Genomic DNA, 210,289 nt, shown 5'->3' with positions numbered 1-210,289 from the left:
ATAAACATACTCTCCAATAAATAAAAAAAAAGTCATACATTTTTAGTATAAAAACCGTTTAATATAACCTGAGTTTACGTGGTTATACTTAGACAAATTAGAACTAACATACTCAGACAAAATCCTATTGATATTTAAGTCAAAATCCAATGGTGTCATACGTTTGGGTCTAGTCACTCGATGAATGTATGAATTTAAAAAGTAAAATAAGTCGTGGACCGCTTGCTGGACCTGTTGTCACAGCGGCCGTTATCCTTCCGGAAGGTTTTTACTTACCTGGTATCGACGATTCAAAGAAATTGTCAGAGAAAAAAAGAGAATTATTTTATGAGGTCATTAAAAATGAGGCAATTTCGATAGGGGTGGGAGTAATCTCACCTACAGAAATAGATCGAATTAATATTTATCAAGCAACAAAAAAGGGAATGTTAGAAGCGATTAATGAGCTTTCCCAAACGCCAGATTACTTACTTATTGATGCAATGAAATTAACCACTCCATACCCTAGCCAGTCCCTTATTAAAGGGGATAGTAAAAGTGTTTCAATTGCTGCGGCAAGCATTATTGCAAAAGTAACGAGAGATCGCATGATGAAAGAGTTACATGAAGATTATCCAGATTATCATTTTGCAAGCAATATGGGCTATGGCACAAAAGAACATCTCGAAGCTCTTAATGAATGTGGTATTACGATTCACCATCGCAAGAGTTTTTCCCCTGTAAAAGAGATGGTGGAGAATATAAAATAGCTAATGGAATGGTTGTATTTCTGTGAAGGAAGAGAGGAGGAATAAGATGAATATTAACCATATTGTCCAAAATTTATTTCAAGAAAATCTTTTAAGTAGTAAAGCCCTCGAATTAAGAGATGGGCAACTAGTATATGGAAAATTGTCTAAATTATTTCCTCAACAAATGGCAGAGGTACAAATAGGATCGCAAAAAATGCTTGCCAACCTAACCATTCCATTGACGGTTGATCAAAGTTATTGGTTTCAAGTTTCCATAACGGATGATAAGCCAGTTTTAAAAGTATTAACCCAAGCAAATGAAGCACCAGCAGAAAAAGGAAATATGACTGGATTGCTTCATCAGCTAAATCTTCCTAATTCAAAGGAAAATCGAATGTTACTTCAGTATATACTTTCTAATAACCTACCAATTACGAAAGAAGCGATTGGAAACGTAAGAGAATGGCTACCGAGTTCTTTTGGAAAACAAGAGCTTTCGATTATTGGCCAAATGCTTGAAAGAGAGCTGCCTCTAACAAAAGAAGTATTTTCTAGTCTTTCATCCTTACAATCAGATAAAGGATTTAGTGTCATGATAGAGGAGTTGCAACACCAGCTTTCAGCACATAAAGTGAAGGAACCAATCTTAACCAATTTGCTTTCCAGTTTAACAGAGGGAGAAAATTTTTCCAAAGATAGTATGGTAGATACGATAAAAACTATCATTCATAAAATGGGCTATTCGTATGAAGCTGGATTATTAAAACGAACTCCGATGGGAGACGAACAAGCCTTTCATCAGGAAATGCTAAAGCCCATGCTACTAGAGTTAATGGGAAAAGACGTTCCAATCGCTGTGAAAGAGACAACAGGGCAATTGATTGATAAAGTGACAGGCTATCAGCTTATGAGTCAGCAAACTGGTCCTATTATGCAGCTAGTTACAGAAATTCCCCTTCGTTTTTTCAACAAGCAGGTGGATGTAACGATGCAGTATAATGGCAGAAAAACGGCAGATGGCAAAGTGGATAGCAATTATTGTCGCATCCTTTTTTACTTAGAGCTTGCCCATATGAAGGATACGGTTATTGATTTAAATATCCAAAACCGAATCATGAATATGAGTATCCTTAATGATCAAGCAACTGAAATAATGCCAATAATAAAACATACAGAAGAGTCTTTAAAAGAAAGGCTTAGGGAGCTTGATTATAAACTGATGACAGTTCATGTGCGACCTTTGACAAAAGAAGACAAGCCTATGTGGAGCCCTCAGCAAGCAATGCGACTAAATGGTTACAAAGGAGTGGATCTTAAAATATGAATAAGCCTAAGTCTTTAAAACGAAAAGAAGCGATAGCGTTAACCTATGAGCAGCATAAATATTCAGCACCTGCAGTTATTGCAAAAGGGAAAGGCTTAGTGGCTGAACAAATACTTGAACGGGCGAAAAAAGAGAATATCCCGATTCAGGAAGATGCTTCGCTTGTAGAACTTTTAAGTAAATTAAATATAAATGAACAAATTCCAGAAGATTTATATATGGCAGTTGCTGAAGTGTTTGCATATATTTATTCATTAGAGAAGGAAACGGCGAAAAAAGACGCTCCAAAAGGCAAAAAATGAAGAAAAAATATTTTTAAATGTAAAATATTTAAAGATAAAAGCCTTTTTTATAGACAAAGAAAGGTTTTTTCATTTAAAATGAAAGCGTGACCATATTTTTGTTTTTTCTAAATAGACAAATAAATCGTAAATCGCTTTAAGAAAAGCCTATTACTACAGTGAAAACGATTATTATGTCAAAAGGAGAAAACAAAAAAGAATGAAATAAATTTCATTCATTCGTTATAAGATGTATACATGCAGTTGTCTCCAATTTTACAAAAAAGGGAAATCAAAGGGGTGTGGAAGCTTGAATATTCATGAATATCAGGGGAAAGAGATTTTAGAATTAAACGGCGTCTCAGTACCAAAAGGAAAAGTAGCTTTTACAGTAGAAGAGGCAGTGCGAGCTGCAGAAACATTAAACAGTGATGTATGGGTAGTGAAAGCGCAAATCCATGCAGGTGGTCGAGGGAAAGCTGGTGGAGTAAAGGTAGCGAAAAGTTTGGAAGAAGTACAGACATATGCATCAGATATTTTGGGCAGCACATTAGTTACCCATCAAACAGGACCAGAAGGGAAATTAGTAAAACGATTATTAATTGAAGAAGGCTGCAGGATCAAGAAGGAATATTACATAGGATTTGTCGTGGACCGTGCGACATCTCGAATCGTATTAATGGCATCTGAAGAGGGTGGTACAGAAATTGAGGAAATCGCAGAGAAGTACCCAGAGAAAATTGTCAAAGAAGTTATTGATCCAGTAACTGGTCTTACTCCGTTTCAAGCGCGTCGGGTTGCATTTGCAATTAATATCCCAAGCAAGCAAGTAAATAAAGCAGTTGCATTTATGACTGGTTTATATAAAGTATTTGTAGACAAAGACTGCTCGATTGCAGAAATTAATCCACTTGTGCTTACAGAGGATGGAAATATTATGGCATTGGATGCAAAGTTAAATTTTGATTCAAATGCCCTTTATAGACATAAAGATATTGTAGCGTATAGAGATTTAGATGAAGAAAACGAGAAAGAATTAGAAGCGTCTAAATATGATCTAAGCTATATTGCCTTAAATGGAAATATTGGCTGTATGGTAAATGGTGCTGGACTTGCTATGGCAACGATGGATATTGTTAAGCATTATGGCGGAGAACCGGCAAACTTTTTAGATGTTGGGGGCGGAGCAACAGCAGAAAAAGTAACAGAAGCGTTTAAAATCATTTTGTCTGATTCAAAAGTAAAGGGAATTTTTGTTAATATTTTTGGTGGCATTATGAAATGTGATGTTATCGCAACAGGAATTGTGGAAGCTGCAAAGCAGGTCAGCCTTCATGTGCCGCTTGTTGTTCGCCTAGAAGGAACAAACGTAGACTTAGGCAAAAAGATTCTTCGGGAATCAGGTGTGGATATTGTAGCAGCAGAATCGATGGCTGATGGTGCTGAGAAAATTGTAACCTTAGTAGAACAAGGAGGGAATTAAGCATGAGTGTTTTTATTAATAAAGATACAAAGGTCCTTGTCCAAGGAATAACTGGTGCAACAGCACTTTTCCATACAACACAAATGATTGAATATGGTACAAAGATCGTTGGGGGCGTAACTCCAGGAAAAGGCGGTACAACGGTAGAAGGAGTACCTGTTTTTAATACCGTGAAAGATGCTGTAGAAGTTACGGAAGCAAATGCATCGGTTATTTATGTACCAGCTCCATTTGCGGCAGATGCGATATTAGAAGCGGTTGATGCAGAACTTGATTTAGTAATTTGTATTACAGAGCATATTCCTGTTCTTGATATGGTGAAAGTAAAACGCTATATGGAAGGGAAAAAGACTAGATTAATAGGTCCGAACTGTCCTGGGGTAATTACACCTGAAGAATGTAAGATTGGGATTATGCCAGGATATATCCATAAGAAGGGCCATGTAGGGGTTGTTTCTCGTTCAGGTACCTTAACATATGAAGCTGTTCATCAGCTTTCCCAGGCTGGTATTGGCCAATCTACTGCAGTAGGAATTGGCGGAGATCCAGTAAATGGAACAGATTTTATTGATACACTAAAGGCATTTAATGAAGATGAAGATACGTATGCAGTAATTATGATTGGAGAAATCGGTGGTACTGCAGAAGAAGAAGCGGCAAGATGGGTAAAAGCAAATATGACGAAGCCGGTAGTAGGATTCATCGGCGGGCGCACTGCACCACCAGGTAAGCGAATGGGGCATGCTGGTGCAATCATCTCAGGTGGAAAAGGAACGGCGGACGAAAAAATTAGCGTTCTATCAGAATGTGGCATAAAAGTAGCGCCAACTCCATCTGATATGGGAGCTACATTGATAGAGGTATTAAAAGAGCAGTCTTTATACGAAAAATGTAAAACACATGAAGTAGTTACAAAATAAAAAAGAAATCTAGTCTTATTTTGCAAATAAGGCTAGGTTTTTTCGTGATATTTTTTTAAGATTAGTTAGGAAGATATGTAATCTGCGGATTTACAAATGCAAACAGTGAAAATGAATACTAGGCATAATTCAAAAAACTATTTATAATGAAGGAAGATAATTCCTTATTTATGAAGTGTTTTTCGTCTTCCTTTTGTATGTTAGCTAATTTTTTGTGAAAAAGTAGACAAGTGAAAGGAAGAAAAGATGGAAATTGTAAACAAAACATTAATTAAGCTACATCACTGTCGAGGAATTAGTTGGAAAATAATAGGGAGTCTTCTGAAAGAAGATCCTACTCTTCAGTTGCATAAAATCCCTTCCTTTTTATCCTCGTTACCTCCTAATGTTGAAAAGGAAATAGTGGAAACAATCCATTCGAATTATGTGGAAGAGCTAATGAACCAGTATCGTTACAATCATATCCACACTATTCCTTTTTTTGATCCATTATATCCACCCCTTCTAAAAGAAATCTACCAGCCGCCTTGGGTTCTTTATGCAAAAGGAGATCTTTCCTTGCTTCAATCGAAAAAAAAGCTAGCGATTGTTGGTTCCCGTTTAGCTACTACCTACAGTACGAAAGTGATGCAACAGCTTCTAAAAGAACTAGTAGAGGAGAAAATCACCATAGTAAGTGGTCTAGCCCACGGGGTAGATTCTATAGCCCATAAGCTTACTATTGATCATGGGGGTAAAACAATTGGCGTTATTGCGGGAGGCCTTTTTCATATTTATCCAAAAGAAAACCGCGAGCTAGCCGGAGAAATGATGAAAGATCATCTCGTGCTATCTGAATATCCCCCATTAACAAAACCACTTAAATGGCAATTTCCAATGAGAAATCGCATTATTAGCGGCTTAAGTAACGGAACCCTCGTGGTAGAAGCGAAGCAGAAAAGTGGCTCCTTAATCACCGCTAATTTTGCCGTCAATGAAGGGCGAGACGTATTTGCTATACCAGGAAATATCTTTAGTCCCTATTCAGTTGGCCCGAATGAATTGATCCAACAAGGCGCAAAGCCCGTACTCGTAGCGAATGATATAATAGAAGAATGGAAGCATTTAGAATAAGTAAAAGCCTCTAATTTATTTATATAAAAATAGTTTTTAATCTCTATTTATCAATTGAAAAATAATCATTATCACAATAGGCAAATGAAAATAGTTTTCAATGCGAAAGGAAAGTGTTACGCTATAAACATAAAATTATTTAAGGAATTATCTTTTTTTATTTAAATTTTAATTGTTTTATCGGTTAATACTTGTACATTCGAGCAGACTGTGTGAAGTGGACACAAGCTGCGGAATTAGAAAGCAACCCTATTAGAAGCAGAAATAATCTTTCCATAAATTAGGAATTATTCATGAAACTTTAAAAAAAACTATTGCTATTTTTAGAAATTTGTTATACATTTTGCAACGTATAGATATTTAACCCGAAAAATTTACATAAATAAAGAGAGTGAAAACGTTTACTAGTTATCGGAATGTTTGACAAATCAAAACATAGTATACAATAATAGTGAATATTTAAATCCCTCTTAAGGAGGACAGTGGATGTCAGATTTTTTAGTAATCGTTGAGTCACCAGCAAAAGCAAAGACAATAGAACGATATTTAGGAAAAAAATTTAAAGTGAAAGCATCAATGGGACATATTAGAGATTTACCTAAAAGTCAAATGGGTGTTGATATAGAAAAACAATTTGAGCCAAAGTACATAACAATCCGCGGAAAAGGTCCTATTTTAAAGGATCTAAAAACAGCAGCAAAAAAAGCGAAGAAAATTTATTTAGCAGCTGACCCGGATCGCGAAGGGGAAGCAATTGCATGGCATTTAGCTAATAGCTTAAATGTGGACATTGAATCAGATTGTCGTGTTGTTTTCAATGAAATCACAAAAGACGCTATTAAAGAGTCATTTAAGCACCCAAGAGCGATTAATATGGACTTAGTGGATTCACAGCAGGCAAGAAGGGTTTTAGACAGATTAGTTGGATATAATATTAGTCCGCTATTATGGAAAAAAGTAAAAAAAGGACTGAGTGCAGGAAGAGTACAATCAGTTGCTGTACGTCTCATCATTGAAAGAGAGCGAGAAATCAAAGCATTTGTACCAGAAGAATACTGGTCTATTGAAGGTAGCTTTATTAAAGGGAAAAATAACTTTGAAGCATCCTTTTATGGAATAAATGGAGAGAAAATCGAACTTCATTCAGAAGAAGATGTTAAGAAAATAACTAGTCAACTAAAAGATAATAAATTTACAGTAGATAAAGTCAGTAAAAAAGAACGAAAGAGAAATCCCGCTGTTCCATTTACTACATCATCTCTCCAACAGGAAGCTGCCCGTAAATTAAATTTCCGTGCGAAGAAAACAATGATGTTAGCACAGCAATTATATGAAGGAATAGATCTTGGTAAAGAAGGAACAGTTGGTTTAATTACGTATATGAGAACCGACTCAACTAGAATTTCCGAGGTTGCCCAAGGAGAAGCATTTGAATTTATAAACAGTAATTATGGGAAAGAATATACAAGAGACGAGAAGAAAAAAGAGAAAAAGAATGCAAAGGTACAAGATGCCCATGAAGCAGTTCGTCCAACTAGCATTGGTCGAGAGCCAAATAAGGTAAAGGAATTTTTATCCCGAGATCAATTTCGGTTATATAAGTTGATTTGGGAAAGATTTATTGCTAGCCAAATGGCATCAGCTATAATGGATACAATGAGTGTCGATCTATCAAACGGCGACGTAAAATTCCGTGCAAACGGCTCAAAAATTAAGTTCCCTGGCTTTATGAAAGTTTATGTGGAAGGCACAGATGATAACGTTGATGAAAAAGACCGCCAGCTTCCTGATTTAAAGGAAGGGGACACGGTATTAAATAAAGATATTGAAACAAAGCAGCATTTCACCCAGCCACCTCCACGTTATACAGAAGCGAGACTAGTAAGAACGCTAGAAGAATTAGGTATAGGAAGACCATCAACATTTGCTCCAACCCTTGATACTATTCAAAAGCGGGGTTATGTAGCACTTGATAATAAACGATTTATTCCAACTGAATTAGGAGAAATCGTCTTAGAATTAATCTTGGAATTTTTCCCAGAAATATTAAACATTGAATTTACTGCCAATATGGAACAAGATTTAGATAATATTGAGGCAGGTAAAGTCGATTGGGTAAAAGTAATTGATGAATTCTATCAAACGTTTGAGAAAAGATTAGAAGTAGCTGAACAAGAAATGCAGACGATAGAAATAAAAGATGAACCAGCAGGAGAGGATTGCGAAGAATGCGGACATCCGATGGTTTATAAAATGGGCCGATATGGAAAGTTCATGGCTTGCAGCAATTTCCCGGATTGCAGAAATACGAAAGCGATCGTGAAGGATATTGGAGTAAAATGTCCGAAGTGCCATGAAGGGAATATAATTGAAAGAAAAAGTAAGAAGCGCAGAATCTTTTATGGTTGCGATCGTTTTCCGGAATGTGATTTTATTTCATGGGATAAGCCACTTCAAAGACCTTGTCCGAAATGCGAAAACATGTTAGTAGAGAAGAAGTTGAAAAAAGGGGTTCAAGTACAGTGCGTAAACTGTGATTATAAAGAAGAGCCACAAAGCTAACGAGGTTTCGTATAAAGATAATCGATCTACTTCGAAAATAACATTAAAGTAATGGTTCCGAGGGTGAGTGATGTGCTCACTCTCTTGTCAATTACTAACATATTATCTTTTGTGTATTTTCCTAAATATAATATATATGGAAGAAAAAGTAGTGGAAATTCGATTATATAAAAAAATATTTATTCTCTTGAAGTAGAAACTTTTCATTCTTTCATTCGTATAGTAAAATGCTATGAGTAATGACTTCATAAAAGTTGCGATTGTCTTTCGTGTTTTCCATGATTATTTAAATGTCTTGCTTTTAAATAGAAGGATGGTTCCTATATTTTAAGATTAGCTTTACAAATCGAAGGGAAAAGGAAGAAATAAACATGAAATGAAAGGATTGTCACAAACAATTCGGAACTTTGTGAAAAATGTGTAAATTTATTGCTTGTAGATAAAAAGTATGATAATATGATGAAGCCATTGTGAGGTGAGGGTATGAAACAGGAATTAAACAATCATGTTCAGGCATTTATTACCTATTTACAGATTGAAAAAAATTACTCACCATATACAATAGAATTTTATATGCAAGATATTGACCAATTTTTTCGCTTTATGAAGGATCAAGTAATAGACAAGTTAGATGACGTAAATCCTTCTGATGTAAGAATATACTTAACAGAGCTTTTTTCACAGCAATTAGCAAGAAAGACGATTGCGCGGAAAATATCTAGTTTGAGAAGTTTTTATCGATTTTTGCTAAGGGAGAAGGAAGTAGGCAATAATCCGTTTTCTGCCGTATCGATTCCTAAGCTGGAAAAGAGATTACCTGATTTTTTCTATGAGGAAGAATTGCAGCAACTCTTTTTATCATGTGATACAAACACACCCCTTGGGCTAAGAAATAAAGCATTGCTTGAATTATTGTATGCGACAGGCATTCGTGTTGGAGAATGTACAAAAATTCAATTAAGCGATATTGATTTTAGTGTTTCTACCGTATTGGTTAGGGGAAAAGGACAAAAGGAGCGCTATGTTCCATTTGGTAGCTTTGCTCATCAAGCTCTTGAAGCGTACATAAAAACTGGTAGGAATAAACTGATGAAAGATAATTCATCTCATTCTTATTTGTTTGTTAATTATCGCGGAGGAATTTTAACAGATAACGGAGTTCGTGATATCTTAAATAAAATGATGGATACTTCATCCTCACAGGGAAAAATTCATCCCCATAAATTGAGACATTCATTTGCAACTCATTTGTTGGCAAATGGTGCAGATATGAGAACGGTTCAAGAATTATTAGGTCATGCATTTTTAACATCAACTCAAATATATACTCATGTAACAAATGAGTATTTAAAAAAGACATATATGTCTTATCATCCTAGGGCATAGTCATTTGGATAAGGAGGAAGTAACATGTCTGAAATGCCACAATTTCATGCAACAACTATTTTTGCGGTAAAACATAAAGGGAAGTCAGCAATGTCCGGTGATGGTCAGGTTACACTAGGGAATGCTGTTGTGATGAAACACACTGCCCGGAAGGTAAGAAAGCTTTTTAACGGGAAAGTAATTGCAGGATTTGCGGGATCAGTTGCGGATGCCTTTACCCTTTTCGAACTATTTGAAGGGAAATTAGATGAGTTTAATGGGAACTTACAGCGTGCATCGGTGGAGCTTGCGAAGCTATGGCGCAGTGATAAAGTTCTTAGAAAACTGGAAGCGATGCTGATCGTTATGAATGAAACAGACCTATTATTAGTATCTGGAACAGGCGAAGTAATTGAACCAGATGATGGTATACTTGCAATTGGTTCTGGCGGAAACTATGCACTTGCTGCAGGTAGAGCGCTCAAAACTTATTCTGGAGATAATCTTTCTGCATACGACATTGCGAAGGCTGCTCTAAAGATTGCTGGTGAAATTTGTGTGTATACAAATAATAATATCATCGTGGAAGAATTATAGGGGAGGATTTTTAATATGCAAAAAAGTGCTAGTTTAACACCTCGTCAAATAGTAGAGCGCCTTGATCAATATATTGTTGGACAAAAGGATGCCAAAAAAGCAGTTGCTGTTGCTTTAAGAAACCGTTTTCGCAGAAGCTTGCTGGATGAAAAGCTTAGAGATGAAATCAATCCAAAAAATATTTTAATGATGGGGCCAACTGGTGTCGGCAAAACAGAAATAGCAAGAAGGATTGCTAAGATTGTTAACGCGCCATTTGTTAAAGTAGAAGCAACTAAGTTTACGGAAGTAGGTTATGTCGGACGTGATGTAGAATCAATGGTTCGTGATCTTGTTGAAACATCTGTACGCTTAGTGAAAGAAGAAAAGATGTTTCAAGTTAGAGAGAGAGCAGAAGTTGCTGCAAATAATCGACTTGTTGAATTATTGGTTCCTTCTGCTGCAAAGAAAACCTCGAACTACAAGAATCCTTTGGAAATGCTTTTTGGCGGTGGAGCTACAGATACAGACGAAGAAGAGTCAACTGTGGAAGAAACTAGTAAGTCAGAAAAAAGAAAGATAGTAAAAGAAAAGCTTGCCTTAGGCGAACTAGAAGACGAAGTAGTAACGGTAGAAGTAGAAGAACAACAGCCTTCTATGTTTGATATGCTTCAAGGTTCTGGCATAGAGCAAATGGGAATGAATATGCAGGATGCCTTAAGTAGTTTTATGCCGAAGAAAAAGAAAAAGCGCAAATTAACGGTTAGAGAAGCAAGAAGCGTTTTAACAAACGAAGAAGCGCAAAAACTAATCGATATGGACGAGGTTACACAGGATGCTCTCGTTCGTGCAGAACAAATGGGTATAATCTTTATCGATGAAATCGATAAGATTGCTAGCAAGTCAAATGGCAGTTCTTCAGCGGATGTTTCAAGAGAAGGTGTGCAGCGAGACATTTTACCTGTAGTGGAAGGATCGACAGTCGTAACAAAATACGGTTCGGTTAAAACGGATCATGTCTTATTTATTGCTGCAGGTGCTTTCCATATGTCTAAGCCATCTGATTTAATCCCAGAATTACAAGGAAGATTTCCGATTCGTGTTGAGCTTACGAAACTAACAGTAGATGATTTCTATCGTATACTTGTGGAGCCAGACAATGCATTGATTAAGCAATATCAAGCATTATTGCAAACAGAAGGTATAGAAATTGAATTTTCTGACGAAGCTATTCGTAAGATAGCTGAAGTAGCTTATGAAGTAAATCAAAATACAGATAATATCGGTGCGCGTAGACTTCATACAATTCTAGAAAAACTATTAGAAGACTTGTCTTTCGAAGCACCAGAAATAACAATGGAAAAAATAACGATTACTCCGAAGTATGTGGAGGAGAAGTTAGGAGCCATCTCAAGAAATAAAGATTTAAGTCAATTTATACTATAATTTTGTAGAACTAAAATATACTCCTGAAAAGGTAACGGTATAAGTAGACATAGATTATTTCAAGTGTTGGTTTGAGTTAACAGGAGGAATATGAAATGGATTTATTAACGAAAACAAGAAAAATAAACGCAATGCTGCAAAGAGCTGCAGGTAAGCCAGTAAACTTTAAGGAAATGTCTGAAACGTTAAGTGACGTTATCGAAGCAAATATTTTCGTTGTGAGCAGAAGAGGGAAATTACTAGGGTTTGCAGTTAATCAGCAAATTGAAAATGATCGCATGAAAAAGATGCTTGAAGATCGCCAATTCCCAGAGGAATATACAAATAGCTTGTTTAACATTCAAACAACTTCAAGTAATTTAGAAATCGAAAGTGAGTATACTGCTTTCCCAGTTGAGAATAAAGAATTATTTGCGAAAGGTCTTACTACCATTGTACCTATTATCGGTGGTGGCGAAAGACTTGGAACATTAATTCTTGCAAGATTACAAGAACAATTCCATGATGATGATTTAATTCTTGCAGAATATGGTGCTACAGTAGTTGGAATGGAAATTCTTCGTGAAAAAGCAGAAGAAATCGAAGAAGAAGCAAGAAGCAAAGCTGTTGTTCAAATGGCGATCAGCTCTTTATCTTATAGTGAATTAGAAGCAATCGAGCATATTTTTGAAGAGTTAAATGGTAACGAAGGTTTATTAGTAGCTTCTAAAATTGCAGACCGTGTTGGTATTACAAGATCTGTGATTGTAAATGCATTGCGTAAATTAGAAAGTGCTGGCGTTATTGAGTCGCGTTCTTTAGGAATGAAAGGTACTTATATTAAAGTGCTAAATGACAAGTTCTTATTAGAGCTTGAGAAATTAAAAACAAATAAATAAAAAGTATCTATTGAATATTCATTAATAAAACAGATGACGATAAAAAACCTTTTCAAATCATTGGAAAGGTTTTTTTGCGTTATATGAGCAGGAAGAAAGATTAACATGTTGGTTCGATTATACTATTAGCTATCGTTCGACAAAAACTGCGGATTTTCCAATTATTTTTCATTTACATTACAGAGTAGCAACATGTATATTTGTCTACGTAGCCAATTAATCATATCGATTAGTAACTAATAACCATGAAAATAGTAACGGTAAAGGTTCGAAAAACACCAACTCATACCCGTTTTTAGGAATAATTATGTCAATTATGAACTAAAATAGGTAAAAAGCATCATTAAAATTATCCTCTTTTCCATAGACATATTATTGCAAATTCATTAAAATTAAATCTATCATGTAAAAAAAACGTCACAAAAAAACAAAATTCAACAATTTTCTCAAAATTCGTTTCTCGAGGTGTAAAAAATTGAATCTTTTTTCTAATACAATAACAACCTTAGAAAATGCAATAAATTATTCTAATCAAAAACAAAAGGTTATAGCACAAAATATAGCAAATGTAGATACACCAAACTATAAAGCGAAGACAGTGACTTTTAAAGATTCGTTATCTAGTGCTATGAATGCAAATGTCACAAATAGTAAGCATATGTCTTTTTCCGCTAACAATGCTTCAACAACAGTCGTTTCCAAAAGTGGAGTTACTTATAATAACAGCGGTAATAGTGTAGATATGGATAAAGAAATGACAGACCTTGCGACAAACCAAATATATTACAATGCGTTAATTGATCGAATTAGTGGGAAATTTAGTTCGCTTGAAAATGTAATTAGAGGAGGGAAGTAAACATGACTATTTTTAATAGTATAAACACTACTGCCTCTGCTTTAACTGCTCAACGGTTAAGAATGGATGTTATATCTTCCAATATGGCAAATGTAGATACAACAAGAGGTAAATTAGTAGATGGAGAGTGGGAGCCATACAAACGAAAACAAGTTGTTTTTCAAGAGCAAGAAGGTTCGTTTGCTTCCCATTTGAATGCTGCAAGAGGAACAAGCTCAGATACAGGTTCAGGAGTTAAGGTATCTAAAATTGTAGAGGACGAAACACCATTTGAGATGGTTTATGATCCGGAAAATCCAGATGCAGATGAAAATGGGTATGTAAGTATGCCGAATGTAGATCCTTTGCGGGAAATGGTTGATTTAATGAGTGCCTCTAGGTCATATGAAGCCAATGTCACTGTTTTAAATGCTTCTAAGAGTATGTTAATGAAAACATTAGAAATTGGTAAATAAAAACGAATAGGAGTAATGAAATGGAACCTTTAAATTTTTCTGCAGTATCTTCTGCATTTCCATTAACAAATACAGCAACTACTAATAAAACATCTGTTGCAAATACACAAAAAAACTTTGCGTCCTTTTTAAAAGAATCCATTAACAGTGTGAACCAGGCACAAAATGAATCAGATGCGCTAACAAATAAGCTAGCAAGAGGAGAAAACGTCGATTTATCTCAAGTAATGATCGCATCTCAAAAGGCTAGCATCACGATGCAAGCTACAATGGAAATACGTAATAAAGCAGTAGAAGCTTATCAGGAAATAATGCGAATGTCAGTGTAATAGTAAGAATGTTTTCAATAAACGAAGTTGGAGGATAAGAGGTAACTCCCTTCCTCTCCGTAAAAAGCAAGTGTCCATGCGATTAATGGGCTTCGTTGAAAAAGAAACACTCATGAGAAAACTGATGACATAAAAAGATGGGCGGTTATTACCTAAACAAAATTACGGTAGCCGGGGGAAGAGAATGAAAGAGAATCTAAATAAAATATTTAATCCTTTAAAAGAGTATTGGCAAAGTCGTTCGAAAAAGCAAAAGACTGTGATAACAAGTAGTGGACTTTTGCTTCTTCTAGTTGTTATATTTTCAGTTTATTTTTTTACGAGAGTAACACTAGTGCCACTTTACAGTAATTTAACACCTTCAGAAACAGGAGCAATCAAAGAGAGTCTTGATAGTAGAGGTATAACTTCTGAAATTTCTAATGGGGGTACGGTTATTAGTGTTCCAGAAGAAGTAGTAGATACATTGAAAGTTGAACTTGCAGCAGAAGGAATACCGCAGTCAGGTAGCATAGACTACTCCTTTTTTAGCGAAAACGCAAGCTTTGGAATGACAGATAATGAATTTAATGTATTAAAATTAGATGCCCTCCAGACAGAAATCGCAAACCTAATAAAAGGTGTGGATGGGATTAATGACGCGAATGTTGTTATCACTTTACCAGAAGAAAGTGTATTCGTTTCTGATCAAGGAGGAGAAGCTACAGCCTCTATCGTGTTAAATACAAAACCAGGCTATAACTTCTCAGAAAATCAAATAAAAGGGTTATATACACTCGTGTCCAAAAGTGTACCAAACCTTCCTACAGATAATATCGTCATTACTAACCAAACCTTTGAGTATTTTGACTTAAATTCTTCGAATAATTCTGCCACAGATACTTTTACCGCGCAAAATAATGTGAAAAAACAAATTGAACGTGATATTCAAAGACAAGTACAAACCATGCTAGGGACGTTAATGGGGCAAGATAAGGTCGTTGTATCTGTTACTGCTGATATTGACTTTACCCAAGAAAACAGAGAAGAAAACCTAGTAACGCCTGTTGATGAAGAAAATATGGCAGGGATTGAAATAAGCGCTCAAAATATTACGGAAACATATACAGGTGAAAATGCTGCTAATGGCGGAGTTGTCCAGGCAGAAGACGAGACAGATACAACAACTTATAATTCAGAAACAGGATCCGGTAATGGGGACTATGAAAAAGTTGAACAAACCGTAAATAGTGAAGTAAATCGTATAAAAAAACAAATTGTTGAAAGTCCATATAAAATTCGTGATTTAGGTATACAAGTCATGGTAGAACCACCTGATGCTAATGATACTACTTCCTTACCACAGGAAAGCATTGATGATATTTCCAATATTTTAGGGACGATTGTTCGTACATCTATTGATAAAACGTCAACTGGTGGAGAACTTACAGATGAAGATATCCAAAGCAAGATTGCTGTGTCCGTTCAGCCGTTCAATGGAAAAATACAAGCAACAGAAGTAGTACAAACATCGATTCCTTGGTGGATTTATGCTGTTGGAGGAGCATTGCTTGCGATTATTATTCTATTAATCTTCTTATTTATGAATGCAAGAAAGAAAAAGAAACAAGAAGATGTGGAAGAAATTATTCAACCAGTTACTCCTGTTAAGGATATCAATGAAGAACAAGAAAATGAGGGGTCAATCAGAAGAAAGCAGCTTGAAAAAATGGCAAAAGAAAAACCAGAGGAATTTGCAAAATTACTACGTACATGGATAACAGAAGATTAAGGAGTGTTGTTAAATGGCAAGAAAAGAATCAAATGAATTATCCGGCAAGCAAAAGGCAGCCATTCTCCTTATATCATTAGGTCCTGATGTTGCAGCTTCGGTTTATAAACATTTAAGTGAGGATGAAATTGAACGATTATCACTTGAGATATCAGGAGTTAGAAAAGTGGAGAATACTTCTAAAGAAACGGTGTTAGAAGAATTTCATAATATTGCACTTGCTCAAGATTATATTTCTCAAGGCGGTATTGGATATGCAAAAACGGTGTTGGAGAAGGCTCTTGGAGAAGAACAAGCGTCTATCATCTTAAACAGATTAACTTCTTCTCTCCAAGTAAGACCTTTTGATTTTGCGAGAAAAGCCGATCCGAGCCAAATATTAAATTTTATTCAAAATGAACATCCACAGACAATTGCTCTTATCTTATCGTATTTGGATCCAACGCAAGCAGGGCAAATTCTATCTGAACTGCCACAGGAAGTACAAGCAGATATTGCCAGAAGAATTGCGGTAATGGATAGTACTTCACCAGAAATAATTAATGAAGTGGAACAAGTTTTAGAAAGAAAGCTATCTAGCACTGTTACACAAGACTATACACAAACGGGTGGCATTGAAGCTGTCGTTGAAGTGCTAAATGGAGTAGACAGAGCAACAGAACGGACGATTTTAGACGCGCTTGAAATTCAAGATCCAGAATTAGCAGAAGAAATTAAGAAGAGAATGTTTGTCTTTGAGGATATTGTTACATTGGATAACAGAGCAATCCAAAGAATTATTCGTGATTGTGAAAATGAAGATCTTATGCTTGCTCTTAAAGTTTCTGGAGATGAAGTGAAAGAGATTGTCTATAGCAATATGTCGACAAGAATGGCTGAATCCTTTAAAGAAGAAATGGAATTTATGGGGCCAGTTCGCTTAAAGGATGTAGAAGAAGCACAATCAAGAATTGTTGCAGTTATTAGACGACTTGAGGATGCTGGAGAAATTGTAGTTGCCCGCGGCGGAGGAGATGATATCATTGTCTAGGTTAATTAAGTCAAGATATTCCAATCCTGATGCTAAGAAAGAGAAACTAATTTCAATTAAGTATATAGATACCTTCGATTCTGACTTTGAACAATCAAGGGAAGTAACACAAACGGAATATAACAACATAATAGCTACTGCACAGAAAGAAGCAGAAGAAATAAAGAGACTCGCCTTAGCTGAAGCTGAACAAATAAGTCTTCAGCTTTCAGAAGAAAGGCAAAATTGGGAATTAGAAAAAGCACAATTAATAGAAAACGCGAAGCAAGACGGCTATCAGGCAGGATTTGAGACAGGTAAAAACGCTGGATACAAGGAAGCATATAGTTATATCCAACAAGCGAAGGATACTGTAATAGCATCCAAGACAGATTATGAAAAGTATCTACAATCTGCTGAAAGCACTATTTTAGAGCTAGCTATTGAAGTGGCAGGGAAAATAATGAACAACAAGATAAAGGAAGACGAGCAACATTTCATTCCTCTTGTCCAGCATGCCTTAAAAGAAGTAAGAAAACAAAGAGAAATACAATTACATGTTAACCCTATCCATTACGAAATGGTAGTAGCAGAAAAAGAGGAGCTGCTCCAATTATTTCCGATAAAGCCTAGTCTATTTATTTTTCCGGATGAATCAATGGAGGAAAATGGCTGTATCATTGAAACAGCAACTGGTCGTTTGGATGCTAGTGTAGATACACAATTACTCATGATTAAAGAAACACTACTTGAAATATTGGAGAGTGAGGAAGGATGAAAGCACAGGCTTTATTAAGCACCATTTCGTCCATTGACTCTTATAAGCAATATGGTCGTGTGAAAAAAGTAGTCGGATTAATGATAGAGTCACAAGGTCCAGAAAGCTCGATTGGGGATGTTTGCAATATTCATATTGGCACAAAGCATAAACGGATCATTAAAGCAGAAGTGGTCGGATTTAATGATGAAAATATTATTTTGATGCCATACACAACAGTTAATGATATTTCACCAGGGTGCCTAGTTGAAGCTTCTTCTGAGCCATTAGAAATAAAGGTTGGACCAGGATTAATCGGAATGGCTGTTGATGCATTAGGAGTGCCTTTAGATGGTTCGTTGCTGCCAAAAGGGTTAAAGTCTGTTCCAATTGATCAGGAGCCCCCTAACCCAATGACAAGACCACCTATATCTCAATCGATGGAAGTGGGTGTTCGATTAATTGATGGGCTACTAACGGTCGGAACTGGCCAAAGACTTGGGATTTTTGCAGGTAGTGGTGTCGGAAAAAGTACGTTATTGGGAATGATTGCACGAAATACAAAAGCAGATTTGAATGTTATTGCTTTAATTGGAGAACGTGGAAGAGAAGTACGTGAATTTATTGAACGTGATTTAGGACCAGAAGGTTTAAAAAGGTCGATTGTTGTCGTTGCGACATCTGATCAGCCAGCACTAATGAGAATAAAGGGTGCTTATACAGCTACAGCCATTGCAGAGTATTTTCGAGATAAGGGGTTAAACGTCATGCTGATGATGGATTCTGTTACACGGGTAGCAATGGCACAACGGGAAGTCGGTCTAGCTATTGGAGAACCACCAACTACGAAAGGGTATACCCCTTCTGTATTTGCGATACTGCCTAAGCTTTTAGAACGAACAGGGACAAATGAATATGGTAGTATAACAGCCTTTTATACCGTATTAGTTGATGGGGATGATATGAATGAACCAATCGCAGATACGGTGCGTGGAATCTTGGATGGGCATTATGTCTTAGATCGGGCGCTTGCGAATAAAGGACAATATCCAGCCGTCAATGTCCTGAAGAGTGTTAGTCGGGTAATGAATCATATAGTGCCCAAAGAACATGTGAAAGCTGCAGAGCGATTGCGGGAGCTTCTTAGTACCTATATGAATTCCGAAGATTTAATCAATATAGGTGCTTATAAGAAAGGTTCTTCTAAAGAAATCGATACGGCAATTCGATTGTATCCAAGTATTCTATCTTATATAAAGCAGGCTACAGATGAGAAGGTTTCAATTGAGGAAAGCCTCCATTCCTTATTAACTTTAATTGGAACTGAGGGATAAAAGATGAGTTATCAATTTAAATTTGAAAAAATCTTAACTATTCGAGAAAGAGAAAAAGAAGAAGCTAGCTCGGCTTATAATCAATCAGTAACTAGATTTGAAGAGGCTGCTGAAAAACTGTATGAGCTATTAAAAAGAAAAGAAGAGCTAGAAGCATATCAAGCTGACAAAATGGCGACAGGTTTATCTGTTCAAGAAATTAGACATCACCAGCAATTTGTGGGCAATTTAACAAAAACTATCGAACATGCACAAAAAATGGTGCAAAATGCACGAAATTCGATGGTTTATTTTCAAGAAAAAATGCTAGAAAAAAATATCGAAGTCAAAAAATTTGTGAAGATAAAAGAAAAAGATCATTCCAATTATTTAGCGTTAGAAAAAGCAGAAGAGGCAAAACAAATGGACGATATTTCGCTTCAACAATATATGCAACATGAAAAGGTGGGTGGTTAAATGGAAAACTCATGGGAAGAAAAAAAGAAGCCATTTAATTTTTTCCAGCGTTTTCTTATGGTTGCTATCATTCCAAGCCTGTTTGCAGTCATTGTCCTTGTGTTATTGCTCATGTATTCGGGAGCAGATATTGCAGAAAAGGGAAAAGAGTTACTAAATACGATTCCTTTTCTAAATGAAGAAAAAAAGTCGACGGATAAATTGCTAGAAAATAATAAAAATACGATTGTCTCCTTACAAACAAAGCTGGAAGAACGGGAAGAGCAAATAAAATCGTTAGAGTCCCAGTTAGAAAACAGTGAAAATAGAATTCAATCTGTCAATTCGGAAAAAGAAAAATTACAGAGTGAGCTAACTTCTCTTCAGTCTGCTCAAGAAGAAACAAAAAAGGCAGTTGCTGAAATTGTGAAGACATATGATACAATGTCGCCTAAAAATGCTGCGGCCATCTTGTCAGAAATGAGTGAAAGCGAAGCATTGAAAATTTTGGCAGAGCTTAAACCAGCAAAACTTGCGTCGATATTAGAGAAAATGGAACCATCCATTGCTTCAAAATATACGGAGCTTTTAGCCGCTAATACAACGGTAAATCCTTAAGTAAAAGGTTTTCGACTTGAAAGGGGGTGAAAAATTGCAGCTAGGAATGATTAATTCATTGAGAAAAATGGAATTAGCAAGTGGTAGTCAAGGAATACCAAGCGAAAAAATAGATGGACAGTTTATGTTAATGTTAAATGCCCTAAAAACAAGACCTCCACAAAATGAGTCCAGTCAAAAGGACGGACAAGCAAAAGAGGGCATAAATCAGCTATTAGACATACTATCTAGTTCAGCGGATGTAAGCCTTATGTCAAATAGGGAAGATAAATTGGAGGCAGAAGCAGTAAGCTTTTCGACAGAAGATGATCAGCTTTCATTAAATCTGAAACATTTAGTTACCACTTATCATTCTTTTTCGGATAGGGAAGAAACGCTTGATTTAGATGTATCGAATCTGGATTCCATTTTAACAAATACATTTGCTAATCTAGAAAGCAAAATCACTCAGGTTTTAAAGAACGAAACGAATACGAAGATTGCCCCAGATATGTTTAATCAAACAGAATTACCGGTTTTACTTTCGGATTTAAAACAGCTTGAGCATACAGCGAATAATCTGCCTGATATTTCGGTTAATGAAAAAATTTCGGAAACGGTACAAGATTTACAGGGGTTAATCGTTTCTATAACCAAATTCATCGAATCAAATGAATCAACGAAAAAAAATGTGGAAAAGGATACTAATCTTAAAGCAGGATATTCATTTACCAATGAAAATAATTTTATCGTTGGATATAATAAGCTGTCTTCCACAAAAATCACCGTGCAAAAAGCAGATAAAGAGCAAGCAATAGAAGTGAAACAAGAAGATACGGATGCTATTTTGAGTGAAGCTGATCCAAGTAGTTTTATGTTTTCAAATCCTGAGAAGCTTGAAGTGGAGATAGAAGCTCCAACATCAGAAATATTACAATCATCTGTGAAGAAACTTGAACATAAGTCTGAGACAAATGTTTCTGAGAATTCAATTGGGAAAAATGAAGATATTAGGAATTTTAGCCCTACTGAACAGCCAAGTGGTCGTATGAATAAACAAATGGTTGATCAAGCGAATATTAACCCTCGAGTGAAGAATACAGATACAAATCATGCGCATGAAGGAAATCATCTAGTTCAAATGAATGGAAAACAAGATTATGCAGAAGGATATCAAGAGGGATTAATCCTACCAACTGATCAAAATAATCAAAATAGCGTATCCAAAGTAAATAATGCAGTAGAATCTCTAGTTAAGGAAACAACGATAGCAGCTGAGAGCACTGGTGAAATGATTTCGAAAGCTCCAACTCCTAATACAGTGATAGATAGGACGAAAGATAATCCTTTGTGGATCGCAATTAATCCAAATAATGGATTAGAAAATCAAAAAGAAAACAGCCAATCTATAAAAAATAGTTTGCTTGATTCCAATTCAGAAGAAACAGCAACATCCTTTAACGAAGCAGAATTAATGGCTAGTAAGGAAAATGGGGAAAACGTAAAAAGATTTTCGACTATGGATTCAAAGCTGTTAGCAATACAAAATCGTGTATTGTTAGAAACTAGAAATGCGGTTGGAAAAGAAGCAAATACAACGAAGCAAAAGATCGATACTTTGCAATCAACCCAATCGAATCTTTTTCAAGGAGATAATCGCCTTACAGAAGCAACAACGGAGCTTAAATCGATTATTTCTTCTATTCTATCCAAGCTAGATAAACAACCAGAAGGAAAGAGTGCAACAGTTGTTCAAAAAGTCATGAATCCGATAATGGTAAGCTCCTTACGAAAAACAGGAGACATAATCTTACCATATGTAGGAATGAAGGAAGCAGTTGAAGTAAGTCAGGAAGATGCAAACACGAATGTGCTTCCATCTATGCAAAATTCCTATATAAAACAACATCCGTTTGTATTGTTAACAGACACAGGGAAAATGGCACAGCCAAAAGATGTCGAGGAACAGTTTACTAAACTATTAGCAAATAGTACGTTTACAAAAGTCGGCGATATGCAAAAGCTCTCCATTCGTCTTGCGCCAGATCATTTAGGATCAATTCGAATCGAAATTACGCAAAATGAGGGCAATATGATAGCTAGAATTATTACCACAAATGCTGAGGCAAAAGAAGCTTTAGATAAACAGCTTACTAGCTTAAAGCATGGATTTACTGCACAAAATTTGCAAGTGGATAAACTGGACATCGTTGTCTCTACTCCACCACAGGAGAAACTGCAAAAAGAGCAACAGCAGCAACAAGAACAGCAACAATCTCAATCACAAAGAGAGAAGAAAGATGCTGATGAAGAGGAGAAAAATCGAAAATCTTCTTTTTTTGATGAACTATTAAATATGGAAATATAGAGGAGCAAGTAAAAGATGGCAAATACAATTAATGATTCTTCTCTTTATTTATCAGACTATCAGAAATCAAATAATTCTACTGGCAGTTCGTCTTTAGGAAAAGATGATTTCTTGAAAATTTTGATTACTCAATTGCAAAACCAAGACCCAACTAGTCCGATGGATGATAAAGAGTTTATCGCACAGATGGCTCAATTCTCAAGCTTAGAACAAATGCAAAATTTGAATACATCTATGACAAACTTAATTTCCCTGCAAACACAGTCCAATTTAATTTCTTATGGACAATTTATGGGGCAAGATGTGAATTGGAGCAAGGTAGAAACCGATGACGAAGGGAACAGTACGACAACTTCTGGAGTAGGAAAAGTAAGCTCCATTGCTTATACAGAAGATAGCGTCGTATTTACACTAGAAGATGGAACACAAGTTACTCCAGCAAATATATCGAGCATGAGTTCAAGCTCTTCAGAAAACAATCTAGTACTAGCAAGCCAGTTAATTGGAAAAACGGTTTCTTATTCCAATGAAAATAAGGAAGAAGTGAGTAGCAAAGTTCAGTCTGTATCTTTAAAAAATGGACAAATACTACTAACATTAGATGATGAGGCGGGGAGCCAAATTACCTCAGGACAAATTACAAAAATTGAATAGGAAGTGATTAGATGGATAAGCCTATTTATCCCTCCATAAAATCACAAGCTGCTATTAAAAATGGTATTGAGGCGATTAAATCCAAGTCAACTGTGCATAAAGCACAAAATCTCACATCGTTTTCGACTCATTTCCATCAGTCCATTTCATCCTTAAATACGCTGAATATTAGTAAACATGCAAACGAGAGACTTCAGCAACGGGGGATTGAAATAGATGATGCCAAATGGAAGGCGATAGAAGAAAAAGTTACCCAAGCAAAGAAAATGGGAATAAAAGAATCACTCGTACTTTTAAATAATGCCGCATTAATCGTAAGCGCAAAAAACAATACGGTAATTACAGCAATGGATCGTGACGAAGCGACAGATCAAATTTTCACTAATATAAATGGAACAATCATTATGAATTAAAAAAAGGCTGGACCAAAAATGGAGGCCAAAAGCTGCTGAGTGATAGAGGCAGTTCATTCGAAGGGAGATAATTATACATGTTACGTTCATTATATTCAGGAATCAGTGGAATGAAAAACTTTCAAACAAAATTAGATGTTACTGGTAATAATATCGCAAACGTAAATACGTATGGATTTAAAAAAGGTCGTGTGACGTTTAGTGATTTAATAAGTCAAACAACAGCATCTGCAACTGCACCGTCAGCAACAACAGGGGGGATTAATGCAAAACAGGTTGGGCTAGGTGCACAAATTGCTTCTGTCGATACATTGCATACTCAAGGTAGCATGCAGACAACGGGTAGAATATTAGACTTAGCTATTTCAGGAGATGGTTATTTTGTATTAAGATCACCAGGCTCTACTACAGATTACTATACAAGAGCTGGTAATTTCTACTTGGATGGAGATCGTAATATTGTGGCGACAAATGGTATGGTGTTACAAGTAGAAAATGGAATTACCGATGTTACAGTTACTACAGATGAAGATGGTAATACAGATACAACAGTAGAGAGAGCTGGGGAAAATACTACATCGGGAACAAAAATTCCTGAAACTGCACAAAGTTATAGTATATCTGCAGATGGAAAAATCAGTTATGTTGATGAAAATGGTGAGACTCAAGAAGCTGGACAAATTGTCATGGCGAAAGTAGCAAACCCAGAAGGTTTAACGAAATCTGGAGCAAATTTATATCAAGCTTCTAATAACTCAGGTGATTTAGCTACTGGTGGACTTGTAACATCTGGTGTTGCTGGAACAGGTTCCATTAACAGTGGATTCCTTGAAATGTCGAACGTTGACCTATCAGAAGAATTCACAGATATGATTGTTTCTCAAAGAGGATTTCAAGCAAACACTAAAATTATTACAACTTCTGATGAAATTCTTCAAGAACTAGTTAACTTAAAACGATAATTTTAATTGGAGGGGAAGAGGCTTTCCGTTAGGTTAGCCTCGCATATAAAAAATGATACATTTAACTCGACTAAACGGGAAAAAGTTTTTATTAAATGCTTTATTTATTGAAACAGTCGAATCCTTTCCTGATACAACTATTACTTTAACAAATGGAAATAAATTTGTTGTTAAAGAAAGGGAAGAGGAAGTTTTAGAGAAAATGAATCATTTTTTTCAAAAGGTGAACCTCTTCGGATTACCACATGTGGGAGAGAAGGACGATGAAGAATAATAAAGTTATTATTACAATGCTTGTTTTATTACTAGTCATAACACTAGCCGGAGCTGGAGCATTCATTTATATTTGGAAATTCACTGGCGATGAGAAGGACAAAGAACCTTCGATTGAAGAAATCTTGGAATCCTCTGTTGAAATGGAAGAAATTACGACGAACTTAGCATCCGATAATTTCATTAGAATATCCTTTACGATTCAGACAGATAGTAAGAAGGCGAAGGAAGAACTAGAAAAACGGGACTTCCAAGTGAAAAATATTATTATTCAAGAGCTATCTGAGAAAACTACAGAAGACTTAAAAGGAAAAAAAGGACAAATTCAATTAGAGAACGATCTCAAGGATAAGATTAACGAACTGATGCAAGAAGGCAAGGTAGTCCAAGTTTATATTGTAAACTCTCTACTCCAATAAAATAAAAGAGAAAAAGATGGAGGTGAGTAATTTTGTCAGCTGATATTTTATCCCAAAATGAAATAGATGCCCTTCTTTCTGCACTATCCTCTGGTGAGATGGATGCAGATGAATTGAAGAAAGAGCAGCAGGAAAAAAAGGTTAAGGTCTATGATTTTAAAAGAGCATTAAGATTCTCGAAGGATCAGATTCGAAGTTTAACAAGGATCCATGAAAATTATGCTAGATTATTAACTACCTTTTTCTCTGCACAATTAAGAACATATGTGCAAATTACAGTTACATCAGCAGATCAAATTCCATATGAAGAGTTCATTCGCTCGATTCCTAAAATGACCATTTTAAATGTGTTCGATGTTCCACCACTAGAGGGAAGAATCCTGATGGAAGTGAATCCTAATATAGCCTATGCTATGATGGATCGAATGATGGGTGGGAGAGGCAGCAGTATCAATAAAGTCGAAAATTTGACAGAAATTGAAACAAAAATAATGTCAAATACTTTTGAAAGTGCCTTTGATCACTTTAGGGAGGCAATGGAAGATCTTATAGAAATTGAACCTAGCCTTGCAGAGTTTGAAGTAAATCCACAGTTTTTACAAATGGTTTCTCCAAATGAAACAGTAGTAGTTATTTCGTTAAGTACTACGATTGGTGAAACGAGTGGAATGATTAATATATGTATTCCCCATGTGGTGCTTGAGCCTATCATGCCAAAGCTATCCGGACATTATTGGATGCAGGCAGAGAAAAAGGAAAGATTGCCTGAATTTACATCTCGTCTTGAAGAGAATATTCAGCAGTCGATTGTGCCATTAGTAGCTGAATTAGGTACATCTGATATTTCTATCCAAGATTTTTTAATGTTGGATATTGGTGATGTAATTGAAATGAATCAAACGATACAACAACCCTTAATTATTAAAGTTGGAGATATCCCTAAATTTATTGGACAACCAGGAAAAGTAAATAAAAAAATGGCCGTTCAGATTTTAGGAACTTTAGAGGAGGGGAAGGAAGATGGTGAGTAAGGATATGCTATCACAAGATGAAATTGATGCTCTCTTAAGGGGAGATACTGTAACAAACGAAAGTTCAGAGATGGATGTAGAAAAGTACTTATCTGATATAGAAAAAGATACGTTGGGGGAAATTGGAAATATATCCTTCGGTAGCTCGGCAACAGCTTTATCTACATTATTAAACCAAAAAGTCGATATTACAACACCAAGTGTTAGTGTAATCTCAAAAAATATGTTATCAGACGAATTTCCGCAGCCCTATGTGGGGATTAGAGTCAATTATACAGAAGGATTTACTGGTATGAATTTACTTGTTATTGAACAAGCGGATGCTGCTGTTATTGCTGACTTAATGCTTGGTGGAGATGGGCTTAATGCTAGTAAGGATATGTTAGATGAAATCCAGTTAAGTGCTGTTCAAGAAGCAATGAACCAAATGATGGGTTCTGCAGCTACATCCATGTCCACCATTTTTAGCAAAAAAGTCGATATATCGCCTCCTAGTATTGATATTTTAGATATAAATCATGGAGAAGGAACGGATACGATTCCGGATGAAGATATTTTTGCGAAAATTTCCTTCCGCATCAGGATAGGAAATTTAATAGATTCTAAAATCATGCAATTATTACAGCTTTCTTTTGCGAAAGATTTAGTAGAAGGATTATTAAATCCAGATATTAAAGAAGAAGGCGTTTCAAATATTCCCAAAGTCGATTATAATTCAGTATATGAGCCAAAAGAACCGATGCAAGAGTCACGTGTACAAAGTAATAATCAGCAAGTATCTAACGAAATGCCTAATAATAATAATCAGGTCAATTATGCCAATACAAATGCTAATCAGAACAACGTGAATCATCAGCAACAATATTTTGGCTCAGGTTCTAATACACAAGGTCCGCCACCCAATGTGCAGCCTGCAGGGTTTTCTAGCTTTGAAATGCAACCACAAATGACGACAGAAACAAAAAATCTAGATATGTTGTTAGATATACCTTTACAAGTAACGGTTGAGCTTGGAAGAACAAAAAGATCCGTTAGAGAAATATTAGAGCTGTCCTCAGGTTCCATTATTGAGTTAGACAAGTTAGCCGGAGAACCAGTGGATATTCTTGTAAATAATCGTTTGGTAGCACAAGGGGAAGTAGTGGTAATTGATGAGAATTTCGGTGTTCGTGTAACCGATATTGTTAGTCAAAAGGATCGATTAAAGAATTTAAAATAATTTTGGGGGTATTGAGGAAAATGGCACAAAAAATACTAATTGTTGATGACGCAGCATTTATGCGAATGATGATCAAGGATATTCTATCAAAGAATGGATATGAAATTGTTGGAGAAGCTGCAGATGGTATGCAAGCAATTGAAAAATTTAAGGAAACACAACCAGATTTAGTAACAATGGACATTACCATGCCAGAAATGGATGGGATTACAGCTTTAAAAGAAATTAAAAAGCTAAACCCAAATGCGAAAGTTATTATGTGTTCAGCAATGGGACAACAAGCGATGGTTATTGATGCAATACAGGCGGGTGCGAAGGATTTTATTGTTAAGCCATTTCAAGCAGATCGTGTATTAGAAGCAATCAGTAAAACATTAGGCTAAAAATGAAAATAGAGGGTGCCGAATGTGAATAAAGTATATTTATTAATTCGTTGTTCACTACTCATCATTGTTCTGCTAGGCTTTGGAACGAAAGCCTATGCAGAACAAATTGATAAAAGTGTATATGATATTTTACATAATGAAAAATCAGAAGAGAACAAAAAGCAAGAAGATGCAAATAAAGATACAACAGAAGAAAGTACGAATGCTGAAGATCAAACATCGGATCAGTCTGAATTACTGCTAGATGAATCAGATAGAGAGGAATCAGGTTCCATTGGTGTTACCATTTGGGATTTTATTAAGATGATCTTTGCAACCATATTTGTCATTTTTTTAATGTATTTTATTCTGCGATTTATCAATAAAAGAAATCATGGTTATAAGAACGCGCAAATTATTGAAAATATTGGTGGTACTGGCTTAGGTTCCAATCGATCCATTCAATTAATAAAAGTAGGGAATCGATTACTAATAGTAGGTGTTGGAGATAGTATTCAATTAATTAAAGAGATTGATGATGAACAAGAGTATAAAGAAATTTTAGAAGAATATAATCGGAAATTAGATCAGCTAGTACAACCAAGCGATATTGTGACAAAGGTGAAGAAGATAGTAGCTTCCGGTCATTCTACATCGAAGCCAAAAGAGTCTTTTACTATGCGTTTGTCAAAAGAACTAGAGCGAATATCGAGAGAACGTAAGGAAAAGATGGATGTACTGGAGAAGAAAAAGAAAGGAACGTCTGAAAAAAATGAATGAGTTTATGCAGTTGTTTAGTAACAATGATCCAGGAAATGTTTCAACTTCTGTTCAATTGTTATTATTATTAACCGTCCTTTCTTTAGCACCTAGTATCATCATTTTACTAACTAGTTTTACGAGAATAGTGATTGTTCTTTCCTTTGTCAGAACGGCGCTTGCAACACAGCAAATGCCTCCTAATCAAGTAATTGTTGGGTTAGCTTTGTTTTTAACATTTTTTATTATGGCTCCAACTTTTCAGGAAGTAAACGATAAAGCACTGACCCCTTTATTTAATGAAGAAATTACATTAGAGGAAGCATATGATAACGCAGCATTACCCTTTAAAGAATTTATGAGTAAGCACACGCGTCAGAAAGACTTAGCGCTGTTTTTAAACTATTCGAATGCAGAAGCTCCTGAATCAATTGAAGATATTCCTTTAACTACAATGGTTCCTGCTTTTGCAATTAGTGAATTAAAAACAGCCTTTCAAATAGGATTTATGATTTTTATCCCATTTTTAGTCATTGATATGGTTGTTGCAAGTATTCTGATGTCTATGGGGATGATGATGTTACCACCTGTTATGATTTCCTTGCCGTTTAAAATTCTACTTTTCATTATGGTAGATGGTTGGTATCTAGTTGTAAAATCACTGTTAGAAAGTTTTTAAGAAGGTGAAAAAATGTCACAGGAAATGGTTATTTCCATTGCTGAGAAAGGTATACTTACCGTTTTAATTGTCAGTGGTCCATTGTTAATTATTGCTTTAGCAGTTGGACTAATAATCAGTATTTTTCAAGCTACAACACAAATTCAAGAACAGACTTTGGCCTTTGTACCAAAAATCGTAGCTGTTCTTGTTGGGCTTGTTTTCTTTGGATCATGGATGTTAAGTCACATGCTTTCCTATACGAAAGATATATTTTCGAATCTAACAAGGTTTATTGGTTAGAAAGATGATGGATGAACTTTTATCAAATTTTCCAGCATTTTTACTTATCGTCGTTCGGGTTACTTCGTTCTTTTTAATGTTGCCTATATTTTCTTATCGGACGATTCCTACATCTTTTAAAGTAGGTTTAGGCTTTTTTTTATCTTTAATTATGTTTTGGGGAATGGATGTGCCAACACTAGCAATTGATTCAACCTACTACTTTCTTATTATGAAAGAAGCCATGGTAGGGATACTAATTGGATTTGTTGCCTATATGTTGTTTGCTGCCATTCAAATCGCAGGTGGTTTTATAGATTTTCAAATGGGATTTGCTATTGCAAATGTCATAGATCCCCAAACAGGTACGCAAAGTCCACTTACTGGTCAATATTTAACCATTATTGCTATGTTCTTTTTGTTAGCATCTAATGGTCACCATTTGTTATTAGATGGAATTTTTTATAGCTATCAATATATACCGCTAGACCAGGCTTGGATTCATTTTGGTGATGGGAATTTGGCAGAATTTCTCCTTAAAACATTCAGTTTAATGTTTGTAATTGCCTTTCAAATGTCCATTCCTATTGTCGGGAGCATCTTTCTTGTTGATGTGGGATTAGGAATTGTCGCAAGAACCGTTCCACAATTAAATATCTTTGTTGTTGGGGTTCCCATTAAACTAATTGCAGGCTTAGTCATTCTCTTTATTGTTATAGGGGTACTCATGTCTTCCGTCTCTCATTTATTCTCGTCCATTTTAACAACAATGAGGGGAATAATGAACATATTAGGAGGTGGTGGATAAATGAAACTCCTACGAGTGAATCTACAGTACTTTGCAGGAGAAAAAACAGAAAAAGCTACTCCTAAGAAAAGACAAGATACTAGAAAAAAAGGACAAGTTGCAAAAAGTCAGGACGTTAATACAGCACTTGTTCTTTTAGTTGTATTTGGTGTATTAAGCTTCACAGGTGGATATCTTTTAGATGGATTAATGTCCATTCTCACTTTTACTTTTAGTGATTTTACGAACATTAACACTTCTGTAAATTCTATGCAGGCCTTGTTTTTAGATATTGTGAAGGAAGCTGCACTTCTATTAAGCCCTATTTTAATTGCAGCCCTTGTTGGGGGCATCGTAGCTAATTATATGCAAGTTGGTGTTTTGTTCTCGCCCGAAGCAATTAAATTGAAATTAGAAAAAATAAATCCTCTGTCAGGATTTAAGAGAATGTTTTCCCTTCGCTCTATTGTTGAGCTCTTAAAGTCTTTGCTTAAAATTACGGTAATCGGCATCGTTGTTTTTTCTGTTCTATGGGGAAAAATGGATGAAATCCTTATTCTTTCCCATAAATCAATCGGTTCTATTGCAGTGACAATTGCTAAATTGACCGTGCAAATGGGACTTTATGCGTCCGTTGCACTGTTAGTCATATCGCTAATGGACTATATGTATCAACGATATGACTATGAAAAAAATATTCGGATGTCAAAGCAAGACATTAAAGATGAATATAAAAACATGGAGGGGGACCCATTATTAAAGTCAAAAATAAAACAAAAGCAAAGAGAAATGGCGATGCACCGAATGATGCAGGATGTGCCTTCTGCAGATGTAGTCATTACTAATCCCACTCATTATGCAATTTGTTTAAAATATGATGAGGAAAAGTATGATGCACCCTATGTTGTTGCCAAGGGAGTAGATTTTATTGCACAAAAAATAAAGCTAGTGGCAAAAGAAAATAATGTTGTGATGGTAGAAAATCGTCCATTAGCACGAGCTATGTATAATCAAGTAGAGATAGGAGATTTAGTGCCTGAAGAATTTTATAAAGCAGTTGCGGAAATTCTTGCTATTGTCTACCAGACGAGAGATAAATAATGCGAGAATTATTAGTAAATGAATTATTGTAAATAATAAGGAATCAAATGTGCGTTTTTAAGGAGCGGAAGAAATGGCAAGGAAAGACTTAATCGTAGTGATAGGAGTAATTCTCATTATTGCAATGTTAATTATTCCATTTCCAACGTGGTTATTAAGTGTTCTTATCTTACTTAATATTACATTGGCGCTACTCATCCTATTATTAACTATGAATATGAGTGAAGCTCTCGAATTCTCTATTTTCCCTTCGCTTTTGCTATTAACAACCCTTTTTCGACTAGGGCTTAATGTATCCACTACTAGATCCATTTTATCTACAGGGGATGCAGGTGGGGTAGTACATACCTTTGGAACCTTTGTTATTGGCGGAAATATTGTTGTTGGGTTAGTGGTCTTTTTAATTCTGGTTATCATTCAATTTGTAGTTATTACGAAAGGTTCAGAGCGTGTATCAGAAGTCGCAGCTCGTTTTACATTAGATGCTATGCCAGGGAAGCAAATGAGTATTGATGCTGATTTAAATGCTGGAATTATTTCCGAGCAAGAAGCAAGACAGCGTCGAGAAAAAGTAAGTAGAGAAGCAGATTTTTACGGTTCTATGGATGGTGCCAGTAAATTCGTTAAAGGGGATGCCATTGCTGGTATTATTATTGTTTTTATCAACCTGATTTTTGGAATTGTAATTGGAATGACCCAGCTTGGAATGGCAACCGCAGATGCTGCCCAGCACTTTTCTTTACTTTCAGTAGGGGACGGAATTGTCAGCCAAATACCTGCATTATTAATTTCTACTGCAACAGGTATTGTGGTAACAAGAGCTGCTTCTGAAGGTAACCTAGGTTCTGATATTACATCACAGCTAATGGCTTATCCGAAAATGCTGTATGTTGCTGGCGGAACCATTTTTCTCTTAGGATTATTTACACCGATAGATGACTTTTTAACCATTCCTATTGCAGGACTTCTTATCTTTGGTGCCTATTACTTGTCGATAAAGCCAAAGCCTGATTTGGAGCAGATGCAAGAGATGGAGGAAGAAATACAGACAGATGAGTTGAAGAGTCCAGAAAGTGTCGTTAGTTTATTAAATGTGGATCCAATTGAATTTGAGTTTGGATATGGACTGATTCCGCTTGCAGATGCTAATCAAGGTGGAGACCTGTTAGATCGAGTTGTTATGATTAGGAGACAACTAGCAATAGAATTAGGACTGGTAATACCTGTTGTCCGTATAAGAGATAATATTCAATTACAGCCAAATGAATATCGGTTAAAAATAAAAGGGAATGAGAGAGCGCGCGGAGAGCTATTGTTGGATCATTATTTAGCAATGAGTCCAGGGATGGATGATGATGCTATAGAAGGTATTGATACTATTGAGCCATCCTTTGGGCTACCAGCTAAATGGATTACAGAAAGCACAAAGGAACAAGCAGAAATATTTGGATATACAGTAGTAGATCCGCCATCTGTCGTATCGACCCATATTACGGAGGTTATTAAGGCAAATGCTTATGAATTATTAGGCAGACAAGAGACAAAACAATTAGTGGATCATGTGAAGGAAAGCTACCCAATCTTAATTGAAGAAGTGACACCTAGTCCGTTATCTATAGGAGAAATCCAAAAGGTTCTCGCAAAATTGTTAAAAGAAAATGTTTCTATCCGCAATTTGCCAGTGATTTTTGAAACATTAGCAGACTTTGGGAAGATGACATCTGATACAGATTTACTTGTTGAGTATGTAAGACAATCATTAGCTCGTCAAATAACCAATCAATATTCAAATCAAAATGATTCCCTAAAAGTTGTAACTTTATCAGGAAAAGTGGAAAAACTAATAGTGGATAATATACAACAAACAGAACATGGAAACTTTTTGGCACTTGATCCAAGTGTTTCTCAGTCCATTTTAGAAAGCATCGCAGGACAAATTGAGCAACTGTCTGTCATGGAACAGCTACCGATTCTTTTATGCTCACCAGCTGTTCGTATGTATGTAAGACAATTGACAGAACGCTATTTTCCACAAGTTCCAGTATTATCGTACAATGAATTAGAAGCAAATGTGGAAGTTCAAAGTGTGGGAGTTGTGAATATCGAATGAAAATACAAAAATATATAGCACGTGATATGCCGGAAGCTATGAAAAGAATTCGAGCTGAATTAGGAAATGATGCCGTTATTCTTCATTCTAAAGTGATTTATACAGGAGGCTTCTTAGGCCTTTTTAAAAAAAGAAACATAGAAGTCCTTGCAGCAATTGATCCAAGTGTTTCGGATGTGCCCGTTCCTCAATATAAACAAATGAAGAAGAACGAGGTGCGGCATCCAATATTAATAAAAGAACAACCACCTAACACAAAATCTTTTGATCAACCTAGTATAGATCAGTCAGTGAATGGGAAAGGGAGTGCTGATTATCCGGATATCGTAAAGCAACTTGATGAAATTAATCAACATGTACAAGCATTTGGAGACTTAAGTAGCAATGTCTCCTTCTCCATCCCTACTCCTATAAAAAAAGTAGTGCACCAATTAGCAAAACATGAAATAGAAAAATCCATTAAAGACAGATTGGTTAAAGAACTTGTGGCTAAATGGTATGCAGCAGGGGAAAATGTACAAGAACCTGATGTTTTTAAATGGGCACAACAGCTTCTATTAACGGAAATTTCCTCCTATTCCTTTGGAGAAATCTCTTTATCCAAAAAATATATTAATGTAATTGGTCCTACCGGTGTAGGAAAGACAACAACTTTAGCAAAAATAGCAGCAAATATAATTTTAAAGCAACAAAAAACGGTAGGCTTTATTACGACAGATACATACAGGATTGGAGCGATTGAACAGCTTAAAACATATGCAACTATTTTGGATGTTCCCCTTGAGGTTTGCTATTCGATGGAAGATTTTGAAAACGCAACAAGGAAATTAGAAAATTGCGATATTATTTTAATTGATACAGCAGGAAGAAATTTTCGAAATAAAAAATATGTTGAAGATTTGATGCAAGTTGTCGATTATAAAAGAGAAATGGAAACATTGCTTGTTCTATCGTTGACGGCAAAGCAGAAAGACTTAGAAGAGATATATCAACAATTTTCAGCAATTGAAATCGACTCATTTATTTTTACAAAATTAGACGAAACGTCTTCTTATGGAGCAATGATCAATTTAATCGTTTCATGCAAAAAGGGTGTTGCCTATATTACGACAGGGCAGAATGTTCCTGACGATATTATCCAAGCAACGCCAATAGAGCTGGTAAATAAAATAATTGAGGTAGATTAAGGATGACAGATCAGGCTTCAATCTTAAGAAAAAAAATCGAGCAATTGAATACAAATCGTAAAAATCAGTCCAATCACAAAACATTAGCCATTATAAGTGGAAAAGGTGGGGTTGGGAAATCAAATTTTTCTCTTAATTTTGCCCTCACGTTACAAAAACGGGGCTACCGTACATTGTTAATTGACATGGATATAGGAATGGGCAATATTGATATTTTAATGGGAACCCAATCTCGTTTTACAATCGTTGATTTTTTTAGAAATAATATCGGCTTTGAGAATATTATTACAAAGGGGTTCGAGGGACTAGATTATATTGCAGGTGGTTCTGGACTTAGTGATTTTGTTAATATCGAGGAGGAGAAGCTTGAAAGTTTCTTTCAGCATTTTCATATGTTGTTAAGCCAATATGATTATATCCTCCTTGATATGGGAGCAGGAATCAGTACGGATTCCTTAAAATTCATATTATCTGTTGATGATTGTATTGTCATCACTACGCCGGAACCGACATCGATAACAGATGCTTATGCAGCGATGAAATTCATTCATACGAGGAACAATACACTTCCATTGTATCTTGTCGTTAATCGTACGATAACGAAAAAAGATGGAGTGGAGACACTCCAAAAGCTTCGTCAAGTAGTGAAACAATTTTTACATCGAGATCTTATTAACCTAGGCTATATTCCAGATGATACAAATGTTGCACAGGCTGTCAGAAAACAAATTCCTTTCGTCTTTTTTAATGAAAAATCAGAAGCATCTAAAGCTTTGCGTGAAATTGCCGATAGATATGGTAAACAACAGTTTACAGAATCTCATCTAGTTAATAGACACTCTTTTGTGTCAAAATTAAAAAGGTTTTTGTTTGAAAGGTAGTTGGGGATTAAAGTGGAGAAAATAAAGGTTCTCGTTATTGACGATTCTGCATTTATGCGGAAGCTAATTACTGATTTTCTTTCTGAAGACACGAGAATAACCGTTATTGGCACCGCTAGAAATGGCGAGGATGGCATTAAAAAAGTCAAGGAATTAGCTCCTGATGTGGTAACTCTTGATGTTGAGATGCCAGTATTAGATGGACTAAGTGCTTTAAAGAGAATGATGGCAGAGCATCCTGTACCAGTTCTAATGCTTTCAAGTATAACGAAGGCGGGAGCGGAAAGTACCATTCAGGCAATGCAGGCAGGTGCAATTGATTTTATTACAAAGCCATCTGGTTCTATTTCTCTAGATTTATATAAAGTAAAGCAGGAATTAATAGAAAAAATAATTTTGGCAAGCAATGTAAAGCGAAAAACATTAATAAATCTCTCTAATGAAGGAAAAAAGACTATTCCTTCACAATCTTCTTATAGTAAAATGGAACCAAGCGAAGAAAAAGAGAAAGTAGTACAAAAGATAGGTTTTTCAGATAAATGGATGAAACCTATGAAAAAAGTAGTGGTTATTGGAACATCGACAGGTGGTCCAAGAGCGTTGCAAAAAGTTTTAACTAGTTTACCAAGTGATATAGAAGCACCGATTTTAGTCGTTCAGCATATGCCAGCAGGATTTACCCGTTCGCTTGCAAATCGCCTTAATACGTTATCGGCGATTACAGTAAAGGAGGCCGAACATGGCGAAATTATCCGTAATGGTGTTGCCTATATCGCGCCAGGTGGTTTGCATTTAAAGGTAAAGACAGCTGGAGGTCATACAGCCATTGTGTTGGACGAAGCAGCACCTCTAAACGGTCATCGGCCATCAGTAGATGTAATGTTTGAGTCTGTTAGCGAATTGAAAGCCTATGCAAAAATTGCAGTTATTATGACTGGTATGGGTTCTGATGGTACAGAGGGTTTAAAGAAATTAGCAAGACAAGGCTATCTAAAGGCTATCGCTGAGTCGCAAGAAACATGTATAGTTTTTGGAATGCCTAAAACAGCTATTGCCACGAATTATATAGATGATATTCAAAAGGTAGATCAAATTGCGGAAACTATTATGAAATATGTATAACGTCAAGGGATGTGAAGCAAGGTGGAAATGAGTCAGTATTTAGAAGTTTTTATTGAAGAGAGTAAAGAACATTTACAAGCATGTAATGAACATCTATTAGAATTGGAAAAGGATCCTGAGAATTTACAAATAGTAAATGAGATTTTCCGTGCAGCCCATACTTTAAAAGGGATGTCGGCGACAATGGGGTATGAGGACTTAGCAAGCTTAACCCATCAAATGGAAAATGTGCTTGATGCAATCAGAAATAAGAAGATTGTTTTTTCTCCAGAAATATTGGATGTCATTTTCTTAGCTGTCGATGATCTTGATGCGATGGTAGAATCAATTGCTAGTGGTGGAGACGGAAAGAGAAATGTAGAGGAAGTTGTTGAAAAGCTTGTTCAAATCGAAAAAGGTGAACCGATAAATCAACTTAAGAAAGCGGAGGTTGAGGTTGCCGCTACTACTATAGAAAAAGCTCCAGCAAGAGAAAATCATTATGATCAATTTGAAACGACCGTATTACAACAATCAGCAGATCAAGGTTTTTTTACTTATGAAATTAATATTACATTGAAAAGCGACTGTTTATTAAAAGCTGCAAGAGTATATATGATTTTTGAAGCTTTAGAATCATTAGGAGAAGTTGTTAAATCGGTGCCAGCTGTAGATGAGCTAGAGGAAGAAAAGTTTGATTATGACTTTATGGTAACTCTTATATCAAAAGAAGCAGCTAATAAAATAGAAACATCTATCATGAAAGTTTCAGAAGTAGAAAAGGTAGAAGTAAGAGAGTTTTTTGCAACTAGTATATCAGGTAAGCAAGCAGACCAATCTACAACTGAAATGAATGTGGTGGAGGAAGGGCAGGAAGAAAAGAAAAATACTCCTGTTGCAGAAAATGATGCTCCTGCAGAAAATAAGCAGCCAGAGAAACAAACGGCGACTAAAATTTCGAATAAGACCATTCGTGTTAATATTGAGCGTTTAGATATTTTGATGAATCTTTTTGAGGAGCTTGTTATAGACAGAGGAAGATTAGAGCAAATATCTTCTAATCTCAAAGATCAAGAGCTGCATGAAACCGTGGAGAGAATGTCAAGAGTAACAGGAGACCTGCAAAATATTATTTTGAATATGCGAATGGTTCCTGTTGAAACCGTGTTTAATCGTTTTCCAAGAATGGTAAGACAGCTTGCTCGTGATTTAAATAAGAAAATTGACTTGCAAATCATTGGTGCTGAAACAGAACTCGATCGTACGGTTATTGACGAAATTGGCGATCCGTTAGTTCATTTAATCCGCAATGCGCTTGATCATGGAGTGGAAACACCAGAGGTTAGAAGAGCAAATAATAAACATGAAGAAGGGACAGTCGTTCTTCGTGCATATCATAGCGGGAACCATGTTTTTATTGAGCTCGAAGATGATGGAGCAGGGATAAATAAAGAGAAAGTTCTTTCTAAAGCTATTAATAAAGGCATTGTTTCAAAAGAAATAGCTAAGACATTAACGGATTCGCAAATTGCTGAACTTATTTTTGCATCTGGGTTTTCTACCGCAGACCAAATCTCAGATATTTCGGGACGTGGCGTAGGACTTGATGTTGTAAAAAATACAATAGAATCTTTAGGTGGTTCCATCACAATCGAATCAGAAGAAGGAAAAGGATCGCTATTCTCTATTCAATTACCATTAACCCTATCGATTATTTCTGTAATGCTAGTAGAAATTCAAGCTGAAAAGTATGCCATTCCATTGTCATCGATTATTGAGACAGCCATTGTTTATAAAAAGGATGTAATGCATGCCCATAATCAGACAGTCATTGATTTCCGAGGTAAAGTGGTTCCATTATTATTCTTAAAAGATATTTTTGATGTTCCATCAACAAAAGCGGAAAGTGAATATTATTCAGTTGTTATCGTAAGAAAAGGAGAAAAACTCGCAGGTCTTGTTGTGGATGGATTTATCGGACAGCAAGAAGTTGTATTAAAGTCATTAGGTGCTTACCTTTCAAGTGCATATGCAATATCTGGGGCAACCATTTTGGGTGATGGACAAGTAGCACTAATAATGGATTGTAATGCATTAATTAAATAATTCTCTTATAAAAGATGTATGTCTATGTAGCAAACATAATACCCATTAATATGGCAAACACATCAAATGGTGGAAATGTTAATGCATGCTATAAAATGACATAAAGCATCACTTAGGTGATGATAAAGACTCTTTGGCTTTAGTATGTAGATAAGGTTAATTGGAGAGGGATGAAAAAGATGAGTGATGCAGTTTCAACAGACGAAAAATTAATAATATTTGAATTGAAAGGAAAGGAATATGCTATTTCTGTCAATGAAGTCATGTCCATTGAAAAGAATATGCATATTACTAGAATTCCAAATATCGCTCCTTTTGTTAAAGGTGTGATTAATTTAAGAGGAGTAGTAACGCCGATTATTGATTTACGGCTTCGGTTTAATTTGGAAGAAATTCCTTACACAGAAAGTACAAGAATCATCATTATTATGTTAGAAGATATGGAAGTAGGCATTATTGTTGATTCAGCCAATGATGTTGTAGATGTAGATACTGCTTTATATGAGCCAGCTCCAGAAACCATTAATGGGGATGAGGTTGATTATATTAAAGGGGTAGTCAAGCTTGATAAACGTTTACTAATTCTTGTAGATTTAGAAAAAGTGTTTGACCGCACTATTTTAAGAAATTATTCTACTACTAAAAGTGATGAATAAGCATGGGTTATATAAATGATATTGATTCAATGAAGCTTGATGTATTAAGAGAAATTGGTAATATTGGGGCAGGACACGCTGCAACCTCTTTGTCAAAGCTCCTTAATAAAAAGATTGATATGAAGGTGCCTGATGTTCAAATTGTAACATTTGATGAAATGATGGAAATGGCTGGAGGGGCAGATAATATTGTTGCAGGAGTTTTCTTAAGAATAGAGGGCGATGTTCCTGGAAGTATGTTCTTTATTCTTCCTATCGAGCAGGCAACTAAATTTGTCCAGGATATGATTGGAGATACTTCTGTTAACTTTGCACTGCCATATGATGAGTTATCTATTTCAGCATTACAGGAATTGGGAAATATTTTATCTGGTTCCTATTTATCTTCCTTATCCGATTTCACGCAGCTATCCTTATATCCATCTGTTCCAGCGCTTGCCATTGACATGGTTGGCGCGATTGTTACATATGGATTAGTCGAACATTCACAAGTAAGCGATTATGCAATTGTCATCAATACAGAATTGAATGGAGAAGATATTAAGCTTTCTGATACTGTAAATGGACATTTCTTTTTATTGCCTGATCCAGACTCTTTTAGCACATTATTTCAGTCATTAGGAGTGAAAGATGGTGACTGAACAGACTACAGTGATAAAAGTTGGAATTGCTGATATGAATGTGGTACATCCTCCTAACACGATTCGAACCTCAGGACTCGGATCCTGTGTAGGAATTGTATTATATAGTCCAATGAAATCTATTGCTGGATTAGCACATATCATGCTGCCAGAAGCGTCTATTTCAAAATCTGGAACTATAAATAAGGCTAAATTTGCAGATACAGCGATTATTGAATTAGTGGAACGTTTAGAAGGGTTAGGGGTAAAAAGACATTCCTTATTAGCCAAAATTGCTGGCGGAGCGCAAATGTTTCAGTTTAATGGAACAAGCGATGTTATGAGAATAGGTCCTAGAAATGTAGAAGCAGTGAAAAATACATTGGAAGCATTAAGGATTAAAATAGTTAGTGAAGATGTAGGGGGGAATAGCGGAAGAACAATTGAATTTTCCCCAGCTACCCATCAATTAACGATTCGTACGGTGAACAAAGGAATACATATTATCTAAGTTGGACGAAAGTAGTTTGTTTAATGAACCGAATAGGAGTGAAGAATAAGACTGTCTCTCGTTAAAAAGAATTCCTATTCTATAGGTTATTCTTTGTTAAGAGCTAGTCTTTTTTTGCTGCTTTTTTATTGAATAAATACTATAGCAGTTTAACTGGAATGCTCCCATCGAGATTCTGTGAACATATTGTGGCCGAAAAGAAAACTTCTTATTTTTGAAGCAAATTTATAATAAGTCTTTATACCTATTTTTTGTAGCGGTATTAGAAAGGATAGATAAAAAATCATGTCTTCTGCTAAAATCAATAGTGAAATATATACATAAAAAGGGACGAAGTATCTTAATTATAATTCTTATTTTTTTGCTGAATGGATAGGAATGTAAAGGATAAAAATAAAAAGCACGAAAATGAAAAAATGGGACGACCTATTCTCTGTTCCTACTCCTAAACATAAGTAAGACTCTCACTTCTTGCTTTTTATAATTCAAAAGATAACAGGGAGACGAACCGTCCTTACATGTCCGAGGATTCAGCTGACCATTAGTGGGAGAAGGGGAAAGCCTGCTGATGAGTGTTCATTTTAGTGAATGGCTTTATAAATGTAGTTTTCTTGTAGAAAAAGGAAAGGAAAGAATGAAAGTCTCTTTCTCCTTTACGATTATAGACAGAAAAGATTTAGTGCGAATGTTAATGTTCACTGTTTTTTAGAGGAGGGTATTTAATGGCCAATGAGTCAACAACAGAAGAAAAGCAAGCATGGGAATTGTGGATTAGTTCGAGAGATCAAGAAGCAGGCAACCAGTTAATAAAGAAGTATATGCCTTTAGTTAGTTTTCATGTGCAAAGAATATCCATAGGATTACCGAAAAGTGTGTCGCGAGACGAATTAACGAGCCTCGGGATGATGGGTTTATATGATGCTTTACAACGATTTGATCCAAATAGAGACTTAAAGTTTGATACATATGCATCTTTTCGGATTAGAGGAAGTATTATTGATGGCCTTCGGAAGGAAGACTGGTTATCAAGGGGGACAAGGGAAAAGTCAAAGAAGATTGAAGCCGCAATTGAAAAACTGGAACAAAAATTAATGAGAAATATCACTGCACAGGAAGTTGCTGATGAATTAGGCACAAGTGTTGAAGAAGTGTATAGTACGATGAATGAACACTTTTTTGCCAACGTGCTATCTATTGATGAGCAGCTAAATGAGGGGGAGGAGAAAGAGGCACAAAGTTTTTCAATCCGAGATGATAAAACCATTATTCCAGAAGAAAAAGTTATCAAGGATGAATTAGTGCAAGAAATGGCAGAAAAAATTCAGGAGCTAAATGAGAAAGAACAGCTTGTTATTAGTTTGTTTTATAAAGAGGAATTAACGTTAACGGAAATTGGACAAGTAATGAATTTATCCACTTCAAGAATATCGCAGATACATTCAAAAGCTATCTTTAAATTAAGGCATTCTTTAGAAAAAGTAATCTAATGAAATGGGTGAAGGCATATGAGTTTGAAGGCAATAGAAATGCAAGTTGCTCTACCAAGAACTTATGATGCAGGAAAGCTTCAAGAACAACAAGATCAGAAACATCAGCAAATGTATTCTTTCGCTGCCAAAGAAGCTGGAAAAGAAGAGGAAAGAAAAAGAATAACGGTCATAAAGGGAGAAGGAAAGGGAAAAGTCAATTCTAATAAAAAGGGAGATAAACACCTTCACGAACAAACAAGGAGTGAAGAAAAGAAGGAGTTTAACGAAATAGAGAATACCACGATACACCCATATAAGGGACAAAGTATCGACTTTAGTGGATAGAGGGATAAAATGGTTAACTTTTTACTTTTTTTAAGCATTACATTAAATTTAATCGCTATACTTAGTATTGTCATTTTATATCTTAGACAAAATCGGTTTGTCGACATAGAAAAAGAACAGAAAAAGAATATAGAGGAAATGGAAGAAATAATTTCTACCTTTATATCGGAAATTAAAGAGGATAATGAACAGTTTATCGAAAAGCTTTATTCATTCCAACCTAAAGTAATACAACAGGAGAAGCGAGAGGAAAAAGAGATGGATGATGCGACAAACGTTGACTTTAAGCCGAAAGAGTTGAAAGGGAATAAAGCCATGTTAAATGTATATAAAAATACCTCTCCTTCTCCGTCTGAACGAGAAAATAATAAAGAAGATAGACTAGAGAAGGAAGATATGGAAGAGCTGTTGAACTTAATCCTTCCGCCAGAGAAAGAAAAGAAGGAAAAGTCTATTGCTGAATTAGCCTCTGAGATGCAAGCAGAAGGAAAAAGCATTGAGGAAATAGCGAAAACATTAAATAAAGGGAAGACAGAAATGGAGCTACTCCTTAAATTTAGACAAAATTCGTAAATATACTTGATTGTATGTAGTACATATGCTATATTAACAAATGGTGTTAATACACACGCTTTTGGATTTAATCATTGGTGCTGTATTATTTACAGTTTTGATTAAAAATGAAAAAAGCGGAGGAAATCAAAACCATTAGGAGGAAAAAACATGTCAGTTATTTCAATGAAACAATTACTTGAAGCTGGTGTACATTTCGGTCACCAAACTCGCCGTTGGAACCCAAAAATGAAAAAATATATTTTCACAGAGCGTAACGGCATTTACATCATCGACCTTCAAAAAACAGTTAAAAAGGTTGAAGAAGCTTATAACTATGTGAAAGAATTAGCTGGAAACGGCGGTACAGTTCTTTTCGTTGGTACGAAAAAGCAAGCACAAGATTCAGTTAAAGAGGAAGCTATCCGTTCTGGTCAATACTATGTAAACCAACGCTGGTTAGGTGGAACTTTAACTAACTTTGAAACGATTCAAAAGCGTATTGCTCGTCTTAAAGATATCGAAAGAATGTCTGAAGATGGCACTTTTGAAGTACTTCCTAAAAAAGAAGTAGTTCAATTAAACAAAGAGCTTGAGCGTTTAGAAAAATTCCTAGGCGGAATTAAAGATATGAAGAAGATTCCTGACTGCTTATTCATCGTAGATCCACGTAAAGAACGTATTGCAGTTGCAGAAGCTCATAAATTAAATATTCCAATCGTTGGTATTGTTGATACTAACTGTGATCCAGACGAAATTGATGTTGTTATTCCTGCGAATGATGATGCAATCCGTGCTGTTAAATTATTAACTGCAAAAATGGCAGATGCAATTCTTGAAGCTAAACAAGGCGAAGAAGTAACTTCTGCTTAATAGAACCGCATGACTTGTTACGAATGAGTTTAGGATCAATTTGATTGAACTTAATGGATAATAAGTATTTGTTTAGGGACTTGTGGAAAAGGTGATAAAGAGCATCCCTCTTATCACCTTTTTTTCAAGCATCCTGCTTAAAAGTGAAATAAAATGGTAAAAAAAATAATACATAAACCTTAAGGAGGCAAATTACTATGGCTGTTACAGCTCAAATGGTAAAAGAACTACGTGAAAAAACTGGTGCTGGAATGATGGATTGTAAAAAAGCACTTACTGAAACGAATGGAGATTTAGATAAAGCGATTGACTTCTTACGTGAAAAAGGTATTGCAAGTGCTGCTAAGAAAGCAGACCGTGTAGCTGCTGAAGGTTCAACTTATATCGCTGTAGAAGGTAATGAAGCAGTTATTCTTGAAGTAAACTCTGAAACTGATTTCGTTGCGAAAAACGAAGGTTTTCAAAACTTAGTAAACGAACTTGCTACACATTTATTAGCAACTAAACCTGCAACTGTAGAAGAAGCACATGCTTCAAACATTACGGAAGGTACAACAGTTGAATCACATATCAATGCAGCAATCGCTAAAATCGGTGAAAAATTATCTCTACGTCGTTTTGAAATCAAAACAAAAACAGATAATGATTCATTTGGTGCTTATCTTCACATGGGCGGACGCATTGGTGTTCTAACTGTATTAGAAGGAACTACTGATGATTCTGCTGCTAAAGATGTTGCGATGCACATTGCTGCATTAAATCCTAAATATGTATCTCGTGACCAAGTTTCTCAAGAAGAAGTGGCACATGAGAAAGAAGTATTAACACAACAAGCGCTTAACGAAGGAAAACCAGCTAAAATCGTTGAGAAAATGGTTGAAGGCCGCTTAAGCAAATATTTTGAAGATGTATGTGCACTTGATCAAACATTTGTTAAAAACCCTGACCAAAAGGTTCGTCAATTTGTAGAATCTAAAGGTGCTACTTTACGTGAATTCGTTCGTTACGAAGTGGGAGAAGGAATCGAAAAACGTGAAGATAACTTCGCTGAAGAAGTTATGAACCAAGTAAATAAGAAATAATAATAAATAAATGATTGATTAATTCATGTTATCATAGGGGGCACCACGGTGTTCCCTATTTTTCAAGATATTTCAAATATAGCGGAGGTTTCCATGAGTAGTAATCCAAAATATAAACGTGTTGTTCTGAAATTAAGTGGTGAAGCATTAGCTGGTGAAGCTGGATTTGGTATCAATCCAAGTGTAATCAAAAACGTAGCACAGCAAGTGAAGGAAGTTGCAGATCTTGGTGTAGAAGCGGCTGTAGTTGTTGGCGGTGGAAATATTTGGCGCGGTAAAATCGGGGAAGAAATGGGAATGGACCGAGCGAACGCTGATTATATGGGAATGCTTGCTACTGTTATGAATTCATTGGCACTTCAAGATAGTTTAGAGCAAATGGGCATTGAAACACGTGTACAATCTTCAATTGAAATGAGACAGGTAGCGGAGCCTTATATTAGAAGACGTGCCATTCGACATCTTGAGAAGAAACGTGTTGTGATTTTTGCTGCAGGAACTGGAAACCCTTATTTCTCAACAGATACAACAGCTGCCCTAAGAGCTGCTGAAATAGAGGCAGACGTTATTTTAATGGCAAAAAATAATGTGGACGGTGTATATTCAGCAGATCCGAAAGTAGATAAAACTGCAACGAAATTTGAAGAACTTACTTATTTTGATGTGATTAAAGACGGTCTTGCAGTAATGGATTCAACTGCTTCATCATTATGTATGGATAATGACATTCCGTTAATCGTGTTCTCTATCATGGAAGACGGCAATATTAAGAGAGCGGTAATGGGTGAGACAATTGGAACAATCGTGAGGGGGAAAAATAATGCCTAAACAAGTTATTGCAAATACAAAGGAAAAAATGAATAAAGCGATTCAAAGCTATTCACGTGAGCTTGCAAGTATTCGTGCAGGTAGAGCTAATGCTTCCTTATTAGATCGAATTACAGTAGATTATTATGGTGCACCAACACCAATCAATCAAATTGCTGGTATTAGTGTTCCAGAAGCTAGGTTGCTTGTAATTCAACCGTATGATAAAACGATTCTTGGAGATATTGAAAAAGCAATTCTTAAATCTGATATTGGATTAAATCCTTCAAACGATGGAAGTGTTATCCGTCTTTCTATTCCAATGCTTACAGAAGAGCGTCGTAAGGAATTAGTAAAGAACGTGAAAAAAGAGTCCGAAGAAGCGAAAATTGCTATTCGTAATATCCGCCGAGACGGTAATGATGATCTAAAGAAATTAGAAAAAAACGGCGAAATCACAGAAGATGCACTACGCGGCTTTAATGAAGATATCCAAAAATTAACGGATGAATTCATTAGTAAAGTTGATGCGTTAACAAAAGAAAAAGAAAAAGAAATTTTAGAAGTATAACACTGCAAGGTACTAAGGTGTATTCTAATGAGAATTCTTTAGTTGATTCTTACAGCAATGGACACTAAACTTCTGCGGGAAGAGAGGGAAGTGGAAAAATCCCTGCAAGCTATAAGCCAAGGAGGCGCTCCTCCCATTTCTCTCCAAAAAAGCAAGTGTGTCTGGAGCGGAAATCAACGAGATTTGTTTATATGTTGATGAAACCCTCTACTATATAGGGGGTTTTTTTCTTCATCAAATTCATGTCTTTCTTTTCTAAAATTACTTTTTGTCTATTTAAGAGTAAGTTGTTTAAAGCAGATAAGAGAGGGAATAACTTCCTCCAGCTAGCAAGAATAGTGTTAAGTGATTACGTATAAATAAATCAATTTGAAAAGGATCAAAATTGTCCAAAATATTAATTTTTGTCCAAAAATAGCCAAAACTAGCTAGTTTTTTAATTCTTAGTTGCTTAAGCTGACTATTTTCCTATAATATAGAAAGGGAACTTATTGTGTTATCTTACTAGGGGATATGATAGGTTTATGGACACGAAGAATTTAATAGAAAAGTCGATCCTTGTATTATGCAATATCGTTATTATGATGATTATCTTAAAGCTAGTTGTTTAGTAGAGAATATAAACAGATACAGTTTAAATCATATACTGTATACATATAATCACTGTTAATAGTAAGATACGAAAGGGATCTATTTTGGAGGAGCTATTTTATGTTTAACAAAATAAGGTTATGGAAAAAGAAACCAATTTCTTCTAATTTCCAAGACCGCATATCTGCATTAAAAATGCGAAATATTCCAGAGCATGTTGCGATTATCATGGATGGTAATGGGCGATGGGCGAAAAAAAGAAAATTGCCGAGAATTGCTGGACATCATGAAGGAATGAAATGCGTTAAGCGGATTACAACCATCGCAAATGATCTTGGAATTAAAGTGTTAACTCTATATGCCTTTTCTACAGAAAATTGGAAAAGGCCAAAATCGGAAGTGGATTATATACTGTCCCTTCCAGAACAATTTCTTGGTACATTTTTGCCGGAATTAATAGAGAAAAATGTTCGTGTAACAGCGATTGGCTATACAGAGGGATTGCCTGAGTCTACACTTAATGCCTTAAATCGTGCTGTGGAACAAACAAAGCATAATACTGGTCTTCAATTAAACTTTGCCTTGAATTATGGTTCTCGAGCCGAAATCATAGACGCTGTTAAAGGTGTTGTAAAAGATAGTCAATCGGGGAAAATAGAGATAGACAACTTATCAGAAGAAATGTTTGCCTCTTATTTAATGACAGAAGAGATAATAGAGCCTGATTTATTAATTCGTACAAGTGGGGAAATAAGAATAAGTAATTTTATGCTATGGCAAATAGCTTATTCGGAACTTTATTTTACAGAAGTCTTATGGCCAGATTTTAGTGGCCAACATTTAATAGAAGCAATCGAAGAATTTCAAAACAGACAACGCCGTTTTGGCGGTGTCTGAAGAGAGTTGGTTTAGAGATGAAGCAAAGAATAATTACAGCAATTATTGCAATAGCCGTATTTTTGCCGTTCGTTTTAATCGGAAAGCTACCACTGGTACTTTTCACTTTTCTACTAGTCGGAATCGGCATATTTGAAATGTTTCGGATGAGAAAAATACCGTTTCTTTCTATTCCGGGAATTATTTCTTTAGTTACTGTATGGTTGATGGTACTACCTAACCATTATTTAAATATCACAAAAGTTGAAATAGGATTAATCGCTGTTTTATTGTATTTAACGTATATGGTTTTTTCTAAAAATAAATTTACATTTGATGATGTCGCATTTTCGATATTGGCTGTTATTTACATAGGAACTGGATTTCATTTCTTTATTGAAATTAGAGAAACACAATTAGCGTATCTTATTTATTCGTTATTTATTATTTGGGCAACAGACTCTGGGGCTTACTTTATAGGCAGAGCTATTGGAAAGCGAAAATTATGGCCAGAAATCAGTCCAAATAAAACAGTCGAAGGATTTGTTGGAGGGATTATCAGTGCTTTAGTGGTAGGGGTTCTATTTAGTGTGTTTGGCTACATAGAATGGTCTATAGGCTTTGCTTTTACTACCATTATCTTATCCATTTTTGGACAAATTGGGGATTTAACAGAATCAGCTTTAAAGCGCCATTATGATGTGAAGGATTCTGGTAGATTATTACCAGGACACGGTGGGATTCTGGATAGGTTTGATAGCCTTATCTTTGTCTGGCCACTGCTTTATTTTATCTTTGAACGATTTCTTGATTTAATTTAAAATAAAAGGTAGGAAATAATGGGTGTAGGAGTGAGGTAGTGAAGTATATTAGTTTGCTTGGGGCGACTGGATCGATTGGAACACAAACGTTGGATGTTATTAAAAATCATCCTGATATGTTTCAATTAGTTGCCTTTTCATCAGGAAGAAATTTAGAACTTACAAAAAAGATTATCGAAGAATTCAGACCATCACTTGTTTCCGTTTCAGAAAAAAGCGATTATGAGCAATTAAAACAAATTTTTCCGACCATTCATTTAAGCTATGGAATGGAAGGTCTAACGGAAGTAGCTGTCTTTGATAAAGCAGATATACTAGTTAATGCAGTAATTGGTAGTGTTGGGCTACATCCAACCTTACAAGCAATCGAAGCAAAAAAGGTTATAGCGATCGCAAATAAGGAGACATTAGTAACAGCAGGGCATATTGTGATGGAAGCTGCTGCAAAATATAATGTACCTATTTTACCAGTTGATAGTGAGCATTCGGCTATTTTTCAATGTTTACAAGGGGAAAATCAAAAGAATATTGAGCGCCTAATCATTACAGCCTCGGGTGGGAGCTTCCGAGATTTAAGCAGAACAGATTTAGAACAAGTGACAGTAGAAGATGCTTTGAATCATCCGAACTGGTCAATGGGTGCAAAAATTACGATAGATTCTGCAACAATGATGAATAAAGGATTGGAAGTAATTGAAGCACACTGGTTATTTGGGCTTCCGTATGAGAAAATAGATGTATTATTACATAAAGAAAGTATCATCCATTCGATGGTAGAATTTCATGATAGTAGTGTGATTGCTCAATTAGGGACACCAGATATGCGAATACCAATCCAATACGCCCTTTCCTATCCAGAGCGCCTTTCTGTTGCGAATGGGAAACGATTAGATTTGGCTACAATAGGAAAATTGCATTTTCAAGAAATGGATATGGAGAGATTTAAATGTCTTCATTTTGCTTATGAGGCAGGAAAAGCAGGCGGCACATTGCCAACCGTTTTAAATGCAGCAAATGAAGTGGCGGTTCAAAAGTTCTTAAATAACGAAATTAGCTTTCTGCAAATTGAAGACTTAATCGAAAAAGCACTAAATAGTCATCAGAATATACTAAACCCTAGTCTTGAAGTGATCCAAGAGGTTGACTTAGAAACAAGAAAAAGAGTAAGCACACTTCTATAAAAAGGTGGTTAAATTTTGTATACAGTTATAGCTTTTATCATCATTTTTGGTGCGTTAGTATTTTTTCACGAATTAGGGCATTTCGTTTTAGCTAAGCGTGCAGGTATTTTATGCCGTGAATTTGCAATTGGAATGGGACCTAAAGTTCTTTCCTTAAAAAAAGGAGAAACCGTATATACGATTCGTCTTCTACCAATTGGTGGCTATGTCCGTATGGCAGGGGAAGATCCAGAAATGGTCGATATTAAACCTGGCCATCGAATCGGTTTAATCCTAAATGAAAAGGAAGAAGTAACCAAAATCATTATTAATAATAAAGAGAAGTATCCAAATGCACGTGTTATTAATGTTGAGGATGCTGATTTAGAACATAAGCTCTTCATTAAAGGCTATGTTGAGGATGACTTGGAGGAAAAACTGCTTGTTTTTCCTATTAAAAAAGACGCGGTCTTCGTTGAGAATGGTGTTGAAACACAGATTGCGCCATATGACCGTCAGTTTGCAAGTAAGTCATTAGGACAACGAACGCTTGCTATTTTTGCAGGTCCTGCCATGAACTTTGTACTAGCTTTCCTTATTTTTATCGTTATCGCTCTATTACAAGGGATTCCTTCGAATGAAGCTAAGCTTGGTAAGCTAACAGATGATGGGGTAGCAATTAGTGCTGGGTTACACGAAGGTGATAATGTAATAAGTATTGATGGCCAGTCGGTTGGATCATGGAAAGAAGTTGTTTCTATCATTCAAAAGAGTCCAGGGGAAAATTTAGAATTTCTTATTGATCGTAATGGACAAGAAATGACGATTGATGTTACACCGAAGGAAACAGAAGTAGATGGGAAAACAATTGGGCTTGTTGGTGTATACAGCCCAATGGAAAAATCCCCATTAAAATCTATTCAATATGGAGCAACACAAACCTATACATGGACGAAAGATATTATTGGAGCAGTTGGAAAACTAGTAACAGGCCAATTTTCGATTGATGCATTAGGTGGTCCTGTAGCTATTTATCAATCAACAGATACTGTTGCTCAATCAGGCGTCTATTCCTTAATGAATTGGGCGGCTGTCTTAAGCATTAACTTAGGAATTATGAATCTACTTCCATTACCTGCATTGGATGGTGGACGCCTATTATTCTTTGCAATCGAAGCAGTTCGCGGTAAACCAATTGACCGACAAAAAGAAGGGTTGGTCCATTTTATTGGATTTGCTTTACTCATGCTGTTGATGATCGTTGTCACTTGGAATGATATCCAACGATTTTTTATACAGTAGGATACTTTTCATTCCCCTTTTATAAGGGGAATGTTGTTTTGTGGAGAAAAAATCAATCTAATCTATAGCTTTCTTCACAATAATAACAAACACATAAAAATATTAGAGGTGCAAACATAGATGAAGCAAAGTAAAATGTTAATACCAACATTAAGAGAAGTACCAGCAGATGCTGATATTAAAAGCCATCAGTTATTATTAAGAGCAGGATATATTAGACAAAATGCAAGTGGTATCTATTCCTATTTGCCACTAGCAAATAAAGTAATAAAGAAAATTGAACAAATTATTCGCGAAGAAATGGATGCTGCAGGAGGAGTAGAACTTTTGATGCCTGCCTTGCAACAAGCCGAATTATGGCAGGAATCAGGCAGATGGTTTACTTATGGACCAGAATTGATGCGTCTTAAAGACCGCAATAGTCGTGAATTTGCATTAGGTGCAACCCATGAAGAAGTCATCACAAGCTTAGTTCGTGACGAAGTAAAATCGTATAAACGTCTGCCGCTTACCCTTTATCAAATCCAAACGAAATTCAGAGATGAGAAAAGACCACGTTTTGGAATCTTGCGCGGCAGAGAGTTTATTATGAAGGATGCATACAGCTTCCATTCTTCCCATGAAAGCTTAGGGGAAGTTTATGATGCGATTTTCAAAGCATATTGCAATATTTTCGAGCGTTGCGGCTTAAATTATCGTGCAGTTATCGCAGACAGTGGTGCAATGGGCGGGAAGGATACCCATGAATTCATGGTATTATCTGATGTAGGAGAAGATACTATTGCGTATTCTACGGAATCTAATTATGCTGCAAATATTGAAATGGCTCCTGTTATTAATTCCTACGAAAAAATGAACGAGCCTGCAAAAGAACTAGAAAAAGTAGAAACGAAAGAGCAGAAATCAATTGAAGAAGTTTCTTCTTTCTTAAATGTAGCAGCAGAAAAATGCATTAAATCTCTTTTATTTAAAGTAGATGAAAAGTTTGTTCTAGTATTAGTTCGTGGAGACCATGAAGTAAATGATATAAAAGTGAAAAACTTATTAGAAGCAAATAGTGTAGAATTAGCAGATCATGCAGATACGGAAGCTGTTTTAGGAAGCAAGATTGGTTCATTAGGTCCAATTAATGTAAAAGATGTAGAAGTAATTGCCGATCATGCTGTGAAAGCAATTGTTAATGGTGTTTGTGGGGCAAATGAAGAGCATTTCCACTATGTGAATGTGAATCCTGAACGTGATTTTGCGGTTGATCAATATGCAGACATCCGTTTCATTCAAGAAGGGGACCTTTCACCAGACGGAAAAGGCACAATTACTTTTGCAAAAGGGATTGAAGTAGGACATGTCTTTAAGCTTGGTACTCGATATAGCGAAGCAATGGGTGCAACATATTTAGATGAAAATGGCAGAAGCCAGGCGCTTATTATGGGCTGCTATGGAATTGGTGTATCTAGAACGATGGCAGCAATTGTAGAGCAATTTAATGATGACAGAGGAATTGTATGGCCAAATACTATAGCTCCATTCGATGTTCATTTAATCACTGTCAATACAAAAGACGAAGCACAAAATGAATTAACAGATAAATTATATGCATCATTAAAAGCAAATCGTTTTGATGTATTAGTCGATGACCGCGCTGAGCGTGCTGGTGTGAAATTTGCTGACTCTGATTTAATTGGTTTACCAATTCGAATAACAGTTGGGAAAAAAGCATCTGAAGGAATCGTAGAAGTGAAAGTGAGAAGTACAGGAGAAATGCTAGAAGTTCATGAAAGCGAGCTTGCAGCTACCATTCTTCGCTTAACACAAGTAGAAGGATAATTGAAAAAAGATAAAAAGAAAAAGATTTAGCCAATTGCTAAATCTTTTTCTTTTTGTGTATTCGATTGTATGCTAAACTGCATTAAGTAAAAGAACAGATTTTCTGTGCTATAATTATTTTTATAGAATTTAGTAAGATTGGAAGGAGCGACATAAATGAGTGATATACAGGGGAAAGTAGATCGTTTCCAGATTTTGTTGCAGCAATTGCAATTCACAGACGATCAATATATTTCCCATTTTCGCAACGCCAGCATTGAAAAAATTGTTGTCGAAAAGCGATCCAAGAAATGGCATTTTCATTTTTTGTTTGACGATATCATTCCATTTCAAGTCTATCAATTATTTACTGCAAAGTTAAGAAGTAGCTTTTCTCATATTGCTACTATTACGTATGATATTCGAGTAAGAAATGGAATCGTCACAGATGTATTAATTCGTGACTATTGGTCTGCATGTATAGAGGAAATGCAAGGAATCTCTCCACCGCTTTTAAAATTATTAAATGAGCAAGTGCCTCAATTTAATGGAAATAAGCTAACCATTCAAGTGAGAAATGAAATGGAAGGTTTAGCGATTAAACGAAAATATGCTAACTTGATTACCGATGCCTATCAATATTTTGGTTTTCCTGCAATGAGTTTAGATACAGAAATTGTACAGGAAAAATCGAATTCAGAGTATGAACAATTTTTACTAGCGAAGCAAAAAGAGGACGAGGAAAGAGGAAAGCAAGCATTATTAGACATTCAGAAGATGGAAGCTGAAAAAGAAGCCGGCGATTCTCCAATACCTAGTGGTCCATTAACAATTGGATTAACGATTAAGGATGATAGTGACTATCGCCGTATGGAAGAGATAGTGGATGAAGAAAGACGTGTGACGGTCCAAGGCTATGTCTTTTTTGCTGAAACAAAAGAGCTTCGTAGTGGACGGACACTTCTAACCTTTAAAATTACAGATTACACAAGTTCTATTCTCGTAAAAATGTTCTCTCGTGATAAAGAAGATGCAGCACTTTTCCAATTAGTCAAAAAGGGTATGTGGCTCAGAGCACGTGGAAGTATTCAAAATGATACCTTCGTTCGTGATTTAGTGATGATTGGAAATGATTTAAATGAAATAAAGGCTGTTGAACGGAAAGATACAGCAAAAGAGGATGAAAAGAGAGTAGAATTGCATCTTCATACTCCAATGAGTCAAATGGATGCAGTTTCATCTGTTGCTACACTTGTTGGGCAAGCGAAAAAATGGGGGCACAAAGCGATAGCTATCACAGACCACGCTGTTGCGCAATCATTCCCAGAAGCGTTTGGAGCTGGAAAGAAAAACGATGTCAAAATTCTTTACGGAGTAGAGATGAATCTAGTGGACGATGGTGTACCGATTGCCTATAATCCAAAGGATATCGTGCTAGATGATGCCACGTATGTGGTATTTGACGTTGAGACAACAGGACTTTCAGCCGTATATAACACGATTATTGAGCTTGCAGCAGTGAAGATTCATAATGGGGAAATCATTGATCGATTTGAGTCATTTGCAAATCCGCATCATCGCCTTTCTGCGACAACGATAAATTTAACCGGTATTACTGATGATATGGTAGAAAGTGCACCTGAAATTGATATTGTCTTACGTAAGTTTGCAGAGTGGACAGGCGATAGTATTTTGGTTGCCCATAATGCTTCGTTTGACGTTGGGTTTTTAAATGTCGGTTACCAGAAAGCGGGATTGCCAAAATCGACAAATGCGGTCATTGATACATTGGAATTAGGTAGATTCTTATATCCGGAAATGAAAAATCACCGGTTGAATACATTAGCGAAGAAATTTGATATTGAATTAACCCAGCATCACCGCGCGATATATGATGCAGAGGCGACGGGGTATCTTGCGTTGAAAATGCTGAAGGATGCTTCTGAAAAGGGAATTCTTAATCATAATCAATTAAATGATAATATGGGGCAGGGAAATGCATACCAAAGAGCTCGTCCTTATCACTGTACCGTCCTTGCACAAACCGAGGTTGGCTTAAAAAATCTATTTAAGCTCGTATCAATTGCCCATATTAATTACTTCTATCGTGTTCCCCGTATTCCGAGATCTGTGTTGGAAAAATATAGAGAAGGTTTGCTAGTAGGCTCAGCCTGCGATAAAGGGGAAGTCTTTGAAGCGATGATGCAAAAGGCTCCTGAAGAAGTAGAAGATATTGCCCCATTTTATGATTATTTAGAGGTAATGCCAAAAGAGGTTTATGCTCATTTAATCGAAATGGAGCTAGTGCAAGATGAAAAAGCATTAGAAGAAATAATCGGTAATATCGTAAAGCTAGGCGATAAATTAGACATACCTGTTGTCGCAACGGGAAATGTTCATTATCAAAATCCAAATGATAAGATTTATCGAGAAATTTTGGTTGGATCACAAGGTGGAGCGAATCCACTGAATCGCCATAAGCTTCCAGATGTACATTTTAGAACAACGAATGAAATGTTAGACTGTTTCACCTTCCTCGGCAAAGAAAAGGCAAAGGAAATAGTCGTCACAAATACAAATAAAATCGCTGATATGATTGATGTCATTAAACCAATCAAGGATGATCTTTATACACCAAAAATTGAAGGCTCTGAAGAAGAAATGCGGGAAATGAGCTATGGAATGGCAAGACGGATTTATGGGGATGAACTTCCTGAAATCGTAGAAGCCCGTTTGGAAAAAGAACTGAAGAGTATTATTGGTCATGGATTTGCCGTTATTTATTTGATTTCTCATAAACTCGTGAAAAAATCATTAGATGATGGATATTTAGTAGGTTCCCGTGGATCTGTTGGTTCTTCTTTTGTCGCCACGATGACAGAAATAACCGAGGTAAACCCACTTCCTCCTCATTATATTTGCGCAGAATGTAAATATTCGGAGTTCTTTAATGATGGTTCTGTTGGTTCTGGATTTGACTTGCCGGATAAAAATTGTCCTAACTGTGGGGCGCGGTTGAAGAAAGATGGTCATGATATTCCGTTTGAAACGTTCCTTGGATTTAAAGGGGATAAGGTACCTGATATTGATTTGAGTGCGCCACGTTATCAATTGAAAAGATTGGTCACTAGCTTTTGCTAGGAGAACTGTTAACTCAAAGTGTGGAATGATAGGGTAACGCCTTGAAACACACTCACTGAATCTGCGGCAAGCGAAGGAAATAATGTAAATAGTTAAACTCGTTTGAAGCCCGCTAAAGTCGGCTGAAGTTTACCCTAACACATAATGGTGAGGCAAGACCCTAATAGAGTTGTAAACGATAGGCCGGGTGTCTACAAAACTTCTATGGTTAGTATGGATAGAGTTATCTGGACGAATCCTCGACTGACTCTTCGTGAATGTCACTAAGTAGAAATGCTTAGGGGTCCTAATAGGACTTTCTAGTGTGGATGAGTAAACGTTAGGTTATGAAAATCCATATAGCTTTATAGGAGCTATCAAGCTAGACGGAGTTTAGAGGAAACCTACGGAAGTATGTATAGATAGAGTTAACGGAACGTGGGAAGCTTCGGAGACTTGAGGTGATTACACACCGATTGAAAGTCGTTCTTCAAAAAGCTCAGCTTGAGTATAATGAAGATTTGTCGAAGTGGCAGTAAAGCCGTAGTACCGATTGTAGGAACTGCTGATGACGACCAAATATACTGAATAGGTCCGAGGGAAAAACAGTTCTGAGGGAAGGGCTTGAGTAGTCTTTTACGATACAAATCCTACACAAGTCAGTATTCTTGTATGACTAAATAGAAACGAAAGCCTTTCTTGGAGGTGATTAGTTGGCTGACTTAATGGTTCAAAAGCTAAGAAATAACGAATATTTCAATGTTCAAGACACATTTGACCATTTGTATGCTGAAAGTAAAAATGGAAGGTATTTTAATAAGCTGTACGATTTAATCATCTCAGAAGAAAATATTCTTCTCGCTTTCCAAAACTTGAAAAGGAACACTGGAAACAGAACAACTGGTCAAACTATTATCATGTCAATACACTAGACGCCAAAGCATTAAAGAAACTCAATGCACTACGCAAGGTAGTAGGATTCCGAGCGGTAGTGATCTAATTATCGTAAATATAAAGACGATAGAGCGCCGTATGACACCGAAAGGGTCACGTACGGTGTGGGGCAGGGGAAAAGCTAGAGATGACATCAAAGGCTTACCTATTGCCATATTTTTCCGGTGAATATCAGCCAATCGCCCATAACTATACAAAAGTACTGTTTGGTGATGAGTATGTATACCGTGCAGGAACAATAGGTACTGTAGCTGATAAAACAGCATATGGTTATGTTAAGGCATATCAAAACGATAATAATTTGCAAATTCGCGGTGCGGAAATTGACCGATTAGCATCTGGCTGTACGGGTGTTAAGCGAACAACTGGACAGCATCCAGGGGGAATCATTGTTATTCCGGATTATATGGATGTTTATGACTTTACGCCGATTCAATTTCCAGCAGATGATCGAAATTCCGAATGGAAAACAACCCATTTTGATTTCCATTCTATCCATGATAATGTACTGAAGCTTGATATTCTAGGACATGATGATCCGACTGTTATCAGAATGCTTCAAGATTTAAGTGGGATTGACCCTAAGACAATTCCGACAGATGATCCAGAAGTAATGAAAATATTCAGTGGTACGGAGTCACTTGGGGTAACCCCAGAACAAATTTATTGTAAAACAGGTACATTTGGTATCCCTGAGTTTGGAACAAAATTTGTTCGACAAATGCTAGAAGATACAAAGCCGACAACGTTTTCTGAGTTAGTACAGATATCTGGTCTATCTCACGGTACAGATGTTTGGCTAGGCAATGCCCAAGAACTTATTCATAATAATATTTGTAACTTAAGTGAAGTAATAGGATGTCGTGATGACATTATGGTTTATCTAATCTATCAAGGACTGGATCCAAGTTTCGCTTTCAAAATCATGGAAAGTGTGCGTAAAGGGAAAGGTCTATCAGATGAGATGGAAGAAGAAATGAGAAAGAACGAAGTACCAGAATGGTATATTGATTCTTGCAAAAAGATAAAATATATGTTCCCGAAGGCGCATGCCGCTGCTTACGTATTAATGGCAGTAAGGATTGCTTATTTCAAAGTGCATCATGCATTGCTTTATTACGCTGCATATTTCACTGTTCGTGCCGATGATTTTGATGTTGATGCAATGGTGAAAGGCTCCCATAGTATTAAAGCAGTAATAGATGATATAAGTGCAAAAGGGTTAGACGCATCAACGAAAGAGAAGAACTTATTAACTGTAATGGAGCTAGCCTTTGAAATGGTAGAAAGGGGCTATTCCTTTAAAAAGGTTGATTTATATAAATCTAGTGCTACTGAATTTATTATTGAAGGTAATTCTCTTATTCCACCATTCAATAGTATCCCAGGATTGGGAACAAATGCTGCAATAAATATTGTGGAAGCTAGAAAAAATGGGGAGTTTTTATCAAAAGAGGATTTACAGCAACGGGGAAAAGTTTCTAAAACCATTATGCAATATCTTGACAATCACGGTTGCTTGGCAGATATGCCAGACCAAAATCAGCTTTCCTTATTCTAATAGATTTTTTAGAAGTCGGAAGAAACGTTGTAATAACGGACTTTCATTTGCATAAATGAAGCGGTTATGGTATAGTTTAATTGGAAATACTAAGGATAACTTTCGCGAATGGAGAGTGGGGCAACCCACTCTTTCCTGTTTGTATTAGGGTTTTTTCCTAAAATCAGAAGTGAATGGTATCACACTAATTTGAGAATTGAGCAACAAGTGTACATATTTTAGTTTACTAAGTTGACTCTAAAAACATAATAAGGTTCCTTGCTTAAGGAGGGAAAAATTTTGAGCAAAGTAACACAAATAGTGGAAGAAATGGCACATCCCATTTTAGATGAACTACATTTAGAATTAGTAGATGTTGAATATGTAAAAGAGGGACCAAACTGGTTTTTACGTGTTTACATTGACAAAGAAACTGGCGTGGATATTGATGAATGTGCAGTTGTTAGTGAAAAACTAAGTGAAAAGCTAGATGAAGTCGATCCGATTTCAGAGAACTACTTTTTAGAGGTTTCTTCACCTGGAGCAGAACGACCATTAAAAAAAGACAAAGATTTCGAAAAGGCAATCGGGAAAAATGTTTATATTAAAACATATGAACCAATTGAAAACGAAAAAACCTTTGAAGGAATCTTAACAGCTTTTGATGGAAAAATGGTGACAGTCGAAGTCAAAATAAAGACAAGAAAGAAAACGATTGAGATCCCATACGAAAAAGTTGCTAAAGCAAGGCTTGCAGTTACTTTTTCATAATTTATAAAGGACCTTAATTAAGAAGCTTTAAGAAAAAGCTTCGCTAACTTACGGTCATTTCATTATTGATAATAGAGAATAAAGGGGGATACACGCTCATGAGCAGTGAATTAGTTGATGCTCTAGTGTTACTTGAAAAAGAAAAAGGAATATCACGAGAAGTGATCATGGATGCAATGGAAGCGGCATTGATCTCTGCTTATCGCCGCAATTTTAACCAGGCACAAAATGTGCGAATTGATTTGAATTTAGGTGCCGGTTCTATGCGTGTATTTGCTAGAAAAGAAGTAGTAGATGAGGTATTTGATCCACGTCTGGAAATTTCTTTGGAAGATGCACAAAAAATTAATCCGAACTATGAAGTAGAAGATATTGTGGAATTAGAAGTTACACCAAAAGATTTTGGTCGTATTGCAGCGCAAACTGCAAAACAAGTAGTTACACAAAGAGTTCGTGAGGCAGAAAGAGGAATTATCTATTCCGAATTTATCGATCGCGAAGAAGACATCATGACAGGGATTGTTCAACGTCAAGATAGCAAATTTATTTATGTAAGCTTAGGAAAAATTGAAGCAATCTTGCCTACAAATGAACAAATGCCAAATGAGCATTATAAACCACATGATAGAATCAAAGTGTTCTTAACAAAAGTGGAAAAGACAACAAAAGGTCCACAAATCTTTGTTTCTAGAACACATCCAGGTTTACTAAAAAGATTATTTGAGATGGAAGTGCCAGAAATTTATGATGGCACAGTAGAAATCAAATCGGTTGCTCGTGAAGCTGGAGATCGTTCCAAAATTTCCGTTCATTCAGAAAATGAAGAAGTAGATCCAGTAGGTTCATGTGTAGGTCCTAAAGGAACTCGTGTGCAGACGATTGTAAATGAGTTAAAAGGGGAAAAGATTGATATTGTTAAGTGGTCTAGTGACCCAACAGTATTTGTCGCAAATGCATTAAGCCCTTCAAAAGTATTAGAAGTAATTGTGAATGAAGAAGACAAAGCAACTACTGTGATTGTTCCAGATTATCAATTGTCATTGGCAATTGGTAAGAGAGGCCAAAATGCACGCTTAGCAGCGAAGCTTACTGGCTGGAAAATTGATATCAAATCTGAATCGGAAGCAAGAGAAGTTGGAATTTATCCAACAGAAAATTCATTAATTAAATTTGATGATGAAGTAGAAGAAGAGGATGATTTTCGTTTAAGCACGGAAGATTTCGAGTGATAGAGGTGAATGTGTGTGAACAAACCAAGAAAAGTACCAATGCGTAAATGTGTTGCTACCGGTGAAATGAGGCCGAAAAAAGAATTAGTTCGCATCGTTCGTTCCAAAGAAGGGGATGTATCCGTCGATTTAACAGGGAAAAAATCCGGTCGTGGAGCATATCTTTCATTGGATAGAGAAGCAGTACTATTAGCCAAGAAGAAGAATATTCTTTCTAATCAGCTAGAAGTTACAGTAGATGATTCTGTCTATGAGGAGCTGTTAGAACTAATAGATAAGGAGCAAAGACAATCCAAATGAACGATAACAAGTGGATGTCATTACTTGGCTTAGCAAATCGAGCACGGAAAATAACCTCAGGTGAGGAATTGACCGTAAAAGAAATTAGAAGCGGTAATGCAAAGCTAATATTATTGTCGGAAGATGCGTCACAAAACACGACAAAGAAAATCACGGATAAGTGCCGTTCCTATAAAGTACCAGTGAAGCTTGTTTCAAATAGGGAAATCCTCGGGAAAGCAATAGGGAAAGAGCAAAGAGTGGTTGTCGCTGTTTTGGATAATGGATTTGCAAAAAAACTTTTAACGCTGCTCGATTAATTCTAGCGGGGGTGAAATGATGAGTAAAGTGCGAGTATACGAATACGCAAAACAATATAACATTTCAAGCAAGGATGTTATTGCTAAATTAAAAGAGATGAACGTAGAAGTCTCAAACCATATGACAACATTGGAAGAGGAAGCAATAAAAAAACTAGATCGTGTATATAATAAAAAGAACGAAGAAAATAAGCCAAAAACACCGGCTCAAAAAGCGGTTGCTAAAAATATCGCAGACGAGTATGAAAAAGAAAGCGATGAAATGGCTGAAAAGGGGAAAGTAAATCAATCTGTGAAAAATACTAAAGATAATAAACCAGGGTTTAATAAACCAAAAAACAATAACAACAATAATAACAAAAATAGAAATAACAATCGCAAAGGGAAGCAAAATGCTGCTCCAGTTGCTCCACCTGCTCCGAAAAAAGAAAAAGAATTACCAGAGAAAATTACATTCAGTGAGTCTTTAACTGTTGCTGAATTAGCAAAAAAATTACATCGTGAACCATCTGAAATCATCAAAAAATTATTCCTACTTGGTGTAATGGCAACGATCAACCAAGAATTAGATAAAGATGCGATCGAGTTAATCTGTACAGATTACGGGGTAGAAGTTGAAGAAGAAATTAAAATAGATACAACGGACCTAGAAGTATACTTTGCAGATGATGAAAATGCAGAATTAATAGAGCGCCCATCTGTTGTTACAATCATGGGACACGTTGACCACGGGAAAACAACATTACTTGACAGTATCCGTAATACAAAGGTAACAGCAGGAGAAGCTGGTGGTATTACCCAGCATATCGGTGCATACCAAATTGAGGAAAATGGCAAGAAAATTACGTTTCTTGATACACCAGGACACGCAGCCTTTACTACAATGCGTGCACGTGGTGCGAAAATTACAGATATCACCATTCTTGTTGTAGCTGCTGACGATGGTGTTATGCCACAGACAATCGAAGCAATCAACCATGCGAAGGCTGCTGAGGTTCCTATTATTGTGGCAGTCAATAAAATGGATAAACCAACTGCAAATCCTGATCGAGTAATGCAGGAATTAACAGAACATGGATTAGTACCAGAAGCTTGGGGTGGGGAAACTATCTTTGTTCCACTTTCCGCATTAACTGGTGAAGGTATTGATTCTTTACTGGAAATGATTTTATTAGTAAGTGAAGTAGAAGAATATAAAGCTAATCCAAATCGTAATGCAGTTGGAACTGTTATTGAAGCAGAGCTAGATAAAGGGAAAGGTTCTGTCGCAACTTTACTAGTTCAAAATGGTACATTGCGCGTAGGAGATCCAATTGTAGTTGGAAATACATTTGGTCGCGTTCGTGCAATGGTTAACGATTTAGGTAGACGTGTGAAATCAGCAGGACCATCAACACCTGTTGAAATTACTGGTTTAAACGAGGTTCCACAAGCTGGTGATCGATTTGTTGTCTTCAATGATGAGAAAACAGCAAGACAAGTCGGAGAAGCTCGTTCTACACAAGCAATTCAAGCTCAAAGATCAGAAAAAACAAGAATCAGTCTTGATAATCTGTTTGAACATATGAAACAAGGGGAAATGAAAGATATTAATATCGTTCTTAAAGCCGATGTTCAAGGTTCAGCAGAAGCATTAGCTGCCGCTCTTTATAAAATTGAAGTAGAAGGCGTAAATGTTAAAATTATTCATACTGGTGTAGGTGCCATTAATGAATCAGATATTACACTTGCAGCTGCATCTAATGCAATTGTTATCGGATTTAACGTTCGACCTGATGTTAATGCGAAAAGAGCTGCAGATGCTGAAGAAGTAGATGTACGTTTACACCGTATTATCTATAAAGTAATTGAAGAAATCGAAGCGGCAATGAAAGGGATGCTTGACCCTGAATTCCAAGAAAAAATTATTGGTCAGGCTGAAATTCGTCAAACTTTCAAGGTTTCTAAAATCGGTACGATTGCAGGTTCCTATGTAACAGACGGAAAAATTACAAGAGATAGCGGCATTCGCTTAATCCGTGACGGTGTTGTAATTTTTGAAGGCGAAATCGATGCATTAAAACGTTTTAAGGACGATGCAAAAGAAGTAGCTCAGGGTTACGAGTGTGGGATTACAATCAAAAACTTTAACGATGTTAAAGAAGGCGATATTATCGAAGCATATGTTATGGAAGAAATTGAGCGTAAATGATAATTGGTTTAATGACAGTGGAATGCATTATTTATGATGCCCACTCATTAAAAGAAAAGCGGGCGGTCCTACAAAGGATTATGACCCGCTTAAAGCAAAAATACAATATCTCTATTTCAGAGGTAGACTTTCAAGATACTTGGCAAAGAACAAAGATTGCTATCGTTACAGTTGCTTCTGCACGTGTCTCCGTTGAAGGTGTGTTGCAGCAAGCACAGCAGTTTATCGATTCTTTCCCAGAAATAGAGAGAACGGTAACAGATATAGAATGGCTTTAATAAAATGAGGTGAATTGCGCGATGAGTCTAAGACCAAATCGTGTTGGTGAACAAATGAAGAAGGAATTGGGCGAGATTATTACTCGTAAGATAAAAGATCCTCGCATCGGCTTTGTAACCGTTACAGATGTTAACGTTACAGGTGACCTTCAACAAGCAACTGTGTATATTTCCGTACTTGGCGATGAGGAACAACGTGAAAATACACTAAAAGGATTAGCAAAAGCGAAAGGTTTTATCCGTTCAGAGATTGGACAACGCATTCGTTTACGCAAAACTCCTGAGATTACTTTTGAATTTGATGAGTCGATAGATTACGGAAATAGAATTGATACATTATTGCATCAAATCGCAAAAGAAAATCCGTCTAGCAACGACGAAAGATAAGATGTAAAAATAAGTATGCTCCTATCGGACTTTTTCCATGATGGTTATGGATATGGACGATAGGAGTTTTTTTATAGAGGCTTAAATAAAGTTAACTTTCGAACAAAGCGCGTTGATTTCCGTTACAGGAACTTGCTTTCCGCGGGGAGGGATGAGAGCCTCCTCGGCTTTGCCTGCGGGTCTCTTATTTCCCTCATCTCCCGCAGGAGTCAAGTTCCCTCAATCAACTCAGAATTTTAAATGACATTACAAGTAAAGAGCAAGATCTATTTTCGCATTAATTATTTAAATTTATAAATGAATAAAGGATGAGGTATATGGAAGGGATTTTACCGTTATGGAAGCCGAAGGGGCTTACTTCGCATGATTGTGTTTTTCGTTTGCGAAAGATATTACATATGAAGAGGATTGGTCATACTGGCACACTCGATCCAGATGTAACAGGGGTATTGCCGATTTGTTTAGGAAGAGCGACGAAAGTAGCGGAATATATAACAGATGCTGGCAAAGAATACGTAGGAGAAGTAACGATAGGCTACTCTACTACTACAGAAGACCGTTCTGGAGAAAAGGTAGAGGAAAAGGAAGTAACAGAAACGATTACGAGAGAAAGAATCGAGGCAATATTACAAGAATTAACAGGGACAATTACGCAAACACCGCCAATGTATTCTGCCGTAAAAGTAAATGGAAAAAGGCTTTATGAATATGCAAGACAAGGATTAGTGATTGAACGACCTTCAAGACAAGTGACTATTTATTCTTTAGAATTAATAGAAGAATGGAAAGAATTAAAGGGTGATATCGTATCCTTTCGATTTAAAGTAAGCTGCAGTAAAGGAACATATATCAGAACGCTCGCTGTGATGATTGGAGAAAAATTAGGGTATCCTGCCCATATGTCAGACTTAAGTCGAACACGTTCTGCAACATTTACGGAAAAAGAATGTGTGACCTTTGAAGAGCTTGAAGAATATGTAGAAAAAGGGATTGTTGATAAGCTTATTTATCCGATTGAAGACGCGCTTTTACATTTGCCGAAATATGAAATAAATGATACATTAGCAATGAAGGTACGAAACGGAACGGTATTAGAAACTCCTGCTCATTTAGTAGAAGAACAGGAGCCAATTGTCATTCAAACAACAACAGGTGAAGCGTTAGCTATCTATGTTCAGCATCCAACAAAAAATGGTTTAATAAAACCGTCAAAAATATTGAAAATTTTGGAATAGTGAATAATGCGTCGTACACCTTGAAACAGTGTGACAAAAGGGATAAAGAAATTAGAGCTAGAAAAGGTGAGTAGCGTAGTGAAAATAGTTAGAATTAATCATTCAGAACGAAATAAAGAGCAAGATTATCCGCCAATTTCCATTGCGTTAGGTTCTTTTGATGGTGTACATCTTGGTCACCAAAAAGTAATCGGAGAAGCAAAAAATATAGCAGATCAAAATGGATGGAGCAGTGCTGTTATGACGTTCGATCCCCATCCTTCTATCGTGCTAGGTGGAAAAACGAAAAAAGTAGAGTATTTAACCTCTTTTGAATCCAAAGTGGAAGAATTAGCAAAATTAGGAATTGATTATTTATTCATTGTTGATTTCACTATTGAATTTGCTAGTTTGCCACCGCAAGAATTCGTAGATACGTATTTAATTGACTTAAATGTGAAGCATGTTGTAGCAGGTTTTGATTATACTTATGGCAAGAAAGCTCAAGGAACGGCTGGAACACTTTCGGAACATTCACGAGGTAAATATGAAACAACCATTATTGGAAAAGAAACCATTGGGGGAGAGAAAGTAAGTTCCACATTGATTCGTTCCCTTATTAATAATGGAGATATGGAAAAAGTTCCTTCCCTATTAGGCAGATATTATACGATAAAAGGCACTGTCATTCATGGCGATAAGCGGGGAAGAACAATCGGTTTTCCTACAGCAAACGTAAAGCAAGCAAGTGATGTTATTTTGCCACCACTTGGTGTATATGCGGTCCGATTATTAGTAAATGGAAAGTGGTATGAAGGGGTATGTAATTTAGGCACAAAACCAACCTTCACTCCAGAAGAGAAAACAGCCAGCATTGAAGTCCATATTTTCGATTTCCATCAAGACATCTATGGACATTCCGTAACAGTAGAATGGCATAAACGAATCAGAAGTGAACAAAAATTCAATGGAATCGATGAACTAGTAGCCCAAATAGAAAAAGACAAGCAAACGGCATTACAATATTTTTATGATAACGCACAATAAGAAAAAAATGAAAGTAATACGGAATATTCTAAATAGATTTGGAAATACTGGTTAAATATATTCCAACAGGTAAATAGAAAGAAACAAGTAATAGTAAGGAAACTTTTATTTGTTTCTATTAGAATCGATGTTTGGCCAGACTCTCTTTTGTGTTCTTTGCTTATTTTAAAAAATAAAAGGTTATGTCTTGATTTTTCACAAGAAAACAGGTATTCTTAAATACGTACTAAAAACAACCTTTGCTTGGCAAATCGAATCACCAACGTTTTGCTCGGTAAATGGGGATTAGTGTAATAGAAATAGGAGGTGAAACAGGATGGCAATCACTCAAGAACGTAAAAACGAACTTATCAATGAGTACAAAACGCATGAGAACGATACTGGATCTCCAGAAGTTCAAATCGCTGTCCTTACTGAGTCAATCAATAACTTAAATGAACATTTACGTACACATAAAAAGGATCATCACTCACGTCGTGGTCTTTTGAAAATGGTAGGTAGACGTCGTAATCTTTTAACTTACCTACGTAATAAAGACGTTCAACGTTACCGTGTTTTAATTAACAAACTTGGTCTACGTAGATAGTTAAAAAAGCGGGATATTTTTCCCGCTTTTTTATTGTAAATAAATGCGAATCTAACATATGGTTTCTATAGATTACATAAATTAATTTCGTTTTTTAGTTACATAAAATGTGTATACTAGTAGAAGAGAAAATTTAAAGGTAGTATTCTTTATTTTATAAAATAGTAGGTTTTAGGTAGTATTTAACCGGAAACCTCCATGAAGTGAATGAGTAGAGAGGGGTTTATGAATGGGACAAGATAAGCATGTCTATTCCATTGACTGGGCTGGAAGAAAGCTTACAGTCGAAATTGGACAATTAGCAAAACAAGCAAATGGCGCAGTACTTGTACGATATGGTGATACTGCTGTATTAAGCACAGCGACTGCTTCAAAAGAACCGAAAAACTTAGACTTCTTTCCATTAACAGTAAACTATGAAGAACGCCTATATGCAGTTGGTAAAATCCCAGGTGGCTTTATAAAAAGAGAAGGACGTCCAAGCGAAAGAGCGATTCTTGCAAGCCGTTTAATCGACAGACCGATTCGACCATTATTTGCTGATGGCTTCCGTAATGAAGTGCAAGTAGTCAGCATGGTTATGAGTGTGGATCAAGATTGTACATCTGAAATGGCAGCAATGTTTGGGTCATCACTCGCATTATCTGTTTCTGACATACCATTTGGCGGTCCAATCGCTGGTGTATATGTTGGAAGAATCGATGGCGAATTTGTAATCAATCCTACAGTAGAACAAGCAGAGAAAAGTGATATTAATCTTGCTGTTGCAGGTACAAAGGATGCAATCAACATGGTTGAGGCTGGTGCAGATGAAGTGCCAGAAGAAGTAATGCTTGAAGCAATTATGTTTGGTCATGATGAAATTAAACGTCTAATTGCTTTCCAAGAAAAAATTGCTGAAGAGATTGGCAAAGAGAAAACGGAAGTTGTTCTATACGAATTGGATAAAGACATCGAAGCAGATGTGCGCGCATTATGTGAAAACGAAATGCTAGAAGCCATTCGAGTACAAGAAAAGCATGCTCGTGAAGCAGCTATTAAAGTGGTAAAAGATTCTGTTATTGCAAAGTATGAAGCAGAAGAAACAGAAGAAGAAGAATTAAAGCAAGTGAAAGCAATTTTAGATAAATTAGTGAAAAATGAAGTTCGCCGTTTAATTACGGAAGATAAAGTTCGCCCAGACGGACGTGGATTAGAAGAAATCCGCCCACTATCTTCAGAAGTTCATTTATTACCAAGAACACATGGTTCTGGTCTGTTCACTCGTGGACAAACGCAAGCATTAAGCATTTGTACATTAGGTGCTCTAGGAGACGTACAAATCTTGGACGGTCTTGGAGTAGAAGAAGAAAAACGGTTTATGCATCACTATAATTTCCCTAACTTCAGTGTTGGTGAAACAGGACCAATGCGTGGACCTGGACGAAGAGAAATCGGCCATGGCGCACTAGGGGAAAGAGCCTTAGAACCGATCATTCCTTCTGAAAAAGACTTCCCATATACTATTCGACTTGTATCAGAAGTATTAGAATCCAATGGTTCTACTTCACAAGCTAGTATTTGTGCAAGTACGCTTGCTATGATGGATGCTGGGGTGCCAATTAAAGCACCAGTTGCAGGTATTGCAATGGGTCTGATTAAATCTAGTGAACACTACAGTATTTTAACAGACATACAAGGAATGGAAGATCATTTAGGAGATATGGACTTTAAAGTTGCTGGTACTTCTAAAGGGGTTACAGCACTTCAAATGGATATTAAAATTGATGGACTATCTCGTGAAATTTTAGAAGAGGCATTACAGCAAGCAAAAATTGGTCGTATGCAAATTTTAGAATCCATGATGGCAACAATCAATACTCCTAGAGAATCTTTATCTTCTTATGCGCCAAAAATCTTAATGATGTCTATTAACCCAGACAAAATTCGCGATGTAATTGGACCAAGTGGTAAACAAATCAATAAAATCATTGAAGAAACTGGAGTTAAAATTGATATCGAGCAAGATGGTACAGTATTCATTTCTTCTATTGATGATGAAATGAATAACAAAGCAAAACAAATTATTGAAGATATTGTTCGTGAAGTAGTTGTCGGACAAATGTATCTTGGCAAAGTAAAACGAATCGAGAAATTCGGTGCATTCGTTGAAATCTTTAACGGAAAAGACGGCCTTGTTCATATTTCTGAGCTTGCTGAAGAAAGAATTGGCAAAGTAGAAGACGTCGTAGCAATTGGTGATGAAATCCTTGTGAAAGTAACAGAAATTGATAAACAAGGAAGAGTTAACTTATCACGCAAAGCGGTTTTAAAAGAACAAAAAGAACAAGCTGAGAATGCTAAAAACTAACTAAATAACAAAAAGAAAAAGATGACTTTGATAAAAGCTGTTAATGGTTTAACAGATATTTTATCAAGTCATCTTTTTTGTGGAATGAAATGATTCATCTTGAACCAAAATAAAAAATAAGGATAAGCAATGTCCATATTTCTGCGTTCTACCTTGTCCTTGATTATCATATTGTAATAACTAGGGGGGGAAGGTGATGAAGAAAATAGTTTCACTAGTAGGGATTGTTGTTGTCTCTTGGTTTTTAGTTAATAATCCTTTAGCAGATACATATGTTAGCACCTTGCAAGAAAAATCAGTAACCGTAACAGCAAATGGTTCCTTATACACAACTATTAGTGAAAAAGCAAAAGAGTTTGAAAAAGCACCAATAGATGCAAAGTTAGATCCAGTATGGAAAGCAATTCCTGGATTAAACGGGCTAAAGGTCGATATAGATGCATCATATAAAAATATGAAAAAAGAGAAGAAATTCAATGAACAAAAATTAGTTTTCCAACAAGTGAAACCAGAAATTACTTTAGCTGATTTGCCGCCTGCTCCTATTTATAAAGGAAATCCAGACAAAGAGACAGTTAGTTTTATTATAAATGTAGCATGGGGCAATGAATTTTTGCCTGATATTCTAGCTACCTTGAAAAAACATCATGTGAAGGCTAGTTTTTTCTTAGAGGGTAGATGGGTTCAAAAAAACCCAGATCTTGCAAAAATGATTGCAGAAGCTGGGCATGAAATCGGAAATCATTCCTATACACATCCTGATATGAGTAAAATTAGTAGCAGCAAAATTCATGAGGAAATAGTTAAAACAAATGATGTGATAGAAGCAACAACAGGAGAGCAAGTCACGTTGTTAGCACCACCAAGCGGATATTTTAATAATGAAGTAGTAAAGATTGCAGATCAGCAGAAGTTGAAAACAGTAATATGGTCTGTAGATACAATCGATTGGCAAAAACCAAGCCCAGATACATTGCTTAATCGAGTTCTTGCAAAAATCCATAATGGGGCACTTATCCTCATGCACCCTACAGAAGTAACGACAAATAGTCTCGAGCGATTAATTATTGAAATTGAGAATAAAGGGTATAAAATTGATACGGTTAGTGACATGCTTAGTGAGGAGCGGGAAAGCTATAATACAAAAAAATAGTAGTTCCATCCATCTTATAGTATTCTATAAGATGAAATGTATTTTAAATGCTGTTGCTTTATTTTTATGAAGGCTTGAATTAATGGATGTGTAAGGAATAGTTTCTTCGGGAATGAAGGAAATGGGAGCGGCGCCAGTAAAGCGGAAATCAACAGGGAGCATACGAAAAGTAAAAATAACATACTTATCTTCTCTTCATACGGGAATGAAACGTTATTCATCTTTTAAACCTTCCTATGTTATGATTATAATCAAACAATGTTTTGGAAAAAATAAGAGGAATAAGATATACTAGCAGTCGCAGCTATATTTAACAACTTGGTAGAAGAACAGGAGGAACATAATTGATCAAAAGATATACTTGCCAAAATGGAGTAAGAATAGTATTGGAAAACATTCCAACCGTTCGCTCTGTAGCTATTGGCGTATGGATAGGAACAGGATCACGGAAAGAGGATGAAAAAAATAATGGTGTATCCCATTTTTTAGAGCATATGTTTTTTAAAGGAACAAAAACACGTAGTGCAAGAGAAATAGCAGAATCATTTGACAGTATTGGTGGTCAAGTAAATGCTTTTACTTCAAAGGAATATACTTGCTATTATGCAAAGGTGTTGGATACACATGCTGATATGGCATTAGAAGTGTTAGCAGACATGTATTTTAACTCAACTTTTGATGAAGAAGAGTTAAAGAAAGAGAAAAATGTTGTATATGAAGAGATTAAGATGTATGATGATACACCAGATGATATTGTCCATGATTTATTAAGTCAGGCAATCTATGATAAACATCCATTAGGCTATCCAATTTTAGGTACAGAAGAGACGCTTGCTACCTTTAATGGAGATACGTTAAGAGAATATATGTTTAATCATTATACACCAGATAATACAGTTATTTCGATTGCTGGAAATATTACAGATACATTTATTTCCCAGGTAGAGAAGTATTTTGGAACATATGAAGCGGGTAAATCAGAAATAGAAATTGTGAAACCTTCTTTCCATGCCAATAATTTTTCTCGAAAAAAGGAAACAGAGCAAGCCCATCTATGCCTAGGCTTTAATGGATTACAAGTGGGCGATGAGAAAATGTATACACTTGTTTCCTTAAACAATATTCTCGGTGGTAGTATGAGCAGTAGACTGTTCCAAGATGTTCGTGAGCAAAAAGGCTTAGCTTACTCGGTTTTCTCTTATCATTCTGCATACCAAGATAGCGGGATTGTAACAATATATGGCGGTACAGGAGCAAAACAGCTAGATGAACTATTTGATACGATTCAAAGTACGCTTGCTACCTTGAAAAAAGAAGGAATTACTGAAAAGGAGCTTCTAAATAGTAAGGAGCAATTGAAAGGTAGCTTAATGCTAAGTTTAGAGAGTACAAATAGCCGAATGAGCAGAAATGGCAAAAACGAATTATTATTAGGTAAACATCGTTCCTTGGATGATATTATTGCTGATATAGACCGAGTTACGAAAGCGGATGTCGATCAAATGGCAAAAGATATTTTCACTGACACATTCTCTGTGTCTTTAATCAGCCCAGACGGACAACTGCCAAAACCACTTCAATAAATGGCACTACATATATAAAATAAAAACTAGGAAACAGAATTTATTTCTGTATTCCTAGTTTTTTTGTGCCCCTACCTTTGAACTAGTAGATTGCTTTCTACAACGAAATGATGGCATTGTTTCGTTTTGTCCTCCATTCTATCCGCTTTTACAACTTCCCGTGGGTAACTTATTTTATGAAGGTAATGAAGAACAGAAAGATAAAGGGATGCATAAATCGAATTAGATGAGAAATTTTGAAGTAAAAAAGGCTTTTAAGTAGCGGACGCTCGAGCTAGTTCGATTAGAAACTAGGACAGGAAGGTTACGAAGCTTTCCCTTCTTAGTTAGTTGTTCTAAATAAAGAAGAAATCCTTCTTATTGAGGAATTCCTCGAAACTACTCACCTAATAATATGTAATCACATAAGATGTTGAAGTAGCGAGCTATGAAAATAGGATCTTTAAAAAAAAGAAGGTGAAATATTCATGCTGAAAGGGATGAAAATCGCGGTTATCGGCGGTGATGCAAGGCAGCTAGAAATTGTTCGCAAGTTAACCGAACAAGAGGCAATCCTTTCATTAATTGGGTTCGAGCAGTTAGACCATGCATTCACCGGAGCTACAAAAGAAAAAATCGATAACGTAGATTTTTCGAAAATAGATGCTATTATCTTACCCGTTAAAGGTACCGATTTAAATGGGCAAGTTGATACAATCTTTTCGAACGAAAAGGTTTTTTTAACAAAAGAAATACTAGAAAAAACCCCAGAGCATTGCACCGTATATTCAGGAATAACGAATGAATATTTAAATTTGCTAATTAAAGAAACAAACCGAAAACTCGTTCAATTATTTGATCGAGATGATGTAGCAATATTAAATTCCATTCCAACAGTAGAAGGTACGATTATGATGGCAATCCAACATACAGATACAACGATTCATGGTTCTAAAGTAATCGTGCTAGGGCTAGGACGTGTAGGAATGAGTGTTGCTCGAACTTTCCACGCATTAGGTGCGAAAGTAAAGGTTGCAGCTAATCAAAGTGAACATATTGCACGCATTATAGAAATGGGATTAAGCCCTGTACATTTAGATGATTTACAAATCGCGGTGGAAGAGATCGATATATGTATCAATACGATTCCCCATCTTGTCGTAACTTCTGATGTCATTGAAAAAATGCCTCTACACACTTTGGTGCTCGATTTGGCATCTAAACCAGGTGGAACGGATTTTCAATATGCAGAAAAAAGAGGGGTTAAGGCATTACTTGCACCAAGTTTACCAGGAATTGTAGCCCCGAAAACAGCAGGGAATATACTCGCAGATGTCTTAGCTCAATTACTTGCTGATCAACCGCAACAAGGAAAGGAGAAATAAGCATGAGTAGTTTACAAGGAAAAAGAATAGGATTTGGAATTTCAGGATCCCACTGCACATATGCAGAAGTAGTACCACAGGTAGAAAAATTAGTATCACTTGGCGCAGAAGTAGTACCAGTTGTCACAGGAAATGTTAAAAATACAGATACTCGTTTCGGCAAGGGGAAGGATTGGGTTAGCAAAGTAGAAGAAATAACTGGGCAGCCAATAATCGATAGCATCGTAGCAGCAGAGCCTCTTGGACCGAAAGCACCACTCGATTGTATGGTAATCGCTCCATTAACAGGAAATAGCATGAGCAAATTTGCTAATGCTATGACAGACAATGCAGTACTAATGGCAGCTAAAGCTACATTAAGAAATCAAAAACCAGTTGTGTTAGGAATATCAACAAATGATGCATTAGGATTAAACGGCATGAATCTTATGCGCTTGATGGCAACAAAGAATATTTTCTTTATCCCATTTGGTCAGGATGATCCAGAAAAAAAACCAAATTCCATGGTAGCAAGAATGTCTATGCTTGCAGAAACAATTGAAGCAGCATTAGAATATAAACAGATTCAGCCAGTAATTGTAGAGAAATATTTAGATTAACGAGTGTTTTTTTATAATCACCGATAAAACAAGGCGCTTTTTGTAATCCAATTGGAGCTCTTTAGCGCCAATCGGTGTTTTTTGAAAGAATCTGATAAAAGTTTCTTTTATTGCTGCTTGAATATGTTAAAATAGATAATATTATTTAAGGCGGTGCATGACGCTAGCCTATGATTATTAGAGAAAGCCTTTGGAAGGAGAACCATTAATGGATCAATTAAAAGGATATAACGTAGCAGTAGTTGGAGCAACAGGGGCTGTTGGTCAGCAAATGATCAAAACATTAGAAAGCAGAGATTTTCCTATTTCAACATTAACACTTTTGTCTTCAAAACGTTCAGCAGGGACAAAAGTTCTTTATAAAGATAAGGAAATAGTTGTACAAGAAGCAACTCCAGAAAGCTTTAAAGGAATCGATATTGCGCTATTCAGTGCAGGTGGCGGGGTTTCAAAGGAGCTAGCACCACATGCGGTAAGACATGGAGCAATTGTTGTTGATAATACAAGTGCATTCCGTATGGACAAAGATGTACCATTGGTAGTACCAGAAGTAAATGAAGAAGATCTTCGCAACCATAACGGAATTATTGCAAATCCGAACTGTTCTACTATTCAAATGGTCGTAGCTCTACAACCATTGAAAGAAAAATATGGATTATCTAAAGTATTAGTGTCGACATATCAAGCTGTGTCTGGATCAGGAGCAGCAGCAGTAGAGGAATTAAATAGCCAAACGCAAGCGATTCTTAACAACGAAGCATTTGAGCCAAAAATTCTTCCAGTTAAAAGTGATAAGAAACATTATCAAATTGCTTTTAATGCGGTTCCGCAAATTGATGTGTTCACTGAAAATGGATTTACTTATGAAGAAATGAAAATGATTAACGAAACAAAGAAAATCATGCATGCAGAGGACTTAAAAGTTGCGGCAACATGTGTACGTATACCAGTTGCAACAGGTCATTCTGAATCTATTTATTTTGAATTAGACAATGACCAAGTAACAGCTTCAGAAATAAAAGAGTTATTACAAGTTTCTCCTGGCATTGTGCTACAGGATGATCCGAATAATCAAATCTATCCAATGCCTGCAGATTGTGTAGGGAGCAATGATGTTTTTGTCGGACGTATTCGTCAAGATTTAGACGTGAAGAACGGATTTCATATGTGGGTAGTATCAGATAACTTATTAAAGGGTGCCGCATGGAACTCTGTTCAAATCGCGGAAAGCCTAATTAAATTAGGACTTGTATAAGTAAATTAAGAAAGGCAAGACTTAAAAAGGATTAGAATGCAGGAAAATGCCTGTAAGTAGAGTTCTAATTTTTCTACATACAGGAAGTACAAGTTTGGACACAGCAATATACGCATCGTTTCCAAAATCTTGTCTTTCTTAACAAATGAGTATTTTTAGAAGAAAGAGATCCTTTTTTTAACGAATACTACAATTAAATGGCTCAAAGCTTAACTAGAGTCAAACAACAAGGGATCCTCCTAGTAATATGATGTCTGAGGTGAATCTAATCTATAGAGTTAAGGATTTTGAGAATCCTCCAATTGTTCTAGAAAAAGGCACCCTTATATTTACACTCATTTAGAAAGTGTTCAGAGGTGTTTACTGTGAAAATAATGGTTCAAAAATTTGGTGGAACATCCGTAAGAGATGAAAAAAGCCGAATTCAAGCAAAAGATCATATTAAAGATGCATTAAGTGAAGGGTATAAAGTGGTTGTAGTTGTTTCAGCAATGGGCCGTAAAGGAGAACCATATGCAACGGACACACTATTATCATTAGTTGGCGGAGCAGAAACAAGTATCAGCAGAAGAGAAAATGATTTGCTAATGTCATGCGGCGAAATTATTTCAAGTGTTGTGTTCACACAGCTATTGCTAGAAAATCAGATTTCAGCTACAGCTTTGACAGGTGCTCAAGCTGGATTTAAAACGAATAATGATTTTACGAATGCAAGAATAATGGAAATGGACTGCAGCCGTATTCTACAAGAATTGGAAAACCATGATGTAGTCGTGGTAGCTGGCTTTCAAGGAGCAGCACTAAATGGAGATACGACAACATTAGGAAGAGGCGGAAGTGATACTTCAGCAGCCGCTTTAGGATCTGCCCTAAACGCAGAATATATTGATATATTCACAGACGTAGAAGGAATTATGACAGCTGATCCAAGAATTGCTGAAAATGCTCGACCATTATCAGTGGTCACGTATTCAGAGGTATGTAATATGGCATACCAAGGGGCAAAAGTAATACATCCGCGAGCAGTGGAAATTGCGATGCAGGCAAAGGTGCCAATTCGAATTCGTTCTACGTATTCAAAAGGTACTGGTACCCTCGTTACATCTAGTAATGCAGAGAACAGAGGTAGCGACATTAAAGAAAGACCTGTTACTGGTATTGCGCATGTAGCGAATGTAACACAGATTAAAGTATTTGCAAAAAAAGATCAGTATGATTTGCAGGCACAAGTATTTAAAGCAATGGCAAATGAAGAAATAAGTGTCGACTTTATCAACATATCACCAAACAGTGTTGTCTATACCGTAACAAATGAAATGACCAATAAAGCAATAGCTGTTCTTGAAAATATGGGCTACGAACCTGTTATGGAAAGAGAGTGTGCGAAAGTTTCAGTAGTTGGTGCTGGAATGGCCGGTGTACCAGGTGTTACATTTAAAATTGTGACGGCACTATCAAATAAAGGAATTCGAATCCTACAATCAGCTGATAGCCATGCAACGATATGGGTCCTTGTGAAGCAGGATGATTTAGTAAACGCGGTGAATGTACTACATGATGCGTTTGAGCTAGAAAAAGAATAGAATAGATATAGATACGACAAGATCGAGATGAGAATAGGAGTGGAACGATGGGTTTATTTGGTAGGGTGTCAACGGCCATGATTACACCATTTGATGCCAAGGGACATATAGATTTTCCAAAAACAACACAGTTGATTAATCATTTAATTGAAAACGGAACGGATTCTTTAGTAGTAGCTGGTACAACTGGAGAATCACCCACATTATCCAAACAAGAGAAGATTGCGTTATTTAAACATGTGGTAAAGGTAGTGGAAAAGAGAGTTCCAATTGTTGCAGGAACAGGTAGTTATAACACATATGAGTCCATCGAATTGACGAAACAAGCTGAACTTGCAGGTGTGGACGCTGTTATGGTAGTTGGACCATACTATAACAAGCCAAACCAAGAGGGATTGTTTCAGCATATTAAAGCAGTTGCAGAATCTACAAAACTACCCGTTATGATATATAATATTCCAGGTCGTTCTGTTGTTAATATTGAACCAGATACTATTATTCGATTGTCTGAAATTGAAAATATAGTAGCAGTAAAAGAAGCTAGCGGAAATTTAAATAACATCACGAAAATTATTGCGTCAACCCCAGATGATTTTTACGTTTACAGTGGCGATGACGGTTTAACATTACCGTTATTATCTGTAGGGGGAACAGGAATAATCTCTGTTGCGTCCCATATTATCGGCAAAGAAATGAAAGAAATGGTGAATTCTTTCTTAGCTGGGAATATAGAGGAAGCTTCAAAAATGCATCAGAAATTACTTCCGCTTATGTTAGCCTTATTTAAAGCACCTAACCCTGTGCCTGTAAAAACGGCGCTTCAATTAAAAGGATTTGATGTTGGTTCTGTTCGATTACCATTAGTTCCTTTAACAGAGGAAGAACGCAAAGAACTAGCAGAGTTTTTATAAGGTGTTAGTCTTTATCCGCAATTAGGATTAACATGATAAAACAGCTTGTTTTGCAAGGTTAAAAGAATGTTACTAGTCAGAAGAGTTCAGCTATCTCTTATTACTAAGAATGTACCAATGCTAAAATTGGTTCGTTCCACCGTGAGATAACTAGCTCTTCTGACTTTTTTGTTTGATTCCATAATAAGAAGAACTTGTTTCTAATTCAGTAATTGATTATGATTGGATACATAGTAAATGTTCGATTTATGGAAAAATCTTAATTGCAAGTAAATGGAAGAAGTACGGAGGAGAAAGTATGACGAATAATAAGTTACAGAAAAATTTATTGCCAAGACATATCAGTTTAATGGCAATGGGAGGAGCTATTGGTACTGGAATATTTAAAGGAAGCGGCGAAACCGTATCGATTGCTGGCCCAGGCGTTATCTTTACATACATATTTGCAGGGCTATTATTACTCGTAGTAATGGGAAGCATTGCGGAAATGGCGATTATTTATCCAAATACAAATATGAAAGGCTTTATCGGAAAAGCTTTTGGCGATCGAATGGCATTCATCATTGGCTGGATGTATTGCATTTTATGGCTTGCTGTATGCGTGATTGAGGTTGTTGTAGCCGGAAGCTTTTTACAATTTTGGTTACCAGACGTACCACTTTGGATATTAAGCATTATTTGTTCCATTATTTTAATCGCTGTAAATACAATGAATGTGAAAAATTATGGTGAATTTGAGTTTTGGTTTGCAGGAATTAAAATTGGGATGATTATTCTCTTTATTATTCTAGGAGCAGCTGTTTTATTCGGTATTATTCCATCTGGCGAAACCAATTATTTGCAAAATTACACAGAAAACGGTGGGTTTTTCCCAAATGGCTGGATGCCTGTCTTTTCAGCATTATTAATTGTTATGTTTTCCTATGGTGGCTCTGAACTTATTGGGGTTACCGTAACAGAAGCAAAAGATGCAGAGAAAATACTACCGAAAGTAATTAAAAGCTTTATCTTACGAATCATATTATTTTACACACTACCAATATTAATTATTTGTGGTCTTATTCCTTGGAATAAGCTAAATGATGCTTCTAGTCCATTTGTACAAGTGCTGACTATTTCAGGATTATCTGGCGCAGCTCATATTATGAACTTTGTCTTGATTATTGCGGTGTTATCTGCGGCAAATTCGGGTATATATGGTTGTACAAGAATGATGTATTCTCTTGCGTTAGAAGGACAAGGACCAAAGGCGTTCAGCAAGGTAAATAAAAATGGAGTTCCTTTATATAGTTTAATGCTTACAGCTATTATTTTAATTGCTGGCTCCATGATTGCGTTAGTAAAGCAAGAGGAAGTATTCGCTTTGCTTATGGCATTCCCAGGTTTTGTCGTTTCGATTGTTTGGATTACTATTTGTTTAGCCCAAGTAAAGCTTCGAAAATCTTATCCTTTTGAACCAAGCTTTAAAATTTGGGGATATCCGTACATACCTATAATTACGGTTATTTGTTTAGCTATTATTAGTATCAGTTTCTTGTTTGATGAAGCAAATCGAATTAGCATCATGGCATGTTTAGCCTGTTTCTTTGTTGTAATCGTTATTTCTATTTTTAAATTTAAGTCAAATAAGCGTTAAAAAATGATTATTACTATGGAAAAGCCGATAAAATAAGGAAAAATCCAATAATGGAAATGCTTTATTTTCTGAAAAAAACATTTTTAAAAAAGAAGATTTCATAAAATTGGTTGTAAACATTTTTAAACATCAAGTATAATAAGCATAACTGATCAATGGTCGGCTTAACTCAACATAGGAGGAAACAAAAATTTATGAAGAATGAAAAAATAAAGCTCGTTGCACTCGGTGGAGTGGGCGAGAACGGAAAAAATATGTTTGTAGTCGAAGTAGATGAAGACATATTTGTAATTGATGCTGGATTAATGTATCCACAAAATGAAATGCTGGGGATTGATATCGTTATTCCGGATATATCGTATTTAAAGCAAAACAAAGACAGAGTAAAAGGGATTTTCTTAACCCATGCACATGAAGACCATATAGGAGGTTTATCTTATATATTAAGAGATTTGGACGTGCCCGTTTTTACGACGTTTTTAACAGCTGAACTAACAAAGGAAAAGATGAAAGAGCAGGATTTCAAAGGACAAGCACAATTTGAAATTATTACCTCTAAATCAGTTCTTACGTTTGCTTCATCAAAAGTGTCCTTCTTTAAGACGAATCATAGTATCCCAGATAGTATTGGTATCGTTATTCATACATCAGAAGGTGCAATCGTACATACAGGAGATTTCAAATTTGACCAGACAGCAAGTGATTTATATAAGCCCGAGTATGGTGAGATGGCAAAAATTGGAGAAGAAGGCGTTTTAGCATTATTATCTGATAGTACAAATGCAGATAAACCAGGCTATTCAACTACAGACTTTGTCGTAACGCAAAGCTTAATTGACGCCTTTTTACAAACTAACGGCCGAGTCATTGCAGCGTGTTTTGCAACAGACTTAAATCGAATTCAGCATATCATTGACGCTGCAGAGAAAACGAATCGCAAAGTTGCCATTATCGGAAAAAATTTACAAAGAGTATTGCAGATTGCGATAAAGAACCAGTATTTAGTAGTAGATGAGGAAACAATCGTTACCTATAATGAGCTTCAAGCGTATGCACAGGATCAAATGGTCATTATCACAACTGGAACAAAAGGGGAGCCAATTGAAGCCCTACAAAAAATGGTGAGAAAAAATCATAAGCAAGTGAGCATTATGCAAGGGGATACCGTGTTATTTGCAGCATCTTCTTTCTTAGGCAGTGAAGTGTTTGTCGGAAAAACAATTGATAAACTATATAGAGCTGGTGCAACACTTCTTGCAGGCTATAAAACATTTAATAGCTCCAATCATGGCAGCCAAGAAGAATTAAAATTCATGATTAATATGATGAAGCCGAAATTTTTCTTGCCAATTCATGGTGAATATCGTTTATTAAAAGCCCATGAAAAAATTGCGGTCGAATGTGGGGTTGCTCCTCAAAATATTTATCTTCCTGAACAAGGAGAGGTTCTTGAATACAAAGAAGATACACTTCGAGTGGGTGGAAAGATTTCAGCAGGCAATGTATTAATTGATGGCAGTGGTGTTGGCGATGTCGGCAATATTGTCCTAAGAGATCGTAAGCTATTGTCGCAGGATGGTATCTTAACAGTTGTCGTAACCTTAAATAAGATAGAGAGAAAGATTTCTGCTGGTCCAGAAATTATTACAAGAGGATTTGTATATGTTCGCGAATCAGAGAAATTACTTGAAGAAGCGTCTGACCGAGTAAGAGATATTGTAGAAAAAAGCATCAGCAAGGACAGTTTTGACTGGACTGGTATAAAGCAAGATATAAGAGATACATTAAACCAATTCCTATATGAAAAAACAAGACGCAGACCAATGATTCTGCCGATTATAATGGAAGTAAAACCAGTTAGAAAATAAAAGTTACAGCCTCCTTTGGTTAGGGGGCTGTTTTTTTGTAATGGAGGAATGGCTTAGTAAACAGAGGAAGAGTTGAACACTTTAATGTGGAGAGAGGAAAGAAAAAGAGGTGTTCAAAAGGCGATGAAAACCATTATGTGGTGAGAGGTGAGATAAAATGGTGTTCATCAAGAAAATCTAACCACATAATATCGAGACATCCAGAAAAAGGCAGTGCTCATAATAGCTAAAACCCCTCCACTATTCCAAGCCCTCCCTAATAAAAATACATCCATAGCAATGCTCCCCGTCTATTGATTCAAATAACCCCTTTTATAATGCTGTTCCTTCCATCATTACTATAAACCCGATTTGTCTTTTGATTTCAACCGCATGAAATAGTGTCTCTCGCTTCATACTAATATTATTATGGTTTTAGGAAGGGAGAACATCATGGTTTCAGTAAATAATAATCAGCCTGAAGAACAGCCGAAAGAGGATAAACCAACAGGTGGTTTAATGGAAAAAATCCAACAGTTGGGTCAAACCAATGTCCCACAGCTTTCTCAGGATTCCAAAATACATTGTTTAACGATTGTTGGTCAAATTGAAGGACACTTACAATTACCACCTCAAAATAAAACGACGAAATATGAGCATTTAATTCCGCAAATTGTTGCAATTGAACAGAACCCGAAAATCGAAGGGGTACTGGTTATTTTAAATACAGTTGGAGGAGATGTAGAAGCTGGGTTAGCTATTTCCGAAATGCTTGCATCTCTTTCTAAACCAACTGTTTCTCTTGTCTTAGGTGGAGGACATTCTATCGGTGTACCAATCGCTGTATCCTGTGATTATTCTTATATTGCAGAAACTGCAACGATGACCATACATCCAATACGATTAACAGGGCTCGTTATTGGAGTGCCTCAAACATTTGAGTACTTAGATAAAATGCAAGAAAGAGTCGTTAATTTTGTTACAAAACATTCCAAAATAACCGAAGAAGATTTCAAAGATCTTATGTTTGCAAAAGGTAATTTAACAAGAGATATTGGAACAAATGTAATTGGGATAGATGCTGTTACTTCGGGGCTTATAGATGATGTTGGTGGGGTAGGAAATGCAATGAAAAAGCTCAATGAGTTAATTGATGCAAATAAAGAACAGACAGAAGGGATTATTCAATGATTATGTATACAATGATGCCAGAAGAATTGATTTTTCCAATGAGTCAAGACATATATGAAAAGCAACAAGTTATAAATTATAATGGAATACCTATATTAGTAGCAAAAAATGAAGCAAATGAATTAGAAGTGGTGAGAGTGCTTAGCACTGACCCTAGTCATTTTCTCCATATAGGCATGCAGCCCGGAACAAAAATTCCAAACATATAATCTGTTTTTTCTAAACTATGGTATAATATAGTAATCAATAAAGAAGCAGCCTAAAGGCTGCTTCTTTATTACAAATGATTATATTAGGTGATATAAAATGGCGAAAAGGAAGAGAAGAAAAAAAAGACAAAAACAAGCGCTAAAATTAACAATACAATATGAACTTGCAGCACTTGTCATTATGGCGTTGAGTTTTATCTCCATTCTACAGCTTGGTGCAGTTGGTGCAACAATGGTATCCTTTTTCCGTTTCTTCTTCGGAGAGTGGTATATGCTTTGTCTGATTGGACTAATCGTATACGGTGGTTATTTAATGTGGAAACGAGAAAAACCATATATGTTTCATACTAAATTGAATGGCATCTATTTAATTGTTGCAGCTATTTTGTTATTAAGCCATGTGACATTATTTAAACTGTTGGCCAGTCAAGGAGCTTTTACGAATCCAAGTGTAATTTATAACACATGGGAATTATTTTGGATGGAAGTAGATAAACAAGCTACGAATATTGATCTTGGTGGTGGAATGATAGGAGCCGTTTTATTTGCCCTATTCCATTATTTATTTGATACAGTAGGTACACAAATCATCAGCTTTATTGTGATTGTGATTGGCTTTATCTTATTGACAGGCAAAACTTTAAGTGGTGCCTTTAAAAAGGTATTATCAGGTATTTGGAATTTTATTCAGGATCAATGGTCGGCGTTTGTGCAGGATTTGAAAGATTGGAAAGAATCCATGCAAAAAAATAAGGAAAAACGCCAAGCGGATAAACAAGCAAAGAAAGAAAGCAATCAGCAGGAGGAAAATACGAGTCCGCAGATTATCGTGAATACTCCGCAAGAAGAAGAGCCCTACATACAAGAGCCAATTATCAACACATTTGCAGAGAGAGCATATCAAGATGAAATCATTCAGGAAGAGCCTGTTTCAAAGACGGAAGAACCGCTGGATGAAGAGGATGTTGTTGTTCCAATAACATTTACAGAACTAGAAAATAAAGATTATAAGCTTCCTCCATTAAAACTATTGAAGCTACCAAGAAAGGCAGATCAGAGTGGGGAATATGAACAAATCCATGCAAATGCTGCTAAACTAGAAAGAACCTTTCATAGTTTTGGTGTAAAAGCAAGAGTGACAGAGGTTCATTTAGGTCCCGCTGTAACAAAGTATGAAGTTCATCCAAGTGAAGGGGTAAAAGTAAGTAAAATTGTCAATTTAAGTGATGATTTAGCATTAGCATTAGCAGCAAAGGATATTCGGATTGAAGCGCCGATTCCTGGGAAATCAGCAATCGGGATAGAAGTGCCAAATTCAGAAGTTGCTGTCGTTTCCCTTAGAGAAGTGTTGGAATCTAGTAAAAATGATAAGCCAGATTCCAAGCTGTTGATTGCATTTGGACGGGATATAACAGGTGAAGCAGTATGTGCAGAATTAAATAAGATGCCTCATTTACTTGTTGCCGGAGCAACGGGAAGCGGAAAATCAGTCTGCATTAATGGAATCATTACAAGCATTTTAATGAGAGCAAAGCCTCATGAAGTAAAATTGATGATGATTGACCCAAAAATGGTGGAATTGAATGTGTATAATGGGGTGCCTCATTTGCTTGCACCTGTTGTGACAAATCCGAAAAAAGCATCGCAAGCATTGATGAAGGTAGTAAGTGAGATGGAAAGAAGATATGATTTATTCTCCCATACGGGCACAAGAAATATTGAAGGCTATAATGAATATATAAAACGCATTAATGCAGAAGAACAGGAAAAGCAGCCACTTCTTCCATTTATTGTTGTGATTGTGGACGAGCTTGCTGACTTAATGATGGTAGCATCGTCTGATGTAGAAGATGCCATTACGAGACTTGCTCAGATGGCTCGTGCAGCGGGTATCCATCTTATTATTGCAACACAACGTCCTTCTGTTGATGTCATCACAGGTGTTATCAAAGCGAATATACCATCTCGAATTGCGTTCGCCGTATCCTCTCAAACAGACTCACGCACGATTTTAGATATGGGTGGAGCAGAAAAGCTATTAGGAAGGGGAGATATGTTATTTTTCCCTTATGGGGCTAGTAAACCGGTTAGGGTGCAAGGTGCTTTCCTATCAGATGAGGAAGTAGAGGAAGTAGTTGACTTTGTAATTGGACAGCAGAAAGCACAATATCAAGAAGAAATGATTCCTGATGAAATTGTCGAAGTTACAGGGGCAGTTGAAGATGAATTGTATAATGATGCGGTGGAATTAATCGTTGAAATGCAAACAGCTTCTGTCAGTATGCTACAAAGAAGATTCCGTATCGGCTATACAAGAGCGGCAAGATTAATTGATGAGATGGAAGCTCGCGGAGTAGTAGGACCATATGAAGGTAGTAAACCGAGAAACGTCCTTATCCCAAAGGGGTCGGAAGAAATGAACATCCAGTAAAGAACAAGCTAAATTAGTATGGATTAAATAAAATCCTAGCAGTTTTAGTATGAAAATTTTTGTTTAAATTAGATAGAAAATAATCATATTTAAGAAGAGAACCTGAAATAGTATAGCCTATTTCAGGTTCTCTTTTTATCGTATATTCGGAACAATCCTTCGAGTGGCGGAAGAAAAAGAGGAGAAATGCCTGGAATTTTTACAGGAATATACAAATGAAACCGATTGATTTCCGAACAATCCCTCATTTCTGTTTTTTTTCGACGAAATTCTTAAAAGTCTATTTATTTATTAGTCAAAAAGTGTTATAGTATTTTCGATTAGTAGGAATGATTGAACATCAGAGGTCTGATGTCTTAGAAATGTTTGGAGGAACATCATATGCTAATTAAATCGGATACGAGACATTTATATTTGCAAGTGGTTGATCGTCTAAAGAAAGATATTCAGAAGGGAATATTCAAAGAAAAAGAAAAATTCCCCTCAGAATTCGAGCTTGCAAAGACTCTAGGTGTAAGTCGTGCCACTTTAAGAGAGGCATTACGTACATTAGAAGAAGAAAATGTGATTGTCAGAAGACATGGCGTTGGCACTTTTGTTAACAGTAAACCATTGTTTAATTCTGGCATCGAACAATTGAATAGTGTCACGAATATGATTAAGCAGGCAGGAATGAATCCAGGCACCATATTTCTAAGTTCAAACACGATGTTTGCCACTGAAGAAGATACGACACGCTTCTCTACTGTGCAAGAGGAAGAACTACTCGTTATTGAAAGAGTTCGAACAGCTAATGGCGAACCGGTTGTTTATTGTATTGATAAATTGCCACAGAAAATCTTACCTGAACGTTTTTCATACGATCAAGAATCGATCTTTCAATTCTTGGAATCGGATAGTCAAAGACATATTACATACGCTGTTGCACAAATCGAACCAATTGGATATCACGAGAAAATATCTCCCATTCTGCAATGTGAGCCCGAAACTGCTCTGCTTGTTCTAAAGCAGATGCACTATGATGAGAAGGATGAACCGATTCTTTATTCAGTAAATTACTTTCGATCAGATAAGTTTAGCTTTCAAGTATTAAGAAAACGAATTTATTCGTAAAGGCTGGACAAACTAATCACAAACGTTCTTTAAATTACAAAAAATCTAGGGGGTACAAGCTTTGAAGAAGCGTAAATTTGGCTTAGCACTATCTTTAGTATTAGCTGCTGGTACTGTATTAAGTGCTTGTGGAAGTAATGACAAAGGTAACGACAATGCAGCAGAGGATGATAAAGAGAAAGACTCATTTCAAGTTGCAATGGTAACAGATGTCGGTGGAGTTGATGATAAATCATTCAACCAATCTGCTTGGGAAGGTTTACAAGCGTTTGGTGAAGACAATGGTCTTTCAAAAGGTAATGGTATTGATTACCTACAATCACAGTCAGATGCAGATTATGCTACTAATTTAAATAGCTTAACTCGCCAAGGTAATGATTTAGTATTTGGTATTGGATTTATGATGGAAGGTGCAATTTCAGAAATTGCTCAACAACAAACAGATGCTCATTTTGCAATCGTTGACGCTGTAGTAGATCAACCAAATGTAGCAAGTATTACATTTAAAGAGCAAGAAGCTGCTTTCTTAGCTGGTGTAGCAGCTGCCCATGCAACAGAGTCGAAGAAAATCGGTTTTATCGGTGGGGTTGAAGGAGAAGTTATCGGTCGCTTCGAAGCTGGATTTGTTGATGGAGTTAAAGCAGTAGACCCTGATATTGAAGTAGATGTACAATATGCTGGTGCTTTTGATAAACCTGAAATTGGTAAAACAATTGCAAGTAAAATGTACTCTTCTGGTGCAGATGTAGTATTCCATGCTTCAGGTGGTACTGGTGCTGGATTATTCTCTGAAGCACGTGATTTAAAAGAAAAAGATCCTGAAAAATACATCTGGGCAATCGGAGTTGACTCTGATCAATCAGCTGAAGGTGCTGTTGGGGATCATAACATTGTGTTAACTTCAGCATTAAAAGGTGTTTCAACTGCAGTACAAGATATCTCTACAAAAGCAAAAGAAGGTAATTTCCCTGGTGGCGAAACTACTGTTTACGGCTTAAAAGAAGATGGTGTTGGACTTGCAGCAATCAATGAAGAAGTAGAAAACAAAGCAGAAATCGATGCAGCTGTTGAAGAATGGACTGCAAAAATTAAAAACGGTGAGTACACTGTTCCTGATACTGTTGAGTAAATAGCATATGCTAATTTTCCAGGAATAAGTGGTTTGCATTGCAAACACTTATTCCTTTTTTACGACAAAAAATAGAATTTTAACTAAAGAGTAGAAGTATTATTCTAGTCTTTATTAAAAATTTTATAGGATGAAATTATCGTGGTATAAAATTACATAATTTCTTTGTGGATGGTTTTAGAACATTATTTCTTTGACATCATACGTATTTTTTAGCTTTATAATTTGTAAGGCAAGTAAGAAGGAGTGGATTAGATGGAATATGTAATCGAGATGTTAAATATTCGAAAAGAATTCCCTGGTATTGTTGCAAACAACAATATCACCCTTCAAGTTAAAAAAGGTGAGATTCACGCGCTTTTAGGGGAAAATGGTGCAGGAAAATCTACGCTTATGAACGTACTTTTTGGGTTATATCAACCAGAAAAAGGCGAAATTCGTGCGCGTGGGAAAGTCGTTAATATTTCAAATCCGAATATTGCTAATGATTTAGGAATTGGAATGGTCCATCAGCATTTTATGTTGATTGATACCTTTACAGTAACGGAAAACATTATTTTAGGAAAAGAAACAGTTAGCAAAGGAAAAATCGATCTAAAAAAAGCAGAAAAAGAAGTGCAGGAAATCTCTGAGCGATATGGCCTAGCGGTAGATCCGAAAGCAAAAGTTGCCAATATTTCTGTAGGGATGCAACAAAGAGTAGAGATTTTAAAAACTTTATATCGCGGTGCAGAAATTTTAATTTTTGATGAACCGACAGCTGTTTTAACACCACAGGAAATTACAGAATTAATTGGCATTTTCCGCAAGTTAATTGAAGAAGGAAAGTCCATTATCTTAATTACTCATAAATTAAAAGAAATTATGGAAGTTTGTGACCGAGTGACCGTTATCAGAAAAGGGGAAGGTATCGGCACATATAATGTTAAAGATACAAACCCAAATGAGCTTGCAAATTTAATGGTTGGTCGTGAAGTTTCCTTTAAAACAGAAAAGAAAGCCCCAAATCCGAAAGATACGGTATTAAAAATTTCTGATTTAACGGTGAAAGACAATCGTGGTGTTCATGTAGTGAATTCTCTCAACCTAGATGTAAAAGCAGGGGAGATTGTCGGAATTGCTGGAGTAGACGGAAATGGTCAGTCTGAATTGATTGAGGCAATTACTGGTTTAATGAAAAAAAATAATGGCAGCATCACCCTTAACGGTAAGGATATTAGTGTCCTAACACCACGTAAAATAACGGAAAGTGGCATTGGCCATATCCCGCAAGATAGACATAAACATGGTTTAGTACTTGATTTTTCGATTGGCCAAAATATGGCATTGCAAACGTATTATAAAAGACCATTTTCTAATTATGGCTTCTTGAATCAAACAGAAATGGAGAAAAAAGCAAGTGAATTAATTGAAGAATTTGATGTGAGAACACCAAGTATTCACACACCTGCAAGAGCTCTTTCTGGCGGAAATCAGCAAAAAGCGATAATTGGTAGAGAAGTAGATCGTGATCCTGATTTGCTTATAGCAGCTCAGCCAACGAGAGGACTGGATGTTGGTGCGATTGAATTTATCCATAAACGTTTAATTGAACAACGAGATAAAGGAAAGGCAGTCTTGTTAATTTCTTTCGAATTAGATGAAATTTTAAATGTGAGTGATCGAATCGCAGTTATTTTCGACGGGGAAATCATTGCAACTGTGGATCCAAAAACAACAACAGAACAAGAATTAGGGCTATTAATGGCAGGATCGAAAGCTAAAAAAGTGGGTGTGGAGAAATAATGTCTAATACAATAAAGAAAATTAGCATTCCAATTATTTCCGTATTATTAGGGGTTATTGTTGGTACAATTATAATGCTTGCAACAGGATACAATCCTGTTGAAGCATATACTGCGCTATGGAATGGTGCATTTGGCGAAATCTATTTCACTGGAGAAGTTGTTCGTCAAATTACACCATTGATTCTTGCAGGTCTTGCAGTTGCCTTCGCTTTTCGTACCGGACTATTTAATATTGGGGTAGAAGGACAATTAATCGTTGGCTGGCTTGCTGCAGTTTGGGTAGGTATTGCTTTTGATTTACCAAAAATCATTCACTTGCCACTTGCTGTATTAGCGGCTGCTGTTGCTGGAGCGCTTTGGGCATTTGTGCCAGGCTTCTTAAAGGCAAGATTTAGAGTTCATGAAGTTATCGTAAGTATTATGATGAACTATGTTGCGTTACATGTATCCAATTATTTAATTCGAAATGTCCTAACAGATAAGGCAGACCGTACAGAAACGATTCCACCATCTGCTAGCTTGCGCTCTGATTTTTTAGCTAGCATTACGGACTATTCTCGCCTTCACTGGGGAATTTTAATCGCCATCGGCTGTGTGATTCTAATGTGGGTTATTTTAGAAAAGACGGTAAAAGGATATGAGTTAAAATCGGTTGGTTTTAACCAAAATGCATCTCAGTATGCTGGAATGAACGTAAATCGCAACATTATTCTATCCATGGTTATCTCTGGTGCTTTTGCAGGTCTTGCAGGAGCGATGGAAGGTTTAGGAACCTTTGAATATGTAAGTAATAAAGGTGGATTTACAGGTGTAGGATTTGATGGAATTGCCGTTGCCTTGCTTGGAGCAAATGGCCCTGTGGGAATCTTGCTAGCTGCTTGCTTATTCGGTTTCTTAAAAGTAGGAGCATTAAATATGCCACTTGAAGCGGGTGTTCCAAATGAGATGGTGGATATCATCATTGCTTTAATTGTATTCTTTGTTGCTTCAAACTACATGATTCGCTTATTCCTGGACAGATTAAGTAAAAATAAAAGTAAAAAGGGGGAGAAGTAAATGGGATTAATGGATGTTTTATTAATTGTCATACCCTCTTCGCTATTGTTTGCTGCTCCACTAATATTTACTGCACTCGGCGGTAACTTTTCCGAACGAGCTGGAGTTGTAAATATTGGATTAGAAGGTTTAATGGTTATGGGGGCTTTCTCTTCCATTGTGTTTAACTTAACTTTTGCAGATAGTCTTGGTGATTGGACACCTTGGATTTCATTGCTTGTTGCAATGGTTGTTGGTGCGATTTTCTCTGTGCTACATGCCGTGGCAAGTATCACATTCCGTGCCGATCAAACCGTTTCTGGTGTAGCGATTAACTTGCTTGCTGCTGGACTTGCAATGTTTTTAGTGAAATTAATTTATGATGGAAAAGGACAAACAGGTACCATTCGTTATAGCTTTAAAAAAATTGATATTCCGATATTAAAGGATATCCCTGTGATAGGTGATTTATTTTTCTCTAACACGTATTGGACTTCTTACTTAGCAATTATAGTTGCAATTATTGCATGGTATGTGATGTATAAAACGCCGTTTGGTTTGCGTTTACGTTCTGTTGGGGAACATCCTATGGCAGCAGATACGATGGGAATTAACGTAATAAAAATGCGCTATATCGCAGTTATTCTGTCAGGTGCTTTTGGCGGAGTTGGCGGTGGGGTATTTGCCCAGTCTATTACGAATGATTTTACACACGCTACAATTAGTGGACAAGGGTTCATGGCACTTGCTGCCCTTATTTTCGGAAAATGGAATCCACTGGGTGCAATGGGTGCAGCGATTTTCTTTGGCTTTGCTCAGAGCTTAAGTATTGTTGGAAGCAGCTTACCATTCTTAGAAAGCATTCCAAGTGTATATCTATTAATTGCACCATACGTATTAACGATTATTGCGTTAACTGGCTTTATTGGTCGCGCAGATGCACCGAAAGCTTCTGGTGTACCTTATATTAAAGGTAGTAGATAATATGAATTTTTAGAAAATGAGAAGAGGCTGGGACATAGGTACTCCAGCCCAAGTTATAGCCAAACAATTACACGAAACTTTCGTATAATTGTTTGGCTTTTTTTGAAAATAATGTTCCATAAAGTTTGTTGCTATTACGCGCAGCTAAAATACACTATTTCTGATATGACCGCTCGCTTTGCATGGGGAGAGCGCCGAGTCTCTTCACAGTTCACTGAGCGAATGAAAACTACTTTTGATAATTATTCGCTCTTACAGACCTTCTATTTAGTTATTTTCCATCCTAGTTCCTATTCTCGGAAAAAATCCTTCCTAACCGATGATTTCTTATTCCTCATGTGTATTAATCGCTTTCGTCTTTATTTCTTTATCCAATAATTCACTTGGAATATGTTTTGGAATGACATTCGCTGGAACTTCCCCGTTCATATCTAAATAATAATGACGAATAGGTTTAAGGGTGCTATCATTTAGTTCATAAACCAATGGAATGCTTGTTGGGATGTTCAAAGAGGCTATTCCATCTGATGAAACATTGTCTAAATACTGAATAATAGCCCGAATAGTATTGCCATGTGCAGCGATGATAACTTTTTTGTTTCTCTTTAACATTGAGGCGATTTCTTGATCCCAATAGGTTAAAACTCGTTTTTCCGTATCGGCAAGATTTTCTGTTAACGGAAATTCTCCTTCTTTTAGCTGCCCATAGCGAGGATCATTGATTGTGTATCGAGGATCTTCTTTACTGAGAGCAGGTGGCCGAACATCCATGGACCTTCTCCACTGCTGCACTTGCTCTTCCCCAAATTTCTCCGCTGTCTCTGCTTTATTAAGCCCTTGTAAAGCGCCATAATGGCGTTCATTTAACTTCCATGTTTTATGGACGGGAATCCACATACTGTCCATTTCATCAAGGATAATCCAGAGGGTGCGGATAGCCCTTTTTAAATAGGAAGTAAAGGCAGTATCAAAGTAAAAGCCATTCCTTTTTAAAATCATCCCCGCTTCTCTTGCTTCTGTTAATCCCGTTTCAGATAGCTCGACATCAGTCCAGCCGGTAAAACGGTTTTCTACATTCCAAACACTTTCCCCGTGGCGAATCAAAACTAATTTTGGCATCACATTTATCTCCTTTTCATCTTTTTCGCTTCCTTTATTTTTTTCCTATTTTTGAATAAATAATCTTTTGAACTTTTTCATTGAATAAATCAAATGGGTGTATTTTTATTTTTGGTTGAAATAGATGTAATTCTAATGATATGTTGAAAATACAAATTGCATAAACATTATTAGCAAGGAAAACAAATAAAATGGTTGGTTTTACCAATGGAGAAGGATAGGGCATTATTATTAGGTTTGAAAAAGATTCTAGAGGGAATGATACGTACCTTGGTATGAACTATGAAAGTGCTGCGAGCTCTGTAAGCATAATCTAAACAGCTTTTAGTAGATGAGCAGAACACCACTTTTTTATTTTTATCCGACTAAAAAAAATCAGGTCGTTTAGGTCATTTTTTGTTGGAGTCGTTTCATGCGTCTTTTTGGTGTCAGAAGAGAAAGTATTTTTATGTGGAGTTTAAACTATACGACAAAGGAGGAAATGAAATAAGAGAAATAGAATCATAAGTGGAAGGAAAATTAACGAATCCTTCCTTTATAAGAATAACCTTATAAATAGAGTAAATACTAGTAAGTAGTGTATGATTAGTGCAAGTATACGTAGGAGGTATGTTATGAGTGTAGCATCGGAAAAAATAACGAAGTATGGTGGCTTTCAATTACATACAGTAAAGACAGAAAAATTTAAAACAAACAATATTGTGGTGAAATGGCGAACCCCCATAACAAAAGAAAATGTAACACACCGGGCACTTCTTCCATATGTGATGCAAAATAGCACCGAGAAATATCCCACAACAGCAAAGCTTCGTTCCTATATAGAAGAGTTATATGGAGCGACCTTTTTTATCGATCTTGCTAAAAAAGGCGAATATCACATTGTTTCGTTTTCATTAGAAATTGTGAATGAAAAATTTTTATCAGATCCGACTCCTTTATTAAAAAAAGGATTGGAATTTTTAGCGGAGGTTATTTTTCATCCGAATGTCACAGACAATGGTTTTGATCAAAATGTTATAGAAAATGAGAAGCGTGCTTTAAAGCAAAGAATTCAATCAATCTATGATGATAAAATGCGTTATTCCAATCAACGTGTGATTGATGTAATGTGTGAAAACGAACCGTATGCACAAAGCGTATATGGAGAAAAAGAAGAGGTGGATAGCATCACACCACAATCCCTTTATTCCTATTATCAAAAGGCACTCGCAGAGGATCAAATAGATCTGTATATGGTGGGGGATCTAAATGAAGAAGAGGTTGCTTCCTATATAGAAGAGTTATTTCCGTTTAAGGAAAGAACCGCAAAGTCCATTGACCGCAGAACCCCTCATGAAACAAGAGAAGTGAAGGAGGTACGCGAGGTTCAGGATATTAAACAAGGGAAATTAAATATGGGATTCCGTACTCAGATTGTCTATGGGGACCCTGAATATTTTGCGCTGCAAGTACTAAATGGCATATATGGCGGCTTCTCTCATTCAAAATTGTTTATTAATGTCAGGGAAAAAGAAAGCCTCGCTTATTATGCAGCAAGTCGCCTCGAAAGCCATAAAGGTCTATTGCTAGTTATGTCAGGGATTGATAATCAAAACTACGAGAAAGCAGTGAAAATTATTAAAGAACAAATGGATCTCATGAAAAAAGGAGAGTTTTCTGATCAGGAAATCATGCAGACAAAAGCAGTGATTCATAATCAAATGCTGGAAACATTAGATACCTCCCGTGGGATGATTGAGTTGTTCTATCACAATAGTGTAAGTGACAAATATATCGAAATGGGCGAATGGCTGCAGCAGATGAGTAAAGTTTCTAAAGAAGAGATTATCGAAGCTGCCAAGAAAATCGAATTGGATACTGTTTATTTCTTAACCGGATCGGAGGGGAATGCATAATGGAAAAAATAGAATTTGCTCAATTGCAAGAAGAGTTATATTATGAAAAATTAGCGAATGGTCTAAAAGTGTATATTTTACCAAAAAAAGGCTTTAATAAAACATTTTGTACGTTTACAACAAACTATGGTTCGGTAGATAATACCTTTGTTCCCCTTGATGGTTCTGATTTCACACAAGTCCCTGATGGAATTGCTCATTTCTTGGAGCATAAGCTTTTTGAAAAAGAAGATGGAGATGTTTTTCAAGATTTCAGCAAGCAGGGAGCAAGTGCGAATGCATTTACTTCTTTTACAAGAACGGCCTATTTATTCTCAAGCACATCCAATGTTGCCAATAATTTAGAAACATTGATAAACTTTGTGCAAGAGCCTTATTTTACGGAAAAAACAGTGGAAAAGGAAAAAGGAATAATCGGTCAGGAAATAACCATGTATGATGATAATCCAGATTGGCGCCTATATTTTGGTTTAATTGAAAATATGTATGTCAATCATCCAGTGAAAATTGATATTGCCGGAACAATTGAATCGATTTCTCATATTACAAAAGACATGCTTTATGAGTGCTACCATACATTCTATCACCCAAGCAATATGTTGCTTTTCATTGTGGGGCCAGTTGATCCAGAAGAATATATGACGCAAATAAAAGAAAATCAAGGGAAAAAAGAATATACGAATCATAGCGAAATCCAACGTAAATTTGAAGAAGAACCGAAGCATGTAAATAAGGAAAAACAAGTATTAAAAATGAACGTTCATACATCTAAATGTCTTGTTGGAATTAAAGGGATTGACGTGGAGCAGTCAGGTAAAGAAATGATGAAACAAGAGTGGAGCATCAATTTATTACTTGATTTCCTATTCAGCGAAAGCTCAGAGAACTATCAAAATCTTTTCCAAGAAGGTTTAATTGATGATACTTTCTCCTATGATTATACACAGGAACATGGCTTTGGATTTGCGATGATTGGTGGAGATACAAGTGATCCTGATCGTTTAGAGGCTGCAATCAAAGAAATCCTTATGAAGGCGAAAACAGGTGATTTTGCAAGCGAGACATTAGAAAGAACAAAGAAAAAGAAAATTGGTGCATTCTTGCGTGCAATTAATTCACCAGAATATATTGCGAACCAATTTACCCGCTATGCATTTAATGAGATGAATTTATTTGACGTAGTGCCTACTGTGGAGGAAATCACAGTAGAAGATATTAAAAACGCGGCGACTAAATTATTGGAGGAAGACAGAATCACGACATGCCAAGTAGTGCCGAAATAATAGGAATGCAGACACAAAGGATGGCTTACTTTGTGTCTGTTGCTGTTTAGATAAATAAGGATGTATATGGAGTGGAAAAAAGAATGGGGAAATGGATTTTAGTTACGGGCGCATCTGGTGGAATAGGACAAGCAATAGCGAAACAGTTGGCTGAAGAAGGGTATTCCCTTTATTTACATTTTCATCAAAATAAACCTGCAATGGATAAGTTACTTGCAGCGTTATCAGGATATGGGGGAGAATATGTTCCCATTCAAGCAGATTTAAAACAACCAGACGCTTATAAGAAAATGGTCGGAAATATTTTTACAATCGATGGCATTGTTCATGCGAGCGGCATTAGTACATACGGGTTATTTACAGATTTACAGGATAAAGAAATGATGGATTTATGGAGTGTCCACGTTCATTCGATGATGTGTATAACAAGAGAGCTATTACCGAAAATGCTTTCAAAGCAAAGTGGAAATATTATCGTAATAACAAGTATATGGGGGCAGGTAGGGGCTGCAATGGAAGTGGCTTATTCCGCTGTAAAAGGAGCACAAATAAGCTTTGTGAAGGCGTTAAGCAAGGAGCTTGCCTACAATGGTATTCGGGTAAATGCAGTTGCGCCTGGCGCCATTGAAACAAATATGCTTCAGTCATTTTCGTCAGAGGAAATGCAAATAATCGAAGAAGAAATCCCAATGGGAAGAGTAGGAAGGCCGAAAGAGGTGGCAGAAAGCATATCATTCTTATTATCAGAGAAATCCTCCTATATGACAGGACAAGTTCTTTCCCTAAATGGAGGATGGCATATGTAATACTTTTTCCAATTGCTTTTCATGCATATTATTTCAGGAACTATCCAAAATAATGATGTAATGCACACTTAAGCAATGAAAGGAGTATTTCATATGTCCATCTTAGAAAATTGGGATCAATGGAAAGACTTTTTAGCAGATCGTCTTCATCATGCTGAAAATGAAGGAATGAACCAAGCAGTAATAGGAGATCTTGCTTTTCAAATAGGAGATTACCTATCCAATCAAGTTCAACCCAAAAACGAACAAGAAAAAATTCTATCTGATCTATGGTCAGTTGCAGATGAACAAGAACAACATGCAATCGCTAATATGATGGTAAAACTAGTTCATAATAACGGAACAAAATAATGTTTGTAAAAGCTCGATAAATAGAGGAATATTTATCGAGCTTTTTCTGTTGGGGATAGGAGGTAGATGGTGTTTGCTGAATTAGTGACCGTCTCTGAAGCCCGAGAGCAAGGAAAGTAGGGTGGAAGGTAACAGAGAGAGCGTCTCTAAGCCTGAAAGCAAGAAAAAGTAGCACACAAGGCAACAGAGAAATCCAGTCTAAACCACCAATAAAAATACAACCATTCCCCAAAGCAAAAGCACCTATAAAGGGCAACCATCATCACAACCGTGCAAGAAGAAAGTATCGCCACTAAACCTCAAATAAAGCACCATTTTTCTAGAAAACAGCTTTTCTGCAAAAAGTCTATCTTTTTTTCTATTTTTATCCCTTTTTTCTTGATTATTTATACTATTCCTATATGATAGAAATTAAAAGACTAGAAATTTTCACTTGATATTTGTAGGAGGATTTTTTTGGAACAGAAGGAATGGTATTTAGAATACGAAATTCAAAAAAACCGACCTGGTCTATTAGGGGATATCTCCTCTTTACTAGGGATGCTTTCTATCAATATTATTACGATTAATGGGGTAGACGATGGACGACGCGGCTTATTAATGTTAGCGAAAAATAAGGAACAAATAAAAAGGTTAGAATCTATTCTCTATACTATGGACACAATAAAAGTAATCAAGCTTAGAGAACCTTCTTTAAGAGATAAACTTGCGGTGAGACATGGTCGGTATATTCAAAGAGATGCGGATGATAAAAAGACATTTCGATTTGTTCGCTATGAGCTTGGATTGTTAGTAGATTTTATGGCTGAATTATTTAAAACAGAAGGTCATAAACTAATCGGCATTAGAGGAATGCCACGTGTAGGCAAAACCGAATCTATTGTTGCGGCCAGCGTTTGTGCAAATAAAAGATGGCTTTTAGTAAGCTCCACCTTGTTAAAGCAGACAATCCGCCATTCCTTAATGCAAGGAGAATATAATGAAAACAATTTATTTATCATTGATGGAATTGTATCTTCTAAGCAAATCAATGAGCGACATTGGGCCGTAATTCGAGAAGTGATGCGCCTGCCCTGTATCAAAGTGGTAGAACATCCCGATGCCTTTGTACATAATACAGAATACACTTTAGACGATTTTGATTATATTATTGAACTAAGACATGAGCAGGGTGAGGAGATTCTTTATGACGTTCATAAAAAGAATGCTCTTGCCATAGAAAGTGAATTCGAGGGTTTTGATTTTTAGTAAGTTGGAAGGTGTTATCTTGAGTGAATTAGGAAATCGATTAAAGGAAGCTAGAGAAGCAAAAGGACTAACATTAGAGCAATTACAGGAGATTACAAAAATCCAAGTCCGTTATTTAGTTGGCATTGAAGAAGGTAATTATAGTATGATGCCAGGTAAATTTTATACACGGGCATTTATCAAACAATACGCTGAAGCGGTCGATTTGGTGCCAGAAGAATTATTTGAAGAATATAAAGAGGAAGTACCGACAACGGCAAATGATGAGTTACCGCAAAATTTATCGAGAGTGAACTCAAGGAGATCGTTAGACGGAGCAAGTTCCAAGGTACTTGATATCCTGCCAACTATACTTATAGCTATATTGGTTTTAGCTGTCGCCTTTTTGTTCTGGTATTTTGTGTATGCAAAAGATTCCGATCCAGAAAAACAGTCTAGTAATGATACGGAACAAAATTCTGTTTATATGAAATCAGATGCATTAAATGAAAAAGAACAAGAAAAAGCAACAGAAGAGAATGCAAATAAAGATGAAGAGAAAGTAGTAGAGGAAGAAGAGAAAAAGGTAGAAGAGGAAGAAAAACCAAAACAAGAGATTACTAAAAAAGAAACAGAGGGAAGAACCACTACTTATGAGGTAGAAAATGCGGAAAAGTTTGTTGTGAAGCTTGTTTCCACTGGAAAAGTTTGGGTCGATATCCAAAATGGGAAGAACTATTCGTTTTTCCAAGGTATTCTTGAAAAAGATGGATCTGATACCAAAGAAGTAGATCTATCAAAAGAGACTGAAGCTAATATCATTATCGGAAATAGTCAGGTAGATGTTTTTGTCAATGATGAGAAATTAGAGTTAGGTGATTCTTCCTCTAGACAAGATCTTGTCATTAAATACGTAAAAGAAGAATAGTCATCCATTCGATGACTATTTTTTCGCTATTCTAACGTATTTAGGTTATAATACTAATGGTTTTAATTTATTTTTATGGAAGTGGCGATGATCGTCATGGTAATGGAGGATGTAAGATGAATTTACCAAATAAGATTACGGTAGCAAGAATTTTATTAATCCCTGTCTTTCTAGTAATTATGCTAGTAGATTTTTCTTGGGGAGAGCTAACACTTTTAGGAGTTACCTTACCGAGGACACATTTTATCGGTGCCTTGATTTTTATTATTGCATCCACAACGGATTGGATTGATGGACACTTTGCAAGAAAATATAATCTAGTAACTGACTTAGGGAAGTTCCTAGATCCTTTAGCAGATAAATTATTAGTTTCTTCTGCACTAATTGTTTTAGTAGGGTTAGATATGGCGCCTGCGTGGATTACTATTGTTATCATCAGTAGAGAATTTGCGGTAACTGGCTTGCGATTAGTACTTGCTGGTGGCGGCGAAGTTGTCGCAGCAAATATGCTAGGAAAAATTAAAACATGGGCGCAAATTGTTGCGATATCAGCACTTTTACTACATAACATGATTTTCGAGCTTGTTTCACTGCCATTTGATATCCTTGCACTATGGGTTGCCTTGATTTTTACAATCTGGTCTGGCTGGGATTATTTTGCAAAAAACAAACAAGCTTTTGTTTCATCCAAATAAAATAGAGGAATAAAAATGAGGACATCGATTTTACAAGCGAATATTGCTTTATTAATGATGTCCTTTCTTTATGAGCGACAAAAAGGGGGAGCACAAGAGATGAATGCAGAAATTATCGCGGTTGGCTCAGAATTATTGCTTGGACAAATTGCCAATACAAATGCCCAATTTATTTCCAAGCATTTAGCCGACTTAGGAGTAAATGTTTATTATCATACCGTTGTGGGAGATAATGCTGCTCGTTTAAAGGAGGCGATTAAAATTGCAGAAAGTAGAGCGCAATTGCTTATTTTTTCAGGAGGACTTGGGCCGACAAAGGACGACTTGACAAAAGAAACGATTGCAAATCATCTAGGAAAAGAGCTAGTCTTTGATAAAGCTGCACTTCAATCAATTGAAGACTATTTTATAAAGACAAAACGGACAATGACCGAAAATAATAAAAAACAAGCGTTAGTTCTAGATGGATGTGAGGTTCTTCCAAATGACCATGGAATGGCTCCTGGTATGTTTCTGAAAAAAGACAATCATTTTTATATGCTATTACCTGGACCACCAAAAGAAATCCAGCCAATGTTTGTAAAATATGGATTTCCAGCGGTACAAGAGCAAATGACAAGTAAAGATGTCATCATTTCGCGTGTGCTTCGCTTTTTTGGTATTGGGGAGTCTTTATTAGAAACAAAAATTGAAGATTTAATTGATGCACAGACAAACCCGACGATTGCACCACTTGCAGGCGATGGGGAAGTGACATTGCGTATTACATGTAAGCATGATTCAGTGGAAGAAGCAGATAAATTAATTGCAAAGACAGAAGAGGAAATATTCTCTCGAGTAGGCGAATTCTTCTATGGGTATGATGACACAACGTTAATGAACGAACTCGCACACGTATTATTGAAGAAAAACTTGACTCTTGCTGCTGCAGAAAGCTTAACTGGTGGCTTATTTCAACAAGAGGTTACGAGCATTCCTGGTGCCGGAAACATTTTCCAAGGAGGAGTTGTCTGTTATACAAATGAGGTGAAGAATCAAATCCTTCATGTAAAAGAGGCAACCATACAAGAACATGGCGTTGTTAGTGAACAATGTGCAAAAGAGCTAGCGGAAAATGTTGCAAGCTTATTAAATGCTGATATTGGCATAAGCTTTACAGGTGTTGCTGGTCCAGATGAACTCGAGGGAAATCCAGTTGGTACCGTTTTTATCGGGATAGCCAAAAAAGGGGAGCCGACAAAAGTGGAAGCTCTAGTGCTAAGTGGTACTAGAGCTGGTAACCGAATTAGAAGTGTAAAATATGGTCAATATTTTTTATTGAAAATGTTGCAGCAATAGACTAAATAGACGGAAGTAAGGGTTTCTTGCTTGCGTCTTACTAGAATAGTGCTTCTCCCACTAGAAATAAAAAAACGAATGAATGTTCGATTTTTTGCTGTACAAATGAAAAGAAAAAAGGTATATTAAGTATATAATCTTTTAAACAACGAATGAATCATGTTAGTTAGATTCATTTTTTATATAAGGAGGAGAACGTATTTGAGTGATCGTCAAGCTGCATTAGAAATGGCGTTAAAACAAATAGAGAAACAATTCGGTAAAGGTAGTATTATGAAGCTGGGAGAACAAGCTGATAGAGTCATTTCTACTAGTCCAAGTGGATCATTAGCTTTAGATGCAGCCCTAGGTGTTGGTGGATATCCAAGAGGTCGTATTGTTGAGATATATGGTCCTGAAAGTTCAGGTAAAACAACAGTAGCGCTACATGCTATTGCTGAGGTTCAGGCAAATGGCGGACAAGCAGCATTTATTGATGCAGAGCATGCATTAGATCCAGTATATGCACAAAAGCTTGGCGTTAATATCGATGAATTATTACTTTCTCAACCAGATACTGGGGAGCAAGCGCTAGAAATTGCAGAGGCTTTAGTTCGAAGTGGTGCAGTTGATATATTAGTAATTGACTCTGTAGCTGCACTTGTACCAAAAGCAGAGATTGAAGGAGAAATGGGAGATTCACATGTTGGACTTCAAGCACGCTTAATGTCACAAGCCCTTCGTAAATTATCTGGAGCAATTAATAAGTCAAAAACAATTGCTATTTTTATCAACCAAATTCGTGAAAAAGTCGGAGTTATGTTCGGAAACCCTGAAACAACTCCTGGCGGACGTGCTTTGAAATTCTATTCATCTGTTCGTCTAGAAGTTCGTCGTGCTGAAACGTTAAAACAAGGGACAGACATGGTAGGAAACAAAACAAAAATCAAAGTGGTTAAAAATAAAGTAGCACCACCTTTCAAAGTGGCAGAAGTAGATATCATGTATGGAGAAGGTATCTCTAAAGAAGGCGAGATTATTGATCTTGGATCAGATCTTGATATTGTTCAAAAGAGTGGCGCTTGGTATTCCTATAATGATGAAAGATTAGGACAAGGCCGTGAAAATGCAAAACAATTCTTGAAAGAAAACAAAGAAATGCGTCTAGAAATTCAAAAGAAAATACGTGATCATTACGGGCTAGATAAAGAATTAACACTAAAACCTGAAAATGACGACCAAGAACAATTTGAATTAATCGATTAATTGTTTACCAAAAGATGGTATAGTGGCATATCCACTTTACCATCTTTTTTTGATTGATTATGAATAAAGTGACGATTAGACTAGCTAATAGAATCTATCGTTTATTCGATGATATTTTATTATAGTTTCAGGCTGCGGGCGATAGCAACAAACTTTACGAAAACAGCCTAATTTTAATGAGATTTCTAGAGAAAAACATACAGAATAAAAGACTCAATTAGGTTTAACAACCCTATTTTCTGACCATAATACGGATGATAGGTTAGAATATGATAATCTATTATGTTTAATAGGGAGAAATTTCATACATATATAGGAATAATAGAGCAATTGTTAGAGAAAAAGGCTAACAAGATAGCCAATGAGAAATAGGTTAATCCTACTAGTTCAAAGTCTTGACAATAAATTGGTACAACTATACAATTGAATTGTATATTTTACATTTTTATAAGTATGAAAACCTAGAAAACGATAAAATGACTAGGGAAAATTTCGATTGAAAAAAGGAACATTAAGCCAATACTTTTAAAATCGTAACAAACACAATTTGATAGCAAGAGGAGGTGAAAATGATGGATCCACTATTAAAGATCATCTCCATTTTGCTTATTCTAATCGTTATTGCCGTTGTTGGCTTTGTTGTATATTTTATTCGAAAGTCCAATGCTAATGCAAAAATTAGCAATGCAACAATGACTGCTGAACAAATTATTGAAAATGCAAAGCGTGAAGCAGACGCATTGAAAAAAGAAGCTTTGTTAGAAGCAAAGGATGAGATTCACAAGCTTCGTAGTGAAGCAGAACTAGAAGTTCGTGATCGAAGAAATGAACTACAAAAACAAGAAAATCGTTTATTGCAAAAAGAGGAAAATCTTGATCGCAAGGGAGAAGCGTTAGACAAACGTGAATCAGTTTTAGAAAAGAGGGACGATTCTCTTAATAAAAGACAACAGCATATGGAAGAGATGGAAAGCAAAGTGGACGAGATGGTTCGCAAGCAGCAAACAGAACTAGAGCGCATTTCTGGCTTGACTCGAGAAGAGGCAAAGTCCATCATTTTAGACCGTACAGAGCAAGAAGTTGCTCATGATATTGCGGTAATGATCAAAGAAAGTGATACTAGAGCAAAAGAAGAAGCAGATAAAAAGGCTAAAGAAATTCTGTCACTTGCAATCCAACGTTGTGCGGCCGATCATGTTGCAGAGACTACAGTTTCCGTTGTAAACCTTCCAAATGATGAAATGAAAGGGCGAATTATCGGTCGTGAAGGTCGAAATATTCGAACACTTGAAACATTAACAGGAATTGATTTAATTATTGATGATACACCAGAAGCAGTTATTCTCTCTGGTTTTGATCCAATAAGACGTGAAACTGCAAGACTTGCGTTAGATAAGCTCGTTCAGGATGGGCGTATCCATCCAGCTCGTATTGAAGAAATGGTTGATAAAGCGCGCCGGGAAGTGGATGAACATATACGTGAAATCGGGGAACAAACTACGTTTGAAGTCGGAGTTCATGGATTACATCCAGATTTAATTAAGATTCTTGGACGTTTAAAATTCCGTACAAGCTATGGACAAAATGTCTTAAAGCATAGTATGGAAGTGGCTCAATTATCAGGAATTTTAGCTGCTGAACTTGGGGAAGATCAAACCCTTGCCCGCAGAGCTGGACTACTACATGACATTGGGAAAGCTATTGACCATGAAGTAGAAGGAAGCCATGTGGAAATTGGTGTCGAGCTTGCTACCAAGTATAAAGAGCATCCTGTTGTAATCAATAGTATCGCATCCCATCATGGTGATACAGAACCAACTTCAATTATCGCTGTACTAGTAGCAGCAGCTGACGCACTTTCAGCTGCAAGGCCAGGAGCACGAAGAGAAACATTAGAAAATTATATTCGCCGACTTGAGAAATTAGAAGAGATTTCTGAATCTTATGATGGAGTAGAGAAATCATTCGCAATCCAAGCAGGACGTGAGATTCGAATCATGGTGAAACCAGATCTTGTGGATGATTTAGAGTCACATCGATTAGCTCGCGATATTCGTAAGAAAATCGAGGAGGAATTAGATTATCCAGGTCATATAAAAGTAACGGTCATTCGTGAAACAAGAGCGGTTGAATATGCAAAATAAGAAACGGTGCTATTGCACCGTTTTTTTTATCTCCAAAAATGAAGGGCATACTAAAACGTTCCTTAAGGAAAATGGCGTTAGGAGCGAAAGGAATTATATGATACACTGTTACATAGTGAAAAGTAGAAAGTAGGAAATAAAAATATGCATATTTTATTTATTGGGGATGTTGTCGGTTCAATGGGCCGAGACATGATTAAAGAGTACGTACCAAAGCTAAAGGATAAATACAGACCACAGTTAACGATTATCAATGGAGAGAATGCTGCTGGCGGAAAAGGTATTACAGAGAAAATTTATCGTAGCTTTCTGGAAATCGGTGCTCAAGCGATAACAATGGGGAACCATACATGGGATAATCGCGAGATATTTGAGTTTATTGATAAGGCGAAATATTTAGTGCGTCCCGCTAACTTTCCAGAAAATAACCCTGGTAAAGGGATGGTTTTTGTTAAAATTAATGATATGGAAGTAGCTGTTATTAATTTACAAGGTCGTACCTTCATGAATCCAAGTGATGATCCATTTATCGTAATTGATAGCTTAGTGAAGGAAGCGAAAAAGCGTACAAATATAATTTTTGTTGATTTTCACGGAGAAGCAACAAGTGAAAAGCAAGCAATGGGTTGGTATTTAGATGGAAAGGTTACAGCGGTGGTTGGAACACATACACATGTGCAAACAGCTGATAATCGCATTCTTCCAAATGGGACTGCATTTATGGCAGATGTGGGCATGACAGGTCCTTATGATGCTATTCTTGGTATGCAAAAAGAATTGGTGCTAAATCGCTTTTTAACGAATTTGCCAACACGCTTTGAGCCGCCAAAAAGTGGGAGAGCTCAGCTGAGCGGATGTCTGATTGAAGTAGATAAGAAGACAGGTAAAGCAAAGAAAATTGAGCGCATTTTAATTAATGAGGACCACCCCTTTTATTCCTAACAGAATGTAGCTCTTCCTTTTTCCCTGAAAATCAAATATTTTCTAAGTTTTTATGTCCAAGCTGGAATATGTGTATTAAACTTGGAATATAGTAACATTGGAATGATATATATCCTGATATGTTCATTAATCTTAATGAAACATGCGGGGGGGTTAAACAAGGAGGAGCTAGAAATGGAGATATTAAAGGTTTCAGCAAAGTCTAGTCCCAATTCTGTAGCTGGTGCGCTTGCAGGTGTTCTACGAGAAAGAGGTGGAGCGGAAATCCAGGCAATTGGTGCAGGTGCATTAAATCAAGCGGTTAAAGCAGTTGCTATCGCAAGAGGGTTTGTAGCACCTAGCGGAGTGGATTTAATCTGTATCCCTGCCTTCACTGATATTGTAATTGACGGTGAGGAAAGAACGGCCATCAAGCTTATTGTGGAGCCTAGATAAAGAGAAAATAAGATTATAGGAAAAAAAGAAAGGAAAGCGTGATGCTCATGCTTTCCCCGATTTATCCCTTCTTATGGTTGGTGAATTTGCTCGAGCAGCTTGAATCCTTTTAGGGAGATTTTAATTTAGAATGAAATAGAGCAAACCTTCAAAAAGAAGGGGGGTGTCTTATCGATTAGGTTTCGTTCCACAGCAGCAAGAGTTAAGTTAGAGAATAGACATTCTTTTTAACGAATCTCTTAAAAGCTGTGCTTTTTGTAACCGAATGAATGAGACATCCTTTCTTTTTTATTATGGCTGTGATTCATCAGGTTTGCCTCTTTAACCATTCAAAACAACTTTTTTTAAAATTGAAAATTCAGGTTTAAATAGTTTGAGATTAATGATATCTTGGTGGAAGGCCAATTAAGATTTACATAGAAGAAAATAAAGAGCATAATCGTATAGGAGTGAATTTTTTGAATTACTTTGATGGGCATTGCGATGTATTATTAAAAATGTTTAAGGATAAAATGATTAATTTTCAGAATAGTAAAAAACTTCATATAACGAAAGAAGGACTCCAAAAGGGTGGAGCAAAGATCCAATGCTTTGCCATCTATATTCCAGAATCCATTCATCCAGATATGAAGTTTGAAGCTGCATTATCCATGGCAACTATTTTTAATGAAAAAATCCTACAGCCCAACCCAGATCTCAAATTTATCCGTAATAAAATGGATATCGAGCAATTGAAAGATGGAGAAATTGGCGCGATCCTAACACTTGAGGGCTGTGATGCAATCGCTGGCGATTTATTGAAATTAAAGACATTGCTTCAATTAGGCGTATCAGCAGTCGGACTAACCTGGAACTACGCCAATGCTGTTGCAGATGGTGCGTTAGAGCCAAGAGGGGCTGGTTTATCTTTATTTGGAAGAGAAACAGTAAAACTACTAAATCAACAAGATATATTAGTAGATGTTTCCCACTTGTCAGAAAACTCCTTCTGGGATGTCATGGAACTTGCCGATCATCCGTATGCATCCCACTCAAATACATATAATCTTTGTCCACATCCTCGTAATCTACGAGATGACCAAATAAAGGCTTTGATTGAAGCAGACAGCGTAATCGGGATTACTTTTGTGCCGCAATTTTTAAGTGGCACAAATGCTGCAACCATTACAGATGTATTACGGCATTTAGATTATATCTGTTCCCTAGGAGGAGAGGATCATGTCGGCTTTGGTTCTGATTTTGATGGAATCTCTCAAACCGTTAAAGGGTTATCTTCTACTGCCGATTACCCGAATCTAATTAACGAACTTATGAAATATTATACTAGTAGCCAAGTAGAGAAGTTTTTATTTTCGAATATGGTAAAAAGATTTCCGAAATAAAGGGTAATTTTAAAAAGCATCCGGGCAGTTGCGTTCTCTCCTTTTGAGGTAGGAAAACGCAACTGCCCGTTGCTGTAAGATTCCTATATATAGATAAAGAAAATAGTAGAAATTCTTCTTTCTAACCTAGCTATTGTTTTCAAAAGGTCAAAGGCTTATACTAGAATAATGAAAATATGTCTATAAAGAATAGTACATATGAAGAAAAGATTGTTGTTTATATTGCGACAGTACCGAACTTCTGCGGGGAGCAAGTGGTTAACCTGGCTAAATCAGTGGAAACCATGTTATAAAGAAAACAATCTATAAGAACTAACCTAAACCATGTATATTAACAAACTTATGGATGAAACAAGTTCATCGATAAGAGAGGAGTAGTTGAAATGAACGAAAAACAACGTTTAGAAGGACAAAAAATTGAAAGCAATAATTCTTCGGACAAAAAATCCGAAAAGGATTACAGCAAATATTTCGAAACAGTGTATAAAGCACCATCTTTAAAAGATGCCAAAAGACGTGGAAAAGAAGAAGTTCGTTATGAAAAAGATTTCTCTATTTCCGAACAATTCCGTGGAATGGGAGAAGGACGCAAATTCTACATTCGCACATACGGTTGTCAAATGAATGAGCATGATACAGAGGTAATGGCAGGAATTTTCTTAGCATTAGGCTATGAAGCTACAGATACTGTAGATGATGCCAATGTTATTCTTCTTAATACATGCGCGATTCGTGAAAATGCAGAAAATAAAGTATTTGGTGAATTAGGACATTTAAAGCATTTAAAAACAGAAAAACCAGATCTTTTAATCGGGGTTTGTGGCTGTATGTCCCAAGAAGAATCCGTAGTAAATAAGATTTTAAAAACATACACACAAGTAGATATGATCTTTGGAACACATAATATTCACCGTTTACCAAATATTCTTCAAGAAGCATATATGTCTAAAGAAATGGTTGTGGAAGTTTGGTCTAAAGAAGGGGACGTTATCGAGAACCTTCCGAAAGTACGTAACGGAAAAATAAAAGCATGGGTTAATATCATGTATGGCTGTGATAAATTCTGTACCTATTGTATCGTTCCATATACTCGAGGAAAAGAACGTAGCCGCCGTCCAGAGGATATTATTCAAGAAGTACGTCAATTGGCTGCACAAGGTTATAAAGAAATCACCTTGCTTGGTCAAAATGTAAACGCCTATGGAAAAGATTTCACGGACATTGATTTCCGCTTCGGTGATTTAATGGAAGAAATGCGCAAAATTGATATCCCACGTGTTCGTTTTACTACAAGTCATCCACGTGATTTTGATGATCATTTAATCGAAGTGCTTTCTAAAGGCGGTAACTTAGTAGAACATATCCATTTACCAGTTCAGTCTGGTTCATCAGATGTGTTAAAAATTATGGCACGTAAATATACGAGAGAAAAATACTTAGAATTAGTTCGCAAAATGAAGGCAGCTATTCCTAATTTAACACTAACAACAGATATTATTGTTGGGTACCCAAATGAAACAGATGAGCAATTCGAAGAAACATTGTCTCTTTACAAAGAGGTTGGCTTTGAAGCGGCTTATACATTCATTTATTCACCGCGTGAAGGTACGCCAGCTGCGAAAATGAAAGATAATGTTCCAATGGAAGTGAAAAAGGAACGTTTACAGCGCCTAAATGCTTTAGTTAATGAGTATTCTGCTAATTCCATGAAGGGCTACCAAGATCAAATTGTGGAAGTCCTTGTGGAAGGGGAAAGTAAGAATAATCCAGATGTACTTGCTGGATATACACGCAAAAACAAGCTAGTAAACTTTGTTGGACCAAAATCAGCTATCGGTAAACTTGTATCTGTTAAAATTACGGATGCGAAAACATGGTCATTAAACGGGGAAATGATTGAGGTATTAGAAGCGGAAGCTGTTGAGGCAAACTAATGGCTAAGTATACAAAAGAAGAAATCATCGAGCGAACAGAACAACTTGCCAAGATGATTCGTGATACAGAAGAAGTCGAATTTTATCAGCGGGCAGAACAGCAAATCAATCAAAACAAAAAAGTGAATGATCGAATTGCTCAAATCAAAAAATTGCAAAAACAAGCAGTTAACCTTCAGCACTATGGGAAAATTGCGGCTTTAAAAGAAACAGAAGCAAAAATTGATGCCTTGCAAAAAGAAATCGATGAGCTTCCAATCGTCAGCGAATTTAAAGAATCACAGGAAATCGTTAACGATATGCTTCAAATGATAACAAAAACAATCGCAAACACAGTTGAAACCGAAATTCTTTCCGTTGATAAGAAGAAAGAAGAGTAAAAAGGGTTTTTGTTAGATTAGAATGTTCATTGAGTTAAATAACGTTTAACATTCTTCCGTTGATTGGAGCTGAAAGCAATAGGCTTCATTTATTTGCGAATACAATTAAAATGCCCAAAAGTAGAAAAACCAAGCATATTCTCGCTTGGTTTTTTACTTATTTTGATTATTTAAAATGTTAATTGCTCGTAAGAAAGCTTTCCGATATTCCTGTTGTTCCTTCATAGCTGTTTGCAAGGTAGAAAGCAGTGCTTTATTCAGCTGTTTCGTTTCTTTATCTTTCGCATTTCCATTATTAATCGTTTGTTGAAGAAATGTATAGACTAGAAATAGAACAGAATAGTTATCTACATAAGTTAGACTGACAGCACTTCCGCCATTTCCTCCTTCTGCATGTGTATTAACAGAAGGTCCTCCCGTTTCCAATATTTTATCAATAAGTTCCTCTGGTACGCCAAGCTCCTTCAATTTCTCAGCAGTTAAGCCAATATTTTTCTCTTGCGCCATTCTTTTCCCTCCTCCTGTTAGATATGTAAAAGAAAAGGGCAACCATCAATATGATGTTGCCCTTTATTATATGCTTCTCTCTTATAGGAGTGATTATCTTTAAAGGTGATTAACCTTCGTTCACCATTTCAGGGCTGTTTTCGTTGTAAGATACAGCAGTAGCAGCACCAGCAACGTTAGCATTAACTAAAATACCACCAACAAAGAAGTTTAATAAGTTAACACCTACAGCAGCACCACCAGCAGCACCAGAAGCAGTAAATTGGTTAGCAAGGTTACCATTTCCTTGAGTAGCGTTAGTGAATCCGCGAAGTTCTGCCCCTTTATTTCCAATGCCTTTACCTTTAGCAGTAACATCAGTACCAGCAACGCCAGAACCGTTACCTTTGTGACAATCAGATGTGTAGTTAGACAACATATGATTTCACCTCCTTTCAAAAGTAAGATAAATTCATTATTTTTTGATAAAATCTGATAAATCTAGTGAAAAAATAGGCTTGCCATTCACGTTTAATTGGAGATTCCCATCATCATTTGAAGCATCAATAACAGGTAATTTCTCCTGTATCTTACTTAATGTTTCTTGATTTATTAAACTCTTTAGCGTTTCTGGATTAAGATTCGGCATTACTTTATCTTTAAGCGAATCTAAATCGATATTAGCCACTTTTTCTTTAATAGAATCTAAGTCAACATTCGATGCAACCTTTTCTTTCACTGCCTCCATGGTTCTTTCAGATACATTGCTTTTTAAACCTTCTGTTAATTTTTGAACCAATCCACCCATTTCAGTAGATAACTTACCGACTAATTCTTGTGCGTATTTAGCTCCTTCTTCACCAGAAACCTCTTTGCCATTTACATTGAATTTAAAATCAAACTGATCGTTGTTATTAAATAACCCTGCCAACTTCCTCACCCCCTTACCGTATACTACAGTATATAAAGATTTGACCAAGCTGTATCCGCGAATGTATTAATACAAACGCATATTTTTTTATGAGTTAAAAATTTTATCGAAGGAATGCTGAGTTTTACCCATAAATAGAATGGAAGTAGATCCATTCAAAGGCATGGAGTGGAGCTTTGCAAAAGCAAGGATATCCGTCTAGAAAAATGGCTAATATCGGCACACTTACCCAAGTTTTACATACAATGAAGTAGATTTAAGCATTACTTACAGTCTTTAAAATTTGTCGCACACTAGACTCCTATCCCGCATAGGATGAAATGAAAATGAATGAGGAGGTTTCGCTCGAACATGGGAGAATATAGAGAGATTATTACAAAGGCAGTCGTAGCGAAAGGACGCAAATTCACAAAATCCAATCATACGATCTGTCCAGACAACAGCCCTTCAAGCATCTTGGGCTGCTGGATTATCAACCATACGTATGAGGCAGAAAAGGTTGGTAAAACAGTAGAAATTTGCGGATACTATGACATTAACGTTTGGTATTCCTATAATGACAACACACAAACAGAAGTCGTTACAGAGCGTGTAAAATATACAGATGTCATTAAACTAAAATATCGTGATCCTGACTGCCTAGAAGACCACGATGTGATTGCAACAGTATTACAGCAACCAAACTGTATCGAAGCAGTAATTTCTCCAAATGGCAATAAAATTATTGTTCATGTAGAAAGAGAATTTATTGTAGAAGTTATTGGAGAAACAAAAATTTGTGTAGAAGTATGCACAGATGAATGTGGTAAAGATGACGACACATGGTTTGAAGATGACGTAGAAGACGAAGAATTTGAAGAATTAAATCCAGACTTTTTAGTAGGCGGAGAAGAAGAGTAAAGGCTAGGAGCTTCCTAGTCTTTTTTTCTTGAACCTTTTTAATACGCTGTTTACATAAAGTTTGTTGCTAGAACCTCACAGCCTGAGGAGGCGCATCTTTTTCCCCGGCTAATCTTATGTCTCGAGCGAAATGGAACGAACAAGTTATCAAATCTAACTTTACTTAAAGAATAAAAGTTTTATATGTTTACAATAGCTGTTTTTTCCCAAAACCCCCCACTCAAATATTCTATTTCTTTATGGTATAATGAGAAAATAATAGATTTGGACTTGGATTTTGGAGGAAGTTATGACAACATATACGCCAATGATACAACAATACTTACAGGTAAAGGCAGATTATCAGGATGCCTTTTTATTTTTTCGTTTAGGAGATTTTTACGAAATGTTCTTTGATGATGCGATCAAAGCATCACAAGAGCTTGAAATTACGTTAACGAGCAGAGAAGGGGGCGGAGCAGAGCGAATTCCAATGTGTGGAGTTCCTCACCATTCTGCGCCAAACTATATTGAACATCTTGTTGAGCGTGGCTACAAAGTGGCAATTTGTGAACAAACAGAAGACCCGAAGCAAGCAAAGGGTGTCGTAAAAAGAGAAGTGGTTCAGCTAATCACACCTGGTACGATGATGGAAGGGAAAAATTTATCAGATAAAGAAAACAATTATATTGCAACCATATCAACACTGACGGACGAAAAATTTGGCTTTGCATACAGCGATTTATCGACAGGGGAAAGCAAGGCAACCATATTAACTGGAATCGATTCATTATTGAATGAATTATCGTTATCAGGAGCGAAAGAAGTGGTTGTTGCAGACGATTTTTCAAAAGAGTATTTGAAAAGATTACAGGAGCGGGGAACGATAACCCTTTCGATTGAAAATGATATTGTTGAAAAAGACATGCATGTTTCTTTATTACAAGGAATAGAAGAACAATCACTGAAAAACACCGTTGCTCGTTTGTTCAATTACTTATATCGTACACAAAAACGAAGCCTTGATCACTTACAGCCAGTTTCAATTTATGTAATCGATCAATTTATGAAAATTGATTATTATTCAAAGCGAAATTTAGAGTTAACAGAAACGATTCGTTCAAAAGGGAAAAAAGGTTCACTGCTATGGCTTTTGGATGAAACGAAAACTGCGATGGGTGGCAGATTGCTAAAACAATGGATCGATCGTCCATTATTAAATAAGGACGAGATTGAAAATCGCCAAAACTTAGTAGAAACAATGATTAGTCATTATTTTGAGCGTCAAGATTTGCGAGAAAAATTAAAGGAAGTATACGATTTAGAACGCTTAGCAGGTCGCGTTGCTTTCGGTAATGTCAATGCAAGAGATCTTGTACAGTTAAAAAAGTCGTTGCAACAGGTGCCAATTATTCAGCAAATCGTTGCATCTTTCGGGTCAAAAGAAGCAAGCATCCTTGCAGATAAACTAGACCCATGTGAAGACATTACCGATTTATTAGAACGTGCGATTGTGGAAAATCCACCACTTTCGATTAAAGAAGGAAATATCATTTTAGACGGCTATCATTCCGAATTAGATAGTTACCGCGATGCAAGCCGAAACGGTAAGACCTGGATTGCCCAGCTGGAAAGAGAAGAGCGGGAAAAAACAGGCATTAAATCACTGAAAATCGGCTATAACCGTGTATTTGGCTACTATATTGAAGTAACACGTGCCAATGTTCATCTTTTACAGGAAGGACAATATGAGCGCAAACAGACACTTGCCAATGCAGAACGTTATATTACGCCTGCATTAAAGGAAAAAGAGAGCCTAATCTTACAAGCGGAAGAAAAAATGGTCGAGCTGGAATATGAAATTTTTACGACAATCCGCGAAACGATTAAAGAATATATTCCCCGCTTACAGAAGCTAGCCAAAACAGTAAGTGCACTAGATGTATTGCAGTGTTTTGCAACTGTCAGTGAGGATCGTCGCTATGTGAAGCCGCAATTTTCTGCGGACCGAACACTTTCTATTAAAAATGGCCGTCACCCTGTAGTAGAAAAGGTGATGAACGCACAGAGCTATGTAGCAAATGATTGCACCATGCATAAAGACCGAGAATTACTGTTAATTACAGGACCGAATATGTCTGGTAAAAGTACGTATATGCGCCAGATTGCTTTAACCAGTATTTTAGCGCAAATTGGTTGTTACGTCCCAGCAGACGAAGCAGTTCTTCCGCTATTTGACCAAGTATTTACAAGAATTGGTGCCGCAGATGATCTTATTTCTGGACAGAGTACGTTTATGGTTGAGATGCTAGAAGCGAGAAATGCCCTGTTGCATGCCACCAATAATAGTTTAATCTTATTCGATGAAATTGGCCGAGGCACAAGTACCTATGATGGAATGGCGCTTGCACAAGCCATTATTGAATATATCCACCATGAAGTCGGGGCAAAGACATTATTCTCGACTCACTATCATGAGCTAACCGTACTTGCAGATGAGCTTCCGTCCTTAAGCAATGTTCATGTAAGTGCGATGGAGCAAAATGGAAAAGTTGTCTTCCTTCACAAAATAAAAGAAGGAGCAGCAGATAAAAGCTATGGTATTCACGTCGCCCAGCTTGCAGAATTACCAGAGGCACTTATTGAACGAGCACAAGAGCTATTAACAAGCCTAGAGCAAAAAGATCAATTCGCTGAAGAAGCAGCAGTGGCGGAAGTCGAGCAACCTACCGTAAAAGCAGAAAAGATCGAAGAAGAGGCACAATTATCCTTCTTTGGTACAGAAGAAGAGAAAAAGCCGCACAAAGTGCTTTCTACTAAGGAAAAGCAAATTGTAGCGAAGCTTAAAGAGATAGATATTCTAGAAATGACGCCAATGCAGGCATTAAATACATTATATGAGCTTCATAAGAAAGTACGAAATGATGGATGAAGTGGTTTCATGAGTTGGATGAACGCCGGAAATAGCAGTACTGTTAGGAAAAGTGGTTTTCATAAGCGGGATGAACGCCAGAAACCAGAGGAACTTCGGCAAAAGTGGTTTTCATAAGTAAGATGATAGCTGAAATGAAAACCGCAGTTCAATCTAACACATAAACTGCCCACTTAATCTGAATAAAAGTAAGAAAGAAAAGAGGAGAAGCAATGGCAAAGATTATTCAACTGGATGATGCACTTTCGAATAAAATTGCTGCAGGTGAAGTTGTTGAGCGGCCAGCCTCTGTTGTAAAAGAGTTAGTAGAAAATAGTATTGACGCAAAAAGTACTTCGATTGAAATTTTTATCGAAGAGGCTGGTTTAGAGAGCATCCGCATTCTTGATAATGGACTAGGAATTGACGAAGAGGATGTCTTAACTGCTTTTTCCAGACATGCGACAAGTAAAATTAAAGACGAAAATGACTTATTCCGGATTCGTACCCTTGGCTTCAGAGGAGAGGCACTACCAAGTATTGCCTCTGTCTCACAAGTTACCTTAACAACTTCCACTGGGGAAAAGGGTACAACGATCGAACTCAAAGGCGGTCATTTAGTGAAACAGGAAGGCGCACCTGGAAGAAGAGGTACAGAGATTATCGTCAGCGATTTGTTCTTTAATACGCCAGCAAGATTAAAATATATGAAATCGATTCATACTGAGCTTGGCAATATTACTGATATCGTCAATCGACTTGCCCTTGCGCATCCTGATATTAGCTTTCGCCTAGTCCATAATGACCGAAAGCTCCTTCATACGAATGGCAATGGGGATGTAAGACAAGTTCTTGCGAGCATTTATGGCTTAACTATTGCAAAAAAAATGATTCCAATTTCAGCAAGCACCCTTGACTTTAAATTAAGTGGCTATATGGCGCTGCCAGAAATTACACGAGCGTCACGTAACTATATTTCCACGATGATTAATGGACGCTTTATTAAAAACTATTCTCTCGTACGTAGCATTCAGGAAGGCTATCATACGTTGCTGCCGATTGGAAGATATCCAATTGTTCTCTTAAATGTGGAAATGGATCCGATTCTAGTTGATGTCAATGTCCATCCATCGAAAATGGAAGTGCGCTTTAGTAAAGAACAAGAGCTGTATGAACTTGTAAGTACTACCATTAAAGCAGCTTTCAAGAAAAAAGAGCTTATTCCAGCTGGACTAATCCGCGAGAAAAAGACTGCACCAAAAGAAGAGCAAGCAGCGTTTAGCTTTGACACGGTGCGTGAGCCAGCAATGCCAATATCTGCTCCAAAATCAGAACCAACTGTTTCGATTTCAACAGAAGAGCAAGAGGAAAAGCCAACTTGGAACGAGCCAATAGAAGAACCACCAAGTAGTTGGCAAGCTGGAGAAGCTAGAGAAGAAACAACAATAACAGATACCACAGCCTTTTTCTTTGAACAGAAAGGAAGCAATTTCATTCCAACTGCACCAGTAGAAGAGATAGAGGAAACGTGGGGTGAGGAAGAAATAGCCGACGTCGTGGAAGGTCCCAGAGTTCCGCCCCTTTATCCAATTGGGCAAATGCACGGAACTTACATCTTTGCGCAAAACGAAAGAGGACTATACATCATCGACCAGCACGCAGCCCAAGAACGAATCAAATACGAATTTTTCCGGGAAAAAGTTGGAGAAGTGCATAATGAATTACAGGAAATGCTCATCCCATTAACATTAGATTATTCTCTAGATGAATGGATGAAAATAGAAGAAAATAAAGCTGAATTAGAAAAAGTAGGCGTATTTCTCGAACCATTTGGCCAGCAAAGCTACCTAGTTCGCTCCCATCCACAATGGTTCCCAAAAGGAGAAGAAAAAGAAACAATCGAAGAAATGATCGAACAAGTTCTCTCCATGAGAAAAGTAGACATCAAGCTTTTACGAGAAGAAGCAGCCATTATGATGAGCTGCAAAGGCTCTATTAAAGCAAACCGCCATTTGCGAAATGATGAGATTCAAAGTTTATTAGACGAACTTCGGACTACATCCGATCCATTTACCTGTCCGCATGGTAGACCGATTATTGTGCATTATTCGACTTATGAGATGGAGAAGATGTTCAAGAGAGTTATGTAAATAATAAAGTGAGCCCCTATAATATTCCTTATTGAACTAGAAAAATACACTAATTGAATGGGAAGGCTTAGAATTTAATCATCTTGTGTAATATAAAGGTCTGCCCCGAAAATCAGCATCCACTGATTTTTGGGGTAGACCTTTTTTTCATTCACAAAGTGAAACTTTTTCACTATTCAAACGTATTTCCTAAGAGAGGGGTGAGTAAAATAAATAAATTTGTAAGAAAATTTATGTCCATTTTATTCATTGTATTGTTGCCAATGGTAGTTGGGTGTTCGGCTCAAAATGCCTCAGAGGAAAAAAACAGTAAAACACTTGAAACGGTATTGAACGAAACGTTTACCGTACCTAATAAGGAGCTTCGTGATATTTTAGAAGATCCAAATAATTACACGATAATAGCTGCGAAAGAAAAAATTAATTCAACTAATAACTTGGATGCTTATTTAGTGAAGAAGTATAAGGCATATTTTACTTCCTATAAAAAATTCGAGCTTAATCTAAATAAAGCGTTAAAAGAATTGGAAAATCATGAAATAATAGATGTGAAGTTTGCGGTGAACAATGAACCTTTTACGGAGCAAGAAATCTACGCAGCAGTCATTTTATATAAAGCATAAGGTTTCAATAAATTCTTTTCCAATTCTAATCCGTAAACAAAAATGTCAGGAGCTGTTTAATTATGAAAAAATTACTTGCTTCCTTTCTTATTTTATTCACTTTGCTTGGTTGTTCTAATAAAGGGAAAGAGTCTGACGTAAAATCAAGTGATACTGATTCACTCGAAGAACAAATTTCGAGTGTAATAGCAGAACATCAATTAAAGAATAAAGAAATTATTGATTACGATCTAAAAGATGATTTCATTTATGTTATTTTTAAAAACAAGCATGAAAGCGGCAATACGCATAATCCTGATTTAGTTATTTTAGAGAATAAGGAAGGAAAGGTAAATTGGGTAGCGGGTCCAGAGGATCGTACAGGGTCTGTTGATACGTCTATGATATTTGCAAGAGAAGATGGTCCTACTGTTACTATTACGATGCCAACGGGAAATACAGCTGTCAAAGAGGTAAAAGTGCTTGGAGAATCTGCAAAAGCAGTAACCTATTTAGAGCATTTTACAGATGATTTTTCAAGAGCATATACCTATTGGATTTCTTATACAAAGGAAGAACCTACGTATGAGGATATTGAAGTGATTACGGAGTAGGGAAAGATAATCAATTTTTTTGTATAAGAGGAGATTTATATGGAAATAATCACATTCGGCAAAAAAGAAGAAGGGAAAGAATACATCATAAGACCTGCAGCGTATTGTGTGATCTTTAATAAGCAGAAAGATAAAATTGCCATCATTCAAACTAGTGATGGCAACTACTTTCTTCCGGGTGGAGGAATAGAAAAGAATGAGACCCATAAAGAATGCTTAGTAAGAGAAGCTTTGGAAGAAATGGGAATGGACATTGAAATAAATTCCTTTATTGGGAGTGCGCGCAGATATTTTTACTCAACAAATGAATATAAGTATTATCTGAGTGAAGGGTATTTCTATATATGCAAGATCGTTAAACAAATAGGGGAACCAACAGAGGAAGGTCATTTTCTAAAATGGCTAGAACCAATTCAAGCAATAGAAGGTTTATTTCATGAACATCAAAGCTGGGCAATTCAGGAAGCATTACGAAAAGGATAACAATTTTCACTTATCTGAGCTTGGAGGCGTAATAAATGGAATACTATAAATATTTAAGGCAGCATGTAGGGCATAAGCCACTTATTCTACCTGGTTCTGTTGTCATCATGCTAAATGAACAAGAGGAAGTGTTATTGCAAAAAAGGCTTGATGGATATTGGGGATTGCCAGGTGGGTTAATGGATTTAGGGGAGAGCTTTGAAGAAGTAGCAAGAAGAGAGGTCTTTGAAGAAACAGGATTAAAAGTTGAAAATCTTACATTACTAAATGTATTTTCTGGTTCTGATTATTATTTTAAAATCCCCAATGGCGATGAAGTATATGCAGTAACAGCAGTGTATTTTACGAAAGATATAAGTGGAGAAATGAACATTGATTATAATGAGTCAGAAAAAATGCAGTATTTTCCTTTAAATAAATTGCCTAGTGAATTATCGGATGAATATAGAGGATATCTGGAGAAATATATAGAATGGGAAAATAATGTGTTGTGATAGCGGAAGCATTTAATTATAAGAGGTGTAGGAATGGAAAATCTAGAACAGCTCAGAATAAAATTAAAGACCATTGAAAAATGGGAGAAAAACCAAAAAGGGTTGTTCTTCTGGGAAAAAATCGGGCGGCTTCCATTTGTGCTGTTAGACAAATGGACACCGAAATACATACAAGACAAAATACATATCCTATTAGATGAAATTGCAGTATATATTGACAATGGTGGAAAATATTTAGTGAATAAGGAAAAAACAGTACATAAAGTAAAAAAAGAATTATCCTTACAGAAGGATATAAAACTTGATGATATAAAATACTTTTCTATTGATTCCATGGAAAAGACAGCAGAAGCCTTTATAAAAAGTCATGCTAAGAATGCGCAAATTCAGGGGGCTACAACTGGATTTGGGGGGATTTTTACTCTCGCTGTAGATATTCCCCTTATTTTTGGGATTACCTTAAAGACTATACAAGAAGTGGCGGTTGCATATGGATATGACCCATCCAATAAGGAAGAACGAATATTCATGATCAAATGTATGCAATTTACGTCATCTGATATAGTTGGAAAAAAAGCAATCTTAAATGAATTGACAAATGCACAAGAGGAGGAAGGCTTTGCGCAGCTACAAGGCTGGAGAGAGGTATTCGCCTCTTATCGAGATAATTTTGGTTGGAAAAAGCTGTTTCAAATGATTCCCGTCGCTGGAATGATTTTTGGTGCGTATATGAATAAATCAGCCATAAAAGATGTGGGAGAAGTTGCGAATAAGCTCTATCAAAAGCGTAGGGTATTGGAGAGAATAGAGCAATACACAGGTAAGGTGGAGTAGTCCTTCTTTTTTTGATTACAAGGAAGATTGAATCGGCTACAATCTTCATATAAGACAAGTAAGTATAAAATATGCGCTTGTTTTTATGTAAGTTCCCCCTAATCGAATAGGGAGGGCACTGAAAAAGTCTAGTTCTCCAAATAAAATGAGGTTTTATTTATTTGAAAGCGAATAATAAGTTGGTTTGGAGAGGTGTCCGCTTGACTCCTATGGGAGCAGCGAGAAAGTCCGAGACCCTGCAGGAGCGTGAGCTGTGAAGCGGCTCGGCGCTCGCCCCAATGAGTCATGTGGTCACCTCGGAAAACAATTTACACATCTAAGTTTAAAAGGCGGTTACAATCAATCATCAATAGCTATCAGTTTTTCAGTGCCCTCCGAATAGGGGTCAGGGGTTGGAGCTATTTTCTTTTTGGCTCCTGGATCGATACATGCTTTGGACGTTTTGGATACGATGCTTTGCCTGCATCTGGTCCAGTAAGATCATTTCGCTGGTCTAGAACTTTCCCAGTATATTCAATCGGATTTTGCTTGTTCATCTTTACCACCTCCAATAATAGGATGGGTAAAAATAAAAATCCAATGACAGGTAATTTTTCCATGGAGGAGTAAACCTTTTTTCATCGATAGGGGAAAAAAGGTTACAAGGATAAAAATTGGAAATGATATCTACTTAAAAGAGTCTGATTCAAATGAAAAATTCCATTCCGATTAGCTTCGTTTTGTTTTGTTCGATTTGTACTATTGAGAAAGTGTCCGCTCTTTACTTCTTGGTTATTTGATCCAAAAATAGCTCATATTAAGTTATACACACTTAAAAAAGGAGTTATAGATAATTGAATCAAATAAAGATATTCTCGCTTATACCTATATTTTTACAAATACTGTTAAATGCTTCCCTGTTTCTTATAGGATTGATTTTAAGTTTTCTGCTTATAAAGGAAACATGGTATATTTTTACATATGTAGCCTTTGTACGGAGAATGAACAAGATTATTATTTATTCACAGAGGAGCTGCTTACTTACTTTTTATACTTTGAATTTATCGCTTAAATTATAAAGTATTTTGGATCTCAGTTTCACTTTCCGTTACGCTATCTTATTTACATTGCTATTACAGCAATTGTAAGACTAATTATTATTGAGCATGATGATCCAATTAATGCTTTCTGGTGGGCATTGGCTATTCTCATTTTAATTATTTCCTTATTATTAACAAACTTAAAACTTCTAAAAAAGGATTATTAATCCATTATGTTTCCTTATTGAATAAAAGGATTAGATGGGGGGGATGTAGAAACAAATATGGGGGTTGATAAAGGAAGGAGGACCAGTATGGGGAAATTCAGTTTGTTTGGAAAATTTACTGTTCAAGAGGGCGAACGTGAAACAATGGTTTCTATTTTGTTGGAAGCAGCAGAATCAATGAAGAATCTGGATGAATGTGAAGTGTATCTTGTTAATATTTCTGAAAGTGATCCAAATTCTGTTTATATTTATGAAGTTTGGAGTAATGAAAATGCCCATCAAGCCTCTCTGACTCTTGAAGTCACACAAACATTAATAAGGCGCGCCAAACCACTCCTTACTGGAATGGAAAGAATCAATACTCTTCAAACAATAGGTGGAAAAGGAGTACGATCAAAGTCTTACTAGTTTCAATAGCCTCAAAGTTCAGATGTTACATACTATGTAAAAATTAAGCGTCTATCCCTTTTTTTCATAAAGGTAGACGTTTTTTCTTATTTAATAAGAAATAGAAGGCTAAATAATAGCTTTAGAGAAAAACTAGACTACAAAAAGAAGGAACATTAAGGTAAAATAGACTTTTATATAGCTAATGGACCATTTTTTTCGAGTAATTTAGAAAGATACAATAGTATTGTGAGGATTTTTTAAATGATAGACAATGAATTTTTACCTAGTATAAAGCTTTATCGTATGATTATTGGCATTTTTATTGTATTAATGAGTGCAGGGTTAGTTTTAATATACATAGAAGATGATCGAATCATTTCTTTATCTTTCCTTTTGCAATTTATATTCGTTATAAGCATTTCTGTGCTATTAATCATCTTTCCAAAAAGGGATTCCGTAAATTATAGAGCTGCGATTATTATTTGCATGTCAGCATACTTTTTCTTTATGTATTTACGGTTTCCCGAGAGATTTGCTTTGCTATTACTTATTAGTTTTATCCCAGTTATTCCAGTGTTATTTTTGCATATCCGATTATTCTATATCACATTGATTGGTAACATTACAATTACTATTAGCATTATTATCTACATGATGATGGTTGATACACCTAGTATACATATTTATAATTATTTGGACTTCTTTGGAGTTGCGATTAATTTCTTGGCGACACAGCTTTTGCTACTTTTTCTTTTTCTTCTCTTCCAAAAAAGGATGAAGAATCAAGAATTATATTACGATCAAGTGAAGCAAGCTGAAAAACTTAGGACAACTGGACAGCTTGCGGCAGCTGTTGCACATGAAATTCGCAATCCTATAACGGTGGTAAAAGGATTTATTCAACTACATGAAAATGATAAGGCATTGCCAGAACATATCAAAAAGCATTACAAACTAATGTTGGATGAGCTACTAGTTGCCGAAACGGTTATTTCTGATTTTTTATCACTGGCAAAACCGGCGGAAACCAAGATGGAGATTGTATCGGTCAATACTGCACTTCATACTGTGATGGACTTACTAAACACCTATGCTATGAATGATACGATTCATATTGAATTAGAAATGGCAAGAGATTATGAAATTAAATGTAATATAATGGAGTTTAAGCAATTATTTATAAATTTATTAAAAAATGCGATTGAAGCTTCTCATCATGGAGATACAATTCGAGTAAAAGTGACCGGTGAACAGGATAATGTGAAAATAATGATAATCGATAGCGGTTCTGGAATGAGCCGAGAACAACAGGAGCAGATAGGAACCCCTTTCTATTCCTTAAAAGCCAAAGGTACAGGACTCGGCTTAATGATCTGTTATAGCATTATCCAAAAGTATGATGGAATGATTAACATTTGGAGCGAGGAAGGAAAGGGGACAGAGGTGACAGTCACCTTTCCTATTGTTAAAATCGATTCTTTGTAAAATTTTGTGTGAAACGTCTGACTCCTTGCTACATAAGGATTTAGACGTTTTTTTTATTAGGTGGAGGATTCGTTGAAAAAACTTTTTAAAAGGTTATCTGCCTATTATTTCATTTATAGAATAATAATTTATTTTTTAGGTAATCGGACAGGGATTTCATTGAATAAAACTATAAAAAAGAATGCTTTTCATTTTTTTTAGGGCAAACGAAGTATTCTTATTTTCTTAATAAAAATTTTGTTAATGAATCTTTTTTTTATACTATATTTTAGGGGTGACAAAAATGCCAAGAGTTAGCTACAAAAGTTCAGACGTTGACCTAATGTCAAGGATGATGAGGGCGGAAGCAGAAGGGGAAGGCCCACAAGGAATGCTGTATGTTGGAAATGTAATTGTTAATCGTCTTAAAGCAGATTGTACAGATTTTAAAGGTTTAAGAACCATTTCACAGGTTATTTTTCAAGTACAAGGAGGAAATTATTCTTTTGAAGCTGTTCAAAAAGGGAATGTATTTTATCAAAGAGCAAGAGCAGCTGAAAAAAAATTAGCAAAACAAAATTTAGATTACTGGCGAGAACATCCAGGAAAATATGCCCTTTGGTATTTCAATCCATATGCTCCATGTCCTCCAACGTGGTATGGTCAACCGTTTGCAGGTCAATATAAAGATCATTGTTTTTACGAGCCAAAACCTGGAACCTGTGAAACTGTTTATACAGGAGGATAAGCCTATTTTAATCTGTACAGTAGATGATGGAGTAGGGTTGCAATAGGTTCATTTGGTAATAAAAAATAAGAGCTCTAAAATCCAATATAAATACAGAATTTAGCCCAAGTATCGGAATTAAGTTCAAAGAATTTAAAATATTTATTAGGAGTCTGTAACCTGGTATGCTAATTTCAATGGTTACAGACTCCTTTTTAGAATGAGAATATGAAGTATTTGGAACAGTGTAAATTGTATTTCAATTAGAGTCCAGAATTATCTGAATTTAATCAACACTTAATTGATAATCAAGTTAAGGTAGAGGAGATAAAAGAAGATAATGGTCATACTTTTTTCCACTTTTATGACCCAAATGGTAATAAACTTTAAGTACCTGGTAAGATTATTATCAATAAATTACCTTATTACATTACCGTGTGCTTTAGCCGAGCAAGAAAAGAAATTTATGTAGATTGTTCAAATAATAACAGAAAATTTTGTATAATTCATATTAATGCTACAATAATTTCTAATGATATACGTCTAAAACCTCGATACATAAGGGATTAGACGTTTCTTTATTATATCATAAGTAAGGCTAAGAAGAATTATCACTCAAAATAAGAGTTAACGCTTATTTTATTAGATTAAAAATTGTACAACCTTTTTTTATGCAGTCTTGAGATTACTATTTCTGTAATCTGATGGATTTATAGGACTACATTGTGGAAATTATACTTAAACTACCCTGAGTATTGACTCGAGTAAGATTAATGCTCTTTCTTGTATAAGACCATTAGGCACAGTCTTAAATAAATTTTATAAAAAAACTAGGTTGGTACCTAGAATTAAAAACTTATTTCAAGAAATATAAGAACCAAACTGCATGATTTTGTTCATCATGTGCTGCTCTTTGAAACTCTTCTTTAATTTTTGGATTATCTGTTTTAGATACAATTTCTAAATAAAAATCGACTGTTTCTTGTTCATCTTTAAACGCAAAATCTAATCCTTGTTTATATTTCTTTGGGCATTCTTCACTAATTTTTGGTTTATATTTTTCACCTGTTAATTGTGTATATAAATTTGAAAAGCTATTAAAATGTCTTATTTCATCTTTTCTGATTTCGTTGATTTTATCTTTTATATATTGAGTAGAAGCTAAATTAATTAAATGCTGATAACATGAAATGGCTGAATATTCACCATCTATTGCCTTTTCTATTAAAGTCACAATATTTTCCCTAGAATGAGCATGAAAAGCTGTTGTAAGGCCGGTAACATTTGGAACAAGTGGTCCTAGATAATGATAGTATGCATGTGGATCAGATGGAAGTTGTTTAATGTGATATGTTCCATGCCCATAGTGAACGTGACATGAATTCCCAGGGCAATGTAAAAGCTGATTCCAAGGTCCATGTTTAATAAAGGGATAACCTTTATACATTACACCATCAAGACCGGTGATTATTTCTGGTTGCATGATTTACCTCCTATAATTTGTTTGTATCATATTATGACATCGCTCTTCTATAGATGTTTGTCTCTAAGAGAATTGGGTGTTCAACTCAATTTTATCTGTGGATTGTTTTTTTCACTTTTATTTAATAAAAGTCTGGGTATTGATAATAAGGGTATATTTTCTTTTCTGCCTTTAGTAATTTTAAAAAATATCCTGATATATATTTCACCACCATTATAAATACTAAAAGTTAAGGAGTGTGACAAATGTTTGATTATACTGTAGAAACCAGTAAAAATATTAGTGAGGCAATCTATAGCTTGGAAGAAAATTTAAAAGAAGAAAAGTTTGGTGTATTATGGATGTTTGATATAAAAGATAAACTTCAAGAGAAAGGACTAGAGTTTGAATCTGACTATAAAGTTTTAGAGGTTTGTAACCCACATGAAGCACAAAGAGTGTTAAAGGAGAATTTGTTAGTTGGTTATTTCTTGCCATGTAAAATGATTGTTTATACCGACCAGGGAAAAACTAAAATTGGCATGCCGAGACCAACAGCTTTAATTAACTTAGCAAATAATGAAGAAATCAAAAAACTTGCACAAGATATTGAGGTCCGTTTAATTAGCTGTATTAATAAAAGTATATAAAGTTGAAGAGTTGAGTTAATAAGTTTCTTTAATCCTTGAAAAACTATATGATTCAAGACCTGTTTCCATGTAATTAGATCAGGTCTAATGTTATTCCGCACATTGAATTTAAACTTTTTTAATAGGCTTTTTTCGTAAAGTTTGTTGCTATCGCCCTCAGCCGGAATACTTCGCTTTTCCGTGGGGCAGATAAATATCCCTTTCGCATATGGGGATATATGGATGTAATACTCAAAAAACTAGAAAAGAGATTTACCGATGATTTTTAGGATTAATCATCGGTTTTTCAGTTGTCTCACTCAAGCTCCTGCAGAGTCTCAGACTGTCCTTGCTAATCCCACAGTAGGGAGTCTACGTGTATTCGGCTGCTCTATTTTCCAACTAATTCTTTTTTTCTATTGAAAAAACAGTCTTTTAGAAGAAATGCGCTTAAAAAAATGATTGGATGGAATATTTTTACAATATTATAAGTATTTAATTGTGAAGATATTGTGAAATAAACTCAAATAACCTTCACAAAATTAATTTATATTTTATAATACCCATACAGGTATAAACCTATCGGGGTATATTCAAGGGTATTGATTGGAATTAAATTAAAAATAGTTGGAGGGAATAACATGTCACAGAAACTCATTATAGTAGGTGGAGTTGCAGGTGGAGCAACAGCTGCAGCAAGGTTAAGAAGAATAAGTGAAGATGTAGAAATTGTTCTTATAGAAAGGGGAGAATATATTTCATTTGCTAATTGCGGACTGCCTTATTACATTGGAGAAACAATCAAAGACAGAAGCAAATTATTAGTCCAGACCGTTAAAGGAATGTCGAATCGATTTAATCTGGACATTCGGAATTTTAGTGAAGTATTAAGCATTAATCCCAAAAATAAAAAAGTCACAATTAAGAATTTACAATCAGGGAAAGAGTATGAGGAATCCTATGACAAGTTATTATTGTCACCAGGGGCTAAACCAATCGTCCCACCAATTCCAGGATTAAGTGAAAATGAGGTATTATTTACATTAAGAAATATTCCAGATACAGATAAAATAAAAAAATATGTTGATACCAATCAACCTAAAAAGGCGATAGTAATTGGCGGAGGATTTATTGGAATTGAAATGGCTGAAAACTTGTTGGAAAGAGGAATAGAAGTAACGATTATTGAAATGGCGAAGCAAATTATGGCTCCAATTGATTTTGAAATGGCTAGTATTTTACACGGAAATATAAAAGAAAAAGGTGTGAATCTAATATTAGAAAACGGGGTCCAAGCATTTGCTAATAAGGGAAAAAAAGTTATTCTCTCTGATGGAACAGAAATAGAAACCGATATGACCATTCTTTCTATAGGTGTTAAACCGGAAAATGAATTAGCTAAGGTAGCAGGACTTGAACTAGGAGAGCGTGGAGGAATTGTTGTAAATGAATACCTTCAGACTTCTAATGAGGATATTTATGCTGTCGGGGATGCAGTTGAGGTGGTGGATTATATTAGCGGGAAAAAAGCTATGATTCCACTTGCAGGACCGGCTAACCGACAAGGCAGAATTGCGGCAAATAACATGATGGGGAAAAAGGAGAAGTATCATGGCACATTGGGAACTTCCATTGTTAAAGTATTTGATTTAACAGTTGCGACTACTGGCAATAATGAAAAGACGCTAAAAAGCTTAGGAGTTTCATATGAAGTTGTTCATATTCATCCAAGTTCTCATGCAGGGTATTACCCAGGAGCAGCACCAATTGCTTTAAAATTAATCTTTGATAAAGAAACAGGAAAAATATTTGGTGCACAAGCTATAGGAGCAGATGGTGTTGATAAACGGATTGACGTAATTGCAACAGCAATAAAAGGTGGATTAAAGGTGAATGATTTGACTAATTTAGAATTATCTTATGCTCCCCCATATTCTTCAGCAAAAGACCCTGTTAATATGGCTGGCTATGTAGCTTCTAACATAATGGAAGGTGAATTAGAAATGGTTCAGTGGCATGAAATCGATGAGATTGTTAAAGATGGAGGGTTATTGATTGACGTTCGCGAGCCAATGGAACGGGAATTTGGATATATTAAAGGTTCCTTGAATATTCCGTTAGATGAATTAAGGAACCGATTAGATAGTCTTCCAAAAGAACAAACGATATATGTCAGTTGTCAAGTTGGATTAAGGGGATATCTGGCAAGCAGGATATTAAAAAATAGTGGATATACTGTTAAAAATGTTGATGGAGGTTTTAAAACGTATTCCTCTGTATTTAAAAGCGTTATAAACAAAACGATTGAAACGAAAACAAATCAACTTGAGGAATCAGAAGATATTGATGAAATACCGGTGAATGCTGTTGTTGATGTTACTGGTTTATCTTGCCCAATGCCGATTGTAAAACTAAAAAAAGCGATTGAGCAGTTGGATAGCGGTCAAATATTAGAAATCCATGTGACAGATAAAGGTGCATTAAATGATCTGCCTGCATGGTCAAAAAATGCCGGACATATTCTTTTAAAAACAAAACAAGAGGAAAAAGTGATTAAATTTTGGATTAAAAAAAATGAAGAAAAATTAAAGGGAAGCATTTAACTTCTATTTAATCAAAAATACTTTTAAAAGCATGCCTCCTATTTTTGGAGTCATGCTTTTTATCTTTCGCAAAATCATCTGTCAAAGTTAACAGTAAGGTATTGGGGAATATAATTAATAGCTAATGTTTTTTTATACTCATTCTTTGTTGGAGGATATAGTCTTAGTTCCCATAAAATTTATGATTCCTGCCATTTTAATATTTTTTAAGAAACATGATTGCTTTCAACATACGTTTCAAGAGCTGGATGATATTCTTTTTGATAATGATTATCAGGACAAGACTTTTTTACTATTGAATTCATAAAAGCTGTTTTATCCGTTACTAAAGTTTTCTGACATTCAGGGCACTTTTCGCTAAATAAAGTTTTAAATAAACGCATAATGGCACCTCCACAATAACCTTAAAATCATATTGTAATACTTGGTATTATAAATGAGTAGTTAAAAAAACTCAATGGATTGAAATCCAAAAGTTAAAATAATAGGAGGTAGTAACAGCAATTATACTTATTTGATATTATCAAGGTTTGCAAATGCTTGTGCTCTTGAGTAAGAAGATGTCCGGTGATTGAGTAATAAAAAACAAAAAGGAGTGTTGACAAAATACCTATTGGGGTATAATATAGATTTTGTCAGTTATTCCTGCCTCTTTCATTTAGGAGGAAAGATTCATATGACTATTGTTATTTTAAGTTTTATCATTATTGGTTACTTTATCTTTAGAAGGAATATCCCAATAATTGGGGTTCCACAAATAAATAAAAAAGATATTGAATTAAGTATGTTGAATGTTGTAGATATAAGAGATTATAATGTTTCTTATAAAAGCCCTATACAAGGTGCGATTAACATTCCAGTTTCTTATATAAATAGGCATTACACAGATATATCAAAAAGCGATCTGATTGTAGTAGCTTCGAATCGCTTGGAAAAGAATGTAGGAGTTCGTTTATTACGCCAAAAAGGTTTCAAGATAGTCGGATACATCCTTTTCGATGAGTATGAAATGGGAGAACATAGGTAACTATAGGAGACAAGTTAAAAAGTAATTATTTGTTAAGGAGGGTAATCACATGGAGTACAATGAGCAAATGAAAAATAGAGTAAAACGTATAGAAGGCCAACTTAGAGGAATTTTAAGGATGATGGAAGAAAACAAAGACTGTAAGGATGTTATAACTCAGCTATCTGCAACACGTGCTGCTATTGATCGGACAATTGGTGTTGTGGTTAGTTCTAATTTAGTAGAGTGTGTGCGCAATGCAGAAGAAAATGGAGAAAAAAACACAGAAGATTTAGTAAAAGAAGCTGTAAATCTGCTTGTGAAAAGTAGATAAAAATAAAAGGGTTGACACCCACTTTTATTTTTATTACTATTATACCCATAGGGGTAAAGGTAAATGATGAAAGGAGAGTTAAAAGAATGAATATAGATAAATTGTTAGATGCAAAAGGATTGGCATGTCCAATGCCAATTGTAAAAACAAAGAAGGCAATAAATGAATTAACTGCTGGTCAAGTATTAGAAATCCATACTACTGATAAAGGTGCAAAGAACGATCTCACTGCTTGGGCAAAATCGGGTGGACATGAGCTACTAAAATATGAAGAAGCGAATGATGTATTAAAGTTTTGGATTAAAAAAGGTTAAATTTTTTTGTTTATAAATATACCCATACAGGTAAGGGTGACTGATACATGAGGAGGAACTACAATGACAGAAAAGAAAAAAACAACGATTGTATTATTTAGTGGCGATTATGATAAAGCGATGGCAGCTTATATCATTGCGAACGGGGCAGCAGCGTATGATCATGAAGTAACCATTTTTCACACGTTTTGGGGACTAAATGCCTTGCGAAAAGATGCAGATATTCAAGTGAAAAAAGGCTTCATGGAAAAAATGTTTGGCAGAATGATGCCAAAAGGTGCAGATAAAATGGGGCTGTCAAAAATGAACTTTGCTGGTTTTGGTCCTAAAATGATTAAAAATGTGATTAAAAAACACAATGCAATGCCACTTCCAGATTTAATCGAAATGGCAAGAGAACAAGATATAAAGCTTGTTGCCTGTACGATGACAATGGATTTATTAGGACTTCAAAAAGAAGAACTGTTGGATAATATTGAATATGCAGGTGTTGCTGCTTATTTGGGTGATGCAGAAGATGGAAATGTAAACCTATTTATCTAAATCAGTAGGGGATTCTTCCCTACATAAAAGGGAGAGATAATCTTGGAATATCTAAATTATATAATAATTGGGCTACTGTTAATTTTTATCATCAGACGATTCATTCCTACAAAAGGTGTAAGACAGATTACAGTATTAGAGCTACGGGATGAGTTAAAGGATAAAAATAAACAATTTATTGATGTCCGTACTCCTGGGGAATATAGAGTAAACAATATTAAAGGATTTAAAAATCTTCCACTTCAACAAATTATGCAAAAAGCGGAGAAAGAACTCTCAAAAAATAAAGAAGTAATTGTTATTTGCCAAAGTGGAATGAGAAGTCAAAACGCAATTAAAATGTTAAAAAAATTAGGATATACTAAAGTGACCAATGTAAAAGGCGGAATGAGCGCCTGGAGATCATAAGGAGGCAAAAGTATGAAACAATTAACTGCAAAAGAAGTAGAGAAACTTTTAAGAGAAGGTAAAGCGTTAAATATTATTGATGTTCGAGAAGTTGATGAAGTTGCAACTGGTAAGATCCCAGGAGCCATTCATATCCCACTAGGGTTAGTAGAATTCCGTATGCATGAATTAGATAAATCTAAAGAATATATCATGGTTTGCCGTTCTGGTGGAAGAAGTGGTCAAGCAAGTCAATTTCTAGAAGATCATGGATTTAAAGTAATAAATATGACTGGTGGAATGCTTGCATGGGAAGGCGAGACGAAGTAAATATTTTCGGTTAATAAAATACCCAACGGGGTAAAATAGGAGGTTTTAATAAGATGGAATCATTAAAAACAGATTTTTTATTAGATGCAAAAGGGTTAGCTTGCCCCATGCCAATCGTAAGAACAAAAAAAGCAATGAATGATTTACAAGCTGGTCAGGTCTTAGAAGTTCAAGCAACAGATAAGGGCTCAAAAGCTGATATTCAAGCATGGGCTAATAGTGCGGGTCATCATTATCTTGGCACCATTGAAGAAGACAATGTATTAAAACATTATTTAAGAAAATCATCTAATGATGATTCAATTGAAAGAAAACATCTCAATGTAACTAGCAATGAAGCACTTGAAAAGAAGCTAGATACGAATGAAAATATCGTGGTTCTTGATGTAAGGGAAGAAGCTGAATATGCATTTAATCATATACCTAATGCGGTTTCGATTCCGTTAGGAGAATTAGAATTGCGTTTAAACGAATTAAAAGCAGATGATGAAATCTATGTGGTATGTCGCACAGGTAACCGTAGTGATCTTGCTGCTCAAAAATTAGCTGAAAAGGGTTTTGATAATGTGATAAATGTGGTTCCAGGCATGAGTGCTTGGACAGGAAAATTGGATTCTTTAATCAAATAGAGAGATTAATATGGACGAAGTAACATTAGATACTACTTCACGTTGTCCATAGTGTGTTCTGCAGAAAAAACTTTTTGGCAGAACACACTGTTCCTTTCCTAGAGGTGAAAGTTGAAACAACAAACAGCAGCAACAATGAATACAAACAATTACCAATGCTTCAAGGTAAAGAACATTTCGCGCAAGGGTTTGCTAATGCAAATGTACCAGCTATTCCCGAATGAGTTGCAATGGCCCAAGAAATGGGTGTTACATTCATTGGTTGCCAAATGACAATGGATGTTATGGGATTAGAAAAAGATGCTTTTGTTGATGGAATTGAAGTAGGTGGAGCAGTAACCTTTTTAGAATTTGCTAAAGATGCAGACGTAACACTAACTTTTAAGAGGGTTTATTATTTTTTTAACTAAAAATATACCGCAGGGGGTAAATGATATGACTGTTAAAGTTATGCATTCAAAAGAAGTAACTAAAAAAGTATTTAACAAAGAAGAATTATTTATTCTAGATGTACGTAACGAAAGTGATTTTAAGGATTGGAAAATTGAAGGGGAAAACTTTGATTATTTAAATATCCCGTATTTTGAATTACTTGATGGAGTGGAAGAAATTTTAGAAAAACTGCCTGCTACAAAAGAAATATTAGTTGTTTGTGCTAAAGAGGGTTCTTCTGTAATGGTGGCAGAGATGCTTTCAGAACAAGGTTTAACTGTTTCTTATTTGCAAGGTGGTATGAAGGCGTGGAGTGAACATTTAGAGCCTGTAAAGATTGGGAATTTAACGGAAGGTGGAGAATTACACCAATTTGTTCGCATCGGAAAAGGTTGTCTATCCTATATGGTGATTTCTAACGGAGAAGCTGCAATTATAGACGCCACTCGTATGACAGATATTTTTCTAGACTTTGCAAATGAAATGGGAGTAAAAATTACACATGTTTTTGATACTCATCTTCATGCAGATCATATTTCAGGAGGAAGAGTCATCGCTGAAAAAACAGGTGCAACATACTGGTTACCTCCAAAAGATGCGACTGAGGTAACTTTTGAATACAACGCTCTAGAAGGCGGCGAAGTAGTGACAATCGGAAAAACAGAAATTGATATTCATGCGCTGTACTCTCCAGGTCACACAATCGGTTCTACATCATTTGTTGTGGATGGGAAATTCCTTCTGTCAGGTGACATCTTATTTATTGATTCAATTGGAAGACCCGATTTAGCGGGAATGGCAGAAGACTGGGTAGCAGATTTACGTGAAAGCCTGTACTCTCGTTACAGAGAACTTTCAGAAGAACTAATTGTACTTCCAGCTCACTTTATGATTATTGATGAACTGAATGAAGACGGTAGTGTATCAGAAAGATTAGGTACATTGTTTGAGAAAAATCATGGTTTAAATATGGAAGACGAAAATGAGTTTAGAAGACTTGTAACAGAGAATCTACCACCACAACCAAACGCTTATCAAGAAATTCGTGAAACAAATATGGGGAAAATTAGTCCAGACTTAGATAAACAACGTGAGATGGAAATAGGACCAAACCGTTGTGCAGTCCGATAATTTATAAATAGGAGGAAAATATGATAATGGAATCAACTAAAGTATTAGATGCAAAAGGGTTAGCTTGCCCAATGCCGATTGTAAAGACAAAAAAACAATGGGAGAGATGGAATCAGGTCAGGTATTAGAAGTTCATACAACTGATAAAGGGGCTAAAAAGGATTTAACTGCTTGGGCTAAATCAGGAGGGCATGAATTATTACAACACGAAGATGAAAACGGAGTGTTGAAATTTTGGATTAAAAAAGGTTGAACTATAAGGGGACCAATTAAGGTTCCTTTTTTTTCTAAAGAGGGGGGATCTATATGGATATTAATTTCATCATCACTATTTTCACAATTGGCTTTATCGGTTCCTTTCTTTCTGGAATGTTAGGGATAGGAGGAGCCATTATAAATTATCCAATGTTATTATATATTCCAGTAATTTTAGGGGTGGGTCATTTTACATCACATGAAGTTTCAGTAATTACAGCCATCCAAGTGTTCTTTGCGACACTTGGTGGTGTTTGGGCTTATCGTAGTGGCGGATATTTAAATAAAACATTAATTGTTAATATGGGAATTAGCGTTTTAATCGGGAGTTTTATTGGGGGCATGAGTTCCACTCACATGTCGGATAGTGGAATTAATATCGTATATGGCATTTTAGCTATTATTGCTGTTATTTTAATGTTTGTACCTAAAAAAGAGATCGATGCTAACCGTTTAGAACAAGTCAAGTTTAATAAATGGCTAGCTGCTTCATTTGCCTTTATCGTAGGTGTGGGGTCAGGTATTGTAGGTGCGGGAGGAGCATTCTTATTAGTTCCTATCATGCTTGTCCTATTAAAAATACCAACAAGAATGACCATTGCATCATCCTTAGCCATTACACTTATTTCATCAATAGGAACTGTCTCAGGAAAAATCTCAACAGGCCATGTACCGATATTGCCTTCTCTTATTTTGGTTGTTGCCAGTCTGATTGCTTCACCTATAGGAGCTAACGTTGGAAAAAAGGTGAATACAAGGGTCTTACAAGGAATAATGGGAATTTTAATTTTAGCAACAGCAGTGAAGACTTGGATGGAAATATTATAAGTATTTATTGATTAGCTAAAAGAAGTAGTTGACTAAACTATTATTGTTCTAATATCGTCAACATTAAGTTGAACAAATGGAAAAAAGTGGTGTTATCAAAGTGTTATGTTTATATAAAATTCCAATGAGGTAATAAAAGTGATTTTAACTGAAAATAGTTTTTGATTTAATCAATAGAGGCTAGATAGGTACCTATTTCTATCTACCTTGTCCATACATAAGTTTTAAATAATGTGGGTATTCTAAAAGGGAATCTTTAGTAAAATGAGGATAGATTTATAAAAGTACAGCAATCCTATATCGATATAATATGGCATAATTATGCTCAATAATTCACTAATTTAAAATGAATAGGAGAGAAAATATGGATTTTGATACGGTCACGATTAGTAGATTGATTACAGCAATGACCCTGCTTTTTCATATAATCTTTGCGACACTTGGGGTAGGAGTACCATTGTTTATTTCAATAGCTGAATTAGTCGGTATTAGAAAACAAGACAAGCATTATGAATTGCTAGCGAAAAGATGGTCAAGAGGCTTTGTAATAACTGTTGCAATTGGAGTAGTGACTGGAACAGCCATTGCTCTACAGTTATCTTTAGTCTGGCCAAACTTTATGCAGCTTGCAGGGAATGTAATTGCATTGCCGTTATTTATGGAAGTTTTTGCGTTTTTCTTTGAAGCTATTTTCTTGGGGATTTATTTATATACTTGGGATCGGTTTAAAGGGAAGTATACACATTGGCTATTAACGCTACCGGTCGTTATCGGTGCGGGGATGTCTGCGGTCTTTATAACGACAGTAAATTCGTTTATGAACTCGCCTAATGGATTTACGATGGTGGATGGGGAATTTGTTGCTGTTAATCCATTAAAAGCAATGTTGAATCCATCATCTCCAACTAGAATTTTTCACGTATTGGGAGGTTCCTATTTAACTGTAGCCGCTATTTTAGCAACTATTGCCGCAATTGCGTTAATAAGGAATAAAGGTGCTCATGAATATCATAAAAAAGCATTAAAAATGACGGTTATTGCTATGTTTACATTTTCGGTAATTACTGCATTAGCCGGTGATGTGTCAGCAAAATATTTAGCAAAACATCAGACTGAGAAACTAGCTGCCGCAGAATGGCTTTTTGAGTCAGAGGAGAATGCTGATCTTCTCCTTTTTGGATGGTTGAATAAGGATAATGAAATCGTTGGAGCGATTCGCGTACCAGGATTTCTAAGCTTTTTAGCACATGGTGACTTTATGAGCGAGGTAACTGGATTGGAAGAAACACCAGAACAGGAAAGACCCCCATTAATCATACACTATCTATTTGATTCAATGGTATCTATTGGTTTCTTCTTATTAGGAATTTCCTTTTTATATATTGTTTTAAGGAGGCTTAAGCGCTGGAATGTGCACAGTAAATTAATGCTTTGGCTACTTGCGATAAGTGGACCACTTGCAATGTTAGCTGTAGAACTTGGATGGCTTTTTGCAGAGCTAGGAAGACAGCCTTGGATAGTAAGAGGATATATGACGGTTGATGAGGCAGCAACTTCTTCTCCTTATATCCTGCATATGTTTTTTCTATTTCTAGCATTGTATATAGTGCTCGGTACATTATTTACGATAACCTTGCGAAAATTATTTAAAGACAATCCAGCTGAAGTGGAGTTAGAGAAGCATTACCCTGAATGGAAAGAGGGGATTGAAAAATGAGCTATGAAGTAATTGGGATTACGGTTTTGTGGCTGTTTTTATACGGTTATCTCATTGTAGCATCGATTGATTTTGGAGCAGGTTTTTTTGCATATTATGCAAAGATTACGAAGCAAGATCATATCATTAATCAAATAATTTCGCGCTATTTATCGCCTGTTTGGGAAGTTACGAATGTGTTTTTAGTTTTCTTTTTTGTAGGAATCGTCGGTTTTTTCCCATCTACGGCATATTATTATGGATCCGCTTTACTTGTGCCTGCAAGTTTTGGGATTATTTTGCTAGCAATTCGAGGTTCCTTTTATGCTTTTGAAAATTATGGTTCAAAACAAAGTAATGTTTATATGTTTCTATATGGAGCTACAGGGCTATTCATCCCGGCATCGTTATCGGTCGCCTTAACGATTTCAGAAGGAGGATATATTTCTGAACAAAACGGTCAAGTTTCGTTAAAGTATTTAGAATTATTTACCAGTCCATTAGCATGGAGTATTGTTGCGTTAGCTATTGTTTCTGTTTTATTTATTAGTGCAAGCTTTATCACCTATTATGCATCAAGAGCAAAAGATATAGCAGCACTACTGTTAGTACGTAAATGGGCATTATTTTGGGCAACACCAACCATTATTATGGCGTTGACAACGATGATTGCTTTAAGTCAGAGAAACCAGGTCAACTATGAAAATATGTTGGATTTATGGTGGATATTTGGCTTATCGATGGGCTTTTTCATCATTGGGATTAGCCTATTATATATTGGCAGAAATTATGGCATTGCATTTATTGCTATTATGCTGCAGTTTCTCTTTGCCTTTTTCGGATACGGAATGGCTAAGTATCCCTATTTACTCTATCCATACATCAATATTGAAGATAGTGTTACAAATTCATCTATGGCAATGGCGCTTATAATTGCCTTTATTGGGGGACTTTTATTATTAATTCCTTCTCTAATCTTATTGATGCGCCTCTTTTTATTTGATGCAGATTATGCCAAAGGAAAAAAATGAAGAATACGCTAAATTATAGATTAGAGGGCTGAATTGTTCATGGGAAATTTAAAGAAAACGGTTTGGATTCATAAGAAGAAGGTTTATTTTTTAATGGGTCTCACATTGATCCTTGGACTCGCAATAGTTGCACAGGCTTACGTGATGACAAGTATTGTCGATGGTGTTTTTCTAAAAAAACAAACATTTTCAGCAGTTATACCGTGGTTGATAGCGTTACTCCTCATTCTATTTGTAAGGTCTAGTATGGATTATATAAGTAAACGGATTGGTGTTTTGATTGCAAGCGATGTCAAGGGAGATACGCGTAAGAAGTTATTAAAGAAGTATGTTTCTAATTCTGTCCAACTAGCTGAAAAAGGTCAGACTGGGGAAAAAGTAAGTATGCTACTTGATGGTGTGGATGAGATGGATAGTTTTTATAGTCAGTTTATCCCTCAGGTTATGCAAAGTATATTTGTGCCGATTCTAATGCTTATTGTTATTTCCACACAGCATATGAATTCAGGCATTATTTTAATGGTCTGTGCCCCATTTATTCCTATTTATATGATAGTAATTGGTATCAAAACACAAAAAAAAGCAGAAGAGAAGTTGGAGAAATTAGCTTCTTTTTCTGCTAAATTTTTAGAAACTTTACAAGGGTTAGTAACTATAAAGCTATTTGCACAAACAATTCGACAAAAAGAAGAATTAGAAAAAAGTAGTGTAAGCTTTCGCGATACTACACTAGAAATATTGAAGATTGCATTTACACAATCTTTTGCCATTGAACTTATATCGATGTTGAGTATTGGGATAGTAGCACTAGAACTTGCTATTCAAATAATTATATATGAAAGTCTCTCCTTTTTTACTGCATTTTTGATTTTAATATTGGTTCCGGAATTTTATAGTTCATTAAAAGAACTTGGAGTAACGTTTCATAACGGTAGAAGCAGCATGGGAGCAGCTAAAAAAGTATTAGAAGTATTTGACGAAGAAGATGAACCTACTATATGGGGGGTACAAATTTTTCCAGAGTGGGAAGTGCCACCAACCATTCAACTCAATCAAGTGAATTTCACTTACGCAAATACTAACTTTCAATTAGAATCTGTGACAGCTTCTTTTTTTCCTAAGCAAAAAATTGCCATTGTTGGCGCTAGTGGAGCAGGAAAGACAACCTTACTTCATTTAATAGCAGGTATGATTACTCCTGAGAAGGGAGCGATTTACATTAATCAAGAAGAGCTCACAAAGTATACAGAATTCTCTTGGTTAAAGAAAATTTCTTATATATCGCAAAACCCTTATATTTTTTCAGGAACGATAGCTGAAAATATTGCGATGGGAACTACAGACGAAGTTGGCATGGAAGCAATTAAAGCGGCAGCACAATTAGCAGGAATCGCTTCATTGATTGAACCATTAGAAAATGGGTTTGAAACTAGAATTGGTGAAGCTGGAAGAGGGCTTTCTAGCGGTGAAAAGCAAAGAGTATCCATTGCACGTGCTTTTCTAAAAAAACCTCATATTGTATTGTTGGATGAACCAACACGTGGGCTGGATTTAGCTACTGAAAAAATCTTACAACAATCAATCCAAAAATTAAATGAGACAGCAACGGTTATTACTGTTGCGCATCGTTTACATACGATAAAAAATGCTGACCAAATTCTTTTTTTAGAAAATGGAAAGCTACTAGCTGTTGGTACACACGAATCATTATTAAAAATTTCACCCGCATATAAGGAGTTAGTAATGATCCAAAAAAGGAGGAGTCAAAAGTGAGTGCACTGCAGAAAATAATGAAATTGATGTTAATGGAGAAAAAAGATATTAGCATTGCTGTCATTTGTGGATTTATTGCTGGAACTAGCAGTGTAGGTTTGTTTGCTGCAAGCGGTTATCTAATATCTAAGTCTGCATTAATTCCTCCTTTTTATACATTGATAATATTGACTTCAACAGTAAAGTTACTCGGTCTTGTTAAGGCAGGAGCAAAATATGGGGAGCGACTTTATTCACATCGAGCAACATTTACGATTCTAGGTAATTTACGAGTAGCTTTCTTTGAAAAACTAACGCCACTTATTCCACAAATTTTTCACAAATACAGAAGCGGGGATTTACTTGCGCGTGTTGTCGGAGATGTAGAAAGCCTTCAAAATTTCTTTTTAAGGGTGTTTTATCCACCGCTAGTGCTCTTACTTGTTTTTGTTAGTACTATCTTATTTACTAGTTTTTATTCCATCGCCATTGCTTTGATTCTATTACTTGGATTTTTCCTAACGACGATTATCATTCCAGCACTATTTTCCCTAAAGCAAGTCAAAATTAAAGGGAAAGTTAGGCAGGATCGTGGTGATCTATCAACTTACATTACAGAGGTAATGTATGGATTTCGTGAATTAAAGCTGTTTCATCAATTACCAAGTAAACAACAACAGCTTTTGAGTCACTCTGAATTGTATATTAATCAACAAAAAGTAGAAAATTTAAATAAAGTGTCTAGTCAATCGTTTAATGGTTTTATAACGTTTGTTACAAGTTGGTTTGTCATAGGAGCTGGAGCCTATTTTGTTACTAGTGGGATGCTTGAAGGGATATTTTTGGCAATGCTTGTCATGATTTCTCTAACTGTCTTTGAGCCTGCTGCACCGATGGCGGTTTTTCCTATTTATATGCAAGAAAGTAGAGATGCATCTACACGTTTATATGAAGTAGTAGAAGATCTGAGTTTCATAGAAGATAAAAGGGAGTCTACTATTAATGAATTACCTAGCCTTGCACCATCATTAGCGTTTATAGACATTCAATTCACTTACACGGGAAATTGGCGTAGAACGATTCCAAACTTATCATTTATGATGCCAGCCGGGTCAAAGACGGCGATTGTTGGTGCGAGTGGCTCTGGAAAATCCACCTTGCTTCAGCTTATCTTAAAGCTACAACATGTAGATGCTGGAAAAATTTATTGGGGAGATTTTGACACATCGACAGTATCCAGCGAGGCAATTTGGGAACAAACGAGAGTTGTCTTACAGGAAAATTATTATTTTTATGGAACTATTCGTGATAATCTTCAATTAGCTGGATCACAGCTTAGTGACGAACAAATGGAAGCGGCATTAAAAAAGGCAAGGTTAGAACATTTTTCGCTAGAGCATCGCGTGTTAGAAAAAGGAGAAAATCTTTCAGGGGGAGAAAAACAACGTTTGGCTATTGCTAGAGCATTTTTGAAAAAAGGGCATTTATGGTTACTAGATGAGCCAACGTCATCACTTGATGCACAGACAGAACAAAATATTTATCAGGAAATTTTTGAGTGTGCTGAACAGGATACATTCATTTTAGTTAGCCATCGTTTACAGGAATTAGATCATATGGATCAAATTATTGTAATGGATCAAGGGGGAATTGTCGAGTGCGGTTCTTATAGGGAGTTAATGAATAAACAAGAATATTTTTATAAAATGAAGGTAGTAGAAGAAAGTTTGCTTTAAGAACGAAGCGGATTTAAGTCTTCCTTAGTTGTTATATATTTCAGGTTAATTCTAACTTGAGATATTAACAATTAGTATTAAAAAGGGATAAAATACAAGATATATAAGTAAAATCAATGCAGCAAAGAATTGCTGCATTGATTTTAAGTTATATTCATTAATTATTACAAATCATTAGTACATTTCCATCTAAGTCTTTAAAGTTAAAATAAGCAAAATCGCCAATTCGCTCTATTTCTTTAACAATGATAATTCCTTTGCTTTTTACAAATTCATATGCTTCATCAATATCCCGAACGAAAAAATTAAATAAAACATGTTCCGAGGGCTGGAGCTTAAAGTCTGGATCGAAAGTGTGATCATCCAATGTCAGTCCTGTTTCGGAAGGAAGAGGAATATTATATACTGGTGATTTCACATTGCTCTTATGAAATGGAAGCCCAAGTAAGTCGCTATACCATTTTGCTGATTCTTCGAGGTTGCTAACATGTATAAACACATTATTTATTTTACATATGATAGGAGAAATAATTGAATGCATAAACATTCCACCTTTATTTTGGATTATAAAATTACTTCGATAAAAAAGAAGAAATTCCTTTAAAATGAGGAATGTTTATGTGGAAAAATACAATAACTAAATGAAAATATTAGGCTTCTTCTGCCTGCTTATTCGCAGCTTTTCGAACTAAAACGATTACAAAACGCACAAATAAAAAGGTTCCTGCAATGGAAAGAAAACTATAAGTGGAATTCCAATTTTTTTTATATCGAATTAAGTTAGTCTTTCTTTCTATCCAATATTCAGCAAGTGCAGAAGGAAGGCTAAAGAATAAGCACTTTATCAATATGCCGATGATACTTGAATTTTTCGTTACTTGATTGAAATAGATACATGTTACTGGAAAAAGAAGATAGCTGAATAATACGCTCACATCAAATGTTTTGATTAATTTTATTGGATAGACGAGATACCCTTTTTTTACCAAAAGATTATCTAAAATGGAAGCTATATAACTTTTCACCAAGAAAATAATGAGCCAATCCTTTAATGGAGGCTTTCGAAGTAGGTTAAAAAAAGCACCTATTCCTATGATACATAAAATTCTTAATATGTTTTCATCACGCTTGCGTTTCCTCATACTTTTGTCTCCTTTGATTTTATATTAGTTTAACCAAAGGAGGCAGAGTTAATGTTGAATTTTACATGGAAAAGGAGGGCTGATTCTTTGTATGAATATCTATTTAGTATGCTTTAAAGAAGGAAAATCTCCTTTAAGGATAGAGTACATGTATAAATCATCAAATTTCCCGCAAGTATATTCATAATGTCTTAATAATCCTTCTCTTAGAAAGCCATGTTTTTCGACTAATCTTTGCGAAGAGGTATTTAATGGTTCGATTAATGCTTCGATTCTTTCTAAGTTCAAATGCTTGAAGCCATAGGCAAGCACAGCTTCTAAAGCCTCGCTAGCAATGCCTTGCCCCCAATAATTTCTGCTTAGTTCATATCCTATTTCTGCTTTATAATGTTTCTGCTGCATATTCAAAAATCCACAGCTGCCAATCACGGTATCTTCGTCTTTTAATGTAATGCACCATCTGATTCCAGTGCCGTTTTCCCAGATTGATTTATACCAATTAATTTCTTCCATCACTTCTTCAGAAGACTTATATGGTTCTAGCCCCATATGTTGAACAACATCTTGATCAGATAGGTAGGTAAACATATCCTTAGCATCATTAGCGCTTACGTTTCGTAAAGCTAAACGCTCTGTTTCAATAAGTGGAAATACGCGCTCCATTGACAATTCTCCTTCTTTGTAAATAAAATAGCTTTAGTACATATTCAATATACAAATAGATAATTCCTGCTAAATCTAATCTATGGCTTATATGGTAGAAGAAAGATATAAAGGGAACGAATAATTAGAAGATACTATATCATTAGGAGGAAGGGAACCAATGGAGTTTGAAACAGTGATGCAAGAGTTAGAAGCACTTGGGAAGGAAAGGACGAAGAAGCTTTATATGGGCAATGGTGCAAACGAGCCAGTATTTGGCGTAGCTACTGGTGCGATGAAGCCAATTGCTCGGAAAATTAAGAAGAATCAACCGTTAGCAGAAGAGCTATACGCAACGGGCAACTATGATGCGATGTATTTTGCTGGTGTCATTTGTGATCCAGATATCATGACAGAGGAAGATTTTGAACGCTGGATAGATGCGGCCTATTTCTTTATGCTGTCAGATTATGTGGTGGCCGTGTCTTTAGCAGAAACGGATTTTGCGCAAGCGGTTGCCGATAAATGGATTCAAAGCGGAGAAGAACTGCGAATGTCTGCAGGCTGGAGCTGTTATTGCTGGCTGTTAGGAAATAGACAGGACTTTGAATTTAGTGAAAGCAAGCTTGCAAGTATGCTTGATCAAGTGAAAAATACGATTCATCAATCTCCAGATACGGTGAAATCAGCTATGAATAACTTTATCTACACCGTTGCCATATCCTATGTGCCCCTTCATGAAAAAGCAGTAGAAACGGCTAAAGAGGTTGGTCTAGTTGAAATCAAGAAAGGCAAGAAAAAAAGCACGATGTCAAATGTGTCAGAAAGAATTCAAAAGGATTTAGATAGAGGCATACTTGGCTTTAAGCGTAAATATGTGAGATGTTGAATGTTTGTTTTATTAGCATAATTTTTAAAGCCAAAATCCTTTAGTGGACTTTGGCTTTTTTAGTCAGACGATTCACTTAAACCTTTCCTAAACCAGAAAGCAAATGTTTTTACAAGGTATAATATACATAGGTCGATCGTGACAGCAAACCACCAATGCCAGTTTATATCATGAACAAGCTCAGTATGTCTCTCCACTAAAAACATATAAAGATGCATACCGTTGCAAAAAATTAGATAATGAATCCATTTTCTCATCCAATTCTGCTTTTCTGGATAAAAAAGCATGAAAAAAACAGCGAAAGTTGGCAAAACCACATAATAGAGGGAAAAACTCATTTTGGTTGCCTGTTCAAATTCTCGATAAGGAAAACTTACTAACCCTATATTTACTTGGATATATTGAAATATCCAGGCTGTTGCATGAGCAAACAAAAAAATAATTTGGAAATACCTTTTTTTCTCTTTCGGAATAAATTTAATGAGCAAAAATAAACAAGTAATCCATGAGAAAATTAAAATAACTAGTTCTTTATTCATTTGTCTCTGTTCCTTTTACCCCTTTTTTAAACCAATGATAATAAGTATGATTAAGAAATAAGGTAACCATAACTGTTATTAGCGTATAAGATCCATGCCAGCTTATATAGTTCACGAGCTCGGTATGTCGCTCAATGATGACTTCCAGGCAGGTGAAAAAGCCAGCAAAGAGAAAATAATAAAAAAAGGTCCCTGTTTTTTTTATTTTTTTCGGGTAATATAAATTAAACATAATTGCTGTTACGGGAAAAAGGAAAAATTCAAAGGTGAAGCTTGATCGATTAAATTCGTTTGCGAAGGAGAAAAGCTGAATAGGATAATCAATCATGTTCCATTCCACTGCAAGTAATCCAGCTGGCCAAGTGATGATCTGCAGAGATAAAAATATCATCCAAGCTTCTCTAGCTTTATTTTTGGGAACAAGAAAGAAAAGGGCAAGGATGCTTATTGCAATGATTCCTATTAAAATCCACCTTTCCATATTCATCCAATCTTCACCTGCTCCATTAGATAATTATTAATCATAGTATTACCTAAAGGAAAAAAATATATGTAAAGCAGCTAACGATAATTTAACCAATGTTTAACGTTATACCGAACTTTCTATTTTCTGTATATAACGATAATACTTAATGACGATTACTAGTAAAACTGGATTAAGTAAAGCCGAGTACCACCATTTCCACCAGCCATAATGGAAGTAGCCCCAAGGCTCTGGAGATAGAGTAAGGAATTCATAGAGTAGGAATGCAATATTCCATAGTAGGATTGCGGTTATTTTATGTAAAATAGATTTTTTGAATGGAAAATAATTGAGAAAAATTATATTGACAGGAGGTACTAGAAAGATAGCATATAATAAAACATGCCATTCTATTTCTATCGTAAAATACCAATATGCATGCAGCTTAAAATCGATAATTATATCAAATAATAATTGAAATGCGATAGAAAAAATATAAATATGTAGTATCTGATTCTTGTTTAAATGCTTATTCAACCGAAAGGCAAAGAAGTTAAAAAGAAGTACGGAAATTAATAATCCAATCACATTAATCATTTCTCCTAACATTGTATAATTTTTCCTTCATTTTACCAGTAAACACCCATAATATAAATAGTAATTATTTACATTTTATTTTTGTTTTATAAATACAGAAAATGATTCTAAAAAAATGTTTTAGAACTGTGTTTATGTATGTAATGATTTTGCTTAGGAAGAACATTTTTTGAAAATATCACTATCCCATAATAGATGGCGATATTAAATTATATTCCTCCTATTCATTAGATTTTGTATTTCTCACTTGGAAAAATCATCAAGATTATCTGCGAAATAAACTCCAAAAAGATGGGAAACATCAGAGTAACTCCTTTCTGGTAATATAATTACTTTGCAGAAAAAGTTTTAAAGAAAAATTTAATTTGGTTCCTTGTATATTATGTATATTCAAAGGGAATTAGGAATAAAAAATGTATTTTCCTATATCCAAAATTACACATAGTGCATAAGATAAAGAGGATGGACAACCAATATTTTTGCCAGCTAGGAACACACAAAAGCTCTACTCATTTCATCCAGAGTAGGGCGATTTTTGTATGCTAAAGGCAATAGACGTAGATTATCAATTTGTTGCATGCATTATTTTTAAAATTAAAGTAGAAAAAGGCAAGTAAAAAGGAAGAGGCACCATGCTTCTCCCTTTTGTTGGATAGAATTAATTATTTAAATCAGCAAGTCCAGATGCATGCTCATTTGGCATATCTGGTAGCTCTGGAACAGGGTGTCCTTGTGGTGGTGGCACAACATTTAAATCTCCATTATTTCTGCTCGGCGTTGTTCCTTGGAAGATTTCACCCATTCTTGTATTATCAAGGCGGAAATTAAATTGTGCGTTATGGAAGCCCATTTCTACGTATTTTCGACATTCTGGGTACTTATTAATATCATAGTTTGGAACAGGGAGGATTTTACCCCAATCTACTCCTAATGTCTCTAGTGTTTTAGCAAAGGCATTTTGATAGGAAAAGATAGTTGGTTTTTGTAAAATGAAGGTATTAACTAATTTATGGAGGGGAAAAGGATGAGCAGATTAGTCATCATGACAGTTGGCATGACACATAGCGGGAAAACGACATTTGCAAAAGCGCTGGAAAACAGGCTTGAAAACGCGGTTGTTGTCGACCAAGATAACCATAGTGAATTTTTACAGACCCACTATGAAAAACTGGTGCCAGAAGGTGGAACCAATCATATAAAGCATGCTTTGACAAAATTGATTGTTGATTATGCCGTTCATCACTCGGATTGTCATCTTATTTTGAGCAATGCCAATCGTAATCAGGCAAGTCGCAAGGAATTGCTTTCCTATTATAAAAAACATGATTTTACTTCTGTTCTTGTTCATTTTAATCTTCCGTTAACCCTATTAAAAGAGCGAATTGCCAAAACCAACCGTGATACACTTCGTTTAAGAACTGCCTGCTCTTATGATGATGTGCTTGCTCGTCAAAACAAGGAAACAGGTATGGAGGCATTTACTCCAATAGCAGGAGAAGCTGATTATTTATTCACAGTAAAGAAAGAAGAGGATGTGTCAGCTATTATGGAAGCAATTAGTAAGCTCACATAACTTTTTTAGCAATCGTAAACAATAGAAGATTTATATGCTGTACATATATGGAATATCGTAGTAGAGGATGGATAACGAACAAAATAGTTTGTATTCCGATTCTTTTTTCACGAAATAATTAAAGTGTATGGATAAGGGATAAAAGCAATGTTTCCTACTTGTAGGAGGACATTGCTTTTTTATGGTGAGGGAGATTCATTTGTAGCTTTTCAAAGATTCTTGCTAATTAACCAGCATTTTCCTTAAACAAATAGTAGCATAATAGCTTTTCCGTATTTGCTTTTAATACTGCATTAGTATAACGACGGACTTCATGATAGTTGGCCACATAATAATGATATTCGGTAAAGCTTTTATCTGTATTTCCCTTTACCAGTTTCATGTTATTTTTATACAATTTCTCCTTGAATCCTTTTAAATCGGCTTGGACTTTTAACATTGTATTTTCTATAAGGTTTATATAGACTTGGTTTAACTTAAAGGGAGTTGTTTTTGCTTGCTGGTAATCTCTTTCTAAAACAGCTAGTAAGAGAGGTAAATAAATGAGATGCTCCAGTATTTTTATTTCTTCCTTTGATAGTCTATTCATGATGTCTTCCTCTAAATTATCGACGTTCCACATCGATTAGCATATGAAACGGAATGTAGTGAATGGTATTGTTTTCATCCTCGATTCGAAGCTCTTTTTTTATGTAGTCAATAAAAACTGTTCTTCCAATCAGTATTTCGATAAAACCCTGTTTGAATAAGGAGAATTTTAGGGATAAATGGTACTCCATTCCTTCGTGAATCAGTAAATCGATGTCATTTAGCTTTTCTTGATCTAATTCTGGTTTTTTCACCTTTTTCTCATTTAATAGTTCTTCTTTCACAGCAGCAACATGTTCTGGCAGCATCATCGCCACCCATTTTTTTGTTCCACGGTCTTTAATCATGAAAAACACACTCCTTCTATACTCCATATAATAACAGAACGTTTGTTCTTTTTAAAGGTTTTTCAGAACATTTGTTCGTTTATAATATATGCCAAATAAATAAATTTATGTAAGAAAAAAGCATGAAACCAATAAGAAGTATATTTCGTGTAAGGAGACGGAAAAAAGGGAGGGCAGCTTCATAGTATCCTAACGCCGCCTTTTGGAAATGGTGGGATGGCTTTAACGATGGAATTAATTTTTGAAAAAGAACAAAAAGAAGGGGAGAGCTTACTCTCACCCTTGGATTGAAGTAGAAGATAGAGAGCTCTTATTTAAGCGGTCTTTCTAGTGTTAATAGCTCGTCTTCAAGAGCGCTAGTTCTTTCTTCGACTATTTTTCTTGCGTCTTTAACCCCAGCATTATAAAAATGGGGAGCAAGGGATTCCTTCACGAAGTCTAACACTCTTTCAGCAGCGAATTCGGAGATGTCTTCCTCTCTTTCTTCAGAAAAGAAGAATTGAATATCGGCAATCATATCATCTTGTTGTTTTTTTGTCAGTTTATAAAACAATCGTATCCCATCCTTTTTTGTTATGTCTAATAGTATTGGAGCATCTAATCTAAGACTTTTGCAAAGCATATAGCTTCTGGTATATGCTCATATTTCCCATAATTTTCTATTTTGCTATAGCCATTTTTCTGATAGAATGCAACAGCATTTCTGTTTTTTACTCTTGTTTCCAACCAGATTTTTTTGTAGCCGGATTTTTTGGCTAATGCTTCTAAATGCAGAAGGATCGTTTTTCCAATTTGTTGACCAGGATATTTCGCATACATCCTTTTTATTTCGGCAATGTCAGGAGTGAGTGGGCGAAAGGAACCGCAACCAACAGGCATTCCTTTTTCATACGCAACAACGAATTTCGCGTTTGGTTTCGTCAAATCAACTAATTGAATTGAATTTTGCCCACTGCTTCCTGTTAGAAATTCAAGGGTTGAGGATAATTCCTCCATGAGCATTTTTGCATCCTCTGAAAAGGGGCTGACTTCCATGATTTTCATTTTATCACTCCAAGCAAATCAGCTATGATTTCTTGCCCATTCTTCGCGTAACAGCCCATAGATAACATGGTCTACATAATGATCATAAAGCCATTCGGCTTGTCTAATCGTACCTTCTTCTGTGAATTTTAGTCTTTCTGGCAGGGCTCTGCTTTTCTTGTTCCCGGTTGCTGCGGCAATTTCGATGCGATTAAGATCTAATTCTGTAAAGCCATATGTAATGAATGCTTCGCATGCTTTTGTCATAATTCCCTTTCCTTGATATTCTTCTCCTAACCAATAGCCGATTTTCCCAATTCTGCTTGTACGGTTAATCTCATTGTAGCCAATCGTTCCAGCAATTTTTCCCTTATAAGAAATAGCTACTGATTTTGGATAGCCACCTGTTTCCACCATTCCTTGCAATCTTCCACGAATATTTTCTTTCGTATCTTCTACTGTGTTCGTATAATCGAGCCAGCCAAGCCACTCTTTTAAATAGGCTTTATTTTTAATCGTTAATTGAAAAAATTCTTCCGCATCGTCTAAACGAAACACTCTTAATGCTAAATCTTTATCGATTGTATGCTGAAACATCGTATCCCTCCAGTTAAATGATGTATGTTTCCCTTATTGTAAGGGAAAGGAGCAGGAAGTTCATTACTTTTTTATCAGTAGCACACAATAGTTGTAATTCGAGACATCTCCTGTTTTAATTAGAGAAGTAGTACCTAGTTTGATTTTTTGCTTTTGATTAAGGGGGATATACAATAGTGGAGATAGGAATAAGTACATTTGTGGAAACGACACCAGACCCTCATTCAGGGAAGGTCGTTAGTCATGCAGAACGAATTCGTCAAGTAGTAGAGGAAATAATTTTAGCAGATAAAGTGGGATTAGATGTCTTTGGAGTAGGGGAGCATCATCGAAAGGATTACGCGGCATCAGCACCTGCGCTGATTTTAGCAGCGGCAGCTACACAAACAAGCCGGATCCGCTTAACAAGTGCAGTTAGCGTTCTTTCCTCTGATGATCCAGTTCGAGTATTTCAAGATTTTGCAACATTGGACGGACTCTCAAATGGACGTGCCGAAATTATGGCAGGTCGCGGCTCCTTTATCGAATCATTTCCGCTCTTTGGCTATGATTTAAATGATTATAATGAATTATTTGATGAAAAATTAGATTTGCTTTTAAAATTACAGGCATCTGAAAAAGTGACATGGAGTGGAAAGCATCGTCCAAGTATTAATAATCTTGGGGTTTATCCTCGGCCAGTACAGGATCCATTGCCGATTTGGATTGGAAGTGGTGGGAACAGTGAGTCCGTTGTCCGTGCCGGTATCCTTGGTTTACCATTAGTGTTAGCGATTATTGGAGGGAATCCAGCGCAGTTTGCTCCACTTGTTGACCTTTATTACCGTGCAGGAGAGCATGTCGGCCACGATCCGAAGAAATTAACGGTTGCTTCTCATTCCCATGGATTTGTTGGAGAGACAACAGAAAGTGCTGCAGATGCGTTCTTCCCATCCACACAATATGCCATGAATGTTCTTGGAAAAGAAAGAGGATGGGGAGCCTATACAAGAGAGACATTTGATGCAGCGCGGAGTGAAAATGGTGCACTGTATGTAGGAGATCCGCGCACGGTCGCAGACAAGATTATTGCTCTTCGCAAAAATGTAGGCATTACTCGGTTTATGCTCCACGTTCCCGTTGGCAGCATGCCCCATGATCAAGTGCTTAGAGCAATTGAATTGCTTGGAACAGAAGTAGCTCCACTTGTCCGTAAAGAAGTTGCTGAATGGGAAGCCAGATAAAGATTAGGGAATGCTTCTTAGTGAGCATTCTCTATATTTTTATCTGATACAATAAATTTTTGAAACCAGTAATTAAGAAAAGACAGGCCATATGAAATAAAGAATAAATGAATAGAGGTGAATTTCTTTAATTTATAAAAGCCTACTTTTTGAAAAAATGTATTTAATGGAAAAGCAAAAATAAGATCCATTATGAAGTTTATTAGTGTGTATAGTAGAAACTTCTTATGTGTTAAATGAAATATCCAAATATTAATCGCTACAAAAGGGCCGAATATAAATCCCAATGCATCTGCGACTAAAGAATTTAATCCGCCTTTTACTTTCCACCATTTAAAGATAAGCGATAAAAGCGTCTCGATTAAAAGAATAGACGCAGAGAAAAAAGTAACAGGAAGAAACTTTTTGATAATCGATTTCGGAAGAAACAATAAGCTTCCCCAACTAATCAGAACCATGCATATTCGTAAAAAGACAATCGACATAGGCTGTCATCTCCATTTTAAAAGTTTTTCATTAAAAATGAAATCGCTTTTATTTTCCGTGAATTTTTTGAGATTATCCTAAAAATGTATTCGAAGCGGAATGAGTATAGAAATTGTTTATGTAGTTGAGTTTTCTGCGAAGAGGGGAAAAAGGAAAAAATCCATCATTAATTAATGATGGACTGGCAGTAAGGACAGGTGATATCTGTAAGCTGCTTGAATTCAATTCGCTTAAAGTCTGATTTTTTAAAGGTAGAATACGATTTGTATTTCGAACCACACATACAGTAATTCTTGTCCTTTACAACATGTCTAATACACGGCTTTTCAGTTACAACGGTTGGATAAAACATAACATTCCTCTTTTCTAATTTTATAAGGCAAATTAGACAGGAAGATTTTTCAACAAGATATATGTATAATCTTGGCAACCCGGCTACCATAGCAATTGCGTTAGGCCCGTGGCTTTGCGTCTTTTACTTTCGTAAAATTTGCCCAAATTTAATTTTACCACTTTATTCGGTTATTTCAAGGTATAAAGTCGTATTTTTTTATTACTTTATAAAAAAATATGAGTTGATAGTCCTGGTTTCCGTTCGGAATAGTGAAGTCAATAGGTATAAGGGCTGTTTTAATCGGTGTATAGAATAAAACGTTTCATCATTTTAAGTCAAACTGTAGAAGAAAGAAAAGAGGGAGTTGCTAAAGGAGTATTCGTTATGATCTCAAGAAGCAACAGAATAATCATTCCGTCGCCGAACGGGATTTCTTCTCCAGTTTGGTTACTAGCTTATAATATTTTATTAAAATAAATAGTAAAATGGGATTGATGCAAAAGGAGTAGGAGATTTTCCACCAGCCATAATGAAAATATCCCCATGGTGATGGTAATAAAGTGAACCATTCATATCCTACAATGATAAGATTCCACATGAAAATAAATAAAATTTTATATAGAATCTTTTTCTTCATCGGATAAAGATTTAGGAAAATAATATTTACAGGTGGTACCAATAGTAAAATATGAATGATTGATTCCCAATCCACCTCTGATTTACTGAAGTACCAGTAGGCATGGTATCCTACATCAATATATAAATCAAACAGCAGTTGAAAAGCGATAGTAAATATCCATATATGTAAAATTTGATTATGCGTTAATTTTTTATTCGTTATATAGGCAATAAAATTAAAGATAAAGACAGAGAGTAATAATCCAATCATAATAATCTCCTTAAGTAATCAGATAGTTATACTATTTACTGATTAAGAGGAGAATATCCAATTTTTACATACCCTCTATTTCTTCCTCCAATATATCTCGCAGCATTTTCTCTCGATATTGTAAAAAGTATTTGGTAATTTGATAATGCTCTGTATTTTCGTATTCGACTTCCTCCATTTGGTCGCCATCAAAGCTAAGAATTGTCGCATTCGGATAGCCTAATAAAATCGGAGAATGAGTCGCAATAATAAATTGGCATTCTTCGGTCTCTGCTAAATCATGGAGGATGCGGAGAAAGCTTAATTGCCGTTGTGGTGATAGCGCAGCTTCCGGCTCATCTAATAAATAAATCGCTTCTCCTTTAAAACGGTGAAGAAAGAGAGATAGGAAGGATTCGCCATGGGACTGCTGTAATAATGATTTTCCGCCATAACTCGCATATTTATTCGCACTTTCTAGTTGATCAATATGTGTAGCAAATTCATAAAAGGATTCCGCCCGCAGAAAAAATCCGTTCGTAAGCTTAGTAGGAGACCATGATAACTGTAGATATTCTCCCAAATCGGATTGGGAAGAATGAACATCATAGCTGTTATTTCTGCCACCGCCTGCTGTATTAAATTGGCATTGATAGGCAATAGCTTCAAGCAAGGTAGACTTTCCAGAGCCATTTTCCCCAACAAAAAACGTCACCTTCTTTTTAAAATCAAGGGAGCTAAAATGGCGGAGTGCAGGGATTATAAAGGGATAAGTATTTTTGGAAGGAATGCTTTCCTCTTTTAATCGAATTTGTTTTAACATCAATCCACCTCATTTCTTATTTTTTATGTCCACCAAGTAAATTAGCGCGCTTTAGGGCTGTACCCCCAGAGGTGTAGGAAACAGCACGCAAGATGGCGGTCGAGCCATAGCGATTTCGAATCGTATCGACAACATAGCCAAGCTTCCTTTTTTTCCACCCGCCTGTGTCAAATAAATCTAATTGCATTTCATAATCATTCTCTAATTTTGTAATAGAAACAGAAATTTGTCTAACCGTTTGTCCCCGGTAGTTTTCGTGAAATAATTCAAGGCAGACCTGATAAATAATCATCGTTACATTTGTTGGGTTTTCGATTGTTCGAGATCGTTGAAAACCACCGCCAAATTCATCTTTGCTGTAAGAAATTCCTAAAGTGATGGTTCTTCCTGCATGATGATTGCTTCTGGCTCTTTTTGCTACATCCTCACACATTTCAAGGAGAACGGATTTTATTTCGTGGATTTCTTTATAATCTCGCAGCAATATCTGGCTTTTCCCGTAGCTAATTTGTCCTTGCATAATGGGTGCACCAATTTCCGATAAATCAATTCCCCAGGCATGGTGGTAAAGCTGATTCCCCATAATCCCAAATTTCTTCTCAAGTAAGGTTAAATCATAGCGTGCTAACTGGCCAACCGAAAATATCCCCATATTGTTTAACGTTTTTTCTGTTCGTTTTCCAATTCCCCACATATCGCGCAGCGGGGAAATAGGCCATAATTTATGGGGAATGTCCTCATAAGACCATGTGCTTATACCACCATCTACTTTTTTCGCTTCTAAATCAAGACAAAGCTTTGCCATGAGCATATTGGGTCCGATGCCAATTGTCGAAGGCAGCCCAAACTCGCGCATAATATCGCCTTTCATTTTCTGAGCTATTTCCATTGGTGTGCCAAAGGTTTTTCCCATTCCACTTACATCAAGAAAGCTTTCATCGACAGAATAGGTATGGACAGCAGAGGGGGGCACATATCGGAAAAATAATTTCGTTATCTCGGTCGATACTCGAATGAATAGTCCCATTTTCGGATTTCGCACGATAATTCTTGGATCATCTGGTAGTTCAAAAAGTCTTGAGCCTGTTTTTATGCGAAAGTCTTTCTTCATGGCAGGAGATGCCGCTAAGACGACACTGCCCTTTTGGTCGGTATTGCCAACAACCACAAGATGGCAGGTGAGAGGATCTAATCCTTCTGTGACAGCAATAATGCTCGCATAAAAGCTTTTCATATCTACACAAAGAATGGATCTATTTGGAAATTGCGTATAATCAAACACGGTAATGCTCCTTTTATTAATCGTTTTGTATGTTTACCAAGCTGGGAAAAGGAATGGAGTGCGTATGATTATTCGTATCGAGAATACGAAGCTCTCGGTTTAGATGGTCTATAGAAGTTGTTTTTCCAGATAAACATCTGATAGCTCCATCATGAAAAATCTCAAAGTGAAGCAAAAGATTATATTCGATTCCTTCAAGTAACAGTAACTCCATTTCGCGTATTTTATCTTCTTCTAAAATAGGCATTTTTATTTTTTGTGATTCCACTAAAATCTCTTTTATACTTTGAACATGTTCAGGCATCATCATCGCTGACCATTTAATTGTGCCTCGATCGCGCAGCATCTAAATCATCTCCTTACTTTTTTATCATAACAGAACAAGTGTTCGTAATCAAGAAGGGCTGGAAAGAAATCTATTATGTAAAAATAGGAAAAGGCATGTAAAAGGGAATAATCTTGAAAATTTTACGTATCCAAAAGAAATAAAAAATTATATACAGTATGTAAAACAAGAATTGACAATGAGAAATTACCGTGCTAATATTTTGTTAATTCGAAAAAGTACATAAAAAACTCTTATGTAGAGAGGTGGAGGGACTGGCCCGTTGATACCTCAGCAACCATTCTTTTTTAAGAAAAGGTGCTAATTCCAGCAAAGCGATGATGCTTTGAAAGATAAGAGGGGGATAAAGATACACGACGAAACCTCTCTTTTTTATAAAGGGAGGTTTTTATTTTTTATTATAGAAATGAACTGAAAATTAAATAGCGCAAATAGGTGCTTATGAATTCCCATTCATGGCTTAAAAGGGAAGACCGGTTAGAATCCGGCGCGGTCCCGCCACTGTAAGGAGGAACAAATTCTCATATCCACTGTCTTAACTAGATGGGAAGGAGAGAAGGAGTGATGATCCTAAGTCAGGAGACCTGCCTATTTGTAAGTAAGCTACTCTACGTGGATATAGAGGAGGGAGAATATGTGTTGGGAGAAGAATTGTCTCAACTCTAGTTAGTGCTGAACTTAAATGAGAAATCTCATAAGAGTCTGACTCCACTGTTTATCTAGGAAGCAAGAAAGTAGAGAGCTTCTATATAGATATGTGGACGTCCGGCTCTTTTTTTGACTAACTTTTGCTAGAGATAAAAAAATCGGAAATGGGGAAACAGCATGTATAAAAGTTCTAATTTAGGCTATCCAAGAATTGGAGAGAAACGAGAATGGAAAAGAGCATTGGAGCGTTATTGGAAGGGGGAGAGTTCGGGAGAAGAGCTGCTGGAAGAAACGAAAAAGCTTCGATTAAAAAACATACAAAAGCAAAAGCTTCAAGGAATTGATTTAATTCCTGTCGGTGATTTTAGTCTCTACGATCATGTATTAGATACGGCTGCGATGTTTGGGCAAGTGCCAGCTAGATTTGCTTATAATGGGGGGAAGGTTCCCTTGCAAACTTATTTTCAGATTGCTAGAGGAAATAAGTTTGCAGTAGCATCAGCCATGAAAAAATGGTTCAATACAAACTATCACTATATGGTGCCAGAGCTGGGAGAAAGAAAGCCACTATTAACAGAGAATCGCCCACTGGCATTTTTCCGGGAAGCAAAGGAAGCATTAGGAATCGAGGGAAAACCGGTATTGTTAGGACCACTGACCTTTATAAAATTAGCAAAAGGCTATGAAGAAGATAAGCTAGAAGAAACAGTGGAATCTTATCTCCCTTTATATGCACAAATTTTAACAGAGCTAGAAAGAGAGGGAGTGGAATGGCTTCAAATAGATGAACCATATTTAGTTACAGATGTCACACCAAGAGAATGGAACATTACACAGCAAATCTATCAAACATTGCAAAAGGCGGCCCCAAAATTAAAAGTGATTCTTCAAACCTATTTTGACGCTGTGACAGATTATAAAACGATTATTTCGTTACCTGTCGCAGGAATTGGTTTAGATTTTGTTCACGATGACGGAGAGAATTTAGCATCTATTCAGCAATATGGATTTCCAAAAGAGAAAGTCCTTGCTGCAGGTATTATTGATGGCAGAAATGTGTGGAGAGCTAATTTGGAAGAAAAGGGAGAGCTGCTTGCAGAAATACAGAAGGCTATCGGAAGTGACAAGATAATCATCCAGCCGTCATCAAGCTTGCTTCATGTACCAGTAACGGTGAAGGAAGAGCAAATAGATTTGATTTTAAAAGAGGCACTTTCCTTTGCAGATGAAAAATTACAAGAAATAAATACGTTAACAGAGGGAGCCAGAAAAGGAAAAGCAGTCATTCGAGCTCAAATCGATAAAAGTAAAGAAGCGATTATTAGATTGAACTCGTCCAGTGCAAGAAATAATCAAGTTCTTCAAGAAGAATTAAAAAGGGCTGCTGGCAAACCAGAAAGAAGCGATAATGCAAAAATAAGACAGCAAGCACAACAAGAAGCTTTCAAACTTCCAATTCTTCCGACAACGACAATCGGAAGTTTTCCACAGACGAAGGAAGTGCGGAAGGAGCGGTTAAAATGGCGAAAAGGAGAAATAACCAATGAAGAGTATGAGACTTTTATTCAAGCAGAAATTAAAAAATGGATAGAGATACAAGAGGATTTAGAGTTAGAAGTATTTGTTCATGGAGAATTTGAACGGACAGATATGGTGGAGTATTTTGGTGAGAAGCTAGCCGGCTTTCAGTTTACTAGGTTTGCTTGGGTTCAATCCTATGGTTCTCGTTGTGTGAAGCCACCCATTATTTATGGTGATGTCGCATATGAGAATCCAATGACCGTGAAAGAAACGGTCTATGCGCAAAGTCTGACGACTAAACCTGTAAAAGGAATGCTGACAGGGCCAATCACCATTTTGAACTGGTCATTTGTAAGAGATGATATTTCAAGAGCAGAAGTAGCGAAGCAAATCGCTTTCAGTCTCAAGAAAGAAGTGGAGGAGCTTGAGAGAAACAATATTCGTATGATTCAAGTAGATGAACCAGCTCTTCGGGAAGGACTGCCACTAAAAAAAGAAAAATGGAAGAAATATTTAGATGCAGCTGTCTACTCTTTTAAACTTGCAACAACGTCTGTGGAAAGAGAAACGCAAATTCATACACATATGTGCTACTCGAATTTTGAGGACATTATTGATGCCATTGATGCACTCGATGTCGATGTGATTTCTATCGAAACATCCAGAAGTCACGGGGAATTTATTCAAACATTTGCAAAGAAAACATACGAAAAAGGAATTGGACTTGGCGTATATGATATACATAGTCCAAGAGTGCCAACAAAAGAAGAAATTACCGAAAACATCGAAAACGCTCTAGCTGTTCTTGATCCACGCTTATTCTGGATTAATCCGGATTGTGGCTTGAAGACAAGGAATGAAGAGGAAACAATCGGTGCACTAGAAGTAATGGTAGAGGCAGCAAAGGGAATGAGAGAAAAGCTATTAGTGCAAAACCAGTGTTAGATATAAAAACTTGTAACTTTTTATTTGTTGCAAGTTTTTTGTATTAGGCGCTGTTATTATTCATTGTGATTTTTTAGTAGCAGGAGAACGAATAAGCGGAGAATTTCCGACTAATGTATAGAGAAGGAGCCTAAATAGCGGATATAAAAGTAATGTTAGAATTTTCTCTGGACAAATTTGTCTAAGCTTTGCCACAAAGTTTTTAACAAAAAGCTGAATAAAATGGCCATTTCATGTATAATGTTAGTGGCTTTAAGAAATGGCAGGTAGATAAACGCGAAATACAATCAATAAAAGTTGAAGAAATGCTGTGTTTTTATCTATAATAAATAAGTTGAATGTATAAGCAGAAAGAGAGTGTTCATAATGGGTCGTAAATGGAACAATATTAAAGACAAAAAAGCTTCAAAAGATGCAAATACTAGTCGTATTTATGCAAAATTCGGCCGTGAAATTTTTGTAGCGGCAAAACAAGGGGAACCAGATCCAGAATCTAATCAAGCGCTAAAAGTTGTCCTAGAGCGCGCAAAAACATATAGTGTACCAAAACATATTATTGACCGTGCAATTGAAAAAGCAAAAGGCGGTTCCGAAGAAACATATGATGAGCTTCGCTATGAAGGCTTTGGTCCTAACGGTTCGATGGTAATCGTTGATGCTTTAACAAATAACGTAAACAGAACAGCTTCAGATGTTCGTGCCGCATTTGGTAAAAATGGTGGAAACATGGGAGTAAGTGGTTCCGTTTCTTATATGTTTGATGCAACAGCCGTTATTGGGGTAGAAGGAAAAACAGAAGAAGAAGCATTAGAGCTTCTAATGGAAGCAGATGTAGATGTACGCGATATTATGGAAGAAGAAGATTCTGTTATTGTATACGCAGAGCCAGATCAATTCCACGCAGTACAAGAAGCATTTAAACAAGCTGGTGTAACAGAATTCACCGTAGCCGAGCTAACAATGCTTGCACAAAACGATGTAACATTAGATCCAGAAGCACAAGCACAATTCGAGAAAATGATTGATGCGATTGAAGATTTAGATGATGTGCAGCAAGTATATCATAACGTCGATTTAGGCGAGTAAGCTAGATAAGGATAAGGGAAAACTCACTTTTTGGTATGGAATTGGAACCATACAGAAAGGGAGTTGGAGCTTAAGCTACGATATACTATATCAAAAATCATAATATTTATGATGATAAACTAAACTCATTTTTTGTATGAAATTAAATTCATATGGAAAGTGGGTTTTTTGTTTGTTATTAGATGATGTATACTGAGCTGTTAGAGTTACAGATCACGCTGGATACAACGAAGGTAATGGAGTTACTTATAGACCAATATATGCGAGCGAATTCAATCCAGCATCTAGTGTACTTTATAAAGACAATATTCACATATTTCTTGAAAAGTGATTTAAATGAAGGTATATACGACAATAAACAAATAGGTTTTATTGCAGAAGCGGCACCTATGCTTAGAAAAGGTGACACAATTAATATGTATAAAGGTTTATCTATGAACAGGAAAGCTACTCAAGAACTGATAACAAGGTTAGAAGAAGCTGAACATAAAATTGCTGATTTAGAAATGGCGGTGAATTGAAAATGGCTGAGAAAAAACAAGTTACTGTAAATGAACAAATCGTAATGGGGAATCTTGCTCAACAATTGGCTAATTTACAGGTGACCTTAGCAATGAAAGACGCATACATACAAGATTTAGAAGGACAATTAAATGAGTTGAAACAAACAAAGGATACTACTAAATAAAAGTATCCTTTTATTACTTGAAAGGAGTATTATAGATGCCTAATTATCCTTATCCAACATTAGGGACAAATATAAATAGAGATTACCGAAACCTTTTTAATGATAATTTAAAACGTATTGAAGTACCATATAAAAAATGTTCAATCATATGGAGAAGGTTTTCAAGCTCAAGTGGATAAATTAATTAATGAAAATCCTCAACCTTCAGAAGTTGTCGATTTACGAGTTAGTTTGAAAGGACTTGTATATCCTACTGCAAGGGTTTATATAACTTCTTTAGAGCAGCGTATCGAAGAACTTGAAAACACAATTAGTGAAATGGTAAATAACGAATAGCATAAAAAGACTCGGAGTTAAATTTCCAAGTTCTCAAAGATTTCCCCGGAAACCGCAACAACTGACAAAATGTTCTTTATTTCGAATAATTTCCTCCCTGCTATTCTCTTAATATGGTAAAATATAGAGAAATATGGGAGGTAAAGTTATGCCGTGGAATAAAAATGAGAATATTAGACAATCAGCAGAATGGTTATCTGAAAAATACAAATTAATGGATGATAAAGAAAAAATGCTAAATTCACATGCCAGTAAACCAAAAGTAAGAGGTAAAAAGCCACCAATTAGAGATGTTTTTCGTGGTGGAGTGTATTGGGTCAATTTTGGGAAAGGTAATTTGGGTGCTGAGAAAAATAAAACTAGACCTGCAGTAATAGTCTCTCCTAATCACTTAAATACTGGGGAAACTGTAGTGGTTATACCTATATCTACAAAATTCCCTTATAGTGTGGCTCATGGAAAGAAAATACCTAAGTATAAAAATCATTTCTTTTTATATAAAAATAAATACAAGGAATTAGAAGAATTATCAGCTATAAAATGTGAAGATATTAAAACTATAGACATTAGTCGTATTGGTGATTTGATATTTAATATTGAAAAGAAAGATATGAAATTATTGAAGTCCAGATTAATGTATATGTTTGGATATTAAATCTTTGACCGCCTAGCATAATATTGATAATATTGAATAAAATAATAACGTACTCTTTCATAGATAGGATATATGTTTATCTCTTGACATAAAGAAAGTTATTGTTTATTATTAGAGTATAAATTATGTTAGATCACCTTGTCGTGATCGTCTGACACCTATCTATGATAGGGTGTATTGTTTAATGGTAGTTGTTGTCATTACATTTAAAAGGACTCTTACCTTAACTGGTGGGGGTCTTTTTATTTTAAATTATAGAGAAAGGGGAATATAACCTAATCCTCATGAAAAAATGTCTCTTTTATCTAGCTTTAACTTCCAAAGAAAACCTATTATCATTAACGACTAGATAATTTAAATTATAATAAATGTTAATAACTTCATACACTAAATGATTAGTGAAAACATTGATATAGTAATATAAATAGCAGCCTTAATTTAGATGATGTGCAGCAAGTATATCATAACGTCGATTTAGGCGAGTAAGCTAGATAAGGATAAGGGAAAACTCACTTTTTGGTATGGAATTGGAACCATACAGAAAGTGGGTTTTTTGTTGTTTGAAGAAGAATATTTAAGCATATTTAAATTATTAATTTCCAAACTACACATAAATGTGTACGATTCTTGTTCAATAAACAGAGCAAAATTATTTTTCCAAATATATGTATAAGAACGTATATTCGTGTTATAGTTTCATTATAAAGTTATCTGGGGGGAGAATGATGAACTTACGAAACATCCATATGGAAGAACGAATGGAATATTATAATGTAAACGGTTTAAGTATTGCATTATTCGAAGAAGGTCAAATCAGTGGAACAAAAAACTATGGTTTACTTGAAGTGAAAAGCGATAGAAAGGTAAGTGATGATTCTATTTTCAGTGCATGTTCCATTAGTAAATTTTTGACTGGAATAATAGCAATAAAGTTACTGGATGAAGGGCTTCTTGATTTAGATGAAAGTGTAAATGAAAGACTTGTAACGTGGAAAGTGCCTGAAAATAAATATACAAAAAATAAAAAAGTTACTTTAAGAAACTTACTTAGTCATCAATCGGGAATCAAGGACCCTGAAGGTAGTTTTTTTGAACAGAATTTAGATATAGGGTTTCCCTCGATGGTTGAATTGTTAGAGGGAAAATCCCATTATTGTAAAGTTCCTATTGAAGTGCAATTCGAGCCAGAAAGTGAATTTCATTATTCTGACGCGGGCTATTGTATTATTCAGCAACTAATAGAAGATGTAACGAAAAAGCAGTTTAATCATGTGGTAAAAGAGCTAATATTTAAGCCATTGAAAATGGAAAATAGCTATTTAAATACAACGATGTTCGAGATAGGTAAAAAGGAGTTTTCTTGTGGTCATAATAAAAACGGTAAGTTGGTAGAAGAAAAATATCCTATCTACCCTTATCCTGCAGCTGCAGGATTATGGACGACTGCATTAGATTTAGCTACACTAGTCCTTGAGTTAATGAAGGCATTAAAAGGAGAAAGTAAAATTGGAATTTCAAAAAGATTAGCTAAAGAAATGATAACTTCTCAAATAGGAAAAAGCTGGACTGGATTAGGTGTATTTTTAGATGGTTCCGAAAAAGAATTAGAAATTACATCTATGGGATGGGGAGTAGGTTTTCAATGTATGATGGTGGCGTACCCACACATAGAGAAAGGTGCCGTTATTATGACGAATGCAGAATTAGGTGTGCATCAATTGAAAGGGATTATTGGAGAAATTTATAAATCTCTTTTATTGTAATAAGCGTTAAATGTCTTATTGAACTAGCACTTTCTTTATTATTCCCAATAGGTTTTATCATAGGATTAAGTTTGCTTTTAGTAGGAATATTTAAGAAATCAGATACAAATAATTCCATGTGATAGATATTTGATTAAAGGAAATTGACATAAGTTGTTATTCTTTTTTTTGATTATTTCAGTAACTAAAGGGGTTAGTTGAAATAATAGAAATATAAAAGGGGAAGATAAACGATAATCAGGTTCTTTCAGTAGTATAAGATTTTGTGAAATGATGTACTTAGAGTAACGGAGGCCTTTCTTTAAAAAGAAAGTATATTTAATATATTGATAGTTCCTAATATTCCTAAAAAAGTTAGAAGAATTTATTTGTAGATGATTGTATCTGAAAATATAGTATGAATGGGAGTAGCAAACACAAGTTTTGCTACTCCATCTTTATCTAGGAATTCATTTCTCTTTGGACTAACAGGGTAGCATGGTTGAATAAGCTGAATTTTCTTGTTATTATAAAAGTGAACATACGTTCGTTTGGTTTTTTCCTAACTTTTGGGGGGGCTTAGAAAATGAATAAAATCAATCAATATGAAGACATAATTGAAAAATTATTTGAATTAAAGGACTATCCTGAAAAAATCCTTAATGAACCTATTTCAGAAGGAAAGTGGTCCATTAGAGAGATAGTGGGACATTTGTTTTATTGGGATAAATTTATATTAGAAAAGATGGTACCTTTGATGGCTAACGAGATGGTTTTACCGCCTTTTCCCAATCACGATTTACATAACAAGGAAGCTGTCGCCCATTTAAAGAAATATAAAAATGTTAGGGAGATAATCGATGATTTCGCAAAAACACGGAAACAATTAGTGAAAGAGTTAAAAGAGCTTGATAGGGATATCGAATTTCATATCGAAAATGAGCCAAACTCATTTTCACCAGAAAAATTCATTGAAATATTTTTGGAACACGATATCCACCACTTAAACCAAGTGAAAGAAAAACTTAGATAATTAATGCTCTTTTAGCATAGGAATCTTCAAGGTTTTACTGGAATAGAATTGGAAAGTTAAAGAAGAATATTCTTAAAATGAGCAGAGTAGATAGGTTGTAATCTTCCGAGTATGGTTTTGTTATGTAGATTTAGGTTATTTAATGTACATAACTAAAAATTGGGTGGGATTTAAATGACGATTAGTCTAAGTTTTGTTTTTGCAATTGGCTTTATTTTTATTCATTTCTTTTCTAAAGCAATGAAGTTTATCAAAGATTCACCTAGAAGTAGGTTTCTCTCCATTGCGGGAGGGATTGCTGTTTCTTATGTATTTATCCATCTATTGCCCGAATTAAGTAAACATCAAAGAGTATTGGAGCAAGCAGGAGCTAAAGGAGTCTTTCACCTATTTGAGAATCACGCCTATCTGATAGCTCTACTGGGATTGACTATTTTCTATGGACTAGAAAGAATGGTGAAGAATTCAAAAAAAGAAAGTGGTATGAAAAAAACGAAACCCGGTGTATTCTGGATTCATATAACATCTTTTTTTGTATATAATGCGCTAATAGGCTACCTTTTGATTAGAGAAACATATAAAAGTCATTGGGGGATGTTTTTCTACTTCTTAGCAATGGCGGTTCATTTTGTTACCAATGATCACAGTCTAAGGAAAGATCACAAAGAAATATATGACCATTTAGGAAGATGGTTACTGACATTGGCAATATTATTAGGATGGGTAGTTGGAGTATTTACAGAATTAAAAGAAGTTTATATCTCATTGCTCACAGCATTCTTGGCAGGTGGGATAATATTAAATGTACTAAAGGAAGAGTTGCCAGAAGAAAGAGAGAGCAGTTTCGTTGCTTTTTTTCTTGGTTTGGTGAGTTATTCTGTCTTGTTATTGCTTATTTAGCATTTATAAGGGGGTACATTAAAGAGGATTAGTCCCTTATATGTCGAATTAAAAGCATTATGAGATTGAAATGGATGGAAAGATCTAGGATGTATGAATAGCCACAGTAGAAGTAAGAAAAAAAGTTTGTGAATAAAGCATAAGGTGCGTTATTTAAATAAAAGGTAAATTATTACAACTAGAGGGAATATGAGCCTGGGAGAAAAGGTCTCCTATTTATTTTTACTATTAATTTTCTTAAAAGGGGAATTAGAATGAATAAAAGTTGTTTTATCTGTAATAAGCATGTTGGCAATATCAAAACTTCGGGAGTAATGATTTATGAAGATGATTATGTATATGTTGGTCATATCGATAGAAAGGGAAAGCTAAACTATTTAGGTCATATTATGATTGATTTAAAAAGACATACTCCCTCACTTGCAGATATGACAGTAGAAGAAGCAAAGGCATTTGGAGTAATAATGACAAGAGTTAGTAAGGCTCTTAAGGAATCAGAAAACGCAGAACATATCTATTCACTTGTTTCTGGTAACTCTGTTCCGCATCTCCATATGCACATTGTGGCTCGTTATCCAAATACACCAAAAGAACATTGGGGACCAATGGAAGTTTATGATTGGCAAGATGCTCCAATGGGAGACAATGATCAAGTTGTGAAACTATGCAATCGAATAAAATTACATATAGAAAATAATTCATATAATAAACAAGCTTAGCGATGTATTATTAGATTTATTCAGGATAACATATTATTAAAAAGGAAAATAATACAAACGATGATTTTTCTATTTATTTCCATTATTTTATTTAATTTAATTGCCTTTCAAAAAAATAAAATAGCTAGCATGAATGCAATGTTTAGTATTTGGATATTTACCATTGCATTTCAGAACGTTTTTGATGTGATGGTCGAATTCAAGTACCATGGATATTGGTATTTTGATAAAGGTATTGATTGGCTTGGTGTCCTTGCACATACATTACTGATTCCTCCAGTAAACATCCTATTTTTAAGTTGGTTTCCTTTTGTATCCGATTTGAAAAGAAAGGTAATTTATATTGCTAGTTGGACAGTGGGAGTTATCATTTATGAAGCACTTGTTTTACTTCCAGAACCTTGGGGATATTTCCATTTGGGTTGGTGGCATTTATGGTATGAATTAATTGTTGTACCTATCCTTCTACTTATCTTATTAGTTTATTATAAATGGATTGGAAAGTTAGAAGTGATACTATTGGAAAGTTATAAGTATAATAAACAGTAATACAATTTCAGTAGGATGTAATCTTTTTAGGGAATTTAGCGATGAAAGGTTAGCTGAGGGAACATGGTTAAAAAGATAATGATAAAAGAAAACTCACTTTTTGTATGAAAAGGTCATACGAAAGGTGGGTTTTTTGTATAAAAAAAGAGTTATAATGGATGGGAAATATTAACTGAAGGAGTTTTTCAAAAAGGAGGAAAAGTATGAAAAAGCTTAACTTAAAAGTATGGATTCCTAGCATTGCTATAGAAGGAGCACTAGAATTAGTTGAGTTCAAATACTCAAAGGGCTTACAAATAACGTTAGAAGATATTCAGAATAATACTTATCAAATACAATTTAATAAAGAAAAGAATGGAAATTATATTTTAGCCTGTAGATTTGCAGATGAAATGAAGCGGAGTGATTTAGCAGAACCAGCTTTTCAGGCTCGTAAAAACGAAGTGGATACAGTCAGAAAATCATGGTCCTTATATAAGGCTATAAATTCAGATTTTGTAGATTGGTATGATCAACTACCTGGTCCAGGAAGTGAGCATTATCATATAGACCATTATATTATTGTTACCTCGGATGAAACCTTTGAAATTTTGAGTGAAGTAGAACCAACCATCATTAAATTAGCTTAAAAAAAGGTGTTAGATTAAAACTATTTAAAGATTCTCGTTATAAAAAAGAGCAGTTTTACAAGTGTTCATGAATCTCCTTAGCGAAAATATAAAACGTAGGAATGATATCAGGCCAAATTATAATATATGATCCAAACTCACAATTAATCACCTAACCAAGCAAGAATGTTAGCCAAATTGATATAGTGTAAATTGCTAAAAGAAAAAGGATATCTTTTCCTTTTGTCGAATGAAAGTATGAATCTTATATTATCCCAAAAGGAGGATCAAGATGAATACAATCATTCACAGAGTTGGAACAATCTATCTACCAGTTGAGAATCCAGAGTTAGCTTCAAACTGGTATCAAGAAAAATTAGGTGCAATTGAAAATTTCAGAAATGAAGAGAAAGCCATTCTGGATTTTGCGAATCAAAGCTTCTTTCTTGTTAAATCGCAGAAAGGAGAAAAAGCAGCCTTTCAAGATGGCAAAGATAAGGAGCATTTCTTTCTGACATTTGAAGTAGACGGTATAGAAGATTTAAAGAAACTTCATTACGTGTTAATGGAAAAAGGTGTAACGGTAGGGGATATAGAGGATAGAGGACATCCAGGTAATAATTTTGTCTTTTTCGATATGGATGGAAATAAATTTGATGTATGGAGTGAGTTAAGTCCAAGTTTTAAAGAGAAATACTTGATTAGTCAGGATTAATGAAAAATTCCAATTGAAGCTGTCTTTTAGATATTAAAGAAAGGAGACGATTAAAGATTGCGTTTTGTTTCCTTTAACTAAAAAGGTTTAATTGCACCTTGTATAACACAGAAAAAGAGACCAGGGTCCCCACCAACCTGGTCTCTTTTGTTTCAGTGTTTTGAATGATTTTGAATCATTATTAGGAAATCTTAAACTTATTAATCTGCTTATTTAATCTACTAGCTAAAATGTCTAATTCTTTGGCAGCACTAGCAATGGTTTCAGTTGATAGTAACTGTTCTTTTCCTGTTGCGGATATTTCTTCTGTACTTGCTGCAAATTCCTCCACACGGGATGTTAAATCTTGAATTTGATTCGACACCGTTTGCGAACTTCCATTAACCGTCTTCATAGCAGTTGCAGTTTGTTTAAAGCCGTCTACAATTCCTTCATACATTGTTCTAATTTTATCAAAAGCTTTTTCCGTAATATTTAATGCATCTCTTTGTTCATCGATTAATTTATTGGATTGTTCAATATTTGCAACAGCTAAATCGGTTTTCTCAGAAGTCTTTTCGATAATAGATGTTATCTCTCTTGCTGAATGGGAAGACTGTTCTGCTAATTTCCTTATTTCATCTGCTACTACGGAAAATCCTTTTCCAGCTTCACCAGCTCTGGCAGCCTCTATAGAAGCATTTAGTGCCAATAAATTCGTTTGTTCTGCAATAGAGGTAATAATTCCAACAAATCCTGTAACTTGATGAATCATTTCTTTTAGTTCGTTAATAGAATGATTAACTTCATTTGATACAAGAAGTGTTTCCTCCATTTTCCTCGTTTGTATATCAACGCTTAATTGGCCTTCATTGATAGAATCCAATGAATGAGTAGCTTGTTCTGCGTTTTCAGATGTTTTCGCAGCTATTCCATCAATTAAAGAAACGACATCTGCTAAAGTCCCGCTAATTCCACTCATGGTGTCTGCTTGTTCGGAATTTCCGAGTGCTAGCTGATCTATTGTATTAACGATTTGTGTAATGGAGCTCACATTTTCATCTGTGTTTTTAGTAAGGTGATTGGATTGATTAGTAACCGTGGAAGACACTATTTGCAGTTCGGAAGTAATATTCTTAAGTGCTTTTCTAGTTTCATATAGTGCTCTTGCCATATTCCCTGTTTGGTCTTTTATTTCTACTAATTTTTCTAAGTCATCATCTGTATCAGCCAAATCTAAATCGGCTGTTTTCTTTGCAAATTCCGTCACCTTCACAATCGGTTTTTCGATTGCTTTGCCTAAAATATAAGATAAGATAATACCAATAATTAATGAAATAATTAATCCCCATAATATGGGTGTAGGAATCATAAAGCCAGTTTGCATTGGCTGTGCCGCGCCAATACTTGGATCAGCAGTAGCTGTATCGCTGCCACTCCCATTCATAAATAAAGAGGCACTTACATTAATAATAGCTACTAACACTGAGTTTAATAAAGATAAAAGGATAATCTTTGTTGATATTTTTTTCATATAGTTATGACCGCCGTTTACAATTTAATTTTTGAATGACCAATATAATTATATTGGAATTTCTTAGATGTAAAATATATAATATTCAAAAAGATTATATATTTCTAGCCTAATCATTAGGAAAATAGTTATCTTGTTTTTCCATTCTCTTTAAAACTTGCTAAAAAGTCTTCCGCGATCCTCCTTAATGTGAAAATCTGAGTATAAAGTCCTGTTTATGGTTCTTATTATTACTATTTAACCTTAATTTATCCTTAAGAGAGAATATAGGCGGAAGTCTGATAGTAGGAAATTAGTTGAAAAAGATAGAATAGTGCGGAGAAATAATTTTAAAATAAGCAAATATGGCAACTAATACAACGAGGTGAGTAAATGTTTTTTGAAATGACTTATCAAATAAGAGTATCGGATATAGTGAACGGAATAAAGTGGTACAGTACTTTTTTTCAAAGGGAACCGGATTTTGTTCCCCATGAAGGGTTTGCAGAATGGGAAATACTGCCGGGATGCTGGCTGCAAGTGGCAGAAGGTATTCCATCCGAAGGAAGCGGACCGCTCCGCTTTGCCGTAAAGGATATTAACTTCGAGCAGGATCGGTTAAGGAGCGAGTTAGAAATAGAAGGTTTACAGATAGAAGGGAGGGCAGAGGTGCCAGTTAGATGGGGAACTTTCCAGGATCCATGGGGAAATCAGATTGGTTTGTTTGAATACAACGATAAAGAGGAAGAACGAGAACGAATGATGGCTATTTTAAGCAAACAGCTGTAAAGGAAAAGAGGGACTAATTTGCAAGATAAGATAAATGCTATAGTAGAAAACATGCTACCAACGGCAAAAGGGAAAAGAGTAGTCGTAGGTATAGACGGGCTAAGCCGGTCTGGAAAAACAACCATGGTAAAAAAACTAGAAGCAAGTCTCCTTGAAAGAGGACTTTCTGTGAAAGTTTTACATATAGATGATTATATTGTAGAAAGAAATCGGCGTTATCATACTGGTTATGAGGAATGGTATGAATACTATCATTTACAATGGGATGTCCAAGCATTACAGGAAAAACTTTTTAAAAAGCTCAAAAATGCAACAGAAATACAGTTGCCTACATATAATTCCCAATCGGATACCCAACAAATAGAAATAATTTCATTGTTACATACTGACTTAATCATAATGGAGGGAGTTTTTTTACAACGAATAGAATGGAGAGATTTTTTTGACTTTATTCTTTATTTAGATTGCCCAAAAGAAATTAGGTTTTCACGAGAAAGGAAAGAAACGCAGCTGAATCTAGATAAATTCAAAAATAGGTACTGGAAGGCAGAGGATTATTATATTGAGAAAGAATGTCCGAAAAAACGCGCAAATATCGTATTTCACGTTTAAGGGAAAAGGGCGACAAGATAGGGCAAGTGATTTTTTTTTTGCAATATGGTGGATTCTCCTCATTGTTGCCCCTTTTTTGGCTGTAGAAGAGTAAAGAGTGTCCTCTATTGGGAAAGAAGAATAGAAGAGTGCAAAGGAGATAGACTTTGTATTAAATAGTCATCACTAGAATGTAAAGGTAACTTGACGTTAAGTTTCCTTTACATTTATACTGTAAAGGAATATAGGTGGTGATGAATTTGAAAAATAAATTAAGTGAACATAGAAATCAATTTGGTTTGTCTCAAGATAAATTAGCTGAAAAGTTAGGTGTTTCCAGACAAACAATTATTTCAATTGAAAAGGGGAGATACAATCCATCCCTCCCTTTAGCAATGATGATCGCCGAAATATTTCAAACAAATGTGGAAAATATTTTTATCTTAGAAGAAGGAGATTATAAATAAATTTTGCTTACAAATTAGGAGGGAGTATATATGAAATCAAGGTTAGGTTATATAGTCATTGGTTTTCTTTTATTGATAGAAAGTGGTTATTTCCTATATGGTGGAATGACAGGTGATTTTCCATTATCTCCAACTTATGCACTAATTCTTGCGTTATCTGTTATGTTTCTTTCTCTTGGTTATTTGCATCCACAATTTAAGAATAAAGATGAAAGAATGAAAGTAATACGAGAAAAAGGAATGTTTTACTCCTATTTTATTATAATGTTTTATTTTTTTCTGTTTATTATATTAATTCACTTTCAAGTTATTAGTATAAGTGCAATGGGAATTGTTTTAATTCTTGCTGCACTTACTATTATGACAGTCTTCCTTTCGATGGTTGTTTTATCTTTGATTTTATGATGAGGGGATTAACTAATAATGAAAGTGGCTGCTAATTTCCTTGTTGTTTCATATGGATTCTATTTCATGTAAATTTAACGATTTATGGTAAAATAAGGTTATGTTTTAACGGGAATATAAGTTATTTGACTGAAGAAGTTAGTTTTTATTCAGACAGAATGAGGTGATTTTTTTATTGAAAACGTTAGAGCAAGATTCTCAGTACATTAGGTCTGTAAGTCTTAAAAGAGACCATATTTTATCTTATGACAACTTTCCGCTTAATCTGCCAACTATTCAGAACTTAAATGAATTACAGTTTCATCCTAATGTTACTTATATTATCGGTGAAAACGGAATGGGAAAATCAACATTACTAGAGGGGATTGCTATTGCATTAGGATTCAATCCAGAAGGCGGCACATTGAATTTTCATTTTTCGAGTTATGACTCTCATTCAAATTTAGACGAATACTTACGTTTAATCAAAGGAGTAAACCGGCCAAAGGAACACTTTTTCTTTAGAGCTGAAACTTTTTATAATGTAGCAACCAATATAGAAGATTTAGATAAAGAAGAACCATTTTTGGATCCCAAAATTATAGATTCTTATGGAGGTAAATCACTTCATGAACAATCCCATGGAGAATCATTCTTTGCCGTATTTAACGAGCGTTTTCAAGGAAATGGTTTATATATTTTAGACGAACCAGAAGCAGCCTTGTCACCCTTAAGACAAATGACGATGCTGGCTAGAATCAATGAACTTGTTAATAAAGGATCTCAATTTATCATCGCTACCCATTCGCCGATAATTATGGCATATCCAAATGCTAAAATCATCCAAATTACAGAAGAAGGATTAAGTGAGTCTAAATTGGAAGATACTCAACATTATTCTATTATGAAACAGTTTTTTGCAGATAAGAACCGAATATTACACCACCTTTTCAATTAACAAGAATTTATAGCATAGGACAGATTATACTTATCTAGTATTGGATAGATAAGTTAACTAGGCATCTGAATAGCAATGATTCAATTAAAATGTTCGAATTGTTCATTAAGCTAGGGATGCAATCCTAACAATCTAAACAAACTTGACAATACGAAGCAAAGACAGGAGTGAGGTTATGAAATTTCTGCTTACATCTGGAGGCGTCAATAACAAAATCATACACGACGCACTGGTTGATATGCTAGGAAAGCCGATTGCTGAGGCAAACGCTCTGTGCATTCCCACAGCGATGTATGGACATCCTTGGGTTGGCCCTGGAGTCAAAGCATGGCAGTTCATCAGTGGAAAAGAAGAGAATCCCATGGTCAACCTTGGCTGGAAGTCAGTTGGCGTGTTGGAGCTTACAGCACTTCCAAGTATCGACGAAAACCAATGGATACCACTTGTTCAAGAAACAGATGTACTGCTAGTGTCAGGCGGCGACGCCCTTTACCTGTGCCACTGGATGCGTCAATCTGGACTGGCAGACCTTTTAACATCACTGAACTCAGTTTATGTGGGAATGAGTGCTGGGAGCATGGTTTTGACACCTAGAATAGGAGAATACTTTGTTGGCTGGACTCCACCAAGTGGAAGTGATGGAACACTGAGAATAGTTGATTTTTCCATTTTTCCGCATCTAGATCACGAGATGCTGCCAGGAAATACCATGGCTGCTGCAGAGAGATGGGCAGTCGAGATACAGGGACCTGCATATGCAATTGATGATCAAACTGCAATCAAAGTAGTTGACGGAGCGGTAGAAGTTTTATCTGAAGGGCAATGGAAACTATTTACACCTTGAGCATGATATACGCCCGCTTCTTTAAATAATTTCATGGAATAGTGGGATAGTTCGACATGTTTGGTGGCGTTGCTGTGTAGCTTACCTAGCAAGGGCGGATGATCATAACTCAGCAACTACTGTCTAAATTCAATAGTAGTAAATGGCGCTGGATTTTTTAACGCTCATTCAGAATTAATAGATCCTTTAAAATAGGGAAGATTAGAGGCAAAAAACAAAAGAGACCAAAAGGAAGTAACTTTCCTTTTTTGGTCTCTTTTATTTTTATAGGGATTTCATAAATTATGCTTCATTATTCAAATTGCTATTTAAATTGAGCAAGCCTTTTTTGAAAAGATAATCTTTCACACTTCCAATAAATATCTGCTGAAATAATGCTAATCTTAGAATATACTATTATCATTGGGTTAATGTTGTTAATTAATCCTAACATTCCAAGATTTTTAGCAGGAATAATATAAAACTACCATGGGAGAGCATAGAATGAACAAAAAAATGAACTATTTAATCGTGATTTTAATGACGATTGTTATGGTTGGTTGTGCCAATGTAGAAGATACTTCAAATAAAAATGGAGAAACAGAAATACAAGAAGTAACCACTGTTAATACAAATGAAAATAGTGAAGAAGAAACGAGCACGAAGGATGACGATGAATCAGTAGTAGAAGAGACACAAACCGAGCCAAATAATGAACTGTTCGCAGGGTATAAACTTATGGAAGTTGATGGAGGAGATCTGTCTGGACACCGTGAATCAAACGTTGTCGTTGACATTGGTTATGGCGACCGTGAATATTGGGCATTTACCAATGAATACGGGCAATTAGTACGTGTTGTAGCTGATGAAATCATTCTTCAAGATGACGATAATGAACCTGTATTATCTTCTGGCAGATACTATCCCGACGAGGCGAAGGTTCCTGGTGTGGAAAGTGATGTTTTAGATGAAGGACATATCATTGCCGATTCACTTGGAGGGGTCTCAAATGCTTATAATATTACCCCACAAGATAGTACGCTAAACCGACATGGTGATCAAGCTTATATGGAAGAAGTGATCCGCAAGGCAGGCGGAGCGACAAATTTTGAAGCAATTATCACCTATCCGAATACAGAAACGCAAATTCCCTCCAGTTATCAGTATACCTATACAATAAAGGGAAATGTCATTACGGATTCATTTGACAATGTGAATCCTGATGAAGTAAACGAATCTCTTGGTTTAACAGATAGTGAGCCTACCGATTCAAGTAGTTCCAACACAAATGAGGATATTTCCAGCATTGATACAAATGGAAATGGTATGGTGACAATCGCAGAAGCAAAGGCAGCCGGTTTCAGTATGCCAATAACAAGTGATCATTGGTTAAATTTAGATATTAATTCATAGGATAGTTAGTCTAATATGAGGGCTGGTTATCCATTTTTATTTACATAATTTATTGGATAAATAAAGGTTGAAAATATTGTATTAATAGTTTAATATGAAACCATAAACAAGAACATTTGTTTGTATTGCTGGAGGACGTAGCCTCGGTGCGAGGACCTTAAAGAAACAACAATAACGGTAAACATTATAAGTAGCAGCACTATCGTAAATTTCAATTGGTTGGAGATGCTTTTATGAAGGTAGAACAAATATTGATTGGGAATAGAAAAGTATATCTGCTTATTGATTCAAATGGAACGCCAGTTAAACCCGTTGCGAAGTATATGAAATTTCACTATAACAAGGAGAGTAGTAGCAATACTTTACAGACTTATTGTACAGCTTTGAAATATTACTTTACATACTTAGAACAAACAGAAATTGATTATCAGCAAGTTAGCTTTCAAATAATATCTGACTTCGTTGCTTGGCTCAGAAATCCATATGAAAGCAATAAAGTAGTACCTCAAAAAGAAGTTAAGGCTAAACGCAGTGAAAGAACAGTAAACACTTACCTTACGGTAGTGACATCATTTTATGATTATCTATACAGAGAAGAATTAGTTGAATCAAATGTTGTTGAAAAGTTGATGAAGAAGATGTTTCAAGGTGCCAGTGGAAATGGATATAAGGATTTTTTATATCATGTAAATAAAGAAAAACCACGTTTCAAAAATGTGCTTAAATTAGACGAACCTAAAGTAAGAGTGAGGATATTTACAAAGGAGCAAGTTAATGAAATCTATAAATCTACTACTAATCTTAGGGATAGGTTTCTAGTAAGATTGCTTTTTGAAACTGGCTTACGTATAGGTGAAGTTCTTTCCTTATTTCTTGAGGATTTTCAATTTGATGCCATACAAAGGAAGCACAAAATCCAACTAACAGATAGAGGGGAGTTACCAAACGGGGGAAAATTGAAGACTGGAGAACGAAAGATTGACATCTCTCAAGGACTAATGGACTTGTATGATGATTACTTATACGAAGTGCTAGATGAATATAATCCTAACCATAACTTTGTATTTGTGAAGATTTGGGGTAAGAACGTTGGAGAACCTTTAACTTATTCTGATGTTTATGCCACTTTTAAGGAGATAGAAAGAAAAATAGGCCTATATATTACTCCGCATTTATTCCGACATACCCATGGAACCATATTTTATCTTCAAACAAAGAACATAAAGGCTGTACAAGAACGTCTAGGTCATGCACAAATACAAACAACCATTGACCTATATGTTCACCCTTCCGAAGATGATATTCGTAAGGAATGGGAAAAAGCCTCTCATGCCTTTGAAATTAGGCGAGGCGTGGAGAACAAATAGGAAGCGTTTCAAACAGGTTTACTGACGAAGTAGCACCTTTTTAGAGCGATATTAGTATTTTAGGAGGGCAAATATTGGATAATATCATACAGAGTAATTCAATCCTTAAAAGCGAATATTGGGACTTAATCACTTCCACTCTTTCCTCTTACGAGGTTAAAGAAATTTCCAACGATGGAAAAGTAACAAAAAGAGTTGTGAATGATGATTACTTTTTAGTCAATGATATTTGGAATATACACGAGATTGGTAAAATCCCTAATTTTGAAGAGCAATATAACAAGAGAAAAGGAATAGTAAATAACATTTACTTCAACTGCGAAAATCCAAACGTCAACATGGAGATTAAGTTTGTTTACTACAATCAAATTTTTTCAGACCGTTGGGGAATAAGGACTATATTTAAAAGTATCTCAGGCTCGTTAAAAAAACTGGCTGAGTATTTAAACGAAAAGCACCCAAATCTCACTTCCCTTCTTGATTTAGACATCAATAAAGAGCAAAAACTTTGGACCTTTTGGTTGAATGGTAAAGGAGAAAAGACGAGTTACATCAAGAAGTGGAGAGGGAAAGAAATCGTAGCCCGTACGGAAATAGATGGCTTTTTAGCACGGATTTATAATACACTTTTTCAATTAACAGACACCCGTGATGAATGGGAGAAGGACCGATGGGATATACGGGTGCTGTATAAAAAATATGGGATAGGATTCAATGAATCAACAAGTGGTTATCACATTGATTTTTCAAATATAGAGAATAAAAATTTCCGTAAAATATTTAAAGAATATTTAAAAGGTCGTCTAATCAGCGGCAAAAACTTCACCTGGGGTACAGCTCGAAGTTATGGAACATACACTATTCCTTTTTTAAACTCAATTTCAAAACAAAATCCAAAATGGAACGATTTTAAAGAACTTGAAAGAAAACATATAGAAAAGTACATAGAAGAGTTAAATGAATATATAAAGACCAAATTAAATAAGAAAAATTCCAATCCTAAAAAATATGTTCGTCAAGCATTAAAGTGTGTTCGTGCCTTCATAAGAGATCTTCAAATTTTAGAGAAGTTCGAGGATTTTGCACCTGAAGAAATGGTGTTTCGTCTAATATATCCTGAAGACTTTCCTAATCTCCCTAAAAAATCATTGGATGATATTGATTACATACCTGACTATGTATTGGAACAACTGTTTAATAATCTAAATGACCTTCATCCAGATGTACAGCCAATTGTCTGGATTGCTTTCAAAACAGGGCTTCGCATAAGCGATACATTGGGATTAACGCAGGATTGTTTAGGTAAAATAAATGGAAAGTCAAATCTTACAACAGATATTGAAAAGACGTATGTAATAGGTCATAAAATCCCCATTGATGATCATCTAGCGGATATAATTGCAGTTTTAATTGACCGTTCCAAGCAAAACAGCAATGATGATAACAATCCTGAAAGATACCTTTTTGTTCGCTACCGAGGTCCTCGTAAGGGAAGACCCTTTAGTCAGAATTTTGTTCGAGAAGAACTAAACAAATTAGCGTTAAAAAAGAATATAACAGATGAATCAGGAAATTTATTTCACTTCAAAAATCACCAGTTCCGACATACTTATGGAGTAAAAATGATAAATGGTGGAGCTGATATTATAACGGTGCAGGAGTTATTAGCCCACGCATCACCCGAAATGACCATTCTATATGCTCGTCTATTAGATGATACGAAACGTAAAGAATTTGAGAAAGTTGTGAGACAAGGTGTATTTGCCTTTGACTTAAATGGGGAAATTCATCAGGTCTCCGAAAAGGAACAAATCCCTAAAGACATTCTTGATATGTTGTGGAAAGATGAGAAGTTAAATGCCTTAGATAACCCTTATGGGACCTGTCGAGCAAGGGTCAATGGGAATTGCCCATTGGCAGCAGAACCACCTTGTCTCACTGCGAACGATGGAAAACCTTGTTTTGATTTAGCGGTAGGTATGACAAGTTTTGATGTTAAAAAGTACGAACTTCTTATAGAAACTACCACAAAGTGGATTGAAGCATCTAAAGAGTATGGTCGTGAAGATATGGTTAAGGCAAACGAAAAAAACTTGGAAAGGTACCAAAATATTTACGAAACAATCAAAGAAGGTAATGTTATTTTTGGTCGATTTGACCGCATGAAGAGACAATTAGAACGTAAGAAAAAGAAAGGTGTTAGACATGGCTAGTTTTGATCGTGAGGAGCAATTAAGGCGGCTACATGAAAAGAGAAAGCAAGAAACTAAAGATAAGGTTGAAAAAGCTATTAAACGCCTTATAAAGAGTTCTAAGGCAATTAACTTTAATAGCGTAGCGAAAGAAGCTGGAGTGAGCAAAGCAACGCTGTATAACCATTCAGCTCTTAAAGAGCGTATCAATTTCTTACGAAATCAACAAGAAGAAAAGTTTGTAGATTCAAGGATAAAACGGGATGAAAATAATCAAAACGCTGTAATAGCTTCACTTAAAAGAAGGATTGAAAAACTGGAGAAAAAGAATAAAGAACTTGAACTAGAAAATAAGCAATTAAGTGAAAATGAAAAAGAAAAGCTGGCTAACTATTTTGAGAGTATATAATCCTTATTCAACTAACGGGGCAGTTATGTTTAAGATGCTTTAAAATTTGGTTAAGCTCTCTAAAAAGATTGGTTTCTAACATTAGAAACCAATCTTTTTTATTGTAATATTAATATATAATAATCAAACAATCATTTGACTATTTGCTTATGTTGGGATATATTATACTCATCAAACAAACAGTCATTTGAATAAGGAGGGTAATTATGATGAAAGATATGTGTGAAGTTACCTGTATTCACGAAGATAAAGTAAACAGGGCTAAAAAAGACCTTGCTAAACAGAATCCTATGGATGTAGCGAAAGTTTTCAAGGCTCTGTCAGATGATACAAGGGTTAAAATTGCTTACGTTTTATCTTTAGAGGGAGAGTTATGTGTTTGTGATGTAGCGAATATTATTGAATCTTCAACGGCTACGGCATCCCATCATTTAAGATTATTGAAAAACCTAGGTATAGCAACATACCGTAAAGAAGGAAAATTAGTCTATTATTCACTAGATGATGAGCATGTTAAACAGCTCGTAGAAAAAGCCTTCGAGCATCAGAAGGAGGCTACGAAAGTTGGATAATACAGCAAAAACCTTAATAGAAGATAAAAATGTTTATCGTGTGGAGGGTTTCTCCTGTGCAAACTGTGCAGGGAAATTCGAAAAAAATGTAAAACAACTACCAGGAGTACAGGATGCTAAAGTCAATTTTGGAGCTTCTAAAATTGATGTATTTGGAAATGCAACCGTTGAAGAACTAGAAGAGGCTGGTGCTTTCGAGAATCTTAAAGTGGTACCAGAGAAAGCAAGAAGACGGGTCGAACCTGTGGTAATTGAAGATAAAAATGTTTATCGTGTTGAGGGATTTTCCTGTGCAAACTGTGCTGGAAAGTTTGAAAAAAATGTAAAACAACTATCAGGAGTTCAGGATGCAAAAGTAAACTTTGGAGCTTCTAAAATTGATGTTTTCGGAAATACAAGCCTTGAAGAGCTTGAAAAAGCAGGTGCTTTCGAGAATCTTAAAGTATTTCCTGAAAAACTGGCGAATCAAACGACAAAAGAGACCAGAGAGGACAACAAGGTTCAAAAAGAAGAGAAAATACCATTTTATAAAAAACATAGTACATTACTGTTTGCCACATTACTAATTGCTTTTGGTTACCTTTCTCACTTTGTAAATGGAGAAGATAACCTCGTAACTTCCATGTTATTTGTAGGTTCAATTGTAATTGGCGGATATTCACTATTTAAAGTTGGTTTTCAAAATTTGATACGCTTTGATTTCGACATGAAAACCCTGATGACAGTTGCCGTTATTGGAGCTGCCATCATCGGTGAATGGGCAGAGGCGTCCATTGTTGTCATTCTGTTTGCAATCAGTGAAGCTCTTGAACGTTTCTCTATGGACAGAGCAAGACAGTCCATTCGTTCATTGATGGATATTGCCCCAAAAGAAGCACTTGTTAGACGAAATGGTCAGGAAATAATGATCCATGTAGATGATATTGTTGTAGGCGATATTATGATTGTCAAACCAGGGCAAAAAATTGCCATGGATGGGCTAGTTGTTAATGGCTTGTCGGCTGTCAATCAGGCAGCTATAACAGGAGAATCAGTCCCTGTTTCCAAAACGGTAGATGATGAAGTATTTGCAGGTACGCTTAACGAAGAGGGATTACTTGAAGTAAAAATCACCAAATATGTAGAAGATACAACCATTGCCAAAATTATTCATCTTGTTGAAGAAGCACAAGGGGAGCGTGCTCCAGCCCAAGCATTCGTAGATAAGTTTGCAAAATATTACACTCCGATCATTATGGTTATTGCAGCCTTGGTTGCAGTCGTTCCACCTTTATTCTTTGGTGGAGGTTGGGATACATGGGTTTACCAAGGATTAGCAGTACTTGTAGTTGGGTGTCCTTGTGCATTAGTAATTTCTACTCCAATTTCGATTGTTTCGGCAATTGGAAATGCTGCTAAAAAAGGTGTGTTGATTAAAGGCGGTGCCTATTTGGAGGAATTGGGAGCCATCAAGGCAATCGCATTTGATAAAACAGGAACACTGACAAAAGGTGTACCAGTGGTAACAGATTTTAAAGTATTAAATAATCAAGTGGAAGAAAAAGAGCTATTTTCCATTATTACAGCTTTAGAATATCGTTCACAACATCCACTTGCTTCAGCAATTATGCAGAGGGCTGAGCAAGATAATATTCCTTATTCGAATGTGCAAGTGGAAGACTTCACTTCGATTACTGGGCGAGGTATAAAAGGGGTTGTAAACGGAACAACTTATTATATTGGTAGTCCCAGACTTTTTAAGGAATTAAATGTTTCCGATTTTAGCCTTGAGTTTGAAAACAATGTGAAAATCCTACAAAATCAAGGAAAAACAGCCATGATCATTGGAACGGAACAAACAATCCTCGGTGTAATTGCGGTTGCAGATGAAGTACGTGAGACAAGCAAAAATGTGATTCAAAAACTTCACCAGTTAGGAATTAAGCAAACAATAATGCTAACTGGTGATAATCAAGGTACCGCAAATGCAATTGGTGCACATGTAGGCGTATCTGATATTCAATCCGAACTGATGCCACAGGATAAATTAGATTTTATTAAAAAAATGCAATCGGAGCATGGTAACGTAGCTATGATTGGCGATGGCGTTAATGATGCTCCTGCACTTGCTGCATCCACTGTCGGAATAGCAATGGGCGGGGCTGGTACAGATACTGCAATCGAAACAGCTGATATAGCCTTAATGGGAGACGATTTAAGCAAACTTCCATTTGCAGTAAGACTCAGTCGAAAAACGCTAAATATCATCAAAGCTAACATCACTTTTGCTATTGGAATTAAATTAATTGCTTTACTATTGGTTATTCCAGGCTGGTTAACGCTTTGGATTGCTATTCTTTCAGATATGGGAGCTACTATTTTGGTAGCATTAAATAGTTTACGACTGATGAGAGTGAAGGATAAATAGGTACTATATGTGTGAAATTTACGGAAGGGCTTTTCAATTTGAAGAAAAGTCCTACCCTAAAATATTGGAGATGGAAAAATGATCGCAACGATACTGACGGCTGCTGCGGTATATGTAGCAACAGGAATTGATTATCTCGTCATATTAATTCTTTTGTTTTCGCAAGTAAAAAAAGGTCAGGTAAAACATATTTGGATAGGACAATATATAGGGACTGCAATTGTGATAGGAGCAAGTCTTTTAGTTGCACAGGGGGTTGTGAATTTAATTCCGCAGCAATGGGTTATCGGACTACTTGGACTTTTACCACTTTACTTAGGTGTGAAAATATGGATTAAAGGAGAAGAGGATCAAGATGAAAGTAGTATTTTATCCTTATTCTCCTCTGAAAAATTTAATAAACTATTTTTGACGATGACTTTCATCGTATTGGCTTCCAGTGCGGATGACTTTTCCATTTATATACCGTACTTCACGACCTTAAATATGTCTGAAATCTTTATTGCTTCTATTGTCTTTTTAATTATGGTTGGAGTTTTGTGCTATGTCAGTTACCGTCTAGCTTCATTCGATTTTGTATCGGAAACAATTGAAAAATATGAACGTTGGATTGTACCAATTGTATTCATAGGGTTAGGGATTTATATATTGTTTGAAAATGGAACATTTAATGCTTTATTCTCATTCCTATTTTAACAAACGGGTGCTTATCTTAAAAGATAAGCATTTTTTCTTCTTGAATTTATTAAAGACAGAATTGTTGAATAGAACTCTTAAAGTGCTTGAGTATAAATAGTAATTAAATTACGATTGATATATGAGCATGTATTCATATATTAATCATAAAGTATTGGAGAGACGAAAAATGTATGACACAATTGTAATTGGTGCTGGTCAAGCTGGTCTTTCGATAGGCTACTATCTAAAAGAATATAATCATAACTATATTATTTTAGATAAAGGGAGCGAAGTGGGAGAAATCTGGAAAAAGAGATACGATTCTTTAATTTTATTTACCCCTCGAATTTATAACTCTTTACCTGGAATGTCTTTTGAAGGAGATAAACAAGGTTTTCCTACTAAAGATGAAGTTGTTACTTATCTAAAAAATTATGTCGAGAGATATGAGATACCAATTCATTTTCATACAGAAGTTGTAAGCGTCTCTAAGTTGAATGGTAACTTCTTAATAAAAACAAATCAAGGTGAATATCAAGCAAAAAATATTGTTATTGCAACTGGTCCTTTCCAAACACCTAAAATCCCATTATTTTCAAAAGAGATACCATCTACTATTAATCAAATTCACTCATCACAGTATAAAAATTCAAGTCAATTGTTGGATGGGAATGCGTTAGTAATAGGGGGAGGTAATAGTGGAGCACAGATAGCTGTGGAATTGTCTAAGGAAAGGGATACTTACTTAGCAGTTAGTAAAAATCTTAGTTACTTACCATTAGTTTTAATGAGAAAGAGTATTTTTTTTTGGTTTGATAAATTAGGAATATTGAAGGCAAACAGTAATTCGAGACTTGGAAGAATAATTCAAAAGAAAGGAGACCCCATATTTGGCTTTGAATTAAAACGGGCAATTAAAGAAAATGAAGTGAAAGTTAAGAAAAGGGTTATTGGTGTAAACAAAAATAAGATTAAATTTGAAGATAATACAATGATTAAAGTATCCAATATTATATGGGCAACAGGATTTGAAACCGAATTTCCTTGGTTACAAATAGATGGGGTTCTGGATAACGAAGGCAAAGTAATACATAGTAGAGGAGTATCAAAAATTCAAGGGTTATATTTCATTGGTTTACCATGGCAATATCGACGTGGATCTGCTTTATTACAAGGTGTAGGATATGATGCAAAACATATTGTTAAAAAAATAGAAGAAAGGTTATATTAACGAACTGGTGCTTTAGTTGAAGAATGAAATAAAATTGGACCATACATATTAGATATACCTAATATGTATGGTCCTTTTAATTTCAACTGTTTCACTTGCCTAACCTAAATATAACACTGGTTGTACAAATATATGCGCGATAATGATAACGACGGGATGGTAGGAGAATAAGCGACTAGAACTTTAGAAGATTGGAAAACTCCTCCCATACTAGGGGAATGATTTGAATTCATTCATCGAAGCAACAGATAAAAAGTCCAAAGAAAAAGATTGTTAGCACTTTGTGGGTAATAAAAGGGAGAGAAATTAGTAACAGTTTCCATTAGAAAAATAGGAAACAAATTATACGAAAAAATGCAGCTGATACAATCAGTTGCATTTTTTTTTATACTTATAAACATATTAATAGACACCTAATTTGATTTTTGAAAAGCACTAAGTTAGCTCACTTGTTCTGTGTTTGAGTCACCTTAGCTGCAGTTGATTTCACAATGTATGCTTATAATGCTACTATTGTGAATCAAAAATCTGATATGGTTTTCACACATCTTCTTGGAGAAAGGATAAGGTTAAAATTTTTAGAGGGTAAGAGAGAGTGAGGAGGGTTGTAACCTAAGTTATTAAAATATGCATAAGCAGGGAGTATAGAGTGTTTGAAATCCTTCTATATAGATTTTTGGCACTTTTTATTTATATTTTAATTGGTATGTCAACACTAAACTGAACAAAATTATTAAGGAACACATACCATTTTATAGTTTCTAAATAATTGGTACTTAGACGAAAAACAGTGTGTGCTGTTTGTCACTTGACTCGGAGCCTCTGCGGGCAAGATTATGAGCCAGGAAGCAAGATTTATCAAATAATCTGGCTCAGCCATCAAAGCTATCACGCCCGCCTCTCCAAGTAAAGTGGGTGCTTCTTACTTAATATGACTCGTTTTTATTAGATGCTTGCGCTTATATTCTTTAGGGGTTAAATAGTCCAGTGATCCATGAATTCGAATATTATTAAACCAATTAACGTAATCAAATAGCTCTAGATCAAGTTTTTGTTGACTATAGAAAACCTTCCCATTAACGAACTCTGTTTTAATAGTTTTGAAGGTTGCCTCGGCAACTGCATTGTCATAAGGTGTCCCTTTTTCACTTAAAGATCTCGCAATACCAAACGTCTCTAATGCCTCGTCTATCAGTTTATTTTTAAACTCACTTCCTCGATCCGTGTGAAATAATTCGAGGCGGTTTAGGTTATGTTTTACCGATGAAAAGGCACGTTGAACTAGCCCAGCACTCTTATTAGGGCCAGCACTGTAACCAATAATTTCACGATTATATAAATCTACTAAAACACAAATATAATGCCAGTTTTGCTTCACTCGAACATATGTTAAATCACTCACAATCACTTTCAATTCCTTGTCTTGCTTAAATTCACGATTCAAGACATTTCCAATTTCGGACTCATTTACGATTGATTTTCTAGGTTTGTATTGGGCAACTGTATATTTGGAGACAAGTCCTTGTTCTTTCATTATTCGCCCAATACGACGACGTGACACTTTCCATCCTTGCTTTTGAAGTTCTTTTTTTATTTTTCTTTGTCCATAAATATTCCGACTATCTTTAAAAATTTTAACAATTATAGCTGTTAATTCATCATCCTGATTATCTCGGATTTCCGCCTCATAGTAGTACGTGCTTCTAGGTAGTTGTAGGACGGCGCACATTGCTGATATCGAGTATTTGTGAAGGTTATTCCGAATCACATCTACTTTCGTCCCATTATCAGCGCGGCTTGCTTTAAAATATCATTCTCCATCATTAGCCGTTGATTTTCTTTACGAAGCCGAATTAATTCTTCTTGCTCCGGAGTTCTATTGTCTTTTTCCTCAAACGATCCACTTGTATTATGCTGGCGAACCCACTTATCAAAGGCAGATAGCGTCAGCTCATATTCTTTGATAATCCTTCACTTCTAGATTTACCTGTAAGGTGCAGCTGAACAATTTGTTCTTTAAATTCTTTCGTGAATGTTCTTCTTTCTCTTTTGGTCAGACTTCATTCTCCCTAACTTTAATGAATTAAGTTTATTTGACCTTAATAAATCTGTCCAACTAAGTGTAACCTATCCAAATTTAGGTTAAGAAGGATTTTAAAAGTAAAAAATGAATATAAAACATACTCATCCAAAATTAGGGGGAAATGAAATGTGGAAAGAATTTGTCAACTCCATTTCTAAGGACTATCACTTTAAAGACCCTGTAACAAAGATTGAGCTTGCTCAGATTCAAAAAGAATTAAATGTTGAATTACCAGAAGAATTAACGGCCATTTTTAATGAAACAAATGGTGTGTTTGACAACAGGAATTGTCCTTTGGTTTGGTCAGCTTCCCAAATTATGAAGGACAATCTATTTTATAGAAATTTTGAAGATTATAGAGATATTTATATGCCATTTGATAATCTTCTCTTTTTTTCAGACGCAGGCAATGGCGATTTATTTTGTTATGCAATATTAAAAAACGGAACCATTGAAAAAACCGATATTTACGTTTGGAATCACGAGGATGATAGTCGTACTTGGGTTGCAGCGTCATTAAAGCATTTTATTGAAGGCTGGATTACTAGTGAGATTGGTGTTTAGTCGGTTTGAAAACAGAGTTTGTTAAGAATTACACTTAAAGTAACGGAGCAGTTTAGTTGAAGAAGAAAAATTAAATATTAAGATAAAGATGCTCAGAATATTTTCTGAGCGTTTTAGTTTGCTGTTCTTTTATAATTTTTCACTTTTACAATAGAACTTGATCCGAATCAATTTTTATTTCATAGAAACATCCTATACTAGAGTCATCAACAAGGAATACAAATGAAAATGAAATTGGAGGGAATCAACATGCAAAGATATATATTAAGTAAAAAGAATTCCATTACACTGATCAGTGCAATTTTGATTGCACTTGCATTCTTCGGACGATTTTCCTTAGACAACATGGCCATTTTCAATTGGTCGCTCATCATTGCATCTATTCTTGGTGTAGCACCAATTGCGATTCTAGCCTATCAGGCATTAAAAGTAAAAGTTGTCAGTATTGATGTTTTAGTTACCATTGCAGTAATTGGGGCAGTATTGATTCAAAATTATGAGGAATCAGCCATCGTTACTTTCTTATTCTTATTTGGTTCTTACTTGGAGCAACGTACCTTGAACAAAACACGTTCTGCCATTAAAGAATTAACAGAGCTGGCACCAGAAAGTGCTTTAAAGCAAATGGAAAATGGAGAATTTGAAGAAGTTGATGTCGATGATGTAGGTGAAGGTGACATTTTATTAGTCAAAACGGGTGCAAAAGTCCCCGTAGATGGAACCGTGTTAACAGGTGAAGGTCACATCAATGAAGCAAGTATTACCGGAGAGTCAGTTCCAGTAAGCAAAAAGGTTGATTCTGAAGTATTTGCGGGAACAATCTTAGAAAATGGAACGATTCAAATTCAATCTGACCGTGTAGGGGAAGATACAACATTTGGTAGAATTATCGAATTAGTTGAAGAAGCACAGGATTCCAAATCAGAAGCAGAGCGGTTTATTGATCGATTCTCTAAATATTATACACCAGCTGTTTTAGTCCTTGGTTTTATTGTTTGGCTATTCTCAAAAGATATTGAACTAGCTATCACGATTCTTGTTTTAGGATGTCCAGGTGCATTAGTTATCGGGGTTCCTGTATCCAACGTTGCCGGTATCGGAAACGGTGCACGTAATGGTGTCCTCCTAAAAGGTAGTGAAGTTATCAATGACTTTAGCAGAGTAGATACTATCGTTTTTGATAAAACAGGAACATTGACAGTAGGAAACCCTGAAGTTGCCGAAAAAGAATTTTACGGAAACAATACTGAAGAAGTTCTAGGTTACTTAGCAAGTGTGGAGCGTGAATCGGACCACCCACTAGCAAAAGCTGTCCTACAGGATATTGGCGAGACAACTTTATCTACTGTTGAAGAAACCGAAGTCGTTAAAGGTGGCGGAATTGTAGCAAAAATAGGTGTTCATCGTATAGCCGTTGGTAACGTAGCTTTAATGGAAAAAGATAATGTGAAATTAAGTGAAAAAGCTAAAAAAGATGTCGAACGCTTTGAGAAAAATGGGAATTCTCTTGTGTTAACTGCGGTCGACGGAGAATTAAAAGTTCTGATGGGTATTCGGGATCAAATCCGCCCAGGTGTTAAAAAAAATCTTCAAAACCTAAAAAAACTTGGAGTCAAAAACCTAGTCGTTCTTTCAGGGGACAACCAAGGAACCGTAGATTTAGTTGCTCGAGAACTTGGATTAACAGAAGCACACGGTCATATGCTTCCAGAAGGAAAATCAGCATATATTGAAAAAATGCAAGCAAAAGGCCAAATCATTGCCTTTGTCGGTGACGGAGTGAATGATAGTCCTTCATTAGCCTTAGCGGATATCGGAATCGCCATGGGAAGTGGAACAGATGTTGCAATTGAAACATCAGATGTTGTTTTAATGAATTCTGACTTTAGTCGTTTACCACACGCATTAGGCTTAGCAAAATCAACTTCAAGAAACATGAAACAGAACATTACCATAGCAGTTGGTGTGGTATTAGTCTTACTTGCCAGCCTACTATTTAGTGAATGGATGAATATGTCAATCGGGATGTTGGTTCATGAAGCAAGTATCTTAGTAGTCATCTTGAATGGTATGAGATTGCTTCGATACCGTTTGAGAGAATAATTTTAATAGAAACCAGTCTTGATGAATGATAAAGGGGAAGTATTCAGGTAGGAAGAACAAAATACGCCCCTACTTTTTCTTAAAACTTGATTTGCATCAATTTCATTTCGTTGAACCTGAACTATACTTAAATTGTAAAAAAGAAGAGGGAAAACAAAAAAATCAAAGATAAGATGAAAGGAGAAATAATTCATGCAAAAAGGAGTTATTCAATTAGAAACATTATCTTGTCCATCTTGTATGCAAAAGATTGAAAATGCGGTGAAAGGATTAAACGGGGTTAATCAAGATAGCTTAAAAGTATTATTCAATGCCAGTAAAGTAAAAGTAGATTTTGATTCAGAAACGATCACCATTAACGATATCAAAAAGGCAATTGAAGACTTAGGATACCCCGTCGTTAAATCAAAAGTAAAATCTGCCTAAGACAAACACACATAACAAAAATTATTTATAGAAAGAGGGAAATAATAATGTCTGAACAAACATTTAACGAAATAATAACAAACCATTTTGAAAAACTGGATTTATACACTACTGCGATTACACGGGCCCATGGTAAGAACCATCCAGAAGCCTTTGAAGTACGTGAACTATTCGATAAAATCAGTAAAAAGATAAAGGACGCAGGTACGAACAAACCTGACTTAGATGCTGAATTTGCTCAATTACGAAAAATCACAGACAACTACACCATTCCTGGAGATGTTTGTGAAACATATGCAGGCACCTACGAAATGTTATCAGAAGTAGATAATGCCTATCAGGCTTAAAATAAATCAAAACCAAAAGAATGAACTTGGTTTACGATCGTTAAAATAAGAAAGGGGAAATGATTTATGCAAAAAGCAACCATTCAAATAGAAACCTTATCTTGCCCATCTTGTATGCAAAAGATTGAAAATGCGGTGAAAGGAATAAACGGTGTTCATCAAGGTAGCTTGAAAGTATTATTCAATGCAAGTAAAGTAAAAGTAGACTTTGATTCAGATGCAGTCGCTATTAACGATATCGAAAAATCAATTGAAGACTTAGGATATCCTGTTGTCAAATCAAAGGTAAAACCTGCTTAATCGAGTAAATAGAATGGAAGCCTAAGATGCCCTCTTGGGCTTTTTATAAAAAGGAGAGGTTATTTTGGAACAAAATCAATGTTGTCATCACCAACATGGACATACAGAATGTATTCGTATCGTTCCCATTTTCAACCATCTGGAAGACTCACAAATGGATTTGATTGCGGAATCTGCCAAGACACTTCATCTACAAAAAGGGGAAATGTTATTCCGTGCAGGTGAGGAAGATGACACCTTATATATTATCAATTCAGGTAAGGCTCGGATTTACCGCTTATCGGATTCCGGAAAAGAACAACTTGTTCGCATTTTAAATCCAGGTGATTTTACAGGTGAAGTGGCCATTTTCCAACCTGGAAGTGTTCATGAAAATTATGCGGAAGCACTACAAAATACATCCATTTGTTTAATTAAACGAGAGGATTTACTGAAGTATTTGGTGGAATATCCGCAGATCCCATTAAAAATACTGTCAGAAGTAACGATACGTTTGAAGGATTCTGAAAAACAAACCACACAAGTAGCAATTGAAAATGTAGAATCCCGCATTATATCCTTTTTAGCTGAAAATGTTGAAAAGGGAAGTGGCAATAGTCCAACGGTTACCTTACCAATGTCCAAAAAGGATTTAGCCTCGTATCTTGGTACCACACCAGAAACAATCAGCCGTAAATTTACTACTCTAGAAGAACTTGGATTGATTAAACAGTTACCGAAAAAGAAAATTAAAATAATGGATTTAGATCAATTGTTACTTCATACTGAATAAATATAAGCAGAGCAGCGTGCCATCATACTAACCTGGTTCGGTTTAATAGTACAAAACATAAAATAACAAACCTTTTAGCAATCCCATTAGCATATAAAATGGATTGCTAATTTTTGTTGGTTTAACAATGTTTATCTACAAAAAGAAAGAGAAATGGCTACTTATTTGGCACTTATTTTACCAAGATGACATAAATTTGTGTCAACTGAATAATTCATTAGCAAAACACGCCCTAATAACTAAGCTAATTCCTCTGATAAATAACTAAGGAATTGGCAACTTATGTTAAAATTATAATTTGGATTGTGAATTAGTATACTTAAAGTAACGGGGGCATTAATCCAAGATGGATGAATGCCCTTTTATCTAATAAGGTACTAATGGGGCAGGTTACTTGAAGAAGGAATCCAAATAATCGGTATCGAATTATATTATAAATTTCATAAGGAGATAACAAACGATGAAGTTCAATACCGTACACATTGATAGATTATTTATATAAGGTACGAAAGGCTGGAATAAATCATGGCAAAAAAAGAAGCACCGAAAATTCAAACAGAACGATTGATTTTACGTCCGAGAGAGGGAAAAGACATTCCCAATATGCTTAAAATGTTTAACAATGATGAAGTAAGAGAATTTCTTGGAAGTAATCCCCCTCGTGATAACACTCAATGTTAGAAATGGTTAGGAACAGTAATGAAACAAAATGGACTGTCGCATTAAAAGATACTGATGAATTCATCGGTGATGTAATGATTCCAGAAATAGCAGAAGGTATCTTGGCGAAATTGGTTATCGCTTCATGAGGGAGCATTGGGGATGTGGTTTTGCGTATGAAGCGGTTTCCGCGGTCATTGAGCATTGTAAAAGCACATTAAACCTTAAATGCCTATTTGCTACTATAGATAATAAAAATATGGAGTCAAAAAAGTTAATTGAAAAACTCGGATTTACTTTGGTAGCGGTGTTGCCTGAATCGAATTTACTCGGCAGAGTTACCGATGTAGCTTACTATTTTCGTATAGTATAAGCATCCTTACACTCTCCTGAGAAAAATGAACAAACAGGTGAGTGTTTAAAGGGTGATATTTTTGGTAAAGCGATATGATTTTAGTGAAGAGGATTAGGCGGTCTACTTTAAAACAAAGGAGTTGACTTTTTGAATTTATTAAGCATCAATGATTTGTCTGTAAAAAAAGTAAATCATATATTCAATTTAGCTGCAAAGATAAAAAATCAAGGTAATATCAATGTTTTAAATGGAAGACAATTTGTATTATTCTTCCCGGAATCAAGTTTAAGGACAAGAATTACTTTCGAAAAAGGAATAAAAGCCTTGGGTGGGGAAGCAATGCTTTTTCCTCCAGAAAGTTTAGATAAAAGAGAAGAATTAGAGGATGTTATACAATACGTCTCTAATTGGGCAGATGGGGTGATTGTCAGACATTCTGATTTTTCTAAAATACAGGAATTATCAAGGTATTCAACAGTCCCTATAATAAATGCTATGACTTCGGAAAATCACCCTTGTGAAATTTTATCTGACTTGTATTCAATTAGGGAAGTAAAAGAAAACTATAGAGATTTAGTTTATACCTTTGTTGGACCAAAAAGTAATATTTCAAGGTCTTGGAAGAACATTGCAGAAGTAATGGACCTAATTTTAATCAAATTTGTATCAGGGGTTTTGAGTTAGGGTCAGACAATCGGAATTATAAATTTCATACTAAACTTGAATCTGTTTTATCTTTTAGCGACATTGTTTTAACTGATTCGTTGCCATCTGAATTAAGAACAGAAAAATACATAAACCAGTATCAAATTACTTTAGAAAAGATGAAATTAGCTAATAAACATGCAATGTTAAACCCCTGCCCACCTTTTTTTAGAAATGAAGAAGTAAGAAGTGATGTTATCTCTTCAAATTATTTTGTTGGATACGAATTTAAAAAGAATTTAATATATGTTCAACAAGCAATCATTTTATTTTGCTTAGGTATAACACTTGAATAAAGTGGTGAGCTAGTTACTTGTTCAGCTAACGGGGGCTATTCTTCAACCCTCGTTCCATTCCAGCGCAGGTGAACAGGAACAAATAAAAGGAGAGATAGGTTAACGCAAATTAAAAATATTGGACGTTTTTGTCCGACGGATATTAAAGGATTTATAATAAATGATTCAAGTCTAAACAAAATTAAACCTGAATTTTACAAGGTGATTGAAAAGATAGTAGAAAAATGCAAAACTCACTTAGGAGAAGACCTACATAGTATATATATTAGAGGATCCATTTCTCGTGGATTAGGTATAGATAGTGTTTCAGATTTAGATACATTTGCCATTACGAATAAAGAAATCAATGATATAGACTTAAAATGGATAGACAAGGTTGAACAAGAATTAAACAAAAAATACATCATAGTAAATGGAGTGGAACTTAGTTTCTATTACATAAAAGATGTTTTAGAAACAAATAAATTTTCTATAATACCTTTTATGATTAAAACGCATAGTATTTGTGTATTTGGAGAAGATTTAAGCGGCCATTTACCTAATTATAAGGCAGATACAACACTTGGTAACGAACATCTAATGAACCTAAAGAATCAAGTTCATCAAGCAAAAGAAGACCTCGATGGAAATGAAAATATTGAAGATATATTGGATTGTTGTGGATGGGTTATGAAAATCATAGTTAGGGCAGGGCTTGCACGCTCTAAAGTTTGGGACACAATGCATGGTTTTGAAATAAGAACTAATATACCAGATGTGGATGTTATATATTTTGACGAAAAAAATATTGACGAGAGGACCGAAAAAAATTTAGAAGCTGAATTGAGAGTAATTCTACCTGATATACCTTGGTCTGTTAAGAATGAAGCAAGAATGCACGTTCTCAATGATATCCCACCTTATATATCTTCAGAAGATGCTATTTCAAAATTTCCAGAGACTGCAACTGCTCTTGGAGTGAAAGTAGACAAGAATAATAAACTAATTCTTACTGCTCCTTGCGGTATAGAAGATGTATTAAATTTAGAGTTAAAGCCCACACCATATTTTAGAGAGACGAAAGAACGAGCTGTTATTTATGAGGAAAGAATCAATAAGAAGAATTGGAAAGCTGTTTGGCATAAAATTCAAGTCCACCATATTGAAATTTATTAAATTATATGGTGATTTTTTATAAAGAAAAGGTGCATTTCTCTTATGTCGCTATCGGGGGAGTTTAACTTTACAAAGGGGTCAGATTAATTGAAAAGATTTTACGTTGCATCAAGTTTTAAAAACATTGAAATAGTTCGCTTAGTGAGTAAGAATTTACAAAATAAAGGATACATCTATACATATGATTGGACGGTAAATGAGAGTGCCTCTACAATTGAGGATTTAAGAGAAATAGGACTAAATGAAAAAAATGCTGTCATGGATGCTGATATTATAATCGTGATATTACCAGCTGGTAAAGGAAGTCATATCGAATTAGGTATTGCTCTTGGACAAGGAAAAAGAATATATCTCTATTCACCAAATGATGAAGTAAATAATCTAGATACTACTAGTACATTTTATCATTTATCGGAAGTCCAAAAATGTATGGGAACTATTGAAGAGTTGGTTGAAATAGTCACAACAAGCTAATTCTTATTAAGTAGTGCTTTCTCAATAAAGAGTTGATAAGGAAGTGTTTATCGAATAGCAATAGCTTTACATTCCTATTTCTGAACCAGTTGCTAATGATTACCAACTGAGGAATATCCGCATCATTGGTCTGTTAACAAGTAGAGTGTCCTGAAAAATAACGGCACTAAAAATGAATACATTATTGGTGTCTAAATTCAATGCTTTACATATCTCAATCCATATATATATCATGATTAAAAGTAACAGAACCCACCACGCCAAGGTGGGTCATTTTATTTATTCAAGGAGAAAATGCTTTGGATTCTGAAAAATATAGGCATAAAATTAAGATATTTACCACCGATAAGGAACAAGTTGAATAGTTTAAAAAAGAAATTTACCTATATGACATTCCTTCTTATAGTGTTGTACATTTTCTTTATTATTCAATAATAGAAGGATTAACACGTACTTCTTACATAATACTGCGCAATAGTATAAAGCCAAACAGAAATTCTAGCTGGAGTTAGTACAAGCTTAACTATTTTGCCATTTCCCAGCATTGCATTAATTGGTGAATGCTTTCCTCGATTTTCTCTAATGGGATGCCTCCAAATCCTAACAGGAATGTTGGATGCTTATATTCGATTGGTTTTAACAGATAATCGCTTAAAGGATAAATGGAGATATGACTTTTTGCTGCGATGGCTTTTAACTCATTTTCACTTTTTTGTAGCGGAAGGGAAATTAAAATATGCATCCCGGCTTGATCTCCAGTGATGATAACTTCAGGATAATGAGTTTTAAAAATATGAGTCAGTTTATCATGTTTCTTCCGATAAATTTTCCGCATACGGTTTAAGTGTTTTGAAAAATAACCGTCTCTCATGAAGCTGGCTACTATATGCTGGTCGAATCTTGGGACAGTTGCTGAATAATAACTGAATGTTTCCTTATATTTTTTCAGCAAGGTTGTTGGTAAAAGAAAATAGGCCAATCGCAATGATGGCATTAATGACTTGGTGAATGTACTTAGATAAATTACCTTATCGTTTTGGTCCATCCCATGTAAGGCGGGAATGGGTTTACCAGTGTAACGAAATTCGCTGTCGTAATCGTCTTCAATGATATAGCGATTTTTACTTTTTGCTGCCCACTGCAATAATTGTGTTCTTCTTGTAGCAGAAAGAACGGCACCTGTGGGAAATTGGTGAGATGGCGTAATGTAGACGACATTCGCATTTGTTTTTTCAAGGTGTTCCACCATCAATCCGTCTTCATCAACTGGAATAGGGATCGCTTTATTTTTTAGTTGAATCCTGGGGCTTGCTGAATAGCCAGGATTTTCAAGGGCTATGTTTGAATCATGATCTAGCAACCTTAAAATCATAGGAAAGAGTTGTTCTGTTCCTGAACCAATCACAATTTGCTCCGGCTTACATACAATCCCACGCGATTGATATAGGTATTTGGCTATTTCCGTCCGTAAAGTGTATTCCCCTTGGGGTTCTCCAATTTGTAGCAATTCCTTCGACGGGGTATCATATAAATTTTTTGCATACTTTCTCCACTGTGAAAAAGGAAAGGAGTCTGTATCGATTTTTCCAGGGTGAAAGTCAAATTGGATTGTTTTTTTCTCCGTTTCCTCCATAGGCAACTCAACATGTTCTGTCTCAATATAAGGTAATTCATTTATATCCTCTACAAAAAAACCAATCCGCGGCTTTGATACAATAAATCCCTCTGCAACGAGCTGAGCATATGCCACTTCAACCGTTGTTTGGCTGATATTTAAAAAATCAGCCAATTTTTTTTTGGAGGGTAATTGTGTTCCAACTTCAATTTGCTGGCTCAAAATAGCGGTTTTGATACCTATATAAAGCTGCTCATACAAGGGTTTTGTTGTGTTTTTATTCAATTCAAACATAAGCATATCCATTCGAGACCCCTCCTCTCTGACCATGTTATTTTTATAAAAATTGACACTTTTTATATTGTCAGTTTTTATTATACTAGTAATCATGGAAGAAGAGGAGATTCTTTTTTTTAAACTGAAAAACTAACACTTGAAAGAAGAGGATGATTTGCATGTTTACGACTGAACAAAACAAAACGAGAATGCTGGTTCTCAATGCTCTATTTATTACTTTAACGTTTCTTGCTACAATGTTTATCAACATTAGGCTGCCATTAATGGGAAATGGGGGACTAATCCATTTGGGTAACGTTCCTTTTTTGATTGCTGCGTTTATTTTTGGCAAGAAGTCAGGTGCGATTGTAGGAGCTTTTGGAATGGCTTTATTTGATATAATGTCAGGATGGACATTATGGGCTCCGTTCACATTTGTTATCGTTGGTACTATGGGGTATATAGCTGGACTTATTGTGGAAAAGCTGCCTGGAAAAAAATCTCTTGTATACGTACTGGCAGTTGTTGTTGCCATGATCATTAAAGTTGTCGGCTACTATTTTACAGAAGTAATTCTTTATGGAAACTGGATCCTGCCATTCGGCTCCGTCCCAGGTAATATAATGCAATTAGTCATTGCCGGCATTATCGTAGTGCCACTTACAAAAGGGTTTAAGCAAAGAATCATTAAGAGTGCCAATTAGGGGTGCCTGGCACCATAAAAAGACAAAAGGTATTTAAATGTCCTTGCTGAGAGGACATTTAAATACCTTTATTTATTGTTAAATGGAAGAAACCCTGTTTGAATAAAGATTTCAGACGCTTATTATAGCTGCTTTTGATAAAGAGGTGAAGATGAAAGCGTTTCAGTGGTAGCCTACTAATCTTCTAAAAATATAAGTAACCCCGTTCAAACAAATTAATATTACCATCTCTCCAAACGAAAAAACCAATATAGTTAAAAATAAATCAAAGTAGAATTCGCCTATAGATAAAAAATCTGCTGTATCTGTTGTCGAAGTTTTAAACAGAAAGAAAAAGAAAGTGGAGCATAGGAGTCCTATATAAATACATACCCAGTGATGATAAAAATTTATCTTAAATTTACTGCGCCAAAACCATACATTTAAAGGCAAAAAAGTGATAAGAAAATATAAAAGCTGCAAAAGGAAATCGGAAACTTTAACATAAAAGAATAAATACTGATGTAAACAAAAAATGACGATATTAATAAGTATGATTAATAGAAGTGATTGTTTTTGTTGCAAATAAATACCCCCTGTCAATATTTATAAGATCATTAAATGAAATCAAGGTTGATTCCAAAAAAATGAGGTAACGAAAGGGATTACAACCATTAATATAAAAAGAAGGACATTACCGATAAGGCCGCAAATTTTGAAGAATCCTTTTTTTCCTAAGCAACCGAAGATTATCCCAATAATAGGAAAAAGCCAAAGGAGTATTATAGAGAGAGTATTGGGAAAATGGAGACTCATAAAAAACGCAAGGATGTAAGCCACAGAAGATACGGAAAAAATAGTAAAAGATCCAACGCTATAGTAATTCTGTTTCATAGAATTTCCTTTCCTTTTTTGTTTAATATTACCATAACGATGATTTTTCTGAAATAGCGAAATAAAAGATAAGGAGCTTGATTGATGCCTATATACTTCACCAACCAAGCAACCGAAGTGGTAAAAATCTTAAATCAAATCGGCTACTTCATTGGGGATGAGAAGTTTGTGGATAAAGATTTCCTCCATTCTTATCAATGGATGATCAAACAAATGGATAAGAGGCTGAATAATAATGGTTTGTTTCCAGTTTGGCTTTGGATGAAAAAACCGAATTTAAAGCATGAAAGTCTCTTTCAGAAAGGTACAAAAATTGTATGTTTAACAGTATAAATACCTGATAAAAAAGTGCTCCTTTCTGATTTTGAAGCATGGCATTGTGTGTTAAATAACGGCTTTTGTGCGATTTCAGAGGAAGAAGATAGGGTGTTTGAACAGGGGGAATTAACGATTACAAAGGAACAAAGCTGGAAAGAATATTTCACTTAGCGAAATTACGACACGCAGAAATGTGGAATAATGGGTGCCAAATTGTTCAGGGCGTTACATCTGGGATTTAGAAAGAACAAATTTTGAATGCAGAATATTTTATTGCAAAATAATGTAGTTTTTTGGAAATAATATAATGGATTAAAAAGGAGGAAATAGCTCCTCTTTATGGAATTTCTAAAGTAAAATCAAAGAGTAGGGGATAAAAAGAATGAAAAAAATATTAGTACTTGGTGGAACTCGTTTTTTCGGAAAAAAGCTTGTGGAAATGTTATTGGAAGAGGGGCATCAGGTTACGATTATGACCCGTGGGACAACAAGTCATTCATTTGGCGATCAAGTAGAGCATATCATCGGTGATCGATCTATGAAGGAACAACTTATTAATCATTTTGACTGTCGAAAATTTGATATTGTTTATGATAATATTTGCTATACATCAAATGAAGCAAGAGATTTTTGTGAGATTTTTAACGGGAACATTGGCAAGCTTGTGTTTACTTCTTCCTTATCGACGTATGCTGCAGATGGAATGGAAAAGAGAGAAGAAGACTTTGATCCGTATCATTATCCGATAGCATGGGGAGATAAAGAGGCATTTACATATAACGAAGGAAAGCGACAAGCAGAAGCCGTTTTCTTTCAGTATGCAACATTTCCAGTTGTGGCAGTAAGGTTCCCTATCGTGTTAGGGGAAGATGATTACACAGGTCGTTTGCATTTTCATGTGGAGCGGATTCAGCAAGGAAAAACGATTGGCTTTGTTAATATGGATGCAGAAATGTCCTTTATTCTTGCCACAGAAGCTGCTATGTTTCTAAAATGGGCAGGTTTTTCAGACGTGGAAGGACCATTTAATGCAACCGCAGATGGGAAAATTTCAATGGGAGAATTAATCCGTATGATTGAAAAGGTTACAGGGCATGCTGCGAAAATAACGTTAAAAGGGGACGAAGAAAACACCTCCCCATTTGCCATTCCTGCCACATGGTATATGAATACGGAAAAGGCAGGAAAAGCGGGCTTTGTGTTCACTAATCTGGATGATTGGTTGCCAGCTTTGATTGAGAAAATTGCAGGCAAAGATAAGCATTGATTGTGATGCTTAGGGGGGAATTTGATATTTTTTGGTGATGTGGCGGATGAATAAAGAGATAGTTATAGGAGAAGGAAAAATGGCTTATGATTTAGATTGTCCTTTATGTAATCCACATAAAGATAGGGACCAAAATATTGTCCTGGAGAATGAAACATGTTATTTTTTGCAACATAACAAACATCAAGGTATCTTAGAGGGTAGCGGTTTAATAATTCCTAAAAAACATCACAAGGACGTCTTTGAATTAACACAAGAAGAGTGGAACGATACATATGAGCTAGTACATGAGGCAAAAAAGTTTATAGATAATTACCATTCTCCTGATGGCTATACAATAGGATGGAATGTAGGAAAAGTTTCTAACCAAGAGATTTTTCATTGTCATCTTCACCTAATACCAAGATATAAGGATGAACCATTGGCTGGAAAGGGTATTAGATATTGGTTAAAACAAGAGGAAAATAGACGAGTAAAAGGGGAAAGTGAATAGCTTTTATAGTGTTAAAGACACCAAAACGAGATAATGTAGTCATTTTTTTATAGATACAGATAATAACCACTGAAATTGTTTGTTCAGTGGTTTTGATTTTTTGTAGGATCCGAATCCTTCGTTGCTTTAGATAATAAAACTTTTACCGATTATTTCTAATGAGAATATGGTAAACATAATTTCGCTTAACGATTTCATAGGGCCATTTTTTCTTCCCAAATATCTCTAAATAAACCTTTTCAAATCATTTATCGCCTGTAAATGCATGCCTTCATGAAAAATCGTTCGAATTAATACTTGTTCGATTGTGTGCATGCCCATATCGATTGGGGGATATTCTTTTTCAAGCTCATTGCGATATTTCTCTAATATTTCTTGTGGTTGAGCTTTTAAAAGCTCTTTTAATTCCTTAAAGGATGGCGTTTCTTCTACAAAGTTAGCTGGTGTTGTACCGAAACCAAACCATTGATTAAATTGCTTCGAAGTAGGAGAGGCTACTTTTGTTAATGCCTCGATCCATAAAAACTGATCGAGATAAAGATGACCGAGATTCCAGCGGATATTATTATTAAATCCATCTGGGATGATTTCCGCTTGCTCGTCTGTCACCTTTTCAACAGTCCCTAAAAGTTCCTTCCGATAGGTTTCCAATTGTTTAAATAACACTTCATGACGTGCTTTCATTTCCCACACTCCTTAAACGCAAAATCATATTAATTTATTCGCTATAGTGTTGTCTTTCTCCTCTATTGAAAGAATAGTGCTTTTTTCTTACGGGAATACTAGAAAAAAAACAGGAATATAGGGAGGAGAAAAAAATGCCTCGCAAAGACGAAGAGATTAGCGAAGAAGTAGAAAAGGAACCGACGAATACGAAAAAGAAAGAGGGAGAAGTAGAAAAATTAAACCGCATGCTAGCAGCAGTGTTGGAGTATATTTCGGATGATGAGGTAGAAGAAATCGATATTGATTACATATTGGATCAAACAGAAGGACTTCGTGACTGGTGGAATCTATACCGAGAGAAAAACCGCAAGCGCATGGAAGAAGAAATAAAAGAGTCATTAGGGGAATTGTCCCTTGAGGAGCTTGAAAAGATTCGGGAGCAAATAAAGGCAAAGCAATAAAAAAAGTGGTTTTCATCAATGGAGGATGAAAACCACTTTTTATCGTCTAGTAGCAGCAATAATCATAACGAAATAGTGGTGTGAACAAAACTATTCCTCTGATAGAATGAGAGAATGGAATATCCTAGTAGAATATTAAGAAAATCTTAAGAAATTTGCTTAGCAGATATTAAGATTTTTTGCCTATGATAGAGACAGCGAAGAGAGAGAAAGCAGGTGGTTGTTGTTGGAGAAAGTAAGTGTGCTAGTAGTGGATGATGAGAAAGAAATTAGAGATGCCATTGAAATATATCTTAAAAACGAAGGGATTACCGTTTTAAAAGCAAGTGATGGCCTAGAGGCATTGGATATTTTAATGGAACAAACTGTTCATTTAATTCTAATGGATATTATGATGCCGAATTTAGATGGGATTTCTGCTACTTATAAAATTCGTGAACAAAAAAATATCCCGATAATTATGCTGACGGCAAAAAGTGAAGATACGGATAAAATCTTAGGCTTGCAAATAGGCGCTGATGATTATATCACAAAACCATTCAATCCAATGGAACTAGTCGCAAGAGTGAAATCGCAATTACGAAGATATGTGACACTTGGAACCTTTGATGGTGTGAAGAAAAAAATAGACCTGCATGGATTAACATTAGACCAGGAGGCAAAAGAAGTAGCGGTAAATGGAGAAAGTGTAAAGCTAACGCCAATTGAATATAAAATCGTTGTTTTATTGATGAAAAATGCAGGCAGAGTGTTTTCCATTGCGGAGATTTATGAAAGTGTATGGAAGGAACCTGGATACAATGCCGAAAATACAGTCGCGGTACATATTCGAAAAATACGCGAGAAAATCGAAGTGGATCCAAAAAATCCGCGTTTTTTAAAGGTGGTGTGGGGCATTGGCTACAAAATGGAGAAGTAGAGGGGTTTTTATTGTAGTTTTTATTGTTTGGACATTGTTGGTTACGATAGGGCTTAGTGGGCTAGCGCCGCTAAAAATATGGCTAACGCAATATATACATACAAATTATTATGACTCCACCAAGTTTGAAGACAAACGAATGTATTTTACAGAACTATTAAGTGATTATCAGTTATATCAGGTGCCAATAGAAGAAGCGAAAAAGAACATCAGCGTCACGAAAGAAGAAATCGCTGAATATCGTGATTCATACGCAAGTCTAAATGAACAAATGCAATTAATTAATGAGCAATATGAAGAAGATATAGCCCTAGCAATCGAAAATGGCGATGATGCAGCAGAGGAGCTTTTAACAGAAGAAAGAGATCGAGATATAAAGGAAATCACAGAGCTATTGCCAAATGATGAATATGTCCAAGAAAAAATAAAAGAAGAAAAGCAATTAGAGGTAGATCGATATTATCGAGATTTGGAAAATACAAAATATGAATTTGAGCAATGGGCTCAATCATTCTATTATTATTTAAAAAATAGTAAAACGGAAGCAGTTGTAACTAATATGACTCTTTCTCCAGAAGAAACAGTAGATAAGATAATTAACAAGGAAAATGCAAATTTCTTCGGCAACTACTATTTTACTGCGGAAACAGAGAAGTTAAATTTGCCAGGACAATCAATAATCTACAGGGATAATGGATTTACAATGTGGTCATGGGAAGATGAAAATACGCCTACTATCGTAAATCAGTTAAAAAAAGAGATTGGTAATTATGAAGGAGTCGTTGCTGTTCCAAAAAAATTAAGTAATGGTAGTTTGCTGATAGAGGAAGAGAATAAGTATTATGCTTATCAAAAGAAAATGATTTTTGGAAGCTCATTGAGCATTATCAGTTTAGTAGTATGTATTTTCATGCTTGTAAAAAGGAAAATCAGCTTTGCGCAATGGGACTATCCTTCTTATCGAAAGGTTCCAATTGATATCCGATATATGCTATTGGTGATAAGTACTATTATAGCTGTTATTGGACTATGGGGAATCGGGGACCAACTATCCATGGAGGTGAATGAATTAGGAGGGAATTGGGGTGATATTCTTGCCTTTCTTCTTTTAGCATGGGTATTTGTAACACTATCTCTCATTCAAGGCTATCTACTATTTAAAGAGAAAATAAAGTGGAAAAATACTTTTATAAGTATAAGTTTAAATAAGATGAAAACAGCTATTTCACAGCTTCTATCCAGTAGAGATTTTACCAAAAAAGCGATTGGTAGCTTGCTAGTGATTTTTATGTTAGGTCTATTTTTACCAATAAGTCTGGTATTGCAAATTCTTATCCCATTCTATTTAGTAGCTGCCCTTATCATTGGAATTCCAGTTATTATTTTTGTGGTGAGAAATATAAAGGCTTTTAGTAAGCTGCTTGCACAAACGAATGCGGTAATAAATGGGGACTTACATCAAGAAATATCAATCCAAGGGGCGAAAGAATTAACAGCATTTGCGGATCATATTAATACGTTAACATCTGGGGTAATTGTTTCAAAGACAGCCCAGGAAAAAAGCGAACGCCTAAAAACCGAATTAATTACGAATGTCAGTCACGATCTACGAACACCTTTAACATCCATCATTAACTATACGGAATTATTGAAAAATAAACATCTATCAGAGGAAGAAAAAGATGGTTATCTGGCCATTATTGACCGTAAATCACAGCGGTTGAAAGTATTGATTGATGATTTATTTGAAGTTTCGAAAATGGTTAGCGGCAATGTGGAATTGAAGAAGGAAAAGGTAGATTTAGTGCAGCTTTTACAGCAAGCATTAGGAGAATATGATGAAACAATCAAATCCTCTACTCTTGATTTTCGTGTAACCAATCAAGAGCCGTCGATTAATGCAGTAGTAGATGGGCAAAAACTATGGAGAGTATTTGATAATTTAATAGGAAATATTTTGAAGTATTCCTTGAAGCATTCTCGTGTCTACCTTTCGATTAAACAAGAAAAAGGGCAAGCGATTCTTCAATTTAAAAATATTTCTAAGTATGAACTAGATGACAATATGGATGAATTATTTGAGCGTTTTAAACGAGGGGATACCTCTAGACATACGGAAGGATCCGGACTTGGACTTGCGATTGCAAAATCGATTATCGACCTTCATGAGGGAGTAATGACGATTGATACAGATGGAGATTTATTTAAAATAACGCTCGTGCTTCCTGTAAATAACATGCAGTGAAACTAACCATATATAGAAAACAAGCGGCATATTTGTATTCATTGGTTTACCCGATAATGAGAAATGAAGTGACTTCAAGGAAAATTGTATGCGATATACTGAAGGAACATAAAGATGTAGAAGAGAAAGCAATCATTCGCAAAGCCATTAACAAAGCGATTGAAGCAGGTAAAGATAAGATAGGATAGAAGATACTTCCTTTTCGTTGATGAAAAGGAAGTATTTTTACTAGAAATATATGTTAGAATAATTTAAAAGATTATGAATAATTGCAGAAAGAAGGAAAGAAAAGTGACCATCAAAAAAATCGGTATCGTAGGACTTGGAGCAATTGGTGCAGTATACGGCAAAATGCTTCAGGAAGTAGAAGGATTAGAAGTACAAATTATTGTCGATGAGCATAGAAAAACAAAATACGAAAAAGAAAAGTACTATATAAACGGGGAGGAAACCTCCTTTCAGTACATCAATCATGAAACACAATCAGAAGCCTTTGAACTGATTATTCTTGCAGTAAAATATGGACAGCTTCAAGAAGCAATCTCCCTAATTCGTCCATTTGTAGGAGGGAAAACAGTAATTCTTTCCTTATTAAATGGGATTACAAGCGAGGAAGAAATAGCACAAAGCTATGGGGAAGAAAAAATTCTCTATTCCATCTGCAATGGTATTGACTCAACAAGAGAAGGCAATCGAATCTATTACAGTACTCCTGGGATTATCACTTTTGGGGAAAGAGTAAATATAGAGCTGACGGATTGCGTAAAAGAGGTCAGAGAATGCTTAGAAAGAGCAAGCATACCAGTTGATGTACCAGAAGATATGGAACGAGCACTATGGAATAAGTTCATGATTAACGTAGGCATGAATCAAGCTTCCGCTGTAACGAGAGCTCCATATGCCTTCTTTCAAAAAGAAGGACCAGCAAGAGAACTAGCAAAAAGTGCGATGAAGGAAGTAATTCAGCTTGCTCAGGCTAAGGAGATTGACCTAACAGAAAAAGACGTGGATTATTTTTTTGCCAATGTATTAAGCAAAGTTGGCGGAACAGGAAAGACATCAATGTTGCAGGATATCGAAGCTGGCAGAAAAACAGAAGTCGCTTTATTTGCCGAAAAAGTTATCGATTATGGTCAGAAGCTTGGCATCGAAACACCTATTAATCAAGCATTCTATCGAATTATTAAAACAGTGGAGGAAATGCAAGGGTAGAAAAGCTCTAAAAAGAACGGAGGGAAATCAATTGATTAAAAGTACACAACAGCAATGGTCACCGCCAAAACATATCGTTTCAGCAGCGACGATTGTTATCAATGAACAGGGCGAAATTCTATTAATCAAGGGACCTAAAAGAGGCTGGGAAATGCCAGGCGGACAAGTGGAAGAGGGAGAGTCCTTGAAAGATGCTGCAGTTAGAGAAGCGAAAGAAGAATCAGGTATTGATATTGAAGTAATCAAATTTTGTGGAATCTTTCAAAATGTCAACCGTTCTATATGCAATACGCTGTTTTTAGCAAAACCAGTTGGAGGGGAATTAACCACTTCTCCAGAAAGTTTGGAAGTAGGGTATTTTTCCATTGAGAAAGCGTTGGAAATGGTGACACATAAGAATTTTAGAGAAAGAATAGAGAAATGTTTGGATGAAAGTAGCCAACCTTTTTATGTGGAATTTTAAATGGTAAGGGTAAGAAAGGCGATGAAATTATATGAGCAACTACAAAGCAGTGCTATTTGATTTAGATGACACCTTGCTTGATAGAGATAATGCCGTAGATAAACTGTTTTTCATTATGTTAGAAAAATGTTATGAGGATATTAACGATTCCTTAAAAAAAGAAATGCTGCAAGAATTCAAAGAACAGGATAAGAAATGCTATGGTCAAAAGGATAAAACAAAGGTTTTGGAAGCATTTTTCGATGCGTTTCCACCGAAATACAGAATACCACACAATGATATCTTAGTTTTTTGGAATAATCATTTTCCGTATTGTTTTTCTGTGAATCAAGATACGATTAATATAGTTAATAGGTTAAAGAGCCTAGTGAAGGTTGCAATTATCACAAATGGTACTGTTCAAAGACAAAAAGCAAAAATAATCAACACCAATTTACATCATTATTTTGATACCATCATCATTTCCGATGAAGTAGGAATTAGTAAACCGGACAAACGCATATTTGAGCTAGTTTTAAATAAGCTTAATGTGCAGCCAGAGGATACATTATTTGTTGGGGATGACATAGAAAGTGATATTGGTGGTTGTCAAAATGCCAATTTAAAAGGTATATGGTTTAATCCACGTAAGATTAAGAACGCTACCAAGATAAAACCATTTGCGGAGATTGATTCTTTTGATCGACTATTAAGCTATTTTACATAAGTCAATAGGGGGAGTGCTTCATGAAGGACTCTTTAATTGTAGCGATGGACAAAAACAGAGTAATTGGGAAGGATAATGATATTCCTTGGAGAATTCCGAGAGATTGGGAGTATGTGAAAAAGATTACTTCAGGGCATCCAATTATTTTAGGAAGAAAAAACTTTCAATCTATTGGAAGAGCACTAAGTAGCAGAAGGAATATCGTCTTATCTAGAGACAGAGAAATAGTATTTGATGGCTGTGAAATGGCTCATTCACTAGATGAAGTCTTTACATTATGTGAAAAGGAAGAAGAAATATTTATTTTTGGCGGAGAAGTAATTTATAGAATATTTCTTCCATATGTAGAAACAATGTATATAACCAAGATTCATGCAGAATTTGAAGGTGACACTTTCTTTCCAAATGTTGATTTGCACGGAATGGAAGGAGACATCTGTTACCCAAGGAATAACAGATGAAAATAACCCTTATTCTTACTATTTTCATGTATATGAACGCTTGGCTTTTTAAACAGTATGTGTGTTTATTAACTAACACCATTACTTGAATAACTTATACCAATACAAAGTGGTCTCAATAATTGGATTATATGACTGCTTTAGTGTATCAGCCCCACCTAGTATGAATCCTTGTTTCACATAAAATCTGCATGCACCAAGATTATCATCTTGTGCTTCCAAGGACATCCCGATAAGATTTCTTTGTTTTGCCCACTCTTCCGCTTTATTTAAGAGCAACTTTCCGATTCCATTTCCTCTATAATCTTTTTTTGTAGCAATGTTTTCAATATAACAGAAGCGATTCCAATCCTTCATTATTCTAATTTGTCCTATGCAAGTATTATTCATATAAGCTAAAAACAAAGCTTTATCCTCTCGATTTATATATTGGCTCCAATCAAGTTTATCATCTGGAAACCGTGTTTCTCTAATTTCTTCAAAAAGAATCTCTTTATAAGACCATTTGCCTGATTGTAAACTAGGGACAACTCTGCCATACAACTTAAAATAATCATTTGTCTTATTGATATCCTCTATTAAATCAATGTTTAATGGAGTTATAATAATTTTATTTTCATTATTCAAAATTTCCCACTTCCTTTTTAAATGTACGGTAGGCAAGGGGTCAAGTTAATATTCTTGTTCCCCTTGAGAAAACTATTATCCATTCACTTAAAAACAAACCCAAAATAAGCTTCTTCCTGTTCTGTATCCTCGAAATATTTTATTCCCATATACTGAAAGCCAATTTTGCCAAGTACTTCTAAAGAAGCCTTGTTTTCAATACTAGCAGAGGCAATTACTTTTTGAACACTTCCTTGCTTTTCAGCAAACTTCATACATGCAATCGCCGCTTCTGTCGCATACCCTTTGTTCCAATTTTCTTTTGTAAAATGGAAAATTAGCTCTACTTCGTCTATGGAATCCTCTATATTAAAGCCAGCTGCCCCAATCACCTGATTGCTAGCCAAATCAACTACTCCATAAACAGAAAGACCGAAGTCAGCTTGACTTTGCTCGTAAAAGTCAATAACTTGTGGAAGTAAGGAAGAGTCTGTACTTCCGCCACAATACTTCATGACTTCTTCGTTTCCCCAAAACTGTTCACATGCTTCTACATCTTCTATTGTTAATAATCGAAAACCTAATCGTTTACTTGTAAAAAGAAACTCCAAGAAAAAAACTCCTTTACATTCTGTTCTTTATTTACCCATTTTAGCTTAGGAGAATCGGTTTATGCAATGAATTGTAGAGTAGAGAATAGGCAGGGAGAAAATTAATGGATGGAAAAGGCACAAAAGAACACTGATGATGATCTTTTGTGCCTTCAAGCATGACTTTATATGAATGAAAGGATAGAGACTTTCTTACAATGAATTTTCATACTTTCCAAGAGATGCCGTGATACATTCTGCTAGTTCAGAGCAATTTCCTTCAAACATGTGAAATGTTAAAGAATGAAGTAAATGATTAAATTGATCATGGGCTGATTCTGATTTACGGAGTTCTGTAGACCAATTAATTTTAGGGATAGAAATAACAAAAGAATCAGTTGTTTTCATGATATATAATTTCGTGTCTTTTAGTCCGAAGGGAGCAATATCCTCTAGCAAGGTAATCATAACAACAACCTCCGTCTTTTTTTATTTCCATTATACTCCTTTTTTTCGACTTTATTTTCCAAAAGTAGAAGATTTAAATAAAATGTTAAAGGAATGATATGTTTGAAATATAAAAGTGCCAATGAATTTATTTGTAACCTTTATAGTTTTAATACCCCTTTTATCACTGTCAGAAATCGATTATTCCAAATTGCTTCATGATGATTAATAATATCATCTGCATGTAAAACGGAGCCATTAATCGTACTTTGGGTGTTTTGGAAAAGTAGATTATTTTGATATCCCAAGCTATAAGCTGCTCGAATAGTAGTATCAAGACAAAATTCAGTTTGTGCACCAGCAAATATAAGCTGTTCTATTTTCATGCTTTTTAAATAATCCAAAAGTTCTGTTTGATAGAAAGCGTCCCATTTTGTTTTTTTGATTATCTTATCCTCAGAGGAAACTATTAAATTTTGGTGAAGTTTCCAATCATCTTTTCCCTCAAAAAGCTCATCCTGATCATTTAAATCTGTATGTTGAATAAAAATAACCTGAATATTTTTTTCGTGAGCTTGATTGATTAGTATATTGATGTTTTGTAAAATTTGATCCTTATTGAATAAATAGTATTGGGGATGGTTAAAGAAAATTTCTTGCATATCGATGATAATAAGTGCTTGTCTCATAAAATAACACTTCCTGTTTGTTTCTTTTAAAGTATAGCAGATGGAAAAGGAGCTAAACAAGGACAAATCATGGCTAATAAATTATAAGCTAAAGGTCGATTCGTTTAAAAGTCAGAATAAACGAATTTTAGTGTTGAATTTATGATAGAATAGTCTATAATCAAAATGCGAACATATATTCTTTTTAGGAGGAGCGTTATTGGAGAATACATATATTACTAGCGCACTAAATCAAATGGAAATAGCTTTAAAAACAATAATTGAAATAATAGAGACATTAGAAGAGGCTGACTTACAGAAAATGCCTGCAAGTAATAAGCGTTCGATAGGTGAGCTATTAGAACATATTGCTGTAATTTGTAAGGCTGATTTATTGATAGCGAACAGTGCAACACAAAAAGAGATGAGTGAATATTATTCTAGTGTTTCATTAAAAAGTGTGAACGCTATAAAAGATGCTATCGCTTATAATTATGAAACATTAAAAGAAAGCTATAGCAATCTCACAGAAACGGAATTACAAGAAAGAACGACATCCTATTGGGGAGTAACCTATACAAGGTATGAATGGCTATTAGAAATAGTCGCACATATCTATCATCATAGAGCTCAATTACACACCTTGCTTGTTTTCTGTTATGGAAAAGACTTGAATATTTCATTATTTGAATAAGCTACATCAATAGATACATATATATTTTAGAGTAAATTAAGAGGGAGACTGAAAGATGCCATACTGCAAAGTGAAAAACGCAAATATATACTATGAAGATATAGGTTCAGGAATTCCGATAATTATGGTACATGGATTTACTCCAGATCATCGACTTTTGAGCGGTTGTATGGAACCTATCTTTAAAGAGAAGGAAGGATGGAGACGAATCTATATTGATCTACCTGGAATGGGAAAAACTAGGGATTACGAAAAAATACATAACTCGGATGGAATGTTAGAAGCAGTAGTAAGCTTTATTCATACGGTGATACCTAATCAACCATTTTTAATCGTAGGAGAATCCTATGGTGGCTATTTAACTAGAGGAATCATTAAGGAACATAAAGAGCAAATATTAGGAGCTGCATTCATTTGTCCTATGATTATACCAGATAAAGAAAAGAGATTACTTCCAGACCACACAATTGTTTATGCGGATCATGGATTTTTAGCAAGCTTAGCAGAAGATGAGCTTAGCGATTTCCAATCAAATCAAGTAGTTTTGGATGATTACAATTGGAAGCGATATAAGGAAGAAATACTGTCAGGATGCAAAATAGCGGATTCTGTATTCTTAGATAAAATTCAAGAGAGCTATGGATTTTCTTTTTCAATCGATGATGTCCTATTTCAGAAACCAAGTGTCTTTTTACTTGGCAAACAAGATTCTGTGGTTGGATATAAAGATGCATTTGCAATTCTTGAAAATTATTCTAGAGCAACATTTGCTGTTTTAGATAGAGCAGGGCATAATTTGCAGATTGAACAAACAAAGTTATTTACTTCTATTATCATTGAGTGGTTAAATAGGGTAGAAGAAGATATTAGCCTTGCTCAAGAAAAGTAGACAATATACTGGGTAAAAGACATTATTCATTTTTAAAGGTTTATGCTAATGAATAGTGTTTTTTTGTGCAATCATATATTGTTTGATGCCATTCATGAACATTTATTAGATAACACAGATTTATAGAAAATAAAAAAGGGTAGAAAACTGATAATTATAAAAAAAAGAAAAAGAATAAATTTGTAGTAAAATGAATCATCTAAAGTGTACCACTCTTTAGCATGTGACATATAATTTATGAAAAAGGTGATTTATTATAAAACATTTTTGGAAGCCATTCACGTTTTTTGTGACGATCAGCCTCTTTATTCTATTTATCCGTTATACAGATATCTTACAGGCGATTCGTCAAGGGGAGATTGATTCTGTCACATCTGTATTTAATGATAATATTTCATATGCACTTATAGTAAGTTTATTTATTATGATCATTCAAAATAGCTTTACCGTTATCCCGTTAATATTGGTTATTACCCTTAATTTTTACTCGTTTGGCTTCTTTTATGGTTTTTTGTGGAGCTGGCTTTCTAGTGTCGTAGCCGCGGTGCTTATCTTTCTTGCTACTCGTTTTTGGTTTCAAGATTTTGTTCATAGAAAAGTCAAAAATCACCAAGATATGCTTGATAAAATCGAACATAAAGGAATGAGATATGTAATATATGGTAGGGTTTTTCCTTTCTTCCCGACAAGTATTTTAAACATCATTGCAGGTGTAAGTACTATTTCCTTGCGTCCTTTTACTATTGGCACAGCGATAGGAAATTTCTTTTACTTCTTTATTCTTGCATTAATTCCCTACGGTGTATTTTCCACAAATATTAATCCACTCGCATTAATTGTTATTATTTTGCTGATAACTAGAATTTTTTATTATTTTAACAGAAGAAAGCCATCCGTTAAGGAAAAAGTAAAGGAAATAAAGAAAAGAGCATAATCAATTTTCCCGATAGGTAGGATAGCTACTTTTCGGGTTTTTTATTTGTAAAAATTATGAAACTATTTCAGCGTAAGGTTCGTATACAAACTATAAGTATAAGAAGGGAGGAGTTTGCTATGTTAGGATTCATAATGATTGTATTTGCTGTGATCTTAATAGTAAATATTTTTAATGCTTCATCAAAAGGAAAGACAAATAATATAAGTCAACATGATAATAGCTATTATTTCCCACCATATTCAGGAAGACCAACAGATAGCTCTAATACATCATTCTTTGATGGAGGGAATGACTGTGGAGGTTCCTCTGATAGTGGGGGAGATTGTGGTGGCGGTGGAGAGTAAAAATTCCTCTTGAATTTTCTATTTATAATGAAAAATCGAAACTTTTCTGCAATATCAATCGTCCAATAATGAAAGAGGGATGAAAG

The 210,289-nt window shown here is 35.5% G+C and carries 212 protein-coding genes, 12 pseudogenes and 3 riboswitches (1 of these 227 only partly in view); of the genes and pseudogenes, 191 read left to right on the top strand and 33 right to left on the bottom strand.

Annotated elements, in window-relative coordinates:
- Window positions 1-203: 203 nt before the first annotated feature.
- From ACWNMZ_RS16650 to ACWNMZ_RS16230, 85 genes and pseudogenes are all read left to right on the top strand, one after another.
- Window positions 204-749: pseudogene (locus ACWNMZ_RS16650) on the top strand (ribonuclease HII); the annotation flags it as partial.
- A gap of 46 nt (window positions 750-795) precedes the next feature.
- Window positions 796-2,055 (top strand): hypothetical protein, encoded by a 1,260-nt coding sequence (locus ACWNMZ_RS16645; protein ID WP_251627936.1) that lies wholly within the window; start codon window positions 796-798, stop codon window positions 2,053-2,055.
- Entirely contained in the window at window positions 2,052-2,357 is a 306-nt protein-coding gene (locus ACWNMZ_RS16640) for an EscU/YscU/HrcU family type III secretion system export apparatus switch protein (protein ID WP_251627938.1), read from the top strand. The genes ACWNMZ_RS16645 and ACWNMZ_RS16640 overlap by 4 nt, the downstream gene beginning before the upstream one ends.
- A gap of 289 nt (window positions 2,358-2,646) precedes the next feature.
- Window positions 2,647-3,819 carry an ADP-forming succinate--CoA ligase subunit beta gene (gene sucC, locus ACWNMZ_RS16635; protein WP_235247687.1) on the top strand — a complete coding sequence of 391 codons (1,173 nt, stop codon included), beginning with the start codon at window positions 2,647-2,649 and terminating at the stop codon, window positions 3,817-3,819.
- A gap of 2 nt (window positions 3,820-3,821) precedes the next feature.
- A complete protein-coding gene (sucD, locus tag ACWNMZ_RS16630) occupies window positions 3,822-4,739 on the top strand; it encodes a succinate--CoA ligase subunit alpha (RefSeq protein WP_031534462.1) in 918 nt (305 codons plus the stop codon).
- A gap of 246 nt (window positions 4,740-4,985) precedes the next feature.
- A complete protein-coding gene (gene dprA / locus ACWNMZ_RS16625; protein WP_031534463.1) occupies window positions 4,986-5,852 on the top strand; it encodes a DNA-processing protein DprA in 867 nt (288 codons plus the stop codon).
- A gap of 486 nt (window positions 5,853-6,338) precedes the next feature.
- Window positions 6,339-8,414 (top strand): type I DNA topoisomerase, encoded by a 2,076-nt coding sequence (gene topA / locus ACWNMZ_RS16620; protein WP_031534466.1) that lies wholly within the window; start codon window positions 6,339-6,341, stop codon window positions 8,412-8,414.
- 483 nt (window positions 8,415-8,897) lie between these two features.
- Window positions 8,898-9,800, top strand: coding sequence for a tyrosine recombinase XerC (xerC, locus tag ACWNMZ_RS16615; RefSeq protein ID WP_031534468.1), 903 nt, complete (start codon window positions 8,898-8,900; stop codon window positions 9,798-9,800).
- Between the two features lie 33 nt (window positions 9,801-9,833).
- Entirely contained in the window at window positions 9,834-10,376 is a 543-nt protein-coding gene (gene hslV, locus ACWNMZ_RS16610; protein ID WP_031534470.1) for an ATP-dependent protease subunit HslV, read from the top strand.
- 15 nt (window positions 10,377-10,391) lie between these two features.
- Window positions 10,392-11,801: an HslU--HslV peptidase ATPase subunit gene (gene hslU / locus ACWNMZ_RS16605; protein ID WP_031534471.1), complete on the top strand. Its 1,410-nt coding sequence runs from the start codon at window positions 10,392-10,394 to the stop codon at window positions 11,799-11,801.
- A 95-nt stretch (window positions 11,802-11,896) separates the two neighbouring features.
- Entirely contained in the window at window positions 11,897-12,679 is a 783-nt protein-coding gene (gene codY, locus ACWNMZ_RS16600) for a GTP-sensing pleiotropic transcriptional regulator CodY (protein WP_031534473.1), read from the top strand.
- Window positions 12,680-13,154: 475 nt separating this feature from the next.
- Complete coding sequence (gene flgB, locus ACWNMZ_RS16595) at window positions 13,155-13,535, top strand: flagellar basal body rod protein FlgB (RefSeq protein ID WP_031534474.1); 381 nt, start codon at window positions 13,155-13,157, stop codon at window positions 13,533-13,535.
- Between the two features lie 2 nt (window positions 13,536-13,537).
- Entirely contained in the window at window positions 13,538-13,990 is a 453-nt protein-coding gene (gene flgC / locus ACWNMZ_RS16590; RefSeq protein WP_031534477.1) for a flagellar basal body rod protein FlgC, read from the top strand.
- 20 nt (window positions 13,991-14,010) lie between these two features.
- Window positions 14,011-14,319 (top strand): flagellar hook-basal body complex protein FliE, encoded by a 309-nt coding sequence (gene fliE, locus ACWNMZ_RS16585; RefSeq protein ID WP_031534479.1) that lies wholly within the window; start codon window positions 14,011-14,013, stop codon window positions 14,317-14,319.
- A gap of 184 nt (window positions 14,320-14,503) precedes the next feature.
- A complete protein-coding gene (gene fliF, locus ACWNMZ_RS16580) occupies window positions 14,504-16,090 on the top strand; it encodes a flagellar basal-body MS-ring/collar protein FliF (RefSeq protein WP_031534481.1) in 1,587 nt (528 codons plus the stop codon).
- Between the two features lie 13 nt (window positions 16,091-16,103).
- Window positions 16,104-17,120 carry a flagellar motor switch protein FliG gene (gene fliG / locus ACWNMZ_RS16575; RefSeq protein WP_031534483.1) on the top strand — a complete coding sequence of 339 codons (1,017 nt, stop codon included), beginning with the start codon at window positions 16,104-16,106 and terminating at the stop codon, window positions 17,118-17,120.
- On the top strand, window positions 17,113-17,877 hold the full coding sequence (gene fliH, locus ACWNMZ_RS16570; RefSeq protein WP_031534484.1) for a flagellar assembly protein FliH: 765 nt from the start codon (window positions 17,113-17,115) through the stop codon (window positions 17,875-17,877). The genes fliG and fliH overlap by 8 nt, the downstream gene beginning before the upstream one ends.
- Window positions 17,874-19,190: a flagellar protein export ATPase FliI gene (gene fliI, locus ACWNMZ_RS16565; RefSeq protein WP_031534485.1), complete on the top strand. Its 1,317-nt coding sequence runs from the start codon at window positions 17,874-17,876 to the stop codon at window positions 19,188-19,190. The genes fliH and fliI overlap by 4 nt, the downstream gene beginning before the upstream one ends.
- 3 nt (window positions 19,191-19,193) lie before the next feature.
- Entirely contained in the window at window positions 19,194-19,646 is a 453-nt protein-coding gene (fliJ, locus tag ACWNMZ_RS16560) for a flagellar export protein FliJ (RefSeq protein WP_031534486.1), read from the top strand.
- Window positions 19,647-20,243, top strand: a complete 597-nt coding sequence (locus ACWNMZ_RS16555; RefSeq protein WP_031534488.1) for a MotE family protein — start codon at window positions 19,647-19,649, stop codon at window positions 20,241-20,243.
- A gap of 34 nt (window positions 20,244-20,277) precedes the next feature.
- Window positions 20,278-22,590 carry a flagellar hook-length control protein FliK gene (locus ACWNMZ_RS16550; RefSeq protein WP_031534490.1) on the top strand — a complete coding sequence of 771 codons (2,313 nt, stop codon included), beginning with the start codon at window positions 20,278-20,280 and terminating at the stop codon, window positions 22,588-22,590.
- Between the two features lie 15 nt (window positions 22,591-22,605).
- Window positions 22,606-23,244, top strand: a complete 639-nt coding sequence (flgD, locus tag ACWNMZ_RS16545) for a flagellar hook assembly protein FlgD (RefSeq protein ID WP_031534492.1) — start codon at window positions 22,606-22,608, stop codon at window positions 23,242-23,244.
- An 11-nt stretch (window positions 23,245-23,255) separates the two neighbouring features.
- Complete coding sequence (locus ACWNMZ_RS16540) at window positions 23,256-23,657, top strand: TIGR02530 family flagellar biosynthesis protein (RefSeq protein ID WP_031534494.1); 402 nt, start codon at window positions 23,256-23,258, stop codon at window positions 23,655-23,657.
- A gap of 77 nt (window positions 23,658-23,734) precedes the next feature.
- Complete coding sequence (flgG, locus tag ACWNMZ_RS16535; protein ID WP_031534496.1) at window positions 23,735-24,619, top strand: flagellar basal body rod protein FlgG; 885 nt, start codon at window positions 23,735-23,737, stop codon at window positions 24,617-24,619.
- Between the two features lie 52 nt (window positions 24,620-24,671).
- Window positions 24,672-24,893: a flagellar FlbD family protein gene (locus ACWNMZ_RS16530; protein ID WP_031534498.1), complete on the top strand. Its 222-nt coding sequence runs from the start codon at window positions 24,672-24,674 to the stop codon at window positions 24,891-24,893.
- Complete coding sequence (fliL, locus tag ACWNMZ_RS16525) at window positions 24,883-25,311, top strand: flagellar basal body-associated protein FliL (protein ID WP_031534500.1); 429 nt, start codon at window positions 24,883-24,885, stop codon at window positions 25,309-25,311. Before ACWNMZ_RS16530 ends, fliL begins: the two co-directional genes overlap by 11 nt.
- Before the next feature lie 32 nt (window positions 25,312-25,343).
- Window positions 25,344-26,342 carry a flagellar motor switch protein FliM gene (gene fliM / locus ACWNMZ_RS16520; protein ID WP_031534501.1) on the top strand — a complete coding sequence of 333 codons (999 nt, stop codon included), beginning with the start codon at window positions 25,344-25,346 and terminating at the stop codon, window positions 26,340-26,342.
- Window positions 26,332-27,561: a flagellar motor switch phosphatase FliY gene (fliY, locus tag ACWNMZ_RS16515; protein WP_031534503.1), complete on the top strand. Its 1,230-nt coding sequence runs from the start codon at window positions 26,332-26,334 to the stop codon at window positions 27,559-27,561. Before fliM ends, fliY begins: the two co-directional genes overlap by 11 nt.
- 20 nt (window positions 27,562-27,581) lie before the next feature.
- Complete coding sequence (locus tag ACWNMZ_RS16510; RefSeq protein WP_031534505.1) at window positions 27,582-27,944, top strand: response regulator; 363 nt, start codon at window positions 27,582-27,584, stop codon at window positions 27,942-27,944.
- Between the two features lie 24 nt (window positions 27,945-27,968).
- Window positions 27,969-28,706 carry a flagellar biosynthetic protein FliO gene (locus tag ACWNMZ_RS16505; RefSeq protein ID WP_031534506.1) on the top strand — a complete coding sequence of 246 codons (738 nt, stop codon included), beginning with the start codon at window positions 27,969-27,971 and terminating at the stop codon, window positions 28,704-28,706.
- Complete coding sequence (gene fliP / locus ACWNMZ_RS16500) at window positions 28,699-29,364, top strand: flagellar type III secretion system pore protein FliP (protein ID WP_031534508.1); 666 nt, start codon at window positions 28,699-28,701, stop codon at window positions 29,362-29,364. Before ACWNMZ_RS16505 ends, fliP begins: the two co-directional genes overlap by 8 nt.
- A 12-nt stretch (window positions 29,365-29,376) precedes the next feature.
- On the top strand, window positions 29,377-29,646 hold the full coding sequence (gene fliQ, locus ACWNMZ_RS16495; RefSeq protein ID WP_031534510.1) for a flagellar biosynthesis protein FliQ: 270 nt from the start codon (window positions 29,377-29,379) through the stop codon (window positions 29,644-29,646).
- A 7-nt stretch (window positions 29,647-29,653) separates the two neighbouring features.
- Entirely contained in the window at window positions 29,654-30,433 is a 780-nt protein-coding gene (gene fliR / locus ACWNMZ_RS16490) for a flagellar biosynthetic protein FliR (protein ID WP_031534512.1), read from the top strand.
- Window positions 30,434-31,513, top strand: coding sequence for a flagellar biosynthesis protein FlhB (flhB, locus tag ACWNMZ_RS16485; RefSeq protein WP_031534514.1), 1,080 nt, complete (start codon window positions 30,434-30,436; stop codon window positions 31,511-31,513).
- 73 nt (window positions 31,514-31,586) lie between these two features.
- Window positions 31,587-33,623, top strand: coding sequence for a flagellar biosynthesis protein FlhA (gene flhA, locus ACWNMZ_RS16480; RefSeq protein WP_031534518.1), 2,037 nt, complete (start codon window positions 31,587-31,589; stop codon window positions 33,621-33,623).
- Window positions 33,620-34,810 (top strand): flagellar biosynthesis protein FlhF, encoded by a 1,191-nt coding sequence (gene flhF / locus ACWNMZ_RS16475; protein ID WP_031534520.1) that lies wholly within the window; start codon window positions 33,620-33,622, stop codon window positions 34,808-34,810. Before flhA ends, flhF begins: the two co-directional genes overlap by 4 nt.
- A gap of 2 nt (window positions 34,811-34,812) precedes the next feature.
- Window positions 34,813-35,691 (top strand): MinD/ParA family protein, encoded by an 879-nt coding sequence (locus tag ACWNMZ_RS16470; protein WP_031534522.1) that lies wholly within the window; start codon window positions 34,813-34,815, stop codon window positions 35,689-35,691.
- Window positions 35,692-35,703: 12 nt separating this feature from the next.
- Window positions 35,704-36,813 carry a protein-glutamate methylesterase/protein-glutamine glutaminase gene (locus ACWNMZ_RS16465; protein WP_031534523.1) on the top strand — a complete coding sequence of 370 codons (1,110 nt, stop codon included), beginning with the start codon at window positions 35,704-35,706 and terminating at the stop codon, window positions 36,811-36,813.
- Window positions 36,814-36,834: 21 nt separating this feature from the next.
- Window positions 36,835-38,898, top strand: coding sequence for a chemotaxis protein CheA (locus ACWNMZ_RS16460; RefSeq protein WP_031534524.1), 2,064 nt, complete (start codon window positions 36,835-36,837; stop codon window positions 38,896-38,898).
- A 179-nt stretch (window positions 38,899-39,077) separates the two neighbouring features.
- Window positions 39,078-39,554, top strand: a complete 477-nt coding sequence (locus ACWNMZ_RS16455) for a chemotaxis protein CheW (protein ID WP_035415917.1) — start codon at window positions 39,078-39,080, stop codon at window positions 39,552-39,554.
- Between the two features lie 2 nt (window positions 39,555-39,556).
- Window positions 39,557-40,195 carry a chemotaxis protein CheC gene (locus ACWNMZ_RS16450; RefSeq protein ID WP_031534528.1) on the top strand — a complete coding sequence of 213 codons (639 nt, stop codon included), beginning with the start codon at window positions 39,557-39,559 and terminating at the stop codon, window positions 40,193-40,195.
- Window positions 40,188-40,685: a chemotaxis protein CheD gene (locus ACWNMZ_RS16445; RefSeq protein ID WP_081836533.1), complete on the top strand. Its 498-nt coding sequence runs from the start codon at window positions 40,188-40,190 to the stop codon at window positions 40,683-40,685. The genes ACWNMZ_RS16450 and ACWNMZ_RS16445 overlap by 8 nt, the downstream gene beginning before the upstream one ends.
- 722 nt (window positions 40,686-41,407) lie before the next feature.
- Window positions 41,408-42,172, top strand: coding sequence for a FliA/WhiG family RNA polymerase sigma factor (locus ACWNMZ_RS16440; protein ID WP_031534531.1), 765 nt, complete (start codon window positions 41,408-41,410; stop codon window positions 42,170-42,172).
- Window positions 42,173-42,190: 18 nt separating this feature from the next.
- A complete protein-coding gene (locus ACWNMZ_RS16435) occupies window positions 42,191-42,499 on the top strand; it encodes a hypothetical protein (protein WP_031534533.1) in 309 nt (102 codons plus the stop codon).
- Between the two features lie 9 nt (window positions 42,500-42,508).
- Window positions 42,509-43,072 (top strand): hypothetical protein, encoded by a 564-nt coding sequence (locus ACWNMZ_RS16430; protein ID WP_031534535.1) that lies wholly within the window; start codon window positions 42,509-42,511, stop codon window positions 43,070-43,072.
- Between the two features lie 150 nt (window positions 43,073-43,222).
- On the top strand, window positions 43,223-43,924 hold the full coding sequence (rpsB, locus tag ACWNMZ_RS16425) for a 30S ribosomal protein S2 (RefSeq protein ID WP_031534537.1): 702 nt from the start codon (window positions 43,223-43,225) through the stop codon (window positions 43,922-43,924).
- 197 nt (window positions 43,925-44,121) lie between these two features.
- Window positions 44,122-45,006 (top strand): translation elongation factor Ts, encoded by an 885-nt coding sequence (gene tsf, locus ACWNMZ_RS16420; RefSeq protein ID WP_031534538.1) that lies wholly within the window; start codon window positions 44,122-44,124, stop codon window positions 45,004-45,006.
- A 93-nt stretch (window positions 45,007-45,099) separates the two neighbouring features.
- Window positions 45,100-45,834, top strand: coding sequence for a UMP kinase (pyrH, locus tag ACWNMZ_RS16415; protein ID WP_031534539.1), 735 nt, complete (start codon window positions 45,100-45,102; stop codon window positions 45,832-45,834).
- Complete coding sequence (frr, locus tag ACWNMZ_RS16410) at window positions 45,827-46,384, top strand: ribosome recycling factor (RefSeq protein WP_031534542.1); 558 nt, start codon at window positions 45,827-45,829, stop codon at window positions 46,382-46,384. The genes pyrH and frr overlap by 8 nt, the downstream gene beginning before the upstream one ends.
- 711 nt (window positions 46,385-47,095) lie before the next feature.
- Entirely contained in the window at window positions 47,096-47,872 is a 777-nt protein-coding gene (locus ACWNMZ_RS16405) for an isoprenyl transferase (RefSeq protein ID WP_031534544.1), read from the top strand.
- A 17-nt stretch (window positions 47,873-47,889) separates the two neighbouring features.
- A complete protein-coding gene (locus tag ACWNMZ_RS16400; protein WP_031534546.1) occupies window positions 47,890-48,672 on the top strand; it encodes a phosphatidate cytidylyltransferase in 783 nt (260 codons plus the stop codon).
- Between the two features lie 38 nt (window positions 48,673-48,710).
- Window positions 48,711-49,853: a 1-deoxy-D-xylulose-5-phosphate reductoisomerase gene (gene dxr, locus ACWNMZ_RS16395; protein ID WP_031534547.1), complete on the top strand. Its 1,143-nt coding sequence runs from the start codon at window positions 48,711-48,713 to the stop codon at window positions 49,851-49,853.
- 15 nt (window positions 49,854-49,868) lie between these two features.
- Window positions 49,869-51,134, top strand: a complete 1,266-nt coding sequence (rseP, locus tag ACWNMZ_RS16390; protein WP_031534548.1) for an RIP metalloprotease RseP — start codon at window positions 49,869-49,871, stop codon at window positions 51,132-51,134.
- A gap of 120 nt (window positions 51,135-51,254) precedes the next feature.
- A complete protein-coding gene (locus tag ACWNMZ_RS16385) occupies window positions 51,255-52,961 on the top strand; it encodes a proline--tRNA ligase (RefSeq protein WP_031534550.1) in 1,707 nt (568 codons plus the stop codon).
- 156 nt (window positions 52,962-53,117) lie between these two features.
- Window positions 53,118-56,036 (top strand): annotated as a pseudogene (locus ACWNMZ_RS16380) (PolC-type DNA polymerase III); the annotation flags it as partial.
- 737 nt (window positions 56,037-56,773) lie between these two features.
- Window positions 56,774-56,992 carry a hypothetical protein gene (locus ACWNMZ_RS16375; protein ID WP_031534554.1) on the top strand — a complete coding sequence of 73 codons (219 nt, stop codon included), beginning with the start codon at window positions 56,774-56,776 and terminating at the stop codon, window positions 56,990-56,992.
- 179 nt (window positions 56,993-57,171) lie between these two features.
- Window positions 57,172-58,575, top strand: a pseudogene (locus ACWNMZ_RS16370) (PolC-type DNA polymerase III); the annotation flags it as partial.
- A gap of 276 nt (window positions 58,576-58,851) precedes the next feature.
- Window positions 58,852-59,325, top strand: coding sequence for a ribosome maturation factor RimP (gene rimP / locus ACWNMZ_RS16365; protein WP_192840931.1), 474 nt, complete (start codon window positions 58,852-58,854; stop codon window positions 59,323-59,325).
- Between the two features lie 98 nt (window positions 59,326-59,423).
- The gene (gene nusA, locus ACWNMZ_RS16360) at window positions 59,424-60,554 is read left to right on the top strand and encodes a transcription termination factor NusA (protein WP_031534559.1); all 1,131 of its coding nucleotides are present in this window, start codon (window positions 59,424-59,426) and stop codon (window positions 60,552-60,554) included.
- A gap of 15 nt (window positions 60,555-60,569) precedes the next feature.
- Window positions 60,570-60,854, top strand: coding sequence for an RNase P modulator RnpM (gene rnpM / locus ACWNMZ_RS16355; protein WP_031534561.1), 285 nt, complete (start codon window positions 60,570-60,572; stop codon window positions 60,852-60,854).
- Entirely contained in the window at window positions 60,851-61,153 is a 303-nt protein-coding gene (locus tag ACWNMZ_RS16350) for a YlxQ family RNA-binding protein (RefSeq protein ID WP_016201165.1), read from the top strand. Before rnpM ends, ACWNMZ_RS16350 begins: the two co-directional genes overlap by 4 nt.
- Window positions 61,154-61,172: 19 nt before the next feature.
- Complete coding sequence (infB, locus tag ACWNMZ_RS16345) at window positions 61,173-63,344, top strand: translation initiation factor IF-2 (protein ID WP_031534562.1); 2,172 nt, start codon at window positions 61,173-61,175, stop codon at window positions 63,342-63,344.
- A complete protein-coding gene (locus ACWNMZ_RS16340) occupies window positions 63,341-63,622 on the top strand; it encodes a DUF503 domain-containing protein (protein WP_031534563.1) in 282 nt (93 codons plus the stop codon). Before infB ends, ACWNMZ_RS16340 begins: the two co-directional genes overlap by 4 nt.
- Before the next feature lie 21 nt (window positions 63,623-63,643).
- Window positions 63,644-64,009: a 30S ribosome-binding factor RbfA gene (gene rbfA / locus ACWNMZ_RS16335; protein WP_031534565.1), complete on the top strand. Its 366-nt coding sequence runs from the start codon at window positions 63,644-63,646 to the stop codon at window positions 64,007-64,009.
- Window positions 64,010-64,326: 317 nt separating this feature from the next.
- The gene (truB, locus tag ACWNMZ_RS16330) at window positions 64,327-65,244 is read left to right on the top strand and encodes a tRNA pseudouridine(55) synthase TruB (RefSeq protein ID WP_031534567.1); all 918 of its coding nucleotides are present in this window, start codon (window positions 64,327-64,329) and stop codon (window positions 65,242-65,244) included.
- 78 nt (window positions 65,245-65,322) lie between these two features.
- On the top strand, window positions 65,323-66,270 hold the full coding sequence (gene ribF / locus ACWNMZ_RS16325) for a bifunctional riboflavin kinase/FAD synthetase (protein WP_031534569.1): 948 nt from the start codon (window positions 65,323-65,325) through the stop codon (window positions 66,268-66,270).
- Window positions 66,271-66,586: 316 nt separating this feature from the next.
- Complete coding sequence (gene rpsO, locus ACWNMZ_RS16320) at window positions 66,587-66,856, top strand: 30S ribosomal protein S15 (protein WP_016201171.1); 270 nt, start codon at window positions 66,587-66,589, stop codon at window positions 66,854-66,856.
- A gap of 229 nt (window positions 66,857-67,085) precedes the next feature.
- Entirely contained in the window at window positions 67,086-69,206 is a 2,121-nt protein-coding gene (gene pnp, locus ACWNMZ_RS16315) for a polyribonucleotide nucleotidyltransferase (RefSeq protein WP_031534571.1), read from the top strand.
- A 196-nt stretch (window positions 69,207-69,402) separates the two neighbouring features.
- Complete coding sequence (locus ACWNMZ_RS16310) at window positions 69,403-70,359, top strand: polysaccharide deacetylase family protein (RefSeq protein ID WP_031534572.1); 957 nt, start codon at window positions 69,403-69,405, stop codon at window positions 70,357-70,359.
- Between the two features lie 344 nt (window positions 70,360-70,703).
- Window positions 70,704-71,942, top strand: coding sequence for a M16 family metallopeptidase (locus ACWNMZ_RS16305; protein WP_031534573.1), 1,239 nt, complete (start codon window positions 70,704-70,706; stop codon window positions 71,940-71,942).
- A gap of 467 nt (window positions 71,943-72,409) precedes the next feature.
- Window positions 72,410-73,306 (top strand): dipicolinic acid synthetase subunit A, encoded by an 897-nt coding sequence (gene dpaA, locus ACWNMZ_RS16300; protein ID WP_031534575.1) that lies wholly within the window; start codon window positions 72,410-72,412, stop codon window positions 73,304-73,306.
- A 2-nt stretch (window positions 73,307-73,308) separates the two neighbouring features.
- Complete coding sequence (gene dpaB, locus ACWNMZ_RS16295; RefSeq protein WP_031534577.1) at window positions 73,309-73,905, top strand: dipicolinate synthase subunit B; 597 nt, start codon at window positions 73,309-73,311, stop codon at window positions 73,903-73,905.
- A 208-nt stretch (window positions 73,906-74,113) separates the two neighbouring features.
- The gene (gene asd / locus ACWNMZ_RS16290; RefSeq protein WP_031534579.1) at window positions 74,114-75,160 is read left to right on the top strand and encodes an aspartate-semialdehyde dehydrogenase; all 1,047 of its coding nucleotides are present in this window, start codon (window positions 74,114-74,116) and stop codon (window positions 75,158-75,160) included.
- A gap of 365 nt (window positions 75,161-75,525) precedes the next feature.
- Window positions 75,526-76,743 (top strand): aspartate kinase, encoded by a 1,218-nt coding sequence (gene dapG, locus ACWNMZ_RS16285; RefSeq protein ID WP_031534580.1) that lies wholly within the window; start codon window positions 75,526-75,528, stop codon window positions 76,741-76,743.
- Window positions 76,744-76,790: 47 nt separating this feature from the next.
- Complete coding sequence (dapA, locus tag ACWNMZ_RS16280; RefSeq protein ID WP_031534581.1) at window positions 76,791-77,654, top strand: 4-hydroxy-tetrahydrodipicolinate synthase; 864 nt, start codon at window positions 76,791-76,793, stop codon at window positions 77,652-77,654.
- Window positions 77,655-77,952: 298 nt separating this feature from the next.
- Window positions 77,953-79,290 (top strand): amino acid permease, encoded by a 1,338-nt coding sequence (locus ACWNMZ_RS16275; RefSeq protein ID WP_235247677.1) that lies wholly within the window; start codon window positions 77,953-77,955, stop codon window positions 79,288-79,290.
- Between the two features lie 194 nt (window positions 79,291-79,484).
- Window positions 79,485-81,158 carry a ribonuclease J gene (locus tag ACWNMZ_RS16270; RefSeq protein ID WP_031534585.1) on the top strand — a complete coding sequence of 558 codons (1,674 nt, stop codon included), beginning with the start codon at window positions 79,485-79,487 and terminating at the stop codon, window positions 81,156-81,158.
- A gap of 432 nt (window positions 81,159-81,590) precedes the next feature.
- Entirely contained in the window at window positions 81,591-82,328 is a 738-nt protein-coding gene (locus ACWNMZ_RS16265) for a ClpP family protease (RefSeq protein ID WP_031534587.1), read from the top strand.
- The gene (locus ACWNMZ_RS16260; RefSeq protein ID WP_031534588.1) at window positions 82,325-82,537 is read left to right on the top strand and encodes a YlzJ-like family protein; all 213 of its coding nucleotides are present in this window, start codon (window positions 82,325-82,327) and stop codon (window positions 82,535-82,537) included. The genes ACWNMZ_RS16265 and ACWNMZ_RS16260 overlap by 4 nt, the downstream gene beginning before the upstream one ends.
- Before the next feature lie 97 nt (window positions 82,538-82,634).
- A complete protein-coding gene (locus tag ACWNMZ_RS16255; RefSeq protein WP_031534590.1) occupies window positions 82,635-84,968 on the top strand; it encodes an FtsK/SpoIIIE family DNA translocase in 2,334 nt (777 codons plus the stop codon).
- Between the two features lie 381 nt (window positions 84,969-85,349).
- The gene (locus ACWNMZ_RS16250) at window positions 85,350-86,081 is read left to right on the top strand and encodes a GntR family transcriptional regulator (protein ID WP_031534591.1); all 732 of its coding nucleotides are present in this window, start codon (window positions 85,350-85,352) and stop codon (window positions 86,079-86,081) included.
- A 61-nt stretch (window positions 86,082-86,142) separates the two neighbouring features.
- Window positions 86,143-87,210, top strand: coding sequence for a BMP family lipoprotein (locus tag ACWNMZ_RS16245; RefSeq protein WP_031534593.1), 1,068 nt, complete (start codon window positions 86,143-86,145; stop codon window positions 87,208-87,210).
- A gap of 255 nt (window positions 87,211-87,465) precedes the next feature.
- On the top strand, window positions 87,466-88,995 hold the full coding sequence (locus ACWNMZ_RS16240; RefSeq protein ID WP_031534595.1) for an ABC transporter ATP-binding protein: 1,530 nt from the start codon (window positions 87,466-87,468) through the stop codon (window positions 88,993-88,995).
- Window positions 88,995-90,053: an ABC transporter permease gene (locus tag ACWNMZ_RS16235; protein ID WP_251627940.1), complete on the top strand. Its 1,059-nt coding sequence runs from the start codon at window positions 88,995-88,997 to the stop codon at window positions 90,051-90,053. Before ACWNMZ_RS16240 ends, ACWNMZ_RS16235 begins: the two co-directional genes overlap by 1 nt.
- Entirely contained in the window at window positions 90,054-91,016 is a 963-nt protein-coding gene (locus ACWNMZ_RS16230; RefSeq protein WP_251627942.1) for an ABC transporter permease, read from the top strand.
- Between the two features lie 327 nt (window positions 91,017-91,343).
- Here ACWNMZ_RS16230 and gpmA read toward each other — a convergent pair whose 3' ends face one another.
- Complete coding sequence (gene gpmA, locus ACWNMZ_RS16225) at window positions 91,344-92,135, bottom strand: 2,3-diphosphoglycerate-dependent phosphoglycerate mutase (protein ID WP_251627944.1); 792 nt, start codon at window positions 92,133-92,135, stop codon at window positions 91,344-91,346.
- Window positions 92,136-92,749: 614 nt separating this feature from the next.
- Here gpmA and yfmF point away from each other — a divergent pair.
- The 15 genes from yfmF to ACWNMZ_RS16150 all read left to right on the top strand — a co-directional run bounded on the left by yfmF (window position 92,750) and on the right by ACWNMZ_RS16150 (window position 109,120).
- Window positions 92,750-94,030, top strand: a complete 1,281-nt coding sequence (gene yfmF / locus ACWNMZ_RS16220; protein ID WP_251627946.1) for an EF-P 5-aminopentanol modification-associated protein YfmF — start codon at window positions 92,750-92,752, stop codon at window positions 94,028-94,030.
- Window positions 94,030-95,313 (top strand): EF-P 5-aminopentanol modification-associated protein YfmH, encoded by a 1,284-nt coding sequence (gene yfmH / locus ACWNMZ_RS16215; RefSeq protein WP_251627948.1) that lies wholly within the window; start codon window positions 94,030-94,032, stop codon window positions 95,311-95,313. Before yfmF ends, yfmH begins: the two co-directional genes overlap by 1 nt.
- Window positions 95,314-95,396: 83 nt before the next feature.
- On the top strand, window positions 95,397-96,119 hold the full coding sequence (gene ymfI / locus ACWNMZ_RS16210; RefSeq protein ID WP_235247670.1) for an elongation factor P 5-aminopentanone reductase: 723 nt from the start codon (window positions 95,397-95,399) through the stop codon (window positions 96,117-96,119).
- A gap of 93 nt (window positions 96,120-96,212) precedes the next feature.
- Window positions 96,213-96,470 (top strand): DUF3243 domain-containing protein, encoded by a 258-nt coding sequence (locus tag ACWNMZ_RS16205; protein WP_031534605.1) that lies wholly within the window; start codon window positions 96,213-96,215, stop codon window positions 96,468-96,470.
- A 456-nt stretch (window positions 96,471-96,926) separates the two neighbouring features.
- Window positions 96,927-97,718 carry a DUF3388 domain-containing protein gene (locus ACWNMZ_RS16200; RefSeq protein WP_031534606.1) on the top strand — a complete coding sequence of 264 codons (792 nt, stop codon included), beginning with the start codon at window positions 96,927-96,929 and terminating at the stop codon, window positions 97,716-97,718.
- A 19-nt stretch (window positions 97,719-97,737) separates the two neighbouring features.
- Window positions 97,738-98,625 carry a helix-turn-helix domain-containing protein gene (locus tag ACWNMZ_RS16195; protein ID WP_031534607.1) on the top strand — a complete coding sequence of 296 codons (888 nt, stop codon included), beginning with the start codon at window positions 97,738-97,740 and terminating at the stop codon, window positions 98,623-98,625.
- A gap of 116 nt (window positions 98,626-98,741) precedes the next feature.
- A complete protein-coding gene (gene pgsA / locus ACWNMZ_RS16190; RefSeq protein ID WP_031534609.1) occupies window positions 98,742-99,320 on the top strand; it encodes a CDP-diacylglycerol--glycerol-3-phosphate 3-phosphatidyltransferase in 579 nt (192 codons plus the stop codon).
- Window positions 99,321-99,419: 99 nt separating this feature from the next.
- A complete protein-coding gene (locus tag ACWNMZ_RS16185; RefSeq protein WP_235247714.1) occupies window positions 99,420-100,658 on the top strand; it encodes a competence/damage-inducible protein A in 1,239 nt (412 codons plus the stop codon).
- Between the two features lie 201 nt (window positions 100,659-100,859).
- Window positions 100,860-101,903, top strand: a complete 1,044-nt coding sequence (gene recA / locus ACWNMZ_RS16180) for a recombinase RecA (RefSeq protein WP_284561325.1) — start codon at window positions 100,860-100,862, stop codon at window positions 101,901-101,903.
- A gap of 572 nt (window positions 101,904-102,475) precedes the next feature.
- Window positions 102,476-104,047 carry a ribonuclease Y gene (gene rny, locus ACWNMZ_RS16175; protein WP_235247713.1) on the top strand — a complete coding sequence of 524 codons (1,572 nt, stop codon included), beginning with the start codon at window positions 102,476-102,478 and terminating at the stop codon, window positions 104,045-104,047.
- Window positions 104,048-104,191: 144 nt separating this feature from the next.
- Window positions 104,192-104,989 (top strand): TIGR00282 family metallophosphoesterase, encoded by a 798-nt coding sequence (locus ACWNMZ_RS16170; protein ID WP_031534615.1) that lies wholly within the window; start codon window positions 104,192-104,194, stop codon window positions 104,987-104,989.
- A gap of 174 nt (window positions 104,990-105,163) precedes the next feature.
- Window positions 105,164-105,424, top strand: a complete 261-nt coding sequence (gene spoVS, locus ACWNMZ_RS16165; protein WP_016201204.1) for a stage V sporulation protein SpoVS — start codon at window positions 105,164-105,166, stop codon at window positions 105,422-105,424.
- Between the two features lie 458 nt (window positions 105,425-105,882).
- Window positions 105,883-106,806, top strand: coding sequence for a dipeptidase (locus tag ACWNMZ_RS16160; RefSeq protein WP_031534616.1), 924 nt, complete (start codon window positions 105,883-105,885; stop codon window positions 106,804-106,806).
- A gap of 383 nt (window positions 106,807-107,189) precedes the next feature.
- On the top strand, window positions 107,190-108,740 hold the full coding sequence (gene miaB / locus ACWNMZ_RS16155; RefSeq protein WP_235247668.1) for a tRNA (N6-isopentenyl adenosine(37)-C2)-methylthiotransferase MiaB: 1,551 nt from the start codon (window positions 107,190-107,192) through the stop codon (window positions 108,738-108,740).
- On the top strand, window positions 108,740-109,120 hold the full coding sequence (locus ACWNMZ_RS16150; RefSeq protein ID WP_031534619.1) for a RicAFT regulatory complex protein RicA family protein: 381 nt from the start codon (window positions 108,740-108,742) through the stop codon (window positions 109,118-109,120). The genes miaB and ACWNMZ_RS16150 overlap by 1 nt, the downstream gene beginning before the upstream one ends.
- A 153-nt stretch (window positions 109,121-109,273) precedes the next feature.
- On the opposite strand, the gene ACWNMZ_RS16145 is transcribed toward ACWNMZ_RS16150, so the two are convergent.
- From ACWNMZ_RS16145 to ACWNMZ_RS16135, 3 genes are all read right to left on the bottom strand, one after another.
- A complete protein-coding gene (locus ACWNMZ_RS16145; RefSeq protein WP_235247666.1) occupies window positions 109,274-109,627 on the bottom strand; it encodes a hypothetical protein in 354 nt (117 codons plus the stop codon).
- Window positions 109,628-109,736: 109 nt separating this feature from the next.
- Window positions 109,737-110,045: a hypothetical protein gene (locus tag ACWNMZ_RS16140; protein ID WP_031534622.1), complete on the bottom strand. Its 309-nt coding sequence runs from the start codon at window positions 110,043-110,045 to the stop codon at window positions 109,737-109,739.
- A gap of 36 nt (window positions 110,046-110,081) precedes the next feature.
- On the bottom strand, window positions 110,082-110,537 hold the full coding sequence (locus ACWNMZ_RS16135; RefSeq protein ID WP_031534623.1) for a hypothetical protein: 456 nt from the start codon (window positions 110,535-110,537) through the stop codon (window positions 110,082-110,084).
- A gap of 351 nt (window positions 110,538-110,888) precedes the next feature.
- Here ACWNMZ_RS16135 and ACWNMZ_RS16130 point away from each other — a divergent pair, with 351 nt between their 5' ends.
- From ACWNMZ_RS16130 to ACWNMZ_RS16095, 8 genes are all read left to right on the top strand, one after another.
- Entirely contained in the window at window positions 110,889-111,437 is a 549-nt protein-coding gene (locus ACWNMZ_RS16130) for an outer spore coat protein CotE (RefSeq protein WP_031534625.1), read from the top strand.
- Between the two features lie 289 nt (window positions 111,438-111,726).
- The gene (mutS, locus tag ACWNMZ_RS16125; RefSeq protein WP_449598684.1) at window positions 111,727-114,348 is read left to right on the top strand and encodes a DNA mismatch repair protein MutS; all 2,622 of its coding nucleotides are present in this window, start codon (window positions 111,727-111,729) and stop codon (window positions 114,346-114,348) included.
- 212 nt (window positions 114,349-114,560) lie between these two features.
- Window positions 114,561-116,477, top strand: coding sequence for a DNA mismatch repair endonuclease MutL (gene mutL, locus ACWNMZ_RS16120; protein WP_449598683.1), 1,917 nt, complete (start codon window positions 114,561-114,563; stop codon window positions 116,475-116,477).
- Window positions 116,478-116,677: 200 nt separating this feature from the next.
- The gene (locus tag ACWNMZ_RS16115) at window positions 116,678-117,100 is read left to right on the top strand and encodes a hypothetical protein (RefSeq protein WP_152910860.1); all 423 of its coding nucleotides are present in this window, start codon (window positions 116,678-116,680) and stop codon (window positions 117,098-117,100) included.
- Window positions 117,101-117,162: 62 nt separating this feature from the next.
- Complete coding sequence (locus tag ACWNMZ_RS16110) at window positions 117,163-117,693, top strand: hypothetical protein (RefSeq protein WP_031534634.1); 531 nt, start codon at window positions 117,163-117,165, stop codon at window positions 117,691-117,693.
- Between the two features lie 39 nt (window positions 117,694-117,732).
- Window positions 117,733-118,176, top strand: coding sequence for an NUDIX hydrolase (locus ACWNMZ_RS16105; RefSeq protein WP_031534636.1), 444 nt, complete (start codon window positions 117,733-117,735; stop codon window positions 118,174-118,176).
- Window positions 118,177-118,211: 35 nt separating this feature from the next.
- Window positions 118,212-118,670: an NUDIX hydrolase gene (locus ACWNMZ_RS16100; RefSeq protein ID WP_031534639.1), complete on the top strand. Its 459-nt coding sequence runs from the start codon at window positions 118,212-118,214 to the stop codon at window positions 118,668-118,670.
- A 33-nt stretch (window positions 118,671-118,703) separates the two neighbouring features.
- Complete coding sequence (locus tag ACWNMZ_RS16095; protein ID WP_031534641.1) at window positions 118,704-119,504, top strand: EcsC family protein; 801 nt, start codon at window positions 118,704-118,706, stop codon at window positions 119,502-119,504.
- Window positions 119,505-119,902: 398 nt separating this feature from the next.
- Here ACWNMZ_RS16095 and ACWNMZ_RS16090 read toward each other — a convergent pair whose 3' ends face one another.
- Complete coding sequence (locus tag ACWNMZ_RS16090; RefSeq protein WP_155986731.1) at window positions 119,903-120,040, bottom strand: hypothetical protein; 138 nt, start codon at window positions 120,038-120,040, stop codon at window positions 119,903-119,905.
- A 297-nt stretch (window positions 120,041-120,337) separates the two neighbouring features.
- On the opposite strand from ACWNMZ_RS16090, the pseudogene psiE reads away from it, so the two are divergent.
- The 5 genes and pseudogenes from psiE to ACWNMZ_RS16065 all read left to right on the top strand — a co-directional run.
- Window positions 120,338-120,750, top strand: a pseudogene (gene psiE / locus ACWNMZ_RS16085) (phosphate-starvation-inducible protein PsiE).
- A gap of 87 nt (window positions 120,751-120,837) precedes the next feature.
- Window positions 120,838-121,158 carry an antibiotic biosynthesis monooxygenase gene (locus ACWNMZ_RS16080; protein WP_441994191.1) on the top strand — a complete coding sequence of 107 codons (321 nt, stop codon included), beginning with the start codon at window positions 120,838-120,840 and terminating at the stop codon, window positions 121,156-121,158.
- Window positions 121,159-121,401: 243 nt separating this feature from the next.
- Window positions 121,402-122,625, top strand: a complete 1,224-nt coding sequence (locus ACWNMZ_RS16075; RefSeq protein ID WP_441994190.1) for an ATP-binding protein — start codon at window positions 121,402-121,404, stop codon at window positions 122,623-122,625.
- Window positions 122,626-122,908: 283 nt separating this feature from the next.
- Window positions 122,909-123,352 (top strand): cell wall hydrolase, encoded by a 444-nt coding sequence (locus ACWNMZ_RS16070; protein ID WP_441994189.1) that lies wholly within the window; start codon window positions 122,909-122,911, stop codon window positions 123,350-123,352.
- 246 nt (window positions 123,353-123,598) lie between these two features.
- A pseudogene (locus ACWNMZ_RS16065) lies at window positions 123,599-123,721 on the top strand (VOC family protein); the annotation flags it as partial.
- 466 nt (window positions 123,722-124,187) lie between these two features.
- On the opposite strand, the gene ACWNMZ_RS16060 reads toward ACWNMZ_RS16065, so the two are convergent.
- Window positions 124,188-124,568, bottom strand: coding sequence for a ferritin-like domain-containing protein (locus ACWNMZ_RS16060; protein WP_031534646.1), 381 nt, complete (start codon window positions 124,566-124,568; stop codon window positions 124,188-124,190).
- A 491-nt stretch (window positions 124,569-125,059) separates the two neighbouring features.
- Between ACWNMZ_RS16060 and ACWNMZ_RS16055 the strand changes: the two genes are divergently transcribed.
- Both ACWNMZ_RS16055 and ACWNMZ_RS16050 read left to right on the top strand, forming a co-directional pair.
- Complete coding sequence (locus ACWNMZ_RS16055) at window positions 125,060-125,443, top strand: DUF302 domain-containing protein (protein WP_031534647.1); 384 nt, start codon at window positions 125,060-125,062, stop codon at window positions 125,441-125,443.
- A 620-nt stretch (window positions 125,444-126,063) separates the two neighbouring features.
- On the top strand, window positions 126,064-128,025 hold the full coding sequence (locus ACWNMZ_RS16050) for a CoA-disulfide reductase (RefSeq protein WP_449598682.1): 1,962 nt from the start codon (window positions 126,064-126,066) through the stop codon (window positions 128,023-128,025).
- Window positions 128,026-128,231: 206 nt separating this feature from the next.
- Here the strand turns inward: ACWNMZ_RS16050 and ACWNMZ_RS16045 are convergent, their stop codons facing one another.
- Window positions 128,232-128,408, bottom strand: coding sequence for a hypothetical protein (locus ACWNMZ_RS16045; RefSeq protein WP_235247660.1), 177 nt, complete (start codon window positions 128,406-128,408; stop codon window positions 128,232-128,234).
- A gap of 293 nt (window positions 128,409-128,701) precedes the next feature.
- Here ACWNMZ_RS16045 and ACWNMZ_RS16040 point away from each other — a divergent pair, with 293 nt between their 5' ends.
- The 15 genes and pseudogenes from ACWNMZ_RS16040 (at window position 128,702) to cydC (ending at window position 140,429) form a co-directional block, all read left to right on the top strand.
- Window positions 128,702-129,052, top strand: coding sequence for a rhodanese-like domain-containing protein (locus ACWNMZ_RS16040; protein ID WP_031534651.1), 351 nt, complete (start codon window positions 128,702-128,704; stop codon window positions 129,050-129,052).
- Window positions 129,053-129,101: 49 nt separating this feature from the next.
- On the top strand, window positions 129,102-129,365 hold the full coding sequence (locus ACWNMZ_RS16035) for a metal-sensitive transcriptional regulator (RefSeq protein WP_031534652.1): 264 nt from the start codon (window positions 129,102-129,104) through the stop codon (window positions 129,363-129,365).
- 86 nt (window positions 129,366-129,451) lie between these two features.
- Entirely contained in the window at window positions 129,452-129,679 is a 228-nt protein-coding gene (locus tag ACWNMZ_RS16030; protein ID WP_031534653.1) for a sulfurtransferase TusA family protein, read from the top strand.
- Between the two features lie 63 nt (window positions 129,680-129,742).
- The gene (locus ACWNMZ_RS16025) at window positions 129,743-130,222 is read left to right on the top strand and encodes a DsrE/DsrF/DrsH-like family protein (protein WP_235247659.1); all 480 of its coding nucleotides are present in this window, start codon (window positions 129,743-129,745) and stop codon (window positions 130,220-130,222) included.
- 42 nt (window positions 130,223-130,264) lie between these two features.
- Window positions 130,265-130,630 (top strand): rhodanese-like domain-containing protein, encoded by a 366-nt coding sequence (locus ACWNMZ_RS16020; RefSeq protein WP_251627962.1) that lies wholly within the window; start codon window positions 130,265-130,267, stop codon window positions 130,628-130,630.
- Window positions 130,631-130,642: 12 nt separating this feature from the next.
- Complete coding sequence (locus ACWNMZ_RS16015) at window positions 130,643-130,939, top strand: rhodanese-like domain-containing protein (protein ID WP_251627964.1); 297 nt, start codon at window positions 130,643-130,645, stop codon at window positions 130,937-130,939.
- A gap of 53 nt (window positions 130,940-130,992) precedes the next feature.
- Window positions 130,993-131,568 (top strand): sulfurtransferase TusA family protein, encoded by a 576-nt coding sequence (locus ACWNMZ_RS16010; RefSeq protein ID WP_349204495.1) that lies wholly within the window; start codon window positions 130,993-130,995, stop codon window positions 131,566-131,568.
- A gap of 140 nt (window positions 131,569-131,708) precedes the next feature.
- Window positions 131,709-131,978 (top strand): annotated as a pseudogene (locus tag ACWNMZ_RS16005) (DsrE/DsrF/DrsH-like family protein); the annotation flags it as partial.
- Window positions 131,979-132,003: 25 nt separating this feature from the next.
- Entirely contained in the window at window positions 132,004-133,131 is a 1,128-nt protein-coding gene (locus ACWNMZ_RS16000) for an MBL fold metallo-hydrolase (protein ID WP_251627967.1), read from the top strand.
- A gap of 20 nt (window positions 133,132-133,151) precedes the next feature.
- A pseudogene (locus ACWNMZ_RS15995) lies at window positions 133,152-133,384 on the top strand (sulfurtransferase TusA family protein).
- A gap of 53 nt (window positions 133,385-133,437) precedes the next feature.
- Complete coding sequence (locus tag ACWNMZ_RS15990; RefSeq protein WP_031534666.1) at window positions 133,438-134,214, top strand: sulfite exporter TauE/SafE family protein; 777 nt, start codon at window positions 133,438-133,440, stop codon at window positions 134,212-134,214.
- Between the two features lie 364 nt (window positions 134,215-134,578).
- Window positions 134,579-135,931: a cytochrome ubiquinol oxidase subunit I gene (locus tag ACWNMZ_RS15985; RefSeq protein ID WP_349204497.1), complete on the top strand. Its 1,353-nt coding sequence runs from the start codon at window positions 134,579-134,581 to the stop codon at window positions 135,929-135,931.
- Window positions 135,928-136,941 carry a cytochrome d ubiquinol oxidase subunit II gene (locus tag ACWNMZ_RS15980; RefSeq protein WP_349204498.1) on the top strand — a complete coding sequence of 338 codons (1,014 nt, stop codon included), beginning with the start codon at window positions 135,928-135,930 and terminating at the stop codon, window positions 136,939-136,941. The genes ACWNMZ_RS15985 and ACWNMZ_RS15980 overlap by 4 nt, the downstream gene beginning before the upstream one ends.
- A gap of 39 nt (window positions 136,942-136,980) precedes the next feature.
- Window positions 136,981-138,714, top strand: a complete 1,734-nt coding sequence (cydD, locus tag ACWNMZ_RS15975) for a thiol reductant ABC exporter subunit CydD (RefSeq protein ID WP_349204499.1) — start codon at window positions 136,981-136,983, stop codon at window positions 138,712-138,714.
- Window positions 138,711-140,429: a thiol reductant ABC exporter subunit CydC gene (gene cydC, locus ACWNMZ_RS15970; RefSeq protein WP_441131303.1), complete on the top strand. Its 1,719-nt coding sequence runs from the start codon at window positions 138,711-138,713 to the stop codon at window positions 140,427-140,429. Before cydD ends, cydC begins: the two co-directional genes overlap by 4 nt.
- A 157-nt stretch (window positions 140,430-140,586) precedes the next feature.
- On the opposite strand, the gene ACWNMZ_RS15965 is transcribed toward cydC, so the two are convergent.
- From ACWNMZ_RS15965 to ACWNMZ_RS15955, 3 genes are all read right to left on the bottom strand, one after another.
- Window positions 140,587-140,970 (bottom strand): VOC family protein, encoded by a 384-nt coding sequence (locus ACWNMZ_RS15965; RefSeq protein ID WP_031534672.1) that lies wholly within the window; start codon window positions 140,968-140,970, stop codon window positions 140,587-140,589.
- A 109-nt stretch (window positions 140,971-141,079) separates the two neighbouring features.
- Window positions 141,080-141,571: a CBO0543 family protein gene (locus ACWNMZ_RS15960; protein WP_031534674.1), complete on the bottom strand. Its 492-nt coding sequence runs from the start codon at window positions 141,569-141,571 to the stop codon at window positions 141,080-141,082.
- Between the two features lie 99 nt (window positions 141,572-141,670).
- Entirely contained in the window at window positions 141,671-142,234 is a 564-nt protein-coding gene (locus ACWNMZ_RS15955; RefSeq protein WP_031534676.1) for a GNAT family N-acetyltransferase, read from the bottom strand.
- A 160-nt stretch (window positions 142,235-142,394) separates the two neighbouring features.
- Between ACWNMZ_RS15955 and ACWNMZ_RS15950 the strand changes: the two genes are divergently transcribed.
- Window positions 142,395-143,102, top strand: a complete 708-nt coding sequence (locus ACWNMZ_RS15950; RefSeq protein ID WP_031534678.1) for a DNA alkylation repair protein — start codon at window positions 142,395-142,397, stop codon at window positions 143,100-143,102.
- 59 nt (window positions 143,103-143,161) lie between these two features.
- Here ACWNMZ_RS15950 and ACWNMZ_RS15945 read toward each other — a convergent pair whose 3' ends face one another.
- From ACWNMZ_RS15945 to ACWNMZ_RS15930, 4 genes and pseudogenes are all read right to left on the bottom strand, one after another.
- Entirely contained in the window at window positions 143,162-143,641 is a 480-nt protein-coding gene (locus ACWNMZ_RS15945; RefSeq protein ID WP_031534680.1) for a CBO0543 family protein, read from the bottom strand.
- Entirely contained in the window at window positions 143,634-144,128 is a 495-nt protein-coding gene (locus ACWNMZ_RS15940; protein ID WP_031534681.1) for a CBO0543 family protein, read from the bottom strand. The genes ACWNMZ_RS15945 and ACWNMZ_RS15940 overlap by 8 nt, the downstream gene beginning before the upstream one ends.
- Window positions 144,129-144,230: 102 nt before the next feature.
- Window positions 144,231-144,713, bottom strand: a complete 483-nt coding sequence (locus tag ACWNMZ_RS15935; protein ID WP_081836529.1) for a hypothetical protein — start codon at window positions 144,711-144,713, stop codon at window positions 144,231-144,233.
- A gap of 646 nt (window positions 144,714-145,359) precedes the next feature.
- Window positions 145,360-145,668, bottom strand: a pseudogene (locus ACWNMZ_RS15930) (manganese catalase family protein); the annotation flags it as partial.
- Between the two features lie 57 nt (window positions 145,669-145,725).
- On the opposite strand from ACWNMZ_RS15930, the gene ACWNMZ_RS15925 reads away from it, so the two are divergent.
- Window positions 145,726-146,274 (top strand): ATP-binding protein, encoded by a 549-nt coding sequence (locus ACWNMZ_RS15925; RefSeq protein ID WP_251627974.1) that lies wholly within the window; start codon window positions 145,726-145,728, stop codon window positions 146,272-146,274.
- A gap of 226 nt (window positions 146,275-146,500) precedes the next feature.
- Here ACWNMZ_RS15925 and ACWNMZ_RS15920 read toward each other — a convergent pair whose 3' ends face one another.
- From ACWNMZ_RS15920 to ACWNMZ_RS15900, 5 genes are all read right to left on the bottom strand, one after another.
- Window positions 146,501-146,863 (bottom strand): hypothetical protein, encoded by a 363-nt coding sequence (locus tag ACWNMZ_RS15920; protein WP_235247650.1) that lies wholly within the window; start codon window positions 146,861-146,863, stop codon window positions 146,501-146,503.
- 16 nt (window positions 146,864-146,879) lie between these two features.
- Window positions 146,880-147,209 (bottom strand): YolD-like family protein, encoded by a 330-nt coding sequence (locus ACWNMZ_RS15915; RefSeq protein ID WP_031540030.1) that lies wholly within the window; start codon window positions 147,207-147,209, stop codon window positions 146,880-146,882.
- Window positions 147,210-147,519: 310 nt separating this feature from the next.
- Complete coding sequence (locus ACWNMZ_RS15910) at window positions 147,520-147,762, bottom strand: DUF2164 domain-containing protein (RefSeq protein WP_031540028.1); 243 nt, start codon at window positions 147,760-147,762, stop codon at window positions 147,520-147,522.
- 44 nt (window positions 147,763-147,806) lie between these two features.
- A complete protein-coding gene (locus ACWNMZ_RS15905; protein ID WP_031540026.1) occupies window positions 147,807-148,253 on the bottom strand; it encodes a GNAT family N-acetyltransferase in 447 nt (148 codons plus the stop codon).
- 18 nt (window positions 148,254-148,271) lie between these two features.
- Window positions 148,272-148,829, bottom strand: a complete 558-nt coding sequence (locus ACWNMZ_RS15900) for a GNAT family N-acetyltransferase (RefSeq protein ID WP_031540025.1) — start codon at window positions 148,827-148,829, stop codon at window positions 148,272-148,274.
- A gap of 176 nt (window positions 148,830-149,005) precedes the next feature.
- On the opposite strand from ACWNMZ_RS15900, the gene ACWNMZ_RS15895 reads away from it, so the two are divergent.
- Window positions 149,006-150,052, top strand: coding sequence for an LLM class flavin-dependent oxidoreductase (locus ACWNMZ_RS15895; RefSeq protein WP_031540024.1), 1,047 nt, complete (start codon window positions 149,006-149,008; stop codon window positions 150,050-150,052).
- 17 nt (window positions 150,053-150,069) lie between these two features.
- On the opposite strand, the gene ACWNMZ_RS15890 is transcribed toward ACWNMZ_RS15895, so the two are convergent.
- The 6 genes from ACWNMZ_RS15890 to ACWNMZ_RS15865 form a co-directional block, all read right to left on the bottom strand.
- The gene (locus tag ACWNMZ_RS15890) at window positions 150,070-150,537 is read right to left on the bottom strand and encodes a hypothetical protein (protein ID WP_031540023.1); all 468 of its coding nucleotides are present in this window, start codon (window positions 150,535-150,537) and stop codon (window positions 150,070-150,072) included.
- Window positions 150,538-150,704: 167 nt separating this feature from the next.
- The gene (locus ACWNMZ_RS15885; protein WP_155986788.1) at window positions 150,705-150,890 is read right to left on the bottom strand and encodes a hypothetical protein; all 186 of its coding nucleotides are present in this window, start codon (window positions 150,888-150,890) and stop codon (window positions 150,705-150,707) included.
- A 70-nt stretch (window positions 150,891-150,960) separates the two neighbouring features.
- Window positions 150,961-151,043: riboswitch (cyclic di-GMP riboswitch) on the bottom strand.
- A gap of 238 nt (window positions 151,044-151,281) precedes the next feature.
- Window positions 151,282-151,761 (bottom strand): hypothetical protein, encoded by a 480-nt coding sequence (locus ACWNMZ_RS15880; protein WP_031540022.1) that lies wholly within the window; start codon window positions 151,759-151,761, stop codon window positions 151,282-151,284.
- 64 nt (window positions 151,762-151,825) lie between these two features.
- Window positions 151,826-152,566 (bottom strand): AAA family ATPase, encoded by a 741-nt coding sequence (locus tag ACWNMZ_RS15875; protein ID WP_031540020.1) that lies wholly within the window; start codon window positions 152,564-152,566, stop codon window positions 151,826-151,828.
- A gap of 13 nt (window positions 152,567-152,579) precedes the next feature.
- Entirely contained in the window at window positions 152,580-153,797 is a 1,218-nt protein-coding gene (locus ACWNMZ_RS15870) for a Y-family DNA polymerase (protein ID WP_268817775.1), read from the bottom strand.
- 64 nt (window positions 153,798-153,861) lie between these two features.
- A complete protein-coding gene (locus ACWNMZ_RS15865) occupies window positions 153,862-154,191 on the bottom strand; it encodes a YolD-like family protein (protein ID WP_235247648.1) in 330 nt (109 codons plus the stop codon).
- Window positions 154,192-154,421: 230 nt separating this feature from the next.
- Window positions 154,422-154,530: riboswitch (SAM riboswitch) on the top strand.
- 77 nt (window positions 154,531-154,607) lie between these two features.
- Window positions 154,608-154,797: riboswitch (cobalamin riboswitch) on the top strand.
- A 219-nt stretch (window positions 154,798-155,016) separates the two neighbouring features.
- On the opposite strand from ACWNMZ_RS15865, the gene metE reads away from it, so the two are divergent.
- The 13 genes from metE (at window position 155,017) to ACWNMZ_RS15800 (ending at window position 166,336) form a co-directional block, all read left to right on the top strand.
- Window positions 155,017-157,305: a 5-methyltetrahydropteroyltriglutamate--homocysteine S-methyltransferase gene (metE, locus tag ACWNMZ_RS15860; protein WP_349204503.1), complete on the top strand. Its 2,289-nt coding sequence runs from the start codon at window positions 155,017-155,019 to the stop codon at window positions 157,303-157,305.
- Between the two features lie 366 nt (window positions 157,306-157,671).
- On the top strand, window positions 157,672-158,391 hold the full coding sequence (locus tag ACWNMZ_RS15855; protein ID WP_349204504.1) for a YebC/PmpR family DNA-binding transcriptional regulator: 720 nt from the start codon (window positions 157,672-157,674) through the stop codon (window positions 158,389-158,391).
- Window positions 158,392-158,573: 182 nt separating this feature from the next.
- The gene (locus tag ACWNMZ_RS15850) at window positions 158,574-158,912 is read left to right on the top strand and encodes a hypothetical protein (protein WP_449598681.1); all 339 of its coding nucleotides are present in this window, start codon (window positions 158,574-158,576) and stop codon (window positions 158,910-158,912) included.
- A 2-nt stretch (window positions 158,913-158,914) separates the two neighbouring features.
- A complete protein-coding gene (locus ACWNMZ_RS15845; RefSeq protein WP_155986756.1) occupies window positions 158,915-159,079 on the top strand; it encodes a hypothetical protein in 165 nt (54 codons plus the stop codon).
- Window positions 159,080-159,196: 117 nt separating this feature from the next.
- The gene (locus ACWNMZ_RS15840; RefSeq protein ID WP_152910823.1) at window positions 159,197-159,415 is read left to right on the top strand and encodes a hypothetical protein; all 219 of its coding nucleotides are present in this window, start codon (window positions 159,197-159,199) and stop codon (window positions 159,413-159,415) included.
- 148 nt (window positions 159,416-159,563) lie between these two features.
- Entirely contained in the window at window positions 159,564-160,070 is a 507-nt protein-coding gene (locus ACWNMZ_RS15835; RefSeq protein WP_031538038.1) for a type II toxin-antitoxin system PemK/MazF family toxin, read from the top strand.
- Between the two features lie 725 nt (window positions 160,071-160,795).
- On the top strand, window positions 160,796-161,833 hold the full coding sequence (locus ACWNMZ_RS15830) for a serine hydrolase domain-containing protein (protein WP_349204506.1): 1,038 nt from the start codon (window positions 160,796-160,798) through the stop codon (window positions 161,831-161,833).
- A gap of 565 nt (window positions 161,834-162,398) precedes the next feature.
- Window positions 162,399-162,845, top strand: coding sequence for a DinB family protein (locus ACWNMZ_RS15825; protein ID WP_235247645.1), 447 nt, complete (start codon window positions 162,399-162,401; stop codon window positions 162,843-162,845).
- Between the two features lie 174 nt (window positions 162,846-163,019).
- The gene (locus ACWNMZ_RS15820) at window positions 163,020-163,745 is read left to right on the top strand and encodes a hypothetical protein (protein WP_235247644.1); all 726 of its coding nucleotides are present in this window, start codon (window positions 163,020-163,022) and stop codon (window positions 163,743-163,745) included.
- Window positions 163,746-163,999: 254 nt separating this feature from the next.
- The gene (locus ACWNMZ_RS15815; protein ID WP_235247643.1) at window positions 164,000-164,464 is read left to right on the top strand and encodes an HIT family protein; all 465 of its coding nucleotides are present in this window, start codon (window positions 164,000-164,002) and stop codon (window positions 164,462-164,464) included.
- A 60-nt stretch (window positions 164,465-164,524) separates the two neighbouring features.
- Entirely contained in the window at window positions 164,525-165,013 is a 489-nt protein-coding gene (locus ACWNMZ_RS15810; protein WP_031538032.1) for a hypothetical protein, read from the top strand.
- Window positions 165,014-165,216: 203 nt separating this feature from the next.
- Window positions 165,217-165,642: a hypothetical protein gene (locus ACWNMZ_RS15805; protein WP_031538031.1), complete on the top strand. Its 426-nt coding sequence runs from the start codon at window positions 165,217-165,219 to the stop codon at window positions 165,640-165,642.
- A 271-nt stretch (window positions 165,643-165,913) separates the two neighbouring features.
- Complete coding sequence (locus ACWNMZ_RS15800; protein ID WP_031538030.1) at window positions 165,914-166,336, top strand: VOC family protein; 423 nt, start codon at window positions 165,914-165,916, stop codon at window positions 166,334-166,336.
- Window positions 166,337-166,517: 181 nt separating this feature from the next.
- On the opposite strand, the gene ACWNMZ_RS15795 is transcribed toward ACWNMZ_RS15800, so the two are convergent.
- The gene (locus ACWNMZ_RS15795; RefSeq protein ID WP_031538029.1) at window positions 166,518-167,849 is read right to left on the bottom strand and encodes a methyl-accepting chemotaxis protein; all 1,332 of its coding nucleotides are present in this window, start codon (window positions 167,847-167,849) and stop codon (window positions 166,518-166,520) included.
- A 372-nt stretch (window positions 167,850-168,221) separates the two neighbouring features.
- Here ACWNMZ_RS15795 and ACWNMZ_RS15790 point away from each other — a divergent pair, with 372 nt between their 5' ends.
- The 14 genes from ACWNMZ_RS15790 to ACWNMZ_RS15725 all read left to right on the top strand — a co-directional run bounded on the left by ACWNMZ_RS15790 (window position 168,222) and on the right by ACWNMZ_RS15725 (window position 182,109).
- A complete protein-coding gene (locus ACWNMZ_RS15790; RefSeq protein WP_031538028.1) occupies window positions 168,222-168,617 on the top strand; it encodes a VOC family protein in 396 nt (131 codons plus the stop codon).
- Between the two features lie 18 nt (window positions 168,618-168,635).
- A complete protein-coding gene (locus ACWNMZ_RS15785; RefSeq protein WP_081836652.1) occupies window positions 168,636-169,229 on the top strand; it encodes a kinase in 594 nt (197 codons plus the stop codon).
- 239 nt (window positions 169,230-169,468) lie between these two features.
- Window positions 169,469-169,675, top strand: coding sequence for a helix-turn-helix transcriptional regulator (locus ACWNMZ_RS15780; RefSeq protein ID WP_031538026.1), 207 nt, complete (start codon window positions 169,469-169,471; stop codon window positions 169,673-169,675).
- A gap of 30 nt (window positions 169,676-169,705) precedes the next feature.
- Complete coding sequence (locus tag ACWNMZ_RS15775; RefSeq protein WP_031538025.1) at window positions 169,706-170,080, top strand: hypothetical protein; 375 nt, start codon at window positions 169,706-169,708, stop codon at window positions 170,078-170,080.
- A 175-nt stretch (window positions 170,081-170,255) separates the two neighbouring features.
- Window positions 170,256-171,017 carry an AAA family ATPase gene (locus tag ACWNMZ_RS15770; protein WP_031538024.1) on the top strand — a complete coding sequence of 254 codons (762 nt, stop codon included), beginning with the start codon at window positions 170,256-170,258 and terminating at the stop codon, window positions 171,015-171,017.
- Between the two features lie 175 nt (window positions 171,018-171,192).
- On the top strand, window positions 171,193-171,861 hold the full coding sequence (locus ACWNMZ_RS15765; protein WP_031538023.1) for a Type 1 glutamine amidotransferase-like domain-containing protein: 669 nt from the start codon (window positions 171,193-171,195) through the stop codon (window positions 171,859-171,861).
- A gap of 483 nt (window positions 171,862-172,344) precedes the next feature.
- Window positions 172,345-173,253 (top strand): DNA/RNA non-specific endonuclease, encoded by a 909-nt coding sequence (locus tag ACWNMZ_RS15760; protein WP_441131293.1) that lies wholly within the window; start codon window positions 172,345-172,347, stop codon window positions 173,251-173,253.
- Window positions 173,254-173,486: 233 nt separating this feature from the next.
- The gene (locus ACWNMZ_RS15755) at window positions 173,487-174,620 is read left to right on the top strand and encodes a tyrosine-type recombinase/integrase (RefSeq protein WP_031538021.1); all 1,134 of its coding nucleotides are present in this window, start codon (window positions 173,487-173,489) and stop codon (window positions 174,618-174,620) included.
- Between the two features lie 74 nt (window positions 174,621-174,694).
- A complete protein-coding gene (locus ACWNMZ_RS15750) occupies window positions 174,695-176,833 on the top strand; it encodes a tyrosine-type recombinase/integrase (protein ID WP_031538020.1) in 2,139 nt (712 codons plus the stop codon).
- A complete protein-coding gene (locus ACWNMZ_RS15745; RefSeq protein ID WP_031538019.1) occupies window positions 176,826-177,221 on the top strand; it encodes a DUF6262 family protein in 396 nt (131 codons plus the stop codon). Before ACWNMZ_RS15750 ends, ACWNMZ_RS15745 begins: the two co-directional genes overlap by 8 nt.
- Before the next feature lie 206 nt (window positions 177,222-177,427).
- Window positions 177,428-177,793: an ArsR/SmtB family transcription factor gene (locus tag ACWNMZ_RS15740; RefSeq protein WP_031538017.1), complete on the top strand. Its 366-nt coding sequence runs from the start codon at window positions 177,428-177,430 to the stop codon at window positions 177,791-177,793.
- Window positions 177,786-180,200, top strand: a complete 2,415-nt coding sequence (locus tag ACWNMZ_RS15735; RefSeq protein WP_035416501.1) for a heavy metal translocating P-type ATPase — start codon at window positions 177,786-177,788, stop codon at window positions 180,198-180,200. The genes ACWNMZ_RS15740 and ACWNMZ_RS15735 overlap by 8 nt, the downstream gene beginning before the upstream one ends.
- 78 nt (window positions 180,201-180,278) lie before the next feature.
- Entirely contained in the window at window positions 180,279-180,896 is a 618-nt protein-coding gene (locus tag ACWNMZ_RS15730; RefSeq protein WP_031538015.1) for a CadD family cadmium resistance transporter, read from the top strand.
- A gap of 169 nt (window positions 180,897-181,065) precedes the next feature.
- Window positions 181,066-182,109, top strand: coding sequence for a flavin-containing monooxygenase (locus ACWNMZ_RS15725; RefSeq protein WP_031538014.1), 1,044 nt, complete (start codon window positions 181,066-181,068; stop codon window positions 182,107-182,109).
- A 922-nt stretch (window positions 182,110-183,031) separates the two neighbouring features.
- Here ACWNMZ_RS15725 and ACWNMZ_RS15720 read toward each other — a convergent pair.
- A pseudogene (locus ACWNMZ_RS15720) lies at window positions 183,032-184,166 on the bottom strand (IS3 family transposase).
- A 152-nt stretch (window positions 184,167-184,318) separates the two neighbouring features.
- On the opposite strand from ACWNMZ_RS15720, the gene ACWNMZ_RS15715 reads away from it, so the two are divergent.
- The 14 genes and pseudogenes from ACWNMZ_RS15715 to ACWNMZ_RS15650 all read left to right on the top strand — a co-directional run bounded on the left by ACWNMZ_RS15715 (window position 184,319) and on the right by ACWNMZ_RS15650 (window position 192,349).
- Complete coding sequence (locus tag ACWNMZ_RS15715; protein ID WP_031538011.1) at window positions 184,319-184,756, top strand: SMI1/KNR4 family protein; 438 nt, start codon at window positions 184,319-184,321, stop codon at window positions 184,754-184,756.
- 249 nt (window positions 184,757-185,005) lie between these two features.
- Window positions 185,006-186,859, top strand: a complete 1,854-nt coding sequence (locus ACWNMZ_RS15710; protein ID WP_449598680.1) for a heavy metal translocating P-type ATPase — start codon at window positions 185,006-185,008, stop codon at window positions 186,857-186,859.
- Between the two features lie 192 nt (window positions 186,860-187,051).
- A complete protein-coding gene (locus ACWNMZ_RS15705) occupies window positions 187,052-187,285 on the top strand; it encodes a cation transporter (protein ID WP_441994010.1) in 234 nt (77 codons plus the stop codon).
- A 47-nt stretch (window positions 187,286-187,332) separates the two neighbouring features.
- Complete coding sequence (locus tag ACWNMZ_RS15700) at window positions 187,333-187,632, top strand: hypothetical protein (protein ID WP_031538007.1); 300 nt, start codon at window positions 187,333-187,335, stop codon at window positions 187,630-187,632.
- A 66-nt stretch (window positions 187,633-187,698) separates the two neighbouring features.
- Window positions 187,699-187,932 carry a heavy-metal-associated domain-containing protein gene (locus tag ACWNMZ_RS15695; RefSeq protein ID WP_235252688.1) on the top strand — a complete coding sequence of 78 codons (234 nt, stop codon included), beginning with the start codon at window positions 187,699-187,701 and terminating at the stop codon, window positions 187,930-187,932.
- Between the two features lie 64 nt (window positions 187,933-187,996).
- Window positions 187,997-188,704, top strand: a complete 708-nt coding sequence (locus ACWNMZ_RS15690) for a Crp/Fnr family transcriptional regulator (protein ID WP_031538005.1) — start codon at window positions 187,997-187,999, stop codon at window positions 188,702-188,704.
- Window positions 188,705-189,229: 525 nt separating this feature from the next.
- Window positions 189,230-189,385, top strand: a complete 156-nt coding sequence (locus ACWNMZ_RS15685) for a GNAT family N-acetyltransferase (protein WP_155986754.1) — start codon at window positions 189,230-189,232, stop codon at window positions 189,383-189,385.
- Entirely contained in the window at window positions 189,379-189,513 is a 135-nt protein-coding gene (locus tag ACWNMZ_RS15680) for a hypothetical protein (RefSeq protein ID WP_349204513.1), read from the top strand. Before ACWNMZ_RS15685 ends, ACWNMZ_RS15680 begins: the two co-directional genes overlap by 7 nt.
- A pseudogene (locus ACWNMZ_RS15675) lies at window positions 189,510-189,602 on the top strand (hypothetical protein); the annotation flags it as partial. The gene ACWNMZ_RS15680 and the pseudogene ACWNMZ_RS15675, both read left to right, overlap by 4 nt.
- A 264-nt stretch (window positions 189,603-189,866) precedes the next feature.
- Window positions 189,867-190,403, top strand: a complete 537-nt coding sequence (locus tag ACWNMZ_RS15670) for a hypothetical protein (RefSeq protein WP_197030888.1) — start codon at window positions 189,867-189,869, stop codon at window positions 190,401-190,403.
- On the top strand, window positions 190,337-190,720 hold the full coding sequence (locus ACWNMZ_RS15665; RefSeq protein ID WP_449598679.1) for a hypothetical protein: 384 nt from the start codon (window positions 190,337-190,339) through the stop codon (window positions 190,718-190,720). Before ACWNMZ_RS15670 ends, ACWNMZ_RS15665 begins: the two co-directional genes overlap by 67 nt.
- Before the next feature lie 201 nt (window positions 190,721-190,921).
- Window positions 190,922-191,119 (top strand): annotated as a pseudogene (locus ACWNMZ_RS15660) (nucleotidyltransferase domain-containing protein); the annotation flags it as partial.
- A 270-nt stretch (window positions 191,120-191,389) separates the two neighbouring features.
- Window positions 191,390-191,875: a nucleotidyltransferase family protein gene (locus ACWNMZ_RS15655; RefSeq protein ID WP_396953872.1), complete on the top strand. Its 486-nt coding sequence runs from the start codon at window positions 191,390-191,392 to the stop codon at window positions 191,873-191,875.
- Window positions 191,876-191,962: 87 nt separating this feature from the next.
- Window positions 191,963-192,349: a group-specific protein gene (locus ACWNMZ_RS15650; protein WP_349204514.1), complete on the top strand. Its 387-nt coding sequence runs from the start codon at window positions 191,963-191,965 to the stop codon at window positions 192,347-192,349.
- Between the two features lie 523 nt (window positions 192,350-192,872).
- Here ACWNMZ_RS15650 and pdxR read toward each other — a convergent pair.
- On the bottom strand, window positions 192,873-194,270 hold the full coding sequence (gene pdxR, locus ACWNMZ_RS15645; RefSeq protein ID WP_441132097.1) for a MocR-like pyridoxine biosynthesis transcription factor PdxR: 1,398 nt from the start codon (window positions 194,268-194,270) through the stop codon (window positions 192,873-192,875).
- 149 nt (window positions 194,271-194,419) lie between these two features.
- Here pdxR and ACWNMZ_RS15640 point away from each other — a divergent pair, with 149 nt between their 5' ends.
- The 4 genes from ACWNMZ_RS15640 (at window position 194,420) to ACWNMZ_RS15625 (ending at window position 197,895) form a co-directional block, all read left to right on the top strand.
- Window positions 194,420-194,944 carry an ECF transporter S component gene (locus tag ACWNMZ_RS15640; RefSeq protein ID WP_435406662.1) on the top strand — a complete coding sequence of 175 codons (525 nt, stop codon included), beginning with the start codon at window positions 194,420-194,422 and terminating at the stop codon, window positions 194,942-194,944.
- 957 nt (window positions 194,945-195,901) lie between these two features.
- On the top strand, window positions 195,902-196,150 hold the full coding sequence (locus ACWNMZ_RS15635; protein ID WP_231512558.1) for a DUF3841 domain-containing protein: 249 nt from the start codon (window positions 195,902-195,904) through the stop codon (window positions 196,148-196,150).
- Between the two features lie 367 nt (window positions 196,151-196,517).
- The gene (locus tag ACWNMZ_RS15630) at window positions 196,518-197,402 is read left to right on the top strand and encodes an NAD-dependent epimerase/dehydratase family protein (protein WP_031537789.1); all 885 of its coding nucleotides are present in this window, start codon (window positions 196,518-196,520) and stop codon (window positions 197,400-197,402) included.
- 79 nt (window positions 197,403-197,481) lie between these two features.
- Window positions 197,482-197,895 (top strand): HIT family protein, encoded by a 414-nt coding sequence (locus tag ACWNMZ_RS15625; protein ID WP_031537790.1) that lies wholly within the window; start codon window positions 197,482-197,484, stop codon window positions 197,893-197,895.
- Between the two features lie 225 nt (window positions 197,896-198,120).
- Here ACWNMZ_RS15625 and ACWNMZ_RS15620 read toward each other — a convergent pair whose 3' ends face one another.
- Window positions 198,121-198,579 (bottom strand): DinB family protein, encoded by a 459-nt coding sequence (locus ACWNMZ_RS15620; RefSeq protein WP_349204518.1) that lies wholly within the window; start codon window positions 198,577-198,579, stop codon window positions 198,121-198,123.
- Between the two features lie 134 nt (window positions 198,580-198,713).
- On the opposite strand from ACWNMZ_RS15620, the gene ACWNMZ_RS15615 reads away from it, so the two are divergent.
- The 8 genes and pseudogenes from ACWNMZ_RS15615 to ACWNMZ_RS15580 all read left to right on the top strand — a co-directional run bounded on the left by ACWNMZ_RS15615 (window position 198,714) and on the right by ACWNMZ_RS15580 (window position 205,080).
- Window positions 198,714-199,022, top strand: a complete 309-nt coding sequence (locus ACWNMZ_RS15615; RefSeq protein WP_349204519.1) for a hypothetical protein — start codon at window positions 198,714-198,716, stop codon at window positions 199,020-199,022.
- 226 nt (window positions 199,023-199,248) lie between these two features.
- The gene (locus tag ACWNMZ_RS15610) at window positions 199,249-199,941 is read left to right on the top strand and encodes a response regulator transcription factor (RefSeq protein WP_031537795.1); all 693 of its coding nucleotides are present in this window, start codon (window positions 199,249-199,251) and stop codon (window positions 199,939-199,941) included.
- Entirely contained in the window at window positions 199,919-202,186 is a 2,268-nt protein-coding gene (locus tag ACWNMZ_RS15605; RefSeq protein ID WP_449598678.1) for a histidine kinase dimerization/phospho-acceptor domain-containing protein, read from the top strand. The genes ACWNMZ_RS15610 and ACWNMZ_RS15605 overlap by 23 nt, the downstream gene beginning before the upstream one ends.
- Complete coding sequence (locus tag ACWNMZ_RS15600; RefSeq protein ID WP_449598677.1) at window positions 202,183-202,374, top strand: hypothetical protein; 192 nt, start codon at window positions 202,183-202,185, stop codon at window positions 202,372-202,374. Before ACWNMZ_RS15605 ends, ACWNMZ_RS15600 begins: the two co-directional genes overlap by 4 nt.
- 103 nt (window positions 202,375-202,477) lie before the next feature.
- Window positions 202,478-203,398, top strand: a complete 921-nt coding sequence (locus ACWNMZ_RS15595; RefSeq protein WP_441132107.1) for a 2-dehydropantoate 2-reductase — start codon at window positions 202,478-202,480, stop codon at window positions 203,396-203,398.
- Between the two features lie 31 nt (window positions 203,399-203,429).
- On the top strand, window positions 203,430-203,861 hold the full coding sequence (locus tag ACWNMZ_RS15590) for an NUDIX hydrolase (RefSeq protein ID WP_031537800.1): 432 nt from the start codon (window positions 203,430-203,432) through the stop codon (window positions 203,859-203,861).
- Window positions 203,862-203,892: 31 nt separating this feature from the next.
- Window positions 203,893-204,567: an HAD family hydrolase gene (locus ACWNMZ_RS15585; RefSeq protein WP_031537801.1), complete on the top strand. Its 675-nt coding sequence runs from the start codon at window positions 203,893-203,895 to the stop codon at window positions 204,565-204,567.
- A 20-nt stretch (window positions 204,568-204,587) separates the two neighbouring features.
- A pseudogene (locus ACWNMZ_RS15580) lies at window positions 204,588-205,080 on the top strand (dihydrofolate reductase).
- 29 nt (window positions 205,081-205,109) lie between these two features.
- Here the strand turns inward: ACWNMZ_RS15580 and ACWNMZ_RS15575 are convergent.
- The 4 genes from ACWNMZ_RS15575 to ACWNMZ_RS15560 form a co-directional block, all read right to left on the bottom strand.
- Window positions 205,110-205,655 carry a GNAT family N-acetyltransferase gene (locus ACWNMZ_RS15575; RefSeq protein ID WP_235251843.1) on the bottom strand — a complete coding sequence of 182 codons (546 nt, stop codon included), beginning with the start codon at window positions 205,653-205,655 and terminating at the stop codon, window positions 205,110-205,112.
- Between the two features lie 83 nt (window positions 205,656-205,738).
- On the bottom strand, window positions 205,739-206,245 hold the full coding sequence (locus ACWNMZ_RS15570; RefSeq protein WP_031537805.1) for a GNAT family N-acetyltransferase: 507 nt from the start codon (window positions 206,243-206,245) through the stop codon (window positions 205,739-205,741).
- 192 nt (window positions 206,246-206,437) lie between these two features.
- A complete protein-coding gene (locus ACWNMZ_RS15565; protein ID WP_048717823.1) occupies window positions 206,438-206,692 on the bottom strand; it encodes a YueH family protein in 255 nt (84 codons plus the stop codon).
- A gap of 140 nt (window positions 206,693-206,832) precedes the next feature.
- Window positions 206,833-207,360, bottom strand: a complete 528-nt coding sequence (locus tag ACWNMZ_RS15560) for an isochorismatase family protein (protein ID WP_031537807.1) — start codon at window positions 207,358-207,360, stop codon at window positions 206,833-206,835.
- Between the two features lie 235 nt (window positions 207,361-207,595).
- Here ACWNMZ_RS15560 and ACWNMZ_RS15555 point away from each other — a divergent pair, with 235 nt between their 5' ends.
- The 5 genes from ACWNMZ_RS15555 to ACWNMZ_RS15535 form a co-directional block, all read left to right on the top strand.
- A complete protein-coding gene (locus tag ACWNMZ_RS15555; RefSeq protein WP_031537809.1) occupies window positions 207,596-208,033 on the top strand; it encodes a DinB family protein in 438 nt (145 codons plus the stop codon).
- A gap of 55 nt (window positions 208,034-208,088) precedes the next feature.
- The gene (locus ACWNMZ_RS15550; RefSeq protein ID WP_031537810.1) at window positions 208,089-208,922 is read left to right on the top strand and encodes an alpha/beta fold hydrolase; all 834 of its coding nucleotides are present in this window, start codon (window positions 208,089-208,091) and stop codon (window positions 208,920-208,922) included.
- Window positions 208,923-209,211: 289 nt separating this feature from the next.
- Entirely contained in the window at window positions 209,212-209,856 is a 645-nt protein-coding gene (locus ACWNMZ_RS15545; protein WP_441132110.1) for a VTT domain-containing protein, read from the top strand.
- Between the two features lie 119 nt (window positions 209,857-209,975).
- A complete protein-coding gene (locus ACWNMZ_RS15540) occupies window positions 209,976-210,203 on the top strand; it encodes a hypothetical protein (protein WP_031537814.1) in 228 nt (75 codons plus the stop codon).
- Between the two features lie 79 nt (window positions 210,204-210,282).
- Window positions 210,283-210,289 carry the 5' portion of a hypothetical protein gene (locus ACWNMZ_RS15535; RefSeq protein ID WP_031537815.1) on the top strand. The gene runs 461 nt beyond the window's last position, so the window shows 7 of its 468 coding nt (coding positions 1-7); the start codon lies at window positions 210,283-210,285; its stop codon lies off the right edge, out of view.

This window comes from Niallia sp. Marseille-Q9988, from assembly GCF_976954375.1.
Note: the sequence above shows the minus strand (reverse complement) of the source record. Positions and strands in the feature narration are given on the sequence as shown.

What these genes read in the sequence shown, in the direction of transcription:
- ACWNMZ_RS16235 (WP_251627940.1), top strand. Translation starts at nt 88,995, where the DNA reads ATGTCTAATACAATAAAGAAAATTAGCATTCCAATTATTTCCGTATTA.
- ACWNMZ_RS15950 (WP_031534678.1), top strand. Translation starts at nt 142,395, where the DNA reads ATGGAGTTTGAAACAGTGATGCAAGAGTTAGAAGCACTTGGGAAGGAA.
- dapA (WP_031534581.1), top strand. Translation starts at nt 76,791, where the DNA reads ATGGGTTTATTTGGTAGGGTGTCAACGGCCATGATTACACCATTTGAT.
- ACWNMZ_RS15980 (WP_349204498.1), top strand. Translation starts at nt 135,928, where the DNA reads ATGAGCTATGAAGTAATTGGGATTACGGTTTTGTGGCTGTTTTTATAC.
- fliP (WP_031534508.1), top strand. Translation starts at nt 28,699, where the DNA reads ATGAATGAGTTTATGCAGTTGTTTAGTAACAATGATCCAGGAAATGTT.
- ACWNMZ_RS16185 (WP_235247714.1), top strand. Translation starts at nt 99,420, where the DNA reads ATGAATGCAGAAATTATCGCGGTTGGCTCAGAATTATTGCTTGGACAA.
- ACWNMZ_RS16350 (WP_016201165.1), top strand. Translation starts at nt 60,851, where the DNA reads ATGAACGATAACAAGTGGATGTCATTACTTGGCTTAGCAAATCGAGCA.
- ACWNMZ_RS16045 (WP_235247660.1), bottom strand. Translation starts at nt 128,408, where the DNA reads ATGCGTTTATTTAAAACTTTATTTAGCGAAAAGTGCCCTGAATGTCAG.
- ACWNMZ_RS16540 (WP_031534494.1), top strand. Translation starts at nt 23,256, where the DNA reads ATGGATAAGCCTATTTATCCCTCCATAAAATCACAAGCTGCTATTAAA.
- ACWNMZ_RS16170 (WP_031534615.1), top strand. Translation starts at nt 104,192, where the DNA reads ATGCATATTTTATTTATTGGGGATGTTGTCGGTTCAATGGGCCGAGAC.
- ACWNMZ_RS15550 (WP_031537810.1), top strand. Translation starts at nt 208,089, where the DNA reads ATGCCATACTGCAAAGTGAAAAACGCAAATATATACTATGAAGATATA.
- ACWNMZ_RS16000 (WP_251627967.1), top strand. Translation starts at nt 132,004, where the DNA reads ATGACTGTTAAAGTTATGCATTCAAAAGAAGTAACTAAAAAAGTATTT.
- ACWNMZ_RS15885 (WP_155986788.1), bottom strand. Translation starts at nt 150,890, where the DNA reads ATGTTTTATCCAACCGTTGTAACTGAAAAGCCGTGTATTAGACATGTT.
- ACWNMZ_RS15560 (WP_031537807.1), bottom strand. Translation starts at nt 207,360, where the DNA reads ATGAGACAAGCACTTATTATCATCGATATGCAAGAAATTTTCTTTAAC.
- pnp (WP_031534571.1), top strand. Translation starts at nt 67,086, where the DNA reads ATGGGACAAGATAAGCATGTCTATTCCATTGACTGGGCTGGAAGAAAG.
- flgD (WP_031534492.1), top strand. Translation starts at nt 22,606, where the DNA reads ATGGCAAATACAATTAATGATTCTTCTCTTTATTTATCAGACTATCAG.
- ACWNMZ_RS15745 (WP_031538019.1), top strand. Translation starts at nt 176,826, where the DNA reads ATGGCTAGTTTTGATCGTGAGGAGCAATTAAGGCGGCTACATGAAAAG.
- ACWNMZ_RS16070 (WP_441994189.1), top strand. Translation starts at nt 122,909, where the DNA reads ATGCCAAGAGTTAGCTACAAAAGTTCAGACGTTGACCTAATGTCAAGG.
- ACWNMZ_RS16440 (WP_031534531.1), top strand. Translation starts at nt 41,408, where the DNA reads ATGGCCAATGAGTCAACAACAGAAGAAAAGCAAGCATGGGAATTGTGG.
- ACWNMZ_RS16310 (WP_031534572.1), top strand. Translation starts at nt 69,403, where the DNA reads ATGAAGAAAATAGTTTCACTAGTAGGGATTGTTGTTGTCTCTTGGTTT.
- ACWNMZ_RS16140 (WP_031534622.1), bottom strand. Translation starts at nt 110,045, where the DNA reads ATGTTGTCTAACTACACATCTGATTGTCACAAAGGTAACGGTTCTGGC.
- ACWNMZ_RS15925 (WP_251627974.1), top strand. Translation starts at nt 145,726, where the DNA reads ATGAGCAGATTAGTCATCATGACAGTTGGCATGACACATAGCGGGAAA.
- fliL (WP_031534500.1), top strand. Translation starts at nt 24,883, where the DNA reads ATGAAGAATAATAAAGTTATTATTACAATGCTTGTTTTATTACTAGTC.
- ACWNMZ_RS15945 (WP_031534680.1), bottom strand. Translation starts at nt 143,641, where the DNA reads ATGAATAAAGAACTAGTTATTTTAATTTTCTCATGGATTACTTGTTTA.
- ACWNMZ_RS15835 (WP_031538038.1), top strand. Translation starts at nt 159,564, where the DNA reads ATGCCGTGGAATAAAAATGAGAATATTAGACAATCAGCAGAATGGTTA.
- ACWNMZ_RS15685 (WP_155986754.1), top strand. Translation starts at nt 189,230, where the DNA reads ATGGCAAAAAAAGAAGCACCGAAAATTCAAACAGAACGATTGATTTTA.
- ACWNMZ_RS15710 (WP_449598680.1), top strand. Translation starts at nt 185,006, where the DNA reads ATGCAAAGATATATATTAAGTAAAAAGAATTCCATTACACTGATCAGT.
- rbfA (WP_031534565.1), top strand. Translation starts at nt 63,644, where the DNA reads ATGAGTCTAAGACCAAATCGTGTTGGTGAACAAATGAAGAAGGAATTG.
- ACWNMZ_RS16640 (WP_251627938.1), top strand. Translation starts at nt 2,052, where the DNA reads ATGAATAAGCCTAAGTCTTTAAAACGAAAAGAAGCGATAGCGTTAACC.
- tsf (WP_031534538.1), top strand. Translation starts at nt 44,122, where the DNA reads ATGGCTGTTACAGCTCAAATGGTAAAAGAACTACGTGAAAAAACTGGT.
- ACWNMZ_RS16435 (WP_031534533.1), top strand. Translation starts at nt 42,191, where the DNA reads ATGAGTTTGAAGGCAATAGAAATGCAAGTTGCTCTACCAAGAACTTAT.
- rny (WP_235247713.1), top strand. Translation starts at nt 102,476, where the DNA reads ATGGATCCACTATTAAAGATCATCTCCATTTTGCTTATTCTAATCGTT.
- infB (WP_031534562.1), top strand. Translation starts at nt 61,173, where the DNA reads ATGAGTAAAGTGCGAGTATACGAATACGCAAAACAATATAACATTTCA.
- ACWNMZ_RS15760 (WP_441131293.1), top strand. Translation starts at nt 172,345, where the DNA reads ATGAACAAAAAAATGAACTATTTAATCGTGATTTTAATGACGATTGTT.
- ACWNMZ_RS15820 (WP_235247644.1), top strand. Translation starts at nt 163,020, where the DNA reads ATGACGATTAGTCTAAGTTTTGTTTTTGCAATTGGCTTTATTTTTATT.
- ACWNMZ_RS15870 (WP_268817775.1), bottom strand. Translation starts at nt 153,797, where the DNA reads ATGAAAAGCTTTTATGCGAGCATTATTGCTGTCACAGAAGGATTAGAT.
- ACWNMZ_RS16405 (WP_031534544.1), top strand. Translation starts at nt 47,096, where the DNA reads ATGTTTAACAAAATAAGGTTATGGAAAAAGAAACCAATTTCTTCTAAT.
- ACWNMZ_RS16340 (WP_031534563.1), top strand. Translation starts at nt 63,341, where the DNA reads ATGATAATTGGTTTAATGACAGTGGAATGCATTATTTATGATGCCCAC.
- ACWNMZ_RS15655 (WP_396953872.1), top strand. Translation starts at nt 191,390, where the DNA reads ATGAAAATCATAGTTAGGGCAGGGCTTGCACGCTCTAAAGTTTGGGAC.
- ACWNMZ_RS15725 (WP_031538014.1), top strand. Translation starts at nt 181,066, where the DNA reads ATGTATGACACAATTGTAATTGGTGCTGGTCAAGCTGGTCTTTCGATA.
- nusA (WP_031534559.1), top strand. Translation starts at nt 59,424, where the DNA reads ATGAGCAGTGAATTAGTTGATGCTCTAGTGTTACTTGAAAAAGAAAAA.
- ACWNMZ_RS16095 (WP_031534641.1), top strand. Translation starts at nt 118,704, where the DNA reads ATGGAAAATCTAGAACAGCTCAGAATAAAATTAAAGACCATTGAAAAA.
- ACWNMZ_RS15905 (WP_031540026.1), bottom strand. Translation starts at nt 148,253, where the DNA reads ATGAAAATCATGGAAGTCAGCCCCTTTTCAGAGGATGCAAAAATGCTC.
- fliI (WP_031534485.1), top strand. Translation starts at nt 17,874, where the DNA reads ATGAAAGCACAGGCTTTATTAAGCACCATTTCGTCCATTGACTCTTAT.
- ACWNMZ_RS15620 (WP_349204518.1), bottom strand. Translation starts at nt 198,579, where the DNA reads ATGAAAGCACGTCATGAAGTGTTATTTAAACAATTGGAAACCTATCGG.
- ACWNMZ_RS15640 (WP_435406662.1), top strand. Translation starts at nt 194,420, where the DNA reads ATGTTTACGACTGAACAAAACAAAACGAGAATGCTGGTTCTCAATGCT.
- flhF (WP_031534520.1), top strand. Translation starts at nt 33,620, where the DNA reads ATGAAAATACAAAAATATATAGCACGTGATATGCCGGAAGCTATGAAA.
- ACWNMZ_RS16025 (WP_235247659.1), top strand. Translation starts at nt 129,743, where the DNA reads ATGACAGAAAAGAAAAAAACAACGATTGTATTATTTAGTGGCGATTAT.
- rpsO (WP_016201171.1), top strand. Translation starts at nt 66,587, where the DNA reads ATGGCAATCACTCAAGAACGTAAAAACGAACTTATCAATGAGTACAAA.
- ACWNMZ_RS16510 (WP_031534505.1), top strand. Translation starts at nt 27,582, where the DNA reads ATGGCACAAAAAATACTAATTGTTGATGACGCAGCATTTATGCGAATG.
- ACWNMZ_RS15915 (WP_031540030.1), bottom strand. Translation starts at nt 147,209, where the DNA reads ATGATTAAAGACCGTGGAACAAAAAAATGGGTGGCGATGATGCTGCCA.
- ACWNMZ_RS15795 (WP_031538029.1), bottom strand. Translation starts at nt 167,849, where the DNA reads ATGAAAAAAATATCAACAAAGATTATCCTTTTATCTTTATTAAACTCA.
- ACWNMZ_RS15765 (WP_031538023.1), top strand. Translation starts at nt 171,193, where the DNA reads ATGAAATTTCTGCTTACATCTGGAGGCGTCAATAACAAAATCATACAC.
- ACWNMZ_RS15730 (WP_031538015.1), top strand. Translation starts at nt 180,279, where the DNA reads ATGATCGCAACGATACTGACGGCTGCTGCGGTATATGTAGCAACAGGA.
- pdxR (WP_441132097.1), bottom strand. Translation starts at nt 194,270, where the DNA reads ATGGATATGCTTATGTTTGAATTGAATAAAAACACAACAAAACCCTTG.
- asd (WP_031534579.1), top strand. Translation starts at nt 74,114, where the DNA reads ATGGATCAATTAAAAGGATATAACGTAGCAGTAGTTGGAGCAACAGGG.
- ACWNMZ_RS15555 (WP_031537809.1), top strand. Translation starts at nt 207,596, where the DNA reads ATGGAAATAGCTTTAAAAACAATAATTGAAATAATAGAGACATTAGAA.
- yfmF (WP_251627946.1), top strand. Translation starts at nt 92,750, where the DNA reads ATGAGTGTAGCATCGGAAAAAATAACGAAGTATGGTGGCTTTCAATTA.
- ACWNMZ_RS16230 (WP_251627942.1), top strand. Translation starts at nt 90,054, where the DNA reads ATGGGATTAATGGATGTTTTATTAATTGTCATACCCTCTTCGCTATTG.
- ACWNMZ_RS16455 (WP_035415917.1), top strand. Translation starts at nt 39,078, where the DNA reads ATGAGTGATGCAGTTTCAACAGACGAAAAATTAATAATATTTGAATTG.
- ACWNMZ_RS15940 (WP_031534681.1), bottom strand. Translation starts at nt 144,128, where the DNA reads ATGAATATGGAAAGGTGGATTTTAATAGGAATCATTGCAATAAGCATC.
- ACWNMZ_RS15810 (WP_031538032.1), top strand. Translation starts at nt 164,525, where the DNA reads ATGATTTTTCTATTTATTTCCATTATTTTATTTAATTTAATTGCCTTT.
- ACWNMZ_RS16450 (WP_031534528.1), top strand. Translation starts at nt 39,557, where the DNA reads ATGGGTTATATAAATGATATTGATTCAATGAAGCTTGATGTATTAAGA.
- ACWNMZ_RS16150 (WP_031534619.1), top strand. Translation starts at nt 108,740, where the DNA reads ATGGCTAAGTATACAAAAGAAGAAATCATCGAGCGAACAGAACAACTT.
- ACWNMZ_RS15680 (WP_349204513.1), top strand. Translation starts at nt 189,379, where the DNA reads ATGTTAGAAATGGTTAGGAACAGTAATGAAACAAAATGGACTGTCGCA.
- ACWNMZ_RS15565 (WP_048717823.1), bottom strand. Translation starts at nt 206,692, where the DNA reads ATGATTACCTTGCTAGAGGATATTGCTCCCTTCGGACTAAAAGACACG.
- ACWNMZ_RS15990 (WP_031534666.1), top strand. Translation starts at nt 133,438, where the DNA reads ATGGATATTAATTTCATCATCACTATTTTCACAATTGGCTTTATCGGT.
- ACWNMZ_RS16265 (WP_031534587.1), top strand. Translation starts at nt 81,591, where the DNA reads ATGGTTTCAGTAAATAATAATCAGCCTGAAGAACAGCCGAAAGAGGAT.
- ACWNMZ_RS15715 (WP_031538011.1), top strand. Translation starts at nt 184,319, where the DNA reads ATGTGGAAAGAATTTGTCAACTCCATTTCTAAGGACTATCACTTTAAA.
- hslV (WP_031534470.1), top strand. Translation starts at nt 9,834, where the DNA reads ATGCCACAATTTCATGCAACAACTATTTTTGCGGTAAAACATAAAGGG.
- ACWNMZ_RS15740 (WP_031538017.1), top strand. Translation starts at nt 177,428, where the DNA reads ATGATGAAAGATATGTGTGAAGTTACCTGTATTCACGAAGATAAAGTA.
- ACWNMZ_RS15705 (WP_441994010.1), top strand. Translation starts at nt 187,052, where the DNA reads ATGCAAAAAGGAGTTATTCAATTAGAAACATTATCTTGTCCATCTTGT.
- ACWNMZ_RS15540 (WP_031537814.1), top strand. Translation starts at nt 209,976, where the DNA reads ATGTTAGGATTCATAATGATTGTATTTGCTGTGATCTTAATAGTAAAT.
- flgG (WP_031534496.1), top strand. Translation starts at nt 23,735, where the DNA reads ATGTTACGTTCATTATATTCAGGAATCAGTGGAATGAAAAACTTTCAA.
- ACWNMZ_RS15830 (WP_349204506.1), top strand. Translation starts at nt 160,796, where the DNA reads ATGAACTTACGAAACATCCATATGGAAGAACGAATGGAATATTATAAT.
- pgsA (WP_031534609.1), top strand. Translation starts at nt 98,742, where the DNA reads ATGAATTTACCAAATAAGATTACGGTAGCAAGAATTTTATTAATCCCT.
- ACWNMZ_RS15865 (WP_235247648.1), bottom strand. Translation starts at nt 154,191, where the DNA reads ATGCTGCGCGATCGAGGCACAATTAAATGGTCAGCGATGATGATGCCT.
- ACWNMZ_RS15585 (WP_031537801.1), top strand. Translation starts at nt 203,893, where the DNA reads ATGAGCAACTACAAAGCAGTGCTATTTGATTTAGATGACACCTTGCTT.
- ACWNMZ_RS15900 (WP_031540025.1), bottom strand. Translation starts at nt 148,829, where the DNA reads ATGTTTCAGCATACAATCGATAAAGATTTAGCATTAAGAGTGTTTCGT.
- ACWNMZ_RS15695 (WP_235252688.1), top strand. Translation starts at nt 187,699, where the DNA reads ATGCAAAAAGCAACCATTCAAATAGAAACCTTATCTTGCCCATCTTGT.
- fliG (WP_031534483.1), top strand. Translation starts at nt 16,104, where the DNA reads ATGGCAAGAAAAGAATCAAATGAATTATCCGGCAAGCAAAAGGCAGCC.
- ymfI (WP_235247670.1), top strand. Translation starts at nt 95,397, where the DNA reads ATGGGGAAATGGATTTTAGTTACGGGCGCATCTGGTGGAATAGGACAA.
- miaB (WP_235247668.1), top strand. Translation starts at nt 107,190, where the DNA reads ATGAACGAAAAACAACGTTTAGAAGGACAAAAAATTGAAAGCAATAAT.
- truB (WP_031534567.1), top strand. Translation starts at nt 64,327, where the DNA reads ATGGAAGGGATTTTACCGTTATGGAAGCCGAAGGGGCTTACTTCGCAT.
- yfmH (WP_251627948.1), top strand. Translation starts at nt 94,030, where the DNA reads ATGGAAAAAATAGAATTTGCTCAATTGCAAGAAGAGTTATATTATGAA.
- ACWNMZ_RS16080 (WP_441994191.1), top strand. Translation starts at nt 120,838, where the DNA reads ATGGGGAAATTCAGTTTGTTTGGAAAATTTACTGTTCAAGAGGGCGAA.
- dpaB (WP_031534577.1), top strand. Translation starts at nt 73,309, where the DNA reads ATGAGTAGTTTACAAGGAAAAAGAATAGGATTTGGAATTTCAGGATCC.
- ACWNMZ_RS16240 (WP_031534595.1), top strand. Translation starts at nt 87,466, where the DNA reads ATGGAATATGTAATCGAGATGTTAAATATTCGAAAAGAATTCCCTGGT.
- ACWNMZ_RS15960 (WP_031534674.1), bottom strand. Translation starts at nt 141,571, where the DNA reads ATGAGGAAACGCAAGCGTGATGAAAACATATTAAGAATTTTATGTATC.
- ACWNMZ_RS16430 (WP_031534535.1), top strand. Translation starts at nt 42,509, where the DNA reads ATGGTTAACTTTTTACTTTTTTTAAGCATTACATTAAATTTAATCGCT.
- ACWNMZ_RS15815 (WP_235247643.1), top strand. Translation starts at nt 164,000, where the DNA reads ATGAATAAAAGTTGTTTTATCTGTAATAAGCATGTTGGCAATATCAAA.
- ACWNMZ_RS16100 (WP_031534639.1), top strand. Translation starts at nt 118,212, where the DNA reads ATGGAATACTATAAATATTTAAGGCAGCATGTAGGGCATAAGCCACTT.
- ACWNMZ_RS16040 (WP_031534651.1), top strand. Translation starts at nt 128,702, where the DNA reads ATGACTATTGTTATTTTAAGTTTTATCATTATTGGTTACTTTATCTTT.
- ACWNMZ_RS16110 (WP_031534634.1), top strand. Translation starts at nt 117,163, where the DNA reads ATGAAAAAATTACTTGCTTCCTTTCTTATTTTATTCACTTTGCTTGGT.
- fliQ (WP_031534510.1), top strand. Translation starts at nt 29,377, where the DNA reads ATGTCACAGGAAATGGTTATTTCCATTGCTGAGAAAGGTATACTTACC.
- ACWNMZ_RS16260 (WP_031534588.1), top strand. Translation starts at nt 82,325, where the DNA reads ATGATTATGTATACAATGATGCCAGAAGAATTGATTTTTCCAATGAGT.
- ACWNMZ_RS15880 (WP_031540022.1), bottom strand. Translation starts at nt 151,761, where the DNA reads ATGATTGGATTATTACTCTCTGTCTTTATCTTTAATTTTATTGCCTAT.
- ACWNMZ_RS15855 (WP_349204504.1), top strand. Translation starts at nt 157,672, where the DNA reads ATGGGTCGTAAATGGAACAATATTAAAGACAAAAAAGCTTCAAAAGAT.
- dpaA (WP_031534575.1), top strand. Translation starts at nt 72,410, where the DNA reads ATGCTGAAAGGGATGAAAATCGCGGTTATCGGCGGTGATGCAAGGCAG.
- ACWNMZ_RS15800 (WP_031538030.1), top strand. Translation starts at nt 165,914, where the DNA reads ATGAATACAATCATTCACAGAGTTGGAACAATCTATCTACCAGTTGAG.
- metE (WP_349204503.1), top strand. Translation starts at nt 155,017, where the DNA reads ATGTATAAAAGTTCTAATTTAGGCTATCCAAGAATTGGAGAGAAACGA.
- ACWNMZ_RS16250 (WP_031534591.1), top strand. Translation starts at nt 85,350, where the DNA reads ATGCTAATTAAATCGGATACGAGACATTTATATTTGCAAGTGGTTGAT.
- fliJ (WP_031534486.1), top strand. Translation starts at nt 19,194, where the DNA reads ATGAGTTATCAATTTAAATTTGAAAAAATCTTAACTATTCGAGAAAGA.
- ACWNMZ_RS15635 (WP_231512558.1), top strand. Translation starts at nt 195,902, where the DNA reads ATGCCTATATACTTCACCAACCAAGCAACCGAAGTGGTAAAAATCTTA.
- ACWNMZ_RS16145 (WP_235247666.1), bottom strand. Translation starts at nt 109,627, where the DNA reads ATGGCGCAAGAGAAAAATATTGGCTTAACTGCTGAGAAATTGAAGGAG.
- gpmA (WP_251627944.1), bottom strand. Translation starts at nt 92,135, where the DNA reads ATGCCAAAATTAGTTTTGATTCGCCACGGGGAAAGTGTTTGGAATGTA.
- ACWNMZ_RS16035 (WP_031534652.1), top strand. Translation starts at nt 129,102, where the DNA reads ATGGAGTACAATGAGCAAATGAAAAATAGAGTAAAACGTATAGAAGGC.
- ACWNMZ_RS16400 (WP_031534546.1), top strand. Translation starts at nt 47,890, where the DNA reads ATGAAGCAAAGAATAATTACAGCAATTATTGCAATAGCCGTATTTTTG.
- ACWNMZ_RS15845 (WP_155986756.1), top strand. Translation starts at nt 158,915, where the DNA reads ATGGCTGAGAAAAAACAAGTTACTGTAAATGAACAAATCGTAATGGGG.
- dprA (WP_031534463.1), top strand. Translation starts at nt 4,986, where the DNA reads ATGGAAATTGTAAACAAAACATTAATTAAGCTACATCACTGTCGAGGA.
- sucD (WP_031534462.1), top strand. Translation starts at nt 3,822, where the DNA reads ATGAGTGTTTTTATTAATAAAGATACAAAGGTCCTTGTCCAAGGAATA.
- ACWNMZ_RS16050 (WP_449598682.1), top strand. Translation starts at nt 126,064, where the DNA reads ATGTCACAGAAACTCATTATAGTAGGTGGAGTTGCAGGTGGAGCAACA.
- ACWNMZ_RS16010 (WP_349204495.1), top strand. Translation starts at nt 130,993, where the DNA reads ATGGAATCATTAAAAACAGATTTTTTATTAGATGCAAAAGGGTTAGCT.
- ACWNMZ_RS16130 (WP_031534625.1), top strand. Translation starts at nt 110,889, where the DNA reads ATGGGAGAATATAGAGAGATTATTACAAAGGCAGTCGTAGCGAAAGGA.
- ACWNMZ_RS16105 (WP_031534636.1), top strand. Translation starts at nt 117,733, where the DNA reads ATGGAAATAATCACATTCGGCAAAAAAGAAGAAGGGAAAGAATACATC.
- fliY (WP_031534503.1), top strand. Translation starts at nt 26,332, where the DNA reads ATGGTGAGTAAGGATATGCTATCACAAGATGAAATTGATGCTCTCTTA.
- ACWNMZ_RS16555 (WP_031534488.1), top strand. Translation starts at nt 19,647, where the DNA reads ATGGAAAACTCATGGGAAGAAAAAAAGAAGCCATTTAATTTTTTCCAG.
- ACWNMZ_RS15700 (WP_031538007.1), top strand. Translation starts at nt 187,333, where the DNA reads ATGTCTGAACAAACATTTAACGAAATAATAACAAACCATTTTGAAAAA.
- xerC (WP_031534468.1), top strand. Translation starts at nt 8,898, where the DNA reads ATGAAACAGGAATTAAACAATCATGTTCAGGCATTTATTACCTATTTA.
- mutL (WP_449598683.1), top strand. Translation starts at nt 114,561, where the DNA reads ATGGCAAAGATTATTCAACTGGATGATGCACTTTCGAATAAAATTGCT.
- cydD (WP_349204499.1), top strand. Translation starts at nt 136,981, where the DNA reads ATGGGAAATTTAAAGAAAACGGTTTGGATTCATAAGAAGAAGGTTTAT.
- ACWNMZ_RS16530 (WP_031534498.1), top strand. Translation starts at nt 24,672, where the DNA reads ATGATACATTTAACTCGACTAAACGGGAAAAAGTTTTTATTAAATGCT.
- flhB (WP_031534514.1), top strand. Translation starts at nt 30,434, where the DNA reads ATGAAACTCCTACGAGTGAATCTACAGTACTTTGCAGGAGAAAAAACA.
- ACWNMZ_RS15625 (WP_031537790.1), top strand. Translation starts at nt 197,482, where the DNA reads ATGGCTTATGATTTAGATTGTCCTTTATGTAATCCACATAAAGATAGG.
- fliE (WP_031534479.1), top strand. Translation starts at nt 14,011, where the DNA reads ATGGAACCTTTAAATTTTTCTGCAGTATCTTCTGCATTTCCATTAACA.
- fliF (WP_031534481.1), top strand. Translation starts at nt 14,504, where the DNA reads ATGAAAGAGAATCTAAATAAAATATTTAATCCTTTAAAAGAGTATTGG.
- pyrH (WP_031534539.1), top strand. Translation starts at nt 45,100, where the DNA reads ATGAGTAGTAATCCAAAATATAAACGTGTTGTTCTGAAATTAAGTGGT.
- topA (WP_031534466.1), top strand. Translation starts at nt 6,339, where the DNA reads ATGTCAGATTTTTTAGTAATCGTTGAGTCACCAGCAAAAGCAAAGACA.
- ACWNMZ_RS15935 (WP_081836529.1), bottom strand. Translation starts at nt 144,713, where the DNA reads ATGTTAGGAGAAATGATTAATGTGATTGGATTATTAATTTCCGTACTT.
- fliR (WP_031534512.1), top strand. Translation starts at nt 29,654, where the DNA reads ATGGATGAACTTTTATCAAATTTTCCAGCATTTTTACTTATCGTCGTT.
- ACWNMZ_RS16470 (WP_031534522.1), top strand. Translation starts at nt 34,813, where the DNA reads ATGACAGATCAGGCTTCAATCTTAAGAAAAAAAATCGAGCAATTGAAT.
- rpsB (WP_031534537.1), top strand. Translation starts at nt 43,223, where the DNA reads ATGTCAGTTATTTCAATGAAACAATTACTTGAAGCTGGTGTACATTTC.
- ACWNMZ_RS15630 (WP_031537789.1), top strand. Translation starts at nt 196,518, where the DNA reads ATGAAAAAAATATTAGTACTTGGTGGAACTCGTTTTTTCGGAAAAAAG.
- mutS (WP_449598684.1), top strand. Translation starts at nt 111,727, where the DNA reads ATGACAACATATACGCCAATGATACAACAATACTTACAGGTAAAGGCA.
- ACWNMZ_RS16075 (WP_441994190.1), top strand. Translation starts at nt 121,402, where the DNA reads ATGATAGACAATGAATTTTTACCTAGTATAAAGCTTTATCGTATGATT.
- ACWNMZ_RS15985 (WP_349204497.1), top strand. Translation starts at nt 134,579, where the DNA reads ATGGATTTTGATACGGTCACGATTAGTAGATTGATTACAGCAATGACC.
- ACWNMZ_RS15825 (WP_235247645.1), top strand. Translation starts at nt 162,399, where the DNA reads ATGAATAAAATCAATCAATATGAAGACATAATTGAAAAATTATTTGAA.
- ACWNMZ_RS15755 (WP_031538021.1), top strand. Translation starts at nt 173,487, where the DNA reads ATGAAGGTAGAACAAATATTGATTGGGAATAGAAAAGTATATCTGCTT.
- ACWNMZ_RS16385 (WP_031534550.1), top strand. Translation starts at nt 51,255, where the DNA reads ATGAAGCAAAGTAAAATGTTAATACCAACATTAAGAGAAGTACCAGCA.
- flgC (WP_031534477.1), top strand. Translation starts at nt 13,538, where the DNA reads ATGACTATTTTTAATAGTATAAACACTACTGCCTCTGCTTTAACTGCT.
- ACWNMZ_RS16645 (WP_251627936.1), top strand. Translation starts at nt 796, where the DNA reads ATGAATATTAACCATATTGTCCAAAATTTATTTCAAGAAAATCTTTTA.
- ACWNMZ_RS16270 (WP_031534585.1), top strand. Translation starts at nt 79,485, where the DNA reads ATGAAGAATGAAAAAATAAAGCTCGTTGCACTCGGTGGAGTGGGCGAG.
- spoVS (WP_016201204.1), top strand. Translation starts at nt 105,164, where the DNA reads ATGGAGATATTAAAGGTTTCAGCAAAGTCTAGTCCCAATTCTGTAGCT.
- ACWNMZ_RS15890 (WP_031540023.1), bottom strand. Translation starts at nt 150,537, where the DNA reads ATGTCGATTGTCTTTTTACGAATATGCATGGTTCTGATTAGTTGGGGA.
- ACWNMZ_RS15775 (WP_031538025.1), top strand. Translation starts at nt 169,706, where the DNA reads ATGAAATCAAGGTTAGGTTATATAGTCATTGGTTTTCTTTTATTGATA.
- ACWNMZ_RS15965 (WP_031534672.1), bottom strand. Translation starts at nt 140,970, where the DNA reads ATGCATTCAATTATTTCTCCTATCATATGTAAAATAAATAATGTGTTT.
- ACWNMZ_RS15790 (WP_031538028.1), top strand. Translation starts at nt 168,222, where the DNA reads ATGTTTTTTGAAATGACTTATCAAATAAGAGTATCGGATATAGTGAAC.
- ACWNMZ_RS16255 (WP_031534590.1), top strand. Translation starts at nt 82,635, where the DNA reads ATGGCGAAAAGGAAGAGAAGAAAAAAAAGACAAAAACAAGCGCTAAAA.
- ACWNMZ_RS16275 (WP_235247677.1), top strand. Translation starts at nt 77,953, where the DNA reads ATGACGAATAATAAGTTACAGAAAAATTTATTGCCAAGACATATCAGT.
- codY (WP_031534473.1), top strand. Translation starts at nt 11,897, where the DNA reads ATGGATTTATTAACGAAAACAAGAAAAATAAACGCAATGCTGCAAAGA.
- frr (WP_031534542.1), top strand. Translation starts at nt 45,827, where the DNA reads ATGCCTAAACAAGTTATTGCAAATACAAAGGAAAAAATGAATAAAGCG.
- ACWNMZ_RS16205 (WP_031534605.1), top strand. Translation starts at nt 96,213, where the DNA reads ATGTCCATCTTAGAAAATTGGGATCAATGGAAAGACTTTTTAGCAGAT.
- ACWNMZ_RS16030 (WP_031534653.1), top strand. Translation starts at nt 129,452, where the DNA reads ATGAATATAGATAAATTGTTAGATGCAAAAGGATTGGCATGTCCAATG.
- ACWNMZ_RS15805 (WP_031538031.1), top strand. Translation starts at nt 165,217, where the DNA reads ATGAAAAAGCTTAACTTAAAAGTATGGATTCCTAGCATTGCTATAGAA.
- ACWNMZ_RS15955 (WP_031534676.1), bottom strand. Translation starts at nt 142,234, where the DNA reads ATGGAGCGCGTATTTCCACTTATTGAAACAGAGCGTTTAGCTTTACGA.
- ACWNMZ_RS15920 (WP_235247650.1), bottom strand. Translation starts at nt 146,863, where the DNA reads ATGAATAGACTATCAAAGGAAGAAATAAAAATACTGGAGCATCTCATT.
- ACWNMZ_RS16055 (WP_031534647.1), top strand. Translation starts at nt 125,060, where the DNA reads ATGTTTGATTATACTGTAGAAACCAGTAAAAATATTAGTGAGGCAATC.
- ACWNMZ_RS16015 (WP_251627964.1), top strand. Translation starts at nt 130,643, where the DNA reads ATGAAACAATTAACTGCAAAAGAAGTAGAGAAACTTTTAAGAGAAGGT.
- hslU (WP_031534471.1), top strand. Translation starts at nt 10,392, where the DNA reads ATGCAAAAAAGTGCTAGTTTAACACCTCGTCAAATAGTAGAGCGCCTT.
- ACWNMZ_RS15850 (WP_449598681.1), top strand. Translation starts at nt 158,574, where the DNA reads ATGATGTATACTGAGCTGTTAGAGTTACAGATCACGCTGGATACAACG.
- ACWNMZ_RS15615 (WP_349204519.1), top strand. Translation starts at nt 198,714, where the DNA reads ATGCCTCGCAAAGACGAAGAGATTAGCGAAGAAGTAGAAAAGGAACCG.
- ACWNMZ_RS16090 (WP_155986731.1), bottom strand. Translation starts at nt 120,040, where the DNA reads ATGAACAAGCAAAATCCGATTGAATATACTGGGAAAGTTCTAGACCAG.
- flhA (WP_031534518.1), top strand. Translation starts at nt 31,587, where the DNA reads ATGGCAAGGAAAGACTTAATCGTAGTGATAGGAGTAATTCTCATTATT.